The 228,854-nt window shown below is 70.9% G+C and carries 193 protein-coding genes, 1 tRNA gene and 8 pseudogenes; 93 read left to right on the forward strand and 109 right to left on the reverse strand.

All coding sequences use genetic code 11. From position 1 onward, the window contains the following. Positions 1-186: 186 nt before the first annotated feature. Positions 187-996 (reverse strand): Fpg/Nei family DNA glycosylase, encoded by an 810-nt coding sequence (locus tag ACWCRD_RS12610; RefSeq protein WP_450965848.1) that lies wholly within the window; start codon positions 994-996, stop codon positions 187-189. 325 nt (positions 997-1,321) lie between these two features. Beyond that, positions 1,322-1,807 (reverse strand): ribose-5-phosphate isomerase, encoded by a 486-nt coding sequence (locus ACWCRD_RS12615; protein ID WP_450965849.1) that lies wholly within the window; start codon positions 1,805-1,807, stop codon positions 1,322-1,324. A 215-nt stretch (positions 1,808-2,022) separates the two neighbouring features. Here ACWCRD_RS12615 and ACWCRD_RS12620 point away from each other — a divergent pair, with 215 nt between their 5' ends. Then, on the forward strand, positions 2,023-3,450 hold the full coding sequence (locus ACWCRD_RS12620; protein ID WP_450965850.1) for an amino acid permease: 1,428 nt from the start codon (positions 2,023-2,025) through the stop codon (positions 3,448-3,450). Between the two features lie 24 nt (positions 3,451-3,474). Here ACWCRD_RS12620 and ACWCRD_RS12625 read toward each other — a convergent pair whose 3' ends face one another. Further along, positions 3,475-5,310, reverse strand: a complete 1,836-nt coding sequence (locus ACWCRD_RS12625) for a protein kinase domain-containing protein (RefSeq protein ID WP_450965851.1) — start codon at positions 5,308-5,310, stop codon at positions 3,475-3,477. Between the two features lie 214 nt (positions 5,311-5,524). Between ACWCRD_RS12625 and ACWCRD_RS12630 the strand changes: the two genes are divergently transcribed. Both ACWCRD_RS12630 and ACWCRD_RS12635 read left to right on the forward strand, forming a co-directional pair. Next, entirely contained in the window at positions 5,525-6,256 is a 732-nt protein-coding gene (locus tag ACWCRD_RS12630) for an LPXTG cell wall anchor domain-containing protein (RefSeq protein ID WP_450965852.1), read from the forward strand. Between the two features lie 80 nt (positions 6,257-6,336). Further along, entirely contained in the window at positions 6,337-7,671 is a 1,335-nt protein-coding gene (locus ACWCRD_RS12635; protein WP_450965853.1) for an FAD-binding oxidoreductase, read from the forward strand. Here the strand turns inward: ACWCRD_RS12635 and ACWCRD_RS12640 are convergent. Beyond that, positions 7,655-8,233: a biotin transporter BioY gene (locus tag ACWCRD_RS12640; protein WP_450965854.1), complete on the reverse strand. Its 579-nt coding sequence runs from the start codon at positions 8,231-8,233 to the stop codon at positions 7,655-7,657. The genes ACWCRD_RS12635 and ACWCRD_RS12640 overlap by 17 nt on opposite strands. Positions 8,234-8,667: 434 nt before the next feature. Here ACWCRD_RS12640 and ACWCRD_RS12645 point away from each other — a divergent pair, with 434 nt between their 5' ends. The 8 genes from ACWCRD_RS12645 to ACWCRD_RS12680 all read left to right on the forward strand — a co-directional run bounded on the left by ACWCRD_RS12645 (position 8,668) and on the right by ACWCRD_RS12680 (position 17,284). After that, positions 8,668-9,822, forward strand: a complete 1,155-nt coding sequence (locus ACWCRD_RS12645; RefSeq protein WP_450965855.1) for an ROK family protein — start codon at positions 8,668-8,670, stop codon at positions 9,820-9,822. 224 nt (positions 9,823-10,046) lie between these two features. Next, positions 10,047-11,114: an ABC transporter substrate-binding protein gene (locus tag ACWCRD_RS12650; RefSeq protein ID WP_450965856.1), complete on the forward strand. Its 1,068-nt coding sequence runs from the start codon at positions 10,047-10,049 to the stop codon at positions 11,112-11,114. Positions 11,115-11,119: 5 nt separating this feature from the next. Next, positions 11,120-11,974 carry an ABC transporter permease gene (locus ACWCRD_RS12655; RefSeq protein ID WP_450965857.1) on the forward strand — a complete coding sequence of 285 codons (855 nt, stop codon included), beginning with the start codon at positions 11,120-11,122 and terminating at the stop codon, positions 11,972-11,974. Further along, a complete protein-coding gene (locus tag ACWCRD_RS12660) occupies positions 11,950-12,666 on the forward strand; it encodes an ABC transporter ATP-binding protein (RefSeq protein ID WP_450965858.1) in 717 nt (238 codons plus the stop codon). Before ACWCRD_RS12655 ends, ACWCRD_RS12660 begins: the two co-directional genes overlap by 25 nt. A gap of 123 nt (positions 12,667-12,789) precedes the next feature. Beyond that, entirely contained in the window at positions 12,790-14,130 is a 1,341-nt protein-coding gene (locus ACWCRD_RS12665; protein WP_450965859.1) for an LLM class flavin-dependent oxidoreductase, read from the forward strand. Positions 14,131-14,146: 16 nt separating this feature from the next. Continuing rightward, positions 14,147-15,043: a TauD/TfdA dioxygenase family protein gene (locus ACWCRD_RS12670; RefSeq protein ID WP_450965860.1), complete on the forward strand. Its 897-nt coding sequence runs from the start codon at positions 14,147-14,149 to the stop codon at positions 15,041-15,043. Positions 15,044-15,156: 113 nt separating this feature from the next. Beyond that, positions 15,157-16,539, forward strand: a complete 1,383-nt coding sequence (locus tag ACWCRD_RS12675) for an amino acid permease (protein WP_450965861.1) — start codon at positions 15,157-15,159, stop codon at positions 16,537-16,539. Positions 16,540-16,642: 103 nt separating this feature from the next. Then, positions 16,643-17,284, forward strand: coding sequence for a superoxide dismutase (locus ACWCRD_RS12680; RefSeq protein ID WP_450965862.1), 642 nt, complete (start codon positions 16,643-16,645; stop codon positions 17,282-17,284). 192 nt (positions 17,285-17,476) lie between these two features. On the opposite strand, the gene ACWCRD_RS12685 is transcribed toward ACWCRD_RS12680, so the two are convergent. Both ACWCRD_RS12685 and ACWCRD_RS12690 read right to left on the reverse strand, forming a co-directional pair. Further along, entirely contained in the window at positions 17,477-17,638 is a 162-nt protein-coding gene (locus ACWCRD_RS12685) for a DUF397 domain-containing protein (protein ID WP_450965863.1), read from the reverse strand. Further along, positions 17,635-18,336, reverse strand: coding sequence for a DUF5753 domain-containing protein (locus ACWCRD_RS12690; RefSeq protein WP_450965864.1), 702 nt, complete (start codon positions 18,334-18,336; stop codon positions 17,635-17,637). The genes ACWCRD_RS12685 and ACWCRD_RS12690 overlap by 4 nt, the downstream gene beginning before the upstream one ends. Positions 18,337-18,433: 97 nt before the next feature. On the opposite strand from ACWCRD_RS12690, the gene ACWCRD_RS12695 reads away from it, so the two are divergent. From ACWCRD_RS12695 to ACWCRD_RS12705, 3 genes are all read left to right on the forward strand, one after another. Next, positions 18,434-18,586 (forward strand): ATP-binding protein, encoded by a 153-nt coding sequence (locus tag ACWCRD_RS12695; protein ID WP_450965865.1) that lies wholly within the window; start codon positions 18,434-18,436, stop codon positions 18,584-18,586. Between the two features lie 190 nt (positions 18,587-18,776). Next, positions 18,777-19,184: a hypothetical protein gene (locus ACWCRD_RS12700; RefSeq protein ID WP_450965866.1), complete on the forward strand. Its 408-nt coding sequence runs from the start codon at positions 18,777-18,779 to the stop codon at positions 19,182-19,184. 90 nt (positions 19,185-19,274) lie between these two features. Then, positions 19,275-20,552: a VanZ family protein gene (locus ACWCRD_RS12705; protein ID WP_450965867.1), complete on the forward strand. Its 1,278-nt coding sequence runs from the start codon at positions 19,275-19,277 to the stop codon at positions 20,550-20,552. A 159-nt stretch (positions 20,553-20,711) separates the two neighbouring features. Here the strand turns inward: ACWCRD_RS12705 and ACWCRD_RS12710 are convergent, their stop codons facing one another. Together ACWCRD_RS12710 and ACWCRD_RS12715 are read right to left on the reverse strand one after the other, a co-directional pair. Next, positions 20,712-21,326: a histidine phosphatase family protein gene (locus ACWCRD_RS12710; protein WP_450965868.1), complete on the reverse strand. Its 615-nt coding sequence runs from the start codon at positions 21,324-21,326 to the stop codon at positions 20,712-20,714. Continuing rightward, the gene (locus ACWCRD_RS12715; protein ID WP_450965869.1) at positions 21,323-22,762 is read right to left on the reverse strand and encodes an FGGY-family carbohydrate kinase; all 1,440 of its coding nucleotides are present in this window, start codon (positions 22,760-22,762) and stop codon (positions 21,323-21,325) included. Before ACWCRD_RS12715 ends, ACWCRD_RS12710 begins: the two co-directional genes overlap by 4 nt. A 172-nt stretch (positions 22,763-22,934) precedes the next feature. On the opposite strand from ACWCRD_RS12715, the gene ACWCRD_RS12720 reads away from it, so the two are divergent. From ACWCRD_RS12720 to ACWCRD_RS12740, 5 genes are all read left to right on the forward strand, one after another. Continuing rightward, positions 22,935-23,090 carry a hypothetical protein gene (locus ACWCRD_RS12720; protein WP_450965870.1) on the forward strand — a complete coding sequence of 52 codons (156 nt, stop codon included), beginning with the start codon at positions 22,935-22,937 and terminating at the stop codon, positions 23,088-23,090. Between the two features lie 10 nt (positions 23,091-23,100). After that, on the forward strand, positions 23,101-23,937 hold the full coding sequence (locus ACWCRD_RS12725; RefSeq protein ID WP_450965871.1) for a DeoR/GlpR family DNA-binding transcription regulator: 837 nt from the start codon (positions 23,101-23,103) through the stop codon (positions 23,935-23,937). A 42-nt stretch (positions 23,938-23,979) separates the two neighbouring features. After that, a complete protein-coding gene (locus tag ACWCRD_RS12730) occupies positions 23,980-25,002 on the forward strand; it encodes a 2-hydroxyacid dehydrogenase (protein WP_450965872.1) in 1,023 nt (340 codons plus the stop codon). A gap of 102 nt (positions 25,003-25,104) precedes the next feature. Then, positions 25,105-26,529: an FGGY family carbohydrate kinase gene (locus ACWCRD_RS12735; protein ID WP_450965873.1), complete on the forward strand. Its 1,425-nt coding sequence runs from the start codon at positions 25,105-25,107 to the stop codon at positions 26,527-26,529. 84 nt (positions 26,530-26,613) lie between these two features. Further along, on the forward strand, positions 26,614-26,841 hold the full coding sequence (locus tag ACWCRD_RS12740; RefSeq protein WP_450965874.1) for a hypothetical protein: 228 nt from the start codon (positions 26,614-26,616) through the stop codon (positions 26,839-26,841). Positions 26,842-26,844: 3 nt separating this feature from the next. Here the strand turns inward: ACWCRD_RS12740 and ACWCRD_RS12745 are convergent, their stop codons facing one another. Further along, on the reverse strand, positions 26,845-27,510 hold the full coding sequence (locus ACWCRD_RS12745; RefSeq protein WP_450965875.1) for a mycothiol-dependent nitroreductase Rv2466c family protein: 666 nt from the start codon (positions 27,508-27,510) through the stop codon (positions 26,845-26,847). Between the two features lie 136 nt (positions 27,511-27,646). On the opposite strand from ACWCRD_RS12745, the gene pepN (ACWCRD_RS12750) reads away from it, so the two are divergent. Together pepN (ACWCRD_RS12750) and ACWCRD_RS12755 are read left to right on the forward strand one after the other, a co-directional pair. Beyond that, positions 27,647-30,223: an aminopeptidase N gene (gene pepN, locus ACWCRD_RS12750; protein ID WP_450965876.1), complete on the forward strand. Its 2,577-nt coding sequence runs from the start codon at positions 27,647-27,649 to the stop codon at positions 30,221-30,223. 213 nt (positions 30,224-30,436) lie between these two features. Further along, a complete protein-coding gene (locus ACWCRD_RS12755; protein WP_450965877.1) occupies positions 30,437-31,483 on the forward strand; it encodes a hypothetical protein in 1,047 nt (348 codons plus the stop codon). 71 nt (positions 31,484-31,554) lie between these two features. Here the strand turns inward: ACWCRD_RS12755 and ACWCRD_RS12760 are convergent, their stop codons facing one another. Further along, positions 31,555-32,253 carry a hypothetical protein gene (locus tag ACWCRD_RS12760; protein ID WP_450965878.1) on the reverse strand — a complete coding sequence of 233 codons (699 nt, stop codon included), beginning with the start codon at positions 32,251-32,253 and terminating at the stop codon, positions 31,555-31,557. Here ACWCRD_RS12760 and ACWCRD_RS12765 point away from each other — a divergent pair. After that, positions 32,225-32,581: a hypothetical protein gene (locus ACWCRD_RS12765; protein WP_450965879.1), complete on the forward strand. Its 357-nt coding sequence runs from the start codon at positions 32,225-32,227 to the stop codon at positions 32,579-32,581. The two genes, ACWCRD_RS12760 and ACWCRD_RS12765, sit on opposite strands and share 29 nt — an antisense overlap. A 220-nt stretch (positions 32,582-32,801) precedes the next feature. Here ACWCRD_RS12765 and ACWCRD_RS12770 read toward each other — a convergent pair whose 3' ends face one another. Together ACWCRD_RS12770 and ACWCRD_RS12775 are read right to left on the reverse strand one after the other, a co-directional pair. Then, positions 32,802-34,040, reverse strand: coding sequence for a glycosyltransferase (locus ACWCRD_RS12770; RefSeq protein WP_450965880.1), 1,239 nt, complete (start codon positions 34,038-34,040; stop codon positions 32,802-32,804). A 48-nt stretch (positions 34,041-34,088) separates the two neighbouring features. Then, positions 34,089-34,331, reverse strand: coding sequence for a hypothetical protein (locus ACWCRD_RS12775; protein WP_450965881.1), 243 nt, complete (start codon positions 34,329-34,331; stop codon positions 34,089-34,091). Positions 34,332-34,377: 46 nt separating this feature from the next. On the opposite strand from ACWCRD_RS12775, the gene pdxR reads away from it, so the two are divergent. After that, entirely contained in the window at positions 34,378-35,802 is a 1,425-nt protein-coding gene (gene pdxR, locus ACWCRD_RS12780) for a MocR-like pyridoxine biosynthesis transcription factor PdxR (RefSeq protein ID WP_450965882.1), read from the forward strand. 210 nt (positions 35,803-36,012) lie between these two features. Next, the gene (locus ACWCRD_RS12785) at positions 36,013-36,852 is read left to right on the forward strand and encodes a LysE family translocator (RefSeq protein WP_450965883.1); all 840 of its coding nucleotides are present in this window, start codon (positions 36,013-36,015) and stop codon (positions 36,850-36,852) included. A 168-nt stretch (positions 36,853-37,020) separates the two neighbouring features. Here ACWCRD_RS12785 and ACWCRD_RS12790 read toward each other — a convergent pair whose 3' ends face one another. The 3 genes from ACWCRD_RS12790 to ACWCRD_RS12800 all read right to left on the reverse strand — a co-directional run bounded on the left by ACWCRD_RS12790 (position 37,021) and on the right by ACWCRD_RS12800 (position 40,726). Next, the gene (locus tag ACWCRD_RS12790; RefSeq protein ID WP_450965884.1) at positions 37,021-38,190 is read right to left on the reverse strand and encodes a serine hydrolase domain-containing protein; all 1,170 of its coding nucleotides are present in this window, start codon (positions 38,188-38,190) and stop codon (positions 37,021-37,023) included. Positions 38,191-38,298: 108 nt separating this feature from the next. Beyond that, positions 38,299-40,047 carry a TIGR03767 family metallophosphoesterase gene (locus tag ACWCRD_RS12795; protein WP_450965885.1) on the reverse strand — a complete coding sequence of 583 codons (1,749 nt, stop codon included), beginning with the start codon at positions 40,045-40,047 and terminating at the stop codon, positions 38,299-38,301. 211 nt (positions 40,048-40,258) lie between these two features. Next, positions 40,259-40,726, reverse strand: coding sequence for an NUDIX hydrolase (locus tag ACWCRD_RS12800; protein WP_450965886.1), 468 nt, complete (start codon positions 40,724-40,726; stop codon positions 40,259-40,261). A gap of 182 nt (positions 40,727-40,908) precedes the next feature. On the opposite strand from ACWCRD_RS12800, the gene ACWCRD_RS12805 reads away from it, so the two are divergent. After that, entirely contained in the window at positions 40,909-44,211 is a 3,303-nt protein-coding gene (locus ACWCRD_RS12805; protein ID WP_450965887.1) for a S8 family serine peptidase, read from the forward strand. A gap of 82 nt (positions 44,212-44,293) precedes the next feature. Here the strand turns inward: ACWCRD_RS12805 and ACWCRD_RS12810 are convergent, their stop codons facing one another. Beyond that, positions 44,294-45,016, reverse strand: coding sequence for a hypothetical protein (locus ACWCRD_RS12810; protein ID WP_450965888.1), 723 nt, complete (start codon positions 45,014-45,016; stop codon positions 44,294-44,296). Position 45,017: 1 nt separating this feature from the next. Beyond that, positions 45,018-45,545, reverse strand: a complete 528-nt coding sequence (locus tag ACWCRD_RS12815; protein WP_450965889.1) for an RNA polymerase sigma factor — start codon at positions 45,543-45,545, stop codon at positions 45,018-45,020. Between the two features lie 307 nt (positions 45,546-45,852). Between ACWCRD_RS12815 and ACWCRD_RS12820 the strand changes: the two genes are divergently transcribed. Continuing rightward, a complete protein-coding gene (locus tag ACWCRD_RS12820) occupies positions 45,853-46,869 on the forward strand; it encodes an aspartate-semialdehyde dehydrogenase (RefSeq protein WP_450965890.1) in 1,017 nt (338 codons plus the stop codon). 422 nt (positions 46,870-47,291) lie between these two features. Next, positions 47,292-49,862, forward strand: a complete 2,571-nt coding sequence (gene pepN / locus ACWCRD_RS12825; protein WP_450965891.1) for an aminopeptidase N — start codon at positions 47,292-47,294, stop codon at positions 49,860-49,862. A 62-nt stretch (positions 49,863-49,924) separates the two neighbouring features. Here pepN (ACWCRD_RS12825) and ACWCRD_RS12830 read toward each other — a convergent pair whose 3' ends face one another. From ACWCRD_RS12830 to ACWCRD_RS12855, 6 genes are all read right to left on the reverse strand, one after another. After that, entirely contained in the window at positions 49,925-50,683 is a 759-nt protein-coding gene (locus ACWCRD_RS12830; RefSeq protein ID WP_450965892.1) for an SDR family NAD(P)-dependent oxidoreductase, read from the reverse strand. 74 nt (positions 50,684-50,757) lie between these two features. Then, on the reverse strand, positions 50,758-52,080 hold the full coding sequence (locus tag ACWCRD_RS12835; protein WP_450965893.1) for a sigma-70 family RNA polymerase sigma factor: 1,323 nt from the start codon (positions 52,078-52,080) through the stop codon (positions 50,758-50,760). Positions 52,081-52,601: 521 nt separating this feature from the next. Further along, positions 52,602-53,576 (reverse strand): LysR substrate-binding domain-containing protein, encoded by a 975-nt coding sequence (locus tag ACWCRD_RS12840; RefSeq protein WP_450965894.1) that lies wholly within the window; start codon positions 53,574-53,576, stop codon positions 52,602-52,604. A gap of 9 nt (positions 53,577-53,585) precedes the next feature. Further along, positions 53,586-54,479, reverse strand: a complete 894-nt coding sequence (locus ACWCRD_RS12845; RefSeq protein ID WP_450965895.1) for a DMT family transporter — start codon at positions 54,477-54,479, stop codon at positions 53,586-53,588. 35 nt (positions 54,480-54,514) lie between these two features. Continuing rightward, positions 54,515-55,447 (reverse strand): EamA family transporter, encoded by a 933-nt coding sequence (locus ACWCRD_RS12850; RefSeq protein ID WP_450965896.1) that lies wholly within the window; start codon positions 55,445-55,447, stop codon positions 54,515-54,517. Between the two features lie 132 nt (positions 55,448-55,579). Next, a complete protein-coding gene (locus ACWCRD_RS12855; RefSeq protein ID WP_450965897.1) occupies positions 55,580-56,902 on the reverse strand; it encodes an MFS transporter in 1,323 nt (440 codons plus the stop codon). 148 nt (positions 56,903-57,050) lie between these two features. Here ACWCRD_RS12855 and ACWCRD_RS12860 point away from each other — a divergent pair, with 148 nt between their 5' ends. Next, the gene (locus ACWCRD_RS12860; RefSeq protein ID WP_450965898.1) at positions 57,051-57,560 is read left to right on the forward strand and encodes a MarR family winged helix-turn-helix transcriptional regulator; all 510 of its coding nucleotides are present in this window, start codon (positions 57,051-57,053) and stop codon (positions 57,558-57,560) included. On the opposite strand, the gene ACWCRD_RS12865 is transcribed toward ACWCRD_RS12860, so the two are convergent. Continuing rightward, the gene (locus ACWCRD_RS12865) at positions 57,557-58,993 is read right to left on the reverse strand and encodes an FAD-dependent monooxygenase (protein ID WP_450965899.1); all 1,437 of its coding nucleotides are present in this window, start codon (positions 58,991-58,993) and stop codon (positions 57,557-57,559) included. The two genes, ACWCRD_RS12860 and ACWCRD_RS12865, sit on opposite strands and share 4 nt — an antisense overlap. A gap of 117 nt (positions 58,994-59,110) precedes the next feature. On the opposite strand from ACWCRD_RS12865, the gene ACWCRD_RS12870 reads away from it, so the two are divergent. Beyond that, positions 59,111-59,710, forward strand: coding sequence for a TetR/AcrR family transcriptional regulator (locus ACWCRD_RS12870; RefSeq protein WP_450965900.1), 600 nt, complete (start codon positions 59,111-59,113; stop codon positions 59,708-59,710). Between the two features lie 66 nt (positions 59,711-59,776). Here the strand turns inward: ACWCRD_RS12870 and ACWCRD_RS12875 are convergent, their stop codons facing one another. From ACWCRD_RS12875 to ACWCRD_RS12885, 3 genes are all read right to left on the reverse strand, one after another. Beyond that, positions 59,777-60,028, reverse strand: coding sequence for a hypothetical protein (locus tag ACWCRD_RS12875; protein WP_450965901.1), 252 nt, complete (start codon positions 60,026-60,028; stop codon positions 59,777-59,779). Positions 60,029-60,098: 70 nt separating this feature from the next. After that, positions 60,099-62,186 carry a 4-alpha-glucanotransferase gene (gene malQ, locus ACWCRD_RS12880; protein ID WP_450965902.1) on the reverse strand — a complete coding sequence of 696 codons (2,088 nt, stop codon included), beginning with the start codon at positions 62,184-62,186 and terminating at the stop codon, positions 60,099-60,101. After that, positions 62,187-62,417, reverse strand: coding sequence for a hypothetical protein (locus tag ACWCRD_RS12885; RefSeq protein WP_450965903.1), 231 nt, complete (start codon positions 62,415-62,417; stop codon positions 62,187-62,189). Between the two features lie 177 nt (positions 62,418-62,594). Between ACWCRD_RS12885 and ACWCRD_RS12890 the strand changes: the two genes are divergently transcribed. The 3 genes from ACWCRD_RS12890 to ACWCRD_RS12900 are packed head-to-tail and all read left to right on the forward strand — an operon-like array spanning position 62,595 to position 65,178. Then, entirely contained in the window at positions 62,595-63,128 is a 534-nt protein-coding gene (locus ACWCRD_RS12890) for a PadR family transcriptional regulator (protein ID WP_450965904.1), read from the forward strand. Then, positions 63,125-63,829 (forward strand): ABC transporter ATP-binding protein, encoded by a 705-nt coding sequence (locus tag ACWCRD_RS12895; RefSeq protein WP_450965905.1) that lies wholly within the window; start codon positions 63,125-63,127, stop codon positions 63,827-63,829. The genes ACWCRD_RS12890 and ACWCRD_RS12895 overlap by 4 nt, the downstream gene beginning before the upstream one ends. Beyond that, entirely contained in the window at positions 63,826-65,178 is a 1,353-nt protein-coding gene (locus tag ACWCRD_RS12900) for an FtsX-like permease family protein (protein ID WP_450965906.1), read from the forward strand. Before ACWCRD_RS12895 ends, ACWCRD_RS12900 begins: the two co-directional genes overlap by 4 nt. Before the next feature lie 90 nt (positions 65,179-65,268). Here the strand turns inward: ACWCRD_RS12900 and ACWCRD_RS12905 are convergent, their stop codons facing one another. Next, a complete protein-coding gene (locus ACWCRD_RS12905) occupies positions 65,269-65,805 on the reverse strand; it encodes an HNH endonuclease (protein WP_046259555.1) in 537 nt (178 codons plus the stop codon). Positions 65,806-66,128: 323 nt separating this feature from the next. On the opposite strand from ACWCRD_RS12905, the gene ACWCRD_RS12910 reads away from it, so the two are divergent. The 14 genes from ACWCRD_RS12910 to ACWCRD_RS12975 all read left to right on the forward strand — a co-directional run bounded on the left by ACWCRD_RS12910 (position 66,129) and on the right by ACWCRD_RS12975 (position 84,984). Continuing rightward, positions 66,129-67,229 carry a mechanosensitive ion channel family protein gene (locus ACWCRD_RS12910; RefSeq protein WP_450965907.1) on the forward strand — a complete coding sequence of 367 codons (1,101 nt, stop codon included), beginning with the start codon at positions 66,129-66,131 and terminating at the stop codon, positions 67,227-67,229. A gap of 223 nt (positions 67,230-67,452) precedes the next feature. Beyond that, positions 67,453-68,664 carry an ROK family transcriptional regulator gene (locus tag ACWCRD_RS12915; RefSeq protein WP_398950285.1) on the forward strand — a complete coding sequence of 404 codons (1,212 nt, stop codon included), beginning with the start codon at positions 67,453-67,455 and terminating at the stop codon, positions 68,662-68,664. 90 nt (positions 68,665-68,754) lie between these two features. Then, positions 68,755-70,092, forward strand: a complete 1,338-nt coding sequence (locus ACWCRD_RS12920) for an ABC transporter substrate-binding protein (RefSeq protein WP_450965908.1) — start codon at positions 68,755-68,757, stop codon at positions 70,090-70,092. A 7-nt stretch (positions 70,093-70,099) separates the two neighbouring features. After that, on the forward strand, positions 70,100-71,068 hold the full coding sequence (locus ACWCRD_RS12925; protein ID WP_450965909.1) for a carbohydrate ABC transporter permease: 969 nt from the start codon (positions 70,100-70,102) through the stop codon (positions 71,066-71,068). 2 nt (positions 71,069-71,070) lie between these two features. Next, the gene (locus ACWCRD_RS12930) at positions 71,071-71,964 is read left to right on the forward strand and encodes a carbohydrate ABC transporter permease (RefSeq protein ID WP_450965910.1); all 894 of its coding nucleotides are present in this window, start codon (positions 71,071-71,073) and stop codon (positions 71,962-71,964) included. Positions 71,965-71,970: 6 nt separating this feature from the next. Next, complete coding sequence (locus ACWCRD_RS12935; protein WP_450965911.1) at positions 71,971-73,236, forward strand: 6-phospho-beta-glucosidase; 1,266 nt, start codon at positions 71,971-71,973, stop codon at positions 73,234-73,236. Beyond that, positions 73,227-74,198 (forward strand): N-acetylglucosamine kinase, encoded by a 972-nt coding sequence (locus ACWCRD_RS12940; RefSeq protein ID WP_450965912.1) that lies wholly within the window; start codon positions 73,227-73,229, stop codon positions 74,196-74,198. The genes ACWCRD_RS12935 and ACWCRD_RS12940 overlap by 10 nt, the downstream gene beginning before the upstream one ends. 232 nt (positions 74,199-74,430) lie before the next feature. Further along, positions 74,431-75,885, forward strand: coding sequence for a hypothetical protein (locus tag ACWCRD_RS12945; RefSeq protein WP_450965913.1), 1,455 nt, complete (start codon positions 74,431-74,433; stop codon positions 75,883-75,885). Positions 75,886-75,899: 14 nt separating this feature from the next. Continuing rightward, entirely contained in the window at positions 75,900-76,949 is a 1,050-nt protein-coding gene (locus ACWCRD_RS12950) for a glutamate ABC transporter substrate-binding protein (protein ID WP_450965914.1), read from the forward strand. Positions 76,950-77,025: 76 nt separating this feature from the next. Continuing rightward, entirely contained in the window at positions 77,026-78,360 is a 1,335-nt protein-coding gene (locus ACWCRD_RS12955; protein ID WP_450965915.1) for a hypothetical protein, read from the forward strand. Beyond that, complete coding sequence (locus tag ACWCRD_RS12960; RefSeq protein WP_450965916.1) at positions 78,357-80,852, forward strand: tetratricopeptide repeat protein; 2,496 nt, start codon at positions 78,357-78,359, stop codon at positions 80,850-80,852. The genes ACWCRD_RS12955 and ACWCRD_RS12960 overlap by 4 nt, the downstream gene beginning before the upstream one ends. A gap of 3 nt (positions 80,853-80,855) precedes the next feature. Then, positions 80,856-82,190 carry a PP2C family serine/threonine-protein phosphatase gene (locus tag ACWCRD_RS12965; protein ID WP_450965917.1) on the forward strand — a complete coding sequence of 445 codons (1,335 nt, stop codon included), beginning with the start codon at positions 80,856-80,858 and terminating at the stop codon, positions 82,188-82,190. A 98-nt stretch (positions 82,191-82,288) separates the two neighbouring features. After that, positions 82,289-83,635, forward strand: coding sequence for a vWA domain-containing protein (locus ACWCRD_RS12970; protein WP_450965918.1), 1,347 nt, complete (start codon positions 82,289-82,291; stop codon positions 83,633-83,635). Positions 83,636-83,706: 71 nt separating this feature from the next. Further along, positions 83,707-84,984 carry an FHA domain-containing protein gene (locus ACWCRD_RS12975; protein ID WP_450965919.1) on the forward strand — a complete coding sequence of 426 codons (1,278 nt, stop codon included), beginning with the start codon at positions 83,707-83,709 and terminating at the stop codon, positions 84,982-84,984. Between the two features lie 54 nt (positions 84,985-85,038). Here the strand turns inward: ACWCRD_RS12975 and ACWCRD_RS12980 are convergent, their stop codons facing one another. Continuing rightward, entirely contained in the window at positions 85,039-86,037 is a 999-nt protein-coding gene (locus tag ACWCRD_RS12980) for a methyltransferase domain-containing protein (protein WP_450965920.1), read from the reverse strand. Between the two features lie 218 nt (positions 86,038-86,255). On the opposite strand from ACWCRD_RS12980, the gene ACWCRD_RS12985 reads away from it, so the two are divergent. The 4 genes from ACWCRD_RS12985 to ACWCRD_RS13000 all read left to right on the forward strand — a co-directional run bounded on the left by ACWCRD_RS12985 (position 86,256) and on the right by ACWCRD_RS13000 (position 94,070). Continuing rightward, positions 86,256-86,660, forward strand: a complete 405-nt coding sequence (locus tag ACWCRD_RS12985; protein ID WP_450965921.1) for a globin — start codon at positions 86,256-86,258, stop codon at positions 86,658-86,660. Between the two features lie 146 nt (positions 86,661-86,806). After that, a complete protein-coding gene (locus ACWCRD_RS12990; protein ID WP_450965922.1) occupies positions 86,807-90,163 on the forward strand; it encodes an ABC transporter permease in 3,357 nt (1,118 codons plus the stop codon). A gap of 1 nt (position 90,164) precedes the next feature. Beyond that, positions 90,165-92,882 carry an ABC transporter permease gene (locus ACWCRD_RS12995; RefSeq protein ID WP_450965923.1) on the forward strand — a complete coding sequence of 906 codons (2,718 nt, stop codon included), beginning with the start codon at positions 90,165-90,167 and terminating at the stop codon, positions 92,880-92,882. A 234-nt stretch (positions 92,883-93,116) separates the two neighbouring features. After that, on the forward strand, positions 93,117-94,070 hold the full coding sequence (locus ACWCRD_RS13000; protein WP_450965924.1) for an ATP-binding cassette domain-containing protein: 954 nt from the start codon (positions 93,117-93,119) through the stop codon (positions 94,068-94,070). 34 nt (positions 94,071-94,104) lie between these two features. Here the strand turns inward: ACWCRD_RS13000 and ACWCRD_RS13005 are convergent, their stop codons facing one another. The 10 genes from ACWCRD_RS13005 to ACWCRD_RS13050 all read right to left on the reverse strand — a co-directional run bounded on the left by ACWCRD_RS13005 (position 94,105) and on the right by ACWCRD_RS13050 (position 104,546). After that, positions 94,105-94,782, reverse strand: coding sequence for a hypothetical protein (locus ACWCRD_RS13005; protein WP_450965925.1), 678 nt, complete (start codon positions 94,780-94,782; stop codon positions 94,105-94,107). After that, positions 94,779-95,192, reverse strand: coding sequence for an acyl-CoA thioesterase (locus tag ACWCRD_RS13010; RefSeq protein ID WP_450965926.1), 414 nt, complete (start codon positions 95,190-95,192; stop codon positions 94,779-94,781). Before ACWCRD_RS13010 ends, ACWCRD_RS13005 begins: the two co-directional genes overlap by 4 nt. Positions 95,193-95,198: 6 nt before the next feature. Then, positions 95,199-96,863, reverse strand: coding sequence for an energy-dependent translational throttle protein EttA (ettA, locus tag ACWCRD_RS13015; protein ID WP_450965927.1), 1,665 nt, complete (start codon positions 96,861-96,863; stop codon positions 95,199-95,201). Positions 96,864-96,997: 134 nt separating this feature from the next. Continuing rightward, positions 96,998-97,294 carry a zinc-ribbon domain-containing protein gene (locus tag ACWCRD_RS13020; RefSeq protein ID WP_450965928.1) on the reverse strand — a complete coding sequence of 99 codons (297 nt, stop codon included), beginning with the start codon at positions 97,292-97,294 and terminating at the stop codon, positions 96,998-97,000. 95 nt (positions 97,295-97,389) lie between these two features. Further along, positions 97,390-97,758 (reverse strand): hypothetical protein, encoded by a 369-nt coding sequence (locus tag ACWCRD_RS13025; RefSeq protein WP_450965929.1) that lies wholly within the window; start codon positions 97,756-97,758, stop codon positions 97,390-97,392. Between the two features lie 92 nt (positions 97,759-97,850). Further along, positions 97,851-98,540: a phosphotransferase family protein gene (locus ACWCRD_RS13030; protein WP_450965930.1), complete on the reverse strand. Its 690-nt coding sequence runs from the start codon at positions 98,538-98,540 to the stop codon at positions 97,851-97,853. An 86-nt stretch (positions 98,541-98,626) separates the two neighbouring features. Beyond that, a complete protein-coding gene (locus tag ACWCRD_RS13035) occupies positions 98,627-100,036 on the reverse strand; it encodes a Cys-Gln thioester bond-forming surface protein (RefSeq protein WP_450965931.1) in 1,410 nt (469 codons plus the stop codon). 259 nt (positions 100,037-100,295) lie between these two features. After that, the gene (locus ACWCRD_RS13040; RefSeq protein WP_450965932.1) at positions 100,296-100,772 is read right to left on the reverse strand and encodes a single-stranded DNA-binding protein; all 477 of its coding nucleotides are present in this window, start codon (positions 100,770-100,772) and stop codon (positions 100,296-100,298) included. Between the two features lie 273 nt (positions 100,773-101,045). Then, positions 101,046-102,788, reverse strand: a complete 1,743-nt coding sequence (locus ACWCRD_RS13045; protein WP_450966229.1) for a GTPase — start codon at positions 102,786-102,788, stop codon at positions 101,046-101,048. 150 nt (positions 102,789-102,938) lie between these two features. Further along, a complete protein-coding gene (locus tag ACWCRD_RS13050; protein WP_450965933.1) occupies positions 102,939-104,546 on the reverse strand; it encodes a dynamin family protein in 1,608 nt (535 codons plus the stop codon). Between the two features lie 320 nt (positions 104,547-104,866). On the opposite strand from ACWCRD_RS13050, the gene ACWCRD_RS13055 reads away from it, so the two are divergent. Continuing rightward, positions 104,867-104,939 (forward strand) — tRNA-Arg (locus ACWCRD_RS13055). A 1,172-nt stretch (positions 104,940-106,111) separates the two neighbouring features. Here the strand turns inward: ACWCRD_RS13055 and ACWCRD_RS13060 are convergent. Beyond that, on the reverse strand, positions 106,112-106,309 hold the full coding sequence (locus ACWCRD_RS13060; protein ID WP_450966230.1) for a helix-turn-helix domain-containing protein: 198 nt from the start codon (positions 106,307-106,309) through the stop codon (positions 106,112-106,114). Positions 106,310-106,325: 16 nt separating this feature from the next. Between ACWCRD_RS13060 and ACWCRD_RS13065 the strand changes: the two genes are divergently transcribed. Further along, positions 106,326-106,622: a hypothetical protein gene (locus ACWCRD_RS13065; RefSeq protein WP_450965934.1), complete on the forward strand. Its 297-nt coding sequence runs from the start codon at positions 106,326-106,328 to the stop codon at positions 106,620-106,622. On the opposite strand, the pseudogene ACWCRD_RS13070 reads toward ACWCRD_RS13065, so the two are convergent. The 5 genes and pseudogenes from ACWCRD_RS13070 to ACWCRD_RS13090 all read right to left on the reverse strand — a co-directional run. After that, positions 106,623-107,184 (reverse strand): annotated as a pseudogene (locus tag ACWCRD_RS13070) (flavoprotein). Then, on the reverse strand, positions 107,181-107,900 hold the full coding sequence (locus tag ACWCRD_RS13075) for a WbqC family protein (RefSeq protein ID WP_450965935.1): 720 nt from the start codon (positions 107,898-107,900) through the stop codon (positions 107,181-107,183). Before ACWCRD_RS13075 ends, ACWCRD_RS13070 begins: the two are co-directional and overlap by 4 nt. Before the next feature lie 16 nt (positions 107,901-107,916). After that, complete coding sequence (locus tag ACWCRD_RS13080; RefSeq protein WP_450965936.1) at positions 107,917-108,606, reverse strand: YdcF family protein; 690 nt, start codon at positions 108,604-108,606, stop codon at positions 107,917-107,919. Then, positions 108,603-109,208 (reverse strand): annotated as a pseudogene (locus tag ACWCRD_RS13085) (hypothetical protein); the annotation flags it as partial. The pseudogene ACWCRD_RS13085 and the gene ACWCRD_RS13080, both read right to left, overlap by 4 nt. Beyond that, positions 109,196-109,572: pseudogene (locus ACWCRD_RS13090) on the reverse strand (MarR family transcriptional regulator); the annotation flags it as partial. The pseudogenes ACWCRD_RS13090 and ACWCRD_RS13085, both read right to left, overlap by 13 nt. Positions 109,573-109,813: 241 nt before the next feature. On the opposite strand from ACWCRD_RS13090, the gene ACWCRD_RS13095 reads away from it, so the two are divergent. Both ACWCRD_RS13095 and ACWCRD_RS13100 read left to right on the forward strand, forming a co-directional pair. Then, positions 109,814-110,479: a DUF4097 family beta strand repeat-containing protein gene (locus ACWCRD_RS13095; protein ID WP_450965937.1), complete on the forward strand. Its 666-nt coding sequence runs from the start codon at positions 109,814-109,816 to the stop codon at positions 110,477-110,479. Positions 110,480-110,652: 173 nt separating this feature from the next. After that, positions 110,653-111,468, forward strand: coding sequence for an alpha/beta fold hydrolase (locus tag ACWCRD_RS13100; RefSeq protein WP_450965938.1), 816 nt, complete (start codon positions 110,653-110,655; stop codon positions 111,466-111,468). 219 nt (positions 111,469-111,687) lie between these two features. Here ACWCRD_RS13100 and ACWCRD_RS13105 read toward each other — a convergent pair whose 3' ends face one another. The 9 genes from ACWCRD_RS13105 to ACWCRD_RS13145 all read right to left on the reverse strand — a co-directional run bounded on the left by ACWCRD_RS13105 (position 111,688) and on the right by ACWCRD_RS13145 (position 123,628). Continuing rightward, entirely contained in the window at positions 111,688-114,231 is a 2,544-nt protein-coding gene (locus ACWCRD_RS13105) for an ATP-binding protein (protein ID WP_450965939.1), read from the reverse strand. Between the two features lies 1 nt (position 114,232). Next, entirely contained in the window at positions 114,233-114,916 is a 684-nt protein-coding gene (locus tag ACWCRD_RS13110) for a response regulator (protein WP_450767966.1), read from the reverse strand. A 136-nt stretch (positions 114,917-115,052) separates the two neighbouring features. After that, positions 115,053-115,724 (reverse strand): potassium-transporting ATPase subunit C, encoded by a 672-nt coding sequence (locus tag ACWCRD_RS13115; protein WP_450965940.1) that lies wholly within the window; start codon positions 115,722-115,724, stop codon positions 115,053-115,055. A 5-nt stretch (positions 115,725-115,729) separates the two neighbouring features. Further along, positions 115,730-117,871, reverse strand: coding sequence for a potassium-transporting ATPase subunit KdpB (kdpB, locus tag ACWCRD_RS13120; protein ID WP_450965941.1), 2,142 nt, complete (start codon positions 117,869-117,871; stop codon positions 115,730-115,732). Further along, entirely contained in the window at positions 117,868-119,532 is a 1,665-nt protein-coding gene (gene kdpA, locus ACWCRD_RS13125) for a potassium-transporting ATPase subunit KdpA (protein WP_450965942.1), read from the reverse strand. The genes kdpB and kdpA overlap by 4 nt, the downstream gene beginning before the upstream one ends. 8 nt (positions 119,533-119,540) lie before the next feature. Further along, entirely contained in the window at positions 119,541-119,630 is a 90-nt protein-coding gene (gene kdpF / locus ACWCRD_RS13130; RefSeq protein ID WP_016434100.1) for a K(+)-transporting ATPase subunit F, read from the reverse strand. Continuing rightward, positions 119,627-119,809, reverse strand: coding sequence for a hypothetical protein (locus ACWCRD_RS13135; protein ID WP_450757686.1), 183 nt, complete (start codon positions 119,807-119,809; stop codon positions 119,627-119,629). Before ACWCRD_RS13135 ends, kdpF begins: the two co-directional genes overlap by 4 nt. A gap of 1,043 nt (positions 119,810-120,852) precedes the next feature. Further along, positions 120,853-121,368 carry a hypothetical protein gene (locus ACWCRD_RS13140; RefSeq protein WP_450757684.1) on the reverse strand — a complete coding sequence of 172 codons (516 nt, stop codon included), beginning with the start codon at positions 121,366-121,368 and terminating at the stop codon, positions 120,853-120,855. Positions 121,369-121,786: 418 nt separating this feature from the next. Continuing rightward, positions 121,787-123,628: an APC family permease gene (locus tag ACWCRD_RS13145; protein ID WP_450965943.1), complete on the reverse strand. Its 1,842-nt coding sequence runs from the start codon at positions 123,626-123,628 to the stop codon at positions 121,787-121,789. 253 nt (positions 123,629-123,881) lie between these two features. Between ACWCRD_RS13145 and ACWCRD_RS13150 the strand changes: the two genes are divergently transcribed. Then, positions 123,882-124,418: a hypothetical protein gene (locus ACWCRD_RS13150; RefSeq protein ID WP_450965944.1), complete on the forward strand. Its 537-nt coding sequence runs from the start codon at positions 123,882-123,884 to the stop codon at positions 124,416-124,418. A 25-nt stretch (positions 124,419-124,443) separates the two neighbouring features. On the opposite strand, the gene ACWCRD_RS13155 is transcribed toward ACWCRD_RS13150, so the two are convergent. Together ACWCRD_RS13155 and ACWCRD_RS13160 are read right to left on the reverse strand one after the other, a co-directional pair. After that, positions 124,444-125,250: a DUF4118 domain-containing protein gene (locus ACWCRD_RS13155; RefSeq protein WP_450965945.1), complete on the reverse strand. Its 807-nt coding sequence runs from the start codon at positions 125,248-125,250 to the stop codon at positions 124,444-124,446. Continuing rightward, complete coding sequence (locus ACWCRD_RS13160) at positions 125,250-127,760, reverse strand: ATP-binding protein (RefSeq protein WP_450965946.1); 2,511 nt, start codon at positions 127,758-127,760, stop codon at positions 125,250-125,252. The genes ACWCRD_RS13155 and ACWCRD_RS13160 overlap by 1 nt, the downstream gene beginning before the upstream one ends. A 237-nt stretch (positions 127,761-127,997) precedes the next feature. Here ACWCRD_RS13160 and ACWCRD_RS13165 point away from each other — a divergent pair, with 237 nt between their 5' ends. After that, on the forward strand, positions 127,998-129,572 hold the full coding sequence (locus ACWCRD_RS13165; protein WP_450965947.1) for a Na+/H+ antiporter: 1,575 nt from the start codon (positions 127,998-128,000) through the stop codon (positions 129,570-129,572). Here ACWCRD_RS13165 and ACWCRD_RS13170 read toward each other — a convergent pair. Further along, positions 129,569-130,981 (reverse strand): hypothetical protein, encoded by a 1,413-nt coding sequence (locus ACWCRD_RS13170; protein ID WP_450965948.1) that lies wholly within the window; start codon positions 130,979-130,981, stop codon positions 129,569-129,571. The genes ACWCRD_RS13165 and ACWCRD_RS13170 overlap by 4 nt on opposite strands. 990 nt (positions 130,982-131,971) lie before the next feature. Between ACWCRD_RS13170 and ACWCRD_RS13175 the strand changes: the two genes are divergently transcribed. The 4 genes from ACWCRD_RS13175 (at position 131,972) to ACWCRD_RS13190 (ending at position 135,493) form a co-directional block, all read left to right on the forward strand. Then, positions 131,972-133,927 carry an amino acid transporter gene (locus tag ACWCRD_RS13175; protein ID WP_450965949.1) on the forward strand — a complete coding sequence of 652 codons (1,956 nt, stop codon included), beginning with the start codon at positions 131,972-131,974 and terminating at the stop codon, positions 133,925-133,927. 108 nt (positions 133,928-134,035) lie between these two features. After that, the gene (locus tag ACWCRD_RS13180) at positions 134,036-134,554 is read left to right on the forward strand and encodes a hypothetical protein (RefSeq protein WP_450965950.1); all 519 of its coding nucleotides are present in this window, start codon (positions 134,036-134,038) and stop codon (positions 134,552-134,554) included. Between the two features lie 96 nt (positions 134,555-134,650). Then, positions 134,651-135,154: a GbsR/MarR family transcriptional regulator gene (locus ACWCRD_RS13185; protein WP_450965951.1), complete on the forward strand. Its 504-nt coding sequence runs from the start codon at positions 134,651-134,653 to the stop codon at positions 135,152-135,154. A gap of 57 nt (positions 135,155-135,211) precedes the next feature. Further along, entirely contained in the window at positions 135,212-135,493 is a 282-nt protein-coding gene (locus tag ACWCRD_RS13190) for a hypothetical protein (protein ID WP_450965952.1), read from the forward strand. Between the two features lie 176 nt (positions 135,494-135,669). Here ACWCRD_RS13190 and ACWCRD_RS13195 read toward each other — a convergent pair whose 3' ends face one another. The 6 genes from ACWCRD_RS13195 to ACWCRD_RS13220 form a co-directional block, all read right to left on the reverse strand. Continuing rightward, on the reverse strand, positions 135,670-136,464 hold the full coding sequence (locus ACWCRD_RS13195; RefSeq protein WP_450965953.1) for an ABC transporter permease: 795 nt from the start codon (positions 136,462-136,464) through the stop codon (positions 135,670-135,672). Further along, complete coding sequence (locus tag ACWCRD_RS13200) at positions 136,461-137,462, reverse strand: ATP-binding cassette domain-containing protein (RefSeq protein ID WP_450965954.1); 1,002 nt, start codon at positions 137,460-137,462, stop codon at positions 136,461-136,463. Before ACWCRD_RS13200 ends, ACWCRD_RS13195 begins: the two co-directional genes overlap by 4 nt. A gap of 60 nt (positions 137,463-137,522) precedes the next feature. Next, complete coding sequence (locus ACWCRD_RS13205) at positions 137,523-138,365, reverse strand: DUF4097 family beta strand repeat-containing protein (RefSeq protein ID WP_450965955.1); 843 nt, start codon at positions 138,363-138,365, stop codon at positions 137,523-137,525. 87 nt (positions 138,366-138,452) lie between these two features. Then, positions 138,453-138,965, reverse strand: a complete 513-nt coding sequence (locus ACWCRD_RS13210; protein ID WP_450965956.1) for a hypothetical protein — start codon at positions 138,963-138,965, stop codon at positions 138,453-138,455. Positions 138,966-140,117: 1,152 nt separating this feature from the next. Beyond that, positions 140,118-141,647 (reverse strand): GMC family oxidoreductase, encoded by a 1,530-nt coding sequence (locus tag ACWCRD_RS13215; protein WP_450965957.1) that lies wholly within the window; start codon positions 141,645-141,647, stop codon positions 140,118-140,120. A 249-nt stretch (positions 141,648-141,896) separates the two neighbouring features. Then, positions 141,897-143,159, reverse strand: a complete 1,263-nt coding sequence (locus ACWCRD_RS13220; protein WP_450965958.1) for an MFS transporter — start codon at positions 143,157-143,159, stop codon at positions 141,897-141,899. Between the two features lie 127 nt (positions 143,160-143,286). On the opposite strand from ACWCRD_RS13220, the gene ACWCRD_RS13225 reads away from it, so the two are divergent. Next, positions 143,287-143,892, forward strand: a complete 606-nt coding sequence (locus ACWCRD_RS13225; protein WP_450965959.1) for a CGNR zinc finger domain-containing protein — start codon at positions 143,287-143,289, stop codon at positions 143,890-143,892. Positions 143,893-143,899: 7 nt separating this feature from the next. Here the strand turns inward: ACWCRD_RS13225 and ACWCRD_RS13230 are convergent, their stop codons facing one another. The 8 genes from ACWCRD_RS13230 to ACWCRD_RS13265 form a co-directional block, all read right to left on the reverse strand. Then, a complete protein-coding gene (locus ACWCRD_RS13230) occupies positions 143,900-144,889 on the reverse strand; it encodes a Gfo/Idh/MocA family protein (RefSeq protein ID WP_450965960.1) in 990 nt (329 codons plus the stop codon). Then, positions 144,879-145,427 carry a flavin reductase family protein gene (locus ACWCRD_RS13235; RefSeq protein ID WP_450965961.1) on the reverse strand — a complete coding sequence of 183 codons (549 nt, stop codon included), beginning with the start codon at positions 145,425-145,427 and terminating at the stop codon, positions 144,879-144,881. Before ACWCRD_RS13235 ends, ACWCRD_RS13230 begins: the two co-directional genes overlap by 11 nt. A 9-nt stretch (positions 145,428-145,436) precedes the next feature. Beyond that, positions 145,437-146,345: a UTP--glucose-1-phosphate uridylyltransferase GalU gene (gene galU / locus ACWCRD_RS13240; RefSeq protein WP_450965962.1), complete on the reverse strand. Its 909-nt coding sequence runs from the start codon at positions 146,343-146,345 to the stop codon at positions 145,437-145,439. A 51-nt stretch (positions 146,346-146,396) separates the two neighbouring features. Continuing rightward, positions 146,397-147,893, reverse strand: coding sequence for an alpha,alpha-trehalose-phosphate synthase (UDP-forming) (locus tag ACWCRD_RS13245; RefSeq protein WP_450965963.1), 1,497 nt, complete (start codon positions 147,891-147,893; stop codon positions 146,397-146,399). 187 nt (positions 147,894-148,080) lie between these two features. Next, a complete protein-coding gene (locus ACWCRD_RS13250; RefSeq protein ID WP_450965964.1) occupies positions 148,081-149,148 on the reverse strand; it encodes a zinc-dependent alcohol dehydrogenase in 1,068 nt (355 codons plus the stop codon). Positions 149,149-149,216: 68 nt separating this feature from the next. Beyond that, the gene (locus ACWCRD_RS13255) at positions 149,217-150,428 is read right to left on the reverse strand and encodes an acyl-CoA dehydrogenase family protein (protein ID WP_450965965.1); all 1,212 of its coding nucleotides are present in this window, start codon (positions 150,426-150,428) and stop codon (positions 149,217-149,219) included. 180 nt (positions 150,429-150,608) lie between these two features. Then, positions 150,609-151,586, reverse strand: coding sequence for a ParB/RepB/Spo0J family partition protein (locus tag ACWCRD_RS13260; protein ID WP_450965966.1), 978 nt, complete (start codon positions 151,584-151,586; stop codon positions 150,609-150,611). Beyond that, positions 151,583-151,942, reverse strand: coding sequence for a hypothetical protein (locus ACWCRD_RS13265; protein ID WP_450965967.1), 360 nt, complete (start codon positions 151,940-151,942; stop codon positions 151,583-151,585). The genes ACWCRD_RS13260 and ACWCRD_RS13265 overlap by 4 nt, the downstream gene beginning before the upstream one ends. Before the next feature lie 648 nt (positions 151,943-152,590). Between ACWCRD_RS13265 and ACWCRD_RS13270 the strand changes: the two genes are divergently transcribed. Beyond that, positions 152,591-153,595 (forward strand): helix-turn-helix domain-containing protein, encoded by a 1,005-nt coding sequence (locus ACWCRD_RS13270; RefSeq protein WP_450965968.1) that lies wholly within the window; start codon positions 152,591-152,593, stop codon positions 153,593-153,595. 304 nt (positions 153,596-153,899) lie between these two features. Here the strand turns inward: ACWCRD_RS13270 and ACWCRD_RS13275 are convergent, their stop codons facing one another. Then, positions 153,900-154,823, reverse strand: a complete 924-nt coding sequence (locus ACWCRD_RS13275; RefSeq protein WP_450965969.1) for a zinc-binding dehydrogenase — start codon at positions 154,821-154,823, stop codon at positions 153,900-153,902. Positions 154,824-154,847: 24 nt separating this feature from the next. Here ACWCRD_RS13275 and ACWCRD_RS13280 point away from each other — a divergent pair. Then, positions 154,848-154,994 (forward strand): annotated as a pseudogene (locus ACWCRD_RS13280) (winged helix-turn-helix transcriptional regulator); the annotation flags it as partial. Positions 154,995-155,094: 100 nt separating this feature from the next. On the opposite strand, the gene ACWCRD_RS13285 reads toward ACWCRD_RS13280, so the two are convergent. The 5 genes from ACWCRD_RS13285 to ACWCRD_RS13305 all read right to left on the reverse strand — a co-directional run bounded on the left by ACWCRD_RS13285 (position 155,095) and on the right by ACWCRD_RS13305 (position 160,626). Continuing rightward, on the reverse strand, positions 155,095-156,816 hold the full coding sequence (locus ACWCRD_RS13285) for an LCP family protein (protein WP_450965970.1): 1,722 nt from the start codon (positions 156,814-156,816) through the stop codon (positions 155,095-155,097). A 165-nt stretch (positions 156,817-156,981) separates the two neighbouring features. Beyond that, positions 156,982-157,269 carry a Sec-independent protein translocase subunit TatA gene (gene tatA, locus ACWCRD_RS13290; protein WP_450965971.1) on the reverse strand — a complete coding sequence of 96 codons (288 nt, stop codon included), beginning with the start codon at positions 157,267-157,269 and terminating at the stop codon, positions 156,982-156,984. A gap of 33 nt (positions 157,270-157,302) precedes the next feature. Beyond that, positions 157,303-159,945 (reverse strand): magnesium-translocating P-type ATPase, encoded by a 2,643-nt coding sequence (mgtA, locus tag ACWCRD_RS13295; protein WP_450965972.1) that lies wholly within the window; start codon positions 159,943-159,945, stop codon positions 157,303-157,305. Beyond that, on the reverse strand, positions 159,938-160,300 hold the full coding sequence (locus tag ACWCRD_RS13300) for a metalloregulator ArsR/SmtB family transcription factor (RefSeq protein ID WP_115908095.1): 363 nt from the start codon (positions 160,298-160,300) through the stop codon (positions 159,938-159,940). The genes mgtA and ACWCRD_RS13300 overlap by 8 nt, the downstream gene beginning before the upstream one ends. A gap of 47 nt (positions 160,301-160,347) precedes the next feature. After that, positions 160,348-160,626 carry a hypothetical protein gene (locus ACWCRD_RS13305; RefSeq protein ID WP_450965973.1) on the reverse strand — a complete coding sequence of 93 codons (279 nt, stop codon included), beginning with the start codon at positions 160,624-160,626 and terminating at the stop codon, positions 160,348-160,350. A 195-nt stretch (positions 160,627-160,821) separates the two neighbouring features. On the opposite strand from ACWCRD_RS13305, the gene ACWCRD_RS13310 reads away from it, so the two are divergent. Continuing rightward, positions 160,822-161,781 carry a D-2-hydroxyacid dehydrogenase family protein gene (locus tag ACWCRD_RS13310; RefSeq protein ID WP_450965974.1) on the forward strand — a complete coding sequence of 320 codons (960 nt, stop codon included), beginning with the start codon at positions 160,822-160,824 and terminating at the stop codon, positions 161,779-161,781. 13 nt (positions 161,782-161,794) lie between these two features. On the opposite strand, the gene ACWCRD_RS13315 is transcribed toward ACWCRD_RS13310, so the two are convergent. The 5 genes from ACWCRD_RS13315 to ACWCRD_RS13335 form a co-directional block, all read right to left on the reverse strand. Beyond that, positions 161,795-162,667, reverse strand: a complete 873-nt coding sequence (locus ACWCRD_RS13315; protein WP_450965975.1) for a tyrosinase family protein — start codon at positions 162,665-162,667, stop codon at positions 161,795-161,797. Continuing rightward, positions 162,651-163,118: a tyrosinase family oxidase copper chaperone gene (locus ACWCRD_RS13320; RefSeq protein ID WP_450965976.1), complete on the reverse strand. Its 468-nt coding sequence runs from the start codon at positions 163,116-163,118 to the stop codon at positions 162,651-162,653. The genes ACWCRD_RS13315 and ACWCRD_RS13320 overlap by 17 nt, the downstream gene beginning before the upstream one ends. A gap of 134 nt (positions 163,119-163,252) precedes the next feature. Then, positions 163,253-163,750, reverse strand: coding sequence for a DUF5949 family protein (locus ACWCRD_RS13325; RefSeq protein WP_450965977.1), 498 nt, complete (start codon positions 163,748-163,750; stop codon positions 163,253-163,255). Between the two features lie 74 nt (positions 163,751-163,824). Next, complete coding sequence (locus ACWCRD_RS13330; RefSeq protein ID WP_450965978.1) at positions 163,825-164,304, reverse strand: hypothetical protein; 480 nt, start codon at positions 164,302-164,304, stop codon at positions 163,825-163,827. Positions 164,305-164,325: 21 nt separating this feature from the next. After that, the gene (locus ACWCRD_RS13335) at positions 164,326-165,060 is read right to left on the reverse strand and encodes a glycoside hydrolase family 16 protein (RefSeq protein ID WP_450965979.1); all 735 of its coding nucleotides are present in this window, start codon (positions 165,058-165,060) and stop codon (positions 164,326-164,328) included. A 278-nt stretch (positions 165,061-165,338) separates the two neighbouring features. Between ACWCRD_RS13335 and ACWCRD_RS13340 the strand changes: the two genes are divergently transcribed. The 4 genes from ACWCRD_RS13340 (at position 165,339) to ACWCRD_RS13355 (ending at position 167,119) form a co-directional block, all read left to right on the forward strand. Then, positions 165,339-165,734: a hypothetical protein gene (locus tag ACWCRD_RS13340; RefSeq protein WP_450965980.1), complete on the forward strand. Its 396-nt coding sequence runs from the start codon at positions 165,339-165,341 to the stop codon at positions 165,732-165,734. A 306-nt stretch (positions 165,735-166,040) separates the two neighbouring features. Further along, positions 166,041-166,361, forward strand: coding sequence for a hypothetical protein (locus ACWCRD_RS13345; RefSeq protein WP_450965981.1), 321 nt, complete (start codon positions 166,041-166,043; stop codon positions 166,359-166,361). Positions 166,362-166,421: 60 nt separating this feature from the next. Beyond that, positions 166,422-166,739, forward strand: a complete 318-nt coding sequence (locus ACWCRD_RS13350; RefSeq protein WP_450965982.1) for a hypothetical protein — start codon at positions 166,422-166,424, stop codon at positions 166,737-166,739. Positions 166,740-166,798: 59 nt separating this feature from the next. After that, a complete protein-coding gene (locus ACWCRD_RS13355) occupies positions 166,799-167,119 on the forward strand; it encodes a hypothetical protein (protein ID WP_450965983.1) in 321 nt (106 codons plus the stop codon). Positions 167,120-167,526: 407 nt separating this feature from the next. Here the strand turns inward: ACWCRD_RS13355 and ACWCRD_RS13360 are convergent, their stop codons facing one another. Then, a complete protein-coding gene (locus ACWCRD_RS13360; protein WP_450965984.1) occupies positions 167,527-167,859 on the reverse strand; it encodes a hypothetical protein in 333 nt (110 codons plus the stop codon). Between the two features lie 324 nt (positions 167,860-168,183). On the opposite strand from ACWCRD_RS13360, the gene ACWCRD_RS13365 reads away from it, so the two are divergent. From ACWCRD_RS13365 to ACWCRD_RS13400, 8 genes are read left to right on the forward strand one after another with little or no spacing between them, the layout of a single operon-like run. Then, a complete protein-coding gene (locus tag ACWCRD_RS13365) occupies positions 168,184-169,320 on the forward strand; it encodes a glycosyltransferase (RefSeq protein WP_450965985.1) in 1,137 nt (378 codons plus the stop codon). A gap of 20 nt (positions 169,321-169,340) precedes the next feature. Continuing rightward, the gene (locus ACWCRD_RS13370; RefSeq protein ID WP_450965986.1) at positions 169,341-170,804 is read left to right on the forward strand and encodes an exopolysaccharide biosynthesis polyprenyl glycosylphosphotransferase; all 1,464 of its coding nucleotides are present in this window, start codon (positions 169,341-169,343) and stop codon (positions 170,802-170,804) included. Between the two features lie 6 nt (positions 170,805-170,810). Beyond that, the gene (locus tag ACWCRD_RS13375; RefSeq protein ID WP_450965987.1) at positions 170,811-172,319 is read left to right on the forward strand and encodes an O-antigen ligase family protein; all 1,509 of its coding nucleotides are present in this window, start codon (positions 170,811-170,813) and stop codon (positions 172,317-172,319) included. After that, positions 172,316-174,109, forward strand: a complete 1,794-nt coding sequence (locus ACWCRD_RS13380; protein WP_450965988.1) for a lipid II flippase MurJ — start codon at positions 172,316-172,318, stop codon at positions 174,107-174,109. The genes ACWCRD_RS13375 and ACWCRD_RS13380 overlap by 4 nt, the downstream gene beginning before the upstream one ends. Then, positions 174,099-174,890, forward strand: coding sequence for a polysaccharide deacetylase family protein (locus tag ACWCRD_RS13385; RefSeq protein WP_450965989.1), 792 nt, complete (start codon positions 174,099-174,101; stop codon positions 174,888-174,890). Before ACWCRD_RS13380 ends, ACWCRD_RS13385 begins: the two co-directional genes overlap by 11 nt. After that, the gene (locus ACWCRD_RS13390; protein ID WP_450965990.1) at positions 174,887-176,029 is read left to right on the forward strand and encodes a glycosyltransferase; all 1,143 of its coding nucleotides are present in this window, start codon (positions 174,887-174,889) and stop codon (positions 176,027-176,029) included. The genes ACWCRD_RS13385 and ACWCRD_RS13390 overlap by 4 nt, the downstream gene beginning before the upstream one ends. Further along, a complete protein-coding gene (locus ACWCRD_RS13395) occupies positions 176,026-176,697 on the forward strand; it encodes a lipopolysaccharide biosynthesis protein (RefSeq protein WP_450965991.1) in 672 nt (223 codons plus the stop codon). Before ACWCRD_RS13390 ends, ACWCRD_RS13395 begins: the two co-directional genes overlap by 4 nt. Then, complete coding sequence (locus ACWCRD_RS13400; RefSeq protein ID WP_450965992.1) at positions 176,694-177,806, forward strand: GNAT family N-acetyltransferase; 1,113 nt, start codon at positions 176,694-176,696, stop codon at positions 177,804-177,806. The genes ACWCRD_RS13395 and ACWCRD_RS13400 overlap by 4 nt, the downstream gene beginning before the upstream one ends. Before the next feature lie 7 nt (positions 177,807-177,813). Here ACWCRD_RS13400 and ACWCRD_RS13405 read toward each other — a convergent pair whose 3' ends face one another. From ACWCRD_RS13405 to iolC, 11 genes and pseudogenes are all read right to left on the reverse strand, one after another. Further along, positions 177,814-179,106 carry a glycoside hydrolase family 26 protein gene (locus ACWCRD_RS13405; RefSeq protein ID WP_450965993.1) on the reverse strand — a complete coding sequence of 431 codons (1,293 nt, stop codon included), beginning with the start codon at positions 179,104-179,106 and terminating at the stop codon, positions 177,814-177,816. 119 nt (positions 179,107-179,225) lie between these two features. Then, a pseudogene (locus ACWCRD_RS13410) lies at positions 179,226-180,278 on the reverse strand (AMP-dependent synthetase/ligase); the annotation flags it as partial. Between the two features lie 196 nt (positions 180,279-180,474). Then, the gene (locus ACWCRD_RS13415) at positions 180,475-182,037 is read right to left on the reverse strand and encodes a YfbK domain-containing protein (RefSeq protein WP_450965994.1); all 1,563 of its coding nucleotides are present in this window, start codon (positions 182,035-182,037) and stop codon (positions 180,475-180,477) included. 147 nt (positions 182,038-182,184) lie between these two features. Then, positions 182,185-183,057 (reverse strand): ABC transporter permease, encoded by an 873-nt coding sequence (locus tag ACWCRD_RS13420; RefSeq protein ID WP_450965995.1) that lies wholly within the window; start codon positions 183,055-183,057, stop codon positions 182,185-182,187. Continuing rightward, the gene (locus ACWCRD_RS13425; RefSeq protein ID WP_450965996.1) at positions 183,054-185,816 is read right to left on the reverse strand and encodes a CocE/NonD family hydrolase; all 2,763 of its coding nucleotides are present in this window, start codon (positions 185,814-185,816) and stop codon (positions 183,054-183,056) included. The genes ACWCRD_RS13420 and ACWCRD_RS13425 overlap by 4 nt, the downstream gene beginning before the upstream one ends. Before the next feature lie 184 nt (positions 185,817-186,000). Beyond that, positions 186,001-187,401 carry an APC family permease gene (locus ACWCRD_RS13430; protein ID WP_450965997.1) on the reverse strand — a complete coding sequence of 467 codons (1,401 nt, stop codon included), beginning with the start codon at positions 187,399-187,401 and terminating at the stop codon, positions 186,001-186,003. 243 nt (positions 187,402-187,644) lie between these two features. Then, positions 187,645-189,147, reverse strand: a complete 1,503-nt coding sequence (gene mmsA, locus ACWCRD_RS13435; protein WP_450965998.1) for a CoA-acylating methylmalonate-semialdehyde dehydrogenase — start codon at positions 189,145-189,147, stop codon at positions 187,645-187,647. 14 nt (positions 189,148-189,161) lie between these two features. Then, on the reverse strand, positions 189,162-191,048 hold the full coding sequence (gene iolD / locus ACWCRD_RS13440; RefSeq protein WP_450965999.1) for a 3D-(3,5/4)-trihydroxycyclohexane-1,2-dione acylhydrolase (decyclizing): 1,887 nt from the start codon (positions 191,046-191,048) through the stop codon (positions 189,162-189,164). Then, positions 191,045-191,872 carry a 5-deoxy-glucuronate isomerase gene (iolB, locus tag ACWCRD_RS13445; protein WP_450966000.1) on the reverse strand — a complete coding sequence of 276 codons (828 nt, stop codon included), beginning with the start codon at positions 191,870-191,872 and terminating at the stop codon, positions 191,045-191,047. The genes iolD and iolB overlap by 4 nt, the downstream gene beginning before the upstream one ends. 7 nt (positions 191,873-191,879) lie before the next feature. After that, positions 191,880-192,761: a Cgl0159 family (beta/alpha)8-fold protein gene (locus ACWCRD_RS13450; RefSeq protein WP_344402696.1), complete on the reverse strand. Its 882-nt coding sequence runs from the start codon at positions 192,759-192,761 to the stop codon at positions 191,880-191,882. Next, on the reverse strand, positions 192,758-193,708 hold the full coding sequence (gene iolC, locus ACWCRD_RS13455; protein WP_450966001.1) for a 5-dehydro-2-deoxygluconokinase: 951 nt from the start codon (positions 193,706-193,708) through the stop codon (positions 192,758-192,760). Before iolC ends, ACWCRD_RS13450 begins: the two co-directional genes overlap by 4 nt. Before the next feature lie 124 nt (positions 193,709-193,832). Here iolC and ACWCRD_RS13460 point away from each other — a divergent pair, with 124 nt between their 5' ends. The 3 genes from ACWCRD_RS13460 to ACWCRD_RS13470 all read left to right on the forward strand — a co-directional run bounded on the left by ACWCRD_RS13460 (position 193,833) and on the right by ACWCRD_RS13470 (position 196,253). Further along, positions 193,833-194,753, forward strand: a complete 921-nt coding sequence (locus ACWCRD_RS13460) for a sugar phosphate isomerase/epimerase family protein (RefSeq protein ID WP_450966002.1) — start codon at positions 193,833-193,835, stop codon at positions 194,751-194,753. Between the two features lie 642 nt (positions 194,754-195,395). Further along, positions 195,396-195,620 (forward strand): helix-turn-helix transcriptional regulator, encoded by a 225-nt coding sequence (locus ACWCRD_RS13465; RefSeq protein ID WP_344402700.1) that lies wholly within the window; start codon positions 195,396-195,398, stop codon positions 195,618-195,620. Positions 195,621-195,680: 60 nt separating this feature from the next. Continuing rightward, positions 195,681-196,253, forward strand: a complete 573-nt coding sequence (locus tag ACWCRD_RS13470) for a GNAT family N-acetyltransferase (RefSeq protein ID WP_450966003.1) — start codon at positions 195,681-195,683, stop codon at positions 196,251-196,253. Here the strand turns inward: ACWCRD_RS13470 and ACWCRD_RS13475 are convergent. Both ACWCRD_RS13475 and ACWCRD_RS13480 read right to left on the reverse strand, forming a co-directional pair. Beyond that, positions 196,234-197,277: a zinc-dependent alcohol dehydrogenase family protein gene (locus ACWCRD_RS13475; RefSeq protein ID WP_450966004.1), complete on the reverse strand. Its 1,044-nt coding sequence runs from the start codon at positions 197,275-197,277 to the stop codon at positions 196,234-196,236. The two genes, ACWCRD_RS13470 and ACWCRD_RS13475, sit on opposite strands and share 20 nt — an antisense overlap. Continuing rightward, positions 197,246-199,534, reverse strand: a complete 2,289-nt coding sequence (locus tag ACWCRD_RS13480; protein ID WP_450966005.1) for an MMPL family transporter — start codon at positions 199,532-199,534, stop codon at positions 197,246-197,248. Before ACWCRD_RS13480 ends, ACWCRD_RS13475 begins: the two co-directional genes overlap by 32 nt. A 131-nt stretch (positions 199,535-199,665) precedes the next feature. On the opposite strand from ACWCRD_RS13480, the gene ACWCRD_RS13485 reads away from it, so the two are divergent. The 3 genes from ACWCRD_RS13485 (at position 199,666) to ACWCRD_RS13495 (ending at position 202,953) form a co-directional block, all read left to right on the forward strand. Continuing rightward, positions 199,666-200,337, forward strand: a complete 672-nt coding sequence (locus ACWCRD_RS13485) for a TetR/AcrR family transcriptional regulator (protein WP_450966006.1) — start codon at positions 199,666-199,668, stop codon at positions 200,335-200,337. Positions 200,338-200,443: 106 nt separating this feature from the next. Next, complete coding sequence (locus tag ACWCRD_RS13490; RefSeq protein WP_115913507.1) at positions 200,444-200,683, forward strand: cation transporter; 240 nt, start codon at positions 200,444-200,446, stop codon at positions 200,681-200,683. A gap of 20 nt (positions 200,684-200,703) precedes the next feature. After that, entirely contained in the window at positions 200,704-202,953 is a 2,250-nt protein-coding gene (locus tag ACWCRD_RS13495) for a heavy metal translocating P-type ATPase (protein WP_450966007.1), read from the forward strand. A 689-nt stretch (positions 202,954-203,642) separates the two neighbouring features. Here the strand turns inward: ACWCRD_RS13495 and ACWCRD_RS13500 are convergent. Together ACWCRD_RS13500 and recD2 are read right to left on the reverse strand one after the other, a co-directional pair. After that, positions 203,643-204,932 carry a citrate synthase gene (locus tag ACWCRD_RS13500; protein ID WP_450966008.1) on the reverse strand — a complete coding sequence of 430 codons (1,290 nt, stop codon included), beginning with the start codon at positions 204,930-204,932 and terminating at the stop codon, positions 203,643-203,645. A gap of 263 nt (positions 204,933-205,195) precedes the next feature. Beyond that, a complete protein-coding gene (recD2, locus tag ACWCRD_RS13505; RefSeq protein WP_450966009.1) occupies positions 205,196-207,454 on the reverse strand; it encodes an SF1B family DNA helicase RecD2 in 2,259 nt (752 codons plus the stop codon). An 80-nt stretch (positions 207,455-207,534) separates the two neighbouring features. On the opposite strand from recD2, the pseudogene ACWCRD_RS13510 reads away from it, so the two are divergent. The 4 genes and pseudogenes from ACWCRD_RS13510 to ACWCRD_RS13525 all read left to right on the forward strand — a co-directional run. Then, positions 207,535-207,762: pseudogene (locus tag ACWCRD_RS13510) on the forward strand (substrate-binding domain-containing protein); the annotation flags it as partial. A 133-nt stretch (positions 207,763-207,895) separates the two neighbouring features. Then, positions 207,896-208,798: a ribokinase gene (locus ACWCRD_RS13515; RefSeq protein ID WP_450966010.1), complete on the forward strand. Its 903-nt coding sequence runs from the start codon at positions 207,896-207,898 to the stop codon at positions 208,796-208,798. Between the two features lie 436 nt (positions 208,799-209,234). Further along, positions 209,235-210,623: a type VII secretion integral membrane protein EccD gene (gene eccD / locus ACWCRD_RS13520; protein ID WP_450966011.1), complete on the forward strand. Its 1,389-nt coding sequence runs from the start codon at positions 209,235-209,237 to the stop codon at positions 210,621-210,623. Between the two features lie 13 nt (positions 210,624-210,636). Continuing rightward, entirely contained in the window at positions 210,637-212,064 is a 1,428-nt protein-coding gene (locus ACWCRD_RS13525) for a hypothetical protein (RefSeq protein ID WP_450966012.1), read from the forward strand. 12 nt (positions 212,065-212,076) lie between these two features. On the opposite strand, the gene ACWCRD_RS13530 is transcribed toward ACWCRD_RS13525, so the two are convergent. From ACWCRD_RS13530 to ACWCRD_RS13555, 6 genes are read right to left on the reverse strand one after another with little or no spacing between them, the layout of a single operon-like run. Beyond that, on the reverse strand, positions 212,077-212,892 hold the full coding sequence (locus tag ACWCRD_RS13530) for an MOSC domain-containing protein (protein ID WP_450966013.1): 816 nt from the start codon (positions 212,890-212,892) through the stop codon (positions 212,077-212,079). Beyond that, entirely contained in the window at positions 212,889-213,071 is a 183-nt protein-coding gene (locus ACWCRD_RS13535; RefSeq protein ID WP_450966014.1) for a hypothetical protein, read from the reverse strand. The genes ACWCRD_RS13530 and ACWCRD_RS13535 overlap by 4 nt, the downstream gene beginning before the upstream one ends. Beyond that, a complete protein-coding gene (locus ACWCRD_RS13540) occupies positions 213,068-213,436 on the reverse strand; it encodes a hypothetical protein (protein ID WP_450966015.1) in 369 nt (122 codons plus the stop codon). Before ACWCRD_RS13540 ends, ACWCRD_RS13535 begins: the two co-directional genes overlap by 4 nt. 55 nt (positions 213,437-213,491) lie before the next feature. Further along, positions 213,492-214,289: a sugar phosphate isomerase/epimerase family protein gene (locus ACWCRD_RS13545; RefSeq protein ID WP_450966231.1), complete on the reverse strand. Its 798-nt coding sequence runs from the start codon at positions 214,287-214,289 to the stop codon at positions 213,492-213,494. A gap of 35 nt (positions 214,290-214,324) precedes the next feature. Continuing rightward, complete coding sequence (locus ACWCRD_RS13550) at positions 214,325-215,479, reverse strand: dihydrodipicolinate synthase family protein (RefSeq protein WP_450966016.1); 1,155 nt, start codon at positions 215,477-215,479, stop codon at positions 214,325-214,327. After that, a complete protein-coding gene (locus ACWCRD_RS13555; RefSeq protein ID WP_450966017.1) occupies positions 215,476-216,633 on the reverse strand; it encodes a Gfo/Idh/MocA family protein in 1,158 nt (385 codons plus the stop codon). The genes ACWCRD_RS13550 and ACWCRD_RS13555 overlap by 4 nt, the downstream gene beginning before the upstream one ends. A 271-nt stretch (positions 216,634-216,904) precedes the next feature. Here ACWCRD_RS13555 and ACWCRD_RS13560 point away from each other — a divergent pair, with 271 nt between their 5' ends. The 3 genes from ACWCRD_RS13560 (at position 216,905) to ACWCRD_RS13570 (ending at position 220,260) form a co-directional block, all read left to right on the forward strand. Further along, positions 216,905-217,951, forward strand: a complete 1,047-nt coding sequence (locus tag ACWCRD_RS13560; protein WP_450966018.1) for a LacI family DNA-binding transcriptional regulator — start codon at positions 216,905-216,907, stop codon at positions 217,949-217,951. A gap of 564 nt (positions 217,952-218,515) precedes the next feature. After that, entirely contained in the window at positions 218,516-219,448 is a 933-nt protein-coding gene (locus ACWCRD_RS13565) for a bifunctional helix-turn-helix transcriptional regulator/GNAT family N-acetyltransferase (protein WP_450966019.1), read from the forward strand. A gap of 11 nt (positions 219,449-219,459) precedes the next feature. Beyond that, positions 219,460-220,260: a sugar phosphate isomerase/epimerase family protein gene (locus tag ACWCRD_RS13570; RefSeq protein ID WP_450966020.1), complete on the forward strand. Its 801-nt coding sequence runs from the start codon at positions 219,460-219,462 to the stop codon at positions 220,258-220,260. Between the two features lie 11 nt (positions 220,261-220,271). Here the strand turns inward: ACWCRD_RS13570 and ACWCRD_RS13575 are convergent, their stop codons facing one another. Next, a complete protein-coding gene (locus ACWCRD_RS13575) occupies positions 220,272-220,856 on the reverse strand; it encodes an RBBP9/YdeN family alpha/beta hydrolase (protein WP_450966021.1) in 585 nt (194 codons plus the stop codon). A gap of 50 nt (positions 220,857-220,906) precedes the next feature. On the opposite strand from ACWCRD_RS13575, the gene ACWCRD_RS13580 reads away from it, so the two are divergent. Beyond that, complete coding sequence (locus tag ACWCRD_RS13580) at positions 220,907-221,905, forward strand: LysR family transcriptional regulator (protein ID WP_450966022.1); 999 nt, start codon at positions 220,907-220,909, stop codon at positions 221,903-221,905. Here ACWCRD_RS13580 and ACWCRD_RS13585 read toward each other — a convergent pair. Both ACWCRD_RS13585 and aroA read right to left on the reverse strand, forming a co-directional pair. After that, positions 221,832-222,458: a GNAT family N-acetyltransferase gene (locus tag ACWCRD_RS13585; protein ID WP_450966023.1), complete on the reverse strand. Its 627-nt coding sequence runs from the start codon at positions 222,456-222,458 to the stop codon at positions 221,832-221,834. The two genes, ACWCRD_RS13580 and ACWCRD_RS13585, sit on opposite strands and share 74 nt — an antisense overlap. Positions 222,459-222,469: 11 nt before the next feature. Further along, entirely contained in the window at positions 222,470-223,708 is a 1,239-nt protein-coding gene (gene aroA, locus ACWCRD_RS13590; RefSeq protein ID WP_450966024.1) for a 3-phosphoshikimate 1-carboxyvinyltransferase, read from the reverse strand. A 567-nt stretch (positions 223,709-224,275) separates the two neighbouring features. On the opposite strand from aroA, the pseudogene ACWCRD_RS13595 reads away from it, so the two are divergent. The 3 genes and pseudogenes from ACWCRD_RS13595 to ACWCRD_RS13605 form a co-directional block, all read left to right on the forward strand. Further along, positions 224,276-224,885: pseudogene (locus ACWCRD_RS13595) on the forward strand (glycoside hydrolase family 3 N-terminal domain-containing protein); the annotation flags it as partial. A gap of 393 nt (positions 224,886-225,278) precedes the next feature. Continuing rightward, positions 225,279-226,028, forward strand: a pseudogene (locus ACWCRD_RS13600) (glycoside hydrolase family 3 C-terminal domain-containing protein); the annotation flags it as partial. Positions 226,029-226,192: 164 nt separating this feature from the next. Continuing rightward, on the forward strand, positions 226,193-226,828 hold the full coding sequence (locus tag ACWCRD_RS13605) for a hypothetical protein (protein ID WP_450966025.1): 636 nt from the start codon (positions 226,193-226,195) through the stop codon (positions 226,826-226,828). Between the two features lie 34 nt (positions 226,829-226,862). On the opposite strand, the gene ACWCRD_RS13610 is transcribed toward ACWCRD_RS13605, so the two are convergent. Both ACWCRD_RS13610 and ACWCRD_RS13615 read right to left on the reverse strand, forming a co-directional pair. After that, on the reverse strand, positions 226,863-228,284 hold the full coding sequence (locus tag ACWCRD_RS13610) for a S28 family serine protease (protein WP_450966026.1): 1,422 nt from the start codon (positions 228,282-228,284) through the stop codon (positions 226,863-226,865). A gap of 97 nt (positions 228,285-228,381) precedes the next feature. Next, a complete protein-coding gene (locus tag ACWCRD_RS13615) occupies positions 228,382-228,783 on the reverse strand; it encodes a hypothetical protein (protein ID WP_450966027.1) in 402 nt (133 codons plus the stop codon). Between the last annotated feature and the right edge of the window lie 71 nt (positions 228,784-228,854).

Here is a 228,854-nt window from a genome sequence, read left to right on the forward strand (position 1 = left end):
CGTTTCGCCCACCCCTGCAAAGTCAGCCGCTCGTCCTCGGATAACTCCAGAGGCTGCAGCCTGCTGTCGCCCACTCCTCCATCAGACCGCAGCCGACAGTTTCCGTCACCGCCCACGCCGCAATCTGAAACGAACCGCACCTCACGTGGCGAGAGGTGAACTCAAGACCGGCTCACTAGCGGCGCGTCAGCGCTGTTGGCAGGTGGGGCACCAGAAGAGGTTGCGGGCGGCGAGGTCGGCGGTGCGGATCTCGCCGGCGCAGATGTGGCAGGGCAGGGTGGCCCGGCGGTAGACGTACACCTCACCGCCGTGGTCGTCGACGCGCGGCGGGCGGCCCATCGCCTCGGGGGTGTGTTCCGGGCGGACGGTGTCGATGCGGTTGTTGCGGACGCCCTCGTGCATCAGCTCGACCAGGTCGGACCAGATCGCGTCCCACTCGGCGGATGTGACGTCCCTGCCGGGGCGGTAGGGGTCGATGCCGTGGCGGAAGAGGACCTCGGCGCGGTAGACGTTGCCGACGCCTGCGATCACCTTCTGGTCCATGAGCAGTGCGGCGATCGTCGTACGGCTGCGGGTGATGCGTCGGTACGCCGTCTGTGGGTCGGCGTCCTCGCGGAGGGGGTCGGGGCCGAGGCGGGCGTGTATCGCGTTCTTCTCGGGGTCCGTGATCAGGGCGCAGGTCGTGGGGCCGCGGAGGTCCACGTACGACGTGTTGTTCGCGAGGCGGAGGCGGACGGTGTCCGTGGGCGGGGGTGCCGGGGCGTCGCCGAAGGTGACCTTGCCGAAGAGGCCGAGGTGGATGTGGACCCAGTCGGTGTCGCGGAAGCCGAGGAAGAGGTGTTTGCCGTGGGCTTCTGTGTGGGTGAGTTCGGCGCCGTCGAGCAGTTCTGCGGCGTCTGAGAATTTGCCCTGGGGGCTGGTGACGTGGGGGCTCGTGCCGAGGAAGTTTGTGGCGTAGTCCTTGGCCAGGCGGTGGATCGTGTGCCCCTCTGGCACGGTGGCGCTCCTGTTCGTCCGTGGGTGGGGCGGGCGTGGCGGCCCGGGCGTAGCCGCTGATGGCTGCAGCGCCCCCGCCGCCCCTACCCGTTCCCGTCCCCAGGGGCTGCCGCCCCTTCAGCCCCGCCCAGGGGGCTCCGCCCCCTGGCCCCCCGGTCGGCCTGAACGGCCTCGTCCTCAAACGCCGGACGGGCTGAAAAGCTCAGGCGCCGGACGGGCTGAAGAGCCCCGGCGTCGCACGGGCTGGAAAGCCCAGGCGTCGCACGGGCTGGAAAGCCCAGGCGCCGCACGGGCTGGAAAGCTCTAAGGCCGGAGTGGCCTCAAATTACTGCTGCGGGTGGTGGGGCGGGATCGGGGGCAGGTCGCCCGTCGTCTCGTACTCCGCGAGCATGTCGATTCGGCGGATGTGGCGGGCGTCCTCGGAGAACGGGGTGCCCAGGAACGTCTCGACGAACTTGGTCGCCTCCTCCTGGGTGTGCATGCGCGCGCCCACCGCGACGACGTTGGCGTTGTTGTGCTGGCGGCCGAGGGACGCCGTCTCCTCGCTCCAGGCGAGGGCCGCGCGGACGCCCTTGACCTTGTTCGCCGCGATCTGCTCGCCGTTGCCGGAGCCGCCGATCACGATGCCGAGGGCGTCGGGGTCCGCGGCCGTCCGCTCCGCGGCGCGGAGGCAGAAGGGCGGGTAGTCGTCCTGGGCGTCGTAGATGTGGGGGCCGCAGTCGACGGGGTCGTGGCCTGCCGCCTTGAGCCACTCGACGAGGTGGTTCTTGAGTTCGAAGCCCGCATGGTCGGAGCCGAGATACACGCGCATGGTTCCGAGTGTGACATGGCTGTTTCCGGGCAGCAGCCTCGGGTGGCGGCCGGGAGGGAAGGGGGACCAGCACAGCAACCCCGACCAAGGAACCTCAAGGAAACCTCAAGTAACGATCTGGATTCAAAGGTTCACGAATTCCTTTGCCTCCGTTTCACTGGACCAACTCGTACGCGACCCGTACGGACCGCTCACCCGGCGCAAAGGAATTCCCCATGACTGGTCTCCAGGCCGGACTGAAGAACCGCCATCTGTCGATGATCGCCATCGGCGGCGTCATCGGCGCCGGCCTCTTCGTCGGCTCCAGCTCCGGTATCGCCACCGCGGGACCGGGCATCCTCCTGTCGTACGCCCTCGTCGGCACGCTCGTCGTCCTTGTGATGCGCATGCTCGGCGAGATGTCCGCCGCCAACCCGACCTCCGGCTCGTTCTCGGCGCACGCGGACCGGGCGCTCGGCCGCTGGGCCGGGTTCTCCATCGGCTGGCTCTACTGGTTCTTCTGGGTCGTGGTGCTCGCGGTGGAGGCCACCGCCGGGGCCAAGATCCTGGCGGGGTGGGTGCCGGCCGTTCCGCAGTGGGGCTGGGCCCTGATCGTGATGGCGGTGCTGACCGCCACCAACCTCGTCTCGGTCGGTTCCTACGGCGAGTTCGAGTTCTGGTTCGCGGGGATCAAGGTCGTCGCGATCGGTGCCTTCATCGTGGTCGGCGGACTCGCGGTCTTCGGGGTGCTGCCGGGCGTCCACAGCGACAAGGCCGGCCTGGGCAACCTCACCGGTCACGGCGGCTTCCTGCCCAACGGGCCCGGCGCGATCCTCACCGGCGTACTGCTGGTCGTCTTCTCCTTCATGGGCAGCGAGATCGCGACGCTGGCCGCCGGTGAGTCGGAGGACCCGCAGCGGGCCGTCACCAAGTCGACCAACAGCATCATCTGGCGTATCGGCGTCTTCTACCTGGGCTCGATCTTCGTCGTCGTGACCCTGCTGCCGTGGAACGACCCCTCGATCAAGAAGCAGGGCTCCTACGTCGCCGCCCTCGACTCCCTCGGGATCGCGCACGCCGGTCAGATCATGAACTTCATCGTGCTGACGTCGGTGCTGTCCTGTCTCAACTCGGGTCTGTACACGGCCTCCCGGATGGCGTTCTCGCTCGGTGAGCGGGGGGACGCGCCGAAGGCGTTCGCCAGGACCACCTCGCGGGGCGTTCCGATGACCGCGATCGTCGCGTCCGTCGTCTTCGGGTTCGTCGCCGTGTTCTTCAACTACAAGTTCCCGGACTCGGTCTTCCTCTTCCTGGTCAACTCCAGTGGTGCGGTGGCGCTGTTCGTGTGGCTGGTCATCTGCTTCTCCCAGCTGCGGATGCGGAGGATCATCCAGGCCGAGGCACCGGAGAAGCTGGTCGTGAAGATGTGGCTGTACCCGTATCTGACCTGGGCGACGGCCGCGCTGATCGTGTTCGTGCTCGGTTACATGCTCACGGACACGGAGCACGACGGGCGCGAGACCGTACTGCTGTCGCTGCTGGTCGCGGCGGTCGTGCTGGTCGTCGCCGTGGTGAAGGAGAAGGTGCGCGGGGGCGGCCGGGCCGCTGTCGCGGGCGCGGCCTCGGCAAAGGCGCGGGGGCAGGACAAGGTGAAGGCCGGCTGACGCCGGCGCCCCTCGCTTCACCGCTCACAGCACCGTGAAGCTGTCCTTGACCCTGTCGTAGGTCTTGAGGGCCTGGGCTTCGGTCTCCGGCTGGTACCAGGTGTTGATCTGGTACGACTTCCCGTCCTGGTCGAAGCCCAGCAGCCGGGCGTGCCAGGGGGTGCCCTTCATGGTGAAGGTGTACTCCCAAAGCACGGCCGGGGTGCCGCGGAACGTCGTCTTCTCCAGGCGGATCTTCCGGTAGTCCTGGCCCTGGTGGGCGTCCTGCTCCGACTTCTGCCAGGTCTCCATCAGGTCGCCGCGGGCGAGGGACGACTTGGCGACCAGTTCCTGTGTGCCGTCGGGGGACGTGTAGTGCACCTCGGCCCCCGTCTTGAGATCCCGCCGCCAGCCCTGCGGCGGCGCCCACGCGAACCCGCCTGCCTCCCGGTGCGCCCCGGGAGGCAGGCTCTGCGGCCTGGACGTGCCTTCCACGGTGGGCGGCGGGCTGTCGGCGGGCGTGGTGGCGGATGTCGTCGGTGCGGTCGAGGAGCCTGCGTGGTCGCCGCCGGGTGATCCGGAGTTCGTCAGGAGGAATACGGCGACGAGGGCACCGGCCGCCACCAGGCCGCCGGCGGCCACGAGTAGGGCGCGGTGGCGACCTCGGTGAGGGCCGTCGGGGGCATTCCGATGGGCGGGGTCGGCGGACGAGACCTCGGAACGGGCCTGAGAGCGCAGTTCGGAAGGGACTTCGGTGGAGGCGTTGGGGAGCTGCACGGGTACCGGGAGTGCCCAAGGGGTGAAGGGTGCTTCCGGGGGCGGGGCCGGGGGGCGCTCTCGGCGGAAGTCGCGGGTCGGTCCTCGGGGTACCGCGTCCTCGACCGGGGCGGGCGCGGGTTGCCTGGGGTCGCGTGCGGCGCGTACCGGACGGGTGTCCAGGTAGGCCGGGGTGGGCCCCTCGGACCCGCCGGGCTGCTCGGGCTCTGCTTCGGCACCCGCCGGGCTCGGATCGGCACCCTCGACCGGTTCGGTGCCGGGCGGCTCCTGGGACCCGGACGGTTCTTCCGCATGCGTCGGTCGTGGTGCCGGGTACGCGACCCGGCGCAGGGCCTCCTCCAGGGCGGGCAGGGCCGGGCGGGCCGCCGGTTCCTTCTCCAGCAGGGCTGCCAGGACGTCACGCAGGGGACCGGCCGCGGCGGGGAGTTCGGGCTCCTCGTAGAGGACCGCGTGCAGGGTGGCCAGGGTCGTGCCGCGGGAGAAGGGGGAGCGGCCGCCCAGGGCCGCGCAGAGTGTCGCGCCCAGGGACCACACGTCCGACGGCGGGCCCTGGGGGCGGCCGGAGATGCGTTCGGGGGCCATGTAGTCGGGGGAGCCGACGAGCATGCCGACCATGGTGAGCGCCTTGGCGTCCTGGATCGCGGCGATGCCGAAGTCGGTGAGGACGATGCGCCGGCCCTTGTCCTCCACCAGGACGTTCCCCGGTTTGATGTCCCGGTGCAGGACACCGCGTGCGTGCACCTGACGCAGCGCCGCCACCAGACCGAGCCCGATCCGTGCCGTCTCGCCCGGTGCCAGCGGCCCCTCCTCCACCATGATCCGTTCCAGGGAGCGGCCGACGACCAACTCCATGACGATCCACAGGCGTTCGCCCTCGTCGACCACGTCGTAGACCCGCACGACGTTGGGATGGTCGATCCGCGCGGTGGCCCTGGCCTCCCGCAGCGTGCGTTCGCGGCGGGTGCGGCTGTCCTCTGCGTCCAGGCCGTCTATGCGCATCTCCTTGACGGCGACCGGGCGGTCGAGCATCTCGTCGGCGGCTCGCCACACCCGCCCCATTCCTCCCTGACCGATGCTTTCGACCAACCGATAGCGCCCCGTCACCAGTAGCCCTGGGACTCCGCCGCTCCTCGTATTCCCCGGCAATCCGCCGCACCCCCTCAGCCACCGAAATTCTCTCGACTATCTCAATCATCTCGACCGCGCCCCGACTGAAACACAATGGTCACACTTCACGGCGTACCAGCATAGTGCGGAGAAATCTTGTGGTAGCTCTTCAAGTACTGCGAATTCAGGCGCAGCCAAGGGGGATGTGAACATGAGTTCTCGTCGCACGACGACCATCGCGGGATCGCTGGTCGCGGTATCTTTTTCGGCGGTGATGATCCTTTCCTGCACCGCCAGCGCGGACGACCAGGGGCCGGGCAGCGGCAAGGGGGGAAAGGCCGTCGACGAGGCACCGGCAGGTGTAAAGCTGACCACGCTCCTGCCCTCCAGGATCTCGGTCGCCAATGGCTCGCAGAAAACGGCGCTCACCGCCACGGTGAAGAACGAGGGGACCAAGGACAGCGGAAAGATCCAGCTTCTTGTCGTCGGATTCGACGGCCTCACGGTCAAAAGTGTTCAAGGCTGCTCCCGGATTGACGGAAAGAACCTTCCGGCCGGCTCGAACAGCGGCTTCTCCTGCCCGATCGACAATCTCGCGGCCGGCAAGTCCAAGTCGTTTGCCGTCGACGCCACATTCGACCTGCGCAAGACCGGCAAGATCTGCCTTCCCGTGCAGTCCGGTGACGGGAAGAAGACGTACTGGCAGCAGGGCCCGGTTCCGTTCGGTACGACCAATCCGTCGCCGAACGCCCCGGCCACCCCGCTGCTCCTCGGCACCGACAACAAGCCGGTGGCCCCGGCCGGCGGCAGCGAACTGCCGAAGACCGGTGTCGGGCGCGATGTCCTGCCGCTGGGCGCGGCGGGCGCGTCGCTGATCGCGGCCGGTGCGGCGGGGCTGTGGTGGTCCTCCCGGCGGCCGACCCCGCAGCGGCTGCGCGGCTGAACCCCCTCGGGCACACCGGTCACCAGATCGCCCGCATAACCTGACGGCACTTGTCAGGTTATGCGGGCACGATGCGGTCCATGAACTCCGTCGACCACACCGCTGACCTGCTCACCCTCCGTCCCGGCGACCCCGGCTACGACGACGAGATCGCCGGCTTCCAGACCGGGTTCGCGCAGCGCCCCGCCGTTGTCTTCGCCGCCGCCTCGGCCGAGGACGTGATCGCCGCCGTACGGTACGCGGCCGGACACGGCCTGCCGATCGGCGTCCAGGCCACCGGGCACGGGCTGCCCGGCGCCTCCACGGGCGGGGTGCTGGTGACGACGAAGCGGATGGACCGGGTGACCGTCGACCCCGAGACACGCACCGCGCGCGTCCAGGCGGGCGTGCGCTGGGGGCAGGTGGTGGCGGCCGCCGAGCCGTACGGTCTGGCCCCGCTCAACGGCTCCGCGCCGGGCGTAGGCGCCGTCTCCTACACACTGAGCGGCGGACTGTCCATCCTGGCCAGGGAGTTCGGGTACGCGGCCGACCATGTGCGCTCCCTGGACCTTGTCACCGCCGACGGCCGGCTCCGGCACGTGACCCCGGAGTCCGACCCCGACCTGTACTGGGCCCTGCTCGGCGGCGGCCACAACTTCGGCATCGTCACCGAGCTGGAGATCGGTCTCGTGCCCGTGCGGACGCTCTACGGCGGCTCGCTCGCGTTCGACGGCCGCCAGGTCGACCCGGCGGCCCTGCTGCGGGCGTACGAGCAGTGGACGCGGACCGTGCCCGACGGGCTGACCTCCTCCTTCACGGCCGTACCGTATCCGGACATCCCGGCGCTGCCGCCGCACCTGCGCGGCCGGTACGTCGTCTCCGTGCGCGTCGCGTACACCGGGGCGAAGGGTGAGCAACTCGTCGCCCCGCTGCGGGGGTCGGGGCCCGTGCTCGCCGACTCCCTGCGCGAGATGCCGTATGCCGAGAGCCACACCATCCACAGCGACCCCGACTTCCCTCATGCGTACTACGGGGACAGCGCGGTGCTGAGCGAGCTGGACGTGGAGCGGGCCGGTGAGCTGCTCGCCGTGGCCGGGCCGGATGCGGGTGGTCCGATGTGCGTCCTGCAGATCAACCACCTGGGCGGGGCGCTCGCCCGGCCCGCGCCGAACTCGGTGCCGTACCGCGAAGGGCGGTTCCTGGTGCGGCTGCTGACTGTGGGCGACCGGGACGCGGCGCGCGCAGTGCTGGATCCGGCTTTCGCGCTGCTCGCTCCGGTCACGATCGGGCGTGCGCTCAACTTCGCCTTCGGCGGCGGGGACCGGACGGACGGGCTGTACGACGCCGCAACACTGAAGAGGCTCGCCGAGCTGAAGTCGTCGTACGACCCGGCGAACCTCTTCCGCAGGAACTACAACCTCAGCGCTTGTCGATGAGCTTCCAGGCGGTGGGCATGACGCCCATCGCCAGGGCGGCCTTGAGGGCGTCGCCGATCAGGAACGGGGTGAGGCCGGCCGCGATCGCCGCGGATGCGGACATGTCGGCGGCGTAGGCCAGGTACGGGACGCCGACGGCGTAGATGATCGCCTCGCCGAGCAGCATGGTGCCCGCCATGCGCAGCACGGAGCGGTCGGCGCCGCGCCGGGCCAGGGCGCCCACGACGGTGGACGCGAGGAGCATGCCGAGGATGTAGCCGAAGGAGACGGAGACACCGGAGCTGCCACCCGCGAACCACGGCACACCGGCCAGTCCGGCCAGCGCGTACAGGACGAGCGAGGCGAGGCCGCGGCTCGCGCCGAGCACCGTGCCGACCAGCAGCGCGGCGAAGGTCTGGCCGGTCACCGGCACCGGGGAGCCCGGGACGGGCACGGAGATCTGGGCCGCCAGGCCGGTGAGCGCGGCGCCGCCGAGCACGAGTGCCACGTCCCGGACGCGGGAGGCGGGCAGGAGGTCGGCGAGGACCTCGCGGGGGCGGGCGGTGGCGGCAGCGGTGCTCATGGGGACTCCGCGGGTGACGGGGACATGCTGGGACACGGTGACGCTATCCCGGCGGCCTCGAGCCGATCACCGTCAGCGATCGACAAATGCTGGAACGCGAGCTTGGTGGGCTTCGAACAAACAGTGTCGGCTACACGGGGTTTCGCGTGATACCGGTCACTGAGGCAGGGAGGCGGTGCTCACCCAGCAGGTCCCGGGCCGATCTGTAGGATCTCACCAAATGAATCCTAGTGGTCTGGCCGGATTCACCTTTTCTGGCCTACGCTTCGAGCCATGGTTGCCCAGGCCCGGAACTTCACGTCGCGTCGCTATGTCGACCTGCGACGCCAGGGTGCTGCCACCTGTCGCCGTCCGGTGTGAGGCGGCCGCGGCACGCCTCGACCTCCGAGACGTGTCGGCCCCGTTCCCGAGGACGGTCTCCCATGCCCTCTGCCATGGCATCCACCCTTGCGTCCCCTTCCACCCGCCGCCGGACCAGCGCGAGCGTCGTGCTGCGGTCCGTGCTGGAGCACGGTCCGGTGGCCCGCAGCACCATCGCCCGGCTGACCGGCCTTTCGCCGGCGTCGGTGACGGACTACTGCGCCCGGTTCGCCGAACTGGGCCTGATCCGCGAGTCGGCCGTACCCCGGCGGTCCAACGGGGTGGGCCGACCGCACGTCCCCGTCGACCTGGACGACTCCCGGTTCGTGGTCGGCGGGGTGCATGTGGCGGTGCCGTACACCACGGTCGCGCTGCTCGATCTGCGCGGCCGGGTGGTGGCGCGGCGCGAGTTGAAGCACGAGCGCACCGATCCCGGGTGGGTGCTGTCCCGGGCCGCCGAGGGGCTCGGGGCGCTGCTGGCCGGAAACCCCCGGTGCAGAGCTCTCGGTGTCGGGGTGGCCGTCGGCGGCTGGGTGGACCGGGAGTCGGGGACCGTCGTCGAGCACGCGCTGCTCGGCTGGCGGGAGGTGGCGGTGCGGGAGGTGCTCGGCGAACGTACCGGGCTGCCGGTCCATGTGGACGGCCACGCACGGGCGCTGGTCAACGCGGAGCGGCTGTTCGGGCGGGCGCGGGGCAGCGGCAGCATGCTGCATCTGTTCGTCGGCAACGTGGTCGACGCGGCGTTCGCCACCCGTGACGAGGTGCACCACGGGCCACGCTCCCAGGCGGGCGCCATCGCGCATCTGCCGGTGCCGGGCGGCACGGAGCCCTGCGCCTGCGGGCGGATCGGCTGCCTGCAGGCCGAGTTGAGCGAGCGGACGCTGTGCCGGCGGGCACGGGAGGCGGGCGTGACGAACGGCGTGAACCCCATGCATGTGGTCGCGGCGGCCGCCGCGGACGATCCCGAGGCGGTACGGCTGCTGGTGCAGCGGGCGGGTGCGATCGGGCGGGCGGCGCGGCTGCTGCTCGATGTGCTCAATCCGGAGACGGTGGTCGTGACGGAGGTCGGGATCATCCACCGGGAGGACTGCCTGAACGCGTTGCGCGAAGGGGTCGGCGACGAGCGTGCGGCGGCCGTGGTGCCGACGAGTTTCCCGGATTCGGTGCTCGCGGTGGCGGGCGGTTCGGTGGCCCTCGACGTGCTCTACCGGGATCCGCTGGCCGCTTGACCTGAGGCTATTTAATTCAGAATCGCCGAATATTGACAGGGCTCGGCGCCGACCAGGAACATCGTACTCATGAGCCCGATCGTGAGCTGTCGCACCCTTTGTTGCTGACACGTTGCCGCGTGTGAAGCGCTCATTTCCTGCTGTGTGAATCCCTTTTCTCCGGCCGTCTGTCGCCCGGGAATTCCGCATGCCTTTCTTTCCTTCCCGACTCACGGAGTCCTGCCATGCCTTCTTCTCCCGTGCCCGGTCTCGATCGACGGCTCTTTCTCACTTCAGTGCTCGGTGCCGCAGCCGGTGTCGCCGGTCTGACCGGCTGCGCGGGCGGCAGTGCATCCGCCGACAGCAAGGGCGTCTCGACCGCGCCGCTCGCCGACAGGGTTCCGGCCGGTACGAGCCTGAAGATCGCCTCGTATCAGAACACCGAGCAGCTCCAGTTCAGACTGGCCAAGTTGGGCGACCTGCCGTTCAAGGTGTCGAACTGGCTGAACATCGGCGCCGGGCCGGATGTGATCAACGCTTTCCGCGCCACATCCCTGGACGTCGCCAACAATGCGGGAATCCCGCCGATCCAGGCGCACTACCAGGGCTTCGACGCGAAGATCGTCGCGATCGACATCACCCGCAAGCCCAATTACCTCTTCGCCACGAAGCCCGGCAGCGACATCCGGTCGGTCGCCGACTTCAAGGGCAAGAAGCTCGCCTTCTCGCAGGGCCAGGCCCAGGGTGTCGTGCTCCTGCGGGCGTTGAAGAAGGCGGGCCTCAAGTACGACGAGGTCGACCTCGTCCCGCTGACCAGCAACCAGTTCCTGACCGCCCTGCAGTCCGGCCAGGTGGACATCGCGCCGCTCCCCAACCAGCAGGCACCCGCCTATCTGGGGCAGTACGAGTCCAAGGGCGCCCACGCCATCACCACGGACGTCGTCGACCTCCTCAACCTGCTGTGGGCGCCGACCTCCGTGCTCAACGACCCCGCGAAGGCCGCCGCGGTCGCCGCGTACATCCCGTACTGGGCCAAGGGCCAAATCTGGACGTACGAGAACCCCGACGCCTGGAACGAGGAGTTCTACGTCAAGACGCAGAACCTGACCCTCGCGCAGGCCCGCGGCATCAGCAAGCTCGCCAACAAGCCGCTGTTCCCGCCGAGTTGGACAGAGGCGATCAAGTGGGAGCAGGAGACCGCCGATCTGCTGGCCGAGGGCGGCTTCGTGAAGAAGTTCGACGTCTCCTCGCTCTTCGACCACCGCTTCGAGTCCATCGCCGCCAAGGCCGTGCCGGCGGAGTACCGGAGGTGACCGCCATGACCACGACCGCGACCACGCCCACTGCGCTCCCGGCGCAGGCTCAGGAACAGCGGAGCCACCCCGTACGGCGCCGCCGTCGCGGCCTGTCCCCCGGCAGGCGGCTGCCCGCCTCCCGGCTGATCGGCCCCGCCCTCTTCCTCGCCCTGTGGGCCGCCGCCTCGGCCGCCGGACAGCTCGACCCCGCCGCGATCCCCGCGCCCTGGACGGTGTTGCGGACCGCGGGCCGGCTGTGGAGCTCAGGGACGCTGCCCACGGACATACTGACCTCCCTCGAACGGGCCGCGTACGGCTTCACGATCGGTCTCGCCGCCGGGGTCGTGCTGGCGCTGGCCGCCGGGCTCAGCCGGGTCGGCGAGGCGCTGATCGACGGGACGGTGAACCTCAACCGGGCGATCCCGACCCTCGGTCTGATCCCGCTGTTCATCCTCTGGCTGGGCATCGGCGAGGCGTTCAAGATCGCGATCATCGCGATCGTCGTCTACGTCCCGATCTATCTGAACACGCACTCCGCGCTGTCCGGCATCGACAGCCGCTTCGTCGAACTCGCCGAGGTGCAGGGGCTGTCCCGCTTCCGGTTCATCCGCCAGATCGTCATACCCGGCGCCCTGCCCGGATTCTTCGTGGGACTCCGGCTCGGGGTGACCGGCTCCTGGCTGGGCCTGGTGGTCCTGGAGCAGATCAACGCCACCAGCGGGCTCGGCTACATGATGTTCCAGGCCCAGAACTACGGCCAGTCCGACGTCATCCTCGTCGGCCTGCTCGTCTACGGGATCTTCGGCCTGGTCTCCGACAGCGCGGTCCGTCTCATCGAACGGAGGGTGCTGTCATGGCGCCGCACACTGAGCAGCTGACCCGGCCCGCCGTCCGGCTCCGGGGGCTGACACGGTCGTTCGAGGGGCGGGCCGTCCTCGACGGCATCGACCTCGACCTCCCGGCGGGACAGTTCACGGCCCTGCTCGGGCACAGCGGCTCCGGCAAGAGCACGCTGCTGCGGGCGATCGCGGGCCTGGACCACAAGGTCGCCGGCAGCGGCCGGCTCACGGCCCCGGAGCAGGTGTCCGTGGTCTTCCAGGACTCCCGGCTGCTGCCCTGGCGCCGGGTCCTGGACAACGTACTCCTCGGCCTGGACGGCAGGGACGCCGAGCACAAGGGCCGCGAAGCCCTCGCCGAGGTGGGCCTGAAGGGCCGCGAACGGGCCTGGCCGAGCGAGCTGTCCGGCGGCGAGGCCCAGCGCGCGGCGCTCGCGCGGTCGCTGGTCCGCGAGCCCGAACTGCTGCTGGCCGACGAGCCGTTCGGGGCGTTGGACGCACTGACGCGCATCAAGATGCATGCCTTGCTGCGGGAGCTGTGGAAGCGGCATCAGCCGTCCGTGCTGCTGGTCACCCATGACGTGGATGAGGCGATCGCGCTGGCGGATCGGGTGCTGGTGCTCGACTCCGGGCGGATCTCGGTCGATCTGGCCATCGACCGGGATGCCCGTGCACGCAGCGAGTACCGGGAGCGGTTGCTTGCGGCGCTGGGTGTCACCGAGGGGGTGGGGTGACCGTCTGGGGGCTGCCGCCCCCAGACCCCCGCTTCGGCCTGAACGGCCTCGTCCTCAAACGCCGGACGGGCTGAAAGACCAAGCCCCGCCCGGCCCCTTCACAACTCGCCCGAAGGACACCCCATGCCCCGCCAGCTCCACCTCAACGCCTTCCTCATGAGCACCGGCCATCACGAAGCCTCGTGGCGGCTGCCCGAAAGCGATCCGTATGCGCATGTCGAGCTGGACCACTATGTGCGGCTCGCCCGGATCGCCGAACGCGGCACCTTCGACTCCCTCTTTCTCGCCGACGGGCCGCAGCTGTGGGGCAGTCTCGCCCAGCGCCCCGCGGGCGCCCTGGAGCCGCTCACCCTGCTGACCGCGCTGGCGACGGCCACCGAGCACATCGGGCTGATCGCCACCGCCTCCACCTCGTACAACTCCCCCTACAACCTGGCCCGCAAGTTCGCCTCCCTGGACATCATCAGCGGCGGCCGCGCCGGCTGGAACATCGTCACCACGGCGGGTGCCGAGGCCGCGCGCAACTTCGGTCTGGAGCACGAGCCCGCCCACGCCGACCGGTACGCCCGCGCCGCCGAGTTCCTCGACGTGGCACTGAAGCTCTGGGACAGCTGGGAGGACGACGCCATCGTCGGCGACAAGGCGGCCGGCGTCTGGGGCGACGACGCGAAGATCCATCCGCCCCGGCACAAGGGGACGTACTTCAGCGTCGAGGGCGCGCTCAACGTCCCCCGCTCGCCACAGGGTTACCCGCTGCTCGTGCAGGCGGGGTCGAGCGCGGACGGCAAGACGTTCGCCGCGCGGTACGCGGAGGCGGTGTTCACCGCCCAGCAGACCCTGGCCGACGCGCAGGCCTTCTACGCCGATCTCAAGTCCCGTACGGCGGCGGCCGGCCGGGATCCCGGGCTCATCAAGGTGCTGCCCGGGATCGTGCCGGTCATCGGGTCGACGGAGGCCGAGGCGCGGGCGAACGAGCAGGTCCTGGAGGACCACATCGTGTACACGCACGGCGTGGATCGCCTGGAGCGTCTTCTCCAACTCCCGGAAGGGACACTGGAGTTGGATTCGCAGCTGCCGTCCGACCTGCCGCCCGAGGACGCCATCGAGGGCGCCAAGAGCCGCTACACGCTCATCGTCGAACTCGCCCGGCGCGAGCGCCTCACCGTCCGGCAGCTGGTCGGCCGGCTCGGCGGCGGACGCGGCCACCTCACCTTCGCGGGCACGCCCGAGCAGGTGGCCGACGCGATCGAGACGTGGTTCACGCAGGGCGCCGCCGACGGCTTCAACATCATGCCCGCCGTACTGCCCTCCGGCCTTGAGGCCTTCGTCGAGCAGGTCGTCCCGATCCTGCGGGCCCGAGGTCTGCTCCGCACCGAGTACGGGCCCCACCAGACCCTCCGGGAGCGCTACGGCCTCCCCCGCCCCGCCAACCAGTACTCCACCCAGGAACCCGCCCTCGTCTGAAAGGACCGGCCCACCCGTGTCGAACATCGAAATCCAGAAGGTCACCGCCCACATCGGCGCCCGTGTCTCCGGCGTCGACATCTCCAAGCCGCTCGACGAGGAGACGACCGCCGCCGTCCGCGAGGCCCTCAACGTCCACAAGGCGCTCGTCTTCGACGACGTGAACCTCGACGACGCAGGCCAGCAGGCCTTCGTCCGCCACCTCGGCGACATCACCACCGCCCACCCGACGGTCTCCTCCGTGGACGGCGTCCCGAACGTGCTGCCCGTCGACAGCGAGCGCGGCCGCGCCGCCAACCACTGGCACACGGACGTCACCTTCGTCCTGAACCCGCCGCAGGCCAGCACCCTGCGCTCGATCACGATCCCGCCGTACGGCGGCGAGACCCTGATCGCCGACTCGGCGGCCGCCTATCGCCAACTCCCCGACTCGCTCCGCCAGTTGGCGGACACGCTGTGGGCGGAGCACACCAACGACTACGACTACGCCGTGCCGGAGGAGGAGCTCGACGAGCAGCAGGCCGCCCAGCGCGCCCAGTTCACCTCGATCAAGTACCGCACGGTCCACCCGGTGGTCCGCGTGCACCCGCTGACCGGTGAGCGCGGGCTGTTCATCGGCGGGTTCGCGCAGCGCATCGTGGGCCTGTCGCCGGGCGAGTCCCGCAAGATCCTCGACCTGCTGCAGGCGTACGTCACCCGGCCGGAGAACATCCTGCGCCACCGCTGGTCGGAGAACCAGCTGGTCCTCTTCGACAACCGCATCACCCAGCACTACGCCGTCGACAACTACGACGGTCTGCCGCGCCGCCTGCACCGGGTGACCGTCGCCGGTGACATCCCGGTCGGCATCGAGGGCAAGGAGAGCTACTCGATCGAGGGCGACGCCTCGCACTACACCTCCGTAGCCGCATAGTCACAGCACGTACCGGGCCTGTCCGGATAATGGGCGGCCTCTCCTTCTGAGCGGAGAGGCCGCCCAGACTGTGGGCGTTTTTGCCCATCTCATGGACTGGACGAGCCGCGCCCATGCCCAGCAGCACCACCGAGGTCGGGACTCCGCCGCAGGCGGACGCCGACGCCACCCTGTCCCACGGCCTGAAGCAGTGCCACCTGTCGATGATCGCCCTCGGCGGGGTCATCGGCGCCGGCCTGTTCGTCGGTTCCGGAGCGGGTATCGCCGCCGCCGGCCCCTCCATCGTCGTCGCCTACACGCTCTCCGGGCTCCTCGTGATGCTGGTGATGCGGATGCTCGGCGAGATGTCGGCCGCCTATCCGTCGTCGGGTTCGTTCTCGGCGCACGCGGAACGGGCGATCGGGCCCTGGGCGGGCTTCACCGCGGGCTGGTCCTTCTGGGTGCTGCTCTGCACGGCGGTCGGCCTGGAGGGCATCGGCGCCGCGAAGATCGTGACGGGCTGGCTGCCGCACACGCCCGAGTGGGGCTGGGTGGCCCTGTTCATGGTCGTGTTCTGTGTCGCGAACCTGGCCGCGGTGAAGAACTTCGGCGAGTTCGAGTTCTGGTTCGCGGCCCTGAAGGTCGGCGCGATCAGCCTGTTCCTGGTGCTGGGGGTCCTCGCCATCGCGGGCGTGCTCCCCGGCACGGACTCCCCGGGCACGGCGCATCTCACCCACTTCCTGCCGAACGGCAGCGAGGGCCTGATCGTCGGCGTGCTCGCCTCGATCTTCGCGTACGGCGGCCTGGAGACCGTCACCATCGCGGCGGCCGAGTCGCAGGACCCGGTGCGGGGCGTGGCGAGCGCCGTCCGTACGGCGATGTGGCGCATCGCGCTGTTCTACATCGGTTCGATGGCGGTCATCGTGACGCTCGTCCCCTGGGACTCGAAGGAGGTCGTCGAGAAGGGCCCGTACGTCGCCGCCCTCGACCACCTGGGCATCCCGGGCGCCGGGCAGCTCATGAACGTGGTCGTCCTGGTCGCCCTTCTGTCGGCCATGAACGCCAACATCTACGGCTCCTCGCGGATCGCCTACTCGCTCGTCGAGCGTGGCCAGGGGCCGAAGCTGCTGGGCCGGGTCTCGGGCGGCGTGCCGCGGATCGCCGTCCTCGCCTCCTCCGTCTTCGGCTTCGTCTGCGTCGTCCTCAGCTACTGGCGCCCGGACGACGTCTTCCCCTGGCTGCTGAACATGATCGGGGCGGTGATCCTGGTCGTCTGGATCTTCATCGCGGTCAGCCAGCTGCGGCTGCGGGCCCGGCTGAACCGGGAGGCACCCGAGAAGCTGGTGGTACGGATGTGGGCGTTCCCCTGGCTGACCTGGGTGGCGCTGGCGGGCATGGCGGCGGTCTTCGTCCTGATGGCCCGGGAGCCCGGCACCCGGGTGCAGCTCTACTCCACCGGCGGGATGACGGCCGTCCTGGCGGCGGTGGGATACGCCTGGCAGCGGGCCAGGCGCTGACGACGGCCGCCCCGCGAAGAAGCCCCCGTGTACGCACGGGGGCTTTTTGTTGCTAGCGTGTAGTTGCAAGTTACTTGCAATAAGAGTTCCGGAGGGGACCCCCATGCCCGTCTACACGCTTCCTGACCTGCCGTACGACTACTCCGCACTCGCCCCCGTGATCAGTCCCGAGATCATCGAGCTGCACCACGACAAGCACCACGCCGCGTATGTGAAGGGCGCCAACGACACGCTGGAGCAGCTCGCTCAGGCGCGGGACAAGGAGTCGTGGGCGGCGGTCAACGGTCTTGAGAAGAACCTGGCGTTCCATCTGTCCGGGCACATCCTGCACTCGATCTACTGGCAGAACATGACCGGTGACGGCGGCGGTGAGCCGCTGGCGGCGGACGGCGTGGGCGAGCTCGCGGACGCGATCGCCGAGTCCTTCGGGTCGTTCGCCGGCTTCCGGGCGCAGCTGTCGAAGGCCGCCGCCACCACCCAGGGCTCGGGCTGGGGCGTCCTCGCGTACGAGCCGCTGAGCGGTCGGCTGGTCGTCGAGCAGGTCTACGACCACCAGGGCAACGTCGGGCAGGGCTCGGTGCCGATCCTCGTCTTCGACGCCTGGGAGCACGCCTTCTACCTCCAGTACCGGAACCAGAAGGTGGACTTCGTCGAGGCGATGTGGCGGGTCGTCAACTGGCAGGACGTGGCGCGCCGTTACGAGGCCGCGAAGTCCCGTGCGGACGTACTGCTGCTCGCCAACTGACCCCGTGACCCCGTGAAGCGTCCTGCCTCGTGATCGTCTTCTCACCCTTCATGCGGGCAGGCGGAAGGACGGAAGCCCTCGCGAGGACGTGACTCGCGAGGGCCTTCTTTGTGCCATGCGGCCTTTACGTCGTGAGGCCGGAGCAGGTCAGACGTCGAACGCTCCGGCCTTCACGCCCGCCACGAACTCGGCTCATCCACCGGCCGAGTAGAACTGAATGCCACCGTCGCGGTTCTTGCTGTCGCGGACGGCGCGGCCGCCCTCGGCGGTGTGAGCGACTTCTACACAGTCCTGGCCTCCGCCCTGAGAGGCAGTGGACTTCTTGAACGCCGTCACTATGTCCTGGTTCTTCATTCCTCTTCTTTCTCTCCCTCCGGGATCTCCCGCAGCATCCTTCGAATGAACGAGAGGCTCTGGTCCGGAGTCAGGGCGGCGGCCGCAAGGGCCTCGAAGATTCGCGCATGGGTACCCATGTCCGCCGGTTCTTCGAGCACGACCGTGCTGCTGGTGGTGTCGTAAGCGACAGCTTCCGGGCCAGGTTCGGGGCCGAAGCTGAGCATGACGAAGTGAGAGGACAGGTGCGCGGCTCGCCACTCGGACACAGGAAGAACCTGGATCCTCACGTTCTGCCGCTGCGCCACATTCAGCACATGGAGCAACTGCTCACGGTGCGCTTTCCGGGACGGCATAGGTGCTGTGAGCGCCGGCTCCCAGATGACGGCCGCGAATCGAGCGCCGTCCTCCTCGATGAGCTTTCTGCGCATCTGCCTGATGGCGACTGCCTCTTCGATCGCTTCCGGCGAGTGGACCGTCAAGCCCGACCCCAGCAGGGTCTTGAGGTAGTCATCGGTCTGCAGCAGACCGGGAACGAAGAGTGGTTGCCAGGTACGGATATAGGTCGCGTCGGTCTCCAGCGTGATGAAGTCGGCGAAACCAGGATCCTTGGCGACCCAGCCATAATTGAGCCACCAGCCTCGCTTGTTGGCGTCTCGAGCTAGCTGCTCAAGCTGCTGGTACACATCCCGGTCTTCGACGCCGTACAGCTCAAGCATCAGGCGAACGTCACCGGGTCTGGCCGAGACCTGCCCGCTCTTACGCCGCCGCGACGGCGTCCTCGCACTTGGAGTGTCGGACTCGTACCAGTGGCAGATGCCGGAACTCCAGAAGCCCGGCCCTGAAGACCTCGGCGGCCGGGGCCTGTTCCTCGTCGACGCCCTCTCGGAGAGCTGGGGCGTCCGGCCGCGCAGCACCGGCAAGACCGTATGGGCGCACCTGCCGGTCCATCCCAGGGAGCAGCCGTGAGCCTGCTTCACCAGTCCAGGTCACCCAAGTCCCTTGTCCATCCCGCCTGGTGACGCAAGTTCAAACCAGTGGTCAAGGTTTCAAGCACACCATATGATCTTCATCATGGTCGCAAGATCACAGTGCTGGTTGAGTGCGTTGCTCAGCTGCCGCCTCTATTGGCGGGACCTATCGAGAAAGGCTCCACATCATGGCTATCGGCCGCGTCTTGACCACCGCCGCCGTGTCCGCCGCGCTGGTAATCGGGGGCTCTACGGCTGCCTTCGCCGGCACCGGGGGGACCACCAGTACCGAGCTGAGCAACGGCACTCTGTACTTCGAAGTGCACAACGGATCCGTGGTGACCGGCAACTCCAGCCTCTTCTACGGTGCGACAAAGTACACAAAGACCGGCGGCAGTAAGGTGACCGCCTACCTGAAAATGTCCACGAGTGAGGCCGTCTTCACCAGCCCGCTGAAGACAGTGTCGGCGGGGCAGTCGATTTCGTACTCTTTCGGCGGCCAGTCCATTGCAAAGTATGCTCCGGACTGCGATGCGGCGGGTCTGATGGATGCTTCCACGGGCCAGTACTACACGCCGAACATCAGCTTCTGCTGAACCGTCTGGTGATCTCGGGGGAAGGACCCGCCACTGCGGGTCCTTCCCTGTGTCTCTCACCATGTCACTTGCCGTGAAAGGGCCGCTCACTTGATTGACGCGTCCATCAAAGCTGTTCCTGGCCTGTTGTTGTCGTTCGGAGTGCTTGCGCTGATCCTGGCGCTGCCCACAGGGCTGATTGCCCGGATACGGCAGAAGCCGGTCACTGTGCGTGTGCTGTGCGCCATCAGCGTCGCCGGTATCTTTGCGGTGACCCTTCTGCCGACCGACGGTGGCCCTGTCGGGCAGGGCGCCATCTGTGATCTGAGCTCGCCGTTCCCTCAGATGTTCCAGTCATCGAGTGCGCTGCTGAACGTCGCCTTGTTCATCCCGGCGCCGTTCTTCGCTGTACTCGTCTTCCGGCGGCCTTTGACCGTTGCGGCGGTGACGGTCATTTCCAGCGGCGTGATCGAGTTGGTGCAGGCAGAAGGGGCGATGGGACGCTCGTGCAGTGCCACCGATCTCGCCGCCAACGCGACGGGAGCGCTGCTCGGCGTGGTGGGAGCCGCGGCTTGGCTGCAGTTCCGTGGGCAAGCGGGGTGGCTAGGGAAGAAGGACATCTTCTGGGGCATAGGCCTTGCCACGGTCGGGTCTTTGGCCCTGATCGGTGTGTTTCGCTCGTCGGTCAACCCATACGTTCCGGTGTCGGAACGTCACAACGCCGCCGCCGAAGCGAGGGCCCTGGATGGTTCGGACGCTTGGATCACCGGAGCGGCAAGGTATGTGTTCGGCCCGAAGGCCAACATGGGGCCGACAGTGAGCGTAAAGCGGGATGGACGCATTCTGGTGACGGCTTCAACCGACCTCGGAGACATCTCCGGCTGGTGGCCCGACAAGAAACTGGAACAGGCCGCGTTCAAGGACAACAAGGCCGAAGAAGGATCTCTGAACCAGAAACAGGCGGAGTCGGTCGGCACCCGTTTTGCCGAGCGCTGGTTCCCGGATGAAGTCCGCGGCGCGCACCGCAAGGTTCGCGTGAGCGGATCCGGGAGCACCGCCGTCTACATACTCATCTATCGGCGTTACAAGGCGGGCTTGATGATGCCGATGCGGCTGGACATCACAGTGACCTCGGCCGGTCGCATCATGAACTTCACCGCCCGAGCCATACAGGACCCCCAACTGCCGAAGACCACGGTCAGCGAGAGCAAAGCGGCGCAACTGGCCCACCAGTACTCAGGCCGAACGACGCAGGGTGCAGTGCTCCTTGCACAGAATGTCAAAGGCCAGGGATGGCGGCCTGTGTGGATGATGGGCCTTGAGACCAGCGATGTGTTCGTCGATGCAGTCACCGGCCGCCAGATACCCCAGAGCAGTCTGGTCCGTTGACGTGAATCGGGGCGGTGCCGTTCGAGGGTGCTCAAGGGGTGGCCCATGGTCCGGCTGGTCAAGGGGCTGGAGGACATAGCGCCTGGGCCGGAGCCGGTACGAATACGGGGGCGTCTTCGTGTCCGCAGGTTGCACCCCTGAATCGCAGGGACCGCCCGGCTACGAGGAAGCCACGGGGGCATTCAGCGAGATCAGCCCGACCGACCCGGCGCCCATACGGAGTTCCGTGACCGCCGCGTTGCGCAGTTGCGGGAAGACGCGGCGGTAGTCGCCCAGCGGGATGGACAGCAGGTCGCACAGCACCAGTCGGAGCAGGGTGTTGTGGGCGACGACCAGGACACGTCCGCCGTCGTGGGCGGCGGCGATGCGGTGCAGGGCGGCGGCGCCCCGGTGTGCCACGGCCGCCGGGTCCTCGGCGCCGGGGAAGGGGTGGGCCACGGGGTCGGCACGGAAGGCCTCCGCCGCCTTCGGGTCCTCGGCCGCGAACTCGGCGAGCGTACGGCCCTCCACCACCCCGAAGTCGCATTCCCGCAGGTCGGGTTCGCGGCGCGGGGTGAGGCCGAGGGCGCGGCAGGCGGGCTCGGCGGTGACGATCGCACGGGAGACGGTGGACGTCCAGATCGCGTCCACGGGATGAGCGGCGGCCCAGCGCCCGAGGGCCTCGGCCTGGGCGCGGCCGGTGTCGGTGAGGGCGACGTCGCTCACGCCCGCGTAACGGTTCTCGGCGTGCCAGACGGTCTGTCCGTGGCGGGCCAGAAGGAGGGTCGTGCTCATGAGCCTGCAGTATTCCGGTCGAGACGGGCGTACGCGTGTGCCGCCACGGGTGCGGGCAGCCAGCCCCGTGCCGTCAGTTCGTCGACGAGGCGGGTGTACGGCTCGGCGAAGAGGGACGTGCGGTCGGGGTCAGGTTCGAGGACCGTGCGGATGCGGACCATCCGGTCGGTGAGGTCGAGCAGGGAGCCCGCACCCGTCCCGTGCGCCGCCAGTGCCGCCATGCCCAGCGCCGGTTCCGTCTGGGCCGGTACGCGGGCCGGGCGGCCGAGGATGTCGGCGCGGAGCTGGTTCCAGTACGGGCTGCGGGCGCCCCCGCCGGTGAAGGTGAGCGGGCCGTCCATCGGCGCGCCCAGGTGGTGCAGGTAGTCCAGGCAGAGCCGTTCGGTGAAGGCGACGCCCTGGAGCAGCGCGGCCCACAGGTCGGCCTCCCCCTCGGGTTCGCCCAGGACCAGGGCGGAGGCCTGCGGCGCCAGGAACGGGAACCGCTCGCCGGGCGACACGAGCGGGTACGCCACCGCGCCCGAGGGCTCATGGGCGGCCGCCCGTGCGTCCATCGCGGCCGGGTCGGCGCCCGCGAAGGCGGCGGCCAGCACCCCCGCCCCCACACCGGACGCCCCGCCGGGCAGCCAACTCCGGTCCGGTGCACGGTGGTTGTAGACAACGCCCGTCGCATCACGGACGGGGGTGGAAGAGGCGCCCTTGAGGACGAGCGTCGTGCCGAGCACCGAGTTCCAGGAACCGGGCCGCAGCGCCCCGGACGCGATCTGCGCCGCGCAGCCGTCGGTCATCCCGGCGATCACCGGGGTACCGGCGGGAATGCCGGTGGCCTCCGCGGCGGCCGGGCAGACCTCGCCGAGCGGGGTGCCGGGCCGTACGACCTCGGGCAGTTCGGGCGCGCCGGGGAGGTCCGGCCAGGCGTCGCCCTCCACGTCGTAGGCCGTCTTGAGGGCGTGGCTGGAGTCGGTGGGCACCGGACGGCCGACGAGCCGGGCGGCGACGAGGTCGGGCTGGTGGGTGATGCGCCCCGGCCCATGGGTGCGCAGGAGCCACAGTGCCTTCGGCAGCCCCCAGGTGTTCTGCACCATGAGCCCCGCCCCCCGCAACCGCTCCGCCTCGGCCCAGGCCCGCCCGTCGTCGTACATCAGCGCGGGGCTCACCGGCCTCCCCGCCGCATCCGTCAGCAGCACGGTCCCGGACGTCCCGCACACCGCGAGCCCGCCGATACGGGCAGGCCGTTCCCTGAGGGCGGCGCGGGCCGCCGTGCACACCGCCGTCCACCACTCCCCCGGATCCTGCTCGTGCCGCACCCCGTCACGCACCCCCGCCAGGGGGGCCGAACCGGCGCCGAGGACCGTGCCGTCGGCGGCGACGAGGAGCACACGGACGCTCTGCGTGCCCAGGTCGATCCCCAGCCACGCCTCGCCCTCGTATCCCATCCGGACCTCCCACGGATCGCGACCCAGGATGTGAACTTCTCACTCTGCACTGAGATTTTCGCCTGCGCGAGGGATTGACGGCCATCTTCCGCCGTTACACCCTCGGTTAGCGAGTCGACTCGACGTGTGAACCACACGGCGCACCGGGCCCCACCCCACCCGGAGGTCACGGATGGACACGCACGTGCACGACCACCGACACCTCCCCCCGCAGGCGCGGGCCGACACGGCCGGGCTGCGGTCCGACGATCCGGTACGGCTGACGGTCCGGCCTGAGAACCTGCTGCTGTTCGAGGTCGGCGGGCCCCAGGGCCCAGGACGAAACTGATCGGGACACGATGAGCAGCAGCAACAGCAGCGGCAGCGCACACCTGCAGGGGCCCGCGGCCCGGCAGGCCGCCATGGCCGAACAGGTCCTGGCCACCGGTTCGGCGACCGCGGCCGAGCTCGCCGAGCGGTTCGGGGTGAGCCTGATGACCATCCACCGGGACCTCGACGAGCTCGAACGGCAGGGCCTGGTCAGGAAGTTCAGGGGCGGGGTGACCGCCCAGCCGTCGGGTGTGTTCGAGTCGAACGTGCAGTACCGGCTGAAGGCCATGCGGGCGGAGAAGGCCGCCGTCGCCGAGCAGGCGCTGAGGTCGATAGAGCCCGGCATGGCGATCATGCTGGACGACTCCACCTCCACCCTGGAGATGGCCCGCAGGCTGCGCCTCGGTGAGATAACCCCGCTGACGGTCGTCACCAACTTCCTGGAGGCGATCAATCTGCTCGCCGACCAGCGGGGCATCCATCTGATGGCGCTCGGCGGCGACTACGACCCGCTGCACTCGTCGTTCCTCGGGGTGTCCTGCGTGGAGGCGGTGCAGTCGCTCCGGGTGGACGTGTGCTTCGCGTCGACGTCCGCCGTGCACGGCGGTTACGCCTACCACCAGGAGCAGCACATCGTGTCGGTGAAGCGGGCGATGCTCGACTCGGCCGCCCGCAACGTCCTGCTGATCGACCACACCAAGCTCGCCCGGACCGCCCTGCACCGGGTCGTCCCGCTCTCCCGCTTCGACCTGCTCCTCGTCGACGACGGAGCGTCGGCGGAGGCTCTGCGGGACCTGGACGAGCACAAGGTCACCTATCAGGTCTGCGTGACGAGGGGCGGCGATGACCGAGCTGGAGCCAAGTGATCTGTGCCTCCGGGCGCGCCCCCGAGACAGGAGACCCCTGCGATGAGCGAACCCTTGCGTGTCGTCGCCGCCGGCGACCACTTCATCCTGCCGTCGCTCATCACGGCGGCGGTGCGCAATGAACTCGACTGCGAGGTACGCGAGTTGACCCTCGGCTGGCCACTGGAACCCTTCGGTCCGGTGGCCGAGGTGTCGGAGGCCAGCGACGCCGAGGACGAGCTGATCGACGCGCTCGCGGGGGCGCAGGTACTGGTCACCCAGATGGGGCCGGTGACGGAGCGCGTCCTGGACGCCTGCCCGGACCTGCGGCTGGTGGTCGTGTGCCGGGGCGGCCCGGTCAACGTCAACCTGGACGCGGCCAAGCGGCACGACGTCCGCGTCTGCTTCGCCCCCGGCCGCAACGCCGCCGCCACCGCCGAGTTCACCGTAGGCCTGATGCTGGCTGCCCTGCGGCGCATCCCGCAGGCCCACAACCTCCTCGTCGGCGAGGGGAGTTGGCAGGGGGCGACGTACTACACGTACGAACACAGCGGACTGGAGCTGGAGGACCTGCCGGTCGGGCTCGTCGGTTACGGGGCTGTGGGCAGCCGGGTCGCTCGGGCGCTGTGTGCGTTCGGGGCGCAGGTGATGGTCTACGACCCGTATGTGCGGGGCGAGATCCATGGGCTGCGGGTGTTCTCGCTGGACGAACTTCTGCGGCGGTCTCGTGTGATCACTCTGCATGCGCGGCTCACCGACGAGACTCGGGGCCTGATCGGTGGGCGCGAACTGGGCCTGCTGCCTCGGGGGGCCGTGGTGGTGAACGTGGCGCGCGGGCCGCTGCTGGATCAGGACGCACTGTGCGACGCCCTGGAAAGCGGTCAGTTGTCGGCGGCGGCGCTGGACACCTATCAGCAGGAGCCGGTGCCGGAGGGGTCGCGGCTGTTCCGGTTCCGCGACCGGGTGGTGATGACGCCCCATCTGGGCGGTGCCTCGCGGGCGGTGGCGGAGAAGGCTGCGGGGATCGCTGCCGCTGAAGTGGGGCGGTGGGCGAGGGGGGAGCCCCTCGCGCACGCGTTGACGTGAGTGCCTCGAATGACCGTCGTTTGTCTGCCGCGCCGTTGTGGCTGATCGCGCAGTTCCCCGCGCCCCTTGAGGGCGGCTCCCGGACCGCAAGGAGAGAGCGCTGTGTATGTCGGGATCGACGTAGGTACGTCCATGGTGAAGGCCGCCGCGTTTGACGGTGAAGGGCATGAACTTGCCGTTGAAGCACGGCCCGTAGGTCTCGCCCTGCACGGCGGTGTCGTCGAGCAGGACATGGAGGAGGTGTACGCGGCCGTCGTCGGTGTGTTGGAGGCGTTGACCGCGCGGGTGGCGGAACCGGTGGAGGTCGCCGGACTGACCGGGCAGGGCGACGGCGTCTGGCTGGTCGACAAGGACGGGCGGCCGGTTCGGGCCGCTGCCTCCTGGATGGACGGGCGGGCGCATGAGCTGCTCGATCAGTGGCTGGCGGACGGGACCTTCGAGACGGTGTTCCGGCGGACGGGGAGCGCCATGTTCCCGGGGTGTCCGGGGCCGCTGCTGGCCTGGCTCGACCGTTACGAGCCGAAGTCCCTCGACGCGGCGGCCACTGCCCTGTACTGCAAGGACATGGTGTTCCGGCGGCTGACGGGGGCGCCGGTCACGACGGATGTGTCGGACGCGTCGATGCCGTTCCTCGATCCGCGGACACGGACGTACGACAACCGGGTGGTGGAGCTGCTGGGGCTGACCCACCGCCGTGGGCTGCTCGCTCCCGTGGGGGATCCGATCGCGACGGCCGAGGCGCGCGGCGAGGGCCTGCCGGCCGGGACGCGGCTGGCCAACGGCCCGTACGACCTCCCGTCGTGCGCACTCGGTGCGGGTGTCACGACCCCCGGGGACGGTCTGCTCATCGTCGGCACCTGCCTGGCCAGCCTGGTCGCCACGACCGATCTCGACCTGACCGGCGAGCCGGCCGGCCTGTACATCTCCACCGACCGTCCCGGTCACTGGCTGCGCGCCATGCCCGCGATGGTCGGCACGGCCGCCCTGGACTGGGTGCTGTCGACGACCGGTGTCCACCACGAGGAGGTCGACGGCCTGCTCGCCGGGACCCCGCCGGGCGCGAACGGCGTCCGTGTCCTGCCGTACTTCGCCCCGTCCGGCGAGCGCGCGCCGTTCGTCGAGCCGCGTCTGCGCGCCGAACTCACCGGTGTCTCCCTGGAGTCGACGAAGGGCGACCTGATCCGCGCCACCTGCGAGGGCATCGGGTACGCCGCCCGTCACTGTCTGGAGGCGGCGGGCCTCACGGGCTCGCTGGCCGTCTGCGGCGGGGGTACGCGCAGCCCCGCCTGGATGCGGCTGCTCGCCGATGTCCTGGGGCGGCCGCTGCGGGTCGTCGAGGGTGAAGTCGGGGCGCGGGGTGCGGTGTTGGCGGCGGCCGAGCGGTACGGCGTCACCCTGGACGCGGGGGCGTGGACCGAGCCGACGGCGGTGGTGGAGCCGGACGCGGGGCGCGCGGCGTACTACGCGAAGGCGTACGAGGACCATCTGGCCCGGCTCGCACAGGCGCGGGGAAGGGCGCGGGCCTGAACGACGCACCACCGGGACCCGCCGATTCCGGGGGCGCGTTCGCCGCGTCCGCGCTGTACTACCGGTGATGGCGAGGAGGCGCTGATGTTCTTCAAGGACAAGCACTGCCCGACCTGCGGGGGCAGCGGCACCCAGGTGTTCAGGCCGCTCAACGGGAAGGAAAGGCCGACCGTCAAGCCGGAGCACCGCCGGCTGACCGACCTGTGGCGCTGTACCGCCCCGGGCTGCCGGTGGTACCAGCGCTGGAGCAAGCAGAGCGAGGGGGGCCGGCTCCCGGAGGAGCTCAAGAATCCGGAAGCCGACCCTGGCTGATCCCTACAGGTTGCTGAAGTCCGGGCCCTTCGTGCGCGTCCGCTTGATCTCGTAGAAGCCGGGGACCGAGGCGACCGCGACCGTGCCGTCCCACAGGCGGGCGGCTTCCTCGCCCTTCGGGGCCGGGGTGACGACCGGGCCGAAGAAGGCGATCTGCTCGCCGTCGGGGCCGGGGACCGCGATGACCGGTGTGCCGACGTCCTGGCCGACCTTGTCGATGCCCTCCTTGTGGGAGGCGCGCAGCTCGGCGTCGAACTCGAAGTCCTTCTGGTCGAAGTACTCGATCAGGTCGGCGGGCAGGCCGACGTCCGCCAGGGCGCCTTCGACGGCCTCGCGCGTCGGGCCCTGGCCCTCGTTGTGGATACGGGTGCCGAGCGCGGTGTACAGCGGGCCGAGGATGTCGGAGCCGTGCTTCTGCCAGGCCGCGGTGACCACCCGGATCGGCTGCCAGGCCTTGGTCTCCAGCAGCTCGCGGTACTCCTCGGGCAGCTCGTCGAGCTTGGGCTCGTTGAGCACCGCGAGGCTCATGATGTGCCAGCGGACCTCGATGTTCCGGACCTTCTCCACCTCCAGCACCCACCGGGAGGTCATCCAGGCCCAGGGGCACAGCGGGTCGAACCAGAAGTCGACGGGCGTCTTCGCGGCGGAGCTGCTCGCGGTCTCGGACATGGCTCTCCTAGGAAAAGCGTCGTTTCATCCCGCAACAACAGCCCTCCCCGTCCCCATTCCCGAGTGCCCGGTGTCGGACCCCCATGGCAGGATCAGCCTGTCCACATACCGAACACCAGCCGAGGGAGCACTGCCCGTGCCCGGTGAGAACCTGACCCGTGACGAGGCCCGGGAGCGGGCCGCCCTGCTGTCCGTCGACGGGTACGACGTGTCCCTCGACCTGCGTACGGCGGTGGGGGAAGGGGACGGGGACGGTCCGCGCACCTTCCGGTCCGTCACCACGATCCGCTTCCGCAGCAACGAACCGGGCGCCGCCACCTTCGCCGACCTGATCGCGCCAAGTGTGACCTCCGTCTCACTCAACGGGAGGGATCTCGACCCCGGTGAGGTCTTCGACGGCTCCCGGATCCTCCTGGAGGACCTCGCCGCCGAGAACGAGCTGGTCGTCGACGCGCAGTGCGCCTACTCCCGCACCGGCGAGGGCCTGCACCGCTTCGTCGACCCGGAGGACGGCGAGGTGTATCTGTACACCCAGTACGAGCCGGCCGACTCCCGCCGGGTCTTCGCGAACTTCGAACAGCCCGACCTCAAGGCCCCCTTCCGCTTCGAGGTGCGGGCGCCGGAGGGGTGGACGGTCTGGAGCAACGGGGTCGGCGAGCGGGCGGACGGGGTGTGGAGGTTCGCGGAGACGAAGCCGATCTCCACGTACATCACCTGCGTGGTGGCGGGGCCGTACCACTACGTCACGGACTCCTACGAGCGGACCTTCGAGGACGGTACGCGCCTTGAGATCCCGCTCGGCGCCCTGTGCCGCAAGGGTCTGGCGCCCTACTTCGACTCGGACGACGTCTTCCTCGTCACCAAGCAGGGCCTGGACTTCTTCCACGACCACTTCGACTACCCGTACCCCTTCGGGAAGTACGACCAGGCGTTCGTCCCCGAGTACAACCTGGGCGCGATGGAGAACCCGGGTCTTGTCACCTTCCGCGAGGAGTTCATCTTCCGGGGCAAGGTCACCCGGGCCTCGTACGAGAGCCGGGCCAACGTCATCCTGCACGAGATGGCGCACATGTGGTTCGGCGACCTGGTCACCATGGTCTGGTGGGACGACCTGTGGCTGAAGGAGTCCTTCGCGGACTTCATGGGCACCTTCGCAGGCGTCGGCGCGACCCGCTTCACCGACGCCTGGATCACCTTCGCCAACCGCCGCAAGGCCTGGGCGTACCGCGCCGACCAGCTGCCCTCCACGCACCCGATCACCGCCGACATCCGCGACCTCCAGGACGCGAAGCTCAACTTCGACGGCATCACGTACGCCAAGGGCGCGTCGGTGCTCAAGCAGTTGGTGGCGTACGTGGGGCAGGACGCCTTCCTGGAGGGCGCGCGGCGCTACTTCAAGCGGAACGCGTACGGCAACACGCGCCTCGGCGATCTGCTGTCGGTGCTGGAGGAGACCAGCGGCCGGGACATGGCGAGCTGGGCGCGGAAGTGGCTGCAGACGGCCGGGGTCAACTCCCTCACTCCGCAGGTGCTGTTGGACGCGGAGGGCAGGGTGGACGAACTGGCGGTGCTGCAGGAGGCGGCGGAGTCGCACCCCGAGCTGCGGCCGCACCGGGTGGCGGTGGGCCTGTACCGGCGCACCGGGGAGGGCGCCCTGGAGCGGTACGCGCGGGTCGAGGCGGACGTCGACGGTCCCCGTACGGTCGTGGCGGAGCTGGCGGGCGCTCAGGCGCCGGAGCTGGTGCTCGTCAACGACGACGACCTCACGTACTGCAAGATCCGCTTCGACGACACCTCGCTGGCCACCCTGCGCGAGCACCTCGGGTCCATCACCGATCCGCTGGCCCGCGCCCTGTGCTGGTCGGCGCTGTGGAACCTGACCCGGGACGCGCTGCTGCCCGCCGCGGACTTCGTGGACCTGGTGACGCGGTTCGCGCGCCGCGAGTCCGACATCGGCGTGCTGCAGATGCTGCACGCCTGGGCGAACTCGGCGCTGGTCAACTATGCGCCGCCGGCCTGGCGGCCGACCGGTGAGCGGCTGCTGGCCGAGGTCGCCCTGCGGGATCTGCGGGCGGCCGAGCCGGGCAGCGAGCAGCAGCTGGCCTGGGCCCGTTTCCTCGCCACGGTGGCGGCAGGACCGGACGAACTGGCGCTGCTGCGCGGCCTGTTGGACGGTACGGAGAAGGTCGACGGTCTTGAGGTGGACCAGGAGCTGCGCTGGGCGTTCCTGGAGCCGCTGGCCGCGCACGGGGCGGCGGACGAGTCGGTGCTGGCGGCCGAGCTCGCCCGTGACGACACGGCGTCGGGCAAGCGGCACCAGGTCCGCTGTCTGGCCGCCCGGCCCTCCGAAGCGGTGAAGGCGCAGGCCTGGGCGCAGGTGGTGGAGTCGGACGCACTGTCCAACGCCCTGGTGGAGGCGACGATCGCCGGCTTCGCGCGGCCTTCGCAGCGGGAGCTGATCGCGCCGTACGCCCCGAAGTACTTCGCGGCGATCGAGCGGGTGTGGCGGGAGCGGTCGATCCAGATCGGCATGGACGTGGTCCGGGGGCTGTTCCCGTCCCACCCGACGGAGCAGGGCGCGCAGGTGACGCTGGACGCGGCGGACGCGTGGCTCGCGGCCCACGAGGACGCGGCGCCTGCGCTGCGCAGGCTGGTGCTGGAAGCGCGCGACGATCTGGCGCGGGCGCTGCGGGCCCAGTCCGCGGGCGCCTAGGCCGCGAGCCTTGGCCAACGATTGATCCGCCCGTGACCGTTACGGAATCCGGTCAATAACACCCGTAACCCCTGGTCCGACCCGAACGGACCAGGGGTTTTGCCTGCCCTATCGGCATCCGAACAAGCGTCCTTTAGTGCCACCTTGTCCGTTTTTGTCGACGAGCGTGTAACAGCGGTTAGAGGGGGGTTCGAGCGCGGGAAACCCCCCGGCATGAACCACAACACCCCTCTCCCCCCGGCCTCCCCCCGCCCCCTGCGCCACCTCGCCGAGGTGCACCGCCGTGTGCTGACGACTGCTCAGCTCCGGGCGCACGGCGTCTCGTCCGCGGAGATGACCGAGCAGTGCCGCACCGGCGGCCCCTGGCAGCAGCTCCTCCCGGGCGTCTTCCTCCTCCACCCGGGCCCGCCCACCAGCGAGGAGCGGCTGCACGCGGTGCTGATGTACGCGGCGCGCGAGTCGACCCCCGGAGTGCCGACGCAGCCGGGCGCGGAGAGCCCGCACCGGCCGGTCTACGCGGAGGCCATGATCACGGGCCTGGCGGCTCTGACGCTGCACGGCTTCACGTCCGCGCCGCCCCTGCTGTCGCTGGAGAAGATCGACGTCCTGGTCCCCCGGCTGCGCCGGCTGCGCTCGGCGGGCTGCGCCCGGGTCGTCCGCACGCCCACGCTGCCGACACCCCAGCAGGTGACGGGAGTTCCGATCGCGCCGGTGCCGCGCGCCCTGGCCGACGCGGTGTCGGAACTCGCGGACGCGGGCGCGGTACGCCGGCTGCTGACCGAGGCGGTACGCGCCGGGCACTGCGAACCGGCCTCGGTGGTACGGGCGTTGAACCAGGCGAAGCTGCTCAGCCGCCCGCACGTGGTGGACGCGGTGGACTCCCTGCTGGCCGAGGGCCGCGCCATCGCGGAGGACCGGCTGTACCGGATGGTCCACGACTACGGTCTGCCCGACCCCGTCTGGAACGTGGACCTCCGCCTGCCGGGCGGCCCCCACCTCGGCGGCCTCGACGCGTACTGGCCGGAGCAGGCGGTGGCAGTGGAGCTGGACACCCGGGCCCCACGGCAGGACGAGGACGCCCTGTGGTCCGAATACGCCCGCAAGCGGGAGCACTTGGAGCGCCTGGGCATCACGGTCGTCCACATCACCCCCAAGAAGCTCCGCGAGTCGATGGAGCAGCAGGCGGCGGTCGTCCGCACGGCCCTGATGGCCTCCGGCGACCGGGAACCCGCCGCGTATGTCGTGGTGCTGCCGCGGTAGTGACGGACCGGGGCGGGACCAGGAGGGGAGAGGAGGGGCCACCGGGTGCCGGTGGCCCCTCCTCGTGCGGGTCAGGAGGCCAGCGGCTGTGCCTGTTCCGGCTCGGGCACGAGGTCGTACGGGTCGCCGTGGGTGCCCTCGTCCAGGTAGGGGAAGCAGCGCAGGGCCTCGCGGGCCGCGACGTGCGCGGCCTCGATGACCCCCTCCTCGGTGCCGGGTGCGACCACCAGCGACACGGGGACGGGGTCGACCGGCGGGTAGCACTCCGCCGGGGCCTTGCGCAGGCCCCACAGCTCGTTCGCGTTGGCCGGCAGACAGGTGTTGCCGAGCCCTGCGCAGATCGCGGCCCGTACACCGGGCAGGTCCGGGCCCTCGTAGACGCTCCGCCAGGGGAGCCGGCCGACCGGCACGTCCGGGAGCCAGGCCAACACGGCCAGCGCGGTGACGAGCGCCAGCGCGGCCATGCTGCTGTCGGGGCTGGGCACGGCGGGTGCGACGGCGGGGCGCCTGAACCTGCTGCGGCGGGGGCCGGTCCGCTGGGGCCTGGTGACGACCTTCGGTCTCTTCCTCGCGGCGTACACGATGTACACGTACCTGTCCCCCATTGCGCACCGGGCAACCGGCTTGGGCAGCGTCAGCAGTGTGAGGACCGCCAGGAAGCCGGCGATGAGCAGCAGCACCGTCCGTAGCACCTTCGCCAGGGCATGCTTCTTCAGCACCGAGCCGATGAGGCGCCCGCCCGTGAATCCGCCCGCCCCGAACACGACCATCGCCTTTCCGCTCCTCTTCGCCTTCGGTCTGGCCTGGTGGTCGGGCGCCATCAGCCGGCAGACCCGCCTGGCGGGCCTGGCCCCCGAGCAGCGCTCCCAGGCTCTGGGCCTGCACTTCTCCGCCCAGTTCCCGGGCGTCGCGGTCGCCGGAGCCCTCGGCGGCCTGACCCTGTCCACGGCAGGCGCGGCCGGAGTCCCCGCGGTCGCAGGCGCAATCGCCCTGGCAGCGCTGGTGAGCGTGCGCCAGGTCCTGCCGCCGTCCCGCGGCGACGCCCAGGCGACCGAGGCAGCACCGGCGGCCGTACGGGGATCGACACGGGTGGAGTGACCATCACCACGCCGAGGAGGCAACAGCCGGCGCCCCGAAGCCGGGCCGCCGGAGTCCCTCCCCCGTGGCGCCCAGCCGGCGCAGCTGCGGAAGTGCCTGCTGGGGCGACACGGGCGGCCGCGGCGCACTGTGGCAATACCCCCCAGCCGACACACCCGCGGGCAGTCATGCCGCCTGGGGCGGCACGGGTGGGAGAGACGGCGCGCGTCCGCCGCTGAGGTCAGGCCCCCGGTCGCCACTCCTCACCTCTCAGCGCGGCCCCGGAAGGGCCCGGCCTCGTGGCAGCCCCCGCGGCGACCCGGTCGAGGAGGGTGGCGTAGGACGCGATCATGCGGGTGCGGCTGAAGCGTTCGCGGCTTGCGGTGAGGGACGGGGTGAGGGCGGTGCGGGACGCTGCCGCTTCCGTCCAGGCCCGGGCGATCGCCGCCGGGTCGGGCGGGGTGACGAAGCCGTGGCCCGCCACGATCGCCGCGCTGTCGCCGACGTCGGTGGCGACCGGTACGGCGCCGCACATCATGCCCTCGACCAGGCACAGCGGGGCCGCCTCGCCCCAGGCGGAGGTCAGCGCGACGACGTCGGCACCGGCGTACACGGATTCCATGTCGTGTCGGACGCCGAGCAGGTGGACCCGGTCCGTCAGCGTCTGCTGCGGTCCGAATGCGGTCTTGATGTCCGCTTCCAGCCCGGGGTTCGTCGATGTCATGCCCGCGCCGCACATCAACACCTGCCCGTCGGGCTGCTGCTCGAGCCACGCCCGTGCCGCCCGCAGGAACAGCGGGACGTTCTTCATCGCGTCGTAGCGGGCCGCGAAGACGACCACCGGTGCCGCGGCCGGGATCTCCAGGGAGGCCCGCAGTGCCAGTCGCCGGGCCGGGTCGGGCCGGAAGCGCAGCAGGTCCACGCCGTTCGGGATGACGTGCAGCAGCTCGGCCGGGATCCCCGCCGCCTCGTACGCGGCCCGCGTCGACTCCGCGCAGCACACGCACGCCACCACCCTGCCGTCCGCGATGGCGGCCTTCAGTTCGCCGAGGGCCGCCCCCTGGTTCTCCGGGTCGGAGCGGTGCAGGCAGACCACGACGGGGCGGCGCGGCAGGCCCGCCTGGTTCAGCAGGCGCAGAGGCTGTTCCTTCAGCGAGAGGATCACGTCCGCGTCCGCCGTCGCCCGCGCGGTGTCGGCCAGCTCCGGCCCGGTGAAGGTGGCCGGATCGCCGGTTGTGGGAAAGACCCGGCCCAGGGAGGTGACGCCCACGCCCGCCGCGGTCAGCGAGCGGTAGCAGGCGTCGTCCTCCATCCGCTGCCGGGTGGCCTCCCGGTGCACCTCGCCATGGAGGCTCAGCACGCGATGCTGCTGGTCACCCTCCTGAAGTCCGAGTACGACGTCACTGTGAACGATCCGGGCCCCGCCGGAGAAGAAGCCCTCGTAGACCGAGAGCACGTGCAGTCCGCGCCTCGTGGGCATACGACCACCCGCCTTGCACAAATCGAGCCATCCCCCGTGAAGTGCGGGTTAGCCGATATGAGGCGGCATGGACGTTTCGTACGGATGAACTAGGCGTCTCGTGTCCGAGTCGGCTGAATTACCGGGTGGTCTTTCGAAGCGGGCCCGCAACCGGCGCAGCGCGCGCCGCACGGGCGGGGAGTCGTCCGTGACGACCGGCGCGTCCGGTGTCGCCGACAGGACGCCCGCCTTGGTCTGCCAGTCCTCGAAGACTCCGCGGAACAACTGATGGGTCTCAGGTACGTCCTTCATGCACTCGAAGCTACTGAGAAATGGCTCGCTGCTACCGTCCAATGGCATGCGGGAATCACAGACCAATCCGGCGGGCGATCTCCTGCTCCACCTCGGGCAGGACGCCGACGGGCCGCTGCACGAGCGCGTGAAGCGGGCGCTGCGTTCGGCGATCAGGGACGGCAGGATCGAGGTGGGCACCGCCCTGCCGCCCAGCCGGCAGCTCGCCGCCGACCTCGGCTGTTCGCGCTGGGCGGTGACCGAGGCGTACGGCCAGCTGGTCGCCGAGGGATATCTGGAGGCCCGGACCGGCTCCGCGACCCGGGTGCGCTGGTCGAACAGCGACAGCGACCGCTCCATGGGGCGCGCGCCGCAGCAGGCTCCGGTGGCCCGCTACGACCTGGCTCCCGGCCTGCCGGACCTGCGGGCGTTCCCGCGGCGCCGCTGGGCCGACGCCGTCCGCGCGCAGACGACGACGGTGGCGTTCACGGAGTTCGGCTACCCGCCGCCGGGCGGCCACCCCCGGCTCAGACGGCTGCTCGCCGAGTACCTGGCCCGCTCCCGCGGTGTCTCCACGAGCCCCGAGGACGTGACGGTGTGCACGAGCGTGACCGACGGGGTGCGCCGCTTCTGCCAGGCCCTGCGCGCCCGCGGCATCACCGCCGTCGGAGTCGAGGAACCCGGCTGGACCCGGCTGCGCGAGGTGATCCGTGCCGCGGGCCTGGACGTCGTACCCGTCCGCGTGGACGGCGCCGGCCTGCGCACCGACGAGCTCGCCGGACACCCCGGGCTGAGGGCGGTGCTGGCGTCCCCGGCGCACCAGTTCCCGCTGGGCACCGTGCTCGCCCCGGAGCGGCGCGCGGCCCTGCTGCGCTGGGCCCGCGAGGTGGACGGCGTCGTACTGGAGGACGACTACGACGCCGAGTTCCGCTACGACCGCCGACCGGTCGCGAGCCTGCAGGGCATGGATCCGTCCCGGGTCGTCCTGTTCAAGTCGCTCAGCAAGATCCTCTCCCCGGCGCTCGGCATCGGCTGGATCGTCGCGCCCCCGCGCTGGACCCGCGAGCTGCACGAGGCCGACCAGACGGCAATCCAGCCCCCGCCCCTCGACCAGCTCGCCTTCGCCGACCTACTGCGGTCCGGCGCCTACGACCGCCATCTCCGCGCCTGCCGCAAGCGCTACCGCAACCGCCGCGACACCCTGGTCCGGGCCCTCGCCGACCAGCTGCCGTACGCCCCGGTCTCCGGCGTCGCGGCCGGCCTGCATCTCTTCCTGCGGCTGCCCGCCGCCGTGGACCCGGCGGCCGTGGTCCGGGCGGCGGGGGCCCGCTCGCTGCGCGTCGCCGACCTCGCCGCCTACCACGCCACCGAGGACCATGCCGACCACGGGTTGGTGCTGGGGTACGGGAACCTTGCGGACGGGGCGGTGGAGGAGGCGGTGGGGCGGCTCTGTGCGGCGATCGACGAGTGCCGGGCGGGGAGCGGCCGTTGAGGGCAGGCGGCCTCAGCCGCCGCGAACCCCGAGCCGCAGCAGTCTGTGGCCGGCTCGTCGAGCACTACCTGCTTGGCCTCGCAGACAGTGTGGGACCGCCATCTGGCGGCCGAGCCCGTGCCGGTCCTCCTTGGGCCTGAAACGCGCGCAGTTGACCGACCGGGGCGGTATACCGCTGGTCACCGAGCCGACCCCGGCCGACTCGCTGCCTTGACCACCTCCCTGGGACCGCTGCCACAGCGACCCCACCTGAGCCTGGACGCCGACTACGACCACCGCATCGTCCACCAGGACCTGGCCGAGCAGAACATCACCGTCCGCTGCCTGTCCGGCGCGGCTGGTATCCCTACCGCTGGGACCGCCCTGGCGGCACCCGCATCCGTTGATCTACGCTGCCCGTACATGGGAGCCGCATCTGCATTCTGGTCCTTCGCCGTGGTCGTGGGTCTGCTGACCCTGACTCCCGGCCTCGATACCGCGCTGATCCTGCGCACGGCGGCCCTGGGGCGACGCCGTGAGGCATGGGGCGTCGTGCTCGGCATCCAGACCGGAACACTGGCCTGGGGAACCCTGAGCTCCCTCGGCATCACAGCCCTGCTCGCGGCCTCGCGCACCGCCTACGACGCTGTACGCCTGGCTGGTGCCGCATACCTGCTGTGGCTGGGCACCCTGATGCTGTGGAACAGCCTGCGCCGACGCCATGGTGCGGTGAAGCCCGACCCTGCCGAGGAGAAGCAGACCGGCCCGGTTGCCGGGCTGGCGGCAGGCTGGCGACGCGGAGCGCTGACAAACGTGCTCAACCCCAAGATCGGCGTGTTCTACGTCGCCGTCCTGCCGCAGTTCATCCCGGCCGGCGCGCCGCACCTGGCCATGGGCGTGGCACTGACCTTCGTGCACGTCGCAGAGGGCTTGATCTGGTCGTCGATCCTGGTGGCCTTCGCACAGGTCCTGCGCGGCTGGCTGCGGCGCCCCATGGCCCAGCGGGTGCTCGACCGGATCACCGGCACGGTCATCATCGGCTTCGGCGTGAAGCTGGCCGTCGGCGACTGACCACGGAATCCAAAGAGCCGCCCCGGACACGCCCCGCGCGGTGGCAAGTCGGGCGCGGACCGTCTTGAACCCCACCGGCCCCGCCCTGCTGCCCCGCACAGCGTGGACGACCTTCGTCACCCACCTGCGCGGGACAACAGCCTGAGCCAAGTCAATCCGACCGGCAGGTCACTTGCCGCAGAACTCCGCCTCGATCACCGCATCGCTGTCCCCCGACCAGTCGCCGTTGAAGTTGAACGCGAGCGAATGGCGGCCGTCCTCCGTGGTCACCGCCACGGACGTCGAGCCGTGGATGCCGCCGTCGTGGCCCCAGACGTGGACGCCACAGGACAGGGTGCGGTCGATCAGGGCCAGGCCGTAGCGGGCGTGGGGCGCGTCGCCGGCCTTCACCGTGGTCTTCATCTCCTTCAGCTGCTGTGCCGGGAGCAGCCGGCCGCCGAGCAGGGCCGAGTAGAAGCGGTCCAGGTCGGCGGAGTCCGAGATCATCTCGCCCGAGCCGTACGCGATGGCGGGGTTCAGCGTCGTGACGTCGTATGTCGGGCCCGTCGTCGAGTCCGCGAGCTTGGAGTAGGCGCGGCTGCTGGGCTGCGGGACATTGACCCGGGTGCCGGGGACCGAGGTGCCGGTCAGGTGGAGCGGGTTGATGATGCGGTCACGGATTTCGTCGCCGTACGGATTCCCCGTGACCTTCTCGATCACCATCGCGGCCAGGAGGTAGTTGGTGTTGGAGTAGCTCCAGGAGGTGCCCGGGGCGAAGTTCGGCTTGTGGGACATCGCGATCGCCAGCAGGTCCGCCGGGCTCTTCGGGTCGTAACGGTGCTTGAGGAACCCGTCCTTCAGGAAGTACGTACGGGCGAAGGTGTCGTCCTGCGTGTAGTTGAAGACCCCGCTGGTGTGGTTGAGGAGCTGGCGGAGGGTGATGGCACGGCCGTCGTGTCCGTGGCCCCGGACGACTCCCGGCAGCCACTTCTCCACCTTGTCGTCCAGCGACAGCCGGCCCTCCGCCTCCAGTTGGAGCAGCACAGTGGCCACGAAGGTCTTGGTGATGCTGCCGACGCGGTAGCGGTCGTGGGGCGAACGCGGCCGGCCCGTCTTGAGGTTGCCGACGCCCGCCGTCGTCGACCAGGTGCCGTGCGTGTCCTTCGCGGTCAGGGTCACTCCGGGGATGCCGGCCGCCACCGCGGCCTTCACGGCCTTGCGGGTCGCGTCGTGGTCGGCGGCGCCTCTGGCGGGCGTGGCCGCGATCGCGGGGGCCGCGAGGGCAGCGGACAGCGTTACGGCCGCCGCCGCGACCAGGGTCGTACGTACGCGTGTGGTCGTGCTCGTGTTCGTGTTCATGGCGTCTCTTCCCCCATCTCGTGCTCTGCATGGAGCTGAGTTCGGTCGGGGGAACAGACCCGGCCCGCAGCGTGAGAGTTGATCCACTGCGGGCCGGTTGAGCCGGTTTCAGCCCTTCTTCAGGACCAGTTCCGTGTTGCGGTCGCTCGGGTGGCCGCCGCCGGTCGTGCCGTGGCCGGGGGCGTTGTACGCCAGTTCGCGGTAGAGGGCGGCCAGGCCCGTCTGCGTGAGGTCGGCGAAGTCCGTGCGGTGGGGGGCGGCCGACTCGACCAGGGTCGTGAACAGGGACAGGGTGCCGTCCTTGTTGTCGGCGATCTCGATGACGCGGGCGAGGTGCGGGTAGTCCACGTGCGAGGCGGTCGAGATCTCCCAGAACGAACGGCCGCCGGAGCCCTTGTGCGGGGTGATGTCGTTGCGGTGGATGTGGCCGTTCACCCAGGCGATCACATTGGCGTGCTTGCCGAGCAGGGCCAGGACCTCCTGGCCGTTGTGCCGGCGCTCGTTCGGGCGGGACGGGTCGGCATGGGACGTGTTGTCCATCGTCTGGCTGGTGTGGTGGCTGAAGACGATGGCGTACGAGTCCTTGTTGTCCCGCAGTTGCCTGTCCAGCCAGTTCAACTGGGCCGTTCCGATGGAGCCTTCGTAGTGGCCGCCCGGGTCGGTGGTGTCGATGCTGATGCCGATGACGTCGTCGGAGATACGGAAGGTGTAGTACTGGGTGCCCGCCGCGAGGTTGGCGGAGGAGTAGCCGTGGCCGACCGGGCCGTTGCCGCGGTGGGCCGGGTCGAGGTGGGCCTTGAGGTACTCGGCCGGGGTGTACGGCGCTCGCCTCTCGTCCGCCGTCACCGATCGCATGTCCCGCGCGTGGGCCTTCAGCAGGTCCCGGAAGGCGTGGCCCTGCGGGTCGTTGCCGACGGCGATGTGGTCCAGGAGCTTCTTCGCCTCGGACGCCGGCAGGTTCATCAGCTTCTTGCCGCCGACGGCGTACTCGGCGAGCCAGGAGTCGCCGTGGCCGTAGCAGCCCAGCGGCAGGGCGTCGTGGTTGCCCACGGTGGAGTACCAGGGCAGGTTGAGGCCGGGGCTGCGCACCTCGCGGACGGCGGCGGCGAGGAAGCCGTCGAGGTGCGGGAAGCCTAGCTGCTTGTCGGCGTCGCGGATGGCGGAGTCGGGCTGCCAGAACAGCTTCAGCCCGCTGTTCTGGACGCCCTCGTAGTGCCGCGGATCACCGGAGTTGGGCGTGATCCGCCCACCGCTCATGATGGTGAGGAACCACTCCAGCTCGGTCCCGGAGTTGTTGTCCGTGTTGTCGCCGGTGGTCATGGCGAAGTGCAGCGGCGTCCCGGTGACGGGGGCCCCGCGCAGGGAGTTGATCCGCTCCACGAGCGAGATCGCCCCGTGCACGGTCAGCGCCTCCTGCGGACGCCAGTTGTGCACGGAGGTCGAGCGGAGGTACTCCAGCCGCAGCGGGTGCTGGACGTCCATCAGGTGCAGGTCGGTGAGCTGTACGAACGCGGCGAGCGCGGTACGGCGGCCGGCGCGGCCCGACTTGGGGGCGGCGAGCTCGCTGCGCACGACGCGGGACCAGCCGGGGCCGTCGCCGAGGCGGCGGTAGCCGGAGGAGGTGCGCGGAGCGGCGACCGTGGCGAGGGTGGTGCCCTTGGTGTAGGGCGCGAGGGGGGCGGCCGGGGCCTGGCGGGACTGCGCCACGACCCGGGTGGTGTCGGTTGCGGCCTGGCTGTCGGTGGGCCGCAGGGCGTAGCCGACGCCTGCGGAGACGGCCGCCGCGCCGGTGGCGGCGAGGACGGTACGGCGGTTGATCGCCGGGCTGGTGGCGGCGACAGAGCGTATGCGCGACATGGCGCGATCTCCCCGAGTGGCAACGCGTCGGCAGTGGTCGCGGGCTGTTTCGCTGTCGCGAACAACCCGCTCACCTGGATGCTTGGCACCGGGAATGACCTGCACATGAACGAGACGGCAACGGGCAACGCCGATCACCGTACGTGGATCTTGGGCCACCCTCCGCGTTCACGGCCGCTCGTCGGGCGGCCCGGGGGCGGTCACTCCGCGTTCATCTTTCTGGGTACTGCAAGCAGTTCACCCGCCCCGTCGCCGGCCGCTCCCGCCACAGTGCCAGCCCCACGTCGACCAGTGCGACCCGGCGCAGCCCGGGCACCGTCTCCAGGGGATGCCAGGCCGCCATGTCCGTCGAGCCGCCGATCTCGTGGCGGAGTTCGCCGCCGGTCACCCGGCCCTCGTACACCAGACGCAGTCCGTGGCGGTCGAGGGAGCGGCCGAAGCGGCGTGGGGTGGTGAGCCGGATCGAGTTCACGCCCAGGAGGGCGGTGAGCTCGACGTGGTAGCCGGTCTCCTCCTCCACCTCCCTGACGGCGGCGTCGTAGGGGTCCTCGCCGTGTTCCACGCCGCCGCCGGGCAGGGTCCACTCGGGGCGGCCCTGGTCGTCGGTCCAGCGGGCCAGGAGGAGTTGGTCGTCGCGGACGCATATGGCGTAGGCCGCCACCCTCAGTTTCCTGCGCACGTAGGGACGTTAGTCCGGAACCGCCGGTTCATTTAGCACTATTGGGGACTCATCCCCGTAAAGGGAATCGGGGGTTTTCCCCATACGTCCATATCGTTTCGGTCAACACTTCCCAAACAACTGTCCCTTGGGTAAAGCTGTGCGCTCGTCCGGCACTGAAATCTTCACTCCTAGGGATGCCGATGACCCTCACCCCCCTGAGACCCGTGGCCCGAATAGCCGTGGCCGCCGGTCTTGTCGCCGCGCTCTCCGCGGCCGGGCCGATACCCATGGCCTTCTCCGCCGACGCACCGTCCCCGGGCTCCACCGCCCCCTCGGACGGCAGCGTCAAGTCCGCGCAGGTAAAGCTCGGTTCCGACGACGCGGACCTGCTCGCCGAGGCCAAGGCCGACGGCGACAAGAACGTCACGATGATGATCGCCACCGCCCCGGGGCAGACCGAGCAGGTCGCCGGGCAGCTGGACGCGGTCAAGGGCGGCTCGGTCGGCCGGACCTACGACAAGCTCGGATACGTCCGCGCCACCGTCCCCACCGCGAAGGCGGACGCGGCCATCGCCGCCGCCGCGAAGCTCTCCTCCGTGCACGGCATCGACCTGCGCAAGGAGATACCGCTGGACGACCCGAGCGCGACGGGCGGCTCCAAGTCGGCGTCGGGCACGGTCAGTTACCCCGCGCCGGACAAGAACACGCCCGCCGAGAACCCGTACAACCCGTCCTTCGAGACGGGCGCCGTCGACTTCGTGAAGGACCACCCGAAGGCGGACGGCCGCGGCGTCACCATCGGCATCCTGGACTCCGGTGTCGACCTCGGTCACCCGGCGCTGCAGAAGACCACCACCGGTGAGCGGAAGATCGTCGACTGGGTGACGGCGACCGACCCGATCGTCGACAGCGACGCCACCTGGCGCCCGATGGTGACCTCGGTCTCCGGGCCCACCTTCACCTACGGCGGAAAGACCTGGACGGCGCCCGCCGGGTCGTACCAGGTCAGCACCTTCAGCGAGGCCGCCACCGCGGGCGGCGACGCGAAGGGCGACGCCAACCGGGACGGGGACACGACCGACAAGTGGGGCGTCCTGTACGACGCCGCCGCCGGTACCGTCCGTGTCGACCTGAACAACAACTACGACTTCAGCGACGACACGCCGATGAAGCCGTACAAGGACGGCTATCAGATCGGTTACTTCGGGACCGACGACCCGTCGACCGACGTCGTGGAGCGCCAGCCGTTCGTCGTGCAGATCCGCAAGGACGTGCCGATGGACCCGTTCGGCGGCGACTGGGTCGGCAAGAAGGCCGACTTCGTCAACATCGGCGTCATCGAGTCCGAGCACGGAACGCATGTCGCCGGCATCACCGCCGCCAACGGCCTGTTCGGCGGGAAGATGAACGGCGCGGCGCCCGGCGCGAAGATCGTCTCCTCGCGTGCCTGCACCTGGACCGGCGGCTGCACCAACGTCGGGCTCACCGAGGGCATGATCGACCTCGTCGTGAACCGCGGTGTCGACATCGTCAACATGTCCATCGGCGGTCTGCCGGCGCTCAACGACGGCAACAACGCGCGCGCCGAGCTGTACACGCGGCTCATCGACACCTACGGCGTGCAGCTGGTGATCTCGGCGGGCAACTCCGGCCCGGGCGCGAACACCATCGGCGACCCCGGTCTCGCCGACAAGGTGATCTCCGTGGGCGCCGCCATCTCCAAGGCGACCTGGGCCTCCAACTACGGCTCGGTCGTGGAGAAGAAGTACGCGATGATGCCCTTCTCCTCCCGCGGTCCGCGTGAGGACGGCGGCTTCACGCCGACCCTCGTCGCGCCCGGCGCCGCGATCAACACCACCCAGACCTGGCTGCCGGGCTCCCCGGTCGCCGAGTCGGGCTACTCGCTGCCGGCCGGCTACTCCATGCTGCAGGGCACGTCCATGGCCTCCCCGCAGGCCACGGGCGCCAGCGCGCTGCTGCTGTCGGCCGCCAAGCAGAAGGGCATCGAGCTCAAGCCCGCCACCCTGCGCACGGCCCTGACGTCAACCGCCCACCACATCAAGGGCGTTCAGGCCTACGAGGAGGGCGCGGGCCGCATCGACATCGTCGACGCCTGGGACGCGATCCGCGACGGCGCCACCGCGCACGACGCTGTGCCTTCTGACTACGTCGTGAAGGCCCCTGTCGACACCGCGCTCGACCAGGCCCTGAAGACGCCGGGCTTCGGCACCGGCCTGTACGACCGCGAGGGCGGCCTCAAGGCGGGTGACAGGAAGACGTACGACGTCACGATCACCCGGACCTCCGGCTCCGCCAAGGCGCTCTGGCACGAGCTGAGCATCGAGAACAACGCCGGTGGCACCTTCCGGATCGTCGGCAAGGACGAGGTGAAGCTGCCGCTGAACCAGCCGGTCACCGTCAAGGTGCAGGCGAACCCGAGGTCCGCGGGCATCAAGAGCGCGATCCTCGACGTCGACGACCCGAGCACCGAGGGCGTCGACAAGCAGATCCTGGCCACGGTCGTGGTCTCGACGCCGGTGAAGTACACCTTCACGGCCTCGAACACGGTGCAGCGCAACAGCACGCAGTCGTACTTCGTGACCGTGCCCGAGGGCGCCAAGTCCCTTGAGGTCGCCATCGGCGGGCTGAAGGACAAGAGCCAGACCCGGTTCATCGCCATCCACCCGTACGGCACTCCGGTCGACAACACCGGCACCCCGTACTGCTACCCGAACTACCTCGACGGCAACGGCTGCAAGCCCGACGTGCGTGCGTACGCGGACCCGCAGGCCGGCGTCTGGGAGATCGAGGTCGAGTCGCGCCGTACCTCGCCGCTGCTGGACAACCCGTACAAGCTGGATGTCGCCGTCCTCGGCGCGTCCTTCGACCCGCAGACCGTGACCGTCCCCGAGGCGAAGGTCGGTACCCCGGCCGCCGTCTCCTGGAAGGTGACGAACAAGCTCGCCGCGCTCGACGGCAAGCTGGTCGGCGGCCCGCTCGGCTCGTCGAAGACGGCCCGCCCGACCATCAAGGAGGGCGAGACGCAGACCACCACGGTCGAGGTGCCCGCGGGCGCCAAGTCGCTGGACGTCGCGATCGGCAACGTCTCGGACGCCTCCGCCGACCTCGACCTGGTGGTGAAGAACGCGGCCGGCACCGAGGTCGGCAGGTCCGCCGACGGCGACTCGGAGGAGGCCGTCTCGGTCGCCGGCCCGGCTGCCGGGACGTACACCATCGAGGTCACGGGCTACTCGGTGCCGTCGGGTTCGACGGCGTACGACTACCGGGACGTGTTCTTCTCGTCCTCCCTCGGCACCGTCACCGTCGACGAGTCGGCGCCGGTGAAGCTCGGCACGGGCGGGTCGGCGACCGTCTCCGGCAGCGTCACCGCCGCGGCGGCCGCACCGGAGGGCCGTGAGTTCTTCGGCCAGGTCCAGCTGGTGAACGCACGCGGCACGACCGCGGGCACCGGCAGCGTGAAGATCGAGAAGGTCACGCCGTAGCCGGTCAGTGATACGGCTGTGGGGCGGGCGTCCGTGCGGGCGCCCGCCCTTTTCCGTCGGCGGGGGACGTCAACAGGTCACGTCAGCAGGTCACGTGGGCCGATTCGGGCAGCGCACGGGTGAGCCCCGCGCGTTCGTGGGCGATCGACTTCTCGCCGACGATCACGTAGTCCGGGACGGTGGACTGCGCCGGGACGGCCACCAGGATGTGGTCGCCCTTGTGGAGCGCCTTGCGGAGGGTCTCGTCCTCGATCAGCAGGGTGATCTCCTTCCTGGACTTCTCCGGCTTGTACGAGCGGGTCACGTCCAGGGTGATCCGCTCCTGCCCGGCGGTCCCGTGGACCGGCTGCACCGCCGTCACCTCGCCCTCGGCGACCAGGCGGGTGCAGGCGAGGTAGCCGGGGCTGGAGAAGGCCGAGCCGGTCCTGGCGTTCCCCTCCGCCTTGGAGGCGGAGTCGGCGCTGCCGCCCGACATGGCGTCGACGCCGCTGTTCGCCTGCACCACCAGCCAGCCCAGCCCCGACAGCACGGTCGCGACGGCGGCCACGGCGAGCGAGCCGAAGGCGAACCTGCGCGCCCGGCGCCAGTCCCGGGGCGCCCGTACCGGAACGGGCGCCCGCTCCGGACGCGGCTCCTCGGCCAGCGCGTCCCCGATGAACCCGAGCTGCCGGCGCAGCAGCGCCACATCGGCCGTGGCCCTGCGGTGCTCGGCCGCGAAGCCGGCGTCCGCGCGGGCCTCCTCCGGCGGCTCCTCGCCGGTGATCGCGGCCATCAGCGCATCGACGCTGTTGTGTTCGGCGGTCATCTCACACCACCTCGTCCTCGTGCAGGCGGGCGCGCAGTGCCCGTACCGCCGTGTGCAGCCTGCTCTTGACCGTGCCCTCCGGGATGCCGAGCTCGTCGGCTATCGAGCGGACGGGCAGGTCGGCGTAGAAGCGCAGGACGAGGACCTGGCGCTGGGAGTCGGGGAGCTCGTCGAGGCCCTGGGCGACGGCCAGGGAGAGCACGCTGGTGTCCTCTCCGGACGGGTGCTCCAGCTGGCGCAGGGAGGCGAGGCGCTCGCCGATCCGCTCCTGCCGCTTCTTGGCCCGGTGCCAGTCCATGGCCAGGTTGGAGGCGACGACGGCCGCCCACGCGGAGACGTCGCGCGGGGCCTCGTACCCCTTCGCCGCCCGCTCCAGCAGCCGCAGACGGACCTGCTGCACCCCGTCCGGCAGGTCCGTCTGCGGCACCCCGCCCAGTGCGAGCACCGCCCGCACCCGGCGTTCCTGAGCCGCGTCCAGAGGATCGCCATGATCGTCCTCCTGGCCACGGCGGGCCTTTCTGCGCAGCACAAGCCACCCCCTCACCGCGTTTCCTCTACGACGCCGGAGCCGGCGGAAACGTTCGGCCCGGCCCTGGGGAATCGTGCAGAGGTGTACGTCACACCGGCGCGCGCGGCCTGCACACCTTGCGGTACCGGGCCGTCATAGGGTGAATTTCTCCAGCTCAGCGCGGGTGTGAGCGGAGTTCCGGAACCGTTGATCATGGTGTGGCGTCCCAGGCTTCGGGCATGGAGCGCAAAGAATTGGACAGGCGGACCCGGGTCGGCCGCATGATGGAAACGCCGCAGACATACAGGAACACGCAGAAGGAGTCGCCGTGAGGGTCGGAATCGTCGGAGCCACCGGGCAGGTCGGCACGGTCATGCGCAGGATCCTCAAGGAGCGCGACTTCCCCGTGACCGAGCTGCGGCTGTTCGCCTCGGCCCGCTCGGCGGGGACGGAGCTGGACGGTGTGACGGTGGAGGACGCGGCGACCGCCGACTACACCGGCCTGGACATCGTGCTGTTCTCCGCGGGCGGCGCGACCTCGAAGGCGCTGGCCGAGAAGGTCGCCGCGCAGGGCCCCGTCGTGATCGACAACTCCTCGGCCTGGCGCAAGGACCCCGATGTCCCGCTGGTCGTCTCCGAGGTGAACCCGCACGCGGTCGCGGACCGCCCCAAGGGCATCATCGCCAACCCGAACTGCACGACGATGGCCGCGATGCCGGTCCTCAAGCCGCTGCACGCGGAGGCGGGCCTTCAGGCGCTGGTCGTCGCCACCTACCAGGCGGTGTCCGGCTCGGGTCTCGCGGGCGTGGCGGAGCTGCACGGCCAGGCGCAGAAGGTCGTCGCCGAAGCGGACAAGCTGACGCACGACGGTTCGGCGGTCGACTTCCCGGAGCCGGGCGTCTACAAGCGCCCCATCGCCTTCAACGTCCTGCCCTTCGCGGGCAACCTCGTCGAGGACGGCCTGAACGAGACGGACGAGGAGCAGAAGCTCCGCAACGAGTCCCGCAAGATCCTGGAGATCCCCGAGCTCAAGGTCTCCGGCACCTGCGTCCGCGTCCCGGTCTTCTCCGGCCACTCCCTCCAGGTCAACGCCCGCTTCGCCCGCCCGATCTCCCCGGAGCGCGCGACGGAGCTGCTGGCGGGCGCCCCGGGTGTCGCGCTCTCCGAGATCCCGACCCCCCTTGAGGCCGCCGGCCAGGACCCGTCCTACGTCGGCCGCATCCGTCGCGACGAGACCGTGGACAACGGCCTCGCGCTGTTCATCTCCAACGACAACCTCCGCAAGGGCGCGGCCCTGAACGCGGTGCAGATCGCGGAGCTGGTGGCGGCGGAGCTGAAGGGCTGACACCGGCGCGTACGGCAGGCGGGGCGGGGTACCGGCAGGTGCCCCGCCCCGCCTGCCGCTGCGGGCGCGAACGTGCCGCGGCGTGAAGGCTCCGCCCCTTCGACCCCGCCCAGGGGGCTCGCCCCCTGGACCCCCATCGGCCCTCCGGGCCTCGTCCTCAAGCGCCGGACGGGCTGAAAAGCACGGGGCCGGGCCAGAAGTCACCGAACACCGTCCGATCCGCACTGGTTCACCGCCGGTCGGCGAAATCCAGCCCGTCCGGCGTTTGAGGACGAGGCCCCTCAAGGGCCGAAGCGGGGGGCTGGGGGCGGCAGCCCCCAAACACACGCTGACCGGGGCGACCCATCGGGAAAACCCTCGTCGCCCTCCCCACGGTCCCGTGGAAGGATGGCTGAACCGACACATGACGAGGAGATGACCGCGTGCCTGGCACAAACCTGACCCGCGAAGAGGCGCAGCAGCGGGCGAAGCTGCTCACCGTTGACTCGTACGAGATCGATCTCGACCTCTCCGGCGCGCAGGAGGGCGGCACCTACAGGTCTGTGACGACGGTGCGCTTCGACGTGGCCGAAAACGGGGCCGAGTCCTTCATCGACCTGGTGGCCCCGACCGTCCACGAGGTGACGCTCAACGGCGACGCCCTCGACCCCGCCGAGCTCTTCAAGGACTCGCGGATCGCCCTCCCGGGGCTGCTCGAGGGCCGTAACATCCTCCGGGTCGTCGCCGACTGCGCCTACACCAACACCGGTGAGGGACTGCACCGATTCGTCGACCCGGTCGACCAACAGGCCTATCTCTACACACAGTTCGAGGTCCCGGACGCCCGCCGCGTGTTCGCGTCGTTCGAGCAGCCGGACCTCAAGGCGACCTTCCAGTTCACGGTGAAGGCCCCGACCGGCTGGACCGTCATCTCCAACTCGCCGACGCCCGAGCCCAAGGACGACACCTGGGTCTTCGAGCCGACGCCGCGGATCTCGTCGTACATCACGGCGCTGATCGTCGGCCCGTACCACTCCGTGCACAGCGTGTACGAGAAGGACGGGCAGTCCGTGCCGCTGGGCATCTACTGCCGGCCCTCGCTCGCCGAGTTCCTCGACTCCGACGCGATCTTCGAGGTCACCCGGCAGGGCTTCGAGTGGTTCCAGGAGAAGTTCGACTACGCGTACCCGTTCAAGAAGTACGACCAGCTGTTCGTGCCGGAGTTCAACGCGGGCGCGATGGAGAACGCGGGTGCGGTGACCATCCGGGACCAGTACGTGTTCCGCTCCAAGGTCACCGACGCGTCGTACGAGCTGCGCGCGGAGACCATCCTGCACGAGCTGGCGCACATGTGGTTCGGCGACCTGGTCACCATGGAGTGGTGGAACGACCTGTGGCTGAACGAGTCGTTCGCCACCTACACCTCCATCGCCTGCCAGTCGTACCACCCCCAGTCGCGCTGGCCGCACTCCTGGACCACGTTCGCCAACTCCATGAAGACGTGGGCCTACCGGCAGGACCAGCTGCCCTCCACCCACCCGATCATGGCCGAGATCAACGACCTGGACGACGTCCTGGTCAACTTCGACGGCATCACCTACGCCAAGGGCGCCAGCGTCCTGAAGCAGCTCGTCGCCTACGTCGGCATGGACGAGTTCTTCGGGGGCGTGCAGGCGTACTTCAAGCGTCACGCGTACGGCAACACCCGCCTGTCCGACCTGCTGGGCGCGCTGGAGGAGACCTCCGGCCGCGACCTGAGGAACTGGTCGGAGAAGTGGCTGCAGACGGCGGGCATCAACGTCCTGCGGCCCGAGGTCGAGACGGACGCCTCCGGTGTCGTCACCTCCTTCGCCATCCGCCAGGAGGCCCCGGCTCTCCCCGCGGGCGCCAAGGGCGAGCCCACGCTCCGCCCGCACCGCATCGCGGTCGGCCTGTACGAACTCGACGAGGACAGCGGCAAGCTGGTCCGTGACGAGCGCATCGAGCTGGACGTCGACGGTGAACTGACCGCCGTACCGCAGCTGGTGGGCAGGCGCCGCCCGGCCGTCGTCCTGCTCAACGACGACGACCTGTCGTACGCCAAGGTCCGCCTCGACGAGAAGTCCCTGGCGTTCGTGACCGAGCACCTGGGCGACTTCGAGTCGTCTCTTCCCCGTGCCCTGTGCTGGGCCTCCGCCTGGGACATGACGCGGGACGCGGAGCTCGCGACCCGCGACTACCTCTCGCTGGTCCTGTCGGGCATCGGCAAGGAGTCCGACATCGGTGTCGTGCAGTCGCTGCACCGCCAGGTGAAGCTGGCGATCGACCTGTACGCCGACCCGGCGGCCCGCGAGGCCCTGCTCACCCGCTGGACCGACGCCACGCTGGCCCATCTGCGTGCGGCCGAGCCGGGCAGCGACCACCAGCTGGCCTGGGCGCGGGCGTTCGCGGCGACCGCCAGGACCCCGGAGCAGCTGGACCTGCTGGAGGCGCTGCTCGACGGTTCGCAGACCATCGAGGGCCTGGTCGTCGACACCGAGCTGCGCTGGGCGTTCGTGCAGCGGCTGGCCGCGGTGGGCCGCTACGACGAGGCGGAGATCGCCGGCGAGTACGAGCGGGACAAGACAGCCGCGGGCGAGCGCCATGCGGCCAGTGCCCGTGCCGCCCGGCCGACCGTGGAGGCGAAGGCGGAGGTCTGGGCGCAGGTCGTCGAGTCCGACAAGCTGCCGAACGCCGTCCAGGAGGCGGTCATCGGCGGCTTCGTCCAGACCGATCAGCGGGAGCTGCTCGCCCCGTACGCCGAGAAGTACTTCGAGGTGGTCAAGGACGTCTGGGACTCCCGCTCGCACGAGATCGCCCAGCAGATCGTCGTCGGCCTCTACCCGGCCGTCCAGGTGTCGCAGGAGACCCTGGACCGGACGGACGCCTGGCTCGCCTCCGCCGAGCCCAGCGCGGCCCTGCGGCGGCTGGTCTCCGAGTCCCGGTCGGGAGTGGAGCGGGCGCTGAAGGCGCAGGCGGCGGACGCGCAGGCGTAGTCACCCGCGGCCGTACGAGAACGAGGGCGCCCGGTGTCACACCGGGCGCCCTTCGCGTTTCCTCACCGTACGACCATCCCGCCCGTCACGTTGACGAACGTGCCCGTGATGCCGCCCGCCTGGTCCGAGGCGAGGAAGACCGCGGTGGCGGCGACCTCGGCGAGGCTCGGGTTGCGGCGGGTCATGCGCATTCCGGCGAGGCCGTCGACGATGCCCCGGACGGCGGCTTCGTCGATGGCCGGGTTGACCGCGGAGAGCTTCTCGACGGTGAACGTCTCGGGTACGCCGGCCGCCCACAGGCCCACGGCGCGCACCCCGCGGGGACCGCACTCCAGGGCCAGGTTGCGGACGAGCGTGTCGATGGCGGCGTCGGCGGGTCCCGTGCCGCCCATCATCGGACTGCCGTGCGCGGAGCCGCTGTTGAGGGTGAGGATCACGCCGGAGCCGCGCTCGGCCATCCGGCGGGCGGCACCGCGGGCGGTGATGAAGTTGGCGCGGACACCGTTGAGAACGGGTCGCAGGAAGTCGTCCACGGGCATGTCGGTGAGCGGGGCGCCCTGAACATCGCCGCGGGTGACGAGGTTGAACGAGATGTCGACGTCCCCGACGCCCGCGAGGTGCTCTTCGACGGCCGCCTCGTCGAGGGCGTCCACGACGGCGACCTCGGCGTCCTTGATGTCGGCGGCCACGGCCTCCAGCGTTTCCCGGGTCCGTCCGACCAGGTGGACGCGGGCTCCCTCGGCGGCGAAGGCGCGGGCGACCGCACCGCCGATCGAGCCGCCGGCGCCGTACACGATCGCGGTCTTGTCGGTGAGCAGCATGATGATCTCCTCGGTGAGGTGTTCCGTATCGGTCGGTCATACAGACGCACGGCACCCCGATCACTCATCGGTCGTCACAGCCGCAGCGGCAGTCCGAAGGCCGGGAAGAGGTGCGGTTCGAAGGACGTGATCTCCACGATCCGGTCGTCGGCGTCGAAGCGCAGGACGTCGAGAACCTGGGCGCGGTGGACGTGCGTACCGGGTCTGCGGACGTAACCGCCCGCCGCGAGCTGTCCGTTGGCGCGGGCGGGCAGATGGCGCCAGTGGCCGAAGAACATGGGGGACGCGGGGTCGAGGGTGGGGCGCAGGAACTCGACGAGGGCGTCCCGGCCGGTGAACCAGAACGGGTTGGGCGGCATGGTGAGCGTGACGTCCTTGCTGAGCAGGTCGGTCATCGCGGCGAAGTCGAGCTGCTCGGCGGCGCTCATGTACCGCTGCAGGACGGTGCGTTGGGCTTCCGTCGGCTCGCCCGCGCTCCACTCCGCGCGCTTCCCGGGCAGATGGTCGCGGAGGGTGGGCCGGGCCCGCTGCAGGGCGCTGTTGGCGGAGGCCACGGTCAGGTCGAGGGCCTCGGCGGTCTCGGCGGCGGTCAGGCCGAGCACGTCCCGCAGGATCAGCACGGCCCGCTGGCGGGGCGGGAGGTGCTGGATGGCGGCGAGGAAGACCAGCTCCAGGGTCTCGCGGGAGACGGCGGCGACGTCCGGCCGGTCCTCCTCGGCCGTGGGCAGCTCGTCGTCCGGGTAGGGCTGCAGCCAGGTGATGCGGGCGGGCGCCTCGCCGGTGCCGTGGTTCATGCCGGGGATGGGCTCGTAGCGCTGCGGGCGACGGGCGGTGCGGCGCTGGAAGTCCAGGCAGGCGTTGGTGGCGATGCGGTACAGCCAGGTGCGGGCGCCGGCCCGCCCCTCGAAGGACTCCCGGGCCCGCCAGGCCCGCAGGAACGTCTCCTGCACCAGGTCCTCGGAGTCGTCGTAGGAGCCGGTCATGCGGTAGCAGTGGACATGGATCTCCCGGCGGTGGGACTCGGTGAGGGTGGCGAAGTCGGCTTCCGTGAGGGGGATTTCCGTAACGGCTCTCGGTGTTACGGAAGGCTCGGCGGACCCCTGGGGTTCCTTCGCGGTGTCCCGGGCTGTCCGGGCGACCCGCCGCAGCCGCGCCACGGCGGCCGACAGGTCGGCCACCCCGGAGTACAGGACCGAGGGCGGCTGCGGTGTGAGTTCCTGGACCTGCCGCCCGATGTCGTCGATCAGGCGCTGCACACTGGCCCCCGTCCCGGTCCCCTGCCGCTCCCGGTACGCCTTCTGCCGGCAGGCGGCCGAGCAGTACACGGAGCTGCGGCCGGTGCGGCCCGCCCGTGCGGGGAGCGGTTTGCCGCAGCTGGCACAGGTGTCGGCGACCACGGGCACCTCCGGGGTGGTGAAGGCATTGCGTCACGCGGGGACGGTGTGACGCTATCGCGACGCGGGGGCCGGAGGGGGCCTCCGGTCACGCCGATTCCGACGGCCCGGCGAGACGACTACGCGCCGCCCCGCGAGACGCGGACACAGACAACGGCCGTCACCGACCCCAGGCGGCGGGAGCGACCCCCTGGTCACGCCGGTGCGGACGGCCGGGTGAGGTGGGTGCGGGCGATCTTGCGGAACGCGGACACCACCAGACGGCTGCGGTCGCCGGCGCGGGTGGCGAGGGTGACCTGGCTGGTCTCCACGCCGTGCAGGGGGATCGCGGTGACGTCGGGGCGCAGCCGGACGCCGGTCGGGTAGGCCGTGATGACCAGGGCCTCCCGGCGGCGACCTCGGACTTGTCCTCCAGGTCGAGGATCTCGGGCTCGTCGTAGAGGACGGTCACCTCCAACTGGTCGGTGGCGAAGGGCAGTCGGGTCACCACGGCGTCCACCCGGCGTTCGTCGGCGTCCGGATGTTCATCTGAGGCGCGTCGGCCGTCGGTCTTCTGCCGGCCAGTCGTGGCTGGTCGCGCAGTTCCCCGCGCCCCTTTGGGGCGCGGTGGTCGCCACCTCCCGCAACGCCCCCAGCACCCTCCCCACCGCCGCCCCTTCCCCGGCCCCTTTCCGTACGGCCGCCACCACGTGCCTCCGGGGCCGGTCCTCCGTCAGCTGCCGCATCGCGACGCCTTCCCTCGCCACGACCGCCATGCGCGGCACCAGCGCGACCCCCATCCCGGCCTCCACCATCGCCAGGATCGCCGTCCACCCGGCCGCCGAATGGCCTTGCACGGGGCTGAACCCGGCCGCCTCGCAGGCCCCGCGGGTGATGTCCGACCAGGGCCCGCTGCCGCCGAAGATCCACGGTTCCTTGGCGAGGTCGGCCAGCCGCAGCCCCTCGGCGGCGGCGAGCGGGTGGTCGCGGGGCAGGGCGAGGTCGAGGGGGTCGGCGAGCAGCGGGACGCGGGTGAAGCGGGGGTCGGCGGCGGTGGGGGCCTGGGCGGCGAGGGACAGCGCGAGGTCGACGTCCCCGGCGGCCAGCAGCTCGTACGCCTCCCCCGCCTCCGCCTCCCGCACCCGTACGCTCACTCCGGGGTGCCGGGTGCGCAGCATCCGTACGGCGGGCACGACCAGAGCGGGTACGGCAGTGGAGAAGGCGCCGACCCGCACCTCGCCGGCCTCGCCCTGGGTGTAGGCCGCCAACTCGGCGTCGGCACGCTCCAGTTGCTCGAACACGGCCTCCGCGTGCCGCAGCACCAGCCGCGCCGCGTCCGTCAGCCGCACCCGCCGCCCCTGCGCCTCCAGCAGGGGCACCCCGAGCTGCCTGGCCAGATTGGTCAGCTGCTGGGACACCGCGGAGGGCGTCATCCGCAGCGCCTCGGCGGTCGCGGTGACCGTCTCCCGCTCCCTGAGCGTCCGCAGGATCTGCAGCTTCCGGATGTCCCACTCGGTCATGGCGGCAACCTATACGGCGGCGCCCAGCACCACCCCGCCGAGGATCAGCGCCATGCTCAGAGCCTGCGGCCGGCCGATCTGCTCCCCGAGCACCGCCCAGGACAGCAAGGCCACGCACACCGGCTGCAGGTAGTAGACCGTCCCCGCCCGGGCCGCACCGATCAGGCCGATCGCCTTGTTCCAGGCGAAGAACGCGACGGCGGAGGAGGCGACGCCGACGTAGAGGAGCGGGAGGACGGTTCCGGGTGTCGGTGTGAAGGCGCCCTGCGCCGCCACGCTCACGGCCTGGGCGGGCAGCAGCAGGGCGGTGCCGAGCAGGAAGGTGGTGAAGAGAAAGGCCGTGCCGTCGAGTTCGGCCGGCCTGAGCCGCAGCAGCGCGCTGTACGAGCCGAAGCAGCAGGCGGCGGCGATCATCCAGAGGTCCCCCGCGGCGAGTCCGGCTCCCCCGCCCATCAGCAGTACGACGCCTCCGCAGGCCGTCGCCACCCCCGTGACCCGGCGCGCGCCCAGCCGCGCGCCGCCCACCCGCTCGAACGCCGCCATCAGCACGGGCGAAGCGGCCATGATCATGCCCATGTTGGCGGCCGGGACGGTGAGCCCGGCCTGGTTGACCAGGGTGTTGTAGACGGTGACACCGAGGAGCGAGGCGAGCAGCACGAACCCGAGGTGACGTCGTATCAACTCTCGCTGTCGCCAGGCCTTTCGGGCCCCGAACGGCGCCACCGCCACCAACGCGACCACCCACCGCCAGAACGCCTGCTGCACCGGCGGCACGCTGTCGTGCAGCGCCCGCGAGGTGACGAAGCTGCCGGACCAGACCACGGTGGTGAGGGCGGCGAGAGCGAGTCCTCGCAGTGAGCGGGCGGTGGGAGGGGAGGCGGTCCGGTCGAGGGCGACGGCCACGGAGGTCCTTTCGGCGACGGGTGATCTCGGTGGATCTACCGTCGCAGCGACACACCTGTCAGGTCCATCGAATCTTTTCGACCGTTCATTTCAGCAGAACTGAACAATTGAGCGCGAGCCGGCCTTGTCGCCTGCCCCGCCACCGTCGCGCCGAACGCCAGCGCCATGCCCGCGAGTTGAACCGGCGTGAGCGCCTGGCCGAGGGCCGCCCAGCCGACCACGGCCGCGGTCAGCGGGGAGAGCGGGCCGAGGAAGGTGACCTGGGTGGCGGTGAGGCGGCCGATGCCGCGGAACCAGAGCCAGTAGGCGACGGCCGTGTTGGCGAGGGCGAGGTAGAGGTAGCCGCCGACCGCGCGGGCGTCCAGGGCGGGCGGGGCGCCCTCGACGAGGAGGGCGAGCGGGGCGATGAGCAGCCCGCCGGCCGTCAGCTGCCAGCCGGTGAGGGCGAGCGGGCCCACGCCCTCGGGGCGCCCCCACTTCTTGGTCAGTACGGTGCCGGTGGACATCGACGCGGACGAGGCGAGGGCGGCCAGCACGCCTACCGCGTCGAGCGCCCCGGCCGCCTTCAGCACGACGAGGCTGACGCCGAACGCCGCCACGACCCCGGCGAGCAGCGCCCGCCCCGTCGGCCGCTGCCCCAGGAGCAGCGCCGACAGCCCCACCACGAACAGCGGCCCGACCGAGCCGACGACGGCCGCCATGCCGCCGGGCAGCCGGTACGCGGACAGGAACAGCAGCGGAAAAAAGGCGCCGATGTTCAGCGCACCGAGCACGGCCGCCTTCCACCACCAGGCACCGCGCGGCAGCACCCGGGTGACGGCCAGCAGCAGCAGACCGGCGGGCAGGGCTCGTGCCAGAGCGGTGAACAGGGGACGGTCGGCCGGGAGGAACTGGGTGGTGACGGCGTAGGTGGTGCCCCAGGAGACGGGGGCGAGGGCGGTGAGCAGGACGGTCGCGATCCGTTTCATGACCGGGTTCCTTCGGGGTGGTGGGCGATGAAAGAGGGAATCCCTACGGCGGGCACGGGCAGCTTCAGACCGGCCTCGGGGTGGGGGAGGCAAGAGGCGGGGGCCCGGCAGCGACAGGTGCGAGCAGCCGTTTCACGGCCGGACGCCTTCGGGGTGGCGGGAGACGAGGGGCAGGGCTTCCTCGGAGTCACGGGAAGCGAGCGGGGAAGTCTTGTGTACGACGGTCTCCGCGACCGGCCGTACCGCGTCGGCCGGAAGATGGCGTTCCGTGCGGATCAGCAGGGCGGCCGCCAGCGCCGAGGTGAGGATCAGAACCGCCCAGGGCGCCCGGCCGTCCACCGCGAGCAGCGCCGTGAACAGCGACGGAGCCACCGCCTTCGCCAGTGACCAGGACATCTGGTACGCCGCCAGGTACCGGCCGCGCGCGGCCTCGGGTGCCGCCGACAGGGCGAGGACCTCGGCGGCGGGGCTGTGGATCAGCTCGCCGAGCGTGTAGACGACGACCACGGCGACCAGGGCCCCGCCCAGCACCGGGCCGGAGTGCGGCCGCAGGGTGCCCAGCGCGATCTGCCCGAGGAAGGCCACCGAGAACAGGCTCCCGCCCAGCGCCGCGGCCCGGGTGCGCCGGGCACCGGCCCTGCGCACCCGCCCGCCGACGGACACCCCGGCCACCGCGCACAGCACCGTGTTGACCGTGAACGCGGCACCGGTGAGCGTCGCGGGCCCGTGCAGCCACTCCACGAGGAACAGCGGGAAGAGCACGGACAGGGCCGAATAGTTCAGCGCGTTCAGGAAGTTGGCGCCGGTGACGACCAGGAAGGGCCGGTCCGCGAGCACGAGACGGTACCCGGCCCCGGCCCGCCGTGCCTCCGTACCGTCGGCGGCGGGCAACGGCCTCAGCGGTTTCAGCAGCAGCGCAGCGAGGGCGAAGGACAGGGCGTTGCCCCAGGCCGCGTAGGTGTAGCCGGTGGGTCCGGCGAAGGCGATGACCAGGGTGGCGAGCAGGGCACCGGCGCCGTAGCCGCCGTTCTGCAGCGCCCGGGTGGCGGCCTGCAGCCGGTCCCGCCCGGCGCCCCGCGCCACCTCGCCGAGGAGCGAGGACTGCACGGCGGGGAAGGCGCGGTCGGCAGCGGCGGTGACCAGCGCGACCGCGGCGAAGGCGGCGAGGGAGCCGGCGAAGGGGTAGGCGGCGAAGCCGGCGGCGCGCACCCCGTACAGCGCGAGCTGCACGCGCCGCGCGCCGAACCGGTCGACGGCCGCGCCGGCCAGCGGCAGGGCGGCGAGGCCGAGGAGCCCGGTCACGGTCAGCACCAGCCCGACGGTGGTGAAGGAGAGGCCGGTGACGTAGTGGAAGAAGACCAGCGTGAAGGGCACGTACATGCCCGTGCCGACGCCGTTGACGGCGGCGGCGACGGGCAGGGCCCACTGGCCGGGTATGCGGTGCGGTTTCTCCACGGTCGACCCCTCGGAATCGGATGCGGCTCGGCGACGAGCGCAAGGCAACCTCGCGGTGATTAGCTTGGCAGTGATTAGCTTAGCGCTAAGCAACTTTCCGTCAAGCTACTTTCTTGCGAGTGACTCTGTGCCTGCGGATACTCGGGGCATGAGTGCACAGCGCAAGGACGCCGTCGACGCGATCGTCGAGCAGTGGGCGGGGGTGCGGCCGGACCTCGACACCAGGGCCATGGAGGTCTTCGGGCGGATCTACCGCCTCTCCCGCACCATGGGCGACCGCATGGAGAAGGCGTACGCCCCGCACGGCATCTCACGCGGCGAGTTCGACGTGCTGGCGACCCTGCGCCGCTCCGGAGAGCCGTACACCCTCTCGCCGCGCCAGCTCTCGGCGACCCTGATGCTCACCACGGGCGGCATGACCGGCCGGCTCGACAGACTGGAACGCGCCGGTCTGCTGCGCCGCTCCCCCGACCCGCACGACCGCCGGGCGCTCCAAGTGACGCTCACCGAGAAGGGATTGGCGGTCATCGACGAGGCGGTCGGCGCGGGCCTGGCCGTCCAGACGGAGGCCCTGTCCACCATGAACGACGAGCAGGCCGGCCAACTGGCCGACCTGCTCCGGGAGTTGCTGGCGGGGACGCTGGAGGCGGGGCACTAGCCCACGTACCGGGCCACCGCCTCCTCGATCCGCGCCGCGTCCGCCGAGTCCGCCGCCCAGGCCACATACCCGTCGGGGCGGACCAGGACGGTGGTACGCCGGTCGCTCGCCCAGTGCTCCACAGCCAGCCGGTCCTTGCGGGCGCCCTGGTCCTCGTAGGCCTCGGGGGTGATCAGTACGAACCTGCCGCCGCGCAGGGCCTCGTAGAGGCGGCCGCCCTTCAGGGCGACGTCCGGGACGCGGGTGCCGGTCAGGCGGTGGGCACCGCGGGGGGCGGGGTAGCGGTAGCCGACGCCGGTGATCTGGCCGACCGCCCTGCGCCGGACCGGGCCCACGGCGTCGAGGAAGGTGGTGAGGGCGGCCCGCAGCGCCAGTTCCCAGGGGCGCTTGGCCATCGCGAGGCGGACGATGCCGCCGCTGCTGCGCAGCACGTCCTTGCCGACGGGGTGACGCTCGGCCTGGTAGCTGTCGAGGAGGGCCGCGTCCGCGTGGCCCTGGGCGACGGCGGCCAGCTTCCAGCTCAGGTTGGCCGCGTCCTGCAGACCGGTGTTCATGCCCTGACCGCCGACCGGGGTGTGGACGTGCGCGGCGTCCCCGGCGAGGAAGACACGGCCCACCCGGTAGGCGGGCGCCTGGCGTTCGTCGCTGTGGAAACGGGACATCCAGCGGGCGTCGTGCATGCCGTAGTCACGGCCGAGGGCGAGCCGGGTGACCTCCTTGACCTCGTCGAGGTCGAGGGGTTCGCCGTCGGGGACGTCGCGGGCGCGGTTCCAGGCGATCACGCGGTAGTAGCCGTCACCGAACGGCGCGAGGAAGGCGAAGGCGTCGCCGACCGCGTTGACGGTCAGCAGGTTCTCGGGCTCCTCGGCGAGGCGTACGTCCGCGAGGACGACGGAACGGATGGCGGAGCGGCCGGGGAAGGACAGCCCGATCGCGTCGCGCACGGCGCTGCGCATGCCGTCGGTGCCGACGACGTAGGCGGCCCGCAGGCTCTCGGCGGCCCCGCCGGGCCCGCGGACCTCGACCGTCACGCCGTCCGCGTCCTGGGTGAGCCCGGTCAGCTCGGTCTCGTACCGGAAGTCCACGCCGGCCTCGACGGCGCGCCGCTCCAGGGCCTTCTCCACCTCGTACTGCGGGATGACGAGGAGGTGGTTGAAGCGGGAGGGGAGCGTGGAGAGTTCGATGGTGAGGCGGCCGAAGAGGCGGAGGCTGTCGAGGGGGCGGCCGATGGCCTCCAGACCGTCGGCGAGGCCGCGGGCGTCGAGCTGCTCGAGGGTGCGGGCGTGCAGGACGAAGGCGCGGGAGAGATTGCTGATCTTGTGCGGGCGCTTTTCGAGGAGCGTGACGGGGACACCGGCGGTGGCGAGGTCGCCGGCGAGCAGGAGACCGGCGGGACCCGAGCCGACGACGATCACGGAGTGCTGAGCCTTCATGATGACCCTCCCTGTTTGCCAACGCTTGTTGGCCAACGCTTGTTGATGAGGGTAGAGCGGCGGAACGAAGAGAGTCAACACTTGTTGGCCAACGGACGTTGGCCTACGCTTGTTGATGTGAAAGTCAGCGACAGCAGCAGTACTGCTCCCGGTTCCGGCGGCACCCGCCGCCGCTCCGAGACCACCCGTAACGCCATCCTCGTCGCGGCCCGCGAACGCTTCGCGGCCGACGGCTACGAGCGGGCCACCATCCGTGCCATCGCGCGGGACGCGGGCATCGACCCCTCGATGGTGATGCGCTACTACGGCAACAAGGAGGGGCTGTTCGCGGCGGCCGTCTCCATCGATCTGAGAATGCCGGACATGGCAGCGGTGCCCCGGGACGAGGTCGGCTGGAGGCTCGTCGCGCGCTTCCTCGGCATGTGGGAGGAGAACGAGGTGCTGACGGCCCTGCTCCGGGTCGGGGCGACCAACGGGGCCGGGGCCGAGCGGATGCAGGAGATCTTCCGGGACCAGATCATGCCGGTCGCCCACGCGGTGTGCCCCGACCCCCAGCAGGCCCCCGCGCGGGCCGCGCTCGCCGCGGCGCAGCTGCTCGGGCTGGCACTCACCCGCTACGTCCTGCGGTTCCCGCCGACCGTGGCGCTGAGCCGCGAGGAGCTCACGGCCTGGCTGGCTCCGACGGTGCAGCGGTATCTGACGGCGCCGAGCCCGTGACAACACAGCGGGGGCGTCGGCCTCACCGTACGTACGGTGAGGCCGACGCCCCCGGGAAACGTGAGGTCAGGCCTTCGCCTTGGCCTTCGACTGGCGGTCCTTGGACTTGTCCAGCACCATCACCAGGCCAGCGATGACCGCGAACAGGGCCAGCGGGGCCAGGACGTAGAGGCCCAGCGTCTCGCCGACGCTCAGGCCCTTGCCGGGGTCGTCGCCGTCGTCGCGGATCAGCGCGGAGGCGGGGGACGACATGAGCAGCATCATCAGCGTCGTACCGGCGGCCAGGGCGCCGGCGCGCAGGGCGTTCTTCTTGTCCACGCTGTCAAACGTATCGAACGACGATTGGGGTCGCTCGTTCGGGGGGTGCTCTACGAGATCGGCGCTCTCCTCACCCCGGCCGCACCGTCCGCAGTACGTCGATCAGCGCATGCAGCCGCGGCGAGCCGGCCAGGTCCTCCAGCGTCATCGGGCGGCCCTCCGCGTCCGCGATCGGCAGTCGCCAGTTCGGGTACTGGTCCCAGGTGCCCGGGAGGTTCTGCGGGCGGCGGTCGCCGACCGTGTCGGGGAGCCAGATGCCGATCATGCGGGACGGGGTGCGCAGCAGGAAGCGGTGGACCGCCTGGATCTCGGCCTCCTCCTCCGAGACGCCGTGCGCGCCGCCGGTGCAGTGCAGCAGGCCGAGGCGGGCGAGCAGGCCCAGCCACTCCCCCGTGTCGTTGGCCGCCTCCGCGCGCTCCTCCTCCAGCGGGCGGGTCAACAGGCCGAGGCGGTCGCGGAGTTCGACGTGCTCGCCGGTGAGACGGGCGGCCGTGGGCGGCAGGTCGTGGGTGGTGGCGGTGGCGAGGCAGTCGGCGCGCCAGGCCTCCGGGGGCAGCGGCTGTCCGTCACCCTCCCAGTCCCGCTCGAACCACAGCACCGAGGTGCCGAGCACCCCGCGCTCGCGCAGCGTCTCCCGCACCCCCGGCTCGACCGTGCCCAGGTCCTCGCCGATGACGACCGCGCCGGCGCGCGAGGCCTCCAGCACGAGGATCGCGAGCATGGCCTCGGCGTCGTAGCGGACGTAGGTGCCCTGCGTGGGCGGATGCCCCTGCGGCACCCACCAGAGCCGGAACAGGCCCATGACGTGGTCGATGCGCAGGGCGCCGGCGTAGCGGAACAGGGCTTTCAGCAGGCGGCGGTAGGGCGCGTAGCCGGACTCGGCGAGGCGGTCGGGTCGCCAGGGCGGCAGGCCCCAGTCCTGGCCGCGCGCGTTGAAGGCGTCCGGCGGGGCGCCCACCGACATCCCGGCGGCGAAGTACTGCTGCTGCGCCCAGGCGTCGGCGCCGCCGGGGTGCACCCCGACCGCCAGGTCGTGCACGATCCCCACCGGCATCCCGGCCTCGCGCGCGGCGCGCTGGGCGTCGGTGAGCTGGGCGTCGGTGAGCCAGGCGAGCCGGGAGTGGAAGTCGACGCGGTCCATCAGCTCGCCCCGGGCGCGGGCGGTTTCGGCCGAGCGCGGGTCCTGGAGCGCGGCGGGCCAGCGGCTCCAGTCGGAGCCGTGCACCTCGGCGAGGGCGTACCAGGTGGCGTGGTCCTCCAGGGCCTCGCCCTGCTCGGCGAGGAAGTCGACGTATGCGGCGCGCCGGCCGGGCCCGAGCTCCACCTCGCGGATCAGCTCCAGCGCCTCCCGCTTGAGCTCCCACACGGCGTCCCGGTCGATCAGCGCGCCCTTCTCCAGCACAGCCTCGCGCAGTTCGGCGGCGCGCCCGAGCAGCGCCCGCACCCGCTCCCGGTCCTCGACATGGGCGTATTCGGGGATGTCCTCGACCCGCAGATGTACGGGGTCGGGGAAGCGGCGGGAGGAGGGGCGGTACGGGGAGGGGTCGGTGGGAGCGCCGGGCACGGCCGCGTGCAGCGGGTTGACCTGGACGAATCCCGCGCCGAGCGCACGTCCGGCCCAGGCGGCGAGCTCGGCGAGGTCACCGAGGTCGCCCATGCCCCAGGAGCGCCGGGAGAGCAGGGAGTAGAGCTGGACGAGCAGGCCGTACGAGCGTGCGGTGGGCGTGGGCAGCCGGGGCGGGGCGACGACCAGGTGGGCCTCGGCGCTGCGGCCGTCGGGCGCGGTGGCCGTCAACCGGTGGACGCCGTGCGGGAGTTGCTCGGCGGAGTCCCGCGTCTCGCCCTGCTCGGTCTCGATGCGCAGCCGGGTGCCGGGAGGGAGGGCTTCGAGGGCGGAGGACGTGGCTCCGCTCCACAGGACCACCGTCGGCGGCAGCAGCCGTTCACCGAGCTCCCGCTCCCGGGCGGCCAGCGCGGCGCGGGTCGTGTCGTCGGTGCTCGCGTCGATGCCGAGGGCGGCGAGGGCGAGGGTGACCGCGGTGGCGGAGGCCGCGACCGTGCGGTCCGGGGAGGGGCTGTAGGAGGTGGCGACGCCGTGCAGTGCGGCGAGCCGGGACAGCTCCTCGGAGGGCGGGTCGGCCGACCCCGGCGCCGTCACCTAGAGCCTCGGAGCGTCCGGCTCGGGGGCCGCCGCCTCGCTGGTGAGGGGCGCGGCGTCGGCGAGTGGCGGCTCACTGGTGAGGGGCTCGGCCTCGGGCAGTGGCGGTTCGCTGGTCAGCGGGGTCTCGGCGCAGGCGCCCTCCGCACTGAAGACGCAGAAGTGCGGCTCGGGATCGAGGGACGGCAGCTGCGCCACGGGTTTGGAGAGGGGGTAAGCCGGTGCGGCCACGGGGGCCTCCTTGTCGCGTACGTAAGAGGTTGCGGGTTAACGCAGCCCTACCCACCGGACGCGGCGGCAGACGTACCGAAAGGGACTACGTGCCTCTCCTCACATTCTGCGTCACCTTCGGAGTCCTGCAGCGGCCACTATTCACTCAGTACATGTATCGAGTGCATAATGATCGCCATGAGCACCCGCCACATCCTGCTGGGGCTGCTCGCCTCGGGGCCGAGCCATGGCTACGACCTGAAGCGACGGCACGACGAACGCTTCCCGCAGGCCCGCCCGCTGGCCTACGGGCAGGTCTACACGACCCTGCAGCGCCTGGTCCGGGACGGCCTCGCGGAGGTCGAGGGCACCGACTCGGACGGCGGCCCGGAGCGGACGACCTACCGCTCGACCGAGGAGGGGGCGCGCGAACTGGCCGCCTGGGCCGGGGAGATCGCCCCGCCGGCCCCCTTCGTGACGAACGAGATCTTCGCCAAGGTCGTCGTCTCGATCCTGTCCGGCGGCGACGCGGACGCCTATCTGGCCGCCCAGCGCGCCGCACACATGCAACGGATGCGGGAGCTCACGGCGGTCAAGACGGCGCCCGGCGCCGATCTCGCGACCGTGCTCTCGGCGGACTACGCCCTCAACCACCTCGACGCCGACCTCCGCTGGATGACCACGACGGCGGCCCGGCTCACCACCCTGACCGCGGAGGTCGACGCAGCATGAGCAACGGGGACAGCCCAGACAGCACGGTGCCGCTCCTGGCGGCCCGCGACCTCACCAAGGCGCACGGCAGGACCGAGGCGCTGCGCGGCGCCTCGGTGGAGCTGCGGGCCGGCGAGATACTCGCCGTGACCGGCACCAGCGGCAGCGGTAAGTCCACGCTGCTGCACTGCCTGGCCGGCATCGTCCGCCCGGACACCGGCTCGGTGACGTACGACGGGCAGCGGCTCGACCGGCTGCCGGAGAAGCGGCTGAGCGAACTGCGCCGGACCGACTTCGGGGTGGTGTTCCAGTTCGGTCAGCTGATTCCGGAGCTGACGGTCCTGGACAACGTGGCGCTGCCGCTGATGCTCGCGGGCGCCGCCCACAAGGACGCCCAGGCGGCGGCCGGCGAATGGCTGGAGCGGTTCGGCGTACGGGGTCAGGAGGCGCTGCGGCCCGGTGAGCTGAGCGGCGGCCAGGCCCAGCGGACGGCCCTGGCGCGGGCCTTGGTGACCGGCCCCAGGGTCGTCTTCGCCGACGAGCCGACCGGTGCGCTGGACTCCCTGGCGACCGAGCAGGTGATGACGTGCCTGGTCCACACGGCTCGCGAGGCGGGCACGGCGGTCCTGCTGATCACGCACGACGCCCAGGTCGCGGCGTACGCGGACCGCGAGGTGCGGCTGACCGACGGGGCCGTGGTGGCGGCGGGGGTGACGGCGTGAGGGCGGAGCTGCGGCTGGCGTGGCTGCTGACGCGGGGTTCGGACCGCCGCGAGGGGTGGCGTGTGCTCCTCACCGCCGTCGGCGCGGCCATGGCGACCGGGCTGGGGCTGGTGATCACCGCGCTGCTGTCGCTGGACGGCCAACTCTCCATGTCCGTGGGCGGCGGTCTGCTCGACCAGCCCGGCACCCGCATCGGAGTGATCTTCGCGCTGCTGATGCTGTTCATCCCGGTACTCGGCTTTCTCGGCCAGTGCGCCCGGATCGGCGCCGTGCACCGGGACCGCCGGTTGGCCGCGCTGCGGCTGGCGGGGGCCACGCCCGCCCAGGTGCGGCGGATCGCCGCGCTGGAGTCGGGGCTTGCGTGTCTGGCGGGTTCGGCAGTGGCCACAGTGCTCTCCGTGCTGGCCCTGCTGCGGCTGTGGCAGAACCCCGCCCCGTCGGCCTGGGCGGGCATGGCCGTGGTGGCCGTCGGAGTGCCGGTGCTGGGCGCGGCCGTGAGCGCGCTGGTGTTGCGCCGTGTGGTGACCTCGCCGCTGGGACGGATACGGCGGGTGCGGCCGGCCGAGGGTCCGGGGCGGATGTTCCGGGTGGCGACCGCGGCGCTCGCACTGACGGTGGTGTACATCGGGACGACCCCGTTCCACGAGGTCCCGTTCGAGTTCGCGCTCGCCCCCCTCACCGTGTTCGTGGTGTGCCTGCTGCTCGGTGCGGTGGCGGTGTGGCTGACCGGGGCCTCGGCCCGGCAGCTGGGCGAGGGGCTCACCGCCCGCGCCAAGAGCCCCGCGGTACTGATCGCGGCGGGGCGGCTGCGCGACGACCCGTGGGCAGCCGCCCGCACACATGCCGCGGTGCTGCTGGTGACGGTGGTGGCCTCGGGCTTCGCGGGCGTACGGCAGGTCATGCTGGCGCAGCTGCACTCCTCGCACGGGCACTACGCCGAAGGGAACGGGTTCTACGAGAACGGTCTCAACCTGACCGGCGCCGCGATCCTCGTCGCCCTCGCGCTCCTGCTGACCGCGCTCGCCGTGGGCACCGCCGAGTCCGTCGCCACCCGGCGCCGGGGCCTGGCCGCACAGACTGCCGCCGGGGTGCCGCACGCCGTACTGGTCCGGGCACTGCTGCTGGAGACCGCGGTGCCGCTGGCACCCGCGATCGCGGTGGCGGGTCTCGGCGGCACGGTGATCAGCTACTGGTACGGCTCGATCGCCTCGGAGCACCTGGCACTGCCCGTGCCGTACGCCGCGCTCCTGGTCCCCCTCGCCGTCTACCCGGCCTGTCTGCTGGCGGCAGCCACCTCGCTCCCGCTGCTGCGCCGCTCGGTCCGCCCCGCGGAGCTGCGCTACGCATGACGGTCCGGCCCCGGGAGTACGGGGGGCTCCCGGGGCCGGACCCCTGTGACCGCAGGCCCTGTCACCAGGGGTGTGCGAAGGCCCGGATCGTCAGGCGGAAATGCCGTCGATCCGGGCCATGGCGTCCTCCGCGCCGTACGGCTGCAAGTACGGCAGCCAGCGCGGGTCCCTATGGCCGGTGCCGATGATCCGCCAGGCCAGGCCGGTGGGTGGAGCGGGTTTGTGGCGCAGCCGCCAGCCGATCTCGAAGAGGTGTCGGTCGGCCTTCACGTGGTTGCAGCGGCGGCAGGACGCCACCACGTTGTCCCAGACGTGTTTGCCCCCGCGGCTGCGCGGGATGACGTGGTCGACGCTGGTTGCGACGCCACCGCAGTACATGCACCGGCCCCCGTCGCGCGCGAACAGCGCCCTACGGGTCAGAGGAACGGGCCCCCGATAGGGAACCCGGACGAATCGCTTGAGCCGGACCACGCTGGGTGCGGGGACTGTGACGGTTGCGCTGTGCATGAAGGCGCCGGATTCCTCCAGGGAGACAGCCTTGTTCTCCAGGACGAGGATGAGCGCGCGGCGGAGCGGTACGACGCCGAGTGGCTCGTACGACGCGTTGAGGACCAGGACATGCGGCACGGATGCCTCCTTGGGCGTCGGCGGCGCGTGGCTCGCGCCGGGACGATCTGTAGTCAGTCTCCCCTCTTGCCTGGTGGAAGCGCCACCATGTCCCGGTAACGGGCTGGGAGTGTTTTCGACCACACCTGATTCATCCCCCGGAGGGGCATCGGTTTATCCCACCTGCTCACCCCGGGGTGAGCACGGTCTCTCCTCAGAAGATGGCAAGGATTCGCACACCATGCCCCGATAGTGTGGTGGGCCTGCCGTCCCGGTGACCTTTTCGTGACCTTGACCGAGTCGACGTACGGGACGGCGGACCGTTGCACCTGGAGGTACCTGCCGTGTCCTTGCCCGCCGTCCTACTGGCCGCCGGTTCGTCGCCGTCGCCGACTCCCTCGGAGCCGACGACCCCGACGGTGCCCTCCTCGATCCAGGACGCCCAGCAGAGCGCGACCAACGCCGCCAGCTGGGTCGAGCAGAACTGGTCCACGTGGCTCGCGATCGGGCTCAGGGTCCTGCTGATCCTGGTGATCGCCGGGGTGCTCAGAGCGGTCGTGCAGCGGGCGATCACCAAGCTGATAGACCGGATGACCCGCACCGCCGAGGCGGTCGACGGCACCTCGCTGGGCGGCCTGCTGGTCAACAACGAGCGCCGCCGCCAGCGGTCCCAGGCGATCGGTTCGGTGCTGCGCTCGGTGGCGTCCTTCGCGATCCTCGGCACCGCGGCCCTGATGGTCCTGGCCGCGTTCCAGATCAACCTGGCACCGCTGCTCGCCTCCGCCGGTGTCGCGGGTGTGGCGATCGGTTTCGGCGCCCGCAACCTGGTCACGGACTTCCTCTCCGGCGTCTTCATGATCCTGGAGGACCAGTACGGCGTCGGCGACACGATCGACGCGGGCGTCGCCTCCGGCGAGGTCATCGAGGTCGGCCTGCGGGTGACCAAGCTGCGTGGCGCGAGCGGAGAGATCTGGTACGTCCGCAACGGCGAGGTCAAGCGGATCGGCAACCTCTCCCAGGGCTGGGCGACGGCCGGCGTGGACGTGACCGTGAAGGCGAACGAGGACCTGGACCGGCTGAAGTCCACCCTCGACGAGGTCGCCGAGAAGATGAGCGCGGAGGAGCCCTGGAACGAGCTCCTGTGGAGCCCGATCGAGGTCCTCGGCCTGGACAGCGTGCTGCTGGACTCGATGGTGGTCCGTGTCTCCGCCAAGACGATGCCCGGCAAGTCCCTCACCGTGGAGCGCGAGCTGCGCTGGCGCATCAAGCGCGCCTTCGACGCGGCGAACATCCGCATCGTGGGCGGCGCGACGGCCCCGGCGGACGAGGAGGAGGCCGCCGACCCGACGGCGGCGGTCGCGGCCCCGTCGGTGCTCTCCAACCCCGACTCCCCGCAGTCGGAGGCGGCGACACCGCTTGTCCAGCAGCGGCAGCCGACGAAGTAGGGGCCGGGCCCCCAGCACCTTCCACCCGCCCCCGAGGTAACGAGTCCGTTGCCTCGGGGGCGTTTTCTATTGACGCCTCCTTCGCCCTGGGCTTACGTTCCTTTCCAGCCAATAGGAAACTTTCCTAACAGTGATCGGGAGACAGCCCTCCGGTGATCGTCCGATGGACTTACCTCCCCGGTCGCTGAGAAGCTGGGCAGTCGAAAGGCAGGTGGCGACCCACATGGCAGGAACAGCCGGTACGCCGGGCACCCCGCGCGTCCTGCGCGCCATGAACGACCGCGCCGCCCTGGACCTCCTCCTGGAGCACGGCCCCCTGTCCCGCACCCGGATCGGCAAGCTCACCGGCCTCTCCAAGCCGACCGCCTCCCAGCTGCTCGCCCGCCTCGAAGCGGCCGGGCTCGTCCTCGCCACCGGCACCACCGAGGGACGCCCCGGCCCCAACGCCCAGCTGTACGAGGTCAATCCGGCCGCCGCGTACGCCGCCGGGCTCGACGTCACCCCCGAGCGCGTCCTCGCCGCCGTCGCCGACATCACCGGCCGCACGGTCGGCTCCTTCGAGCTCCCGACCCCGGGCAGGCGGCCCACCCAGCCCGTCGTCCGGCAGGTCACCGACGCCCTCGACGGTGCCGTGAAGGCCGCGGGGCTCGCCCGCGACGACATCCACCGGCTCGTCATCGGCACCCCCGGCGCCTTCGACCCCAACACCGGCCGCCTGCGCTACGCCTCCCACCTCCCCGGCTGGCACACCCCGGCCCTTCTCGACGAAATCGCCGCGGCCCTGCCGATGCCGGTCGAGTACGAGAACGACGTCAACCTCGCCGCCGTCGCCGAACAGCGACTGGGCGCGGCCCGCGGGCACGAGGACTTCGTGCTGCTGTGGAACGAGGGCGGCCTCGGTGCCGCCCTCGTCCTCGGCGGGCGACTGCACCGCGGCTGGACCGGCGGCGCCGGAGAGGTGGGTTTCCTTCCTGTTCCCGGCGCACCCCTGGTCCGGCATGTGACCAAGGCCAACAGTGGCGGCTACCAGGAGCTGGCCGGCTCCCAGGCCATCCCGCACCTCGCCGGTGAACTCGGCATCGGGCAGATCCCCTCGGGGCCGTACGCCGAGGTCGCCGCCGCCCTCGTGGAGCGGGCCGCCGCCGAGGACACCGTCCTGCACCGCAAGCTGCTGCAGACGTACGCGACCCGGCTGGCCACCGGTCTCGCCTCCCTCGTCTCCGTCCTCGACCCCGAACTCGTCGTCCTCAGCGGCGCCTCGCTGACCTCGGGCGGCGAGGTGCTGCGCGCCCTCGTCCAGGCCGAGCTGGAGGAGCTGGCGGCCTCCCGGCCCCGGCTCGTGGTCGGCGACGTCCGTGAACACCCCGTGCTGCGCGGCGCGTTGGAGAGCGCCCTCGCGACCACCCGCGACGAGGTCTTCGACACCTCCCGCTGACACCCCGTACGCACCGCGTACGGGCCCCGATACTCACCCCCCGCCTTCCCTCACCATCCCCTGCCCTGCCCTGCCCTGGGAGACCCTGACATGCCCGGAATATCCCGGAAAGCGGCCCTCGCTCTCGCCGCCTCCGCCTCCCTCGCCCTGCTCGCCACCGCCTGTACCGGCCAGTCCTCCTCGAGCGCCGACGACGACGCCTCGAAGGACACCACCATCAACTTCTGGCACGCCTGGAGCGCGCCCAATGAAGTGAAGGCCGTCAACTCCCTGGTCGCCGGCTTCGAGAAGGCACACCCCAACATCCATGTGAACGTCGTCGCCAACATGACCGACGACAAGATCAACCAGGCGCTGCGCGCGGGCGGCGACAAGGCCCCGGACGTCATCTCCTCGTTCACCACCAACAACGTCGGGAAGTTCTGCTCGTCAGGTGCGCTGATCGACCTCAACCCCTTCTTCAAGAAGGCCGGCATCGACCCGCAGACGACGTTCCCGAAGGCGATGAACGAGTACACCCAGTTCGACGGCAACCGCTGCTCGGCGCCGCTGCTGGGTGACGCCTACGGGCTCTACTACAACAAGACGGCCTTCGCGAAGGCGGGCATCAAGACCCCGCCGAAAACCTGGTCCGAATTCGAGACCGACGCCAAGAAACTGACCATCCCGCACGGCGACAGCTACCAGCAGCTCGGATTCATGCCGGACTACCACGGCTGGGAGACCACGACCGAGCACTACTTCGGCCAGTTCTCCCCGACGTACTTCGACAAGGCCGGCAAGTCCCAGCTCGCCACGGACCCCGCCTTCGAGGCCGGATTCACACTCCAGAAGAAGCTCGTCGACGAACTCGGCGGCTTCACGAAGCTGGAGACGTACCGTTCCAAGCTCGGCGACGAATGGGGCGCCAAGCACCCCTTCCACACCGGTCAGGTGGCCATGCAGCTGGACGGCGAATGGCGCCTGGGCATGGCCCTGGACGCCAAGCCGAAGTTCGACATCGGCGTGGCCCCGCTGCCCGTCCCCGACGACCAGGTGAGCCAGTACGGCAAGGGCTACATCACCGGCACCATCACCGGCATCTCCGCCGCCAGCCACAAGCAGAACGCGGCCTGGGAGCTGGTGAAGTACATGACCACGGACACGGACGCGGTGGTGAACTTCTCCAACGCCATCCACAACGTGCCCTCGACGCTGGCCGCCCTGAAGTCCCCGAAGCTGAAGTACGACCCGCGCTTCAAGACGTTCCTGGACATCGCCGCGAACCCGAACTCGACCACCTCTCCGGCCTCCGTCAACGGCGGCGTGTATCTCACGACGATCCAGAACTTCGGCTACGACTACGAGAGCGGAAAGGTCACCGACCTCAAGGCGGGCCTGAAGAAGACGGCCGCGCAGATCGACACGGACATCGCGCAGGCGAAGTAGTCCGACGATGAGCACCAGCACCCTGGACTCGAAGCGCCGCAGGTCTGGCCTCGCTGCGAAGCAGCGGAAAAAGGCACTGCGAACCCTCGCCTTCATGTCGCCCTGGTTGATCGGCTTCGCGGTCTTCTTCGCGTATCCGCTGATCTCGACGGTCTATTTCTCCTTCATGCACTACGACGGCTTCAAACCGCCGACGTGGAGCGGAACGAAGAACTGGACGTACGTCTTCGAGCACTACCCCTACTTCTGGCCGGCCCTGCGCAACACCCTGTGGCTGGTGCTGGTCATGGTGAGCCTGAGGGTCGTCTTCGGCCTCGGAGTCGGCCTGCTGATCACCAAGATCAAGACTGGCACGGGGGTCTTCCGCACCCTCTTCTATCTGCCCTATCTCGCCCCGCCCGTGGCCGCGACGATGGCCTTCGCCTTCCTCCTCAATCCCGGTACCGGCCCGGTGAACTCGATCCTCGAAAAGGTCGGCATCCCGGCCCCCGGCTGGTTCAACGACCCCACTTGGTCCAAGCCGGCCCTCACCCTGCTCGCACTGTGGGGCATCGGCGACCTGATGGTCATCTTCATGGCCGCGCTGCTCGACGTACCTCAGGAGCAGTACGAAGCGGCAGAGCTGGACGGGGCGTCCGCCTGGCAGCGGTTCCGGTATGTAACCCTTCCCAACATTTCGCCGATCGTGATGTTCGCCGTCGTCACCGGCGTGATCCAGACCATGCAGTACTACACACAGCCGCTCATCGCCGGGAAGGTCGCCTCCGGTGTGATCCAGGGCGCGGGCACCCAGTTCGAGCCCGGCTATCCCGAGAAGTCGACCCTCACCCTCCCCCAGCTCGTCTACAACCTCGGCTTCCAGCGCTTCGACTACGGCTCCGCATGTGTCGTCGCCCTGGTCCTGTTCGCGCTGTCCATGGTGTTCACCGCGTTCCTGATGCGGCGCCGGGGCGGTCTCAACCTGGCAGGTGACTGACCATGGCCCAAGTACTGGACAAGCCCGTGCAGTTGAAGGCACCGGTCACTCCCGCCGAGCGCACGGCCCGCCGCCGGGCCGTACTCGAATGGCTCGCGATCCACTCCCTCGGCGTCGCGGCCGCGCTCTTCTTCGTCCTCCCCTTCGTGTTCGTTTTCCTGACCTCCCTGATGAGCGACACCCAGGCACTCAGCCGGGACCTCGTCCCGCACACCTGGGAATGGGCCAACTACAAGAAGGTCTTCGACACGCCGGGCTTCCTGACCTGGTGGAAGAACACGCTGATCTACGCGGGACTGGGAACAGTCCTTACGGTCGCGTCCTCGATCCCCGTGGCGTACGCGCTCGCCAAGTTCCGCTTCCGCGGCCGCAATCTGTCGCTGATGCTGGTGATCTCGATGATGATGCTGCCTCCGCAGGTGATCATCATCCCGATGTACCTGTTCTGGGCGAAGCAACTGGACCTGTCGGGCACGCTCTGGCCGCTGATCATCCCGATGGCGTTCGGCGACGCGTTCTCCATCTTCCTGCTGCGCCAGTTCCTGATGACCATCCCGAACGAGTACCTGGACGCGGCCAAGGTGGACGGCTGCGGCGACCTGCGCACCCTCCTGAAGGTCGTCCTGCCGATGGCCAGACCGGGCATCGCGGCCGTGGGCCTGTTCCAGTTCTTCTACGCCTGGAACGACTACTTCGGCCCGCAGATCTACGCCTCGGAGAACCCGGCCGCCTGGACCCTCAGTTACGGCCTGGAGTCCTTCAAGGGGGCGCACCACACCGACTGGAACCTCACCATGGCCGCGACCGTGCTGGTCATGGCCCCCGTGATCCTCGTGTTCTTCTTCGCCCAGAAGGCGTTCGTCGAGGGCGTCACGCTGACCGGAGTGAAGGGTTAACTGTTCATGAAACTCACCGTGGTCGGCGGAGGCTCGACCTACACCCCCGAACTCATCGACGGCTTCGCCCGGCTGCGCGACACCCTGCCCGTCGAGGAACTGGTCCTCGTCGACCCGGCGCCCGAACGCCTGGAACTGGTGGGGGGCCTGGCCCGCCGGATCTTCGCCAAGCAGGGCCACGACGGCAGGATCGTGACGACCGACGAACTGGACGCCGGCGTGGACGGCGCCGACGCCGTGCTGCTGCAACTGCGCGTGGGCGGGCAGGCGGCCCGTGAGCAGGACGAGACCTGGCCGCTGGAGTGCGGCTGCGTCGGCCAGGAGACCACCGGTGCGGGCGGCCTGGCCAAGGCGCTGCGCACGGTCCCGGTCGTCCTCGACATCGCGGAACGGGTCCGCCGTACCAACCCGGGCGCCTGGATCGTCGACTTCACCAACCCGGTCGGCATCGTCACGCGCGCGTTGCTGCAGGCGGGCCACAAGGCGGTCGGTCTGTGCAACGTGGCGATCGGATTCCAGCGGAAGTTCGCGGACCGGCTCGGCGTCGCACCGGCCGACGTCCACCTCGACCACGTGGGCCTCAACCACCTCACCTGGGAGACCGGCGTCCGCCTGGGCGGCCCCGAGGGCGAGAACGTCCTGCCCAAGCTGCTCGCCGAACACGGCGACGCGATCGCCGCGGATCTGCGGCTGCCGCGGGTCCTGCTCGACCGCCTGGGCGTCGTCCCGTCGTACTACCTGCGCTACTTCTACGCACACGACGAGGTGGTGCGCGAGCTGCGCACCAAGCCTTCCCGTGCCGCCGAAGTCGCCGAGATGGAACGGAACCTGCTCAAGATGTACGGGGATCCGGCCCTCGACGAGAAGCCGGAGCTGCTCGCCAAGCGCGGCGGCGCCTACTACTCGGAGGCGGCGGTGGACCTGGCGGCCGCCCTGCTGGGCTCGGCCGGCAGCCCGTACCAGGTGGTCAACACCCTCAACCGGGGCACGCTGCCGTTCCTGCCGGACGACGCGGTGATCGAGGTGCAGGCGGCGGTGGGCCCGAAGGGGCCGCTCCCACTGCCGGTACCGCCCGTCGACCCGCTGTACGCGGGCCTGATGGCGAACGTGACGGCGTACGAGGACCTGGCCCTGGAGGCGGCGCTGCGCGGCGGCCGCGACCGGGTGTTCAAGGCGCTCCTCGCCCACCCCCTCATCGGCCAGTTCGCGTACGCGGAAGTCCTCACCGACCGACTGATCGCACACAACCGGGAGCATCTCGCGTGGGCATGACCGCACGTGTCCTCGCCGTCGACGCGGGCAACAGCAAGACCGACGTCGCGGTCGTGGCGGCCGACGGAACCGTCCTCGCCACGGCCCGCGGCGGCGGGTTCCGGCCGCCCGTGGTGGGCGTGGAGGCGGCCGTCGACAAGGTCGCCGAGGCGGTGGAACGGGCCTTCGCCGAGGCGGCGGTGAGCTCGGTGGACCACGTCTCCGCCTGCCTCGCCAACGCCGACTTCCCCTTCGAGGAGGAGCAGCTGGCGGCCGCGCTGCACGCGCGCGCGTGGGGCTCGGGCGTGGAGGTCCGCAACGACACCTTCGCCATCCTGCGCGCGGGCGTCACCGAGCCCCGGGGGGTCGCCGTCGTCTGCGGCGCGGGCATCAACTGCGTCGGCATGCGCCCCGACGGGCGCACCGCCCGCTTCCCCGCGCTCGGCCGCATCTCCGGCGACTGGGGCGGCGGCTGGGGCCTCGCCGAGGAGGCCCTGTGGCACGCGGCACGGGCGGAGGACGGCCGCGGCGAGCACACGGCCCTCGCGCACACCCTCCCGGCCCACTTCGGGCACGACACCATGCTCGCCCTCATCCAGGCCCTCCACCTGGAGCAGGTACCGCACGCCCGCCGCCATGAACTGACCCCGGTCCTCTTCGCCACGGCGGCGGACGGCGACCCGGTCGCCCGCGCGATCGTCGACCGCCTGGCCGACGAGGTGGTGACCATGGCCACGGTGGCCCTGACCCGCCTCGACCTCCTGGAGGAGGAGACCCCCGTTCTCCTGGGCGGCGGCGTCCTGGCCGCCCAGCACCCCCAACTGACGTACGGCGTCCGCGACTTGCTCACAGTCCGCGCCCCGAAGGCGGTACCCCGGGTGGTGACGGCGAGCCCGGTGCTGGGGGCGGCGCTGCTGGGCCTGGACAGGGTGGGCGCGGAAACGGCGGTGCACGAGCGGGTGCGGGCATACTTCGGAGGCTGAACGCCGGTCAGGTATTTTCAGCCCGTCCGGCGTTTGAGGACGAGGCCCCTCAAGGGCCGAAGAAGCGGGGCCTGAGGGCGGCAGCCCCCAGTACGGAACCGAACTGATTCCCAAAACGTGTTCTTGGGCAGGGGACGTGCGGGATCCTGCAAGCCGTCGGCGGGCACCCCGTGCGGATGTCAGTCCTGGCGGCGATACTTGCTGTGACGGATGACCATGGGGGAGGTCAAAAGTGACACACCCGCCGAAGAGCAGTGCGGCAAGACCGGGCACCGCCGTGCCCACAATGCCGTCCGTACCGCCTCAGCCGGGCCGGCCCGTTCCCCCCACGCCGACGGGTCCGGCAGCCGTTCCCGACGTTGTCTCCGCACGTCGTACGGCCTTCGCGGAGGGCGTCGACCGGCTGCGCGAGGCCGCGACGACGGAGCCCGGGCGGCTGCGCATCATCGGTGCGCTGCTCGCCCTGCTCGTCGTGGCGTTCGGCGCGGTCACCGCCTGGCAGATGACGGCCCGGTCGACGGCCGCCGAGGACGTGCTCACCCGCAGCCAGCCGCTCAGCTCCGACGCGGCCGACATCTACCGCTCGCTCGCCGACGCCAACACGGCGGCGGCCAGCGGCTATCTCGCAGGCCCGCAGGAGAAGCCCGAGACGCGGCAGCGGTACGAGGACGGCATCCGGACGGCCGCGGAGAAGCTGGTCACGGCCGCCTCCAGCTCGGATCCGGGGTCCGACGCGGCGAAGACCATCGCCGAACTCAACAAGCTGCTGCCCCAGTACAAGGGCCTGGTGGAGACGGCCCGGGCCAACAACCGGCAGGGCTACCCGGTGGGCAGCGCCTATCTGCGGGCGGCGAACGAGCAGATGCAGCAGCAGATGCTGCCGAAGGCCGAGGCCCTGTACCAGAAGGAGAACCAGCGGCTGAGCTCCGACTACGCGGACGCGAAGTCGTTCCCGTGGGCGGCGGTCGGCCTCGGTCTGCTCGCCCTCGGCGGGCTGGCCTGGGCGCAGCGCCGCAACTACCTGCGCACCAACCGGGTGTTGAACCACGGCCTGGTCACCGCCTCCGCCGCGTCCGTGGTGGTGCTGCTCTGGCTGGTCGTCGGCCACACCGTCGCCCGCTCGGGGCTGAACGCCTCGTACGACCACGGCGTCCGCTCGCTGAACGTGCTGCACGACGCCCGTATCGCGTCCCTGACGGCCCGCAGCGACGAGAACCTCAGCCTGATCCGGCGCGGCGCGGACACCAAGGTCGTGGGAGGCAACCCGGTGGACGCCTACGCCGCGGGGTACGACGAGCAGATCGGCGAGCTGGCCGCGTCGCTGACCAAGGCCGACGGACTCGCGGACGACCCGGCGGGCCGCAAACCCGTACAGGACGCGAACAGCTACATGAAGGCGTGGAAGGAACGGCACGGGCTCGCGCAGGGCCTGAACGACAAGGGCGAGTACCAGCAGGCCCGGGACAAGGTCATCGGCGTCGGCAAGGACCCGACGAGCGTGTGCTTCGACAATGTGGACCTGGCTCTGGAAACGGCACTCGCCCATGAGCAGGCCGAGTTCAAGCAGGCCGCGGGCGACGGCCGGGACGCGCTGACGGGCCTGCCGTACGGGGCCGCGGTCCTCGCGGTGCTGGGTGCAGCCGGCGCAGTGGTCGGCATCGGGCGCAGGCTGTCGGAGTACCGGTGAGAGGGGGCGTGACGATGGATGCACGGCGTCTGGCACAACGTCTGCGGACCGGCCTCCGGGGCTGGGGCGGGGTCGGCGCGATGGCGGCCCTGTGCGCCCTGGCGCTGGCGTTCGTACTGCTTTTGCCCCTGACCCAGTCGAGCGGCACGGACGACGCCGCGGGCAGCGGCGGCCCGGGGGTCGCCCAGGGCCTGCAGGCCAGGGCGGCGGCCACGTGCGACAACCCGCAGGACGGCAGCCTGTCACCCTCGGGCGGTGACGGCAGCACACCGATCATCGACAGGATCAAGGCCCGCAAGGACCGCCGTCTGATCGTCGGCATCGACACCAACAGCTACCGCTGGGGCTATCTCAACCCGAACAACACCTCCGGTGCGCCGGAGGGCTTCGACATCGACCTCGTGCACCAGATCGCCAAGGACATCCTGGGCGACCCGGACGCGGTCTCGTTCAAGGCCATCCCGACCAGCCGCCGGATCAAGGCGATTCAGGACGGCGAGGTCGACATGGTGGTCCGCACCATGACGATCAACTGCGACCGGATCAAGCAAGTCGCGTTCTCCGCTCCCTACTTCAGGACCGGTCAGCAGGTCCTCGCCCCGCGGACCTCGGCGATCACGGGATACAACAGCACCCTCGCCCACAAGAGGATCTGCTCGGCGGACAGTTCGACCGCGTTGGAGCGACTGCAGGGCGACAAGGCGAAGGGCACCCTCCCCACCGGCGCGGACATCGGGACGGTGGTCCCCAACCAGCTCGACTGCCTGGTGAAGTTGCAGCTCGGCGCGGTCGACGCGGTCGTCACGGACGGCGCGCTCGCCGCGAGCCAGGCCGCACAGGACCCCACGGTGCAGCTGAAGGGCGGCCTGTTCACCGACGAGTACTACGGCGTGGCGATGAAGCTGGGCTCCCAGGATCTGATACGCCAGGTCAACCGGACCCTGCAGAACTACATCAAGGACGGCGACTGGGCGGCCTCTTACGGGAAGTGGCTGCATCCGACCATGGATCAGGGTGGCGAGAAGTCGGCGTCGGCCACCCCTCCCGAAGCCCACTACAAGTGACCGGTCATCAACTGACGGACGTACGGCAGCACACGACGGAACCACGACGGAACACGACAGCAGCGAGAGGTGATCGATGGGCGTCACGGACCCCGCCGGGCCGGTGATGGACCGGGACGAGGTGGACCGTGCGCTGGCGCGGCTCGGCGCGGAGCACGAGGCGATCGAGACCTCGCTCCTCGCCCTGCAGGACCACGCGGGCCGCAGACTCCTCGAGGGCGCCGAGCTGACGGGCATCACCAAGGAGCGGTGGGCCGCCGCGGAGGCGTCGATCATGCTGCTGTGGGCGTACTTCGACGCGTACACCGACGCGTTGCGCTCCGCCCGGGAGATCCGCTCGCGGCGCCGCTGGTCCAGCCGCGAGGACCTGGTGGAGCTGACGGAGCTGCTGCGCGGCGAGTCCGTCACGGTCGCGGGCTCGACCATGGCCATGGCGAACGCGCCGACGCTGCTGTCCGCCCCGGGCAAGCTCAGCCGGCAGTACTCCCTGGCCGCCCTGGTCGACCTGATGAACGAGCTGTATGCGTCGAGCCTGGACATGGTGGTCGCGGCCGACGCGGTCTGGTCGGCGCTGCCCGCCCGGATCGATTTACTGGCCGCGGAGCTCCAGCGCACCCGCACGCTCGCCCACTCCGTCGGGGTGCGCCCCGGCGAGCACCCCTCAGGCGACGACCTGGAGCGCATCACCCGCACCCTGACCACCCTGCGCGAGCAGGTGATCTCCGACCCCCTGGCGTACTGGATCCCCGCACAGGGGAGTTCGGCGCCGGGCGGCGGCCGGCCGGACACCACGGTGTACGACCGGGAGGCGCGCGCCCTGGAGGAGGTGCGCCGGGAGATCGACGCCGTGCTCACCGTCCGGCAGGACGCGGAGCAGCGGCTGGTGAAGCTGCGGGACGTGCTCAGCCGGGCGGACCGCACGCTCGCGGAGGCACGCAACGCGCGCGGGGAGGTCCTCGCGAAGATCGCCGCCACGGAGGTGCCGGTCGTCAGCGGCCCGCCGACCGTGCTGCAGGAGCAGCTCGCGACGGCCGCCGAGTACCGCAGACACGCCCAGTGGCACCGTCTGTCCCCGCTCCTGGAGTCCCTGGAGCAGAAGGCGGAGGACGAACTGCTGCGCGCCCGCGAGTCGTTGACCGCGGTCACCGCGCCGCTGGCGGTCCGCGCCGAGCTGCGCGGCCGCCTCGACGCGTACAAGGCGAAGGTGGCCCGGCTCGGATACGCCGAGGACCCGTTCCTGGTCGAGCGGTACGACGCGGCGCGCCGCATGCTGTGGAGCGCACCCTGCGATCTGCGCGTCGCCGAACAGGCCGTGCTGCGCTACCAGCAGGCGGCCGCCGAAGTGCTGGGCGCCCCGCGCGTACCGGGGCAGGCCGGTCCGCAGGACCGCAGGGGGGAGACAGCGCCATGAGTGAGGCACAGCAGACCTGTCAACGACCGGACTGCGAGGGCACGTACGAGGACGTGGGCGGCGGCGAGCTGTACTGCGACACCTGCGGACTGGCGCCGGTCGTGTCGGCGAAGGGCATGGTGAACTCGCCGGCGACCGGCATCACCGGTGGCGGCAAGGGCTCGCAGGACAGCGGCAGTTCGCGGGCCGGCGGCCGCGGCAGCTCGCGCACCTCCTCGCAGTCGTCGAAGTCCCGGCGCTCGGTGTCGGGGCGGCTCTCGCGCTCCTTGTCGGGGAAGTCCACCGGCCGTTCGGTGTCGGTGCGCAGCTCCGGTTCCGGCACCAGCACCGGCTCCCGCGGCCGGCTGGGCGTGGGCCTGGTGCAGGTGCCGGACGTGCCGCGGCCCGATCCGCGAGCGATGGTGCTGGAGAACCCGGAGGTGCCCGAGCGCAAGCGGTTCTGCTCGCGCTCGGACTGCGGGGCGCCGGTGGGCCGCTCGCGCGGGGAGCGCGCAGGCCGCACCGAGGGCTTCTGCACCAAGTGCGGCAACCCGTATTCATTCGTACCGAAGCTGAAGGCCGGCGATGTGGTGCACGGCCAGTACGAGGTCGTCGGCTGTCTGGCGCACGGCGGCCTCGGCTGGGTCTACCTCGCCGTGGACAAGGCGGTCTCCGACCGCTGGGTCGTCCTCAAGGGCCTGCTCGACACCGGCGACCAGGACGCGATGGCGGCGGCGATCTCCGAGCGGCGCTTCCTGGCGGAGATCGAGCACTCCAACATCGTGCGGATCTACAACTTCGTGGAGCATCTCGACCAGCGCACCGGTTCGCTCGACGGCTACATCGTCATGGAGTACGTCGGCGGCAAGTCCCTGAAGGAGATCGCCAACGGCCGCCGCACAGCGGACGGCAGACGGGATCCGCTGCCGGTGGAGCAGGCGTGCGCGTACGGCATCGAGGCGCTCGAAGCCCTCGGCCATCTGCACAGCCGCAACCTGCTGTACTGCGACTTCAAGGTCGACAACGCGATCCAGACCGAGGACCAGCTCAAGCTGATCGACATGGGCGCGGTGCGCAGGATGGACGACGAGGAGTCGGCCATCTACGGCACCGTGGGCTACCAGGCGCCGGAGGTCGCCGAGGTCGGCCCCTCGGTGGCGAGCGACCTGTACACGGTGGCGCGCACGCTGGCCGTCCTGTCCTTCGACTTCCAGGGCTACACGAACGTCTTCGTGGACTCCCTGCCCGACCCCGACAACATCGAGGTCTTCCGCGAGTACGAGTCCTTCTACCGGCTCCTGGTGCGCGCCACCGACCCCGATCCGGCCCGCAGGTTCGCCTCCGCGCAGGAGATGGCGGAGCAGCTGACGGGCGTGCTGCGCGAGGTGGTGTCGCTGCAGACCGGGCGGGCGCGGCCATCGCTGTCGACACTGTTCGGACCCGAACTGAAGGTGACCGACACGGAGTTGTTCCCGAAGCTGGAGGGCGACGTCTCGCGGCTCGGGGCGCGGGCGGTGCAGTCGAGGAAGGGGCAGCAGCCGCAGCTCCCCGCGGCCGCGAACGGCTCGGCGGCCCTCGTCAAGCACGTCAACTCGCCCACCGCGGCCCTCGCCCTGCCCGTCCCCCGCGTCGACCCCTCCGACCCGAACGCGGGTTTCCTCGCGGGCCTGATGACGACCGCGCCGGCCGAGCTGCTCGGGGCGCTCGCCGCGGCTCCGGCGGCATCGGTCGAGACCCGGCTGAGGCAGATCCGCGCCTGGCTGGAGAACGGCGACTCGGCCACCGCGCGGGGCGCCCTGCAGACGCTGGAGACCGAGCGGCCCGACGACTGGCGGGTCGTCTGGTACCGGGGTGTGGCGGCGCTGGTGACCGGCGACGAGGAGGGCGCCGCGCTCGCCTTCGACGCGATCTACGACGCGTTCCCCGGCGAACCCGCGCCCAAGCTCGCGCTCGGGCTGTGCGCGGAGCTGCTGGGCCAGCTGGACAACGCCGCCGAGTACTACCGGCTGGTCTGGTCGACCGACCCCAGCTATGTGAGCGCCGCGTTCGGCCTGGCCCGGGTGCAGCTCGCGACCGGGGACCGGCGCAGTGCCGTACGGACGCTGGAGTCGGTGCCGGAGTCCTCGATCCACTACACGGCCGCGCGGGTGGCGGCCGTACGGGCGCGGCTGCGCGGGCGCACGGCGGCCTCTTCCGACGTACCGTTCATCGAGGACCTCAAAGCCGCCGCCGGGCAGGTCGAGGCGCTGGACGCGTACGGTCTGGACCCGGCGCGCCGGGAGCAGTTGTCCGCCGAAGTCCTCGGCTGCGCGCTGGACTGGATACTCTCCGGTGGCCAGGTGGTTGCTCCCGCCGCGCAGCGCGTGCTGCTCGGCAGCGACCTGGACGAGCGGGGACTCCGCTTCGGCCTGGAGCGTTCGTACCGCACGCTGGCCCGGCTGGCGCGAGGCGGCGAGGAGAGGATCGACCTGGTGGAACGTGCCAACCGTTACCGCCCCCGGACGTGGGTGTAGTTGATGTCGCAGATGCCCCAGCAGGCCGCCCTGTCGAACTGCCCGAGCTGCGAGTGGCCGCTCGAGTCGGGTGACCGTTTCTGCGGTGCGTGCGGATACGACCTGTCGGTCGTGCCCGCACGGCCGGACGACCATCCGACGATCGCCCTGAACGGCTCGGACGTGCAGCCCGGCGAAGGCGGCGGTACCGCCTGGCCCGTCGCCGCCACCCCGGGCGGCTCCGACACCCCTGCGGCGACCCATCTGCCGACGGACCTGCACGGGACGGACTCGGGCGGCTCCCCCTTGCCGCCGGAGCAGCCCACGGGGTCGCCGGTCTCCCCGGCCTCCGGGGTGCGCTTCGACCGGCCGCCGGTACCCGACGAGTACCCGCTGCAGGCCCCGGACCCGCGCGTGGCCTCGCTCGCCGCGCCCGCCGAGGAGGCCAAGCTGTGCGTGGCCTGCCGCGCGGGCCGCGTCGACGACGACGGCTACTGCGAGAACTGCGGGCACGCCCAGCCCCGGGAGCGCGACCACATGGAGCAGGAGTCCGGCCCGGTGGCCGCCGTCAGCGACCGCGGACTGCGCCACCACCGCAACGAGGACGCGTTCGGCATCGGCACCGCCACCCTGCCCGACGGCGCCCCCGCCTCCGTGGCGATCGTCTGCGACGGCGTCTCCTCGGCGACCCGCCCCGACGACGCCTCGCTCGCCGCCGCCCGCGCCGCGAACGACGCGCTGCTCACCGCCCTGCCGCGGGGCACGCACCCGCAGCAGGCCATGCACGACGCGATCGTGGCCGCCTCGCACGCGGTCAACGCCCTGGCCGACGAACCCGCCACCGCCCGTGAGCACTCCCCGCACCAGAATGCGCCCGCCTGCACGATCGTCGGCGCGATCGTGACGCCCGGGCTGCTGGTCGTCGGCTGGGTCGGCGACAGCCGCGCCTACTGGGTGCCGCTGGATCGCAGTTCGGCCCCGGCCCGGCTCACCGAGGACGACTCGTGGGCCGCGCAGATGGTCTCCGCGGGCCTGATGAGCGAGGCCGAGGCGTACGCCGACGAGCGCGCCCACGCGATCACCGGCTGGCTCGGCGCGGATGCCTACGAACTGGAGCCGCACACCGCTTCCTTCAAGCCGGACCGGCCGGGTGTAGTGGTGGTGTGCACGGACGGACTGTGGAACTACGCGGAGCCGGCCGAGGAGATGGCCGAGGTCGTCCCGCCGGATGCCGCCGTACGTCCGCTGCACAGCGCCCGGGTGCTGGTCGGTCACGCCCTGGACGGCGGGGGCCACGACAACGTAACAGTGGCCGTCGTGCCGTTCCCGGCGGTGCCTCAGGGGGCAGGATCGGCCTGAGGCCGTGTACGGGGATGCCTCAGCGGACCGGAGGGGACCGGTCCGCATACAGTCGTCGCCCCGCGAACGCGGGGTTTCCGAGGGGGATTTGAGTAGGCATGGCCAATTTCTCGAAGTCCAACGTGCCGCAGTTCTCGATGGACGTGTACCAGAACGAGTACCTGCCGGAGGGCGGCCGCGAGGTCAACGCCATCGTCACGGTCACCGCCACCGGCGGCGGGACGGTCGGCAGCGCGGTCGCCGCGCCGCACCTCTACGCACCGGGGCACGGCCCGTCGGCCGGGGTTGCGATCATGGTCGACTGCTCCGGCTCGATGGACTACCCGCCGACCAAGATGCGCAACGCGCGTGACGCGACGGCCGCCGCGATCGACACCCTGCGCGACGGGGTGCACTTCGCGGTGATCGGCGGCACGCACGTCGCCAAGGAGGTCTATCCGGGCGGCGGGCGCCTCGCGGTCGCCGACGCCACCACCCGCGGCCAGGCCAAGGAGGCCCTGCGCAAGCTGAGCGCGGGCGGCGGCACCGCCATCGGCACCTGGCTCAAGCTCGCCGACCGGCTGCTCTCCTCGGACGAGGTCGCCATCCGGCACGGCATCCTGCTCACCGACGGCCGCAACGAGCACGAGTCGCCCGAGGACCTCAAGGCCGCCCTGGACTCCTGCGCCGGACGTTTCACCTGTGACGCACGTGGCGTGGGCACCGACTGGGAAGTGAAAGAAGTCACAGGGATCGCCTCCGCGCTGCTCGGCACCGCCGACATCGTCGCCGACCCGGCCGCCCTCGCCGCCGACTTCACGCAGATGATGGAGAAGGCGATGGGCAAGGAGGTCGCCGACGTCGCTCTGCGGCTGTGGACGCCGGTCGGCACCGCCATCAAGTTCGTCAAGCAAGTCGCGCCCACGGTCGAGGAGTTGACCGACCGCCGCACCGAGGCCGGCCCGCGCGCCGGGGACTACCCCACCGGCTCCTGGGGCGACGAGTCCCGTGACTACCACGTATGCGTCGAGGTCCCGGCCGCGAGCCTCGGCCAGGAGATGCTGGCCGCCCGGGTCTCCCTGGTCGTCCCGCAGCCCGACGGCAGCGCGCAGAACCTCGGCGCCCAGGGCCTGGTCAGGGCCGTGTGGACCGACGACATGGCGGCTTCCACCTCGATCAACCCCCAGGTCGCCCACTACACCGGGCAGGCCGAACTGGCACAGGCCATCCAACAAGGGCTGGATCTTCGCAAAGCGGGCGATATGGATGGAGCAACGGCCAAACTGGGCCGGGCCGTTCAGCTCGCCAGCGCCTCCGGAAACGCGGATACTGCGAAACTGCTTGCGAAGGTGGTGGACGTGGTCGATGCCGCGACAGGTACTGTGCGACTGAAAGCGAAGGTCGAGGAGGCCGACGAGATGACTCTCGAGACACGGTCGACAAAGACTGTTCGTGTAAAGAAGTGACACCGGACGTCACGTCGCCGTACACATCACAGGACCGAACAGGACCCTGAAGGAAAGGGGGAAGCGCCGACATGCCGACCTGCCCGAACGGACACCAGTCGGGTTCCGACGACTGGTGCGAGGTCTGCGGTCACCGCATGGCCGGTGCCGTGCCTCCGCCCCCTCCCCCGCCGCCCCCGCCCGGCGGCGGCTACGGCTTCCCGCAGCCCGGTCAGGGCCCTCAGCCCGGCGGCCGTCCGCTGTCCGCGGTGCCGGACCACGAGCCGGAGCTCTGCCCGCAGTGCCGTACGCCCCGTGAGGGCGGTGCGCCGTTCTGCGAGGAGTGCCGGTGGAACTTCCTGACGAACACCGCGACCTCCTACACCCCGGCCGCCCCGCGCCAGCCGGCGCCCGGCCCCGGCGGGCCCTTCCAGCAGCAGCCCGGGCCGTCGTACGGCGGTGGCGACTCGTACGAGTACCAGGGCTCGCGTCCGTCCCAGGTGAACCGCCCGGCGGAGCCGATCCCGCCGAGCCCGTTCGGCAACGAGCCCTCGGGCCCGCCGCCGAGCCCCTTCGGCACCGAGCCTCCCCGTCCGCCGAGCCCGTTCGCCGACCGGTCCGGCTTCGGCCCCGACCCCTCGCGCCCGGTCCCGCCGCCGCCCGGTCCCACACCGCACGGCGGCCACGGCGGCCCCGGTGGTCCCGGTGGCGCCCCGCAGGCGTTCCAGCAGCCCGGTCCGCCGGCCCCGCCCCGCTTCCCGCAGGAGACGGGACGTCCGCCGCAGCAGGGCGGCCCGTCCTTCGGCGGCGGAGACGACGACTGGGTGATCTCCCCGCCGTCCGGCGGCCCCGGCCCCGGTGCTCCCGGTGGCCCGGCCCAGGGGGGTGGCTACGGCTATCCGCAGCCCGGCCCGGCTCAGGCGCCCCCGCCCGGCCAGGGCTTCCCGCAGACCCACGGCGGGCCGGTGACCTGGACGGCGACCATCGGTCCGGACCGCGAGTACTTCATGGCGATGATGCAGCGCTCCGGCCCCGAGGCCGCGGGGCTCAACCTGCCCGCGTACTCGCCCGAGCAGCAGCGCACCCTCAGCGGCAACCAGATCACCATCGGCCGCCGCCGGCACTCCACCGGCGACACCCCCGACATCGACCTGGCGGTGCCGCCGGAGGACCCGGGCGTCTCGCACCAGCACGCGGTGCTCGTTCAGCAGCCGGACGGCAGTTGGGCGGTCGTGGACCAGAACTCGACGAACGGTACGACGGTCAACGGCTCCGATGAGCCGATTCAACCCTTTGTGCCGGTGCCGTTGCAGGACGGGGACCGGGTGCACGTCGGTGCGTGGACGACGATCACGATTCGTCGGGGTTGATGCCGTCGTTTGTCTGCGGCACCGTCGTGGCTGGTCGCGCAGTTCCCCGCGCCCCTAGAAGCCGCTCACGCCCCGGAGGGGCCAGACGTACGGTCCCTTCGGGTTGTCCAGCCATGCCCACTCCTGCTCGCCGTCGACCGTGACGCCGTAGCGCTCCCGTTGCGGTTGCTCTTCGCGCTCCCACAAGGCGAAGGCCTCCTGGGGGGCGAGGGTGGCGCGCGTCAGGGTCAGGAGGAAGCGGAAGAGTTCGTGGTCCCTGGCCCGGCGGGGGATCGCGTCGAGTCGGAGTGACTCCTGCTCGGGGCGGGTCCCGCCGCGCAGCGGGACGAAGTAGGCGGGGGTGTGCAGGAAGCGGCCCTCGGCGTGGGCGGCGTTCCGGACCGTCAGGGCGATCAGGCCGGTGGCGAAGGGGGCGAGGATCCGGGCGCCCGGGTTGCACTGGGCGAGCCAGGCGCGCGGGATCGAGGTCAGGGCGCAGGTGGCGATGATCCGGTCGAAGGGGCCGCGCTCAGGGACTCCGCGGGCGCCGTCGCCGGTGACGACGGCCGGGTGGTAGCCGGCGGCGGCCAGGTGCTGCCGGGCCGACTCGGTGATCTCCGGCTCCAGGTCGACGGTGGTGACCAGATCGTCTTCGCCGAGCCGGTGGGCCAGCAGGGCCGCGTTGTAGCCGGTGCCCGCACCGATCTCCAGGACCCGGTTGCCGTCCTCGACCCTCAGCTCGGCCAGCATCTTCGCCATCAGCGACGGCTGGCTGCTGGAGGAGAGCAGCTCGCCGTCGCGCAGCCGGGTGGCCAGCGGGGCGTCCTCATAGGCGCCGCGCAGCCACCGCTCGCGTGTCCGCGGATCAGGGCTCTCGCCCCATCGCCGCTCGTAGCCGCCCACGACTCCGACGTAGTAGTACGGCACGAAGAGATGGCGCGGGACCCCCTCGAACGCCTCCCGCCACACCGGGTCCTCTTCCCAGGCCCCGCTCGCCTCGATCTCCTCCACGAGCTCCGCCCGCGCGGTGGCAGCGAGGTCGTCCAGTTCCTTGCCGACAGCAGCTGCGCCCATACGTCCACTGTGCTGCGGGGCAGGGCAGGAGGCGAGTACCGAAGGCGCCAGATCCGGAATGTCCGCTTCCTGGATGCGGGCGGGGACCTAAGCCTCAGGTCCTCCGCCGAGCGGTCTGAGAGCATGGAGGGCGTACTGCAATTTCCGGGGGACGACCCCCGGACCCCCGGCAGAAAAGATACGGGCGGACCGGAACGACCCATGCGAGGCACCCCACAGTGACCGAGATCCGGCGCGGCACGCTTGAGACACAGACCTTCTACGAGCAGGTCGGCGGGGAGGAGACCTTCCGCCGCCTCGTCCACCGTTTCTACGAGGGCGTGGCCGAGGACCCGGTGCTGCGGCCCATGTACCCCGAGGAGGACCTCGGCCCGGCCGAGGAGCGCCTCACGCTGTTCCTGATCCAGTACTGGGGCGGCCCGACGACGTACAGCGACAACCGCGGCCACCCCCGGCTGCGCATGCGCCACGCCCCCTTCACCGTGAACCGCGAGGCGCATGACGCCTGGCTGCGGCACATGCGGGACGCCGTCGACGAGCTCGGCCTGTCCGAGGAGCACGAGCAGCAGCTGTGGAAGTACCTGACGTACGCCGCGGCCTCGATGGTGAACGCCCCGGACTGAACCCGACCGCATGACGTGCGGATTCCGGTCGTACGACGCCGGAATCCGGTCACGATCCGGTCACGCCCTCCGTACAAGCGCTTACCGAGGGCCCACGCCCTCTGACAACATCGCCCGGAGGTCTGGACAACCACGGGGGGTTGGGCGTGACGGCGTTCGGTGCGGTGGCACGGTTCGTCCTGTTACGTGCCCGTGCGCACCGCCCGCTGCTGGCCGCCGCGCTGCTCACCGTGCTGCTGACCACGGCCGTCCTCGCGACCCTCACCGCCTACTCGGGCGCGATCGGTGACGCGGCCCTGCGCCACTCGCTGCGGGACCCGCAGAACGCCGGCGATGCCGCGCTGATCGTCAAGGCCGACGTCCCGGCGGACCGGCGCGCCGCCGTCGAGGACGCCGTACGGCAAGGGGCGCGGCGGATGTTCGACGGGCTGCCGGTGACCGTGCGGACCCTGGTGCGCTCGGGGCCGTACGCACTGCCGCGCTCGCTGCAGCCGCCGGCCGAGCGGTCCGGGAACCCCGGTCTGACGTATGTCGCGGCGCTCGACCCGACCCAGGTGCGGTTCGTGTCGGGACGGGCACCCCGGACGGACTCCGGCGCCGGCATCGAGGCGGCCCTCCCGCAGACCGCCGCCCAGCGCCTCGGCCTGAAGCCCGGCGCCCGCCTCACCCTCGCCGACCGGCTCGGCGGCCCGAAGGCGCACGTCACGCTCACCGGCCTGTACCGGCCCGCCCGGGCGGACGCGCCCTACTGGCGGCTGGACGACCTGCGCGGCCGGGGCGTCACCACCGTCGACTTCACGACGTACGGCCCCCTGCTCGCCGCACCTGGCGTGCTGAGCGGCGGAAAGGTGAGCGCCGGGCCCTCCGGGTGGCTGGCGTCGGCCGACTTCTCGACGCTGACGACCGGGCGGATCGGCGAGCTGCGCAAGGCGGCCGGAGCGGGTGGGGTTGCCCTGCGCCGACAGCCCGTCCTCAGCGGCGCGACGGCTGCGAGCACCTCCCTGCCCGAGGTTCTCGACCGCGTGGAGCGCTCGCTGCTCGTCTCCCGTTCGACGCTGCTGATCGTCGCGTTGCAGCTGGTGCTGCTGGCCTGTTGTGCGCTGCTGCTGGTGGCCCGGCTGCTGAGCGCCGAGCGCGCGGGCGAGGTCCGGCTGCTGCGGGCCCGCGGCGCCTCCCGGGCGCGGATCGCCTCGCCGGCCGCCCTGGAGGCCCTGTTCCTGGCGGCGCCCGCGGTGCTGTGCGGACCACTGCTGGCCGGCCCCCTCACCCGACTGCTGGCCGCCCAGGGGCCGCTGGCACGGATCGGACTGCGGCTGGAGGTGCCGGCGGGCGGGGGACTCGCGGTGTGGGTGGTGGCGGGGGCCGCGGGGTTGGGGTGCGCCCTGGCCGTGACGCTGACCGGCGCTCCACGAGGGTCCGTCGATCGTGTGCGGGTCCGTCGTGGCTTGTCGCGCAGTGGTCAGCGCCCCGAAGGGGCGCGGGGAACTGCGCGATCAGCCCCGAACCTGCCGCACTCGGCGAATCACAGAGGCACCCGAGCTCTCAACCGCACAGCAAGCGCCGGCGCCGATCTGGCCCTGCTGGCCGTGGCCGCCGTAGCGTACTGGCAGCTGGACAAGCAGAACTCCGGTGCCGTGAACGGAGACAAGTCCGGCACGCTCGGCATCGACCCGCTACTGGTCGCCGCCCCGCCACTCGCCCTGCTCGCCGGCACGGTACTGACCCTGCGCCTGCTGCCCCTGGTCGCGCGGCTCGCCGAGCGCCGGGCGGCCGGCGGGCGCGGGCTGACCGCGGCGCTGGCGGGCTGGCAGTTGAGCCGCCGCCCGATGCGCGGGGCGGGCCCGGTGCTGCTGCTGGTCCTGGCCGTCACGCTCGGCATGCTGGCGGTCGGGCAGCGTGCCTCCTGGAACCGCTCGCAGGGCGACCAGGCGGACTTCGGCGCGGGCGCCCCGGTGCGTGTCCTGGCCGCCGGGGAGGACGGCCTCGGGCGCACGGAGACCTACGCGGCCATCCCGCACGTACAAGAGGTCGCCCCCGCCTTCCGCGCGGACCTGCCGTTGTCCGGCGACCGCACGGCCGCACTGCTGGCATTGGACACCGCGCAGGCGGCGGACACGGTGCTGATGCGCCGGGACCTGGCCTCGCAGCCGGTACGGCCGCTGCTCGCGTCCCTGGGCCCGAGGACGCCGACGACCGGCGCGAAGGTGCCCCCGCACACCGCCCGGCTGCGGCTGACGGCGACCCTGCACAGCTCCTCCCGGAACGGGTCGGGCCCGGCGGCGGACGTGACGGTCACGCTGGTGGACCGGTACGGGACGCCGTACCAGGTGCCGGCGGGGGAACTCCCCCGCGACGGGCGGGCGCACGCGCTCGACGTGCCCGTCTCCGGGGGGCCGCTGGCGCTCACGGACGTGCAGTTGGTGCTGTCCCAGCCGGTCGGGGAGGCGGAACAACAGCGCCTGACCTTGGGCCAGTTGACGGCGACCGCGATGGACGGGACCGTGCGGCAGGTGCCGCTGCCCGCCTCCTGGAAGGCGTCCGTGCGCACAGACGGGGACGCCTCCTCACCGGACGGGAAGACGAACCCGACGAAACCGGCCATGAGTTCGTCAGGGCCGCTCACGGTCGAGTACGGCACGGGGTATGTGCCGGCCGAGGACACCTGGGTCACCGCGTCGTTGACGGTGCGGGTGCAGGTCGTACAGCCGAGGCCCCCCGAGATCACGGCGGTGGCGACCGACCGGTTCCTCACCTCGGCGGGCGCGCGCACCGGGCAGCGGGTGGACGTGCCGGTCGGCGGGGAGAACGTGCCGGTGCGGATCGTGCGTGCGGTACGGGAGTTGCCGACGACCGGCGACGCCGGCGGGGGCGCCCTGCTGGTCGATCTGCGGTCCGTGAACCGGCTGTTGGAGGCCCGGTACGGGACGAGCGTCACGCCCACGGAGTGGTGGCTGCGGACCGCCCCCGGAGAGTCGGCCGAGGTCGCGAGGGCTCTGCGGGCGCTGCCCGAGCTGGACCCGGCGCAGGTCGTGGTGCGGGACGAGACGGCCGCCCGGCTGCGGGACGATCCGTTCGGCGCGGGCGCGGAGGCGGCGTTCGCGGCGGCGGCCGGGGTGGCGGCGGCGCTGGCCGCGGTCGGTTTCGCGGTGAGCGCGGCGGGGTCGCTGCGGGAGCGGGGCGCCGAACTGGCCGTGCTACGGGCTCTGGGCGCCCCGCGCCGCCGACTGGCCCGCATGATCGCCGTCGAGCAGGGCGTGCTGGTGGCGCTGGCGCTGGTGGCGGGGACGGCCCTGGGGACGGTGCTGACCCGGGCGGTGGTCCCGCTGATCGTGCTGACGGAACAGGCCACACGCCCGGTGCCGCGGGTGCTGGTCGAACTGCCGGTGCCGCAGATCGCCGTACTGCTGGCCGCCGTGTCGGTGACTCCGCTGCTCGTCACGGCGGCGCTGGCGGTGCGGCGCGGGGACCCGGTGGTGTCGTTGCGGGAGCAGGGGGGCGAGTGACATGAACGCGGTGCCGGCTCCCTGGGTGCGTACGAGACTGCGTGCCGCGCCCGGTGCCGCCTGTGCGCTGGCGCTGCTGGTGGCGCTGACCGCCTGCCTCGCGGCCGCGTTCCCGCGGGCGGTCGACCGGTACGAGGACGCCGCTCTGCGCCGGGCCGTCGAGCGGGCCCGGCCCGCGACCACCGGCGTGGGGGTGTGGGCCGAACAGCCCAGCCTGTTCCTGCCACGGGAGCAGCGCGAGGAGGCGCTGCTCCCCGGCACGCTCGCCGCGCAGTACGCGAAGGTCCGTGCGGCCGTGCCGCGGCCGCTCGTCGTGGATCCGGACCAGTCGACGTACGGGGTGCGCACCAAGCCCCAGGAGGTCCCGGACCGCTGGCTGCCCCGGCCGAGCGGTCTGCCGGCGCAGCTGTCCCTCGCCGCGCAGCACGGCCTCGCCGACCATGCGACGGTACGCAGCGGACGCCTTCCGCACGCCGGCCGGGTCACCGCCGACACCGCCGGGGTGGAGGCCGCCGTCACCGTCCAGACCGCCAAGAGCCTGCACATCAAGGTCGGTTCGGTCATCCATGTGCCCGGCGTGGAACGCGCCCCGCTGGCCGTCCGCGTCACCGGCATCGTCGCCCCGCGCGACCCCGAGGGCGCCTACTGGGCCACCCAGCCCCTCCTGCGCACCCCCGATCTCGTCCTGCTGCCGGGAAACGGCGCCGACCCCGACAGGTACTGGGCCGGCTCTCTGCTGCTCGCCCCCGCAGCGGCCCCGGCGCTGCTGGGCACGGCCGTGAGCCCTTGGCGCTACTGGCAGTTGGCCCCCTCGCCCGCCGCGCTCCACGCCCACGAGGCGGACCGCCTGAAGTCCGCCGTCGCCTCCCTCGAGTCCGGGCCCACCCTGCGCAAGATCCGCACGCTCACCGACCCGTCCACGACGGTGGCCACCGACCTGGACACCGTACTGAACGACTTCACCGGTCTTCGGTCCGGCGTCCGCCCACTCCTGGCCGTCGCCGCCTTCGGCGCGGGCACGGTGGCCGCCGTGGTCCTGCTGATGGCGGGCGGCCTGGCCGCCGACCGCCGCCGCGCCGAACTCACCCTGCTGCGCGCCCGCGGCGCATCCCTGCCGGGCCTGGCGGGCCGCCTCCTCGCCGAGACCGCGGTGGTCGCGCTCCCCGCGGGCGCCGCGGGCCTGGCGGTCGCCCTGCTCGCGCTCCCCGGCGGCCGCGCCCCCCAAGCGATCGCCGCGGCGGCAACGGTCACGGCGGTCGCCTGCACGGCCCTGCCCCTGCGGGCGGCTGCCGCGCACCGGACCGGCCGTATCCATGGCGGCCGTGCGGACGTGACCTCCGTACGGCCGTCCCGGCGCCGCACGGTCGCCGAGCTCACCCTGGTCGTGGTGGCCCTGGGCGCGGTCGAGACCCTGCGCAGACGGGGCACGACCGGCGATCAACTGACGGCGCTGGCACCGGTGTTGGTGGGAGTGGTCGCGGCCCTGGTGCTGGTCCGTCTCTACCCGCTCCCGCTGCGCGGCCTGGCCCGTCCGGCGGCCCGGCTGCGCGGCGCGCTGGGCCATCTGTCGCTGGCCCGAGCGGGCCGCACCTCCGCCTCCGCGGTCCTGCCCCTGCTGGCCCTGCTCACGGCCCTCACCACGGCGGCCTTCGGCGGCTCGGTCCTCGCGGGCGTACGCGAGGCCCGTGACCAGGCGGCCCTGCTCGCGGTCGGCGCCGACGCCCGCATCGAGACGACGTCCCCGCTGCCGGCGGGCCTGCCGGACCGGATCCGCCGGACGCCCGGCGTACAGGGCCTCGCGGTCGCGAGCATCACGTACCAGGCCAAGCCGACCGACCTCACCCGGCCGGTACCGCTGGCCGGGGTGGATCCGCGGGACTACGCAGAACTGGCGAGCCGGACGGGCCTCGGCCCCTTCCCCGAAGGGGAGTTGAGGGAACCGCCGGGCCACGGTCCGCTCCCGGCACTCGCCTCCCCCGCGGTGGCGGAAACCTACGGCACCCGGCCCTTCCCGGTACGCCTGGAGGACGGCACCACGGTCACGGTCCGCATCACCCTCGTCCGGGACCGCACCCCGGCCGTCGCCGGCGACAACTTCCTGGTCGTGGACCGCGCCGGCCTCAACAGGCAGGCGTCCCTCCCCACCGCACTGCTACTGACCGGCACCCACCTCAACGGACCCGCCCTGCGCAGAGCGGCACCCCACTCGGCGAACGTACAACTACGCGCCGAGGAACGCGCACGATACGCCGACTCCCCCCTCCAGACCGGCGCCGAACGCGTCTACACGACGGCGGTCGCCGCGGGCGCCGGCTACGCCGTACTGTCCCTGCTCCTGTCCCTCCTGCGCACGGCCCCCGAACGCACGGCCCTCCTGGCCCGTCTACGCACCATGGGCCTGACCCGCGCCCAGGGCCGCCACCTGCTGATCCTGGAGTCGCTGCCCCAGGCGGTCCTGGCGGCAGCCGGCGGCACCCTGACGGGCTGGGCAACGATCCGGCTCCTGTCACCGGGCGTAGACCTCACGACCATCGCACTGTCCTCGGACCGAGGACCGGCAACGGATGCGGTGCTACGAACGGACGCGACATCACTGCTGCTACCGGCAACGGCGATCGTCCTGCTGACGGTGGGAGTCGCAACGGCTCAGGCCTGGTGGACCGGGCGGCGGGGAGCGGTGGCGGAACTGAGGGCGGGCGACGCGAGCGCACCACCCTAGCTGCGGACAGTCCAGCCGCCCCAGCTGCGGCAGCCCCGCCAACCTGGCTGCGGACAGCCGCGCCGCCCCAGCTGCGGGCAGCCCTGCCGCCGCCCCAGCTGCGGGCAATCGTGCCGCTCAGGGCGGCACGGGTGGGCACAGCGGCACCCCGCCGGCGCGGGCAAGCATCCCCGCCCCCACAGCAACCCCCACCCCGGGCCACTGTCGCCCGAAACCGAAACCCAGGAGACCCCGATGCCCCCGGCGAATCCGACCCTCACCGACCTGGCCACCCGCGCCGCAGCAAACCGCACCCGCCCCACCTACGGCCACGACGCCCTCATCACCTGCGACCGCCTGGTCCGCATCTTCACCACGGACAGCACAGAGGTCCAAGCCCTCCAAGGCCTGGACCTCCTCGTCCACGAGGGCGAACTCATGGCCCTCGTAGGCGCATCCGGCAGCGGCAAATCCACCCTCATGAACATCCTCGCGGGCCTCGACACCCCCACCGCCGGCACGGCCCGCGTAGCCGGCCACAACCTCCTCACCATGACCGCGAAGGACCGACTGACCTACCGCCGCACCACCGTCGGCTTCGTCTGGCAGCAGACCTCCCGCAACCTCCTCCCCTACCTCACCGCGGCCCAGAACATCACCCTCCCCATGCAGCTCACGGGCGCCCGCACAAAGCGCCGACCGCACACCGAACGGGCCCTGGAACTGATGGAGTTGCTGGAGGTCGCCGACTGCCGCGACCGCCGCCCCCACCAGATGTCCGGCGGCCAGCAGCAACGCGTCGCCATCGCCGTGGCCCTCGCCAACAACCCGGCGGTCCTGCTCGCCGACGAACCCACCGGCGAACTCGACTCCCACACCGCTCAGCAGGTCTTCGCCGCCTTCCGCACCGCGAACGAACGCCTGGGCACCACCATCGTCATCGTCACCCACGACCAGGCGGTCGCCGGCGAGGTCCGCCGCACGGTCGCCATCCGCGACGGGCGCACCTCCACGGAGGTCCTGCGCCGCAGCGAGGTCGACGCGACCACCGGCCACGAGACGGTGGTCGCCCGCGAGTACGCGATGCTCGACCGGGCCGGCCGCCTGCAGCTCCCCGCCGAGTACACCGAGGCCCTGGGCATGCGCGATCGCGTGGCCCTGGAACTGGAGCCGGACCACATCGCCGTACGACCCGACGACAGCGAGTGATCACGTGGGGTGGCCACCGGCCCTGCCCGGATGGCTACCGGACGCTGACGTCCAGCGCGCCAAGTCCCGCACGCCGTACGGCAATCGACCCGTACGGCGTACGCAGCCGCAGCCAGGCCCCCGACGAGACCAACGCGAGGTCCCCGGCGCCCTGCGTGGACCGGAGGAACCCGAGCGACTGTGCCGCGTGCGCGGCCCGTACCGGAAGACGGGTGTCGCCGACGGTCCGGGACCAGATGTCCCGTCCGATGCGGTCGAGTTCGGCGCGTGTGCGCAGCTCGGGCGCCAGCTCCCCGGTACGGGAGCGGAACTCGGCGACGGCCGCGCCGACCATGGCCCGCAGGGCATCGGGCGCTGGCAGCCCGGGCTCGGGCCGCCAGCCGCCGCGCGGCGGGAGGACGCCCGCCCAGGGCGGCCCGGTGACCGGCGCCGGAACGCCGGCCGTCGCGGCCGACTCGTCCACGGCCTCCAGGAGTTCACCGGCGGACACGGTCACGTCGAGCGTGACGTCGAGCCCCTTCTCGTACGGCTTGGCGAGCCGCACCGCGCGGATCGCCAGCACCTCGAAGGACGGTGGCCGCCCGAAGACGGCGAGCGCGGTCCCGGCGGCCTGGAGGCGTACCGCGGCACCGCGGTCGTAGTGGAGCAGCCGCGAGAGGAAGGCCGCGAGGTCCGCCGCCTCCCCCTCGTCGGCAAGGTGGAGCACCGTCATGCGGCGACGGCCTCCTCCTCGGCGTCGTCCCGGTACCCCTCGAGGAACTCCCGCTCCTCGGAGGTGATCCGGCGCGGCCGCTGCGTCTCGAAGTCGAAGGGCACGACGACGGTCAAGGCCCGTACATAGACCACGTCCTCGTCCTTCACCTCGTAGCTGACGGTGAAGGACGCGGCCCTGATCTCGGTGACCCACAGCTCGATGTCCACCGGGTCGGGCCGGTGGACGAGCTGCCGCTTGTAGTCGATCTCATGGCGCGCCACCACGGACCCCTGCTTGGACTCCTTGCCCCGAAGGGACAGGAAGTCGATGCGGGCCTCCTCCAGATACCGGAGGAAGATCGCGTTGTTGACATGGCCGTACGCGTCCATGTCCGACCAGCGCAGGGGGCAGCGGTAGATGTGACGCAAGATCGATCAGCCCCGGGTCAGCTTCTTGTAGGTGGCGCGGTGCGGACGCGCGGCGTCCGGTCCGAGCCGCTCGATCTTGTTCTTCTCGTACGACTCGAAGTTGCCCTCGAACCAGAACCACTTGGAGTCACCCTCGTAGGCGAGGATGTGCGTGGCGACGCGGTCCAGGAACCACCGGTCGTGGGAGACGACCACGGCCGCGCCCGGGAACTCCAGCAGCGCGTTCTCCAGGCTCGACAGCGTCTCGACGTCCAGGTCGTTGGTCGGCTCGTCGAGCAGCAGCAGGTTGCCGCCCTGCTTGAGGGTGAGCGCGAGGTTGAGGCGGTTGCGCTCACCACCGGAGAGGACACCGGCGGGCTTCTGCTGGTCGGGACCCTTGAAGCCGAAGGCGGACACGTACGCACGCGACGGCATCTCGACCTGGCCGACATTGATGTAGTCGAGCTCATCGCTGACGACGGCCCAGAGGGTCTTCTTCGGGTCGATGTTCTCGCGGCTCTGGTCGACGTACGAGATCTTGACGGTCTCGCCGACCTTGATGGAGCCGGAGTCCGGGGTCTCCAGACCCTGGATCATCTTGAAGAGGGTGGTCTTGCCGGCGCCGTTCGGGCCGATGACACCGACGATGCCGTTACGCGGCAGGGTGAAGCTGAGGTCGTCGATGAGGACCTTGTCGCCGAAGCCCTTGCTGAGGTTGGTGACCTCGACGACGATGCTGCCGAGCCGCGGACCCGGCGGGATCTGGATCTCCTCGAAGTCCAGCTTCCGCATCTTGTCGGCCTCGGCCGCCATCTCCTCGTAGCGGGCGAGACGGGCCTTGGACTTGGCCTGGCGCCCCTTGGCGTTCGACCTCACCCACTCCAGCTCTTCCTTGAGCCGCTTGGCGCGCTTGGCGTCCTTCTGCCCCTCGACCTTGAGACGGGTCTGCTTGGTCTCCAGGTACTTGGAGTAGTTGCCCTCGTAGCCGTGCAGCCGGCCGCGGTCGACCTCGCAGATCCACCCGGCGACGTTGTCCAGGAAGTACCGGTCGTGGGTGACGGCCACGATGGTGCCGTCGTACTTGGCGAGGTGCTGCTCCAGCCAGTTCACCGACTCGGCGTCGAGGTGGTTGGTGGGCTCGTCGAGGAGCAGCAGGTCGGGGGCCTCAAGCAGCAGCTTGCAGAGCGCGACGCGGCGCCTCTCACCACCGGAGAGGTTGGTGACCGCCCAGTCGCCGGGCGGGCATCCCAGAGCGTCCATGGCCTGCTCCAGCTGAGCATCGAGATCCCATGCATTCGCATGGTCGAGCTCCTCCTGCAGCTTGCCCATCTCGTCGAGCAGCGCGTCGGAGTAGTCGGTGGCCATCAGCTCGGCGATCTCGTTGAACCGGTCGAGCTTGCCCTTGACCTCGGCGACGCCCTCCTGGACGTTCTCCAGGACGGTCTTGTCCTCGCTGAGCGGGGGCTCCTGGAGCAGGATGCCCACGGTGTAGCCCGGCGACAGGAACGCGTCACCGTTCGACGGCTGCTCCAGCCCCGCCATGATCTTCAGAATGGTCGACTTACCGGCACCGTTCGGGCCGACCACACCGATCTTCGCGCCGGGCAGGAAGTTCAGCGAAACGTCGTCAAGGATGACCTTGTCGCCGATTGCCTTGCGCGTCTTGCGCATGGTGTAGATGTACTCAGCCAAGAGAAACCGTCCGGCAGCTTGAAATCTGGCAGTGGGCAGATACACCCCATCTTGCCTGAGGTCCAGGCTTGGGTGGTAACCCATCTGGCCGGGGGGCTGTGACCTGGGGTTTCGTTGTCCGCGACGGTGGGTGCTCAGGCTCCGGGGTGCTGGTGGGGCTGCTGCGGCCGGCCGTAGTGCTGGGCTCCGGGAGCGCCTGTGGACTGGGCCTGGAGCTGTTCGGCCTGTTCCTTGGTGACCTTCTGTTCCGTGCCGCAGAAGGTGCACTGCGTGGCGTACCTCGTCGAGATGGGGAACAGCGGCACGAAGAACAGCGTGAACTTCGTGACGCGCTTCCTGAGCGTGTGCGCGGCAGGGTTGCCGCAGCCTCCGCACACCAGCGTGAGTATCGCGAGCTGGTACAGGTACCCCTTGGTGCCAAAGATGATCACGAGATCGGCCCTTCTCGGGTCGGTGTCCGCCGCCGGGTGGAAGACGCTGACCGAGATCTTCTCGCAGATTCACTCCCTCGGCGCCATGGCCACTGTCAGTGGTGGCCGTTCGCCTTGGGCAGCCGCTGAGCCAGCAGCAGGGCAGCTACGGCCGTCGCCCCGGCCACCCCCGCCGACCGGAAGGCGCGGGAGGAACGCCAGGACAGCACCGACCACCGGGACTGAGCGGACAGCAGTGATCCTGTGCTCAGCCATGACCCGGCCGAGATCAGCGACAGCGCCGAACCGATCGACCCGCCGGAGAGCACACTCCCGACCGACCCGACGGACAGGGCCGACCCGACGGACCCGATCGACAGCACCGACCCCACCGAGCCGATCGACAGCACCGAATCCTGCGACCACAGGGACAGCACCGACCCGGAGGAGGTGCACGGCGCCGGCGATCCGGATGACTTCGTCATGAGGCCATCCTGCCCGTCGAACTCACCGGGGCTCCACGGATGTGACCGAACGCGTCGTGGAGGGGCGGGTGTTGGGGAGGTGACGGATCAGTTCAGTACAGAGCCGCGGCGAACTCGGCGCGGTGCGCCGCCGTGTAGTCGTGCTCGCGCCCGGACCAGGCGATGCCGGCGGCGATCCGGTCTTCTCCCACGCGGTGCGGTCCGGGCCGGTCGAGTTGGTCGCGCCACCAGCGGGCGTTGCGGGTCTGGCGGTCCAGCATCGCGTCGAACAGGGTCGGGCGGCTCTGCGGGGCGAGGCCGTAGGAGTCGGCGAGAAGCCGTACCTGGGCCGCCTGGCCGGAGACCGGTCCTCGGTCGGGGCGGGACGAGACGCACCACGTCCAGGCCATGTATCCCAGGTCTTCGAGCGGGTCACCCGGCGCTGCTGTGTCGAAGTCGATGAACGCGGCGGGCAGGTCGTCGTGGGAGCCGAAGACGACGTTGTTGGGGCCGGGGTCGTGGTGGCACACCACCGGGGCCGTGCCCGTGAGGTCGCTGCCGCGGGTGGCCTCGTGCAGCTTGCGCAGCAGGGTGCCGGCCGCGGCGACCTGCGGGTCGGTCCAGCGCCGGAAGCGGGACGGCACACAACCGGGGAGGTACGACAGCATGTCGCGGCCCTTCTCGTCGGTGCCGAGGTAGCGGGGTGCGCCGGTGAACCCGTACCGCTCGAGGTGGGTGAGCAGGGCGCCGACGAAGGCGGAGGACCCCGTTGAGGGCCGCCGCACGGTGTCTGCGACCCTCACCACTCCTTCCGTGATGCGTCCCCCCGTCAGGGGCACCTCATCGTCGTCGCAGGTCACCATCTGGAGACATCCCTTCCTCCGACGGCTCAGTCCTGTGTCGGTGCGTCCTTCTTTCCTACGAGGACCAGGGCCGCGCCGCCGATCAGCACGAAGGCGATGGCGATGCCCGCGATCAGTGGGGTTGTGCTGGAGCCGCCGGTGGCGGCGAGGTTGGTGTCGTCTGCCGTGCCGCCCACCGTCGCGGGGCTCGGCTCGCTGAGGATCTGGGTGGCGTTGCCGGTCTCGGAGGTCTGGGTCCTGCAGTCGAGGATGCCGGTGAAGCGTTCCTTGAGGCCGGCGGGTCCCGTGATCGTGAAGTCGTAGGGCTGGTCTTCCTGCAGGGGGATCGTCACCGTGCGGGACCCGCCCGCCGGGATGCTGTGCTCGATCCCCATCAGCTCGAAGGTGAACGCCTCGTCGCCCTGGTTGGCGGCGGTGATGTCCACACCCTCCTTGGCGCAGTTCCTCGCGGCCGAGAGGGCCGGTATCGCGCCCTTCTTCGCCCAGGTCGCACCGGCCGTCGCGGAGACCGTCGACTCGCTGGAGCCGGCCAGGATCTGCGTCTGGCTGCGGGTGTCGGAGGCGAAGGCGCGGCCCACCGGCACGGTGGTCGAGGCCTGCACGGTGAGCTCGGCCGAGCCGTCGGCGGCGTGCTCGGGCACGTCGAAGAAGACCTGGCTGCCGTCGGCCGCGGAGGTGAGGGGCCTGCCGTCCTTGCCGACGATCCGGACCCCGCTGGTCGCCGCGCCCATCGGCGGCGTCACGCTCACGCCGGCCGCGTTGGTGTGCACGGTCACCGGGCCGAGCAGCTCGCCGGGGTGGCCCGAGATCGCAGGGGGGTCCAGCGTCAGCGATGCCGCGGGCTCCGCCAGGTCGACGGCTCTCTTCTGCAGGTAGTCCGCGAGCTTCTCGGCCTGCGGGTCGACGGCTTCCACGTCGGCGTGGTCCGAGTAGCGCCAGATGGCCACCTGGGTGCCCGCCGCCGCGTCCTGCTCGGTCAGGCCGCCCCGGACGCCCGCCTTCGCCGCGAGCGTGGCGAGGTCATTGACCTGCGGGTAGGAGTTCTGCAGGATCCAGCGGATCCGGCCGGCGTTCTTGTTGTCGCCCAGCGAGGTGCCGCTCCACGCGGTCTCGTGGTACTTGGCGTCCCGCTGGGTGGGGTTGTGGATGTCGACGCAGTACGTCTGCAGGGTGCCGCCGCCGTCGACGGACATCTCGAACAGGCCCGCCGAGACCTGCTGGTCCCCGGTCTTCTCGTGGATCACGGCGGTGCCGTACGTCTTGAGGCCGCCTATGGTGGCGGTCGCCCCGCCCTGGCCCTGTGTCGTCTCCTCCGCGGTGGCCGTACCGGCTCCGGAGAGCACCCCGACGGCCACAAGACCGGACACCAGCGCCGCGGCGGCGAGGCGCACGGCCCCTCGCCTGCGCGCGGACTGCGCAGAGAAAGAAGAAAACACCAAATTCCCCTTCGAGCAGGACCATTGACGTGGGGGGTGTGGTCCCACCAGCAGAATCAGAAGCCCTGAGAGCTATGCCGGGCATCCTATGAAGGCGGCGCACCACGCTTGCCGGTCATATCGTCGGACAAGCGATCCGACTCGGAATCGTTATCGCCAAGACGGTCCATGAGCAGGGCTTATCGACAAATCCACCGGACCGTTCGGAACGCATTCGCCGATAAGCCGCAGTACGGTCAGCTCGGGGCACCGCCTGACATCACGTCACCGCAGCGGGCTCCGGCTCCCGTTGGGCCGAGTCGGTTACCGAATCGCCGGGCGGGGTCTCCCAGTTGGGCTCGGGCCGCTGGGGCGCTGCGACGGTCGTGTCCGGTTCCGGCCTGCCCGGCCGCCGGAACGCCGAGGTCCCCCGCGTGAGGTCGTGGCCGATCGCCACCGCTTCGAGGTCCGCCGAGACCCAGTTCTGTCCCTCGCGCACATCCTCACGGACCTTGAGCCTGCCCTGCACGATGACGGGGTCGCCCACGTCCAGCGAGGCCGTCACGTTCGTGGCCAGCTGCCGCCTTGCCCACACCGTGAAGAAGTTGGTGTGACCGTCGGTCCACTCGTTCTTCTCGCGGTCCAGATAGCGCGTGGTCACCGCGAGCCGGAAGCGCGCCGACGGCCCCGACGCCAGATCCCGGAACGCCGGCTTCGTCGCCACGTTCCCCACGGCGCAGATGATCGTCTCGTTCATCACGACCCCCTCCCCCGCCCGGCCGCCGGGGCCGGGCGGACATGCCTACGGGCCCGTCCCGTACGGCTGCGTCTGCCGCGGCGACCGCGCCCTTCGCGATCGCCGCACCGCCAGACTGCCTCCGTCGGGCCGAGCCCGCCGAGCCCTGTGGACCGTCCCCCGCCTGTGGACAACTCCATCACTCGGACGAGTGAGTCCAGGTGGACTCCGACGAGTGATCATCTGCAGAAAGGCTCACCGTCACCCTCCGGAACCCGCCGCCCCGTCCGGGTGTCACCGGGGCCCGTTCCCCACCCCCGTCACCCGCCCGTACTGCTCCCGCACCTCCCGGTAGCGCAGCAGCTCAGCCGCCACCGGATCCAGCACCCGGGCCCGGCCGCACCCGGCGGCCGCCTCCCGCAATCGCCGTTCCGCGTCGGTGCCGTAGCGGCGGGCCGGTCCGCGCGCCGCCATCCGGCAGCTCCACTCGACGATCGGGCCGCCGATGATGCCGGCCGCCATCAGCAGCACCGGCACTCCGAGGTTCGGCGCCATGAACCCGATGATCTGCCCCAGCAGCCACAGTCCGCCCACGACTTGAAGGAGCGTCATGGAGACCTGGGCCATGACGGCCAGTGGCCACCAGCCGGGCCGCGGTGGCCGGCCCGGCGGCAGACCCGCCCGTACCGCCAGTTCGTCGAGCGCCTCGGGCAGCCCGTGGGAGCCGCGTACGGCCGCCTCGCGCACCGCCTGGGCCCAGGGCGCGGGCAGCCCGGTCGAGGCCCGGTCGGCGAGCGTACGTACCGCCTGCTCGACGCGCTGGCGTGCCGTGACCTCCTCGTCCGTCTGGCTCGGCAACGGCAGCCGCCCGGTGGTCGGTTCGGACCGGTCCCGGTACCACCGCCACAGCCGCAGCCAGGGCGTTCCGCAGGCGCGGTTGGCGTTGCGCAGCCAGGCGCGCTCGGCCGCCTCGCCGGCGGCGGAGGCGCCCACCGCGTCCGCGAGCCGGGCGGAGAACTCGTCCCGTGCCTCCTCGCTCAGGCCGGTCCGCCGCCGCGCCGCGTAGAGGGGCCGCAGCTCCTCCGCGGCCGCATCGAGATCGGCCGAAATTCGCCGCGCGGGGGCTCCGCGTTCCGCCACGAACTGCCCGAGTGCCTCGCGCAGTTCACCGACGCCGTCGCCGGTGAGTGCGGACAGCGCGAGCACGGTGGCACCGGGATCGCCGTACTCGCCCAGTGCGATCCCGTCCTCGTCGAGCAGCCGCCGCAGGTCGTCGAGGACCTGGTGGGTGGCCTCGCCGGGCAGCCGGTCGGTCTGGTTGAGGACGACGAACATGACCTCCGCATGCCCCGCCATGGGCCGCAGATAGCGCTCGTGCAGCACGGCGTCGGCGTACTTCTCGGGGTCGACGACCCAGATGACGGCGTCGACGAGGGCCAGGACCCGGTCCACCTGTTCGCGGTGCTGTACGGCCGCCGAGTCGTGGTCGGGCAGGTCGACCAGGACCAGCCCGCGCAGCTGCGCCTCCGTCTCGGGGTTCTGCAGCGGGCGCCGGCGCAGCCGGGGCGGGATGCCGAGCCGCTCGATGAGGCTCGCCGCGCCGTCGCTCCAGCTGCAGGCGATGGGCATCGCGGTGGTGGGCCGCCGTACGCCGGTCTCCGAAATGGGCACCCCGGCCAGGGCGTTGAACAGCTGCGACTTGCCGCTGCCGGTGGCGCCCGCGATGGCGACGACGGTGTGCTGCCCGGAGAGCCTGCGCCGCGCCGCCGACTCGTCGAGCACCCGTCCGGCCTCGGCCAGCGTCTGGCCGTCGAGCCGGGTGCGGGAGAGCCCCACGAGTTCGCGGAGCGCGTCGAGCCGCGACCGCAGGGGGCGGTCGTAGGTGAGCGGGACCGTCGGCTGGACGCTCAGCGCCCGTGTCTCCACCACCGGGACGTGCTCGGACCCGGTGTTCTCCTCGGTGGCGCGCCGCGCGATCAGTCCGTCGTCCCAGGCGCTCGTGGAGTCCGTACGACGGGAGGTGGCGACGTCCACCACGCGTGCGTGGCCGCCTTTGTCACGTACGCCGGACTCCCGCTCGCCGGGCCCCTGCTTCGCCGTCCGGTCCCCTCCCGTCAGGCCTTTGGCGCTCTCTTCGGGGTGCTCGGCCCGGCCCGTGTGGTCCTCGTCTGTGACGGCAGTCACCGGTCACCTCTCCTTCTGCAGCAGGGACAGCGCGGCGATGAGTTCGGCCTGGGGTTCGGGGTGGATCTCGAGGGCGTCCAGGGGTGCGAGACGGCGCTCGCGTTCGGTGTGCACGACCCGGTCGAGGTGCTCGGTGAGCAGCCGCCCGCCACGGTCGCGCAGCCGCAGCGCCCCGTGCGCGCCGATCCGCTCGGCGAGCCCTTCGCCGGCCGGACGCGCCCGCCGGCCGCCCAGCAGCGCGGTGGCGACGAGGGCGGCGACGACCTCGGGGTCCGGTGCGACATTGCGGTCGAGGTCGCGGATTTCTTCCTCGGCGTACTCCTCGAGCTCGCGCCGCCATCGCCGTACGGCCATCCCGATGCGGTCCTCGGCGCTCTCCGCGGACGGTTCCTGTTCCGTCAGCTCCGGGGCGCTCGCCGCGGGTTCGCGCCGCCAGGCCTCGCGGATGCGCTCGTCGGCGGCGGTGACGGCGCAGAGCAGGAGCGTGGCCAGGCTCTCCACGAGCGCGTCCAGGAGCTCTCCGGCGGAGCAGTCCAGGGGGAACGCCCGCCACCGCTTGAGGGCGTCTCCGGCGAGTACGGCGCCGGCCTGCAGCCGCCCGCGCACGCGCGCGTGCTCGCTGTCGTACGCGCCTTCGACGGCGTTGGTGAGCCGCAGGGCCGCCGCGTACTGGGCGGCGGCGGCACTGGCCAGTTCGGGCAGCCGGGTCCGGAGGGAGTCGAGCATCCCGTTGGCGGTACGGGCCATGGCCTGCTGCCGGGCGGCCGGGTCCTGCGCCAGGTGTACGAGCCAGGTCCGCAGCGAGGCCACGGCGGTGGCCGGCAGCAGCCCGCTTCCCCAGGCGGACTCGGGCAGTTCGGGCACGGTGAAGCGCGGCACGTCGCCGAGCCCGGCCTTGGTGAGCAGCGCGCCGTACTGCCGGGACACCTCGGAGACGACCTGGTGCGGCACGCGGTCGAGCACCGTCACGAGGGTGGCGTCGTACTCCTTCGCGGTACGCAGCAGATGCCAGGGGACGGCGTCGGCGTAGCGGGCGGCCGTGGTGACCATGACCCAGATGTCGGCCGCGCAGACGAGTTCGGCGGCCAGGACACGGTTGTCGGCGATCAGGGAGTCGATGTCGGGGGCGTCGAGGAGGGCGAGCCCGCGCGGCATCGTGTCGGCGGTCTCGACGCGCAGCACGCGCGCAGGGTCCTCCCCGGGGAGCAACAGGTCCTCCCCGGCGTCCTGATGGGGCACCCACACGCGTGTGAGGTCGGGCAGCACCCTCATCCCGCTGAACCAGTGATGGTCCTCCGGGTGGCACACGAGTACCGGTGTCCGCGTGGTGGGCCGCAGCACGCCCGCCTCGCTGACCCGTCGCCCCACGAGGGAGTTGACGAGGGTCGACTTGCCGGCTCCTGTCGAGCCGCCCACGACGGCCAGCAAGGGCGCTTCGGGCTCCCGCAGGCGGGGCACCAAGTAGTCGTCGAGCTGTGCGAGCAGTTCGTCGCGGTTGGCACGCGCGCGTGGAGCCCCGGCCAGGGGCAGCGGGAAGCGTGCGGCGGCGACACTGTCCCGCAGGGCGGAGAGTGCGTCGAGCAGCTGAGGCCGTACGTCCAAGGTCACCACATGCGGAGAATGCCCGATTTTAGGGGAATTCTGAAGCATATGAGCATGTCTGCGCGCCGACAGGACACAAGGGACGGAAGGGATGACTGGGACACAGGCACAGTCCAGGCATAACGAGTGCACAACACCCGGTGCGCGAGGGCCCAAAAGCGATGCACGATTCGTACCTGCCTGCGATTATCAGGACCGCTTCACTGAACCTCCACATCGAGCCACGGAGGCGAAGCAACAGGGACAAGGACACGGGAGCCCTATCCTTGTCCCCGGCAACGTCACGGAACGGCCCACACCCGGGCACCCACGACAGCGGCCACACACCGGCCCCCGTAGCTCAGTGGATAGAGCAGGCGCCTTCTAAGCGCTTGGCCGCAGGTTCGAGTCCTGCCGGGGGCGCTTGCGTCCGAGCGTGTCAGGCCCTCCGCCCAGGAGGGCCTTTTTGCTGGTCAGGGGCACATTAGCTAGTCCGGAGTGGCACGGGCGTAAGCGTTGACTGTGACGCTGGTGGGGCAGGCGGCAGTCCGAGTGGGAGCGGTTCCGCACGGCTTTTGGCGGGTGTTCTTCCCGAAAACTTCCCGAAGTTTTGGAGCGTGGTCTCTCTCAGCGCGGGCGGCGGGGCGGCGAGGACGGGGGTCTCGGAGGGGTCCCGGCAGGTGGTGCTGGAGGGAGAGCTGCGCTCGTGACCGCACTCGGGAGTCGCTGTGGCCCTTCGATGCGCTGCTGGAGTTCGGCGAGCTGGCCCGTGATGCACCGGGCGTACGTCGCGAGCAGGACCGGGACACTGTTGCCGGCCCATGCGGCGACCTGAGCGGGCGGGATGCCGTTGTTGAGCCAGGTGCGTGCTCCCTCGGGAGCCGGGAGCCGGGCACAGAAAGCGGGCAGGACGGAAGGCGCTCGGAGCCCGCATTCACGGTTTGCGGGATGCGGGCTGGCCGGGTGCCACTGACCCATGGCCGCGAGTTTGGTGTTCCTTTCGTTCGGCTGCGCGGCGTCGACTAGGGCACCCAAATCGAGGTGAGCCGCAAGGACTCGGCCTCGATCGGAGCCCCAACAATCCAGAGAATCCCCGGTTTCGGTAACCGGGGACCGCGTGCTATACCGCAGCACGCGAAATTGATGGCCTCGCCGGTCGGGTCGACGACGGTGCCGTGCTTGCCCTCGCTGAGCTTGTACCTGCCGGCGCCGTGGTCGGCCCCGGAGGCGCGGGGCGGGGAGGCCGAGGGCTGGGCTTGGCGGGTCAGAGGCGCGGAAGGGCTGGCCGGCGGGAGCATCCGTTGTGCACGCTGTGGCGTCGGCTCCTCGTGGATGCGGATGATCCCTGCGAGGAGGTCCGGGTGCAGCGGTATGCGTGGCCGACTCCGGTGTGCGGTATCAGGCGTCGGCGCACTCGATCCTTGACCCACCAGGCCGAGCAGCCGAGGGTCTCGGTGATCTCCTCGGGACGGTAAAGGTGGGGCGGGGTGAGTTCGCCGTAGGGTCGATGCGGAAGGCGCGCGGGGGCAGGTGGGGCAAGAGAGGCAAGCCCCTAATCGGGGAGGGTGTTCGATCGGTGGTGCTGGCCGCTCTTCTCAGGCGGTGCCCGATCCCCGCAGCAGCACGAGCGGGGAGACGGCAAGGGCTTCGGCTATTGCGGCAAGGTCGTCGATGTCGCAGCGGCGTTGGGCGCGTTCGATGCGGGACAGCATCGTGTTGGTCATCGGACGGCCGAGAGCGGTGACGCGGGCGGCGAGCTCGCGCTGGGCGAGGCCGCGTTCGGTGCGGAGGATTTCGACCCTGCATCAGGTGGCCCCCGAGCACGCCGAGCGCATCATCACTGACCAAGCCTGGGATGCTCTGGCCACCGTGCTTGCCGAGGCAGAGGCCGCAGGTCACAACGTGTCCATGCTCCTCGACCAGGCGCTCAGCCAACGCACCTTGGACGACGCCCGCAGTCCCGCTCGCGCCTTGACCTGGCGGATCCGCCGCCTCGGCGAGCGCCACCCACCTGGCCCCCGAGCCCAGAAAGCGAACGCCCACGACGCCATGCAACGCCCGACCACGCCCCCATTCGTACCGGAGGCCAAGGGGCAACAGCGCTGATCACGTCGCCACGGACACCACAGGGGCGAGGAGCTCCAACGCCTCCTCCCAGCGGTATCGACCCGCGCCACCGCCGGCCTTGGGCCGGTGCGGTTCGTACGAGCCGATCAGGACGTCCATCACGCGCAGGTGCTCCAGGCTCCGGCGGTAGGCGGGGTGGGCGGCCTGGGCCGAGTTCAGGTCCGGCAGGACAGCGGTCGGGGTATCCATCCCGTATGCCTCGCACAGGATGCCCAGAGCGAGGGTGTCGGAGATGCCGGCGGCCCACTTGTTGACCGTGTTGAACGTGGCTGGCCCAACCGCGATCGTGCCCGCGGGCGGCAGCGGACGTGCCTCACCGAGTGTGCGCCAGGCCGAGCGGATCAGGTAGCCGGTCTGGGCCTCTATGGCCTCGGCGTCGAGGAAGCCCAACCCCTGTGGCGGTGGCGACGACCCCGGCGCCCGAGTGCCGTTCCTGCGCGACGGTGATCAGCGTGCCGACGTCACCGGCGATGCCGCACGCGCAGACGACGACGTACAGGAAGGGCTTCTTGTCCGGTTCCTTGGTGGTGGGCTCGGTCACGCGTGGGCTCCAGGATGGTGAGCTTCCCGTTGGCCGGCCAGCTGGTCGGCCAGCGCATCGGGCCCGATCTTGCTAAGGGCCCACAGGCTGCTGCATCGACGGGCCCATCGCCAAAGCGGGTCATCCACAGGGATATGGAAGGGCAGCACGGGAATGCCGTGGGCGTCGAAGGGCCCGGCGTCGAGGTAATGCAGACCACCGGTGCCGCACAGATAGTGGGTGCTGCCGGTGGCTTCCGCGAGGTCGGCGAGGCGCTCGGAGCGGCCTTGCCGGGTCGGGATCGCGCTGCTGTCCCGCACCTTCCCCGACCAACCGAGAGTGCTGAGCAGGGCGATCGTCGATGTCCTCGCGACGTCAGCCACACGGTCCGAGTCGTCGAGCGCGTCCAGGACCTCGGACACAGCGCCCCAGTAGGGGCTGCGGCCGTAGTACTGGCGGACGAGCAGCTGGACCGTCCGGTGCGAGCGACGCGGATCAACGAGCCGCGCTTGGCTGATCAGCGTTGGGCGCCCGTGGGGAAGGTGTGTGTGGAGCGTGAGCCACTGCTGCCGGGCGGGATCGTCCAAAGCGGCGAGACGTGCACGGTGCTGGTAATCGCGCCGGGCGAACTGCACGTTGTCCAGGACGATCCACTGGTCGGCAGCGTACAGCTTGGCCAGCGTGGACAGCCGCGGGAACAGGTTCGGCTGGTGTATCGCGCACCCCCCGCCGGGCACCTGGAATCGGCGTGTGTCAGGAGCTGATGAGGCGGCTGTCGAAGCCGGCGCCCAGGAGGCGCTCGTAAGCGTCATACACATCCCCCGGTACGTCCTGCTCGACGGCGAAGCCGAGCTTCGGGTACTCGATCACCCGTTGCAGGTCGCCGACGAGCATGTCGACGACGAGCTTCTCGTCGCCGATGGACTTGATGTAGTCGTCCAACTCCAGTGGCTCGGAGGCGCATACGACCTCGGTCTCGGGCCACAGCTTGCGGCAGGTCGCGTACGAGCGGCGCTCCATGTACGGCTTGGAGATCAGCAGCAGCGACTGCACCTCCACCCCGGCCTGGGTCAGCATCTCGCGGGAGAAGGTGATGTTCTGGCCGGTGTTGGCGGCGTTCGGCTCGACCAGGATCGCTTCGTCCGGCACGCCCAGGCTCAGTGCGTGCTCGCGGTAGTGGACGGCCTCGCCGCGCGGGAAGCGAGCGCGGGTGGTGGGGCTGTTGCCGCCGCTGAAGACCACGACCGGGAAGAGCCCGGCGCGGTAGAGGTCGGCCGCCGCAGTGGCCACCCCGAGGTCGTGGCTGCCCAGGCCGATCGCCGCCGAGCAGGGCCGCTGCTCGTGGCCCATCTGGTGGTAGTTCCAGATCAGCGTCGCGTCGTGGAACTGCTCGTCGGTGATCTGGCGCTGCTGGTGCTCCGGCACTGGCACTCCCTGGCTCATCCTTGCTGGCCCTTTCGGATGCCCTCAATACTGCGCAGCTGGTGGCTCAGCCCATACTGGCGGGCCACCTGTGCCGCCTGATCGAGGACGGACAGCCCATCATTCCGGGTCGCCGTATCCGACAGAAGGATGTGCCCGTACGCGGTGTCCAGCCTCACCCGCTGCATCGGGGAGTCGACCGTGCCAGTGGTGCGCGCGATGTCGATGTAGTGCAGGGCCTGCTTCAGGTCGCCGGCACCGCGATGGGCCAGGGCCAGCTTCTGGTGGGCGACCGACCAGTCCTCCGGCTCGCCCAGGTCCTCGAAGACACGAGTGGCGGCCGTCATCGCATTGGTGGCGTACTCGTTGTTGCCCTCCTTGCTCAGGGCCGTTCCCACCCAGAGTCGAGCCCTGGCTCGGTCGCGTGCGCTCAAGTGCTCGTCCTCGGCGAGGAGTTCGTACTGTCGGGCCGAGACCTCCAGCTGTCCGGACATCTCCTGGACTACGGCGAGTGAGAGCTCGATCTGGGCCACGCGGCGCGGGATGTCGAGCTCGGAGAACATGCCGCGGGCGGTCAGGTACGAGTGCCGGGCGGAGAGCGGGCCGAGTATCGCTCCCTGGTTGGGGTGCCGGTGACGAGGATGCCGACGCCCCGGCGGGCGGTCTCGGCGACCTGGGCGGTGGAGTGGAGATGGACGCCGGGCTGGCTTGGAGGCGCTGGACGAGTTCGGACGCGGTGAGGCTGCCCGCGTCGCTGGTGCAGAGGCCGGCCATCACCCGGGCCATCATCTTGGGCGTGCCCGAGCCTATGAAGACGGTGGTGAGCGTCTCCTCGTACTCGCGCTCCGCCTCGGCGTCGCGTCAGTGGGGCCTCCGGGGGCATCGTCGCTTCACGGGGGCGGCCGGCTTGCTTCGGCGAGGCCGCCGGCCAGTCCCATCGTGATCTGCTGGCGTTCTTGCTGGGTGCGCCTGCCTCTCGGTATCGCGGTCCCCTTCGTACGCCCCGCTTTGGCGCCTCCGTTCTAGCGTTCACCCTCAGGCCATTGCAACGAAGAATAGAGGGTGTTGCATTAGATTCTGAACCGTTGCAACGATTTCTAGGCTTCTACCTGCACTGATTGCGATTCCGCGCAACGACTATGTTGCCAGATTCTTGAACGCAACGTAGCTTTCCACCATAAGAAACAGCGGGCCGACAGAGCGCCCGCTGTACACGAAGGAGAGCACGATGCAGAAGTTCGAGACCCCCGCCGCCGTCTCCGCCGTCCTCGACATCCCCGCCGGGCGCATCCAGTTCATCGCCGCCGACCGGGCCGACACCACGGTCGAGGTCCGGCCTGCCAACGCCGCCAAGAGCCGCGATGTGAAGGCGGCGGAGCAGGTCGACGTCACCTACAGCGAAGGCGTCCTGCGGATCGAGACCCCGGAGGCGAAGAACCGGATCCTCGGCAACTCCGGATCCGTCGAGGTGACGGTCCAACTGCCCGCCGGTTCCTGCGTCGAGGCCAGGGCCGCGAGCGCCGAGCTCCGTGTCGTCGGCAGCCTCGGCGACGTCGCCTTCGAAGGCGCCTACCGCCAGATCAAGATCGACGAGGCCGCGAGCCTCCGCCTCACCGCGGTCGACGGCGACGTCGAGGTCGGCCGGCTGGGCGGCCCCGCGGAGATCACCACCGCACGGGGCGACATACGGATCGCCGAGGCCGCGCGCGGCACGGTCGTGCTCAGCACCCAGTCCGGTGACATCTCGGTCGGCGCGGCCGCCGGTGTCTCCGCCGTCCTGGACGCCGGCACCGGCCACGGCCGCATCAGCAACACGCTCAAGAACGACGGCACCACCGAACTCGACATCCGGGCCACCACCTCGCACGGCGACATCACCGCCCGCAGCCTCTGAACGAGCAGAACCAGGACCATCCGGCCGGGCCCATCTCGATCGTGATCCTTGTCGGTCGTCGTCGAGGATCCGGCCGTCCCTCACCGGGGGCCTGCGATTCGCGCGCAGGCCCCGGAGAAGCCGCACAAGCCATACACGCCGTACAGCCACTCTCACGCGATCAGGGAGAACCCATGACGAAGAACAGCACTTCCTCGACCAGCTCGAAGTGGACCGGCATGGTGCCGGTTGACGACACAGCCCTGGCCGTCACCGACACCGGCGGTCCCGGTGTCCCCGTGGTCTACCTCAACGGCCAGTTCGCCACGCAGGGGTACTGGCGACGGGTCATCGCTGAACTGGGCACGGAATGGCGGCACATCACCTACGACGAACGGGCCCGCGGCAAATCGAAGCGTTCGGCCAACTATTCCTTCGAGGCAGCCGTCCAGGACGTCGATGCCGTGCTCGCGGCCAGGAGTGTCGACCGGGCACTGGTGGTGGGCTGGTCCTACGGCGCGGTCGTCGGGGCGCACTGGGCCGGCCGCAATCCGGAGCGCGCCTTGGGCGCGGTCCTGGTCGACGGCGCGTTCCCGCACGACTGGCTCGACGAGGCCATGGAGCAGCGCATCCGGAAGCTGTTCCGGCGGATGAGCTGGTTCCTGCCGCTGCTGCGCCCGACCGGCCTGGCCCCGCGGATGACCGCCGAACAACAGGCGAACAGCAACATCGAGCTCGGCAGGCTCTCCCGCGAGCGCGAGCTGGGCCCCGTGCTGGACCACATCACCGTCCCGGTGCGGTATGTGGTCGCTTCGGGGACGTCCTTCGGAAGCCGAGGTGATGAGCAGGAACGGATACGCACCAGCCTCGATGCGGTGACCGCCCGCAACCCGAACATCCAGATCGGCACGAAGGTCGACAGCAACCACGGCGCGCTCCTCAAGAAGGACTTCCCGGCCATCGCCAAGGCCGTACGCGAGGTCGGCGACCTCGACCGCCGGGGACATTGACGTCCTGGAGGAACACCCCGACCACGAGGCCCTGCTCGCCCGTTTCGCCGGCGAACTGACCGACACGGACGCCGACCGGCTGCGCCAACTGCTCGGCTGGAAGCCGCACTGGCCGCCGGCACCGCCGGAGCGCTTGGCGGCTGCGGCTGGACACCCGGCACGTGGAGGAGGAATTTGGGACCGTGCCGCCCTGTACCTGAGCTCTTCGGGCACCAGCCATCAAAACTTGGTCGTGGCCGGCAGGTCGGACTGCTCCAGCCGGCGCTGCGGTGCCGTCGGCACGCTGAGCACCATGGTGAGGCCGCCGCCGGGAGTGTCCTCGGCGCTCAGGGTGCCGCCGATGGCCTCGGCGAAGCCGCGCGCCACCGCCAAACCCAAGCCGACGCCGTTGCCGCGCGGGGAGTCGCCGTAGCGCTGGAAGGGTTCGAAGATGCGGTTCTTGGCCTCGTCGGGGACGCCCGGCCCGCGGTCCACCACGCGCACCTCGACGCGGTCCGCGATGGCACTGGCCGAGACCAGGACCTTCTCCCGCGATGGGCTGTACTTGACCGCATTCTCGACGACGTTGGCGACGGCCCGCTCCAGCAGCCCGCGGTCCACGTGGACCATGGGCAGCGTCTCCGGGATGTCAAGCTCCACGCTGTCCTCGGGCACGCCGCCGAGGGCCATGGGGACGACCTCGTCGAGGTCGGTCTCGCGGATGATCGGGGTGACGGTGCCGGTCTGCAGCCGGGACATGTCGAGGAGGTTGCCCACCAGGTGGTCGAGGCGGTCCGCTCCCTCCTCGATGGCCTCCAGCAGCTCGGCCCGGTCCTCTTCGGACCACTCGACGTCGTCGGAGCGCAGTGAGGTGACCGCTGCCTTTATCCCGGCCAGCGGGGTGCGCAGGTCGTGGCTGACGGCGGCGAGCAGCGCGGTGCGGATGCGGTTGCCCTCGGCCAACTCCTTGGCCTGGGCGGCCTCCTGCTGCAGGCGCTGGCGGTCCAGTACGACGGCGGCCTGGGCGGCGAACGCGGCGAGCACCCGGCGGTCGGCGGCCGGCAGCACACGTCCCGTCAGTACCAGGGACATGTGGTCGCCGACCGGTACTTCGACGTCCGCGTCGTCGGGGTCCTGGCAGGGCTGGGGGCCCACGCTGCCCGCGCAGGTCCACGGATCCGTCTCGCCGGCCCGCTCCAGCATCGCCGCCGACTCCATGCCGAACGTCTCGCGCACCCGTTCCAGCAGCTCCTCCAGGCTGGTCTCGCCGCGCAGTACGTTGCCCGCGAGGAAGGAGAGGATCTCGGATTCGGCGCGCAGCCTTGCCGCCTGGTCGGTGCGCCGGGCGGCGAGGTCCACCACGGACGCGACCGACACGGCGACGCCGACGAAGATGGCGATGGCGACGATGTTTTTCGGATCCGCGATCGTGAAGGTGTGGACGGGCGGGGTGAAGTACCAGTTGAGCAGCAGGGAACCCACGACCGCCGAGGCCAGCGCCGGGTAGAGCCCGCCGAGCAGGGCCGCCGCCACCGTCAGGGTGAGGAACAGCAGCATGTCGTTGGCTAGGCCGACGTCCGGGAGCGCGCTGGTCAGCAGGAAGGTGAACAGAGCCGGGCCGAGCACCCCGACGAGCCAGCCCCAGATGAGCCGGGACCGGCCGAGTCGAGCCCCCTTGGCGACGGGCAATCCACGTCCCTTGCCTGCCTCGTCGTGTGTGATCAGATGGACGTCGAGGTCGGGTCCCGAGTCCCGGGCGACGGTGGCTCCGACACCCGGCCCGAAGGCGTACTGCCAGCTCTTGCGCCGGGAGACGCCGAGCACGATCTGGGTGGCGTTGACCCCGCGTGCGAAGTCCAGCAGAGCCACCGGGATGTCGTCGCCGACGACTTGGTGGAAGGTGCCGCCCAGGTCCTCCACCAGGGTCCTCTGCACCGCAAGTTCCTTCGGCGAGGCGGCGGTGAGGCCGTCGCTGCGGGAGATGTACAGGGCCAGGACCTCGCCGCCGGCGCCCTTTTCCGCGAGCCGCGCGGCCCGGCGGATCAGCGTCCGTCCCTCCGGCCCGCCGGTCAGGCCGACCACGATCCGCTCGCGTGAACCCCAGATGGTCGAGACGTTGTGCGCGCTGCGGTACTCGGTCAGGTAGGCGTCGACCCGGTCGGCCACCCACAGCAGCGCCAGCTCCCGCAAGGCCGTCAGGTTTCCGGGCCGGAAGTAGTTGGACAGGGCAGCGTCGACCTTGTCCGGCTTGTAGATGTTGCCGTGCGCCATACGGCGGCGCAGCGCCTCCGGCGCCATGTCGACCAGCTCGATCTGGTCCGCGCGCCGTACGACCTCGTCCGGCACGGTCTCCTGCTGGCGGATGCCGGTGATGGACTCGACGACGTCGCCGAGCGACTCCAGGTGCTGGATGTTGACGGTGGAGACGACGTCGATACCGGCCGCGAGCAGTTCCTCGACGTCCTGCCAGCGCTTGGCGTTGCGGGAGCCGGGGATATTGGTGTGCGGCAGTTCGTCGACCATCGCCACCTGGGGACGGCGGGCCAGGACAGCGTCGATGTCCATCTCGGTGAAGGTGGTGCCCCGGTACTCCAGTTCCTTGCGCGGTATCTCTTCCAGTCCGTGGAGCATCACCTCGGTGCGCGGCCGGCCATGGTGCTCGACGAAGGCCACCACGCAGTCGGTGCCCCGCTCGAGGCGGCGGTGCGCCTCGGAGAGCATTGCGTAGGTCTTGCCGACGCCCGGTGCCGCACCGAGGTAGATCCGGAGCTTTCCGCGTGCCATGTCATCCCTCAAAGCGGTAGCCCATGCCGGGCTCGGTGATCAGATAGCGGGGGTGCGCGGGGTCCGTCTCCAGCTTGCGCCGTAGCTGGGCCATGTAGACCCGCAGGTAGTTGGTCTTGTTGGACTGGGTGACCCCCCAGACCTCCTGAAGCAGGTGCTTCTGAGTGATCAGTTTGCCGGGGTTAGTGATGAGGATCTCCAGCAGGTGCCACTCGGTCGGGGTCAGCCGGACGTCCCGTCCGCCCCGTACGACCTTCTTGGCGAACAGATCGACAGTGAACTCGTCGGTCTCCACCATGGTCGCCTCGGGGACGAGCGGCGCGTCCTCGGTGCGGCGTACGGCGGCCCGTAGTCGGGCCAGGAGTTCGTTCATGCTGAAGGGCTTGGTGATGTAGTCGTCGGCGCCCGCGTCGAGCGCGGCCACCTTCTCCTCCGACGCCTGCCGCGCCGACAGCACCAGGATCGGCACCCGCGTCCAGCCGCGCAGGGCCTTGATGACGTCGACGCCGTCCATGTCGGGCAGGCCGAGGTCGAGCATCACGACGTCGGGCTGGCGGGTGGCCGCGAGCCGGAGGGCTGTCGCGCCGTCCGGCGCGGCGTCCACGCCGTACTGGCGTGCCTGCATGTTGATCACGAGGGCCCGGACGAGCTGCGGGTCGTCCTCCACCACCAACACCCTGGTCATGGGTGTACGCCTTTCGTGTCGTACGGGCGGATGTGCGGACCATGAACGGTCCAACCGGCCTCATGGCAGCGGGAGTCGGCGGAGCCGGGATTCCTTCCCGGTCGCCGACTCCCGTGTGTCTCCATGGGTAACGCCATCAGCTCGTCTTCGCCACGAGGTCCTTGAGCGCGATGTTCAACTCCAGGACGTTCACCCGGGGTTCGCCCATGAAGCCGAGTGTGCGGCCCTCGGTGTGGTCCTTGACCAGCTTCTCCACCTGGGTGACGGACAGGCCGTTCTTCTCGGCGATCCGATGGACCTGGATCTCCGCGTACTGCGGGGAGATGTCCGGGTCCAGGCCGGAGCCGGAGGAGGTGACCGCGTCGGCGGGGACCTCGGACGCCTTGACCGTGTAGCCGGGCACGGAGTTGTCCTTGATGACAGCCGCCTTGGCGGCCTTCACCTCCTGGATGAGGTCCTTGTTGTCCGCGGAGAGGTTGGTGGCACCGGACAGCACCAGCTTGTACTGCGTGTTGACGCTGTTGCTGCCGAGGCCGTTCTGCGGGCGGCCCTGGAACCACTTGAGGTCGGGCTCCGGGGTCTGCTGGCCCTTCTTCAGGGGCAGGTTGTACGACTGCCCGATCAGGGACGAGCCGACGACCTTGCCGTCCGCCTTGATCTCGGAGCCGTTCGCCTTGTTGTGGAACAGCGCCTGTGCGATGCCGGTGACGACCAGCGGGTAGATGACGCCCGTCACCAGGGTCAGCACGAGGAGGGCGCGCAGGCCCGCCCCGAGCAACCGGGCCGTGTTCGTAACGGAGTTGTTCATGGCGATCAGCCGCCGATTCCGGGGATGAGGGAGATGAGCAGGTCGATGGCCTTGATGCCGATGAACGGTGCGATCAGGCCGCCGATGCCGTAGATCGTGAGGTTGCGCCGCAGCATCTTGTCGGCGCTGACCGGCCGGTACTGCACGCCCTTGAGGGAGAGTGGCACCAGCGCGATGATGATCAGCGCGTTGAAGATGACCGCGGACAGGATCGCGGAGTCCGGCGAGGACAGGCCCATGATGTTGAGCTTGTCCAGGCCGGGATAGACGGCCGCGAACAGCGCCGGGATGATCGCGAAGTACTTCGCGACGTCGTTGGCGATGGAGAACGTGGTCAGCGCACCGCGTGTGATCAGCAGTTGCTTGCCGATCTCGACGATCTCGATGAGCTTGGTCGGGTTGGAGTCGAGGTCGACCATGTTGCCGGCCTCCTTGGCGGCCGACGTACCGGTGTTCATCGCCACGCCCACGTCCGCCTGGGCCAGCGCGGGCGCGTCGTTGGTGCCGTCGCCGGTCATCGCGACGAGCTTGCCGCCCGCCTGCTCCCGCTTGATGAGCGCCATCTTGTCCTCGGGAGTGGCCTCCGCGAGGAAGTCGTCGACGCCCGCCTCGTCGGCGATCGCCTTGGCCGTCAGCGGGTTGTCCCCCGTGATCATGACGGTCTTGATGCCCATGCGCCGCAGCTCGTCGAACCGCTCCCGCATGCCGTCCTTGACGACATCCTTGAGATGGATGACGCCCAGGATCCGAGCGCCCCGGTCGTCCTCGACCGCCACCAGCAGCGGCGTGCCGCCGGCCTCGGAGATCCGGTTGGAGAGCGTGTCGGCGTCCTCGGCGACGGTGCCGCCCTGCTCCTGGACCCAGGCGATGACCGAACCGGCCGCGCCCTTGCGGATCTTGCGTCCGTCGATGTCCACGCCCGACATTCGGGTCTGGGCGGTGAAGGCGATCCATTCGGCGCCGGCCAGCTCACCCTGGTGGCGCTCGCGCAGCCCGTACTTCTCCTTCGCCAGTACGACGACGGAGCGGCCCTCGGGCGTCTCGTCGGCCAGCGACGACAGCTGGGCGGCGTCCGCGACCTCGGCCTCGGTGGTGCCGGAAACCGGCACGAACTCGGCGGCCTGGCGGTTTCCGAGGGTGATGGTGCCGGTTTTGTCGAGCAGCAGGGTCGACACGTCGCCGGCGGCCTCGACCGCACGGCCCGACATGGCGAGCACGTTGCGCTGGACGAGGCGGTCCATGCCCGCGATGCCGATCGCGGAGAGCAGCGCGCCGATGGTGGTCGGGATCAGGCAGACCAGCAGGGCGACCAGCACGACCATCGTCAGATGTGTGCCCGCGTAGTTGGCGAACGGCGGCAGTGTGGCGACGGCCAGCAGGAAGACGATCGTCAGCGAGGCCAGCAGGATGTTCAGCGCGATCTCGTTCGGCGTCTTCTGCCGGGCGGCGCCCTCGACGAGGTTGATCATCCGGTCGATGAAGGTCTCGCCCGGCTTCGTCGTGATCTTGATGACGATGCGGTCGGAGAGAACTTTCGTCCCGCCGGTGACGGCCGACCGGTCGCCGCCGGACTCGCGGATGACCGGGGCGGACTCACCGGTGATCGCCGACTCGTCGACGCTCGCGACGCCCTCGACGACGTCACCGTCACCGGGGATGACGTCCCCCGCCTCGCAGACCACCAGGTCACCGATGGTCAGTTCGGTGCCCGGGACCTGCTCCTCGGTCTTGCCGTCCTTGAGCAGTCGTCGCGCCACGGTGTCGGTCTTGGCCTTGCGCAGGGTGTCCGCCTGCGCCTTGCCGCGGCCCTCGGCGACCGCCTCCGCCAGGTTGGCGAAGATCACGGTCAGCCACAGCCAGGCGCTGATCGCCCAGCCGAACCAGTCGCCCGGGTCCTTGAAGGAGAAGACCGTCGTCAGGACCGAGCCGACGAGGACCACGAACATCACGGGCGACTTGACCATCACCCGCGGGTCGAGTTTACGGAAGGCGTCCGGCAGCGACTTCAGAAGCTGCTTGGGGTCGAAGAGGCCCGCGCCCACACGTCCTTCGGCGGGCTTGTGCCCGGTGGGTACATCGCTGTGCGGCGCCCGGGCCGGAGTGGCTGTGGACATCGAGTCCTCTTGCTTCGTTACGTCGGTTGTCATGAGGCCAGCCCCTCGGCCAGCGGACCCAGCGCCAGCGCCGGGAAGTACGTCAGACCGGTGATGATCAGGATCGCGCCCACCAACAACCCGGTGAACAGCGGCTTCTCGGTGCGCAGGGTGCCCGCGGTCTCCGGGACCGGCTTCTGCTCGGCGAGCGAACCGGCCAGCGCCAGCACGAAGATCATGGGCAGGAAGCGGCCGAGGATCATCGCCAGACCGGTCATGGTGTTGAACCAGTCGGTGTTCGCGTTCAGACCCGCGAAGGCCGAGCCGTTGTTGTTCGACGCCGAGGTGAAGGCGTACAGCACCTCGGAGAACCCGTGCGCACCGGAGTTGAGCATCGAGTGCGGCGGCGTCGGCAGCGCCATCGATGCGGCGGTGAAGATCAGCACCAGGGCCGGGGTGACCAGGATGTAGCAGGCCGCCAGCTTGATCTCGCGGGAGCCGATCTTCTTGCCGAGGTACTCGGGCGTACGGCCGACCATCAGGCCGGCGATGAACACCGCGATGACCGCCATGATCAGCATGCCGTAGAGGCCGGAGCCGGTACCGCCGGGCGCGATCTCGCCCAGCATCATGCCGAGCATGGCGATGCCGCCACCGAGACCCGTGAAGGACGAGTGGAAGGAGTCCACCGCACCCGTCGAGGTCAGGGTCGTCGACACCGCGAAGATCGACGAGGAGCCGACACCGAACCGGGTCTCCTTGCCTTCCATCGCACCGCCCGCGATCTGCAAGGCCGGGCCGTGGTGGGCGAACTCGGTCCACATCATCAGGACCGTGAAACCGAGCCAGATGATGGCCATCGTGGCGAGGATCGCGTAACCCTGCCTCACGCTCCCGACCAGCACGCCGAACGTGCGGGTCAGCGCGAACGGGATCACCAGCAGCAGGAAGATCTCGAAGAGATTCGTGAACGGCGTCGGATTCTCGAACGGATGGGCCGAGTTCGCGTTGAAGTAACCGCCACCGTTCGTACCGAACTCCTTGATGGCCTCCTGCGAGGCGACCGCCCCGCCGTTCCACTGCTGGTGCCCGCCCATGAACTGGCCGACCTCGTGGATGCCGGAGAAGTTCTGGATCGCACCGCACGCGACCAGCACGATCGCCGCGATGAAGGCACCCGGGAGCAGGATGCGGATCGTGCCGCGCACCATGTCGGACCAGAAGTTGCCCAGCTCACCGGTGCGCGAGCGCGCGAAGCCCCGCACGAGCGCCACCGCGACGGCGATACCGACGGCCGCGGAGACGAAGTTCTGCACGGCCAGCCCGGCGGTCTGCACGACGTGCCCCATGGCCTGCTCGCCGTAGTACGACTGCCAGTTGGTGTTCGTCACGAACGACGCGGCGGTGTTGAACGCCTGCGCCGGCTCGATCGACGAGAAGCCGAGCGAGCCGGGCAGGACGCCCTGCAGCCGCTGCAGCAGGTAGAGGAAGAGGACACTGACGGCCGAGAAGGCGAGGACGCCGCGCAGGTATGCCGGCCAGCGCATCTCCGCATCGGGATTGGCGCCGATGCCCTTGTAGATCCACTTCTCGACGCGCCAGTGCTTGTCGGAGGAGTAGACCTTGGCCATGTAGTTGCCGAGGGGGACGTAGGCGAGCACCAGTGCGCCTATCAGGGCAAGCAGCTGGAGGAAGCCGGCGAGTACGGGACCCATGTCGTGGCTCAGAACCTCTCCGGGAAGATCAGGGCGAGGACGAGATAACCCAGCAGGGCGACGGCGACGACGAGGCCGACGATGTTCTCGGCGGTCACAGCTTCGTCACCCCCTTGGCGACGAGGGCCACCAGCGCGAAGACCGCGATCGTGGTGACGACGAAGGCCAGGTCGGCCATCGTGAGCTCCTGGAGGAGATTCGGGAATCCGCGAGCGGATCGGACGGATAGAGGAAACCGCGTCCCTGGCCGGATTCGAGCGCCGTTGACGGGTCCCATACGGCAGCCCGCACACCTTTGACGGAACTCATACGGCACCTGAGCCGACCTGGGGCAGGACCGGCTCTCGGCCCGCTGCAAGCGATCAAGAGAGCCGGAAGGCAGCCGGCAGATGATCCTGGTACTCGACCCGTACGGCGTCGTTCTTTTGCTGGCCCTGCCCGCCGTCTGCATCACCCGGCCGCACGTCGTGTACCCCGACGGCAATCTGCGGATCCCCTACGGACCCCAGTTCGGCCTCGCTGTACCGCAGGCCGCGGTCGCCTCGGTCCGGGGCGACCGGCGCTACCCCGAAGGCCGCCTGATGACCCTCTTCGAGGACGGGGGTCTTCGATCTGGTCGTGGGCAGCCAGACCTGGGTGACCCTGGAGCGCTGAACCATCCGCTTCCACGTCGACGACCCGCGCGCGCTGGTCAGCGCACTCCGTCAGCCCGCCTGAGCACACAGGTTGGTATTCGCCGCGACATAGCGCTCGGCAAGACGCTCCGATCGGGCGCTCGCCCGGTTGTACGTGATACTCAAGAATCGGCGCGCGGTTGCCACATCGAGCCTGTGGCGGTGTCCCTCATACGGGCGGCCAGGTCCGGCAGGGGATACGTCTCGATCGCGGATCCGTCCGCAGCCAGTGCCACCAGCGTATGCCCCGAGTCGCCCCCCGTGGGAAGCACCGCTCCCAGCCGTACGCTTGCGGTTTGCGGGCAGGTGTGAAGTTCGATGTCGACGGGGGCGGACGAGCCGTGGAGCTGCACCCGGTCCACGGTCATCGTAGAAGCGCGCACAATCACACCCACCATCCCGGACTCAGTGCCACTACAGACCCTGAGGTGTCGACCGGGAGGCACTGGCTCGCCACCCATGCCACAGTCGAAAACAGTGTCCCGGCCACGGAGTATCCGCAGAAAGCTGAAGAGGTTGTCACCTTCGGCGCTGGTGATCAATTTCCAGGTCTCGCCTGAGGGCAGGCTGCCCGAAGCGACGACACTCTGTTCGGGCAGCCCCATAATTCACCCTGTCTTGTCAGCGCGTTTCTCAGGCGGAATGCTCAGCGGTGCACGGTGGCACACGGATAGCCGACGAACCACTCCCAGACGTTGCACAGCTTAGTGTTGTTCGGGTAGGTCGTGTTGGGGTTGGTGTAGTAGTAGTACACCCCTGATCCGGAGCCACTGGGACAGATCGAATCGCTGACGAACACCGTTGAGCCGTTGCGTATGTAGGAAGCCTCGCTGCAGCCGACGTTGCCCGTGGCCGTGGTGTTCCACTGGTTGACCTTGAGTCCCGAGCCCTGGACATCGATACATACCGGGCCGTCGCACGTGAAGGCCGACTGAGGGGTGACTGCCGAGGGTGCGGCCGTCGAGCCGACCTTGGCCGCCTGCGTACGGAGGTAGTGCGGGTGTGCAGCCAGGTAGTTCTTCGAGACCCATCCGTACACGGTGGTGCCGGTGTGACGTTCCACCGGCTTATCGGGCTGAACCGAGGCGGCGCTGGTCGGGCTGGTGGTGTTTTGCGATGCCGCTGTCGCAGTTGCCGCCAGACCGCTGAAGAGCAGCAGCACTGTCGCAATAATCGCTGTGCCAGATCTACGAAAAGCGGTGCCCATGCCTGTCCTCCCATCTGCGCTTCACCGCACGGCAAAGCGCGCTCGTGGTTGTTCCTGAGCGTGGGAAGAGGCTGCCGCGCCGACCTTTCGCCGACGGCATACGTCGGCCTCTAATAGGTCAGTTCCGTGCGACGTTTGGTCGCTGGCTGCCAAGCAGCCGTCCCCCCTGATGGTGCACTTAACGCTATCCATACCAATGTCAACCCCGTCAACGGCCGTTACGCGAGCCATACGGAATTTTGTCGTGTCCCTGATACCCGGAGTGTTCTTTGCGGCATCTGCGCACCGAAGGGCCCAACCCTGACGGCCCTTGACAGCCGCGTGATCCCGTAACCGCCCTGGACAAAGTCGGGTCAGGCAGCACTTCAGACGATCATGACAGCCGGAACCGCAGTCGGCAGATCACCGCGTCCGTGTCGCGTCGCACCGCGTGCGCCACAAGCGCTCCGCGCTGGTTCTGCAGCAGCCGCTGCCACAGCCGCTCCGGCTCCACCTCGGGGATGAGCACGGTGACCCTGGCATCCCGTTCGGCCGCGGCCGTCTCGCGGACGTACGTCGCGATCGGGCGGCCCAGCGAGCGATGCTCGGAGGCCAGCGGGATCAGCGGCACTCCGGGGTTCCAGGCCGCCCAGTCGCGGGCCAGGGTGTGACTGTGGGCGCGGTCCTCGGGGTCGGGGTGGCAGACGGTGACCGCGCGGACCTCGTCGCCGAGGGAGACGGCGGCGGTCAGCGCCTCGGAGGTGAGGCGGGAGAGCGACGACACGGGGACGATCACGATCGAGCGGTCGCGGTGCGGGGGTTCCGGGACGCGACCGAGGCCCAGCCGCTCGCCGATCCGGACGTACGCGCGGTGGACGGTCTCGAAGGCTGCCACCAGCAGCGGCAGGGCGATCACGATCAGCCAGGCGCCCTCCTCGAACTTCGACGCCGTGACGACGACCGCCGAGATGCCGGTGAGGACGGCGCCGAACCCGTTGAGCAGTGCCTTGCCCCTCCAGCCTGGCCCATGCTCCAGCCGCCAGTGCCGCACCATGCCCACCTGGGCGACCGTGAACCCGACGAACACTCCGATCGCAAACAGTGGCACCAGGGTGTTGGTGTCACCGCCGGAGAAGACCAGCAGCGCGGCGGAGACCGCGGCCAGGGCCAGCACACCGTGCCGGTGGACCTGGCGGTCGGCCTTCAGGGCGAATACGTGGGGCGTGTAATTGTCGCGAGCCAGCAGCTTCAGCAGCACGGGCAGGCCGCCGAAGGAGGTGTTCGCGGACAGCGCCAGCAGAATCATCGTGGCGAACTGGATGACGTAGAAAGCCCAGTTGTGGCCGAGTGAGGCGTCTGCCAATTGGGCGAGGACCGTGACGCCCTGGACCGGCTGAATATGGAAGCGGGAGATCAGCACCGACAGGCCGATCAGCATCACCCCGAGGACCGCGCCGAGCGCGACCTCCGCCCGCTGGGCGCGCTTCGCGCGCGGGACCCGGAAGGAGGGCACTGCGTTGGCGATGGCCTCCACGCCGGTCAGCGCGCTGCACCCGGAGGCGAAAGCTTTCAACAACAGCAGGGCGCCGACCGTCGTGGCATTGCCGGCCAGGGCGGAGGCATGCCCGGCCGCGGTCGCCGTGCTCACCGGCCCGGAACGGAACAGTCCGAGGACGATCAGCACGAAGATCGAGCCGACGAACACGACGGTCGGCACGATGAAGACCTTCGCCGACTCGACTATGCCGCGCAGGTTCACGGCTGTGATCAGCGCCAGCACCACCAGGCACAGCCACAGCCGCTCCCCGTACAGGGCGGGGAAGGCGGACGTCAGAGCAGCCACGCCCGCCGTCACGGCCACGGCGACATTGAGCACGTAGTCCAGCACCAGCGAGGCCGCCGCCACCAGGCTCGTGCGCGCACCCAGATGCGTCTTCGCGACGGCGTACGAACCGCCGCCGTCCGGGAAGGCCGCGATCACCTGCCGGTACGAGGCGACCAGCACCGCCAGCAGACCCGCGATCGCCAGCGTCACCGGCACCGTGAAGCCCAGCCCGTGCGCTCCCGCTGCCGCCAGCACCAGCACGATCGCCTCGGGCCCATAAGCCACCGACGCCATCGCGTCCAGCGACAGGGCCGCCAGGCCGGTGACAGCGGTCAGGCGGTGACGCTCGCCGGTATCAGGCGGCTCCTCGCCGACGGGGACGGCGCCGGCTTCGGTGGTCAGGACGGACATGGTGCGTGCTCCTTCATCCAAGCCGCGCACGAGGGCTGCGGAGTGCGCGGTGCACTCAGGTTCTGTCCGTTTCCCGTTCTCTCCGACGGCTCCTTGCGGCATCTTCGCGCCGAAGGGCCCGACCTTGACGGGACCTTGACGGGCGTGTGATCCCCGTAACTGCGGTCGGCCCCGGTCAGGACAGCAACAGAGATGCGTCAGAGCCTCGTCAAGGTGGCTGCCTGAGGTTCTCCGGCTCCTTACCGTCGTTCTCATGGGACGCCACGACGAGGCGCAGGAGGGGCCGCCTTTCGAGGTGGCGAACGACCTGCAGTGGGCACAGGAGTTGACGAGTTCCGTCCGCTGCGCCGCGGTACTGCTCACCCTGCTGCTCGTCGTCGACTGGGGAACCGGCCGGCTCGCCCTCTGGCGCACTGCACTCTGGCTCACCCTGGCCGGACTGCTGTTCGCCGTGCTCTACCCCGCCCGCGTGTCAGCCGGCGAGGGCTGGCTGGCGTCCCGTCGGCTGCTGCGCACCCGCCGGGTCCGTACGGATGCGCTGGTCTCCGTTCGCTGCCTGGACGGCATCTCCCAACGGCTGCTGCTGCGAGACGCGTTCGGCGGGCGCGTCGAGCTCGATCCCGAAGTTCTCGTGACCAACCCCCAGCTGTGGTACCGCCTGCACGAGGACGCCCGGAAGTCCGCGGCCGACGGCATGCTGCTGTGCGGGGGGACCGCGTTGCGCCTTGTCTCCCTGCGCGTCGAGCAGGAGACCGCCCGCGCCGTGTTCAAAGCCTCCGGCCTGGAGTGAGCGGCGGGGCCGACCGGCCTGTGGATCATCCCTCCCTGGCAGGCCCGGCCGTGTCCAGAGCCGCACCCGTCTGGTCGGCCAGCGTCACCGCGACGAGACGGGCCTGCAGCGGCGCTACGGGACCCGGGCCGGGGGTGAGCATGAAGCGGCCGAGGTAGTGGCCGTTGCCGTACGCCCTGAGTTCGATGTCGCCCTCGGGCCAGCCCGCCGCGTCCAGGTCCCAGGGGCGCCGGCCCGCCGTCACGCTGCCGTCCTTGTGCAGCCTGGCCGGCTGCCCCAAGAGGGTGCCGTACTCGAAGCGGCAGGCGCTGAGGTCGAGCAGGTCGGTGAGCTCTCGGCGGACGTGGTCGACCACGGTGTCCGCGGAGCCGGCCGAGCGGACGAGGTCGGCCGTACGGTGGATGCGGGCGAGGTGAGCCGCGTCGGTCACCGTGATGACCTCCAACCGGCGGGCCCGTGCGGCCAGTTGGGACACGATGACGCCGACGACCAGCAGCAGGACCGCCGTCTCGATGTCGGCCGACGCGCTGATGTCGAACGTCTCGTAGGGCCTCGTGAGAAAGAAGTCGAACCAGGCCGCCGCCGACAGCGCTGCGAGCACCCCCGCCGTACGGCTTCCCAGGGCGGCGACCGCGACAACAACCACGACCAGGACGAGCGCGGCATTGGTGTGGGAGAGGTCCATGCGGAACGGCACGAGCGCCAGGGCCACCAGGAGGGGGGCGACCAGACCCGCCGCCAAGGCGAGTTGGTCCCTCAGTGGCCAGACGGGCGCGGGGCGCGGTTTCTTCGTGCGGTGGGGCAGACGCCATGTGCCGGCCTCGGTGCTCATCAGACCCCTCCTACGCTCTGCGCACCACGGGGGTGCAGGTACGTCGCCTGTTCGTCGTCCGGTTCCGCGAAGGGCAGCGACACGACCATGGTCAGGCCGCCGCCGGGGGTGTCCTCGGGGGTGAGGGTCCCGTCCATCGCCTCGGTCAGGCCGCGGGCAAGGGCCAGTCCGAGGCCGAGGCCGGTGGTGTTGTCGGTGTCGCCGAGCCGTTGGAACGGCTCGAAGAGCCTGTCCCGTCCGTCGGTGGGAAGGCCGGGCCCCCGGTCGACGATGCGCAGCTCCACCCGGCCGGCCAGAGCACTGGCGGTCACCAGCACCTTCTCTCCCTCGGGCGTGTGGCGGGCGGCGTTGGTGACCAGGTTGGCGATCACCCGCTCCAGCAGTGGCGGGTCGGCCCGTACGGCCGGGATCTCCTCCGCGTCCGTCACCTCGACACCAGGCGTGTCCGCGAGCGCCATGGGCAGGACCTCCTCCAGGGTGGTGGCCCGGAGATTCAGGTTGAGCGCGCCCGCCTCCAGTCGGCTGAGATCGAGGAGGTTCTCCACCAGGCGGTTGAGCTTGGCCATGGACTCGTCGGCGGTGGCGAGGAGTTCGTCGCGGTCCTCCGGAGAGAACTCGACGTCGCGGCTGCGCAGCGAGGTCACCGCGGCCCAGCCCGCGGCGAGTGGTGTACGCAGGTCGTGGCCGACCGCGCGCAGCAGCGCCGTACGCAGCCGGTCGGCGGCCTTGACCGGCTCGATCTCGGCGGCTGCCTCGGCCAGCCGCGCCCGCTCCACGGCCGATCCGACATGCGCGGCGAACGCCGCCAGCACCCGGCGCTCGGAGGACGAAAGCGTGCGGCCGCGCAGGACGAGATACGCGCCGGAACCGGCCGGCACGGCCGTGGCACCGTCGGTGTCGAGCGGTTCGTCCACCAGCTCCGCCGACTCCATGCCGAACGTCTCCCGGGTGCGCTCCAGGAGCGCCGGGATGGTCGCGCCGCCGCGCACGATGCTGCCGGCCAGGGAGGACATGGTCTCGGCCTCGGCGGTGGCCCGCGCCGAGCGCCGGGACAGACGCAGGGAGCGGTCGACGACGGCGGCCACGGTGGCGGCGACGACTGCGAACACGGTCAGGGCCAGGAGGGCGTTGGGGTCGTCCAGGGTGAAGGAGCCTATGGGCGGAACGAACCAGTAGTTCAGCAACACTGACGCCGTCAGCGACGCGATCACCGCCGAGGTGACCCCGCCGATGCAGGCCACGCCCACCACGGCGAGCAGGAACAGCAGGGCCTCACTGGTCAGGTTCAGCGTCCCCCGTACCTGTGCCAGGGCGGCCGTGAGCAGCACCGGCAGCACCAACCCGGCCACCGGGCCTGCGATCAGCCGGGCCGGCGACAGGGTGCGCCGCCGCGACGGCAGTAGGGCCCCGCGCCCGGCCCGCTCGTGCGTGACCCGGTGGACGTCGATGTCGCCGGACAGCTCCGTCACGGTCTCCCCGGTGCCCGGTCCGGTCAGGAAACGTTCCAGGCGTCCGCGGCGGCTGGTGCCGAGCACGAGCTGGGTGGCGTTCTCGGCGCGGGCGAAGTCAACCAGCGTGTGCGCGATGTCGTCGCCGACCACCGAGTGGTAGCTGCCGCCCAGGTCTTCGACGAGCCTGCGCTGCCGGGCCAGCGAAGCATGCGAGACGCCCGCCGCGAGGCCGTCGCTGCGGGTCACGTGCACGGCGAGCAGGTCACCGCCGGCCGACCGGGCGGCGATACGGGCGGCCCGCCGGATCAGCGTGTCCCCCTCGGGGCCACCGGTCAGCGCGACCACCACCCGCTCCCGGGTCTCCCACACACTGCCGATGGCGTGCTCGGCCCGATAGCTGATCAGCGCCTCGTCCACCCGGTCGGCCACCCACAGCAGCGCCAGCTGCCGCAGTGCGGTCAGGTTGCCGGGCCTGAAATAGTTCGCGAGGGCGGCGTCGATCTTCTCCGGGGCGTAGATGTTGCCGTGCGCCATCCGGCGGCGCAGCCCCTCGGGCGGGATGTCCACCAGTTCGATCTGGTCGGCGCGCCGCACGACCTCGTCGGGCACCGTCTCGTGCTGCGGCACACCGGTGATCTTCTCGACCACGTCGTTGAGGGAGGCCAGATGCTGGACGTTGACCGCTGTGATGACGTCGATACCGGCGGCGAGCAGGGCCTCGATGTCCTGCCAGCGCTTGGGATTGCGGCCCTCGCCGGGGACGTTGCTGCGGGCGAACTCGTCGACGATCGCCACCTGCGGACGGCGTGCGAGGACAGCGGCCAGGTCCATCTCCTCGAAGTGTCCGCCGCGGTAGGAGCAGCGGGCACGCGGGACGACCTCCATACCGTCGAGCATCGCCTCCGTGCGCGGGCGCCCGTGGCACTCCGCGAATCCCACCACCACGTCCGCCCCGCGGGCGGCGCGGCGCCGCCCCTCGTCGAGCATGCGGTAGGTCTTGCCCACTCCGGGGGCCGCCCCGAGGTAGACCTTCAGTCGTCCGGGCCGTACGTCACTCATCGCCGTCGACGCGCTCCGCTCGCTGGATCAACTCCCCCGCCCACAACGGGGGCTCTTCCTAAAGAAGCCCTTTCGCAGCCCGACCGGGGTGCGTGTTAGCGCTTCCTTGGCGCCGGAACCCGGGACCTTGACACTGCCTTGACGTGACCTGGCCCGATAGGGTGAAGGCGGTGTGCCGGGAAGTCTGGTCGGCCGGGAGCCATGGTGGCTCCCGTTCAAGGGCCCCAGGGGGACGGCATGCGCGGAGTAGGGACGGTTCTCGCCCTCGTGGTCCTCGCCACGGTGGTGGCGACCTTCGCCCGCCGGTGGCGCATTCCCGCGCCTTCCCTCCTTGTGCTCGCCGGCCTCGGCGTGGCGCTGCTGCCGGGCACCCCGCAGATCGAGATCAGCCCCGAGATCATCGGCCTCGTCGTGCTGCCGCCGCTGCTGTACGCCTCCGCCGAGGAGATGCCCTGGCGTGAGCTGCACGCGGTGTGGAAGCCGGTCGGCATACTCGCCATCGGCCTCGTCCTCGCCTCCGCTGCGGCCGTGGGCGCGGTAGCGGCTCTGGTGACACCCCTGTCGTGGCAGATGGCGTTCGTGCTGGGCGCGATCCTGGCCAGCACCGACCCCGTCGCGGTCACCGCCCTGGGCAGACGGCTCGCCCTGCCGCCGAAGGTCCAGGTCCTCGTCCAGGCGGAGAGCCTCTTCAACGACGCGACCTCGCTGGTGCTGGTCCGGGTCGCGGCGGGCATCGCCGTCGCCTCGGCGGCGGCGAACTGGGGTGCGGCAGGCGGCGAGTTCCTCCTGCTGGCCGGCGGCGGCACGCTGATCGGTGCCGCGGTGGCCGGCCTGATCGCCCTGATCCGGCGACGCACCGAGGACCCGGTCCTGGAGACCGTGATCGCCCTGGTCACCCCGTACGCCGCCTACCTGCTCGCGGAGGCCGCGCACACCTCCGGCGTGACCTCGTGCGTGGTGGCCGGCGTGGTCCTCGGCGGCCGGGGCGACCGCCTCACGAACGCGCGCATACGCCTCCAACTGCACGCCGTGTACGGCACGGTGGTGTTTTTGCTGGAGAGCGTGGTGTTCAGCCTGATCGGCCTCGCCCTGCCTGCGCAAGTGCGGGCGCTGGCCGACGGCGACCGGGTCTGGCCGCTGTACGCGCTCGCCGTCGCCGTCACACTTATCGCCGTCCGCATGCTGTGGCTGGCGCCGCTGTCCGCGGTGGTACAGCGCAAGGGCGGCATCAGCCGCATGAACTGGCGGATCCCGGTGGTGCTGACCTGGGCGGGCACCCGGGGCGTGATGCCGCTGGCGGCCGCCCTGTCCATCCCGGAGATCGCAAAGGACGGTACCGCGCTCGCCGATCGGCCGCTCGTCCTCGTCCTGACCACATCGGTCGTGGTCGTCACCCTCGTCGTGCAGGGCTTCACCCTCGCCCCGGTCGTCCGCCGCTCCGGCATCGCCCTGGAACCCGCCCACACCGCGCGCGAGGAGGCCGAGGCCCGCTCCCGCCTGGCCCACGCCGGCCTGGCCCGGCTGGAGGAACTCGCGGAGCTGGAGGTCGTGTCGGACGCAGTCCTCGACCGGCTGCGCCGCGGCCTGTCAGCCCGCCTGGAGGATGCCCGTGACCGCCTCACGGAACAGAACGGCACCGCAGCGGCCACAGAGTCGGCCGACCTCGTCTACCGCCAGCTGCGCCGCGACCTGATCGCCGTCGAGACGGTCGAACTACAGCGCCTTTACGACTCCCACGCCATCAGCGACACCACGCGCCGCCGACTGCAGCGCTCCCTGGATCTGGAGGAGGCCCGGCTGGCGGACTCCTAGCGGAACTCGGCCAGCCTGGGCCGCAATCCGAGGGCCGTGAGAGTGGCGGCGGCGAGCAGCAGCCCGACCGTCCAGGGCAACAGGCCGTTGATCGTGGAACGGCCCGCGTCGACCGAGCCCGTGAATTGGGCGCGGTTGATGTCGGTCACCTTGCCCAGCGCGGCCATCCACGCCCCGAAGTGCGCGTTGGACATCCCCGGCTGCCAGCTGATGCAGAAGGCGACCGCCTGGCTCTCCTTGCCGTCGGCCAGCAGCGCGCGGATCGTGCGGTCGTCGCGCTGGTAGACGGCGTACGTCTGGACTGTTTGCTGGGCCGCAGCCCGCTCCCCCGGGAAGGTGATGTTGTCCAGCTCGCGGCGGAACTCGCCGGTGAAGCGCAGGTCGCGGTGGTCGGACTCGTATGCCTGCCAGGTGGTGGCGAGTTCGGAGTCGTACGTCGGCAAGGTCGCGTCCTTGAGGCCGTACAGCGCCTGCGACTTGGCGAGGAAGGACGTGGCGTACTGGTCGCGTCGCTGCGGATCGAGGAGGTAGCGGCTCTCGTCGGCGTTGGCGTCGTAGGCGATGGCGCGGGCTCGGGAGAGGGCCACGACGGAGTCGAAGGCGTCACGCCGGGCGCCGCGCAGATGGGCGGAGGTGGCCGACAGCATCTGAGAACCGAGGACCACCGCGAGCAGGGTGCAGACCGTGGCGGCCAGCACGCCGGGGTTGAGGATGCGCCGGAAGCTGCCGGCCAGGTGCCACTGGAGGGCCCCGAGCGCGGCCAGCAGCAGCGCGCCGAGCGCGACGACGGCGGCCAGCCGGCCGGAGAGAGCGGAGCGCGCCGAGCTGTACTCCGCGTCGAACGAGCTGTCGTTGGAGGCGACCAACGCCCGTGCCGCTGGTAGGAGTTGCTGCTGAAGAAGGTCGGTGGCCTTGCGGTAGTCGACGAGCGCGGCCGCCTTGCCGCCGCGGTGCCCGTCGTTCTCCAGGGCCCGGCCGATGAGTTCCTGGTATTCGGCGAAGTCGTCGGTGAGCGACTCCACGGTCTTCTCGTCGCCGCCGTTGCCCTGCGCCGCGACCGCGAGGGTGCGCAGCTCGTGCCCGATCTCGCGCCGGGCGTCGCCGTAGAAGCCGAGCGCCTTGTCGTACGGGGTCGCCGCTCGCCCCTTGCCGCCGTCACCGCTGGACAGCAGGATGTTGGCGGCCTGGGCATCCATGTCGTTCAGGGCGAGGTTGAGGTCGGCCGCGCTGGTGGTGCGGGGCGCATCGCGGTCGGCGACGCCGCTCCAGGTGCCCAGGGCCGACACTCCGGCAAGTGCCAGCAGCAGGCCCAGCGCGGCGGCGAGCAGGACCGTGGCTGCGCGCAGAAGGCGCAGCCGCGCGGGCACGGTGGCCCAGTAGCGGCGGCGCAGAACCGCCCACGCGGCCACGGCCTGCTGCCCGGGGCGGCCCTCCGGACCGCCCGTCCGCGACGCCCCCCGACGCCGCGGTCCGGGGCCGGCCCCTGAAGGGGTGACCGTCGGCTGCGACGGCTGCGCACCGGCCTCCGGCTGAGGTCTGTGCGATGTACCGGCCGTAAGGGTCACGGTCCCTCCCGCGTCATGCCACGGACGGTCGCCCGTCCCCCCGTTGCGATTCAGTCTGCGACCGGTTCAGGCCACTGGCGGGCGGCGTTGACGCCCCTCTGACGACGCACCAGGTTTGTTTGACGCGGCCTTGACGCCGCTCGCGCCGGACCCGTATGAAGGCCGCAAATTCCGTGCTGAACAGGATTGTTCGGCCGTCCGTCGTGGATAGGTTCTTGTCGTCCGCCGAGGCCGGGCGTTCAACGGCCTCACCAGCTCCGGAGTCCCCAATCCGAACGCTGATCGCGGCGGCCAGGTGCATGTCCCCGAGACAGGCACCAGCGTGCGGCGTCCCGTCGTCTTCCCGCGCCGACGCCCGCGCACCACCGTGCGGTGCCGGCTCCCGGCACCGCACGGGCCCGCGTGCTTCTTCCCGACACCCGACCAGTCCGTCGGCATGCCCCGACGCGTGCCCGCGCCGAACGACGAAGGATCGCCCGCTCCGACCTCATCGCCTACCTCGTCGAGCAGCCGGTCGCCTCCGACGCGGCTCGCTTCCGCCTGCGGGCCACGGCGGACCACACGGATGACGACGTCGACACCGCAACCGAACCCTCGACACCTGCATACGCGCAGCCCGCCAGACGATCGCCACGAGCCGCTGAGCCCTCACACACTCCCGGCGGCCCCGTGTCCCCCTCTTGCCGGGGGCACCGCCGGCCGCTCTTAACGCCATCTTGACGCATCCGGAGTACATCCCCGTGGGCCCACGCGTCACTCTCTGCTTACGCTGGTTCCGCCGTCCGTGTGATGGCCGGATCCCCACGCTGAGCCGCACATCTGGAGAGCACGTCGATGGTCGCCACCGAACACCCGCCGCAAAGCCGCTTGCGGACATGGATGCTGGAGGGTTTGTCCGACATGGGCAAGCAAGGCGGCCACACCGGGCCGCATGCCGAGCCCGAGCCTCCGCACAAGGGCCAGCGCTGGTATCGGGTGATGTGCCTGACCGGCGTCGACTACTTCTCCACCCTCGGCTACCAGCCAGGTATCGCGGCCCTGGCAGCGGGTCTGCTCTCCCCGATCGCCACTCTCGTCCTCGTCGTCGTCACCCTGGCGGGCGCGCTTCCGGTGTACCGCCGCGTGGCGGAGGAGAGCCCCCACGGCGAGGGTTCCATCGCGATGCTGGAGCGGCTGCTCTCCTTCTGGCAGGGCAAACTCTTCGTCCTGACACTGCTGGGCTTCGCCGCCACCGACTTCCTCATCACCATCACCCTGTCAGCCGCCGACGCCTCGACCCACCTAATCGAGAACCCGCACCTGACCAGCGCCCTGCACGGTCAGCAGATGCTGATCACGCTCATCCTGGTCGCCCTGCTGGGCGCGGTCTTCCTCAAGGGGTTCCTGGAGGCCATCGGCGTCGCGGTCGCCCTGGTGGTGGCCTACCTCGGTCTGAACACCGTCGTCGTGGCCGTCGGCTTCTGGCACGTCGTCACCGCCGGGCACGTCGTCACCGACTGGACCAGCGCCCTGACCACCCAGCACGGCAACGTCTTCGCCATGATCGGCGTCTCCCTGCTGGTCTTCCCGAAGCTGGCCCTGGGCTTGTCCGGCTTCGAGACCGGCGTCGCGGTCATGCCGCACGTCCAAGGCGACCCGGGCGACACGGAGGACAACCCCAAGGGCCGCATCCGCGACACGAAGAAGCTCCTCACGGCAGCCGCCCTGATCATGAGCGTCTTCCTGATCGCCACCAGCTTCATCACCACGGTGCTCATCCCGGAGAACGAGTTCAAGACAGGCGGCCCGGCCAACGGACGCGCACTCGCCTACCTGGCCCACCAGTACTTGGGCGGCGCCTTCGGCACGGTGTACGACGTCTCGACGATCGCCATCCTCTGGTTCGCCGGCGCCTCGGCCATGGCCGGCCTGCTCAACCTGATGCCGCGCTACCTGCCTCGCTACGGCATGGCCCCGCATTGGGCCCGCGCCGTCCGCCCGATGGTGATCGTCTTTACCCTGATCGGCTTCCTGGTCACGTGGATCTTCGACGCCAATGTGGACGCCCAGGGCGGCGCCTATGCCACCGGCGTGCTGGTGCTGATGTCCTCAGCCGCGATCGCGGTGACCATCGCCGCCCGGCGCGCGGGCCAGCGCAACTGGACCATCGGCTTCGCCGCCGTCTCGGCGGTCCTGCTCTACGTCACGGTGGCCAACGTCTTCGAACGCCCGGACGGTGTCAAGATCGGTGCCTGCTTCATCGTTGGCATCATCCTGGTCTCCCTGCTGTCCCGGCTGGCCCGCGCGTTCGAGCTGCGCGTCACCAGCGTGACGCTGGACGACATGGCGGAACGATTCATCCGGGACATCGCCAGCCGGAAGATCCGATTCATCGCCAACGAGCCCGGCCGACGCGACAAGGCTCAGTACCGCGACAAGATCGAGCAGATCCGCGCCGACAACGACATGCCCGAGGCGGAGGATTTCGTCTTCGTCGAGGTCACGGTCACCGACCCGTCCGAGTTCGAGGCCGGTCTGGTGGTGCGCGGGGAGGTCCTGCACGACCGTTACCGCGTCCTGACCCTGGAGTCCTCCTCCATCCCGAATGCCCTGGCCGCGCTCGCCCTCCACGCCCGGGACACCACCGGCTGCATCCCGCACATCTACTTCGAGTGGACCGAGGGCGGCCCCTTCGCCAACTTCCTGCGCTTCTTCCTCTTCGGCCAGGGCGAGGTCGCCCCGGTCACCCGCGAGGTCCTGCGCGAGGCGGAACCGGACCGGGCCCGCCGGCCACGTGTCCATACCGGCTGAGTACGGCGCGGACGACCGCGTCAGGATGCCGTCAAGATTCGCCCGTATGCGCTAAGGCCCCGTTAGCGCCGGTCGCCGGAGCCCACCCCGGCGCCTAGCGTCAGCGCCATGCGACGGAGCGGATCGGCGGGCTCGGCCGGCGACCGCCACTGGAGTGGCAGCGCCCGGCTCGCGGTCGGCTGCGCCCTGGTCTTCTGCGCCATGAGCGTCCTGGTCGACTGGGACGCGGGAAGCCTGACGCCGCTCCGCGCCCTGCTCTGGGGCACGCTGTCGGCCGCCGTATGCGCCATCCTGCTTCCGGCGCGGGTGAGTGCGGGCCCCGGCTGGCTGGCGGTACGCGTCCCTTGGCGCCGTCGAGTGATCCACACAGACGCCCTGACGACCGTACGGCAGTACGACGGCGTCTCCTCCCACCTGGTCCTGCGGGACGTCCACGGTCACCGTCTGGAACTCGACCCCCGTGTCCTCGCGGCCAACCCTGTGCTCTGGCACGAACTCGACACGGGCGTCCGCCGCTCCCTGGAAGGCGGAACGCTCCTCCTCGGAGCGGATGTCATGGCGCGACTGGGGCAGCACATCGACGACGAGACAGTTCAGGCGGTGCTTCGGGCATCTGGGCTTTCCTGACCCAGAGAGCAGCCTCACCTGCCCCTGAGGCAGCTCGCCCATGACTGAGATGACAGAAATAAGTGTCATCTCGATGATGAATGCTAGATTGCTGATGTGCCTCAAGATGCCCAGCTGGTCTTCGCCGACCACGTCGGCCGCTTCTACGCCCGCCATTACGGCTTCCCGCCGATGGCCGGACGCCTGCTCGGCTATCTGCTCGTCTGCGATCCGGACCAGCAGACGATCGACGAACTGAGTGACGCACTCCTGGCGAGCCGGAGCGCAATCACAGGCGCGGTCAAACTGCTGGAGAGCTACGACCTGGCACGACGCGCCAGGTCGGCCGGTGAGCGGATGGACCGGGTGAGCCTTAACCCGACCGGGCGACAGCCGCAGAACTTCGACGCCACCCTCCACCTGGAACACGCGGCACTGTTCCGGGAGGGACTGAGCCTGCTCGCCGACGCGGCACCGACGCGCCGAGCCCCACTCGAAGAGATGGTCGCGCTGGCGGAGTTCCTCGCCGAACGCCTGCCCGCACTTCGGGACGAATGGCACGCGCACCGCGAGAAACTGCGCGCCTCCGGAAAGCTGCCACAAACCGGCGCAAAGCGCTGAAGGACACCACCCCGGCCCGGGGCACCGCCCCGGCCCCGAAGGCCACGAAGAGGTTCCATGACGACCGAACACGACCAGTCCTACGAGTCCGATCTGGCCGCTTTGCGCGAGCGCGCCGATCAGGGCGACGCGGATGCCGTCGACGAGTTGATCGAACTAGCCGCTGAACTGGGCGACATGAACGAGCTGCGACGCCTCGCGGAGACCGGAAACTCCACCGCAACCGACCAGCTCATCGAACTCGCCGTCGAACAGGAAGACCTCGGCGAGCTGCAGCGCCTGGCGGACCGGGGAAACAGCACTGCCGCCGAGGTGCTGGAGGAACTCAGCGGCGAATGACGAATACGGGTGGAGCCGGAACACGCGCTGGACTCCTCACGGCCGCTCCCGGCGTAAGCGCAGGCCGCCGATGATTGATGCCTCCGGCTGGCGAACCCCGCACGAGCGGAGGGCCCGCGTGCTTCGGGCCCCCCGCCGTGGAGTGTGTACGTGATCGACCGAACCGAAGAACGCTCTCAGCTCCCGGTGGTGCTGTTGAACTTCGAGGTCGACCAGCGGTAGCCGAGCGCCGCGAGGCCCACGCACCAGGCCACGGCGATCCATCCGTTGTTGCCGATCTCGGTGCCGAGAAGGAGTCCGCGCAGGGTTTCGATGGCGGGGGTGAAGGGCTGGTACTCGGCGATCGGCTGGAACCAGCCCGGCATGGCGTGGACCGGCACAAAGGTGCTGGAGATGAGCGGCAGGAAGATCAGCGGCATCGCGTTGTTGCTGGCAGCCTCCGGGTTCGGGCTGGACAGGCCCATGCCGACCGCAATCCAGGTGAGCGCCAGGGCGAAGAGCAGGAGCAGGCCGAACGCCGCGCCCCACTCCAGAGCCGTTGCATCGGTGGAGCGGAACCCGATCGCCACACCGACGGCTCCGACCAGGACAACACTGATGACCGACTGGAGCACGCTGCCGATGACGTGCCCGACGAGCACCGACCCGCGATGGATCGCCATCGTGCGGAACCGGGCGATGATGCCCTCTGACATATCCATGGCGACGGAGACCGCGGTGCCGATCGTGGTGGAGCCGATGGTCATGAGTAGCAGGCCCGGGACGAGATAGGCGATGTACTCGGAGCGGTCCGGGCCGCCGCCACCGATGCCCGCGCTCATGGTGTCGCCGAAGACGTAGACGAAGAGCAGCAACAGCATGACCGGCGTGAGCAGCAGGTTCAGCGTCATGGACGGATAGCGCCGGGCGTGCAGCAGGTTCCGCCGCAGCATGGTGGAGGAGTCGCGGACGGCGAGTGAGAGGGAGCTCATCGGGCGTTCTCCTTGGGCTGGTTGGGAATTTCGACGTCGCCGGTCAGGGCGAAGAAGACGTCGTCGAGATCAGGGGTGTGCACGGTCAGCTCGGATGCCTCGATGCCGGCGGCGTCGAGCCAGTCGAGGATGGAGCGCAGTTCGCGCTGGCTGCCGTCGCTGGGGAGTTGGAGCGTGAGGGCCTCGCCGTCCTGGGCAGCCTCACTCAACGAGGAGGCAGCGCTCTGGTACACGGCCGGGTCGGTGAAGCGGAGCCGGATGTGCCCGCCGGGGATCAGCCGCTTCAGCTCCTCCGCGGTTCCCTCGGCCACGATCTTGCCGCCGTTCAACACCGCGATACGGTCGGCGAGTTCGTCGGCCTCGTCCAGGTACTGGGTGGTGAGGAAGACCGTGACGCCGTCGGAGACGAGCTCGCGGATGATCTGCCACATGTTGTGGCGGGCGCGCGGGTCGAGGCCGGTGGTCGGCTCGTCGAGGAAGATGATCCGCGGGTTGCCGACCAACGTCATGGCGATGTCGAGGCGGCGCTTCATGCCGCCGGAGTAGGTGGAGGCGGGCTTCCTCGCCGCCTCCGTGAGGTCAAAACGCTCCAGCAGATCGGCGGCCACCCGCCGCCCCTCGCGCCTGGAGAGGTGGTGCAGGTCTGCCATGAGAAGCATGTTCTCCTCACCGGTGATCAGCCCGTCGACGGCGGAGAACTGCCCGGTGACACCGATCGCGGCACGCACGGCCTGCGGGTCGGCGGCGAGGTCGTGTCCCGCGACCTGGGCCTGTCCGCCGTCAGCGGCGATGAGCGTGGAAAGGATCTTGACGGCGGTGGTCTTGCCGGCACCGTTCGGGCCGAGCAAAGCGAAAACGGACCCGGCCGGGATGCGCAGATCAATGCCGTCGAGGACGGTCTTGTCGCCGTACGACTTGCGCAGTCCCACGGCGGAGACAGCGGCAGGAGACGGATGACCGTCGACCCGAATGGATGTGGGCATGACAGATGAAGGCATGACGCCCTCCGTTCGAAGGCTGAAGTGGGCGGGAGACGGAGCTGGTTGAGGATGTGTCGCTCAGCCCTTGGCGCGGCGAACGTCGATGTTGCCCCAGTTGGTCCGTGCGCGGACCTTGACGGTGCCCTCGATCTGCTCAGGGGCCTCGGACGCGGTGAGCGAGTTGCGCACCTGCCCGCGGTTGGAGCTGACGTCGAGCCAGGCGGCGGTGCCCTCGCGGATGCCGATCTCGATGGAGCCGTTGGAGGTCTCCAACTGAACGTCGCCACGGGCGACTTCGGCGACGCGAAGGGAGCCGTTGGTCGTGGTACCGGTGACCGACGCCTCGGCGCGCGCGATGTCCATGGCGCCGTTGGCACCGTTCACCCGCAGCTCACCGGTCACTGTGCCGACGGTCGTGGTGCCGTGCGAGTTCTTCACTACGGCGGGGCCGTCGACGCGGCCGACGCGCAGGTTGCCGGAGCTGGTGGTGATCTCGGCCTTGCCCTCGACCCGGTCCACGGTGATCGAGCCGTGCGACACGGTCAGTTGCAGCGGCCCTGTGGTGTCGAGGCGGACGTCACCGGTGGAGGTCTTCACGCGGACCTCGCCGAGCCGGCCCTCGCCGAGCATCTGGGCCCAGGAGCCGGTCATTTCGACGTGTGAGCCTGTGGGCAGTTCGACCGTCACGTCGGCGAGGCCGGAGGACCCGATCATGCGTCGCTCCTTCGTCCTGACGGTCAGAACGCCGCTCGCGTAGGTGACCTCGGTCTGCTCGGCGGCCTTCACGTCCTTGTCCCGCTTCGGGTCACGGGCCTGCACTTCGACGACCGTGTCGAGGCGGTCGGCCGCGGTGAACCGGATGGAACCGGCGCCCACGTGGGCGTTGACCGAGATCGGTTCGGGAGTGTCGAAAGAAGGCATGGCTGTTCCGTCCTCGTGGGTCTTGGGTCGTCCCCGCAGGTGGGACGTGGTGTGGGTGCCGTGCTTTTCTGTGGGGCGCGGGCGTGGCTAGCGCACCCAGCCCGTGAAGCTCTGTCCGACGGTGCGGGTCTTCTCCGTCGTACGAGGCTGAGTGCCGCCGTCGACCGCAGCCGCCACGGCCCGCACAAGCCACGCGTTGACCGACAGGCCCTCACGGTTCGCAGCCTCCTCGGCGCGGGTCTTGAGGTGGGCCGGCAGCCGCAGGTTGACGCGGGCAGTGCCGCCCTCGTCGCCGTCGGCCGGAGGCTTGAGAAGCTCGACGGGCGCGGTTGGCGCCGCGGGGACATCGCCATCGGTGGGCGGCAGCGTCACCACGAAGTCGGGGTCCAGTCCACGCAGCCGTACATCGACCGAGCCGGGGGCGAGTTCGCGGGTGATCTCGTCCATCGCGTCGGAGAGCACGTTGAGCATGGCCAGCCGAGTCGCCGACTCCAGCGGAGCGGTGAGCCGCTCGGCCAGTTCGCGGGCGTCTTCCCCGCCGGCTTCTGCGGCTACCGCGAGTTCGCGTCGTAGGTTGTCGACATACGGAGTGAGGTCCATAATGCCATCATGGCACCATCTTGGCGCCACAGGCAAGCCCAAATGGCGCCACACAGCGCGCACCCGAAGAAGCACCGTTCCCGCTGCGAAAACACGACGGCACCAACCTGAGCCATGGTGGCGCCGACGCACTCATACGCCCCTAGCGGGCACGGAATGGCGTCACGTAGCACCAGATGGCACCATCTGGCGCTACCCCCATGGCCTCGCACGCCTGGGACTCCACCTCACATACCTCAACCAACGGCCCGCCGCCCGTGAAGGCGGCGGGCCGCGGGCGACCAAAGACGCAAGGAGTCCCGTCGTTGTCAGACTCTGCCGCCGAGGGCGTCGAGGATGTATGGCCAGGCAGCCGCTCCCAGGAGTACGTCAGCTGCGTGCGTGCCTCCGTACTGGAAGCGCGGAGAGGCCGGCGCCGGGCTCTCGCCCGGAAGACGTGGTCGGTGGCCGGCATCGTGGCGGCTGATCAGTCGCACTGCGGCCCCGGCTGGCGCCGACGCTGTGCCAGCTGTCCAGCGAACGGCAGGGACGGCCACATCGCGTCGTCGCTTCGCCCACGGCTTCCCGAAATCTCGGGAAGTTCCCTTGACGATTCGTCAAGGACTGACGTTCGTGCAGGTCACAGGCATAGGTGATCTTGACTCGCAAGGCGCCTTCTAAGCGCTTGGCCGCAGGTTCGAGTCCTGCCGGGGGCGCCAACCATTGGTCAGCCCTGACTGGGCATCGCCGCAGGTCAGCGGGCGGGTATACCTGATCCGGGATTTGTCCGGCAGAGGCCGCGCCGCAGGTTCGAGTACCGGGTGAGGCACCCGGAACATGGCTGGTCCGTTGCGGTGTCTTCCCAGCGCGGGAGATGCGATCTGCCTGGGAGGCCCCGACCAGCCGGGGGATTGCTGATCGGGGCGGCTCAGGGAGACGAGGACACCGCCCGGTGTCCTGGGCTCACGGGTGGAGGCGCGAGGGACCGGCGGGTGACCTGAGGGTCGGCCTCTGGGGCGCGGCCGGGTTGGGGTGAGCCGGCCCGGGGTCGGCCAGGCGCGCCGAGGCGGTGCCCGCCGGTGGAGGTGCCCCCTGCCTGTCGGTTCGCTCCGCGGCCCGGAGGAGCATCCCGGCCCTGAGCGGATCAGAGCCGGGACTGTGGGAGTGGCCTGGTCAGCGCTGTTCCAGGAGTACGTCCGCGGCACGTTCGGCCAGCATGGTCACAGGAGCGTGCGTGTGGGCCCGTACGATGCTCGGCATCGTGGAGGCGTCCACCACACGCAGGCCCGTCAGGCCCCTGACCGCGAACGTCGGGTCGACGACCGAGTGCTCGTCCACACCCATCCGGCAGGTGCTCACGAGGTGGTGGATGCTGCCTCCCGTCGTACGGATGTAGGCCGTGATGTCGTCGGTCTCCTCGGACAACGCTCCATCCGTGAGGGGTTTGCCCGTCCATTGCGCGAAGTCCGGCTGGTGCATGACCTGTTGTGCCGCGCGTATGCCGGCCACCAGCGTCGCCAAGTCGTCTCCCGCCTCGTCGGACAGGTAGCAGGGATCGATCAGGGGGGCGTCGTGCGGATCGGCGCTGCGCAGGGTGATCGTGCCGCGGCTGCGCGGTCGCAGGAGGATCACACCCAGCGCCAGTCCATGTGCGGCAGGCCGCTGGTGCTCGCCCAGAGGCACCACAAGGTGGACCACTTCGATGTCCGGAGCATCGAGTTCGTCTCGAGTGCGCAGAAACAGCAGTGCCTCGGAGATGATCGAGTCCAGGGTGCCATGGCGGTCCCGCAGGTACTGGGTGATCTGCTCGGACGAAGCGTTCGCACCGGGCGAGAAGAATCCCTGCGCCTCGAAGGCGAGCGGGACGAGTAGATGATCCGTCAGTTCGCGGCCCACCGAGGGCAGGTCCTGTACGAGCGGGACACCGTGCCGGGACAGTTCCTCGGCGGGGCCCACGCCTGACAGCAGCAGCAGATGCGGGCTCCCCACGGCTCCGGCCGCGAGGATCACCTCGCGCTCTGCACGGACGGTCTCGGTTCCCGACTCCGCTTCCACCTCGATCCCGACTGCGTGCGTGCCCTCGAACACCACGCGGCGCACGAGCGTGTCCGCCCGCACGGTGAGGTTCGGCCGTTCCCGGGCCGAAGCGAGGTAGGCGTCCGCCGAGCTGTGCCGCAGGCCGTCGCGGTGTGTTGCGCGAGCCAGGGCGTAGCCTTCCTGGACCTCGGCCGCCGGGGCGTGCCCCAGGTTTGCGCAGGCGTTGACGAATGCCGGGGTCACCGGAAGGGGATAGCGCAGGCCGGTCAGGCTGATCCGCTGCTCGGCCCGTTCGAAGTAGGGCTGGAGGTCGTCGTGGCTCCAGCCCTCCAGCCCCGTCTCGGCCCAGCCGTCGTAGTCCGCTCGATGCCCGCGGGTCCACAACTGCGCGTTGATCACTGAGGAGCCACCGACCGCCTTCCCGCGCGGGATCGGAATGGTGCGACCCGCGAGGCCGCGCTGCGGCACCGTCGCGAAGTTCCAGTCCAGGTCTGAGCCGAAGAGGCGCGGGAAGAGAATCGGCACCTGAACTTCAGGGCGGGTCTCGGGAGTTCCCGTACCGGCCTCGATCAGCAGCACCCGCGCTGAGCCGTCCGCGCTGAGCCGGTCGGCGAGCACGCATCCCGCTGAGCCGGCCCCGACGATCACGTAGTCCCACTGGCTCACTTCGCGACCGCCTCTCGGGCATGGGCGCCCGCACCCGTGGTCGTGGTCACACCCCAGGTCGTGCTCTTCCGGCAGAGGCTCTCGGCCATGGCAACTCCTTACCGTGTGCAGTGACGTTTCGATGTGCGGCGGCAGATGCGACGGCAGCCGTACGCCGCCGTGCATCCGCGGTGACAGGTGACATGGGACAGAAACCGGGCCCGTTCCGGCCGTCACGGGCGGCCCGGATGAGCGGTGCAGGAGAGTGCTTCAGCGTCCGGCGGGCACGCCGTCCTTCCCTGCGGGCGCCGGCTGGAGTGCGGCTGCGTCGGCCGTGACCTCCCGGCTTCGCAGGACGTGTCGGAGCAGGGCCAGACCGGCCAGGAGTGCGACCAGACCGCACACGCCGTTCCAGCCGAAGGAGGAATAGGCGCGGACCCCGAGCCACGAACCGGCGCTGCCGCCCAGGAAGGCGCAGGTCATGTAGGCGGTGTTGAGCCGGGCTCGGGCCTCCGGTCGCAAGGCGAAGATGCGGGCCTGGTTGGCGACCTGACCGGACTGCATGGCCACGTCGAGCAGCAGCATCCCCGCGCCCAGGCCCACCAGCCCGACGGCGCCGCCCAGGCGACCGGTGAGCAGCAGCGCCCCCGCCGCGATGGCGCCCAGCATGCACACCAGGTTCACGGCGTCGGGGCCGCGCCGGTCGGTGCGCCGGCCGGCGATGGGCGTGGCGAACATGCTGGCCGCGCCGACCAGGGCGAGCACCCCCACCGCCGGGGTTCCCAGGCCGTAGTGCGGGCCGGTGATGAACAGGGCGAGCGCGGTCCAGGCGGCGCTGAACGCGGCGAACACCAGGATCTGGTACTGGCACGAGCGGCGCAGCAGCGGTTCGGTGCGCAGCAGGTGCAGGGAGGCCGCCAGGAGCGCCGGGTAGCGCTGGTCGGTGCTGGGCGTTGTGTGCGGCAGGGCGGTGGCCAGCGCGAGGGTGAGGATCAGCACCATGGCTGCGGCGACGAGGTAGGGGGCGCGCCAGCCCAGCCATTCGCCCAGGGTGCCCGAGAAGGTGCGAGCCAGCAGGATCCCGCCGATCAAGCCGGAGAGCAGGGTTCCGGTGACCGCGCCACGGCGCTCCGGGTCGGTCAGGCCGGCCGCCATGGGGATGAGGATCTGCGGCACGACCGTGGTCAGGCCGACCAGGGCGCTGGCGACGGCGAGGACCGGCAGGGAGGTGGCCGTCCCGGCGAGCACGAGCCCCGCGCAGGTCACCAGCAGAAGGGTGCTGACCAGTCCGCGGTGGCGGAGCCGGTCGCCGAGGGGGACCAGCAGGAAGATGCCCGCGGCGTAGCCGAGCTGGGCGCAGGTGACGACCACGGCCGCGGAGGCGGGGCGCACGTGCAGGTCGTCGGCGATCAGCGGGCTGATGGCCTGGGGGAAGTAGATGTTGGCCACCGCGATGCCGCAGGCGACGGAGAGGAGCAGGATCAGGGGCCGGCTCAACGCCGGCGGCGCAGTGGAGGAAACGCCTGGAGCCATGACACACACCTCGGGCAGGAGAGGAAAGAGGAGACGGAAGGGGGAGGTGACGAATCGCCACCTAGAACCGGTTTAACCGGTTCCTTCAACGTACCAGTAAAACCGGTTCCGCAGTAGGCTGTTTCGTATGGCTGTCTCTCCCGCACCGCCGGTCTTCCGCTTCCGCAGTGGCTCCGGACGGCTCTGCCTGGACTTCATGCGCACCCTGAGGCTGCGCGGCCTGGACGGTGCCACCGAGGAGCTGGACACCCCCGAGGCACTGTCCGCCTGGGTCGTCCAGCTGGGCCCGTATCCCGACGGCACCGTCGTCCCCGTCCCGTCTCAGGCCGTGCTGCACCGGGCGCGGGAGGTACGGGAGGCCGTGCACGCACTCCTGACTGCGGCCCGCTCCGACAGCGGCCCCGCCGGATGCCCTGCGGACGACCGCGCCCGGCTGAACCAGGCGGCCGGCGCGGCGCCACCGGTGCCGGTGCTCGACGGACACGGCACCCTGACCTACACCGCGGCCGACCCGGTCGGCGCGGTTCTCGCCGACATCGCCCGCGATGCGCTGACCCTGGCGACGTCCCCGGCGCTGGAGCGGGTCCGCGCCTGCGCCGGGCCGACCTGCGCCGCCTGGTTCCTTGACACGTCCCGCCCGGGCAACCGGCGCTGGTGCTCCATGGACACCTGCGGGAACCAGGCCAAGAAGACGACGTGGCGGACCAAGCACGAGTCGGGGACGAGATCCTGAACCCTCGTCACAAGGCGGCCTCGGCGACCGCTTCCAGCACACGTGCGCACGCCACCGCGTCGGCCAACGCCGCGCTCTCCTGGTCCTGTCGGCTCCAGCCGGCCAGAAAGGCGGCCATCGCATCACCTGCAGCCGGTGGCCGATGAGTCTCCGTCAGCACTCCGTCCTTCCGCACCAGAGTCAGATCACCGCCGTGCACCTGGAGCGTTCCCCGCGTCCCCTCAAGACGCAGGCGGATGCCGCCGGGGCGTGACGACCACCCCGCGTGCAGGGCCACGGGAGTCGAGCCCCAGTCCAGGAGCGCCGTGCCCCCGGCATCCCCCGGTCCGCCCGCCGGGAGGGGGCGAAGCGAGGCGGCGCGCACCGTCAGGGGAGCCTCGGGGCACAGCCAGCGCAGCAGGTCTACGAGATGGATCCCCAGATCCGCGAAGGCGCCTCGGCTGCCCCAGGGCGGACTGAGCATCCATGACGCGCCGGTGTCGGCGAAGAGCCCGTCCAGGAGGCCCGGATGAGTGAACCAGGCGTCCCCCGCGACGAGTTGACCCAGACGCCCGTCCGCCAGCAGCTCCCGGGCCCGGCGCAGCGACGGAGCCCGCCGCAGGAACATCGCCAATGTCACCCGGGCACCGGCCGCGGTGAGGGTGCGCGCGAGTTCGGCCGTCTCCGCGGCGGTGGCGGCGAGGGGCTTTTCCACCAGGACCGGTGTGCCCGTCCGCGCTACGGCCCCGAGCAGTTCCGCGTGTTCGGCGGTGGAGGAGCACACCAGGGCAAGCTGCGCGTGCGCCAGCGCGGATGCCGCATCGGCGGCGTGCGGCACACCACAGAGTCCGGCGTGCCGAAGGCAGGTATCGGGCCTGTACCGGCCGGGATGCACGGCACACACTTCCGCGCGCCCGGCGAGCGCGCGGAGGTGGTCGGGCAGATGGGGATGCGCCGTCCCGAGGATCGCGATCCTCGGCCGCGGCGCTCCCCCACCCGGCCCGGCTTCAGCGGGCACGGGCCACTTCGGGCGCGGAGCCGGCCGGGCTGACGAAGCCGCGGTCGACGTACACCAGAGCGTCCCGGTCGACGGGGGTGACGCAGTGCAGCACTCGGCCGATGAGCATGCTGTGGTCACCGCCGTCCACCACATCGTGCATGCGGCACACGAGCCGGGCCACCGCCTCGGGAATGCCGGGCAGCCCCCGTTCGAGCGGGACCGTGTCGCCGGAGGCAAACCGGTCAATGCCCGACGTCGCAAAGCGCCGGGCGATATCGGACTGGTCATGGGCCAGTACGTTGACCATGAAGTGGTCGGCGGCGACGAAGGCGGCGTGCGTACTGGCGTTCTTGTCCAGGCTGACCGTCACCAGGGGCGGAGTCAGGGACAGGGAGATGAAGGAACTCGCGGTGAATCCCCAGCGGCGGCCGGTCTCGTCGACCGTGGTGGTGACGACCACGGGCCCCGGGACACGGGCCATGGCGCGAGTGAAGTCGAGCTCTCGGGTGTCGGCGGGCATGGGATACGGCGCCTCCTCGAACGAAGTCTGGGACAAACGGGTTGGTTACGCGGCCAGGTCGCGGGCGACGAAGGTCTGCAGCCAGCTGCGGAACTCCGGGCCGACGTCCTCGCGTCGGCAGGCGAGCCGGACGGTGGCGCGCAGGTACTCGCCGCGGTCGCCGGTGTCATAGCGGTGGCCCGTGAAGACAACCGCGTGGACCGGGCCGCCGATCTCGGGGTCACGCGCCATGGTGCGCAGGGCGTCGGTGAGTTGGATCTCGCCGCCGCGCCCGGGTTCGGTCTTGGCGAGGACCTCGAAGACGGCCGGGTCGAGGACATAGCGGCCTATGACGGCGAGAGTGCTGGGAGCCTCGCCGACTTCGGGTTTCTCGACCAGGTCGGTCACCCGTACGAGGCCGTCCCGTCCGGCGAACTCGACCGCCGCACAGCCGTACCGGTTGATGTGCTCGGCCCCGACGTCCATCAGGGCGATCACACTGCCGCCGAGTTCCTCCCGTACGGCGGTCATGGTCGACAGGAGCGGATCGGCGGGGTCGATCAGGTCGTCGCCGAGCAGCACGGCGAAGGGTTCGGCGCCGACGTGCGGCGCCGCGCACAGCACCGCGTGTCCCAGCCCCCGCGGGTCGCCCTGGCGGACGTAGTGGACGGTGGCGAGGTCGGTCGAGGCGCGGATCAGGTCGAGCCGGGCGGTGTCGCCCTTGCCTGTGAGGACCGCCTCCAGTTCGGCATTGCGGTCGAAGTGGTCCTCAAGGGCGCGCTTTCCGCGGCCGGTGACCATGAGGACGTCATCCAGGCCGGCGGCGACCGCTTCCTCGACGACGTACTGGATCGCGGGCTTGTCGACGATCGGCAGCATCTCCTTCGGTGTTGCCTTCGTCGCGGGCAGGAAGCGTGTGCCCAGTCCGGCGGCCGGGATGACGGCTTTGCGGACACGTGGGGGCGGAGCGGTCATGGTGTCGGCGTCCTTGTCGTCGAAAGGTCGTGGTCCGTCGTGGTGGGGGTGTCAGGCGACGCTCGCGCGCGGTGGCGCGTCGCCGGCGTCCGCGGGCAGCGATCCCGGGCCGGCACCCGCCAGCGCCGTGAGGAAGGAACGGGCCCAGTGGTGGACGTCCCGTTCACGGACGTGACGGCGCAGCTCCCGCATGCGGAGCCTGCGCTCCGCCTCATCCAGGTGCAGGGCGGTGATCATGACGTCCTGGAGCTCGGCGAGATGATGCGGGTTCACCAGGAGCGCCTGAGTGAGTTCGTGGGCCGCGCCGGCGAACTCACTGAGCACCAGGGAGCCGTCCAGGTCGGGGCGGGCGGCGACGAACTCCTTCGCGACCAGGTTCATACCGTCACGCAGCGGCGTCACGAGCATGACGTCGGCGGCCCGGTAGAACGCGGCGAGTTCGGTGCGGTCGACGGTGCTGTGCAGGTAGTGGACCGGCACCTGACCGACCTGCCCGAATGTCCCGTTGATACGGCCGACCTGCGCCTCGATCCGCGTACGCTGCCGCCGGTAGTGCTCGACGCGCTCCCGGCTGGGCGTGGCGATCTGCACCAGGACGGTGTCCCGCGCGCTGACCCGGCCGTCGGCCAGGAGTCCCTCGAAGGCCCGCAGTCGTTGGTCGATGCCCTTGGTGTAGTCGAGCCGGTCGACACTCAGCATGACCCTTCTGCCGTCGCCCAGTTGACGGCGGATCCGCAGGGCCTGCTCCTGAACGGCTTCGCTGCGGGCCAGTTCCTCGAAGTCAGCCGCGTCGATCGAGATCGGAAACGCGCCGACGCGGACCTCCCGGCCCGGCAGCCGCACCGCTCCCAGCACGGGCGCACCGTGCGGGCGGCTCACACTCTCACCGCCGCGCAGGCGGCGCACCAACTGCAGGAAGTTCTGTGCGCCACCCGGCAGTTGGAAGCCGACCAGGTCCGCGCCGAGCAGCCCCTCCACGATCTCCTTGCGCCAGGGAAGCTGGAGGAAGAGCTCGGGGGGCGGAAAGGGGATGTGCAGGAAGAAACCGATCCGCACGTCGGGACGCAGGGCGCGCAGCAGCGCCGGGACCAGCATCAGCTGGTAGTCCTGGATCCAGACGGTGGCTCCGGGACCGGCGATGGCCGCCGCGTGCTCCGCGAACCGCTGGTTGACCCGGTGGTAGCTGCGCCACCACGCCCGGTCGAAGTCGGGCGGCGCCACCACGTCGTGGAACAGCGGCCACAGTGCGGCGTTCGAGAATCCCTCGTAGTAGTCCCTGTGCTCGTCGGCGTCGAGGGGCACAGCGTGCAGGCGCAGGTCCTGGTCAGGGAAGGCGGCAGGGGTGCTCTCGGTGGTGCCGGCCCACCCCACCCAGGCGCCCCGCCGGGCGCGCAGGATGGGCTCCAGAGCACTGACCAGCCCTCCGGGGCTGCGCCGCCAGCGCGGGGAGTCCGCGCCCCTCGATACCAGGTGGACCGGGAGACGATTGGCGACGACGACGAACTCGGCGTCCGGCTGCGCGGGGTGGCGGATCCTGGGTGTGTCCACGTCCTGTTCCCTTCTCCAGAGGCCGAACCCGGCGGACGCGGCGGGGACGGGGCGCCCACCGGGTTCGGCAGCGTATGCGCGGGAGGTGCTGAGCGCTCCGCGGGCGCGATGTGCCGTCGGTCCTCTGCGGCAGCGTCGTGGCTGGTGGCTCCCCCGCTGTCGACCTCGCTCAAGCGGGGCCCAGCGTTCAGGCGGCGCGGAAGTCGACGATCGTCTTGAGATCGGTCGTGCTGCGGTAGTTCTTGAAGATCTCGACGAGGCCCTCGTAGTCGTCGAAGCTGTGCACGGTGGACAGCAGGCGCTTTCCGTCGACGATGCCCGACACCAGCATCTGCATGGCCACCTGGATGACGTTCGCGGAGTGGTGCATCGGGAACGCGGTGACGTCGAACGGGGAAGCAGTGATGTTGATGCCCTTGGCGAGCATCAGCCAGGTGTCGAACTTCTGCATCTCCTGCGAGGCCCCGTACAGCACGTATCGGCCCTTGGGCTTCAGCCGGCGCATCGCCACCCGCCGGGGATCCTTCTCCTCGTCGTCGACCTTGACGGTGGGCAGGGCGTCGAAGACGTAGTCGAAGGTGTTCTCCGCGACCTCGGCGATGAGCTCCTCCGGCAGGTACGCCCGCTCGGAGAAATGCTCCTCGGCGTGCCCGTTGCGCACCGGGTTCGCGTCCACGGACACCACCTGGTTCGGAGCGAGCAGACGCTTGATGACGCTGCCGGCGATGATGCCGATCGGGCCAGTGCCCATGATGAGGACCCTGTCGCCGATCTTCGGAGGGTTGGCCAGGATCGAACGCAGCGCGCCGGTGACGGGTTCGATGAAGGAGGCCTGCAGATCGTCGAGAGCCTCGGGGACCTTGACGGCGGCGGCCCGCAGGTCGTCGGAGAAGTTCCGGTCGGCCCAGAACACGTCCTCCTTGACCTCCCCGGAGAAGATCGGGCGCAACGTCCGGTACTCCGCGAAGCCGTCGAAGTCGGTCTGGCCCCAGTACACGATCCGGTCACCGATCTCTATGTCGGAGCGGGTGAACTCCGGCCCCTTCTCGACGACTTCTCCCAGGTACTCGTGTCCCAGGACAACCGGGTACTCGGAGGGGAACAGGTGCCCTTCGAAGAAGGAGATGTCCGTCGAGCAGATCGACACGCAGCGGGTGCGGAGCAGCAGGCCGTCGGCCGGGACCGTGGGGCGCGGCACCTCCGCGATGACGGTCTGGCGCGGTGCGAGGAGCTGGAGGGCCTTCATGGTCGGCATGGTTGTCCTTCCGGGCAGATTGCGGTTACGAGGTGGCCGTTCCCTGAAGAGGAGGGACGGGATGGTGCTCAGCGGCGCATGCTCAGACCGCCGCCGAGGAGGTATTGGCCCGCCATCTCGACGTTCGTCGGCGACAGGGTGATGTGCTTCGCGGCCGAGTGCGCGTCACGGAAGTAGCGTTCGAGCATGCTGCTCGCGTACAGCGAGGAGGTGCCCGCGACGGTGAACAGGCTGTCGATGGCAGCGCAGCACTGCTCCGCCACGGTCGCCGCGGCCAGCCGCACCGTCGCGCTCAGTGAGTCCCCGCCCACCTCGCCGAACCGTTCGGCGTGCCAGGCGGCGTCCGCCAGCAGCAGCCGGGACGCCCGGACCTGCGCCTCTGCCCGGGCGAACCGCTCCTGCACGGTGTGGGCGGCGGCCAGGGTGGTCGTGCCGGCCATCGGCTTCTTGGCCACAGCCAGCCGCTGGAACTCCTGCAGCGCGCCCCGGGCCGCTCCCAGGACGGTCGACGACGACCCGAACAGCCCGAAGTCGTAGTAGCTGATCGCGTAGCCGCGCGAGGGACGGGCGGGCGGAGCGGAGAACATGTCCCGCTGGGCCACCGTGTACGCGTCGGCGACGAACACGTCGTCGACTTCGTAGTCCTCGCTGCCCGTGCCGCGCAGCCCCAGGGTGCGCCAGTTGTCCAGCATCCGCACGGCCTGCTTGGGAACGAACAGCATCCGGATCTCCGGACCGTGCTCCGTGTGCCGTGGCGTGCCGTCGACGGTGATCCGAGCCGCGCACACCAGCCAGGCGGCGTGCGCCGAACCGCTGGCGAAGCCCCAGCGCCCGGAGAGGCGGTAGCCGCCCTCGACCGCCTCGGCCACCCCGGTCGGGTTGACCGAGCCGACCACCAAGGCGTCCTGGTCCCGGAACAGTTCACGCGCAGCCGACTCGGGCAGGTAGTCCGACAGCCGGCCGATGGCGGCCTGTACACCCATCTGCCAGGCGACCGCCGGGTCGACACGGGACAGCGCCTGAAGCGCCTGGGACCCGGTCTCCAGCGTCACCTGGGAGCCACCGAAGTGACGGGACACCAGCATCCGGGGGAACCCGGCGTCCCGCAGCGCCTCGAACACCGGCACCGGGGAGAACCGCTGTCGCTCCCCCTCCTCGCGCCACTTCTCGATGACGGGGGCGATCCCGTCGACACGGCCGAGCCAGTCCGCGGTCTGAGCCGACACGGGTTTGTTGTCGATCAGCGCGAGGCGCTCTTCGTTTCCGTGGTTCTGAGCCATACCCACCTCCTGATGTCGCTGGGAACGTAGGCGGTGGGAAGGCGTGTTCAAGACCGGAATCCTGCGGGCATGGGGGCCTCTTGACCGACGCATTACAGCGGGCGGAGGAGTCGGCCCGGGCAGCCGAAGAGGGGCGGCCGACGTCGTGAAGACGCCTGCCGCCCCTCGCGAAGGTGCAGGTCAGCCCGCTCTCTCAAGCACGCTGAGGAACGCCAGCCAGGTGTCGATGTGCTCGTGCACCGCGGCGGTCAGGGCTGCCCGGTGGTGCGGCGGAACGGCCGCCAACAGGGCATCTCCCCCGGCATCCAGGAGAGCGCGGTTGTCGAGCAGGCGCAGCAGTTGCCGGCCTGGTTCCGAGAACCGCATGGACGGGTCACGGGCCAGGACGGCGAGGGGGTTCCTGACCGGTCCTGCGGTATGTCGCAGGACCGGCACCCGGAGGCGACTGTTCCGTTCGACGGCGGTCAACGGCACGGGCTCCGCCCGGCCGGCGGCTCGACGCCCGACAGGGTCCTCACCCCGCTGCACGCGGGCCCGGACGTCCCGCGCGGTCCCTACGGAGATCCCGGCGGCCTCGGCGATCTGGCGCAGGGAGGCATCCGGGTGCTCACGCAGGTGGGCAGCGGCACGTTCCCGGCCGACGGAGGGATCCACGGGACGGGCCCGGCCATCCCGTCCCACCCGGGTGTTCAACTGGGGCTCGTTCCCGGTTGAACGCCGTCTGATGGCCGCCACCGTCTTCGTGGACAGGCCGGCGGCCTGCGCGATCGCACGGTTGGACCACTGCGGGTAGGAGGCCACGATGCGCCGGGCAGCCGCCGCCCGCTCCTGCTGGCTCAGCCGCCTGCCGTGGTGGAGATTGGCCTGCACGGCCTGGACGAACGCCTCCTTCTCGTCCCCGTCGAAGTAGCGGACGTCGATCTCGGCACGGCCGGCCAGGGTCGCTGCCGTGAGCCGGTGCATGCCGTCGATGACGCGCATCGTGCGTCGGCACACCAGGATCGGCGGCAGCTCCCGCACCTGCATGAGTGACCTGGCGTAGGCGAGATCCACCTCCCCGGACCGCGGGGAGTCGGCGGGCACCAGCGTCGCGATCGCCACCGGCTGCGGCCGCGTGCCGATGGGGCTCTTCTGTGTGCGAGAGGCGAGTTCTGTCATGGGTGTCTGCTCGCAAGAGCTCTCTCGACGGCGGCCAGGAGCGCCGCGACTCCCTCCGGCCCGTTCACCCGCAGGTCGCAGCAGCTCGCAAGCTCCGGTACTGCCTCGTTCTCGGAGGTGGGCGCGCTGTACACGAGCGCACTCGTGCCGCCTCGTGCACGTCGGTCGGCCAGCAGGCGGACGGCCGGCAGGGCGTCGAAGTCGACGGCCACCACGGCTTGTTGGGGGGCGCGCAGGAGGGCCTGAAGGCCCTCCACCCCCGCCGGGGAGATACCTGCCGTACAGATCGCGCCAAGGTCGAGCGGCAGCGGATCGGCCGGTTTCCGAGCAGGAATGAGCGAATAACTGCTGTTCATGACTATGTCTCCGTGGGCATCCACACCGTGGACAACAGGTACGGGACAGTCGGGAGCGCCAGTGATCCACGACTGGACAGATCCGGTATCGGATATCACGCGAGGGGCGGGGCCGCTCGTGGAATCGACGTCACATGGCTACGGAACAACGCCCGGGACACCGGAGCCGGTGTGGGCAGTCCGTTGCGTCAATCGCCTCGGTTCGCTTCCGGCCATGGTCATACTGCTGCTCATGCTCCGACATCCCCCGTCGTGAAACCGCAGCTAGCTCTCTGCAGTGACTACACAGGCGAGTTCACTGGGCGTCAGCTCCGATCGCCAGGGTCAGTTCTGGCCGACTGGACACCAGCGGCCACCGTCCCTTGCCGGACACCCCTGCCGGGCCACGGGCCCTCGGTGCGCCCTCTTCCCGGCTCACCGGCACACCGCATACATGGCGCCCTCTCCTGCACCGACCTGACCTGCGTCAAAGCTCCACGACGGCAATGTTCCGCACAAAACCGAGTTGCTTCGGGGGAGTTGTCACGAAGGATGGGCAGAGCGGGCCGCTCCAGGCCCGAAACGGGGAGGAAGATAGTGGACAACAGGCCACCGGTAGTCGCACCGGCCATTGACAGATCCGCCACTCACAGAGGCGCACCATCCGAGTTGCTGACCCGGGCCATCGACATGCTCGCGGAACTCACAAGTGCCGAGATCGCCGGAAGCTACCGCATCCTTGCGGAGACGGACGGGCCCACGCCGCTGGCGGAGTCCGACGTACACCTGGGGGCGGACGGAAATGCTGCCCTTCTTCTGGCCCTGGGCCTGGCCCATGTGCTGCCCCACGATCCGCCGATCCTGAAGGCCGCGGCGCCGGTTCCGGCCGTGGAGGCCGCCCTGGTCCACAAACGGCACGAGCTCGACGCCCAGTACGACATCATCGCCCGCGCCCAGCGAGAGGTGCTGCGGATCCGCCAACTGGCCGAAGAGCAGGCGCAGGACGCCTCCTCGCACAGACTCGCGCACGTGCTCACCGACTCCGACGACATCGCTGCCTTGTCCAACACGATCGGTACGGCGGCCGTCCGCGAGCATCTGACGCTGGAGACCTTCCAGTACGATCTTCCCCTCAAGGCGAGTTCGGCGCAGCCTCCCACGGCCGCATCGATCGCGCGGGGCGTGCGCAACCGGAGCATCTACGAGACGGCCTTTCTGAGCGATCCCGTGGGCGCCGAGATCGTCGAGCAATGTGCCGCTGCCGGCGAGGTCATACGACTCCTGCCGCAGCTGCCGATGAAGTTGAAGATCACGGACGGCTCGCAGGCGCTGTTGGCTCTCACACCGACCGGTTCCAGCGTGGCACTCCATCTCACATCGCCCGTCGCTGTGGAGGCGTTGCGCCACTATTTCGAACTCCTGTGGCGCGAGGCGCGTCCGCTGACCGGCGCTCCCCCGCCCAGCGACAGCGACCGTGAGCGGCAGCGCCACGAGATCGTCGCGCTGATGCGGCAGGGGTTCAAGGACGAAGCCATCGCCCGAAGGCTGGGGCTGACCCCGCGCACCGTGCGCCGACGCATCAGCGAGTTCATGGACGAGCTCTCGGCCGAGACCCGTTTCGCCGCAGGGGCAGAGGCACAGCGCCGCGGCTGGTTCGACGGCTCGGCCGAGTAGCTGCAACGCGACCGGGATCCGACGCCCGAGGGCATGGGCTTCCTTTGCCACCCCGTGGCGACCGCGGCCCACGAGTAGCGGGCCCATCGCCCGGGTGCTGATGACTCGTTCGGCGGCTGCCACGGCGAACGCCGCGGCAGCCGCCGGGAGCGCCCGCGGTGAGCGGTAGCGGCCGAGAACGCTCCTCCACCCTCACCTCGGCGCACATGCACAGGTCAGCGCCGTGCGCACGACCAGCCATGCTGTGCGGCTCCTGCCGGGGGCGCCCAGTCTCCGCCCTCCTTCGGGAGGGCGTTTTTGCTTGTCAGAGCGGGCTTCCCAGCGCCATGACCGCTTTCCCGAAGACACGGCGTCCACGGAGGGCCTCGGCGGCCTCGTCGAAGCGGTCCCAGGAGCCCTGCCAGCCGATCTCGACCGAGAGGACCCCCTCAGCGGCCAGCTCGGTGAGAACGGCCAGGTCCGCGCCGACCTCACCCTCGATGACGAAGGAGGTCAGCGACTTGGCCGGGCCGACGGTCGCATACGGCGCAAAGACCGCCGGTTCGCCGGAAGTCCAGCCGACGCTCTGCACGCTGCCGCCGGGAGCGAGCAGGTTCCATGCCGCGACCAGTTGAGAGCCGCCGACGCTGTCGATGACCACGTCGACCGGTCGGTGCAGACCCTCCAGCCCGATCAGCACCTCGTCGGCGCCGGCCTCGGTCAGCCCCTCTGCGCGGGCTGCCGAGCCCACCGACGCGATCACATGGGCACCGGCCCGCGCCGCCAGCTGGACCGCGAACCGGCCGACCCCGCCGGAGGCCCCGGTGACCAGCACCCTTTTGTCCGGTCCGAGCCCCGCGGCCCGCAGCGAGCGCAGTGCCGCCACTCCGGCGACCGGCAGAGCCGCGGCCTGCGCCGGCTCCAGTCCCTTCGGCACCTCGGCGAGCGCACCCACGTCGATCGCCACGCGCTCGGCGAACGCTCCCGCGGTCAGCGCCACCACCTGGGTGCCCACCGCCGGGCCCGTACCGTCGGCCGCGGCCTGAACGACCACGCCGGCGGCGTCCGAACCGAGCACCGCGCCCACGGGGACGCGCCCGGAGCGGGCGTCGTTGAGGTCGCCGTAGTTCAACGAGGCGTGGGAGACGTCCACCAGGACCTGGCCCGGGCCGGGCACCGGATCGGGCACCTCGGCGAGGCGGACGGCCGTGGATGCGGACGGATCGACGACGAGAGCACGAACAGGCATGTCTTCCCCCTTGGTTCACGACGTGTGACAGCAGTCATCATCGATGACCTTGCTCATCGGAAGGAGGCACTTTCACGGGCCATCAAGGGCATCAGCCGACGGATGCTCACCCTCAACCTGCGCCGGCTGGAGCGGGACGGACTCCTCGTCCGCACCGTGTGTCCGACGGTGGGCACCCGGCTTGTGACTCCCGAGCGACCGCCAGGGGCGACCCACCACGCATACGCGAAACCCCAGGGCCCGCTCGGGCGCCCTCTCGACAGGCGCTCGATCAGGGCGCCGAGTCCTCCTTGCCCCTGGCCGCCGCGTACGCCTGGGACGGCGTCATCGGCACCCCGTTGATCTGCACCGTCTTGTAGGGGCTGACCTTCGCGCAGCTCTTGGCCTTGTCTGCGGTCTGGGCGTGCGCGTCGGCGACCGCGGCGTGCGTGTCGGCGGGGGCGGCGGCCGACGAGCCGCCCGAGGAGCCGTACGCCGTGCCGCTCGGCCAGTCGCTGCCGATGACTAGGACCACGCCGCTGCTGCTGCCCTGGGTGAGGTGCGAGGTGGGCAGTCCGAGGGCGGAGGCCGCCGTCTGGGCCTCGGCCTTCTGCCCGGGGCCGTAGGTGATCGTCGTCCTCGACGACTGTGCGGGGGCGTTGCCCGTGGTGGTGTTCGAGCTGAAGCCCTTGGTGAGGAGGGCCTGCGCGATCACGGAGGCGCGGCCGCCGGTGGTGGTGCCGTTCTCGACCTGTACGGCGACCTCGGAGGCCGGCACGGTGGCCGCCGCCGACGGGGACGGGGACGCCGAGGACGTCGTCTTCTTGCCGCTGTCCGAGGTCAGGGACTGGTCGTTGGCGATGGTCGCGAACAGCGACCTCGCGGAGGCCGCGGGGACGACCCGGTCGGCGTTGGCCGGGTCGGCCGCGGTCTGCATCGTGGTGAACGTCATCCGCTTGGACGGGACCTTGTTCAGGTCGGTCGCCAGGTTCACGAGTCTGGTGACGCTGCCCAGGCCGGTGTCCACGGTCAGCGCCTTGGTGGCGGCGTCCGCCAGGGAGTAGACCTTCGTGGGGTCCGTCAGGGTGCCCGCGCTCTTGAACTTGCGGATCATGGCGCTGAGGAAGAGGTGCTGGGAGACGGTACGGCCCAGGTCGCTGCCGTCGCCGAAGCCGTGCCGGGAGCGGACGAACTCCAGCGCCGCGTCGCCCTGCAGGGTGTGGGTGCCCTTGGCGAGCTTCAGATGGGAGTAGGTGTCGTAGACGTTGTCGCTGACGCAGACGTCGACGCCGCCGACCGCGTCGGACATCTTCACCACTCCGGCGAAGTCGAGCATCACGAAGTGGTCGATGGTGATGCCGGTGAGCTGGTGAATGGTTTTGACCTGGCACGCGGGGCCGTACTGGAGCGCGCTGTTGATCTGCCCGTAGTAGCCGGACGTCGCCTGGCTGCTGTCCGGGTCCTTGCACGCGGGGACGCGGGTCATGGTGTCGCGCGGGACGCTCATCACGGTGGCGTTGGAGCGGTCGGCGGAGACGTGCACCACCATCTCCACGTCGGCGTTGTGCCCGACGGTCGCACTCGCTTTGCCGCAGCCGCCGCCCAGTTTGCAGTCGGCCGCGTTGTTCCGGCCGTCGGAGCCGATCACCAGGATGTTGATCGGGGTCCGCCCGAAGGCGTCGGCCTTCTCTTTCCCGCCGGCGCCGTCGTCGATCGCGACGCTCTTGATGTTGCCGTTCAGATGCTCGTACAGCCAGGCACCGGCTCCGGCGGTGACCAGGATCAGCGCCGCCACCGTGAACAGGGCTATGCGGGCGATCCTTCTGCGCCGGGCGACGGGCTTGGCCCGGCGGCCCGCGCCGCGCCCCCGGGAGCGCGCCGCCTGCCGGGCAGCCGCCCGGCCGCCCTGCGGTGGGCGGGACGTGCCGTCATCGGACTCGCGCTGACGGGGAACGCTTGCTGAACGATCTCGGGTGGCCGCATGGCCACGGTTTCCGCCCCAGGGGTCGCTCAACTCCCACTCCCTACGCTGTGGCCGACGCCAACCGACGGCGCCACGGCGCACCCCTCGGGTTGGTTGATTGCGCAATATAGCAAGCGTTATCCAGTTCGCAGGTGGGCTGTGTCACACCTCCCACCTGCGCCGGGCCGGTACGCCGTACCGGAATGCCTCTCCGGCTCAGCGAACCGTGCTGTCCTCGGAGACCGGACGGGCCGATGCGGCATCTCCCGGGGAGGACTGGATGACACGGGCGGCCGTCGTGTCGGAGGCGGGCTCGGACTGCGGCTGGGCGGCGGGGGCCGGGGCGGTGCCGTCCTCCTTCATCGCCTTCGCCTCGCTCTTGAGGATGCGCATGGACTTGCCGAGACCGCGGGCGGCCTCGGGCAGCTTCTTGGAGCCGAACAGCACGATGATGACGATCGCCAGGACCAGCAGGTGCCAGGGTTCCAGTCCGTTGCGGAGCATCCCGCCCACCCCTTCTCACTTCTCGCATGGTTGCTACGTTGCGCAACTGTACAACCAAGGCGCCCTTCTGACAGCCATCAGTCCGACGGTGTACAGCGCGAGTACGGCGGCCAGCAGAAGGTAGTAGAGGAGCGGCAGCGGGGTCAGTCCGAGCAGCGAGCCGAGCGGGGAGACCGGCAGCAGCAGTCCTACGGCGGCCAGCGCGCCCGCCGCCCAGCCGATCGGCCCGGGTCCGCGCCCCGCCGCGAGGCGCCCCGTGCGCAGCAGGACCATCACCAGGGCCTGGGTGAGCAGGTTCTCGGTGAACCAGCCGGAGTGGAACACCGCCCGGTCGTCCAGCCCCCCGGGTCCGTGCAGGGCCAGCTCCAGCACGCCGAAGGTGGCCAGGTCGGCGACCGCGTTGAGGACGCCGAAGCCGATGATGAAGCGCAGCAGGGCGCGCGGGCGCAGCAGCGTCGGGCGGCGCAGCACGGACGGATGGGGCCGGTCGTGCGCGAAGGCCAGCTGGGCGGCGTCGAAGCACAGGTTCTGCGCCAGGACCTGGGCCGGCAGCATCGGCAGGAAGGGCAGCAGGAGGCCTGCCGCGAGCATCGCGATGACGTTGCCGAGGTTGGAGGAGAGGGTGATGCGCAGATACGTGGCGATGTTGCCGCCCGAGTACCGTCCGGCCGCGATGCTGTGGTCGATCGCGGTGAGGTCTTTGTCGGCCAGGACCACGTCGGCGCTCTCCCGGGCGACGGCCACGGCGTCCCGCGGTGCGATGCCGACGTCGGCCGCGCGCAGGGCGGGCAGGTCGTTGACCCCGTCGCCGAGGTAGCCGACGGTGTGCCCGCCGGCCCGCAGGGCGGCGGCGAAGCGGGCCTTGTGCGCGGGGGTGCAGCGGGCGAGGACGACGGTGCGGGCGGCGGCCGCGGTGAGTTCGGCGTCGGTGAGGGGGTCGATGGCGTCGGCGGTGAGGACACCGTCCTGCGGTACGGCGATCCCCAGGTCCCGGCAGGCGCGGACGGCGGTGCCCGGGTGGTCGCCGGTGAGGATCCTCACAGCGACACCCCGGTCGGCGAGGACCTTCAGCGCTTCGGCGGCGGTGGGGGCCAGCGCGTCCTTGAAGGTGACGAAGCCCCGGAAGTCCAGGCCGCGTTCGTCGGCGGCGGTGTACTCGCGGATCCGCGCGGGACGCTGCGCGGTGGCGACGGCCAGCACCCGCAGCCCGTCGTCCGCGTGCCGCGCCGCGAGCGCGAGCAGTTCCCCGCGCCGGCCGTCCTCCAGGACGCAACGCTCCAGGACGGCCTCGGCGGCCCCCTTGACGACCAGGGTGTGCGTGCCGAGCCGCCCCGGCGTGCGGACGACGGCGGTCGCAAGGCGGCGCAGCGGATCGAACGGAAGGGCCGCCACCCCGTCGTACGCCATGGCATCGACCTCTTCGTCCCCGCCTGCCGCGTCCAGGACCGCGTCGTCGAGGGCGTCCGGGGCGGGCAGGTCGGCGAGCTGCAGGGTCCACCAGGCGTTCACCGCGGCCCAGTGCAGCACCTCGGGGTCGTCCCGGCCGTCCGGGCCGAGGGCCTGGTGGAGGACCGGCCGGTCCTGGGTGAGCGTGCCGGTCTTGTCGAGGCACAGCACGTCGACGGCGCCGAGGTCGTGCAGCGCGGGCAGCCGCTTGACGATCACACCGTGGCTGCGGGCCAGCAGCGAGGCGCCGCGCGCGAGGCACATGGTGACGATGACCGGCAGCATCTCCGGCGTCAGCCCGACCGCCACCGCCACCGCGTACGGCAGGGTCTCCAGACCGCGGTCGCGCAGCGCGGCATTGGCCATCAGGACCAGCGGCGGGGTCAGCAGCATGAACCGGATGAGGATCCAGGAGATGCCGTGCACGGACCGGTCGAAGGCGCTGGCCTCGGGCCGGGCCTCGCCACGGCCGTGCGCCGCGGCGAACCGGGTCCGCGCGCCGGTCGCCACGACGACCGCGGTGGCACTGCCGGACGCGACACTGCTGCCCTGGAAGCAGAGCTCGGGCCGGTCGAACAGACCACCGCCCGGCACGCCCGCCCCATCGGCGGCGTCCTTCGCCACGGGGGCCGACTCACCCGTGAGCACGGCCTGATGCACGGTCAGGCCCTGCGCCCGCAGCAGTCGTACGTCGGCGGGCACCAGGTCGCCGGGTCCGAGCCGGATCACATCGCCCGGCACCAGCTCGTCCACCGGGATCTCCCGGGCGTCCGGCGGCAGATCCTCGTCGGCGCGGCGCAGAACGGTGGCGGTGGTGGCGACCAGGCTGCGCAGTGCGGCCATCGACCGGCCGGCCCGGTGCTCCCCCGACGTGCGCAGCACACAGCTCACGGCGACCAGCAGGAGGATCACACAGGCGGTGCCCCAGGAGGCGACGGCCGCCGACACCAGCCCGAGGCACAGCAGCACGGCGGTGAACGGATCGCGCAGACTGCGCAGCAGCACCCTGGGCCAGGAGGCTTCCCGGTGCGTCGGCAGCGTGTTGGCCCCGAAGCGGGCCTGCCGCTCCTCGGCCTGCGCCTCCGTCAGCCCGCGCGGCCCGCTGTCCAGGCGTCGCAGCGTCTGCAGCAGGGTCGAAGGGCCCTGCCCCGCATCGGCGACCGGTCCGGGCCCTCCCGCGGAGTCGAACGCCCCGGGCTCGGGTTCCGGGGCCGCGCTGCTGTCAGCCACCGGCCCCGCGCAGCGCGTGCACGGACGCGGACGACCCGTCGGCACGCGCAGCCAGCTGCCCCACCATCACCCGGACCACGGTCACGACGTCGGGATCGTCGACGAAGTAGATCTGCCGCCGTCCCTCCCGCCGGGACCGCACGAGCCCCGCGAGCTTCAGCTTCGCCAGGTGCTGGCTGACCGCGGGCAGGGCCCCGCCCACCCGGTCGGCGAGGTGGGTGACATCGCTCTCGCCCTGCGCCAGCGCCCACACGAGGTGCAGCCGGGCCGAGGAGGCCAGCAGTCCGAAGGCGGCGGCCGCCTCAGCCAGTACCTCGGCGGACGGATCCTCGAAGCCCCCGATGTCTGCCGCCACAGTCCTCTCCCGTCCCACCCGATAGCCGCACCGCGTGCCGGACCAGTCTAGGTGTCCGGCTGTGCCCGGACCTCCGTCTCGGCGGCACCTGCCGCCGCGTCGTCCGGCTCGGGTCGGCCGCGCGCCGCCATCAGGAGCCAGGCGACGTCGCCGACGGCCGTCCCGGCGGCCACCGCCCCGGCGACCAGGCCCGCCGTGATCAGCCCCTGTCCGACGTAGGGCCGCCCGGCGAACGCACCCGCTCCGAACCCGAGGAACAGGAACACGGCCGCGGCAACGGCCGGCACACCGGTCACGAGCATCGCCCGTACACACACGAACCGCATGTATCTCCCCGATGGATGGACGCCTGCGGCATGGAGTGGCGAGTGTAATGGTTCTCGGCTTGCGCAATCTTTAAAGGCTTACTTGATCTACGCGTACTCGATCAACGCGTGATCGAGTGGCTGACCGATCCGCTCATGCGCGACCATTGCTGATCACGCCCTGCCACCCGACCCCGCCGACGAAAGGGACCCGCCGTGCGGCTGCGCTGCGCTGTGCTCGACGACTTCCAGCAGGTGGCGACGGAGCTCGCCGACTGGTCACCCGTGGCCGACCGGGTGGATGCCGTCAGCTTCGCCGAACACTTCGACACCGAGGACGCACTCGCCTCCGCCCTGCATGACTTCGACATCGTCGTCACCCTGCGCGAGCGCGTTCCCTTCCCAGCCTCACTGCTCGCCCGCCTGCCCCGGCTGAAGCTGCTCGTCGCCTCCGGCATGCGCAACAGCGTCATCGACCACGCCGCCGCCGAGGCGCACGGCGTCACCGTGTGCGGCACGGCGAGCACCTCGACCCCGCCCGTCGAACTGACCTGGGCGTTGCTGCTCGGCCTCGCCCGCTCCATCGTGGAGGAGAACAACTCCCTGCGTTCCGGCGGCCCCTGGCAGCAGACGGTGGGCGCCGACCTGCACGGCCGCCGCCTGGGACTGCTCGGCCTCGGCAAGATCGGCAGCCGGGTCGCCCGGGTCGGCACCGCCTTCGGCATGCACGTCAGCGCCTGGAGCCAGAACCTCACCAAGGAGTACGCCGACGAGGTGGGCGTAGAACTCGCCGCCTCCAAGGAGGAGTTGCTGGCCGGCAGCGACTACGTCTCCGTCCACCTGGCCCTGAGCGAGCGCACCCGCGGCCTGCTCGGCCCCGCCGAACTCGCCCTCCTCAAGCCCACCGCCTATCTGATCAACACCTCCCGCGCCGCGATCGTCGACCAGGACGCCCTGCTCGCCGCCCTGTACGAGGGCCGGATCGCCGGCGCGGGCGTCGACGTCTTCGACATCGAGCCCCTCCCCGCCGACCACCCGATGCGCACGGCTCCCCGTCTGCTCGCCACACCGCACCTCGGCTATGTGTCGCGGGCGAACTACGAGACGTACTACCGGGAGGCGGTGGAGGACATCCGGGCCTTCCTGGACGGGGCACCGGTACGCCGGCTGGGCTGAAACGAGGGATCGGTCAGGCGTAGCGGTAGATCCGGCTCACGTCCTCCATCTCGTCCGGTGTCACCCCCCACGGCGGCATCGGCTCGTGCCGGGCGACGATGCGCCCGCGCTGCCCGCTGCGGGGGCCTGGCTGCTGGGCCGGCAGATAGCGCGGGGCGCCGTTCCTGTGCAGTCGCTGCCAGCGGGTCCACTGCAGGTCGACGAAGGCGTGGTGCAGCCAGAACACGGGGTCGTTGACGGAGGCACCACCGAGCATGGCACCGCCGACCCAGCGGTGGACGCGGTTGTGATTGCGCCAGGCGACGCCGTCCTGTCCGGTCCCCCAGCCCTCCAGCTTGTTGCGGAACCCCTCGTCGCAGGTGGAGTCCCAGGGCGAGGTGTCGTAGACCGGGTCGGCGAGCGCCTCCTGGAGCTCCTCCTCGGTCGGCAGTTCGATGGGGTCGTCGGCCCGGCCCAGGTCCCGGGTGAGGAACTCGACGTCGATGATGCCCTCCCGGATGCGCCAGTAGCCCTGCGCGTAGGCGAAGGGCCCACTGACCACCTGGTGGTCGGAGCTGCGCCCGTTGCCGCCGAGGAGGTCGTCGCTCCAGGGCACGGAGGTCGTCGAACGGTCCCGCGTCCAGTCCCAGTACGGCACCGTCACCGACGGGTCGACCCGTTGCAGCGCCCGCTCGAGGTCCAGCAGGAAGCGGCGGTGCCAGGGCAGGAAGGAGGGCCCCATGTGGGCGGGACGCAGGCCGGTCTCGCCGTCGGCCTGGTAGTACGCGATGTGCACCCGCACGAACTCGTCGTACTCCCCCCGCCATTTGATCTGGAGCAGCGCGTTGACGAGCCGCCGCCGCTCGTCGCGCGTCAGCGTGCTCACGTCTTTACGCACGTACGCCATGGCGTTCCCCCATGTGCAGGTGGCTTCCGTCGAGCAGGCCCGGCGCCAGGTCGCGCAGCCGCTGCCCGGGGCCGAGCTCGTCGACGGCCGCCCGGGTGGCCTCCAGCAGGGTCCGGTACGAGCAGTAGTGGTTGACCATGCTCAGCCAGCTGCCGTCGGAGCGGCGCATCAGATGCAGCGGGCGGCCGTCCACGGTGACCTGCCACGCACGGCCGTCGGCGCCGCACCCCGGGGCGGGGAGCAGGGCACCCCGGATGCGACGGCCACGGTAGATCTCGTCGAAGGCCGACTCGGCTGCCTCCCCGGCGGCTTCTGCGGACCGCGGGGCGCGCGAGGTGGCGAGGACGGGGGTGAGGGCGAGCGCGGCGAGGCAGGCGAGCACCCGGCGCCTTATCGCCCGCCATCCCGGCGGCTCGGCGCCCCTCGGTACTCCACCGGCACTGACGACCATGGCTCGCTCCCTCGTAGGGTCAACACCAGTACGTTCATACGATGCTGCGCCCACGCGGAAGCTCGGCGGAGCCGGTACGTCAGCTCGTCCATAAATCCCACAAACGGGTCAGGATCGGCAGGCCGACGAAGCGCTCAGCGCGGGGTGAGGGCCGGCAGCAGCACATGCGCGGCGGCCCTCAGGGTCTGCTCGGCGCCGGCGAAGGCGGCCAGCGCCGCGGGCTCGATCGGCCGGCCCGGCCTGCCCTCGGGCCAGGGGCGGGTGGTGAACACGAGATAGGCGTAACCGCGTGCGGCGACCGCCGCGAGCCACTGCGGCGGAGCGGCGCACCGCGCGCCCAGCTCCGGCATGGTGACGAAGGCCTGCCCGGCCTCGAGGAACAGGCTGACGGCGATCCGGTTTTCGGTGGTGCCGTCGACGAGGCGCCCGCCGACCCGCAGCCCGTTGCCCGCCAGCAGCCCCTCGACCGCGGCGGACGTCGCCTGCGGACCTCCCTCGGCGTCCCCGAGGGAGTAGGCCAGCAGATACGGCAGGTCGCCTCCGTCGGCGGCGGCACCGCTCCAGGGCAGCACGACGAGGGTGCCGAGGTCGGTCATGCGGAAGGGGCGCGTCTCGGTCGGGGTTGAGGTCATCGCGCGACCTTATCGACGGGCCACCGAACGGCCCGCTGCCTTCTCACCCGAATGACCGACGGGCCGGGCGAGGTTCACCCGACCGTTGCCGCCGCGGCGAGGACCTTGCCCAGGGCGCTCACCATGCCGCTGACGGCCGGGGGGACCTTTTCGGCGTCGCCGGAGGTGGCGGCCACGATCAGGGCGTCGACCGCCTTCTTCAGAGCGGCCAGCGCGTCCCCCTTGACCGCCTTGGTCCTCAGCGGGGTGGCCTTGGCGATGGCGTCCTTGACGGCGTCGCCGAGCTTCTGCGCCTCGACGACGGAGAGCTGGCCGCCGTCGGCCTTCAGTACGGCGTTGAGCAGTCTGGCGACCGGGGTGAGCACACCGCCGACGTCGCCGAGCTTCTTGATCTGCGGGATCAGTTCGTCCGCCCCGGGGACGGGTCCCAGGGACGACGTGCGGGCGCGTTCCCGTGCGGAGCCGGCCGCGACGGCGGCCGGGGCGGCGATGCCGACCAGGAGGGCGGCGCTCAGAGCGACGGACGCGATACGCCGTGCGGGCAGTGCACGCATGGGGGCTCCTTTCGAGAACACTCAGCGGTAGACGCGAAGGTGGGCGACGGCGAAGGTGAGGGGGCCCGGACCGGAGGGGGCCGGGTGGTACCGGCCGGCGCTCAGCGACAGATTGAGGATCAGATACGCCGACCAGTCGGCGCCCACTCCGGTGCGGTCGCGGAAGACCCGCTCGCCGTTGACGTACCAGTCGACGGATCGCTCTCCGTAACAGCTGCCGATGGTCACCCACTCGTCCGGGGCGATCGCGTCGGCATCCGTGTGATAGGCGCAGCCGTGGTTGACGTGGTTGGACAGCTCCAGCAGGTGCGGGTTGTCGGGGTGGTACTCGAAGGTGTCGATCTCGTTGCCGCCGTCCTTCCAGGTCCACAGCGCCGGCCAGGCGCCGGTCCCGGAGGGCAGTTTGACCCGGGTCTCGGCGTAGTCACCGGTGCGCACCTGGAACCCCTCGGCGGAGTACTCGGTGGTGAGCAGGCCGGTGTGCCAGGCCTGCAGGCCGTTCTCGAGGGCGTGGCCGGCCGGGGAGGCGGTGAAGGTGGCCACGCCTTCGGAGACGGTCACGCAGCCGGGGCTGAGCCAGTCCAGCTTGTTGTCGTCCGGATTGTGGTTGCCGTAGCGGTAGGCGCTGGTTCTGTCGCCGACCCATTTGGTCCCCCAGGCGATGGGGGCGTCGAACTCCTCCGACCAGGTGAGCGACTTGCCGGTGGCGATGGCAGGGGACGCGGTCGGCATGGGCTGGGCGCTGTCGGCGGTCATGGCGGTGAGGGTAGGGCCGCGAAGCGGCCGCCCCGGCCGAAGCGGCGGCTGCACCGCTGGAATTGCTCTTTCACACTACCCATCCGGTCGAAACCGCACCCACCATACGATCAATTGATTCACCGACCATGTGAATCCCTTTGACGACACCGTAAGCAAAGCATTGTTCACTCCTCTGACTTTCATGCGTATGGAGTAACGCATCGCTTTTACGGAGGGCATGGACTGCTATGTTCTCCAGCCGTCGGATCAGAGGTAACTTTCAACCGAGGTGAATCATGAAGAAGGCAATTTTCACCACTGCGGCGTTGGCCATCGGCGCGGGCCTCGTGGGTGGGTCCGCCGTCGCGGCGTCGGCCGCCACCCCGCCGGCCGCACCCGCCGCGTCGGGCGGCCTGCTCGGTCTCATGTCCCCGACCAAGGTGACTCCGGCGGTCGTGCCGGCGGCCGATGTCGTCTCGCGCCTGGCCCGCAACGGCAAACTCGCCAACGGTAGCGCCTTCGACAAGCAGAAGACTCCGGGCGTCTCGGGCGTCTACCTGGACGGCATGGACCCGAACGCCGCCAAGAAGCCCACGATTCCCGTCAAGAACCCGGCCGGAAACGGCGTCGTTCAGGTCCACCCGCTGCAGGCCCCGACCTCCACGGGTCTGGGGAGCCTGCTCAGCAAGTGACAAGACGGAAACCGTAGGAGCCGGCCGTACCGGCGAAAGCCCTCATACGAAGCATTTGTCCGGCCCACCGGCCCCCTCCCTTCCGGTGGGCCGGACACATGTCTACTCCCGTTCCCTCTTCGGATTGTCGTTCATTTACGCCACACGGATTCGGGATCCAATCCGGTCCGACCCCCGGGAACCTGCGGCATTGCGCCATCCGACGGAATAAACCTTGTTTAGGCGCCAGTCCCGTGACTTATACGCGCATATCAAGGTTTCCTGGTATGCAAGCGTGCGCAACCGTGAATTGAGGAAGGAACTAAGTTGCCCAGGAAGTTCGCGGTCATCACTGCCCTCACCCTCGGCGCTATGGTCAGCAGCGTCGGTCTCGCATCGGCCAACGACAGCAACACCACCGTCAAGGGCGGCAGCGGCTTTGCGGAGTCGCCGGTCGTCGTGAACGCCCCTCAGCAGGGTGTTCTGGTTGTCAACGGGACGCTCGTTGACGGTCGTTGCATCGCCCCGTGGTCCAACGGATCCGTACTCGGCGGCATCGTGGCCCCGAATTCGCACTACGCCGCGTGCAACACGGCGGCCGTCGACCAGTCGCAGAACGCCCCGTACTCGGGCGGCCTGTTCTTCTGACCCGCTCCGAGCAACTCGGAGCAGGTGCACCACCCAAAACAGCCCGGAAAGGCGCATCCCATGCGTAACAAGGTTTCGGCCATTTCCGCCCTCGCCGCGGGCCTCGTCCTCGCGGCGGCCGGCACCGCCGCGGCCGAGGACTGCACCGACGTCTCGGGGGGCGGCGGCTTCTCGTCCTCCCCGGTCGTCGTGAACCAGCCCCAGCAGGGGGTTGCCGTCGTCAACGGCTCGGTCGCCGACCTCCGTTGCGTCGCGCCGTGGTCCAACGGTGCCGTGCTCGGCGGCGTCGCGGCCCCGAACTCGCACTACGCCGCATGCAACACGGCGAAGATCGACCAGTCGCAGAACGCCCCGTACGCGGGCGGCCTGTTCTTCTGACCTACTCCGAGCAACTCGGAGCACGGAAATCCCAACCGCCCCACCGAAAGGCGCATCCCATGCGTAACAAGGTTACGGTCATCACCGCCCTCGCCGCGGGCCTCGTGCTCGCGGCCGGTGGCGCCGCCTCGGCCAACGACTCCAACACCACCGTCACCGGCGGCAACGGCTTTTCGGAGTCCCCGATCGTCGTGAACGCCCCTCAGCAGGGTGTCGCCGTCATCAACGGCTCGCTGATCGACGGCCGCTGCATCGCTCCGTGGTCCAACGGTGCCGTCCTCGGCGGCGTGGTGGCCCCGAACTCGCACTACGCCGCGTGCAACACGGCGGCCGTCGACCAGTCGCAGAACGCCCCGTACACGGGCGGCCTGTTCTTCTGAGCCGAACCTCACGCGATGGCGGCCCACCGGAACTCCGGTGGGCCGCCATCGGCTTTTCCGTTCCCTGTTCCCCCATTCTTGTTTCCCTGCTCCCCTTTCCCTACCCCTCTCTTCCTGCCCGACTTTCCCGCTCCTCTTTTTTTCAGCTTGTTTTCCGGGTGCCACACACGCCCGCGGGGCCTGTCTGCATCTGCTGCAGACAGGCCCCGCGATCAGGAGGTGGCCGACGAAGAGCGCGCCAACAAGGAGGAAAGGCGCTCCAGCGGGTCATTCCAATGAGAACAACGCGTCCCGTAGCCTGCGGTCACTCCGAATCAATCGTTCGGCCCAGCGCGCGAAGTGCGGACGCATATGCCGAAGGGCCGACTCCGAGGAATGCGGAGCCGACCCGAATCGTGGATCCCCGGCTACTTGCCGACCGGAAGCCCGCCCAGCAGCTTGCCGTCGGCGGCGGTCGCGGGAAGGGTGGGGTTCGGCAGGGTGCCGCCGACGACGGGACCCTTCATGCCCGCCTCCTTCATGCTGCCCTTCACGCTTTCCTTCACACTCTGCGCCACCTGACCGACGTTGTCGCCCACGAAACCCGTCGACACCTTGGCTGCCGTGGGGACACCACTCGCGACCGTCTTCCCGCTGTCCACGAGTCCCCCGGCCGGCATGTCCGCCGCGCCGGCGGGCACGGCCACCCCGGCGAGGGCGAGGGAACCGGCTACGACGGCGGCAGCCTTCAGAGTCTTCATCGTGTGCCTTTCTTTCGTAAGTCGTCTTCGAGCGGCCTAACGAGAGTGCGGCTTCCGGGAAACCCTGTTGCCGTCGCCGTGGCTCCAAACGGGTGATCCGGGGCGACAAATAGCTCATTGAAACGCCACCATTCCGACACAGATGACCGGTCCGCAGATAAATACGGGTGAGCGGCTAGAGTGGCTCACCTCGTGATTTCAGCGATGCCGGTTGAACAACGAACCTCACGCTCTCGAACGGGTGCGGGTTTTTATATCAAGAAGCACGAGCCGCACGTCCTGGCCCCGGCTCGGACTCTTTTGTTCGGAAGGGCATCCTCTCCCATGCGTTTTTCCCCACGCGTGCCGCACATCCTGCATGTCACGCAGCCCGTCGAGGGCGGCGTAGCGCGGGTCGTGGCGGACCTGGTGGCGGCTCAGCTCGCCGCCGGGCTGCGGGTGACCGTGGCCTGTCCGGAGGGTGGCACGCTGACGGGCGCCCTGCGCGCGCCGGGCTGCACGGTGCTGCGCTGGGACGCGACCCGCTCGCCGGGGCACCGACTCCCGGGTGAGGTACGGCGGTTGGCGCGGATCCTGCGCGAGGTGCGGCCGCACCTGGTGCATGCGCACAGCGCGAAGGCGGGACTCGCGGCCCGGCTGGCCGTACGCGGCAGTCTCCCGACCGTCTTCCAGCCGCACGCCTGGTCGTTCGAGGCCGCCGAGGGCATCGTCGCGCGGCTGGCGCTGGGCTGGGAGCGGTCGGGGGCCCGGTGGGCGACGCGCATCGTGTGCGTCAGCGAGGCGGAGCGGCGGACCGGGGAGCGGTGCGGGATCAGCGCCCCCTGGCGGGTGGTCCCCAACGGTGTCGACACGCTCAGGTTCCGGCCGGACGGGGATGTCTCCCGGTTTGGGCCGGGGCCGCTCGTCGTATGCGTGGGCCGGCTGTGCCGCCAGAAGGGGCAGGACGTGCTTCTGCAGGCGTGGCCCGAGGTGGAACGGCAGGTGGCCGGGGCCCGGTTGGCGCTGGTCGGCGCGGGCCCGGACGCGGACCGGCTGCGCTCCGGTGCGCCCGCTTCGGTGGTGTTCGCCGGTGCCGCGCCCGACGCGGCCCCCTGGTACCGGGCCGCCGACGTCGTCGTCCTGCCGTCCCGCTGGGAGGGCATGGCGCTCGCCCCGCTGGAGGCGATGGCGTGCGCCCGGCCGGTCGTGGTCACGGATGTGGACGGGGCGCGCGAGAGCCTGCCGCCCGAGCAGCTGCCGTACTGCCTGGTGCCGCCCGAGGACCCCGGTGCGCTGGCGCGGACGCTGACCGCGTTGCTGCGGGACGAGCCGCTGCGCGCGGCGCTGGGCGCGCAGGGCCGCCGGCATGTGCTCGCCGCCCACGACCTGCGGCAGACGGCGGACGCCGTGACCGACGTGTACCGCGAATTGCTCGGCGAACTGCTCGGCGTCGTTGTCGCGCCGGTCGCCGTACCCAACTAGAGCAGGAAGTGCATCACCAGATGACTGCGGAAAGTACCGTTCCCCCTCGTACGGGGCAGCAGCCGCGGGCGGCCGAGCACGCCGTCTCCGTTCTCGCCCCGCGCGACCCCGCAGCCGGACGTCGACTGCCCGCCGGACGCAGAGAGAACCGGCCGCGGCGGGCCTTCAGGGGGACCCTGCCGCTCGTCGACGGCGGCGCCGCCGTGCTGGGGGCCCTGGTCGTGCCCGGGGCCCCGAGGTATCCGCTGGTCGTCGCCCTGCTGGTGCTGGGGGTGATCGGGCTGAACCGGAGGGCGCGCCTGTACGACAGCTCCCAGGTGCGCGGTGTGCTCGACGAACTCCCCGCCGTCTGCGGACGGATCGCCGTCGGCTGGGGGGCTGTCGGGGCGCTCTCGCCGCTGCGGCCGCTCCCGCCGGCCGTACTGGCCTGGGCGTTCGCCGTGCAGTGTGCGGCGGCCTGTGCGGGCCGCGCGGCGGTGCACGGGCGCCGGGCGCGGCGGCGCCTGCCCGATCCCGCGCTGGTGGTCGGTCCGGTCGCGGTGGCCCGGAAGGTGGCGGCCGCGTTGCTGCGCCAGCCGGGCTGCGGGGTGCGGCCGGTGGGCGTGGTCGGCGGCGGCCTCGACGTCCTCGCCCGGCCCGGTGAAGGGCACGAGCTGCCGCTGCTGACCACGGATCAGGCGGCGCGTCGGGCGGTCATCCAGAACGGGGTGGAGACGGTGCTCGTCGTGGGAGCCGCCACCCGGGTGGAGAAGACCGCTCTGCTGCGGGATCTCGCCGCGTACGGCTGCGTGGTGTGGGAGCTGGACGCCGACGCGCCCTCGTACGGCCTCGGCGGACGCCGCGAAGCGGGCGGTCATCTGGCGGGCTTCCCGCGCAGGTTGCTGTGCCCGGGGCGCGGACGGCGGCGGGTCGGCGTGGGCAAGCGGGTGCTGGACGCGGTGCTGTCGGGCTCGCTGCTGCTGCTCGCCTGCCCGGTGCTGCTGGTGTGCGCGGCGGTGCTGCGGGTCATGGACGGGCCCGGAGTGCTGTTCCGGCAGGAGCGCATCGGCAAGGACGGACGGCCGTTCACCCTGCTGAAGTTCCGCACCCACCGGCCCGCCAGCGCGCACGAGGCGGCGACCCGCTGGAGCGTGGCGAACGAGCAGGAGATGAGCCGCTTCTGTCAGTTCCTGCGCCGCACCTCGCTGGACGAGCTGCCGCAGCTGTGGAACGTGTGCCGCGGAGACATGAGCCTGGTCGGACCGCGGCCCGAACGGCCTTACTTCGTCGCCAAGTTCAGCCAGACCTACCCCGGTTACCGGGAGCGTCACCGGATGCCGACCGGGATCACCGGGCTCGCCCAGATCCACGGGCTGCGCGGCGACACCTCCATCGAGGACCGGTGCCGCTTCGACAACGCCTACATCGACAACTGGTCGCTGTGGCAGGACATCTGCATCCTGGCGCGTACGGCGGCCCTGTTCGTACGGCCGACGGGGAGCTGAGCGCGGGTGAGCACTACCTCGGCGGCCTCCGTACCGCTCGTGCTGCCCCTTGCGGCGCTGCGCCGGGCCGCTTCCGTGCTGCCCGTCCTGGCGGTGATCGCCCTGCTGGGGCTGCCGGCCGAGGCGGGCAGCGGCGCCACGCCCGCCGACGCGGCCTGCGGGCTGGTCGTGCTGTGGGCCGCCGTGTGCACCGTACGGCGGGCGCGGCGCCCGCTGACGCGGACGGCTGCGGTCGTGCTCGGGCTGCCCGTGGTGGGCATCGCGGTGTCCGCGACCGGGGCGGTGACGGCCGGCGACGCGGTCACCGGACTGGGCCGCTACCTCCAGGTGTTCGTGCTGGTGCCGCTCGCGATGGTGCTGCTGGTGCGCGACCGGCGCGACGCCCGCCTGGTGCTGTGGGCGCTGGCCGCTCTCGCGCTGTGGCAGGGGGCGGTCGGGGTGCACCAGTACCTCACCGGGACCGGGGCCTCCTACCAGGGTGCCGACATCCGGGCGGTGGGGACCTTCGGGCCGTCCGACGTGATGGGGATGGCGGCCGTCGTCGCGTCCGGAGTGGTGGCGCTGACCGGTCTCGCGCTCGGGACGGGTCCGCGACGGCAGCGGGTGGTGGCGGCGGGATGTGCGCTGGCGCTGCTCGTGCCGCTCGCGCTGTCCTTCAGCCGCGGTGCCTGGATCGCCACGGCCGTCACCTGCGGGGCGCAGTTGCTGCTGTCCGGGGTGCGGCGGGCGCTGGCGGCGTTCGCGGCCGCGGCCGCGGCGGCGGTGGTGCTGGTGGGCGGGTTCGGGGTGGGCGGCTCGGTGCTGCAGGAGCGGCTGGACAGCATCGGCCAGGTCGCCGGCGCACCGGACCAGTCGGTCGTCGACCGGTACACCATGTGGGCGGCCTCCGTCGACATGTGGCGCGAGCACCCGCTGACGGGTGTGGGCCTGAAGGCCTTTCCCGCCTACCGCGACTCGCACGCCTCGCTCGCGCTGTCCTCGGGCAGCGACACGGAGGGCGCGGGCCAGGCCTTCCGGCGTCAGCCCCTCCTCTCCCCGCACAACATGTACATGCTGCTCCTGAGCGAGCAGGGCCTGCTGGGTCTGCTCACGGTCGCGGGCGGCTGGCTCGCCCTGCTGGTGGGCGCGCTGCGCCGGCTGCGCCGGGCGGGAGCGGCCCGGGACTGCGCGCTCGCGGCCTGCGGGCTGCTGCTGTGGCAGCTGGTGGACTTCCTGTACGCAGACATCGGCGGCCCCTCCACCACCCTGACGGCGGTCTGCTTCGGGGTCGCCACCTGGTGGTCGCTGGGGGTTCGCTCCGCGGGCTGTGCGGATGTGCGGCCCCGCCGCGGGGCGAAATGTCGTCGGCCGTCTACGGAAACACCGTGGCTGGTCGCGCCCCGCGGCAGAGCCGCAAATGAACACAGCCCCGCGCCCCTTCAGGGCGCTGCCGCTGAGCCGATCTGCGGCTCCGCCGCGGGGTCGAGGACTTCGGCGGACCCGGCGGGCCCCGCCGACGAATCGGGCCCGCAGTGAACCCCGGACCCGCGCGCACCGCGGGCGCTTCCGACGCGACCGGCACGGACGGCGCGCTCCCGGCCGACGGCACGCACCCGACGGACAGCGCACGCCCGGCGAACGGCACACACACGACAGCCGGCCCGCCCCCGACAGACAGCGCTCACTCGGCAGACGGCTCGCACCATGGGGACGACCGCCCAGGCGTCACTGCCACCCGGCCGGCCGACACCCCCTCGGCCCGCTTCCTGGCCCGGGCGACGCTGCTGTCCGCCGCGCTGTCCATGGCCGGGGCGGTCCTCGGCCTGGCACGGGACCAGGCGCTCGCGCATCTCTTCGGTGCCGGTGCGGAGACCGACGCGTTCCTGGTGGCCTGGACGGTGCCCGAACTGGCGGCGACCCTGCTGATCGAGGAGGGCATGGCGTTCGTGCTGGTGCCCGCGTTCAGTGTGGCGCTGGCCCGGCGGGCGCTCGGGAACAGCACTCCCGATCCGGTGCGCGCCCTGGTCGCCGCCTCTCTGCCGCGGCTGTGCCTTGCCTTCGCCGCCACGGCCGCCGCGCTCGTGGCCGGGGCGCCACTGCTGGTGGACGCCCTCGCGCCCGGTCTGCCCGACCCGTCGCTCGCGATCGCGTGCACGCGGCTGACCGCGACCTGTGTGCTGAGCTTCGGGCTCGCCGGGTACTGCAGCGCCGCGCTGCGCGCCCACCGTTCGTATCTCGCTCCCGGTGCGATCTACATCGCGTACAACGTCGCGATCATCTCCACGATGTTCGTCCTGGGGGTGCACTGGGGCGTGCGGTCCGCCGCCCTCGGGGTCGCGCTCGGCGGGTGTCTGATGGTCGCCGTGCAGACTCCGTCGCTGGTGCGGCGGCTCGCCGGGCGGTCCGGCCTGGGCGACTGCGGGTACGCGGACGACGGCGGGCGGCCGCTCGCGCCGGGCCTGGTCTGTGCGGTGCTGCTGTTCGCGCTGTGCCGGCAGTCGCAGGTCCTCATCGAGCGGCACTTCGCGTCCACGCTGCCCGCCGGCGCCATCTCGCACCTCAACTACGCCCAGAAAGTGGCCCAGTTGCCGATGTCGCTGTCCATGATGGTGTGCATCGTCACCTTCCCGGTGGTGGCGCAGGCCATCGCCGAGGGCGACACGCGGCGGGCCCGGGACCGGGTCGAGCGGGACGTGCTGCTGATGGCGTGTCTCGTCCTGCTCGGCGCCGCGGTGGTCGTGGCCTGCGCGCCGCAGATCGTCCAACTCCTCTTCCAGCGCGGGGCGTTCACCGCGCAGGACACCGCCGCGACCGCCGCCGTGATGCGGGTGTACGCGGCCGGGCTGCTCGGGCAGACACTGGTCGGGGCGCTCGTCCGGTCGTACTTCGCGGCCGGCCGCACCACCTGGTTCCCGCTGGGCGCGATGGGCGTGGGCGCGCTCGCCACCGTCCTCATCGGCGCCTGGGCCGTACGGCCCTGGGGGGCCTGCGGCATCGCCGCGGCCAACGCGACCGGCATCACCCTCACCGCGCTGCTCATGCTGCACGGCCTGGGACCGCGCAATGTGCCGGTGCGGGTGCGCCGGGTCGTCGCCGAACTGGTCCGGCCGGTGTGCGCGGCCGCGTGCGCCACCGGGGCCGGACTGGTGGTCGCCGGGCTGTTCACCTCACCCGCGGCGGCCGTCGCCGCCTGCTGCATCTGCGTGACCGTCGTCTTCCTGCTGCTGGCCTGGGCCCTCGACGCGGCGGACGCCCGGTCTCTTCTGCTTCCCCTCGCGCAGTCACTCCGTCATTCCGTCACACGAAAGCTGGGTCATGGTCGCTGACGTCTCCGCTGCACCGCGCAAGGCCGAACCGGATCCCAGATCGTCCGCGAGAAGACGGTCCAAGCGGGGTCCCGCCGTCTGGGTGGCCATGTACCACTCCGTCTCGGACTGCCCGGACGACCCGTACAACGTCACCGTCACCCCCGCCCGCCTCGACCGCCAGTTCGCCTGGATGTCGAGCCGCGGCCTGCGCGGGGTGAGCATGCGCGAACTGCTCGCGGCGCGCGCCCGCGGCACCGAGCGCGGCCTGGTGGGGCTCACCTTCGACGACGGATACGCCGACTTCACCGGCGACGCGCTGCCCGTGCTGCGCCGCTGGGGATTCACGGCGACCGTTTTCGTGTTGCCCGGCCGGCTCGGCGGCGAGAACGCCTGGGAGCCGCTCGGACCCCGCAAGCCGCTGCTCGACGTGGACGGCATCCGCCGTGCCGTGGCCGCGGGCATGGAGGTCGCCTCGCACGGTCTGACCCACCTCGACCTGACCAAGGTCACCGCCGAGGTGCTGCACTCCGAGGTCAGCGACAGCCGCCATCTGCTCGCCGGGATCACCGGCACCGACGTGGAGGGCTTCTGCTACCCGTACGGGTATCTCGACGAGCGCGTCGCCGCCGCCGTGCGCCTGGCCGGCTACCGCTACGCCTGCGCGATCACCCCCGGCCCGGACGGCTGCGGCGACTTCGCGCTGCCCCGCATCCATGTCGGGGAGATCGACACCGTCGTACGGCTGGAGCTGAAGCGACGCCTGGCCCGGTTCTTCGGCCGCTCCGTGGAGGCCGTGTGAGGGCCCTGCATGTCATCACCGGCCTCGGCGTCGGCGGAGCGGAACAGCAGCTGCGGCTGCTGCTGCGGCACCTTCCCGTGCAGTGCGACGTGGTGACCCTGACCAACCCCGGCCCGGTCGCCGCCGGCCTGGCCGCCGACGGCGTCCGCGTCATCCACCTCGGCATGGGCGGCAACCGCGACCTCGGCGCGCTCCCCCGGCTGACCCGGCTGATCGGCGGCGGCGGCTACGACCTCGTCCACACCCATCTGTACCGGGCCTGTCTCTACGGCCGGATCGCCGCGCGGCTCGCGGGGGTCCGGGCGGTCGTCGCCACCGAGCACTCGATCGGCGACACCGCGCTGGAGGGCCGGCCGCTGACCGCGGGCGTCCGCGGGCTGTACCTGGCCGGCGAGCGCCTGGGCCGCGCCACGGTCGCCGTCTCGCCGACGGTGGCCGAGCGGCTGCGCCACTGGGGCGTGCCCGGCGCACGCATCCACGTCATCCCGAACGGCATCGACGCACCCCGGTTCCGCTTCGACGAGGTGGCCCGCAAGGAGGCCCGGATGCACTACGGGCTGCCCGAGGACGCCTATGTCGTCGGCGGGGTGGGCCGCCTCGCCCCGGGCAAACGCTTCGACCTGCTGCTGCGCGCCCTGTCCCGGCTGCCCGGTGACGTACGGCTGCTGCTGGTGGGCGGCGGGCCCGAGGAGACGGTGCTGCGGCGTACCGCGCGGGCGCTCGGGGTCGCGGACCGGGTGGTGCTCACGGGCGAGCGGCCGTATGTGCCGGGCCCCCGTGACGACGCTCCCGGCCTGGTCGACCTGCTGTCGGCGATGGACGTGCTCGTCTCACCGTCGACGCAGGAGGCGTTCGGGCTGGCAGTGGTGGAGGCGCTGGCAGCGGGGCTGCCCGTGCTGTACGCGAGCTGCCCCGCCGTCGAGGACCTGCCGCCGGACGCGGCACCCGGCGCCCGGCGCGTCACCGGCGGCACCGGGGCGTACGTACGGGAGTTGCTGCGGCTGCGGGCGGCGGGGCCGGGTGAGCGAGGCGTCCCGGACGCCGTGCACCGCTACGACATCGCGTGCAGCGCCCGGCAGTTGATGGATGTCTACACGGCCGCCCTGGCCGGCTCGACCCTGGAAGTGAGTGCTCCATGACCGACAACCCCGTTCAGCGTGCCCGCCTGTCGCGCCGTGAGCGTGCCCGTGTGCGGCGGCTGCCCTCGTGGTGGCTGCTGCCGGCCGGCGCGCTGCTCGGTGCCGTGGCCGGCGGCACGTACGGACTGGTGAAGCCGCCGCAGTACACGGCGACGAGCTCCGTCGTGGCCGTCGCGGCCGGCCGGTCCGATGTCGACTGCGCCGACGCGCTCGGCTTCGCGCAGGCGTACGGCCGGGTGGCCCCGCAGCTCGCGGTGCTCGGGGACGCGCAGGTCGAGGCGGGCGTACCGGCCGCGACGCTGCGCAAAAGCGTGCAGGTCGCGACCTCGCCGGACGCGCCGATGGTCTCGGTCTCGGCGACCTCGTCGAGCCCCGCCCAGGCCGCGGACATCGCCAACGCCGTGTCCGGAGCGCTGGTCACGCAGGCGGGCCACACCAAGGCAGGCACCGGTATCCGGCTGGAGCCGCTCGCCCGCGCGATGCGGCCCGCCGAGCCGTCGTCCGCGTCCTGGAGGCTGACCTCGCTGGTGGGTGCCTGCGCCGGCGGTCTGCTGGGCGGACTCGCCCTGCTGGCACGGCCGCGGCGCAAGGCGGACGACGACAGCCCCGGCCAGCCGACGGTGCCCGCCCCGACCCATGCCGCGGACGCCCGCGGGACCCTCGGATGACCGCGTCCGGCCATACGCTCTCGGTGGAACTGTGCACCGACGAGCGCACGTTCGCCGCGCTGGCCGGGGAATGGGGACGGCTGCACGATGCCTGCCCGTCGGCGACACCGTTCCAGAGCCACGCCTGGCTGCACTCCTGGTGGCTCTCGTACGGCACACCCGACGGGCTGCGGCTGTTCCTGGTGCGCCGGGGCGGTGAACTGGTGGCCGCCGCACCGCTGATGCGGGTACGGCATCCACTGCCGAAGCTGGTGCCCATCGGCGGCGCCATCTCCGACTTCTGCGACGTACTGCTCGACGAGAAGGAGGCCGAGCACGGCAGCCGGGCCCTGGCCGACGCCCTGAGCGAGGCGGCCCGCACCGCGCTGATCGACTTCCGGGAGGTGCGGCCGGGCAGCGCGGTGGAGCAGGTCTACGGCCGCTGGCGCGGTCCGCGCCGCAGGCTGCGCGACTCGACGTGCCTGGAACTGCCCGCCCTACCCATGAACGAGCTGGTCAAGCGGCTGCCGCCGACGCGCGCCCAGCGGGTGCGCAACAAGGTGAACAAGCTCGGCCGGCTCGGCGTCGAGTGGCGGGTCGTCGGCCACGACGAGACGGAGACCGCCCTGCGACGGCTGCTGGAGCTGCACCGACTGCAGTGGCAGGGCAAGAAGGTGACACCGGAGCACACCCGGCCGCAGTTCCTGGAGCACCTGGTGCGGTCGGTGGTCCCGATGGCCCGCTCCGGGCAGGCCGCGGTGACGGAGTTCCTGCTCGAGGGCGCGGTGGTGGCGGTCAATCTGCATCTGCTGTCGGGGAGGCTGCTGGGCGACTACATGTACGGCTTCCACCCGGGGCTGCGGGACCGGAAGGTGGACGTGGCGACGATGCTGCTGCGCGCGTCCACCGAGCATGTCGCCCCCGCCGAGGAGGGCCGGGTGCTGAGCCTGATGCGCGGCGACGAGCCGCACAAGTACCGCTGGTGCCCCGAGACGGTCTACAACCAGCGCTTTTTGCTGGCCGGGCGGCGCACGGCGCCGCTGCTGGCGGCCACCCTCTGCGCGGCCGCCGCCCGGTACGGGGCCAAGTCGGTCCGGCGCATGGTCCCCGACTCCAAGGACCACTGGTAGCACCGCCTCAGGGCGAGGGGGCGGGCGGGACCTGCGGACTCAGGGGCGGCGTGGGCACGGCGGGCACCGGCGGGGTCGGCGCCGCCGGTGGCGGGGGCTCGGGAACTGCCGGTGCCGGGGGCGTGGGCACCGGCGTCGGCAACGGCACCGGTGCCGGCTCCGGTGGCACGGGGACCACGGGCGCGGGCGGGACCGGCACCACGGGCAACGGCGTCGGCTCCGGCAGGACGGAGCTGGCCAGCACCGCACGGTAGGTGGCGGCGGCCCGGGGATTCTCGGTGCACAGCCACACGCCGTGCGGGCAGTAGTCGGTGATCGTGTTGTACAGCGGCTTGTGCTCGTCCATCCAGGCGAGCATGCGCAGCATGTACGTGACATCGTCGCCGTTGCGGTACAGACCCCACTCCGGATACGAGATCGGCTTGTGGTGCTGCCGCGCGAAGTCCACGTGGAACTGCAGGCCGTAGGGCTCCGACACCTCCTCGTCGAACGACATGCCCCGCGGCTGGTCGTAGGAGTCCATGCCGACGATGTCGACGAAGTCGTCGCCGGGATAGCACTTCGGCCACGGAATCGAATCCGCACCCCGGTTCGGGGCGAAGTCGAACCTGAACTTCTGGCCGGGAATCGAGCGCATGACGGTGACGATGCGCCGCCAGTAGCGGATCCAGTCCTCCGGGTCGGGGCCGCAGCGGTGGGTGTACGTGACGCCGTTCATCTCCCAGCCGAGCACCAGGACCGTGTCCGTCGCGCCCAGGTCGACCAGGCGCTTCGCCAGCAGCCGGAAGTGCTCGTCGAACTCGCCGGCCGCGGCGCGCCGCAGCAGCCGGGCGACGGCGATGTCGGAGACCTGCGCCTCGTTGTGCTCCATCAGCGGGACGTTGAGAACGAGCAGCCGGTCGGGCTTGGCGAGGCGCCACTTGGCCCAGCTGTCGAGGAAGTTGTAGCCGCCCTCGATGTTCTCCCACACGTCGCCCGGCAGATAGGTGTGTCCCACGCGCAGTTCGGTGCCGCCCAGCCAGCCGCTGAACTCCCTCAGGCGGACCAGCCCTTCGGGCTCGGAGTCGAGGAAGGCGCCGAAAGCGGCGCGCCGCACGTCCGCCACCGAGTAGGCGCGCGCGTCGTTCGCGGGCGCGGGGGTGGGAACCAGTGCGCCGGGCATCACGGCATGCTGGGAGGCAGGGTGCCGTGCGGCATCGGCCGGGGAGGCCGGGCCCCAGGCGAGAGCTGCCGACACGATCGCCCCTGCTGTGATGATCGCCAGCCGCCTGTGGGCGGACCGGCGGCGATGAGGGGTCATTCATCCTCCTTTGCCGGAATTCCGCACATTAATGACACAGAGTCATATATCACTTAATTGCACCACTTGAGTCGGGCGATCGGACATGGATCACCCGCATGAGTGACCTGGTCGGTCCGTCAGCCGCCGTACAGTGCCTCGATCTGCTCCGCGTACGCCGCCGTCACGGCGTGCCGCTTGCTTTTCAACGACGGGGTGAGCAATCCGTTGCCCTCTGTGAACTCACCCTCGACCAGGGCGAAGGCACGGACCGACTCGGCGCGGGAGACGGCCTCGTTGGCGTGGTCCACGGCCTTCTGGACGTCGGCGCGCATCCGCGGATCCCGGACGACCTGCGACATCGGCGTGTCTGCCGGCAGCTTGCGGACCGTCAGCCAGTGGGCGACGGGCCCGGGATCGAGGGTGATCAGGGCGGCGACGAAGGGACGGTTGTCGCCGACGACGATGCACTGGCCGATCGGCGGGCGGCTGCGCAGCCGGTCCTCCAGGACGGCCGGGGAGACGTTCTTGCCGCCGGAGGTGACGAGGATGTCCTTCTTGCGGCCGGTGATGGTGAGGTAGCCGTCCTCGTCGAGGAAGCCGAGATCACCGGTCGCGAACCACTCGTCCCGCAGTACGGCGTCGGTGGCGGCCGGGTTGTTCCAGTAGGCGCCGAAGACGACGCCGCCCTTGATGAGCACCTCCCCGTCGTCGGCGATGCGCACCGCGGTGCCGGGGACCGGGACGCCGACCGTGCCCGGGCGGGGTCCCAGGGGCGGGACGATGGTGGCGGCCGCGCTCGTCTCCGTCAGGCCGTACCCCTCGTAGACGATGATTCCGGCGGCGCAGAAGAACAGGTTGAGGTTGCGGTCGAGCGGGGAGCCGCCGCTGATGGCGTAGCGCATACGGCCGCCGAGCTGCTTGCGGACCCGGCTGTGGACCAGCAGGTCGTACAGGGCCCAGGCGGCGTAGAGGGCGAGGCTCGGGCCCTTGCCCGTCCCCAGGAACTTGTTCAGGTACGCCTGGCCGAAGCGGACGCCGACGCGGTCCGCGCGGTCGAAGGAGGCACCGCGGCCGGTCCTCTCGGCGGTCGCCCGGCCCGTGTCGTGGATCTTCTCGAAGAGGTACGGGACGCCGACCAGGAAGGTCGGGCGGAACTCCTTGAGGGCGGGCCGCAGTTCGTCGGGCTTGATGCCCTGCTCCGTTCGCGGAGCTGGACGCGAACGCCAGCGCCACAGCCAGTGATGCCCGTTGCGCAAGCTCGTCGATTTCGTCGACGGGTAGTTGACGTCCTTGCGTACGCCCATGAAGGCCCCCCGGTCAGCTTTGGCTGGGGGGCCAACTTTCCTACGTAGAAGGTCAATGGGCCCCGGCAGTTGGACTGATGCTCTAGTCCTGGCCGCGGTGGGCCTGTTCTATCGCGTCGGCGAGCTGCTGTACGTCCTTGTCCTCGGTCCTCTTCGCCAACTGCTCGGCGCGGTCGTGGAGTTCGCTGAGGCCGGGGTCGCCGGGGAGGGAACGCCAGTGTTCGTCGCCCTGGCGGAGGGCGTCGGCGAAATAGGCGGCCACGGCGGTGACCTGGAAACGGGGGCTCGCGTCCCGGATGGAGTCGTTCAGGGCGCCGGTCTCCAGTTCGCCGGACTTCTCGTGCGGGTCGCGGGTGTCGGGGTCGAGCCAGCGGACGGTCGCCGTGGCGAGGTGGCCGCTTGCGCCCGGCCTGGTGCGGACGGCGTACAGGGCGGTGACCGTGTGGCCGGGGCCGACCTCGCCGCCGTCGACGCGGTCGTTGCGGAAGTCGTCGTCGGCGACCCGGCGGTCGTCGTAGCCGACGAGGCGGAACTCGGCGACCGTGGCGGGGTCGAAGACGACCTGGGCCTTGGCGTCGCGGGCGGTCAGGTCGATGTTCTGCGGGAGCTGGTCGCAGAAGACCTTGCGGGCCTCGCCCTCCCCCGAGACGTACACGGTGTGGCCGTCGCCCTTGTCCGCGAGGCGTTCCATGAGGGCGTCGCCGTAGTCGCTGCCGACGCCGACGCCGAAGAGGGTGATGCCGTACTCGCGGCGGGCCGAGGAGATGCGGTGCAGGATCGAGTCCGGGTCGGTGTCGCCGTCGTTGGCGAGGCCGTCGGAGATGAGGACGACGCGGTTGGTGGCGTTCTTGCGGCGGCCCTCGACGGCGGTGGCGTAGCCGGTCTCGACGCCCGCGCCGAGGTTGGTGGAGTAGGTGGGCTCCAGGCCGTCGATCGAGTGGTGGATCTCGCCGCGGTGGCCGCCCAGGCGGGTCATCGGCAGGACCCGCTCGGCCTTCTCGCTGAAGGTGACGATGGCGACCGAGTCGTCGTCGCGCAGCCGGTCCGTCATCGTGTCGAGGGACTTCTGCGCGAGGTCGAGCCGGCCGGGTTCGGACATGGAGCCGGAGATGTCGATGACGAAGGTGAGGGCTGCGGGCGGGCGTTCGCCGCTGTCAGCGGCCGGACGGGTGGCGAGACCCACGCGGACCAGGGACCAGTTCTTCTCGTCGGTGCGGGCGCCGTCGACGGTGACCGTGAAGCCGTTGCCGTCGGGGCGTCGGTAGTCCTGGCGGAAGCTGTTGACGAACTCCTCGGGGCGGATGGTCGAGGGGTCGGGGCGCTGTCCCGCGGCGAGGGTGCGGCGGGCGTAGCCGTAGGAGGCCGTGTCGACGTCCAGGGCGAAGGTGGAGAGGTGGTCGTCCGCGGTCGGGGACGGGCCGGCGAACCTGTCCTCGCCCTGCTGCCCGCCGGCGGTCGGGGCGGCAGGGGCCGGAAAGCCCCCGTGCGAGCCGTCCGAGGCCTTGTTGCTGCTGTCGGAGCCGCCGCCCGTGCTGCAGGCCGTGAGCAGCAGACCGCTCGTCGCCGTGAGGGCGAGAAGAGCTGCGCGCAGCCGTCGGGTACGGCGGTGTGGCGTGCCCGGGCTTGGTGTTCGGTACCGCTCCATCTTCCGTGCCCCCTTGTTGTGTTGACGCCGACGTCTGTGACTGTGACGGCGCAGGGGGTCGGAATGTGCGGCACGGGGCGTTGCGGATGCATCTCAAGACGGCCACGATCATGGCCGGTCGAGACCGGTGGGTGATCCTCCGTTGACCTAGGACACCACGTCCTTGCGGGCGAAACCCCTGAAGGCCAGGGCGAACAGCACGAGCGCGTACGTTATGGAAATCGCCGTGCCCTGGATCATGCCGGACCACTCGGGATGCGGCTGGACGGCGTCCGCCCAGGCGAACTGCCAGTGCGCGGGCAGGAAGTCACGCCAGTGGCCGAGGGCCGTCACGGCGTCCAGGACATTGCCGACGATGGTGAGTCCGACGGCGCCACCGACCGCCCCGAGGGGCGCATCCGTCTTCGTCGAGAGCCAGAACGCCAGCCCCGCGGTGACCAGTTGGGACACGAAGATGAACGCCACGACCACCAGCAGTCGCTGGGCCGCCGTCCCCGAGTCCAGCGCACCGCCGGTGGGGATCTGCAGCGGGCCCCAGCCGTAGGCGGCCGTGCCCACGGCCAGGGCCACCACTGGGAGCAGGATCATCGCGGCCAGGCTGAGGCCGAGTCCGACGACGAGCTTGGACCACAGGAGGCGGGGCCGTGGGACGGGGGCGGCCAGCAGATAGCGCAGGGAGGACCAGCTCGCCTCGGACGCCACCGTGTCCCCGCAGAACAGGGCGACCGGGATGACGAGCAGGAAGCCCGCGGAGACGAAGAGGTTGACGGCAGCGAAGTTGGCCCCGGACGCGGTGGCCGTGTCCATCAGCGTCACCCGGCCGTCGCGGCCGCTCGGGTCGCCGCCGATCGCGAACGCGATGAGCAGCACGAACGGCAGCGCGGCGAGGATTCCCGCCATGATCAGCGTCCGGCGCCGCTTCAGCTGCCGGGCCAGTTCGACCCGTAGGGGCAGGGTGCGGGCGGCCCGGTAACCGGAGGCGGCGTGGAGGGGCTCGGTGTGCTCGGCCAGCGTGCTCATGCGGAACCTCCGATCAGGGTGAGGAAGGCGTCCTCCAGGCGGCGGTGGGGGCCGAGGGAAGCCACCGGGACTTCTAGGCGCACCAGCTCTACGAGGAGGTTGGCGGCGGTGCCGGTGCCCGTGCGGGCGGCTGCGGGCGGTGCGGAGGTGAGTGCCGGAGTTTGCCGGTGTTCGTCCGCGGCTACGTTGTGGCTGGTCGGGCAGTTCCCCGCGCCCCTATGGGGCGCCGGCGCCAGGCGGATCAGCAAGCCCCCATCCGTCCGTACCGCCGAGTCCACGCCCGGTAGGGCCGCGACCTTCTCCACCAGCGGATCCGGGATGTCGTCTGCCAGGCCGACGAGGAGGGTGTCGCCTGAGCCGATGATGTCGGCGACCGGGCCTGCCTGGACGAGGCGGCCGCGGTCCATGACGACCAGGTGGGTGCAGGACTGTTCGACCTCTGCCAGGAGGTGGCTGGAGACGATCACCGTGCGGCCGGCGGCCGCGTAGCGGATCAGCACCTCGCGCATCTCGCGGATCTGGGGCGGGTCCAGGCCGTTGGTCGGTTCGTCGAGGATGAGCAGGTCCGGCAGGCCCAGCATGGCCTGGGCGATGGCCAGGCGCTGGCGCATGCCCTGGGAGTAGGTGCGGACCGCGCGGGCCAGTGCGTCGCCGAGGCCCGCGATCTCCAGGGCCTCGTCCAGGTGGGCGTCCTCGGGCGGGCGGCCCGTCGCCTGCCAGTACAGCTCCAGGTTCTCGCGGCCGGACAGGTGCGGGAGGAAGCCCGCGCCCTCCACGAAGGCGCCGACCCGGGACAGGACCGGGGCGCCGGGGCGGATCGCCTGGCCGAAGACGCGGATCTCGCCGCCGTCCGGCCTGATCAGGCCCATCAGCATGCGCAGGGTCGTGGTCTTGCCCGCGCCGTTGGGACCGAGGAGGCCGAGCACCTGGCCCTTCTCCACGCGGAAGGACAGGTCCCGTACCGCGTAACGGTCCGCCGACTTGGCGTACCGCTTGCTCAGGTCCGTGATCTGGAGCGGGACGTCCGCCAGTTCGGGAGCCGGGGCCGGCGCGATCGTGCGGCGGCGGCCCGTCAGCAGCAGGGCCAGGGCGAGCACCGCGCCGGCCAGCGGGAGCCACCACACCCAGGACGGCAGCGGGGCGGCCGCGGTCGTCACGCCGGGTGCCGTCGGCACCTTCAGGTCGCCCTTGAGGGAGACGGTGTACGTCGCCGGGGCGGCCGGGGAGGCGTAGCCGAGGTCGGTGGAGGCGAGGACCAGGCGCAGCCGGTGGCCCTGTTCGACCTCGTGGTCGACGGCCGGGAGCGTGATCGTCACGTCCTTGCCGGACTTCGCGCCCTCGACCCGGACGGGGGTCACCAGCTGCGAGGGCAGCACGGGTGCGCCGCCGCCAGGACCGACGTCGTACACCTTTCCGAACAGCACGGCGTCGTCGCTGGTCGACTTGACGTGCACGGTGACCGTGGGCGATCCGGTGATCCGCAGGCCGGTGCTCACCGGTGCCGACTCGAATTGCGCGTACTGGCCGGGGAAGTCCAGCGACACCCCGACGCCGAGCGAGGACAGCTGGGCGAGGCCGCCGGAGCCGCCGAGGCCGGGCAGGGCGGAGACGGCGGGCGGGCTGGCACCCGCGGGGTTGGCGAAGCTCTGCTGCGAGCCCCTCAGCCGCACGGAGCGCTGTCCGCTCTCCAGGCCCGGGTACGTGTCGTCGGTCGCTCCCCGCAGTACGGCCGCGCCGTCCGTGGAGTCGACTCCTCCGGTGCGGGTGATGCGGAAGGCCGGGCCGGTGTCCGTGCCCTTCTCGTCCTTGAGGTACTGGTCGAACCAGGCACGCACGCGTGTCTGGACGCGGCTCGTCTCCATGTCGCCGCCGTCGTGCCCGCCGGCGATCCAGTCGACGTCGACCAAGGCGCCATGGGCACGGATGGCCTTCGCCGCCGCGTCCGCCTGGCCGAGCGGGAAGAGGGAGTCCGTCTGCCCCTGCACCAGCAGCGTCGGCACCTTGATCCGGTCTGCCACGGCGGACGGGGAGCGGGCGGCCAGCAGCTCACGCGCCTGCGCGTCGGGCTTGCCCGACTCCGCGACCCGCTCGTACATCCGGCACAGCTCGGGCTGGAACCTGCCGCAGCCGCCGCCGGAGTTGATGAAGATGCCCGCCCACAGCTTCTTGAAAACGCCGTTCGGGAACAGGGCGTCCGCCAGGTTCCAGTAGGTGATCGCCGGGGCGATGGCGTCCACCCGGTGGTCGTACCCCGCTGCCAGCAGGGAGATCGCGCCGCCGTACGAGGCGCCAGCGACGCCCACGCGCGGGTCGCCGGGCTTGTCGAGCTGGACCTGCGGCTGCTTCGCAAGCCAGTCGATCAGCTTGGAGACATCGGCGACCTCGGCCTTCGGGTCGTTCAGCCCGATCTTGCCGGTGGACTTCCCGAAGCCGCGGGCCGACCAGGTCAGCACCGCGTAACCGTCTGAGGCCAGGTCCTCCGCCTGCTGCCGGACGTCCTGCTTGCTGCCGCCGAAGCCGTGGGCGAGCAGGACGGCGGGGTGGCGGCCGCCGGTGGAGCCGGGGGTGAAGTACGAGGTGTCGATCCGTACCCCGTCCATCGCCATGATGCGGTCGGTGCGGTGCACCGGGGCCTTGTCGTCCGAGGCGACGGCCGTCCACGTTCCCGCGCCTGCGAGTACGACGACGGCGGCCCCGGCGGCCAGTAGCCTCCGGGGCCCCCGAAGCAGCCCGCGCAGGCGGGGCGGTCGAAGATCCATGACTCAACGGTACGGGGCGTCTCTGACAGTCGGGGCAGACCGTGGGGTGAACCCGAGGGCTCCTGTGTACCGCGGTTGGTGTACGGCTACTTGCTCGGGTACGTCTGTGGTCTGCCGACTGCGAGTGCGTCGTGGCTTGTCGCGCCCACGCGGCGGAGCCGCATATCGATACAGCCCCGCTCCCCTAAAAACGCTCGTCCTCCGGAAGTGAGACCAGCCACCGTGTGTCCCTGCGCGGGCGCAGGTAGAAGGCCCAGTACAGGGTGGCCGCCGCTGTGATGCCGCCCGTCCACAGGAGGTAGCTCGTCTCCTGCTGGCTGAGGATGTAGGCCAGGACCGCGATCAGCAGGATCGGCATGGCGGGCCACAGCGGCATGCGCCAGGCGGGGGTGTGTTTGTGGGAGCCGCGGCGGGACAGGAGGGCCGCTACCGCGACCAGGAGGTACATGCCCGTCACCGAGACGCCCGTGACGCCGTACAGGGTGTCCAGGTTCACGAAGCAGAGCAGGGCGCCGGGGACTCCGACCGCGAGGGTGGCGACCCAGGGGGAGCCGAAGCGGCCTAGCTTGGCGAAGACGTTGTTGACCGGTTCCGGCCAGGCCTTGTCGCGGGCCGAGGCGAACAGGACACGGGAGTTCTGGATGACCATGACGATGCCCGCGTTGATGATCGCGAGGGCCACGCAGAGGCTGACGAAGGTGCCGACCGCGGAGTTGGACCAGGCGGTGACCATGGAGCTGATGTCGCCGCCGGTCAGCGTGGAGAGGTCCGAGGCGCCCATGGTGATCGCCACCACCGGGACCAGGATGATCACCGTCGAGATGGCGAGGGTGGCCAGGACCGTGCGGGCGACGTTGCGGCGCGGGTGCTCCAGTTCCTCGGAGAGGTAGACGGCGGTCGAGAAGCCCTGGGTGACGAACAGGGCGATCGCCAGCCCTGACACCACCATCATCGCCGTCACCGTGTCCGTGTGGTGGCCGGAGCCCGCCACCTGCATGGAGACCAGGCTCCCGGCGCCCCGCTCGCTGTGTGCGAAGCCCAGGACCGCGACCACGGCCGCCGCGATGACCTCCAGGACCAGGAAGATGCCGGTGATCCAGGCGTTGGCCCGCAGGTCCAGCAGACCGGCGAGCGTCGCCAGGAGCATGACGCCCGCGCCCGCGACCGCCGGGTCCAGATGCACGACCGGCGCCAGGTAGTCCGCCGTGCCCATCGCGATCACCGGCGGGACGATCATGACGACCAGAAGGGAGAGGACGAAGACGAGCCAGCCCGCGAGCCGTCCGGCCATCGTCGAGACCATCGCGTACTCGCCGCCCGCGCTGGGGATCAGGGTGCCCAGCTCCGAGTAGCAGAACGCCACGGCGATACAGAGCAGGGAGCCGATGGCGATCGTCAGGGCGGTGGCGGTGCCGAGCGAGCCGAACAGATCCGGGACGACCACGAAGAGCGTGGAGGCCGGGGTCACGCAGGAGAGGGTGAGGAGAGTGCCGCCGACCACCCCGATGGAGCGTTTGAGGGCCTTGGGGCTGCTGTCCGCCGTCTGAGGGACGGCGGTCTCGGCAGGGCGGAGCATGTCGGTCATACGGCGGATTCCGATCGACTCGTGCGGATGCCTCCGGCGGCTGGGTGGCTGCATGGAATCCCGACGGAAACCGTCGCGTCAATGCTTCGTCACCTGCGGAATCCGTAGCCAGATGACCTTACGGATGTTGATTACGACACAACGGGTCGGTCAGTGTGGGCGCTTGTCCCGCTACGGGAATCGCAGCGTGCGCCCGCAAAAAAATGGGGCCGTCCGCATGGCGGACGGCCCCTGACGCCCTCGTCAGTGGTTGCGCGGGAAGCCCAGGTCGACGCCGGAGGGGGCGTCGGCGGGGTCGGGCCAGCGGGTGGTGACGACCTTGCCGCGGGTGTAGAAGTGCGTGCCGTCGTTGCCGTAGATGTGGTGGTCCCCGAAGAGGGAGTCCTTCCAGCCGCCGAAGCTGTGGTAGCCGACGGGGACCGGGATCGGGACGTTCACGCCGACCATGCCGGCCTCGATCTCCAGCTGGAAGCGGCGGGCGGCGCCGCCGTCCCGGGTGAAGATCGCGGTGCCGTTGCCGAACGGCGAGGAGTTGATCAGCGCCACGCCCTCCTCGTAGGTGTCCACGCGCAGCACGCACAGCACCGGGCCGAAGATCTCGTCCTGGTAGGCCTTGGCGGTGGTGGGCACCTTGTCGAGGAGCGAGATGCCGATCCAGTGGCCGTCCTCGAAGCCCTCGACGGTGTAGCCGGTGCCGTCGAGCACGACCTCGGCGCCCTCGGCCGCCGCACCGGAGACGTAGGAGGCCACCTTGTCGCGGTGGACCTTCGTGATCAGCGGGCCCATCTCGGAGGTCGGGTCGTTGCCGGGGCCGATCTTGATCTTCTCGGCGCGCTCGCGGATCTTCTCCACCAGCTCGTCGCCGATGGAGCCGACCGCGACGACCGCGGAGATGGCCATGCAGCGCTCGCCCGCGGAGCCGTAGGCGGCCGACACGGCGGCGTCGGCGGCCGCGTCCAGGTCGGCGTCCGGCAGGACCAGCATGTGGTTCTTGGCGCCGCCCAGCGCCTGCACCCGCTTGTGGTTCGCGGCGGCGGTGGTGTGGATGTAGCGGGCGATCGGGGTGGAGCCGACGAACGACACCGCCTTGACGTCCGGGTGCTCCAGGAGGCGGTCGACGGCCACCTTGTCGCCGTGCACGACGTTGAAGACGCCGTCCGGCAGACCGGCCTCGGCGAGCAGCTCGGCGAGCTTGACGGAGGCCGACGGGTCCTTCTCGGAGGGCTTGAGGACGAAGGTGTTGCCGGTCGCGATGGCGATCGGGAACATCCACATCGGGACCATCGCCGGGAAGTTGAACGGCGTGATGCCCGCGACGACACCCAGCGGCTGGCGGATCGAGGAGACGTCGACGCGGCTGGCGACCTGCGTGGACAGCTCGCCCTTGAGCTGCACGTTGATGCCGCACGCGAGGTCGACGATCTCCAGGCCGCGGGCCACCTCGCCGAGCGCGTCGGAGTGCACCTTGCCGTGCTCGGCGGTGATCAGCTCGGCGATCGCGTCGCGGTTGGCGTCCAGCAGCGCACGGAAGCGGAAGAGGATCTCCGTGCGCTTGGCCAGCGAGGACTGGCCCCAGGTCACGAAGGCGTCCTTGGCCGCCGCCACCGCCGCGTCGACCTCGTCGACCGAGGCGAAGGCGACCTTCGTGGTGACCGCGCCGGTCGCAGGGTCGGTGACCGGCCCGTACGTGCCCGACGCGCCTTCGACGGTCTTGCCGCCGATCCAGTGGTTGACGATCTTCGTCATGCCCAGTTGCTCCTTCACAGATGGCGGCGTCGGGTCGAGACGTGCCGTTCGTACAGCTCGCGGGCCTTCACCGCCGACGGTCGGGTCGCGGTCTCGGCCACAGGTACATCCCACCAGGCCTGCGCCGGCGGCGGGCCCGACACAGTGTCGGCCGTTTCGGTCTCGACGTAGACACATGTGGGTGTGTCGGCGGCGCGCGCCTCGGCGAGCGCCGTCCGCAGGTCCGCCACGGTCTTCGCGCGCAGCACGCGCATGCCCAGACTGGCGGCGTTGGCGGCGAGGTCCACGGGCAGCGGCGCCCCCGTGTACGTACCGTCATCGGACTGGAAGCGGTACGCGGTGCCGAACCGCTCGCCGCCCACCGACTCGGACAGACCGCCGATGGACGCGTACCCGTGGTTCTGGATCAGGAGGACCTTGATCGCGACGCCCTCCTGTACGGCGGTCACGATCTCCGTCGGCATCATCAGATACGTCCCGTCGCCGACCAGCGCCCACACGGGCCGGTCCGGTGCGGCCAGCTTCACGCCGATCGCGGCGGGTATCTCGTAGCCCATGCAGGAGTAGCCGTACTCCAGGTGGTACTGGTCCCGCGACCGCGCCCGCCACAGTTTGTGCAGGTCACCGGGGAGGGAGCCGGCCGCGTTGATGATCACGTCCGACTCGTCCACCAGCGCGTCCAGGGCGCCGAGGACCTGCGGCTGCGTCGGGCGCACGTCCGGTTCGTCGGCCTCGTAGCAGGCATCGACGCGCTGTTCCCAGCGCTCCTTGTCCTCGGTGTACTCGGTGACATAGGAGGCCGGGACCTCGTACGCGTGCAGGTCGAGGGCCGCGGTCAGCTCCTGGAGGCCGCTGCGGGCGTCCGCGATCAGAGGCAGGCCGGCGAGCTTGTGGCCGTCGAAGGACGCGATGTTGAGGTTGAGGAAGCGCACGCCCTCGCCGGTGAAGAGGGTCCCGGAGGCCGTGGTGAAGTCGGTGTACCTGGTCCCCACGCCGATCACCAGATCGGCGGTGCGGGCGAGTTCGTTCGCGGTCGCCGTACCGGTGTGGCCGATGCCGCCGACGTCCTGTGGGTGGTCGTGGCGCAGGGAGCCCTTGCCGGCCTGGGTGGAGGCGGCCGGGATGCCGGTGGCCTCGGCGAACTCGGCGAGGGCCTCCTCGGCGCGGCTGTGGTGGACGCCGCCGCCGGCGATGACGAGCGGCCTGCGCGCGGACCTGATCGCCCGTACGGCCTCGGCGAGTTCGGCCGGGTCGGCGCCCGGACGTCGTACGACCCAGGTGCGCTCGGCGAAGAACTCGTCCGGCCAGTCGAAGGCCTCCGCCTGGACGTCCTGCGGGAGGGTCAGGGTCACGGCGCCGGTCTCGACGGGGTCGGTCAGCACGCGCATGGCGTTCAGGGCCGACGGGATCAGGGACTCCGGCCGGGTGATGCGGTCGAAGTACCTCGACACCGGGCGCAGGCTGTCGTTGACCGACACATCGCCGGCGTACGGGACTTCGAGCTGCTGGAGCACCGGGTCGGCGGGGCGGGTGGCGAAGACGTCGCCGGGCAGGAGCAGCACCGGGAGATGGTTGACGGTCGCGAGGGCGGCGCCCGTGACGAGGTTCGTCGCGCCCGGGCCGATGGAGGTCGTCACCGCGTGCGTGGACAGGCGGCCCGACTGCCTCGCGTAACCGACCGCCGCGTGCACCATGGCCTGTTCGTTGCGGCCCTGGTGGAACGGCATGTCGTCGGCGTACTCCACGAGCGCCTGGCCGATGCCCGCCACGTTTCCGTGGCCGAAGATGCCCCAGGTGGCGCCGATCAGCCTCTGCCGGACGCCGTCGCGCTCGGTGTACTGGGCCGACAGGAAGCGGACGAGTGCCTGCGCGACCGTGAGCCTCGTCGTTGAGGACGTCATCGGTAACCCTCCGTATGTTCCGGATGGAAGCAGATCCGCCACTCCCGAGTCTCCCCCGGGCCCGCCATGACGTTGAGGTAGTACATGTCGTGGCCGGGCTGGGCGATGGACGGGCCGTGCCATCCGTCGGGGACGAGGACGGCGTCGCCGGAGCGGACCTCCGCGAGGACGTCCGATCCGCCCTCACGGGAGGGTGATACGCGCTGATAGCCGAAACCGTTCGGGCCGTCGATCTCGAAGTAGTAGATCTCCTCCAGCTCCGCCTCCACACCCGGCCGGTGCTCGTCGTGCTTGTGCGGCGGGTACGAGGACCAGTTGCCGCCGGGGGTGATGACCTCGACGGCGATGAGCCTGTCGCAGTCGAAGGCGTCGGCGGAGGCGAAGTTGCGGACGTGCCGCAACTGGGTGCCGCTGCCGCGCTCTTCGACGGGGACCTCCGGCGCGGGGCCGTAGCGGGCGGGGAGTCGTCGCTCGCACTTCGCTCCTGCCAGGGCGAAGCGGCCTCCCGCGCCGGAGGCGATCTGGACCCGGGCGTCACGGGGTGCGTACGCGAAGTCGGAGACCGACGCGAACACGCTGTCCCTGCCCAGGAGTTGGAACTCTTCGTCGCTTGTGCCGTCGGCTGTGCGCACGGTACATCCGCCCTGCAGCGGAAGCACGATCCACTCACTGTCGCCGGTGGTGAAGGTGTGTGTACCACCCGGCTCCAGCTCGACGATCCGCAGACTGCAGTACGCCCAGCCGGCCCGCTTCGGGTCGATGTCGAGCGCGTAATTGGCGTCCGCGGTGGTGCCCCGCGCGACGTACAGCTCCTTGCTGCTCATGCGGTCCTCACAGCAGTCCTACGGCGGTGTCGACGGCGGCGGCCACATCGCCGTCCGCCGGGTACAGCAGCGAACGGCCGACCACCAGGCCGCGCACGGTCGGGAGCTGGAGGGCGCCGCGCCACTTCTCGTACGCGCCGTCCTGGTCGTCGCCGACCTCGCCGCCCAGAAGGACGGCGGGCAGCGTGGAGGTCTCCATGACCTCGGACATGTCGTCCGGGTTCTCGGTGACCGGCAGCTTCAGCCAGGTGTAGGCCGAGGTGCCGCCCAGCCCGGAGGCGATGGCGATGGACTTGGTGACGGCCTCGGCGGACAGGTCGTTCTTCAGCCGGCCCTCGTCCGTGCGGCGGCTGAGGAACGGCTCGACGAAGACGGGCAGTCCGCGCGCGGCCATGTCGTCGATGGCGCGGGCGGTGGACTCCAGGGTGGTGAGGGAGCCCGGGTCGTCGTAGTCGATGCGCAGGAGCAGCTTGCCGGCGTCGAAGCCGAGGCGCTCGATGTCCTCGGCGCGATGGCCGGTGAAACGGTCGTCGAGCTCGAAGCTGGCGCCCTGGAGTCCGCCGCGGTTCATCGAGCCCATGACGACCTTGCCGTCGAGGGCGCCGAGGAGCAGCAGGTCGTCGAGGATGTCGGCGGTGGCGAGGACGCCGTCGACGCCGGGCCGGGAGAGCGCAAGGCAGAGGCGTTCCAGCAGGTCGGCGCGGTTGGCCATGGCGAACCTGCGGTCGCCGACACCGAGCGCGCCGCGGGCCGGGTGGTCGGCGGCGACGATCATCAGCCGGCCGGAGTCACCGAGCAGCGGCCTGCGGGTGCGGCGGGCGGCGGCCTCCGCTATCGCCTCGGGGCGGTGGGCGCGGATGCGGACGAGCTCCGCCACGTCGACGGTCACAGTACGGCCCCCGCGGAGAGCGCGGCCTCGATCTCGTCGGTGGTCGGCATGGCGGAGGAGCACTCCAGACGGGAGGCGACGATCGCGCCGGCCGCATTGGCGTGCCGCATGATCGTCTCCAGGTCCCGGCCCTCCAGCAGACCGTGGCAGAGGGAACCGCCGAAGGCGTCGCCGGCGCCGAGGCCGTTGAGGACGTTCACCGGGAGCGGCGGGACCTCGGCGGACTCGCCCTTGCTGTTCACGGCGAGCACGCCCTTCGGGCCCTGCTTGACCACGGCGAGTTCGACGCCCGCGTCCAGCAACGCCTGGGCGGCGGCCTGCGGTTCACGCACTCCGGTGGCGACCTCCACCTCGTCGAGGTTGCCGACCGCGACGGTGGTGTGGCGCAGGGCCTCCTGGTAGAAGGGCCGGGCGGAGGCGGGGTCGCCCCAGAACATGGGGCGCCAGTCGAGGTCGAAGACCGTCGTACCGGCCTTCGCGCGGTGGGCGAGGGCCGCCAGCGTCGCCGTACGGCTGGGCTCCTCGCTCAGACCGGTGCCGGTGACCCAGAAGATACGGGCGTCGCGGATGGCGTCGAGATCGAGCTCGTGGGCGTCTATCTCCAGGTCGGGGGCCTTGGGCTGCCGGTAGAAGTACAGCGGGAAGTCGTCCGGCGGGAAGATCTCGCAGAAGGTCACCGGGGTGGGCAGGCCCTGCACCGGCGTGACCCAGCGGTCGTCGACTCCGAAGCCCCGCAGGGCCTCGTGCAGATAGGTGCCGAAGGGGTCGTCGCCGGTGCGCGTGATCACCGCCGTACGGCGTCCGAGGCGGGCCGCCGCGACCGCGACGTTCGTCGCCGAGCCGCCGAGGAACTTGCCGAAGCTCGTCACCTGCGGCAGCGGGACACCGGTCTGGAGCGGATACAGGTCCACTCCGATCCGCCCCATGGTGATCAGGTCGTACGCCATCGGCTTCCCTTCGTTACGGCTCTCCCCGCGTTTCTAGCCCCGTACGCGGAGCCCTGTCAATGTTTTGTCCAGACATTCGGACGAGACCTTGACAGCGCTTACCGTCGCACCGAAGCTGACCGGCATGACGTCGTTGTCACCCTCTTCTTCCTCACTGTCCCGCATCCGGATCGGGTCGGCTCCCGACTCCTGGGGTGTGTGGTTCCCCGACGACCCGCAGCAGGTCCCCTGGCAGCGCTTCCTCGACGAGGTCGCGCAGTCCGGCTACGAGTGGATCGAGCTGGGCCCTTACGGCTACCTGCCGACCGATCCGGCCGTTCTCGCCGAGGAGACCTCCCGGCGTGGCCTGAAGGTGTCGGCGGGGACCGTGTTCACGGGCCTGCACCACGGTGAGGGGGTGTGGGAGAAGACCTGGGCGCATGTAGCGGACAACGCGGTGCTCGCGCAGGCCATGGGCGCCTCCCACCTGGTGGTCATCCCGTCCTTCTGGCGGGACGACAAGACCGGTGAGGTGCTGGAGCCGGACACCCTGACGGCCGAGCAGTGGCGGAATCTGACCTCGCTGACCGAGCGGCTCGGGCGGGAGGTGCGGGAGCGGTACGGGCTGCAGATCGTCGTCCATCCGCATGCCGACACGCATATCGACAGCGAGGAGAACGTCGTCCGGTTCCTGGACGGGACGGACTCCGAGCTGGTGTCGCTGTGCCTGGACACGGGGCACTACGCGTACTGCGGCGGGGACAGCGTCAAGCTGATCGAGACGTATGGGGAGCGGATCGGGTATCTGCACCTCAAGCAGGTGGACCCGGAGATCCTTGCTGACGTCCGGGCCAACCAGGTGCCGTTCGGGCCCGCGGTGGCGCGGGGTGTGATGTGCGAGCCCCCGGCGGGGGTGCCGGCGTTGGGGCCTGTGCTGGAGGCCGCGCAGAAGCTGGACGTGGATCTCTTCGCCATCGTCGAGCAGGACATGTATCCGTGTGAGCCGGACAAGCCGTTGCCGATTGCTCAGCGGACTCGGGCGTTTCTGCGGTCCTGCGGTGCGTGAGGGCGCCTGATCGTCTGCGGGGTTCTGCGCTCCTGCGGGTTCGTCGTGGCTTGTCGCGCCCCCGCGACGGAAGCCGCACATTGGCCCTGCCCCGCGGTCCTCTGACGGAGTGCAGCACGGGTGGATGACAGCTGGGGCGCAGGTCGGTGCGGACACGGCCGTGCTGATGATGCCGTCGGCGCGGCGGTTGCCGGCTCAGGGGCGCGGGCAGGCGCCTGCGGCGGGTCGGATGACCGGCGAGGCGACGACTCTGTTGCTCACATCCCAGCGAAGTGCGCCCTTTCCAAGACCGGCAGGGTCCGCTGAATGCACGCTGCTCTTCCGGGCGGTGATCCCGGAGGGAGGTCTCCGGCGACACCGCCACGGGGACCCGGGGGGCGGGCCCGGCTCATCTCGCCGTTGTCAACGCACCACGCGTCCGAGCCCACGCGCGCGTTTGCTTCGCTCGTGTCACAAACACCCCTTCCCTGTCACGGGTGTCCCAGGTGAGCGAGGCTTGTGTCACACCTGCCCCACAGGCCCTGCCTTGCCCTCACGATCCGTCGTTGACCAGGCACAGATATGTGATCGCCAGCGCAGCGCCCGGTTCCCCCGACGGCCGCCCCCGGCCGCCCCCGCGGTGCGCGCGGGGAGGTGCTACCCATGACCGACCGAAGGCTCTGGTCGTACAAGGAGATCGCGGCGCACATCAAGGTGCAGCCGGACACCGTGCGGTCCTACCGCAAACACGGGCTGCTGCCGCCGCCCGACCACGTCGAGGGTGGCAAGCCCTTCTGGTACGCGGACACCGTCCGCGCCTGGGTCGCCTCGCGGCCCGGAAACCGCGGTCGCAGAGACGACGAGGCCCCCGACCACCCGTTCTCCTGACCTCCTGACCTGCCGGAAAACGATCTGCGCCCCACCTGACCAGTGGGGCACAGTCGTCTCATGAGCGACTTCTCCGTGAAACCCGTCCTGGCCGGCGAGAGGACCGTCCTGCGGCCCTTCACCGCGGCCGACGCCGAGATGATGTGGAAGATCATCGAGGACCCCGAGGTCATCCGCTTCACCTACGAGCCGTCGACCGAACTCAGTCCGGAGGGCCTGCGGTCCTGGTACGGCTCCCGGGCCACCGCCCCCGACCGGCTCGACCTCGCCGTCACCGACCCGGACAGCGGCGAACTTCTCGGCGAGGTGGTCCTGTACGACTGGGATCCGGCGGCGCGTGGTTGCACGTTCCGCACCCTCATCGGACCGAGGGGGCGTGGCCGCGGCATCGGCACCGAGGCCACCCGGCTCATCGTCGGGTACGGATTCGAGCAACTCGGCCTCCACCGGATCCAGTTGGAGGCCTACGGCCACAACCGACGCGCCCTGCACGTCTACGAGAAGGTCGGGTTCATCGTCGAGGGTGTGCGGCGGGAGGTGCAGCTACGGCACGGGGAGTGGGCCGACGAGGTGATCATGTCGATCCTCGACCGGGAGTGGGCCGCCCGCTCTTTCAACTCCACGGCTCGATGACCGTCACCCCCGCTCCCGGCGCCGTCCCCATCGCAGCCAGCGCGTCCGGGGTCGCGTCCAGGGTGATCGTGGACGTGACCAGCAGGTCGGGGCGGAGCACGCCCGCTCTGACCAGCTCCAGCATCGGCGGGTAGGTGTGCGCCGCCATGCCGTGGCTGCCGAGGAGTTCGAGCTCCAGGGCGATCGCTCGCGCCATCGGGACGGGGGTCGTGCCGGTGGGCGAGGGGAGCAGGCCCACCTGGACGTGGCGTCCACGACGGCGCAGGCCGTTCACCGAGGCGGCGCAGGTGGCGGGTGAGCCGAGGGCGTCGAGGGACAGCTGGGCGCCGCCGCCGGTCAGCTCACGGATCGCCGCGGCCGTGTCGGGTGCCCGCCTCGCATCCACACACTCCGTCGCGCCGAACTTCCGCGCCAGGTCCAGGGCCTGAGGCGATACGTCCACCGCGATCACCCGCGCCCCCGATGCGGCCGCGATCATCACCGCGGACAGGCCCACACCCCCGCAGCCGTGCACCGCGACCCACTCCCCCGCCGCCACCCGGCCCTGCTGCACGACCGCGCGGAAGGCCGTGGCGAACCGGCAGCCCAGCGCTGCCGCTGTGGCGAACGACAGCTCCTGGGGTACGGCGACGAGGTTCACGTCGGCGTGGTCCAGCGCGACGTACTGCGCGAACGAGCCCCAGTGGGTGAAGCCGGGCTGGGTCTGGCGTTCGCACACCTGCTGGTCGCCCGCAGCGCATGCCGCGCAGCTGCCGCAGGCGCAGACGAAGGGAACGGTGACGCGGTCGCCCGGGTGCCAGGCGGTCACTCTGTCGCCGACTGCCTCGACGACACCGGCCAGTTCGTGGCCCGGTACGTGCGGCAGGGTGATGTCCGGGTCGTGACCCTGCCAGCCGTGCCAGTCGCTTCGGCAGAGGCCGGTGGCTTCGACCCGTACGACCACTCCGTGGTCGGTGGGGCGGGGGTCGGATACGTCTCGTACCTCGGCCGGCTCACCGTATTGCTCGAACACCACTGCCCGCATGTGGGCTCCCATCGTCGTCCGTTTCTGCGGGTACATCGTGGCTGGTCGCGCCCCGCGGCGGAGCCGCACATCGATACTGCCCCGCGCCCCTCACGGGGCGCTCGTCGTCGCCCTCACTCAGACCGAACCGTTCGTGGAACCGCCGCAACGGCCCCGGTGCCCACCAAGTAGCCCTGCCCGTCAGCCTCATCACCGCCGGTACCAACAGGCTTCGTACGATCATCGCGTCCATCAGTACCGCCAGGGCGATGCCCAGGCCAAGCATCTTGGTGTTGGTGACCCGGGAGGTGCCGATGGCGACCATCACCACTGCCAGGATCACCGCCGCCGCCGTGATCAGGCCGCCCGTGCGCTGCAGGCCGTGGCGGACCGCCTCGTTGTGGTCGCCCGTTCTGTCGTACTCCTCCTTGATGCGGGAGAGCAGGAAGACGCCGTAGTCCATGGAGAGGCCGAAGGCCACGCAGAACATCAGGACCGGCAGGGTGGTCTCTATCGAGCCGGGGCTGGTGAAGCCGAGCAGGCCGGACAGGTGGCCGTCCTGGAAGACCCAGACCACCGCGCCGAACATGGCGGTCAGGCTGAGTGCGTTGAGCACCACGGCCTGGATCGGTATCAGCAGGCTGCCGGTCAGCAGGAAGACCAGGAGCAGGGTGACGATCGCGATGAAGGCGGCCGCCCAGGGCAGGCGCTCGGCTATCGCGTGCTTGGAGTCGACCAGGACGGCCGCCGTGCCGGTCACCTTGGTGTCGAAGGGGGCGTGCGTGGCGCGCAGTTCACCCACCAGGCGTTGGGCGGCGTCGTCCACGGCCTCACCCCTCGGCAGCACGGTGAAGTACGCCGACTGCCCCTTCACCAGCGGGCCGTCGACCCTCAGCACACCGGGCAGGCCAGCTATCCGGTCCTTGTACGCGGTGTACTCGGCGGGGGTCGAGCTGCCCTCGGCGAGCACCTCCAGGCCGCCGCCGGGGCTGCCCGGGAAGCCGTCGCGGATGTGCTGCTGGACCACGTGGGACTCTGCGGTCGAGGGGAGCTGGCGGTCGTCCGCGGTGCCGAACTTCACGCCCAGGAAGGGCAGTCCGAGGACGATCAGGACGGTCGTGGTCGCCACGGCGAAGAGCGGGGCCCGGCGCATCACTAGGGTCGCCGTCCGCGCCCAGGCTGTGCCCTCCTCGCCGGAGGCCTTCGGGGCCCGTCCGCGTCGGAACAGGCGGCGCAGATCCAGGGAGTTGACCCGGTGTCCGAGCAGCACCAGGGCGGCCGGGAGCAGGATCAGCGCGGCCGCGGCGGCCAGCAGGACGACCGCTATGCCGGCGTAGGCGAAGGACCGCAGGAAGTACTGCGGGAAGAGCAGCATCGCCGCGAGGGAGACCGCGACCGTGAGGGAGGAGAAGAGGACGGTGCGGCCGGCTGTGCGCAGGGTCGTGCCCACTGCCGTCAACGGGTCGGCGCCCGTGGACAGTTCTTCACGGAAGCGGCGGACGATGAACAGTGCGTAGTCGATGGCCAGGCCCAGGCCCAGGGCCGTGGTGAGGTTCATCGCGAAGACCGAGACGTCGGTGAACTCGGTCAGGCCGCGCAGCACCGCGTTCGTGCCGAGGATCGCGATGATGCCGATGCCCAGCGGCAGCAGGGCGGCGATCGCCGACCCGAAGACCATCACCAGCAGCACGAGCGTCACCGGCAGGGCGATCATCTCGGCGCGGGTCAGGTCCTCCTTGATGATCGTCTGCATCTCGTGCCGCACGGCGACGAGGCCGCCGACCTTCACCTGCACCGCGCCGTGTGTGCCGCGGTAGTGGGGCGCGATGCGGTCCAGGGTGTCGCCCATCGCCTTCTCGTCGCCCGTGATGTGGGCGGCGATCAGCGCCTCATGGCCGTCCTTGGACCGGAGGGCGGGCGATGTGGACTGCCAGTAGGAGCCGACGCCCATGACGCCCTTCTCTCCGGCCAGGCGCGCGGTGAGGCGCCGGGCCTGGGCGGCGACGGCAGGGTCGTCCACCGAGGAACGGCCCGCGTCGACGAGCAGCAGCAGGTTGGGCTGGGAGTCCGGGAACTCGCGCTCCAGCGCCTTGGTCGCATACGTCGACTGGGCGGCCGGGTCCTCCCAGCCGCCGCTGCCCAGGCGGTCGGCGACCCCGCTGCCGGCCAGCACGGCGAGCGCGGTGATGACCAGCGCCACCAACAGCGACAGCCGCGGGCGGGCGGTCACGAAACGGGTCCAGCCCCCGGGGCGCGGTGGTTTGTTGACTTCGGTCATCGTGCGGTGTCCCCTTCACCGTGGAAACCATAAACTGGCAAACACGAGACAGCGCTCGCGTTTCAACTGGATCCAGAATGCGAGCGACCGCTCGTGTTTGTCAATCGCGTTCGGAGAACTGGGGATAACGCGTGCCCGAGAACTCACAGAAGGAGCAGCCGCGCCGCCGCCAGGCCCGCGGCGAGCGCCGCATCGCCCAGCTACTGGAAGCCGCCGCCTCGGTCTTCTGCACCACCGGCTACACGGCCGCCAGCACCAACGCCATCGCCCGCGAGGCCGGCGTCTCGCCGGGCACGCTGTACCAGTTCTTCCCGAACAAGGAAGCGATCGCGATCGAGCTGGGCGACCGGCTGATGCACGAGATGCGGGAGACGTACGGCGAGGCGCTCGCGCCGGTCGACCCGGCGACGCCACTGGAGGAGGCCGTCGGTGCCGCCGTGGACCGGTTCATCGCCTTCAACTGCGACCACCCGGTGTTCTTCGCGCTGATGCACGGCCCCGACATCCCGGGCCGGATCGCCGAGGAGCACGACGCCCTGCACGCGACCCTGGTCTCCCGGATCGAGGCCCTGCTGTCCTCACTGCTGCCGGACGCGCCCCCGGCCGACGTCAGCCGCACCGCGCATGTCTGCCTCGGCATGTACAAGGCGGGCCTGGAGCTGGTGCTGGCGCACGAGGGCGCCGAGCGCGACGCCTACACCCAGGAGATCAAGAACGTACTGATCCGCTATCTGGCGCCCCTGGTCGGCGACCGGCTGGGCACCCGCAAGGACACGGGCGCCGCCACGACTCGCACCGTATGAGCGCCGCACCTCTCCCTGGATGGGTACCCCCTAGGGGTATAGTGTGAGAAGTGGAGGGCCTCCCGTGGGCCCCCGCAGCCCCACACGCCTCGACGAGGAGAACGACATGACCGCCCAGACCGACACCCCGGGTACCGTCACCGCCGTCTACAAGGTGAGCGGCATGAGCTGCGGACACTGCGAGGGTTCCGTCTCCGGTGAGATCCGCGAGCTTCCCGGCGTCAGCTCGGTGACGGCCGTCGCCGCGTCCGGTGAGGTCACCGTCGTCTCCGCGGCCCCGCTCGACGAGGCCGCCGTGCGCGCCGCGGTGGACGAGGCGGGCTTCGAGCTCGTCGGCCAGGTCTGACCAAGGCCCGGGAGCCCGAGATGAGCAGCACCACCACTCAGACACCGGCACCGATACGCACGGCAGCGGACGCCTCCGAGGTCGAGCTGCTCATCGGCGGGATGACCTGCGCCTCCTGCGCGGCCCGCGTCGAGAAGAAGCTCAACCGCATGGACGGCGTCACCGCCACGGTGAACTTCGCCACGGAGAAGGCGAAGGTGACCTACCCCGCGGGCATCCAGGTCGCCGACCTGATCGCCACCGTGGTGAAGACGGGATACACGGCCGAGGAGCCGCCCCCGCCGCAGCCGGAGCCCGCCGAGGAGAAGGCCGCCGAGGACCCGGAACTGACCGCGCACCGGCAGCGCTTCACCGTCTCCGCCGTGCTCGCACTCCCCGTCGTACTGCTGTCGATGGTGCCGGCCCTGCAGTTCGACAACTGGCAGTGGCTGGCGCTCACGCTGGCCGCTCCTGTCGTCGTCTGGGGCGGCCTGCCGTTCCACCGCGCCGCCTGGACGAACGCCCGGCACGGCGCCGCCACCATGGACACGCTGGTCTCGGTCGGCACGCTGGCCGCGTTCGGCTGGTCGCTGTGGGCGCTGTTCCTCGGCGACGCGGGCATGCCGGGCATGCACGACGAGTTCCGGTTCACCGTCTCACGCATGGACGGTGCCTCCACGATCTATCTCGAGGTCGCAGCGGGCGTCGTCGCTCTCATCCTGCTGGGCCGCTATCTGGAGGCGCGCTCCAAGCGCCGTGCGGGCGCTGCGCTCAGGGCGCTGCTGGAGCTGGGCGCCAAGGACGTGTCCGTCCTGCGGGACGGCCGTGAAGTGCGCATCCCCGTGTCCCAACTGGCCGTGGGGGATCGTTTCGTCGTACGGCCCGGGGAGAAGATCGCGACCGACGGCACCGTCGTCGAGGGTGCGTCCGCCGTGGACGCCTCGATGCTGACCGGCGAGTCGGTGCCGGTGGACGTGGGCGTGGGCGACGCCGTCACCGGGGGCACGGTCAACGCCGGCGGCCGGCTGGTCGTCGAGGCCGCCCGGGTCGGCGCCGACACCCAGCTGGCGCGGATGGCGAAGCTGGTGGAGGACGCGCAGAACGGCAAGGCCGAGGTGCAGCGGCTCGCCGACCGGATCTCGGCGGTCTTCGTGCCGGTCGTCATACTGATCGCCGTCGGCGTGTTCGGGGTGTGGCTCGGCGTCACGGGCGACACCGCGGCCGCGTTCACCGCGGCCGTCGCGGTCCTGATCATCGCCTGCCCGTGCGCGCTGGGCCTGGCCACGCCGACCGCGCTGCTGGTCGGCACGGGGCGTGGCGCGCAGCTCGGCATCCTGATCAAGGGCCCGGAGGTCCTGGAGTCCACGCGCCGCGTCGACACCGTCGTGCTCGACAAGACCGGAACGGTCACCACCGGCCGGATGATCCTGCGCGAGGTCTGCGCCGTCGCCGGCACCGACGAGAAGGAGGTGCTGCGGCTCGCGGGCGCCGTCGAGCACGCCTCCGAGCATCCCGTCGCCCGGGCGATCGCCATGGGCGCCGAGGAGCGGGCCGGGCGGCTTCCCGGGGTTGAGGAGTTCGAGAACGTGCCCGGGCGGGGCGTGCGCGGCCGTGTGGAGGGCCGTGAGGTGGCCGTGGGGCGGCTCTTCGAAGGGCTCCCCGAGGAACTGGCCCGCGCCAAGGCCGAGGCCGAGAGCGAGGGACGTACCGCCGTCGTGGTCGGCTGGGACGGGGTGGCACGCGGTGTCGTCGCCGTCGCCGACGCGGTCAAGGAGACCAGCGCCCAGGCGGTGCGCGAGCTGCGCGCACTGGGGCTCACTCCCGTGCTGCTGACCGGGGACAACCGGGCGGTCGCCGAGGCGGTCGCGCGCGAGGTCGGGATCGAGCAGGTGATCGCGGAGGTCCTGCCCGAGGACAAGGTGGCGGCCGTACGGCGGCTGCAGGCCGAGGGGCGGACGGTCGCCATGGTCGGCGACGGGGTCAACGACGCGGCCGCGCTGGCCACCGCGGATCTGGGTCTGGCGATGGGGACCGGGACGGACGCGGCGATCGAGGCGGGCGATCTGACGCTGGTGCGCGGGGATCTGCGGGTGGCCGCGGACGCGATCCGGCTGTCCCGCAGGACACTGACCACGATCAAGGGCAACCTGGTGTGGGCCTTCGGGTACAACGTGGCCGCGCTGCCGCTGGCCGCCGCCGGCCTGCTGAATCCGATGATCGCCGGGGCCGCGATGGCCTTCTCGTCGGTGTTCGTGGTGACGAACAGCCTCCGGCTGCGGACGTTCCGTTGAACCGCGGCGAAGTTACCGGCGGTTAGTCGAAGTCGAGGTGAGAGCACCTCTGGAGTCCGGCGCCAGCCTCACATAAGCTCTTCACAAGGCTCGCGCATCATCCTTACGCTTGGGCACCGATCGCTGTATCGGGGCTCTTGCGTATCTAACGGACAAATGCAAGAGACGCAGATCACAGTGATGTGAACGTAACCATCGAAGGGGTTCGAAGGTCTAAGTTGACGATGTCAGGCAGCGTCTTGGGGGGCGTTTCCTGGCATCTGAGGATGTCTTGGGGGACTTCCTCAGAGTTGCGTTGCCGGGGCCACGTACACCGGGGTGCTTTGAGCGGCCCTCCCGGGCGTGCGTTGTCCCGGCAGACCGCACAACCATGAGTACGGCGAGTTTTGCTCATTCTGCTCAACGCTCGCCGCACTCGACAGCGATTCAGGCGCTGGCTTCACAGACGCCCGGCCGGATCCCGTGGGGGGAATCCGCACCGGGACATGGGAAGGCGCCCTGGACGTCGGCCCGTGGGGGGACCGGCGCCAGGGCGCCTTTCGCTTCGCGGATTCAGCCGGGGGGACTCGGGTCCTCGGGTCGACTCTCGACTGACGGCCGGTGGGGGCTTGTCGCGCCCCGCGGCGGAGCCGCACATGGATGCGGCCCCGCGCCCCTCAAAAGCAGGGCAGCCCCAGCACCGGCGTGTATCAGCGCTGTTCGACCGGGACGAAGTCCCGTTCCACCACGCCCGTGTAGATCTGGCGCGGGCGGCCGATGCGGGAGCCCGGCTCCTTGATCATTTCGTGCCACTGGGCGATCCAGCCCGGGAGGCGGCCGAGGGCGAACAGGACCGTGAACATCTCGGTCGGGAAGCCCATGGCGCGGTAGATCAGGCCGGTGTAGAAGTCCACGTTCGGGTAGAGGTTGCGCTGGACGAAGTAGTCGTCCGAGAGCGCGTGCTCCTCCAGCTTGAGCGCGATGTCCAGCAGCTCGTCGGACTTGCCGAGCGCCGAGAGGACGTCGTGCGCCGCTGCCTTGATGATCTTCGCGCGCGGGTCGAAGGACTTGTACACCCGGTGGCCGAAGCCCATCAGGCGGACGCCGTCCTCCTTGTTCTTCACCTTGCGGATGAAGGAGTCGACGTCGCCGCCGTTGGCCTGGATGCCCTCGAGCATCTCCAGGACGGACTGGTTGGCGCCGCCGTGCAGCGGGCCCCACAGGGCGTTGATGCCGGCCGAGATCGACGCGAACATGTTCGCCTGCGAGGAGCCGACCAGGCGGACCGTGGAGGTCGAACAGTTCTGCTCGTGGTCCGCGTGCAGGATCAGCAGCTTGTCCAGGGCGGCGACGACGACCGGGTCGAGGTCGTACTCCTGCGCCGGGACCGAGAAGGTCATACGCAGGAAGTTCTCGACGTAGCCGAGGTCGTTGCGCGGGTAGACGAACGGGTGGCCGATCGACTTCTTGTACGCGTACGCCGCGATCGTCGGGAGCTTGGCGAGCAGGCGGATCGTCGAGAGGTTGCGCTGCTTCTCGTCGAACGGGTTGTGGCTGTCCTGGTAGAACGTGGACAGCGCCGAGACGACCGAGGACAGCATGGCCATCGGGTGGGCGTCGCGCGGGAAGCCCTTGTAGAAGTTCTTGACGTCCTCGTGCAGCAGGGTGTGCTGCGTGATGTCGTTCTTGAACACGGAGAGCTCGTCGACGGTCGGAAGCTCGCCGTTGATCAGCAGGTAGGCGACCTCCAGGAAGGTGGAGCGCTCCGCCAGCTGCTCGATCGGGTAGCCGCGGTACCGGAGGATGCCCGCCTCGCCGTCGAGGTAGGTGATGGCGGATTTATAGGCGGCGGTGTTCCCGTAACCGCTGTCCAGCGTCACCAGACCGGTCTGGGCGCGGAGCTTCCCGATGTCGAAGCCCTTGTCGCCGACGGTGCTGTCGATCACCGGGTAGGTGTACTCGCCGTCGCCGTACCGCAGTACTACAGAGTTGTCGCTCACGTCTTCCCTCACCGACGTAGTGCCTCATCTTCGAGGTTGCCCTGACTGTCTCTACCATCCCCCAATTGGCTCAGGAGAGTGCACTCGGGGTCGACCATCGGGCCTATTGACGGCACTGAGTGCCGCCAACTTGCTCATCCTGCCCCCTTGATTCCCCATCCGGAAGTGCTCTGTGACCTTCACGACTCATTTGATCGATCATTTTTCGTGATGCCTGTCTCAAACCCGACTCGGCGGGGCCGGCACAGGGGTCCAGGGAGCTCTCACAGGGGTCTCGGGGAGAGCCGGAAGTCGAGTGCAGTGCAGCGTCGCCCGGCCGACACCGTGCGCACCGCCTGGCCGATCGCCTTGCGCGAACCCACCAGGACGACCAGCTTCTTGGCCCGGGTCACCGCGGTGTACAGCAGGTTCCGCTGCAGCATCATCCAGGCTCCGGTGGTGACCGGGATCACCACGGCGGGATATTCACTCCCCTGGGAGCGGTGAATGGTGACGGCGTACGCATGGGCCAGCTCGTCCAGTTCGTCGAACTCGTACGCGACCTCCTCGTCCTCGTCCGTCAAGACCGTCAGGCGCTGGTCGACCGGGTCGAGCGAGGTGACCACGCCGACGGTGCCGTTGAAGACACCGTTCTTGCCCTTCTCGTAATTGTTGCGAATCTGGGTGACCTTGTCGCCGACCCGGAAGACCCGGCCGCCGAACCGCTTCTCCGGCACATCCGGGCGGCCCGGGGTGATGGCCTGCTGGAGCAGACCGTTGAGCGTGTCGGCGCCGGCCGGGCCGCGGTGCATGGGCGCGAGGACCTGCACGTCCCGGCGCGGGTCGAGTCCGAACTTGGCCGGAATCCGACGGGCAGCCACATCCACCGTGAGCCGCCCCGCCTCCTCCGTGTCGTCCTCGACGAAGAGGAAGAAGTCCTTCATGCCGTCGGTGACCGGGTGGTGCCCGGAGTTGATCCGGTGCGCGTTCGTCACCACTCCCGACTGCTGGGCCTGGCGGAACACGTGCGTGAGGCGCACGGCGGGGATCGGGCTGCCGTCGGCGAGCAGGTCCCGCAGCACCTCGCCGGCGCCCACGCTGGGCAGTTGGTCGACGTCCCCGACGAACAGGAGGTGGGCGCCCGGCGGGACCGCCTTCACCAGCTTGTTGGCGAGCAGCAGGTCCAGCATGGAGGCCTCGTCGACGACCACCAGGTCCGCATCGAGCGGGCGGTCCTTGTCGTACGCCGCGTCACCGCCGGGCTTCAGCTCCAGCAGACGGTGGACGGTGGAGGCCTCGGCCCCGGTGAGCTCGGCCAGGCGTTTGGCGGCGCGGCCCGTGGGGGCGGCCAGGACCACCCTCGCCTTCTTGGCGCGGGCCAGCTCCACGATCGAGCGGACCGTGAAGGACTTGCCGCAGCCGGGGCCGCCGGTCAGCACGGCGACCTTCTGGGTCAGCGCCAGCTTGACGGCGGCCTCCTGCTCGGGCGCGAGCTCGGCGCCCGTACGGCCCTTGAGCCAGGCCAGTGCCTTGTCCCAGGCCACGTCGTGGAAGCCGGGCATCCGGTCCTCCTCGGTGCGCAGCAGGCGCAACAGCTGGGCGGAGAGGGAAAGTTCGGCGCGGTGGAAGGGGACGAGGTACACGGCCGTCACCGGGTCGCCGCCGTCCGGGCCGGGGACCTTCTCCCGTACGACCCCGGGGTCCTCGCCGTCCTCGGGCGGCTGGGCGAGTTCGGCGAGGCACTCGATGACCAGGCCCGTGTCGACCTGCAGCAGCTTCACCGCGTCGGCGATCAACCGCTCCTCGGGGAGGTAGCAGTTGCCCTGGTCGGTGGCCTGCGACAGCGCGTACTGCAGACCTGCCTTGACGCGCTCCGGGCTGTCGTGCGGGATGCCCACGGACTGGGCGATCTTGTCGGCGGTCAGGAAGCCGATGCCCCAGACGTCGGCCGCGAGGCGGTACGGCTGGTTCTTGACGACGGAGATCGAGGCGTCGCCGTACTTCTTGTAGATGCGCACGGCGACGGAGGTGGACACCTCGACGGTCTGGAGGAAGAGCATGACTTCCTTGATCGCCTTCTGCTCCTCCCAGGCGTCGGCGATCTTCTTGGTGCGCTTGGGGCCGAGCCCGGGAACCTCGATGAGCCGCTTGGGTTCCTCTTCGATGATCTGCAGGGTGTCCAGGCCGAAGTGCTGGGTGATGCGGTCGGCGAAGACGGGGCCGATGCCCTTGACCAGCCCCGAGCCGAGGTAGCGGCGGATGCCCTGGACGGTGGCCGGGAGCACCGTCGTGTAGTTCTCCACCGTGAACTGCTTGCCGTACTGAGGGTGGGAGCCCCAACGGCCTTCCATGCGCAGGGATTCGCCGACCTGGGCGCCGAGCAGCGCGCCGACGACCGTGAGCAGGTCGCCGGCTCCTCTGCCGGTGTCGACCCGGGCGACCGTGTAGCCGTTCTCCTCGTTGGCGTACGTGATCCGCTCCAGGACACCCTCGAGCACGGCGAGCCGCCGCTCGCCCGTCGGGTTCCCCACCTCTTCAGCCATGATCCGACGGTACCGGTGAGGTGTGACAGCCGACACGGACGCCAACACTGGGCCGGCTGGGGTCTCGACCTCTCAAGGCCTACCCGGGCAAGTCGGTCGCGGTCATCGGCTTCGACGGCACCCCGGACAGCCTCAGCGCCGTCGAGGCGGGCACGCTTTACGCGTCGGTGGCCCAGCAGCCGACGGAACTCGGCAGAATCGCGGTACGGAACGCAGTGAAGGTCGCCGCGGGCAAGAAGGTCACGAAGTCGGTGATGGTGCCGGTGAAGGTGGACACGAAGGAGAACGTGGCCGGCTTCAGCGGCTGAGGAGGCGACCGGCAAAGGGGAATGGGCGGGCAGTCGTTGCTGCCGGGTGCCAGGGGGTTGCTGGGATGGTTGCCCGGCAGCGACGACGGCCCGCCTCACGTCATCTCTCATCATCTCTCAGGGGAGTCATTTGATGTACGACTACGACCTGCTGGTCGTGGGATCCGCCAACGCCGACCTGGTGATCGGCGTCGAGCGGCGACCGGGCGCCGGCGAGACGGTGCTCGGCTCCGACCTGGCCGTCCACCCGGGCGGCAAGGGCGCGAACCAGGCCGTCGCCGCCGCCCGCCTCGGGGCCCGTACGGTCCTGCTGGCCCGGGTCGGCGACGACGCGTACGGCAGGCTGCTCCTCGACTCGCAGCGGGCGGCCGGCGTCGACACGTTGGGTGTGCTGGTCGGCGGAGCGCCGACGGGGGTCGCGCTCATCACCGTCGACCCTTCCGGGGACAACAGCATCGTGGTGTCGCCGGGCGCGAACGGCCGGCTGACCCCGCAGGACGTACGGACCGCCGCGAGCCTGTTCCTGGCCTCGCGGGTGGTCTCGACGCAGTTGGAGATCCCGCTGGAGTCGGTCGTGGAGGTGGTACGGAATCTGGCGTCGGACAACCGCTTCGTACTGAACCCGTCCCCGCCACGGCCGCTGCCGCCCGAGGTGCTGGCGGCCTGCGACCCGCTGATCGTCAACGAGCACGAGGCGAAGGTGGTCCTCGGCGACTCCTATGTCTCCGACCGCCCGGAGGACTGGGCGCGCCTGCTGCTCGCCAAGGGCCCGCGCTCGGTCGTGGTCACCCTGGGCGCGGAAGGCGCACTGGTGGCTTCGTCGGCCGGGGTGACTCGGGTGCCTTCGGTGAAGGTGGACGCGGTGGACACCACGGGCGCGGGCGACGCGTTCACGGCGGCGCTGGCGTATCGGCTGGGGTCGGGGGCGTCCCTTGCGGAGGCCGCGGTGTACGCGGCCCGGGTCGGCGCGGCCGCCGTCACCAGGGAGGGCGCGCAGGCGTCGTTCCCGACGGCGGAGGAGGTCGATGCCCTGTGAAGAAGATGCGGCGAAGACAGGAATCCTGAACCGTCATCTCTCCGGCGCGCACCCCGTTCCCAGAAGGGCCATGAGGCGCACGAATTCGAGGGGGCCCGGTCCGTCGACCGGGCCCCCTCGGCTTTTCCCCTCCACCATCAGAACCCCCGCGATCCCCCCAGATCCCCCTCCGAGAAGTCCTGATGCCAAGTACGACCCCCGGGGTGGGGGAAGGGTTGTACGGCGTCTTCAGAATTTTTCGGCGCCGGTCCCGGCCCGCTTAGTCCGCCCGCCACAGCACCGGTTTCACGCTCTTGCCCTCCCCCTCGAACGAGACCATCGCCGGGCGGTCGCCCTTGGGAAGGGAGTTCTCGTATGGGGAATCCGTGCAGTCTTCGGGCGGGGCTCGGTAGGTCCGCCGGCTCCGTCTCCGCCCGGTGATAGGTTCGAATATGTGATGTCTGCGGGGGCCTTGAGTCGTGCAGCGGCCGATGGGTCCGCAGTTGTTCTGAGTCGCGTCACCCTGGTCGGGGAGCGGCGTCGGGTCGAGCTCGTGTTGCCGGCTCGGGAGCCGGTCGGGGTGTTGCTGCCCGAGATTCTGCGGGTGCTGGACGACCGGGCCGGTGAGCGGCCCGGGTTGCGGCATCTCGTGACCGCGGACGGGTCCGCGCTCGCTCCTGACAGCAGCCTTGAGTCCGCCGGGGTGCGGGACGGTGCCGTGCTGCGGCTCGTGCGGGCCGGTGACGCTCCCTCCGCGCCCCTCGTGGCCGCAGTGAACGACGAGGTCGCCGAAGGTCCCGGTCCGCGGACGTGGCGGTGGGGACCCGAGTCGCGGCGCGTCGTCGCCGGGCTCGCGACCGTGGGGTGGGCCGGTGCGGGCGCGGTGCTCGCGCGGAGTTCCTACGACGCCTCTGTCGTCGCCGGTGTGTTGCTCCTCGTGGCCGCTGTCGCCGCTGTGGTCGGGGCCCTCGTCGGGCGTGGGGAGCGACGGGGCGGGGTCGCCGGCACGCTGATCTGCTCGGCCGGGGTGCTCGGTGCGCTCGGGGCCGCCGCGCTCGCCGATGACCACCACTGGTCCGGTGCGCTGTACGCGGGTGCGCTCGCCGCGGTGGGTGCCGTGACGCTCGTACTGCTGGGCCTCTCCACTCAGTTGGGGCGCAGCGGACTGGTCGGAGCGGGTGCCGTCGCGGTCACCGTCCTCGGCTGGGAGGGCGTCGTCGCCCTGCAGTCGGGGGCGGAGACGGCCGCGCGGCAGGCACGCGTGGGGGCCGTGCTCGCCGTCGTCTCCGTCGTCGCCCTCGGTGTGCTGCCGCGGCTCGCGCTCACGGCCTCCGGGCTGTCCGGGCTCGACGACCGGCGGGCCGGCGGGGTCTCCGTGAGCCGGTACCAGGCGTCCGCGGCGCTCGCGGCCGCCCATCGTGGGCTGGTGCTCGCCACCGTCACCGTTGCCGTGTCGGCGACCGTGGCGGCGGAGTGGGCGCTGCGTGCGCCCGGCCTGTGGACCGTGCTGCTCGCTGTTGTCACAGCGGCGGTGGTGGCCCTGCGGGCGCGGGCGTTTCCGCTGGTCGCCGAGGTCGTGGCGTTGCTGGCGGGTGCCGCCGTGGTGGCCGTACGGCTGTTGGCGGTGTGGGTGGAGCGGTCCGGTGCGGCGGGGCCTGCGCTGGTGGTGCTCGCGGCGCTGGCCGTGCTGACGCTCGCCACGCTCGTCGTACGGCCCGCCGAGCAGGTCCGGGTGCGGCTGCGGCGAGCGGGTGACCTGTTGGAGTCCGCCGGCGTCATCGCCCTGCTTCCACTGCTCATCGGGGCCTTCGGCGTGTACGAGCGGCTGCTCGGCACCATCGCTTAGGGGACGGGACGGCATGGTTCACGGGGAGCAGGAGCGGGAGCCGGCGGGTGACGACGACTGGCGGCGCGATGCGCTGTTCCAGCTCGGGCCGGCGGAGCAGCAGCGGGCTTCGGCGCCCTCGGGCGAAGCCGTCGCAGCAGCGGATCCGGCTCTTGCCGGACCCGGCGGCGAGCCCACCCTGCGTCTGGTGCACTCGACGCGGGACGAGTACCCGGCCCCTGGCGGCGGCCAGACCGGTCCGTCGGCCGGACCGATGCCTGCGGCCACCGCGCCCGCCCCGCAGCGCATTGAGCAGCCGACCGCCTCCACGCAGTCCATGGACGCCCCGCCCCGGCGCCCCGCCCTACCCGCTCGCCCCGCGGCCGGCCCCACCCCACCTGAGCCGACCACCACCCTCCCGGCACCCCCCACCGCACCCGAGCCCGGGGCACCCGCGCCCGTCACCTCCCACACACCCGCATCCGGGCCCCGCCCCCACGCCCCCGTCCCCGCTCCCCCTTCAGCCCCCGCCACGCCCGCCTCCACCCCCGAAAGTCTGCCCACCCTCGACCCCCGCCTCGCCCTCGCCCTCGGTCGCCCCCAGCATGGGGATTCGCTTGCCCAGCGGACCGGCCGTACCCTGCGCCGGCTGACCACCTCCGTTTCGCAGGACGTGGGCGAACAGACGCGGATCGCACGGGAGTTGCAGCAGCCGGTGGCCACCGGGCGGGTCATCGCCGTGACCTCGATCCGCGGGGGCGTCGGCAAGTCGACCGTTGCCGCGCTGCTCGGCCGTACCTTCAACCACTACCGGCACGACCCGGTGCTCACGCTGGAGGCGGACGCCGCGCTGGGCACGCTGCCGGTGCGGATGGGTGCGGAGTCGGTGCGGTGGTCGTGCGCCGATCTCGCCCGGATCCTGACACCGGCCATGCAACTGACCCATGTGACCGGGTACTTGGTGCCGGTGGCCGACGGCGGCTGGCTGCTGCCCGGTAGCCAGGGCAAGGTCGGCGCCCCCTTGGACGTACGGACGTACCGCACGGTGACGCTCGCCCTGCGGCGCTACTTCTCCGTGACGGTCGTCGACTGCGAGACGCTGCCCGGCGACGTCGCCCGGACGGCGATGGACACCGCCCACGCCCGGGTGGTCGTCGCGCCGATGACCGCGGAGGGTGTCGGCGGGACCCGGCAGGTCCTCGACTGGCTCGGGCAGTTGCCGCATTCCGCGCTCTCGACGACCGTGGTGGCCCTGACCGCGAGTTCCCCCGACATGATCCTCGACGTGAAGGCGGCCACCGCTCACCTGAAGGAGACGGGCGTTCCCGTCGTCGTCCTGCCGTACGACCGGCATCTGGCCGGCGGCGGCCCCATCCGCACGGAGCTGCTCGGCCGGGGCGCCCAGGACTCGGCCATGCGGCTGGCGGCCGAGGTGCTGCACCGGGCGGTGCGTGCGCACTGACCACCGGCGGCATCAGAACCGTATGACATCACCTTCCCGCACCCACCCGCCCCGCACCACCTGCGCATACACCCCGGCACACGGCTCGGGCGCGCGGCCGGGCAGGGCGGGTACGCGGTTGTGGTGGGCCAGGACGCGCAGGGCGTCCGGGGCGCGCGGGAGGTCGCCGTGGGCGAGGGTGGGGATCGCGCAGCGGGGGGTCGAGGCGATGACGCGCAGGATCGGGCCGTCGGCGATGTGCAGTTGCCCTCCGGCCCAGGTGTGCTCCACGAAGCCTTCTGCCTCGTCCGTGTCGACGACCAGGTTGGGGCGGTAGCGCTGTACCTCCGCCGTGCCCCGGGGGCTCAGTTCGGCGATTCTCCTCAGTGTTGACGTCGTGATGACGTGCACCGGCGCGAAGTCGAAGAAGGTGCCCGGCGGGGAGGCCGAGCCGAACTGGACGGTGTCCGCTTCCACTTCGGCCTCCTGGCCCACCGCCAGGACCTGCTCCGGCCGGGAGCGGTCGAGGGTGCCGGCGGGCGGGGGTGTGTCGGTCAGCGTGACCTTGCGGCCGACAAGGGCCGAGAGGGCGGCGGCCGTGCGCACTTCGGTGCCGTCCGGTCCGGTGATGCGCGGCCCGGGCTCCGTGAGGGTGGCGGCGCACCGGAGCAACTCCCGCCACAGACGCGGGTTTTTCGCGCTGGCGACCTTGCCCGTCTCCTCGTCCAGCAGCGCGAACCGGCGGTCGCCGCTCAGGCCGCGGTCGCTGATCTCTACGGCCGAGAGCGGCTCACCGAGCATCGACTTCACCGGGTAGCGGTACAGCGCGGCGACCGTGGCCTGCCTCAACTCGGCCCCGCCCCGGTGCTCGGCGGACCCGCCGCCTCCACCGCCTGCTCCACCGCCCGGCGCATCGCCCCGGTCGTCGCCCAGCCGTCGAAGGCCGCGAGGTGTGCGACCAGGCGGGCCGTCCAGTCGGCGTCGCCGAGCCGGTGCGCCTCGCCGTCCTGGACCAGCCGCGCCATCACGGATTGCAGGAACAGGATGTCCCTCGTCCGGTACCAGCGGGGATGGCGGTCAAGAACAGCTCCTGGTCCTCGTACGGGTGGCGCACCGTCATGTGCAGATAGCCGCCGCCACGCCCCTTGAAGGGACCGGGCAGGCCACCCAGAATGCCCATCTGGGCGTAGACGTCGCGCGGGAAGCGGCCGCCCAGGGTGATGCGGCCGCCCAGCATGATCCTGGGCCAGGGAACCACCTCCACCCGCGAGTCCCGCGCAACGGCGTGCAGTCCGTCCGTCCGGAACTCCACCCGGGCACGGCCCGGCCGCCGGGCGTCCCCCAATGCCCAGCGGCCGTCGACCCGTTCCAGTGGTCCGAGGCTCTCGCTCACGAGATCCAATTCTGCACGAACCCCTGTGCGGTTCCAGCGAATTGTTCCCGTGCGGTCAGGCGGCGTGCTCCACGAACCGTGCGGCCGTCTCCGCCAGCACCTCCCGGCCGTCCCGCGCCCACAGCGCGTCGTTGAAGAGCTCGACCTCGATGGGGCCGGTGTACCCGGCCGCCTCCACGTACCCCTTCCACTCCCGCATGTCGATCGAGCCGTCGCCGATCTGCCCGCGCCCGGTCAGCACGCCCTCCGGCAAGGGTGTGGTCCAGTCGGCGAGCTGGAAGGTGTGGATACGACCGCCCGCACCCGCGCGGGCGATCTGCGCGGGCGCGTTGTCGTCCCACCAGATGTGGTACGTGTCGACGGTGACGCCCACCTGCTGGGCCGGGAAGCGTTCCGCGAGGTCGAGGGCCTGGGCGAGGGTGGAGACCACGCAGCGGTCGGCGGCGTACATCGGGTGGAGCGGCTCGATGGCCAGCCGTACGCCGTGCCGCTCCGCGTACGGGCCCAGCTCGCCGAGCGCGTCCGCGATGCGCTCCCGGGCGCCGTGCAGGTCCTTGGACCCCGCCGGAAGGCCGCCGGAGACCAGCACCAGCGTGTCCGTTCCCAGGGTCGCCGCCTCGTCGATCGCGCGCCGGTTGTCGTCCAGGGCGGCCGCGCGCTCGGCCGGGTCGATCGCCGTGAAGAAGCCGCCTCGGCAGAGGGTGGTGACGGTCAGTCCCGCGTCGCGGACCAGTTTCGCCGTCGCCTCGACGCCGTGGGACTGGACCGGTTCACGCCACAGGCCCACGCCCGGTACGCCCAGGTCCAGGCAGGCGTCGACCAGTTCGGGCATCGACAGCTGCTTCACCGTCATCTGGTTGATGGAGAAGCGGGAGAGGTCGCCGGTGGTCACTGGGTCACTCCGTAGAGGGCGAGGAGGGTCTTCATCCGGTCCTCCGCCAGCTTCGGGTCCGGGAACAGGCCCAGGCCGTCGGCGAGTTCGTAGGCGCGGGCGAAGTGCGGCAGGGAGCGGGCCGACTGGAGGCCGCCGACCATGGTGAAGTGCGACTGGTGGCCGGCCAGCCAGGCGAGGAACACCACGCCCGTCTTGTAGAAGCGGGTCGGGGTCTGGAAGAGGTGGCGGGAGAGTTCGACGGTCGGGTCGAGCAGGGCGCGGAAACCGGCCACATCGCCCGTGTCCAGCACCCGCACCGCCTCCGCGGCCAGCGGCCCCAGCGGGTCGAAGATGCCGAGCAGGGCGTGGCTGAAGCCCTTCTCGTCGCCCGCGATCAGCTCGGGGTAGTTGAAGTCGTCGCCCGTGTAGCAGCGGACGCCCTGCGGGAGCCGGCGGCGGATGTCGATCTCACGCCGGGCGTCCAGCAGGGAGACCTTGATGCCCTCCACCTTGTCCGGGTGCGCGGCGATGACGTCCAGGAAGGTGTCGGTGGCCGTGTCCAGGTCGGACGAGCCCCAGTAGCCGTCCAGCGCCGGGTCGAACATCGGGCCGAGCCAGTGCAGGATCACCGGCTCGGACGCCTGGCGCAGGAGGTGCCCGTAGACCTCGAGGTAGTCCTCGGGGCCGTTCGCGGCCGCGGCGAGCGCGCGGGACGCCATCAGGATGGCCTGCGCCCCGGAGGACTCCACGAGGGCGAGCTGCTCCTCGTAGGCCGCCCGGACCTCCACGAGAGACCCGGCGGTGATCTGGTCCGTGCCGACACCGCAGGCGATCCGGCCGCCGACCGCCTTGGCCTCGGCGGCGCTGCGGCGGATCAGCTCGGCGGCGCCCGCCCAGTCCAGGCCCATGCCGCGCTGGGCGGTGTCCATGGCCTCGGCGACGCCGAGCCCGTGGGACCACAGGTGGCGGCGGAAGGCGAGGGTGGCGTCCCAGTCGACGGCGGCGGGCGAGTCGGGCGACACGTCCGCGTACGGGTCGGCGACGACGTGGGCGGCCGAGAAGACCGTACGGGAGGTGAAGGGCGGCGCGCCGGGAGTGACGGCCAGGGGTTCGGGGCGGGGCTCGTAGGCCCTCGATCCGCCCTTGAAGTCCGGGAGTCGGATGGTCACAGCGCGATCTCCGGTACGTCGATGCGGACGCCCTGGGCCGAGGACTTCAGGCCCAGCTCGGCGAGCTGGACGCCGCGGGCGCCGGCGAGGAGGTCCCAGTGGTAGTCGGCACCGGCGTAGACGTGCTTGAGGAACAGCTCCCACTGGGCCTTGAAGCCGTTGTCGAAGTCGTCGTTGTCGGGGATCTCCTGCCACTGGTCGCGGAAGGAGTAGGTGGCCGGGATGTCGGGGTTCCAGACCGGCTTGGGGGTCATGCTGCGGTGCTGGACACGGCAGTTGCGCAGGCCCGCGACCGCCGAGCCCTCGGTGCCGTCGACCTGGAACTCCACCAGCTCGTCGCGGTTGACGCGCACGGCCCAGGAGGAGTTGATCTGGGCGATCGCGCCGCCTTCGAGCTCGAAGATGCCGTATGCGGCGTCGTCGGCGGTGGCGTCGTAGGGCTTGTCGTTCTCGTCCCAGCGCTGCGGGATGTGGGTGGCGGTGAGGGCCTGGACGGACTTCACCCGGCCGAACAGCTCGTGCAGGACGTACTCCCAGTGCGGGAACATGTCGACGACGATGCCGCCGCCGTCCTCGGCACGGTAGTTCCAGGACGGGCGCTGAGCGCTCTGCCAGTCGCCCTCGAAGACCCAGTAGCCGAACTCTCCGCGGATGGAGAGGATCCGGCCGAAGAAGCCGCCGTCGATGAGGCGCTTGAGCTTGAGCAGGCCCGGGAGGAAGAGCTTGTCCTGGACCACGCCGTGCTTGATACCGGCGTCGTTCGCGAGGCGGGCCAGCTCCAGGGCGCTCTCCAGGCCGGTCGCGGTCGGCTTCTCCGTGTAGATGTGCTTGCCCGCCGCGATCGCCTTCTTGATCGCCTCCTCGCGGGCCGAGGTCACCTGGGCGTCGAAGTAGATGTCGACGGTCGGGTCCGCGAGGACCGCGTCGACGTCGGTGGAGATGTTCTGCGGGTCCAGGCCGTGCCGCTCGGCGAGCGCCCTGAGCGCGTGCTCGCGGCGGCCCACCAGGACCGGCTCCGGCCACAGCACGGTGCCGTCACCGAGGTCGAGGCCCCCCTGTTCGCGGATGGCCAGGATGGAGCGGACCAGGTGCTGGCGGTAGCCCATGCGCCCGGTCACGCCGTTCATGGCGATACGCACCGTCTTGCGTGTCACGTCATTCCCTTCGTACGCGGAGTCTGCGCCGCATACGCCCCGTCCCCCACTGGCAAGCGTCACAGCAAGCGCTTTCTATTCAGTAAGAAGCTAGCCTCTCCCCAGCGGTCTGGACAAGACCGTGACGGAGTCGAGTTGTTCGAGGGGGCGAACAACGGGGAGCTTGACCCGTAAGGTCGGCTCGAAAACATTCGGAACCGGGGCCCCCATCGGCCCTGTCTACGAGCACGTACGTAACACGTGTGACGAAGCGCGACCGGAGGACGACGAGATGACGGTGACCCTGGCGGACGTGGCGGCCCGCGCGCAGGTCTCCCCCGCGACGGTGTCGCGCGTGCTGAACGGGAACTATCCCGTGGCCGCCTCCACCCGTGAGCGGGTGCTGAAGGCGGTCGACGAGCTGGACTACGTGCTGAACGGGCCGGCCAGCGCGCTGGCGGCGGCGACTTCCGATCTGGTCGGAATCCTCGTCAACGACATCGCCGACCCCTTCTTCGGGATCATGGCGAGCGCGATCCAGTCGGAGATCGGGGGGCCGGGCGGCCGGGCCGGCGGGGAACGCCTCGCGGTCGTCTGCAACACGGGGGGTTCGCCGGAGCGTGAGCTGACGTATCTGACCCTCCTGCAGCGGCAGCGGGCGGCGGCGGTCGTGCTGACCGGCGGCGCCATGGAGAACGAGCCGCACGCGGCGGCGGTCGCGGCGAAGCTGCGGAAGCTGACGGACGCGGGGACGCGGGTGGTGCTGTGCGGGCGGCCGCCGGCTCCGGACACCGGGGCGATCGCGCTGGCCTTCGACAACCGCGGGGGCGGACAGCGGCTGACCGAGCACCTGATCGGGCTGGGGCATCGGCGGCTCGGCTATATCGCGGGGCCGGAGGAGCGGACGACGACCCGGCACCGTCTTGAGGGCCACCGGGCGGCGCTGGCCGCGGCGGGGATCGAGGAGGATCCGCGGGCGACGGTGTGGGGGCGGTACGACCGGACGTCCGGGTACGAGGCGACGCTGGAGCTGCTCCGCCGGGACCCCTCCCTCACCGCGGTGGTCGCGGCGAACGACTCCGTGGCGCTCGGGGCGTGCGCGGCGCTGCGGGAGTCCGGGCTGCGGATCCCGGAGGACGTGTCCGTCGCCGGGTTCGACGATCTGCCGTTCAGCGTCGATGCGGTGCCCGCGCTGACGACGGTACGGCTGCCCCTGGCGGAGGCGGGGGCGCGGGCCGGGCGGATCGCCATGGGGCGGGAGGAGCCGCCGCCGGGCGGGATGGCGACGGTTCGGGGGGAGCTGATGGTGCGGGGGTCCTCCGGGGTGCCGCGGGGCTGAGGGCGCCGGTGCGCGGACCGGCATCCGGCGTGGGTGGTGCCGTCGGCTGGGGGCTTGCAGCCCCCAGACCCCCGCTTTCGGCCCTGAAGGGGCCTTGTCCTCAAACGCCGGACGGGCTGGGTGTTGCCGGACGGCGTTGAGAGGTGCCGACCTCCTGGGAGGTCGCCGTGGACATGTCGACGTGCGAGTGTCCGGGGAACCGCCTTACGACATCGCGGAGTTGTGGCCCCGGCTGGTGGGATCGACCGGACACCGTGTACTGGAGAGCCGGACCCGACTGGCGGCCGCCGCAGAGCGCGGGACGGACGTTCCGACGCCGGGGCAGGCCGCGGTGCGGCTGGTCGAAGACCTCCCGGGGCGTGGGGGCTTTCGGACGAACTGCAGCTCATCCACATGCCGGTGATCCTCGGCGGCGACCGGTGTGCAGGTGAGCGTGTACCGGCCGGTGGCCGACGAAGGGTAGTCACGGGGGTGCGGGTGTCCTAGTCTCGGAGCCGACGGTATCTCTGACTGAGTCAACTATCTGGTCACGTATCCGGGACAACCATCCGGGGGTCGGCACTCATGACCGTCCAGGACATCCGCGCCTTCAACCGCTTCTACACGAACGTCATCGGCGCCCTCGACTACAGCCGTCAGCTGTACGCCCCGTACACCCTGACCGAGTCCCGCGTCCTGTACGAACTGGCGCACTCCCCGCGGACGGACGCGGCCGACCTGCGGGCCGAACTCTCGTTGGACGCTGGGTACTTGAGCCGGATCCTGAACACATTCGAGGAGGACGGGCTGATCGAGCGCACGCCGTCGGCGGGCGACTCCCGGCGCCGCCGTGTCTCGCTCACGCCCCGCGGCCGTGAGACCGCCGCCCTGCTCGCCGAGCGTGCGAACGAATCCGTGGGAGCGCTGCTGTCCACCGTGCCCTCCGCCGACCGGCCGCGCCTGGCGGAGGCGATGCGTGCCGTCCGCGAGATCCTCTCCGAGGGCCGCCCGCCGCGCCGCGAGGACGTCGTACTGCGCGAGCCCGGCCCCGGCGACCTGGGCTGGATCGTGCAGCGCAACGCCGCGCTGTACGCGTCCGAGTTCGGCTGGAACGCCGACTACGAGGGGCTCGTCGCCCGGATCGTCGCCGACTTCGCCGAGGACCACGACCCGCATCTGGAGCGGGTGTGGATCGCCGAGCTGGACGGCCGCCCGGTGGGGTGCGTGATGTGCGTACGGGACGAGGCGCCCGGCACGGCCCGGCTGCGGCTGCTGCTGGTCGAGCCGGACGCCCGCGGGCTCGGCATCGGCGACCGGCTGGTGCGGGCCGTCGTCGACTTCGCGCGCGATGTCGGCTACCGCGAGCTCGTCCTGTGGACCAACGACGTCCTGGCCTCCGCCCGCCGCATCTACCAGCGCCACGGCTTCGTGCTCGTCGCCGAGAAACCGCACCGTTCTTTCGGAAAGGACCTGAACGGCCAGGACTGGCGCCTGGACCTGCACGGCACACCCGAGTGACAGTAGGGACCATGAGACTGGCGTTCTCCACCCTCGGTGTCCCCGGCCTGCCCATCCCGGACGTGATCCGGCTGGCGGCCACCCACGGCTACCACGGCGTAGAGCTGCGCGCGCATCCCGAGGAGCCGGTCCATCCCGGCATCGACCTCGCCGGGCGGGCGGATGTGGCCGCCGAGTTCAAGGCGGGCGGGATCGAGGTGCTGGGCCTCGCCGGGTACGCGCGTGTGGCCGCGCCCGGCGACGACGGCCCGGTGATCGACGAGATCCGTGGCCTCCTCGAACTCGCCCGCGACCTCGGCGCCCCGTACATCCGGGTCTTCCCCGGCGCCGACCACGAACAGACCGCCCAGCGCGCCGACGCGGTGGCCGCCCGACGGCTCGGCACGGCCGCGGAGCACGCCGCCGACCTCGGCGTACGCATCCTCCTGGAGACCCACGACTCGCACCGCAGGGCCGCCGACGCGATCCGCATCCTCGGCCGGGTCGGGCACCGCCATGTCGGCGCCCTCTGGGACGTCATGCACACCTGGCTGGGCGGCGAGCAGCCCTCGGAGTCGTATGCGGCCCTCTCCCCGTACCTCGGCTATGTCCAGGTCAAGGACATCGCCTCCGCCGAGGACACGACCCCGCTCGCACTGGGCGCCGGCGTGCTGCCGCTCATGGAGTGCGTGGAGGTCCTCTCCCGGCACGGCTGGGACGGCTGGCTGTGCTGGGAGTACGAGAAGCGGTGGTACGAGGAGGCCGCACCGCTGCCGGAGCTGCTGGCGGCGGGGCGGGAGCATCTGGGGCGACTGCTCAACGAGTGTGCCTGAGCCGTACGTCCCTACGCCGGGCGGGCCGTGATCGTCGCCGCCCCGTCCAGGCACCACTCCAGTACGGCGGGCCAGGAGCCGTAACCGGCGTCGAGGTCCAGGTGGGCGGCGCCGGGGAGGAGGTCGGTGGGGATGCGCAGGGGGTCGCCGAAGACGTCCCGGGCGCCCTCCGGGCAGTACGGATCGTCGTCGCCCGCGACCAGGCGGGTGGGGGCGGGAAGGGTGAAGTCGAGGGCAGGCGGGGCGAATTCGGCCACCTCGGGGAACCGGGCGAGGACGGAGGCGGACGGCGGGGCGACCAGCAGTACGCGGTCGACGGCGCCGTCCTTCACCAGGCCGCGGGAGACGGCGTGCAGCCAGAGCAGGGCGGAGGCGCTGTGCGCGAGGACGACGCGTTCGGAGCCCCGGAGGTCGTCGAGGTGCCGGGTCAGCTCCGACAGCCACACCTCCAGGCTCGGGTCGTCGGGGTCGGGCAGCTGAGGGTAGGTGACCTGGTGGCCGAGGTCGGTGAGGCGGTCGGCGAGCCAGTGCTGCCAGTGGGCCTCGGGGCGGTGGTTCTGCCAGCCGTGGAGGATGAGGAAGTGCTTCGCGGTCATGGGGCGATGGTTTCCGATCACCGTTCCCTCGGTCCAGTTAATCTTTCAGGGTGGAACGGGTAAGCGAGAGCTTCACGGTTGATCTGCGCCGTCTGACCGTCCTGCGCGAGCTGCAGCGCCGGGGCAGCCTGGCGCGGACGGCCGAGGCCCTGCATCTGACGCCTTCGGCGGTCTCCCAGCAGCTCGCGGCGCTGGCCCGGGAGACGGGCGTACCGCTGACGGAGAAGGACGGCCGGGGCGTACGGCTGACCGGGCAGGCCAGGGTGCTGCTGGCGCATGCCGATCTGATCGCGGCCCAACTGGAGCGGGCGCGGGCCGACTTGGCGGCGTACGGGGAGGGCGGGCGCGGGTCGGTGACGATCGGGTGCTTCTCCAGCGGGATCCTGGGGCTGCTGCCGGGGGTGCTGCGGGCGCTGGCCGAGCGTCTGCCACACCTCAGGGTGGATGTCGTGGAGGCGGAACCGCCGGACCTGTTCACCGCGCTCGACGCGGGGCAGGTGGATGTGGCGGTGGCGGTGGACTTCGCGAAGGCTCCGCCGCACACGGATGACCGCTACAGCAGGGTGGACCTGTTCACGGACGTCCTGGACCTCGTCGTGGCGGCGGACCACCGGCTCGCCGGCCAAGGCCCGGTGGCGTTGCGGGAGTTGGCGCGGGAGGCGTGGATCGTGGGGGCGGCAGCCAGTTGCTGCGGGGCGGTGGCGCGCTCGGTGTGCGCGGCGGCCGGTTTCACACCGGACGTACGCCACGCGGTGAACGACTGGGCCGCACTCGCCGCGCTGGTCGAGGCGGGACAGGGGGTGGCGCTGATCCCGCGGCTGCTACGGGAGTCGTACACGCATCGCCGCGTGACGGTGGTACCGACGCAGGGGCAGCCGCCGTCCCGGAACGTGTTCGCGGCGGTCCGGGCCGGCGCGGAGGAGGACCCGGTCCTCAAGGCGGTGCTCGATCGACTCCGCACCACGGGAACGACCGCTACACCCGCGCCGCGAACCCCGCCACCCGCGCCTCCAACCGATCCCGGCACTCCGGCCACTCCTCCGCCGTGATCGAGAAGATCGCGGAGTCACGCAGGCGGTCTTCCTCGCCGGGGGCCCAGGAGCGGGACCAGTTGCGCAGGATGCCCTCGAAGCGGGCGCCCACGCTCTGGATGGCCGCGCGGGAGCGGGCGTTGCGAGCGTCGGTCTTCAGGTCGACCCGGGAGACCTGCCACTCCTCGAAGGCGTGCCGGAAGAGGAGGAGTTTGGCCTCGGCGTTGATGCCGGTGCCCTGGGCCGGCCTGGCGAGCCAGGTGAAGCCGATCTCGATGGCGTCTAGCCGGTCCTCGGAGCGCCAGCAGCGCGGGTCCCAGAACGAGGTGGCGCCGACCGCCCGCCCCGTGGCGCGCGAGATCTGCGCGTACGGCGCCAGCCGGCCGGCGGCGCGGGCGAGTTGTGCGTCGATATAGCCCTCGACCTCGTGGGCCCGCGGCACCCACGTGAACTCGTACGTCCCGCGGTCCTCCTCCGCCGCCGTCGCCAGATCCGCCGCGTGCCGGTGCTCCAGCGGCTCCAGGCGCACCAGTGCGCCCTCCAGAACCGGCCCCTTCAGCTCGAACCCCATTCGTCCCCGCCTCACAACCGCGCGCGCAGCGCCCCGAACTCCTCGTGGAAACCGGGAAAAGTCTTCCGCACACAGCCCGGGTCGTCGAACGAAATACCCGGCACCCGCAGCCCGGTGACCGCGAAGGACATCACGATGCGGTGGTCGCCGTGCGACTTGATCTCCGTGCCGCTCCCGGACGGCACACCCGGCCGGATCTCGATCCGGTCGGGGCCGGTCGACACGTCCGCCCCCAGCCGCCGCAGGTTCTCCGCGCAGGCCTCCAGCCGGTCGCACTCCTTCACCCGCGTGTTCGCCACGTCCTCGATCCGCACCGGCCCGTCCGCGAACGGTGCGATCGCCGCCAGTGTCGGCATGGTGTCCGAGATGTCCCGCATGTTGACCGTCAGGCCGCGCAGCACCCCTGTGCCCCTGACCGTCGTGCCGTCCGGGCGGACCGACACCTCGGCGCCCATCCTCCGCAGTACGTCGACGAAGCCGAGGTCGCCCTGCAGCGCCCCCGTGCCCAGCCCCGGCACCGTCACCTCGGCGCCCGGCGTCACCGCGGCCGCGGCGAAGAAGTAGCTGGCGGTCGACGCGTCGGGCTCGATCGCGTAGGTGGTCGCCCGGTAGCCGCCCGGCGGGACGACGAACACGTCGCCCTCCCGCGCCACCTCCACCCCGAACGCCCGCATCATCGCGATCGTGATCTCCACGTAGGGCACGGACACCAGGTCGGTGACCCGGATCCGCAGGCCCTTCCGGGTCAGCGGCCCGAGCAGCAGCAACGCCGTCAGGTACTGCGAGGACTGCCCCGCGTCCAGGACCACCTCCCCGCCCTCGACCCCTGCCGCCCGTACCGTCAGCGGGTGGTGCCCCTCCGCCCCCTCGTGCCGCAGGTCGACGCCCAGGTCGCGCAGGGCCCGGGTCAGGGGCAGCAGGGGCCGGCGGCGCATCTGGGCGGACGCGTCGAAGCGGTACGTCCCATGTCCCGCCGCCGCCAGGGTCGGCAGGAACCGGGCGGTCGTGGCGCCGTCCCGGCAGTACACGTCCGCCTCGCTCACCGCAGGGCCCTGCGGACGGCCGTCCACCTGCCAGGCGTCCCGGGTCCGCCCGACGCGATACCCGAGCCGCACCAGCCCCTCGGCGAAGCCCTCGGTGTCGTCCGAGCGCAGGGGGCGCACGAGGGTGGTGACTCCGTCGGCCGCCGCCGCCAGGAAGAGCGCGCGGGCGGTGATGGACTTGGAACCGGGGATGGTGACTACGGGCATGCCCTCATGATCGGCGAGTACGGGCTCGATCGCCGCCTCGTCCACGGGATGGACGACTTCCCGTCGCCCCCGCGTCACCGACGCCGACCCCACCCCGCCCCCGGCAGCACCGCCGCACACCACCGCAGCGGGCCCACCCCCGCGCGCCGAAGTCGCATGTCGTCCGGGGATCGCAGAGAGCGTACGCACTCTGCAGGAGCGGTGGCCGGGCAGCATGTCCCACCGGTCCCGTTGAGCCCTCGGGCACCAACTTCCGGGAATCGCGGGAAAGGCGGGAACCCGCCCCGCATAAGGTTCGTCCAACCCGCAAGCTGCCGGATGAGTCTCCGCCGTGCGGTGTCGGCCCTCGCTGCTGGCTGCGATCGCTGACTCCACCCTCTCCGCCGTACAGCGGCCGGCAGCACGCCGCCATCGGCGCGCCCCCCTCCAACAGCGCCGATGGCGGCCCCTCTGCGAAGGCCCCTGACGTACGCGCTCCCTTGACCGGCAGAAACTTCCCGGATATTCACTCCCTCACGGAAGTTTCCTTCAGTCGATCTCCAGCGGATCACCCCGGAAGGAGCGCACGTGCCCTCCAGACGTACCGTCCTCGCCGCAACAGCAGGCGTCACCGCGGCTCTGGCCGTCGGCACCACGGCAAGCGCCGGCACCCCCGGCGACAAGAAACTCCGCTCCCTCATCTCCCGTATGACCCTGGAGGAGAAGGTCGGCCAGCTCTCCGTGATGCGGGTCTACGGCCACTCGGCCACCGACCCCGACCAGGCCGACATCGACGCCAACCTCAAGGAGATCGGCGTCCGCACGGCCGCCGAGCTGATCGCCAGGTACCGCGTCGGCGGCATCATCTACTTCACCTGGGCGCACAACACCAAGGACCCGCACCAGATCGCGGACCTGTCGAACGGCATCCAGCGCGCCTCCCTCAGCCGGCCCCGCGGCCTGCCCATGCTCATCACCACCGACCAGGAACACGGCATCGTCTGCCGGGTCGGCAGGCCCGCCACCCTCTTCCCGGGCGCCATGGCCATGGGCGCCGGCGGCTCCCGCGAGGACGCCCGCGCCCTCGGCCGGATCTCCGGCGCCGAACTGCGCGCGATGGGCATCAACCAGGACTGCCCCCGACGCCGACGCCGACGTGAACGTCGGCCCGGCCAGCCCGGTCATCGCCGTACATTCGAAGTACGACGACAACCGGGCTGGCCGGTGCTGGCACTGACGCGTCGACCAGCTCCTCAACCGTTCCTCGCGTTGTTGGCCAGCACAGCCGAACTCCGCATCCGAAACGCTCCGGACTGCCCCGCGAACGGTCTTCGGGGTCAGAGGGCGCGCTGATCCGCCTCGGCGATCCGCGTCTTACACCCCCAGCGGGCTGCGCGAAGTCCTCAGCAGGGCTCGTCCACCCTCCTGCGGTCCTTGGCCGCAAGCGCCCCGACGGGTAGCTCTCTCGACGCGATCCACTGGTCGCGCAAAGTCACACCTCGCCGATAACAGGCACTCCGCTGTAACCGACCTCACCATAATATCACCCGCAGAGAGCACATCGTTACCCACCGTGAGCAATCACAGCCATCCCCGCCTGGACGTCGCCTGGAACGCCGTCCTGAAAGCCGTACAGGACGGTGAACTCACCGAGTCCCGGCTGGACGAGTCGCTCCTGCGCATCCTCAAGCTCAAGGCCAGGCTGCGGCTCTTCGACGAGCCCTACGTCAGCCGGCAGGGCGTCGACCGCACCGTGGGCACCGGCGCCCACCTGGCCGCCGCCGACCGTATCGCCGAGCGCACGACGACCCTGCTGGTCAACAAGGCGGGCCTGCTGCCGCTGTCCCGGCGCACGCACCGGAAGGTCCTGGTCGTCGGCGCCGACCCGGCCTCCCCGTCCGGTACGACGGGACCGCCCACCGGCGTCCTCGCGAGCGCCCTCACGGAACTGGGCTTCACCGCGACCGCCCTGTCCACGGGCACGGCCCCCGCCACGGCCACCATCGCCGCGGCGGTCGCGGCGGCGCAGAACGCGGACGCGGTGGTCGTGGGCACCTACAACGTCACCGCGGGCAGCTCGCAGCGCACGCTGGTCGAACAGCTGGCGGCGACCGGGCGGCCGGTGGTCGCGATCGCGATCCGTAACCCCTACGACGTGGCCCAACTCCCCTCCGCTTCCGCCCACTTGGCTTCGTACTCGTGGACCGACGTGGAGCTGAGGGCCGCCGCGCGCGTCATCGCGGGCAAGGCGGCGCCGCGCGGGAAACTGCCGGTGCCGGTGCAGCAGGCGGACGATCCGACCAAAGAGCTGTATCCCATCGGGTACGGACTGACGTACTAGAACCCGTGGGCCCGGCGCCCGGCACAGGGGGCGTAGGGCGCATACGTCACGCACCCGGCGCGCAACCCCAAACTGGCCCAAAGCCTCCCGCGCGTCTGGCGTGCGCCCGCTGCGGCGGGTCACGCTGGATGCGGGTCATCTGGGGAGGTGCCCGGGGGGTCGCGATGCGTGAGAGAAGTTCTGCGGGGGTGGTCTGCGCACTGCTGGTACTGGTCGCCGCCCTGCTGACCGGCTGCCAGATCCTGAAGTCCGGGGCGGGCAAGGACGGCAGGGCCGACGCGACACCGAAGGCGGCCACGGTCCGGCCCTCCGGCTACGGGGCGGTGTTCCTCGCCGTCGACGAGTGCAGTTCGTTCGGCTCGACGAGCTTCACCGAGGTGCCGTGCACCAGCGAGCGGGCCGCTGCCCGGGTCGTGGCCCGCTACGACGGCAAGGTGAGCGACGGTCCGCTGTGCCCGGCGACCACGGACTTCGTCCTGCACATCAGCCGGCAGAGCCCGTCCGCCGACGAGGACGGCGACGGCTCGGTTCCGCAGGGCTATGCCTGTATGCGCAACCTGGAGCCACCGCACCCCGGCGACCCGGGCGGCGGGGGCGGCCCCCGCACGATCGTCGGCGACTGCGTGTACGGCTCAGGGAACGGGCAGGTCCGTGAGACGGCGTGCGACGGCAGCGGCGGCAGGAAACCGCAGTACAAGGTGGTCGAGGCGGTCGCCACGCGCGCCCGGTGCCCCGCGGCGACGGCGCTGTATGTGCATCTGGAGGGCGCACAGCCGGTGGGCTGCGCCCGGCGGGTGTGAACAACCGCCGGGCACAGCACAGGAGTTGGCGGAGCTACGGCCGCAGAGCCGGCTCGCGCTCCACGTCCCGCACGTCCAGCCTGCTGTCGAACCGGGCCAGCGGCTTCGCCTGCGCGGTGGAGGCGGCGGGGACCCCGGCCCACTGCAGGATGCGGGCGGTGACCAGCGCCTTCTGGTCGGCGACCAGGCCGGCCACGTTGGCGCCGTGGTTCAGCCCCGGTGCCGTGAAGACGTACGAGTCCTTGGCGCCCTTGTCGACGCGGAAGCGCTCCGCGCCCCACGGGTCGTTCTGGCCGTAGACGAAGAGCATGTGGTGCGCGTGGTGCCGCACCCAGGAGTCGACGTCGCGCATCGCGTACGGCTGGAACTTCATCGGGATGTCGCGCGGGACCAGGTTCCGCGGCGTCTCGTAGCCGTAGCGGAGGTACTGCTTCTCGATGTACGGGAAGTGGATGTCCGGCGCGCCCAGCTGCGTGCCCGCCTGGTAGTAGTACGGCGTGTACGGCTCCAGGCCCTGGTCCGTGTAGAAGGAGAAGCCGGAGATGCTGTCCACGGAGTCCCAGATGGCCTGGTCGGTCGCGGTCTTCGCGTCCGCCGGGATGGTGGCGCAGTCACGCAGCAGGCTGTACTGCCAGAAGCCCCAGACGTAGTCGAGGACGACGGCCTCGTACGCCCGGTCCAGGCTGCCGATGGTGCGGAAGGTGTAGCCGTTGTCCGCCGCGTAGGCCGCGTACTTCTTCTCCAGCGGCTCCCGGCGCACGAGGGCCTCGCGCTGCACGGCGTTCAGCCGGTCGCGGCACTCCTTGGTGCCGACCTGGGTGAAGAAGCGGTCGTAGGCGGAGTCCTCGTTGTTGACGACGTCGTTCGGGGCGACGTACGCGACGACGCCGTCCATGTCGCGCGGGTAGAAGCGCTCGTAGTACGTGGCGGTCATGCCGCCCTTCGAACCGCCCGTCGCGAGCCACTTCTTGGTGTAGACGGACTTCAGCGCCTGGAAGATGCGGTGCTGGTCACTGGCCGCCTGCCAGATGTCCAGTTTGCTCCAGTCGGCCGGGTCCGGCCGGGAGGGCGTGAAGAAGCGGTACTCCATGGAGACCTGGTTGCCGTCCACGATCTGGGTCGGCTCGCGGCGGCTGGGGGTCGTGGAGACGTTGTAGCCACCGGTGTAGAAGACCGTCGGACGGCTGACGTCCTTGTGCAGCACGGTGATGCGCTGCTGGAACGTGCCCCTGGACGGGTCGCGGTGGTCGACCGGCTGGGTGTAGTCGAGGACGAAGAAGCGGTAGCCGGGGTACGGCTTCTCCTCGATCAGGCTCATCCCCGGTATGGCGAGCAGCTGATCCTTGATGTCGGTCGTTCCGGTGGCCTCCGGCTGTGCGGCGGTGGCCGCTCCCGCCGTGCTCAGCGTGCCTATGAGCACGGCGAGCGCGAGCAGCCATCTCAGCGCCTTGCGCATGCACCCTCCCCTGTGAGTCAGATGTGCGAGCGGAAGCTATCGGAGCAACTCCGCTGCGCACCAGGGGAGATGGGGGATCACTGCCGTGATTGGCGGGTTAGTACCGCATCCAGCCACCGGAGTCGTACGAGCCGCTGCCGACCGAGCCCTTGATCCACACCTTGCGGTGTCCGACGTACGAGCGGACCGGGCCGGCGTGCTGCGAGAACAGTCCCTTGTCGACGACGGGCTCGAAGCCGCGGGCCTGCAGGCTGACCATCATCGGTTGCCTGCCGCCGACGCTCTTGGGGACGGTGAGGGCGCAGAGGTAGTTGCCGCTCCTGTACAGCTGCACGGAGCCGGTGGAGAAGGTGAACGTCCTGATCTTGCGGCCCGAGCAGGACGATGAGTCGGCGGCCTGCGCCTGCCCCGACGCCGCGAGCGCAAGCACCCCGGAAGCGGCCAGCACGCCAAGGAACGCGCCGAGCCGCCGCCGTATCGCACCACTGTCCACTGTCATCCCTCCCGTACCCCGGCAATGAACGTACGGGTGTACGGACGCAGGACGTATGTCGGATGGTTGCACGACCG

The organism is Streptomyces sp. NPDC002092, from assembly GCF_053593775.1.

Bases quoted from the DNA above. Each gene is read 5' to 3' on its own strand.
- ACWCRD_RS13110 (WP_450767966.1), bottom strand. From the start codon at position 114,916: ATGACCAGGGTGTTGGTGGTGGAGGACGACCCGCAGCTCGTCCGGGCC.
- ACWCRD_RS13415 (WP_450965994.1), bottom strand. From the start codon at position 182,037: ATGGAGCGGTACCGAACACCAAGCCCGGGCACGCCACACCGCCGTACC.
- ACWCRD_RS12655 (WP_450965857.1), top strand. From the start codon at position 11,120: ATGACCACGACCGCGACCACGCCCACTGCGCTCCCGGCGCAGGCTCAG.
- ACWCRD_RS12680 (WP_450965862.1), top strand. From the start codon at position 16,643: ATGCCCGTCTACACGCTTCCTGACCTGCCGTACGACTACTCCGCACTC.
- ACWCRD_RS12810 (WP_450965888.1), bottom strand. From the start codon at position 45,016: ATGACCGCCGAACACAACAGCGTCGATGCGCTGATGGCCGCGATCACC.
- kdpB (WP_450965941.1), bottom strand. From the start codon at position 117,871: ATGACAACCGACGTAACGAAGCAAGAGGACTCGATGTCCACAGCCACT.
- ACWCRD_RS12650 (WP_450965856.1), top strand. From the start codon at position 10,047: ATGCCTTCTTCTCCCGTGCCCGGTCTCGATCGACGGCTCTTTCTCACT.
- ACWCRD_RS13190 (WP_450965952.1), top strand. From the start codon at position 135,212: ATGACGACCGAACACGACCAGTCCTACGAGTCCGATCTGGCCGCTTTG.
- ACWCRD_RS12995 (WP_450965923.1), top strand. From the start codon at position 90,165: ATGAACGCGGTGCCGGCTCCCTGGGTGCGTACGAGACTGCGTGCCGCG.
- ACWCRD_RS13160 (WP_450965946.1), bottom strand. From the start codon at position 127,760: ATGAGTGACGTACGGCCCGGACGACTGAAGGTCTACCTCGGGGCGGCC.
- ACWCRD_RS13470 (WP_450966003.1), top strand. From the start codon at position 195,681: ATGAGCGACTTCTCCGTGAAACCCGTCCTGGCCGGCGAGAGGACCGTC.
- ACWCRD_RS12915 (WP_398950285.1), top strand. From the start codon at position 67,453: ATGGCAGGAACAGCCGGTACGCCGGGCACCCCGCGCGTCCTGCGCGCC.
- ACWCRD_RS12970 (WP_450965918.1), top strand. From the start codon at position 82,289: ATGGCCAATTTCTCGAAGTCCAACGTGCCGCAGTTCTCGATGGACGTG.
- ACWCRD_RS13145 (WP_450965943.1), bottom strand. From the start codon at position 123,628: ATGTCCGTCCTGACCACCGAAGCCGGCGCCGTCCCCGTCGGCGAGGAG.
- pdxR (WP_450965882.1), top strand. From the start codon at position 34,378: ATGCGGGAATCACAGACCAATCCGGCGGGCGATCTCCTGCTCCACCTC.
- ACWCRD_RS13610 (WP_450966026.1), bottom strand. From the start codon at position 228,284: ATGCGCAAGGCGCTGAGATGGCTGCTCGCGCTCGCCGTGCTCATAGGC.
- galU (WP_450965962.1), bottom strand. From the start codon at position 146,345: ATGACCGCTCCGCCCCCACGTGTCCGCAAAGCCGTCATCCCGGCCGCC.
- ACWCRD_RS12745 (WP_450965875.1), bottom strand. From the start codon at position 27,510: ATGTCCGAGACCGCGAGCAGCTCCGCCGCGAAGACGCCCGTCGACTTC.
- ACWCRD_RS12955 (WP_450965915.1), top strand. From the start codon at position 77,026: ATGGGCGTCACGGACCCCGCCGGGCCGGTGATGGACCGGGACGAGGTG.
- ACWCRD_RS13400 (WP_450965992.1), top strand. From the start codon at position 176,694: ATGACCGCGTCCGGCCATACGCTCTCGGTGGAACTGTGCACCGACGAG.
- ACWCRD_RS13000 (WP_450965924.1), top strand. From the start codon at position 93,117: ATGCCCCCGGCGAATCCGACCCTCACCGACCTGGCCACCCGCGCCGCA.
- ACWCRD_RS13005 (WP_450965925.1), bottom strand. From the start codon at position 94,782: ATGACGGTGCTCCACCTTGCCGACGAGGGGGAGGCGGCGGACCTCGCG.
- ACWCRD_RS13615 (WP_450966027.1), bottom strand. From the start codon at position 228,783: ATGACAGTGGACAGTGGTGCGATACGGCGGCGGCTCGGCGCGTTCCTT.
- ACWCRD_RS12840 (WP_450965894.1), bottom strand. From the start codon at position 53,576: ATGACCGAGTGGGACATCCGGAAGCTGCAGATCCTGCGGACGCTCAGG.
- ACWCRD_RS13495 (WP_450966007.1), top strand. From the start codon at position 200,704: ATGAGCAGCACCACCACTCAGACACCGGCACCGATACGCACGGCAGCG.
- ACWCRD_RS13430 (WP_450965997.1), bottom strand. From the start codon at position 187,401: ATGACCGACATGCTCCGCCCTGCCGAGACCGCCGTCCCTCAGACGGCG.
- ACWCRD_RS13425 (WP_450965996.1), bottom strand. From the start codon at position 185,816: ATGGATCTTCGACCGCCCCGCCTGCGCGGGCTGCTTCGGGGGCCCCGG.
- ACWCRD_RS13040 (WP_450965932.1), bottom strand. From the start codon at position 100,772: ATGAACGAGACGATCATCTGCGCCGTGGGGAACGTGGCGACGAAGCCG.
- ACWCRD_RS12635 (WP_450965853.1), top strand. From the start codon at position 6,337: ATGAACTCCGTCGACCACACCGCTGACCTGCTCACCCTCCGTCCCGGC.
- ACWCRD_RS13525 (WP_450966012.1), top strand. From the start codon at position 210,637: ATGGTTCACGGGGAGCAGGAGCGGGAGCCGGCGGGTGACGACGACTGG.
- ACWCRD_RS12640 (WP_450965854.1), bottom strand. From the start codon at position 8,233: ATGAGCACCGCTGCCGCCACCGCCCGCCCCCGCGAGGTCCTCGCCGAC.
- ACWCRD_RS12935 (WP_450965911.1), top strand. From the start codon at position 71,971: ATGAAACTCACCGTGGTCGGCGGAGGCTCGACCTACACCCCCGAACTC.
- iolC (WP_450966001.1), bottom strand. From the start codon at position 193,708: ATGGCGTACGACCTGATCACCATGGGGCGGATCGGAGTGGACCTGTAT.
- ACWCRD_RS12930 (WP_450965910.1), top strand. From the start codon at position 71,071: ATGGCCCAAGTACTGGACAAGCCCGTGCAGTTGAAGGCACCGGTCACT.
- ACWCRD_RS13545 (WP_450966231.1), bottom strand. From the start codon at position 214,289: ATGACGGTGAAGCAGCTGTCGATGCCCGAACTGGTCGACGCCTGCCTG.
- ACWCRD_RS13225 (WP_450965959.1), top strand. From the start codon at position 143,287: ATGGCTGTCTCTCCCGCACCGCCGGTCTTCCGCTTCCGCAGTGGCTCC.
- ACWCRD_RS13565 (WP_450966019.1), top strand. From the start codon at position 218,516: ATGACCGTCCAGGACATCCGCGCCTTCAACCGCTTCTACACGAACGTC.
- ACWCRD_RS12620 (WP_450965850.1), top strand. From the start codon at position 2,023: ATGACTGGTCTCCAGGCCGGACTGAAGAACCGCCATCTGTCGATGATC.
- ACWCRD_RS12645 (WP_450965855.1), top strand. From the start codon at position 8,668: ATGGCATCCACCCTTGCGTCCCCTTCCACCCGCCGCCGGACCAGCGCG.
- ACWCRD_RS12980 (WP_450965920.1), bottom strand. From the start codon at position 86,037: ATGGGCGCAGCTGCTGTCGGCAAGGAACTGGACGACCTCGCTGCCACC.
- ACWCRD_RS13605 (WP_450966025.1), top strand. From the start codon at position 226,193: ATGCGTGAGAGAAGTTCTGCGGGGGTGGTCTGCGCACTGCTGGTACTG.
- ACWCRD_RS13195 (WP_450965953.1), bottom strand. From the start codon at position 136,464: ATGAGCTCCCTCTCACTCGCCGTCCGCGACTCCTCCACCATGCTGCGG.
- mmsA (WP_450965998.1), bottom strand. From the start codon at position 189,147: ATGACGAAGATCGTCAACCACTGGATCGGCGGCAAGACCGTCGAAGGC.
- ACWCRD_RS13465 (WP_344402700.1), top strand. From the start codon at position 195,396: ATGACCGACCGAAGGCTCTGGTCGTACAAGGAGATCGCGGCGCACATC.
- ACWCRD_RS12690 (WP_450965864.1), bottom strand. From the start codon at position 18,336: ATGCTTGAGCTGTACGGCGTCGAAGACCGGGATGTGTACCAGCAGCTT.
- ACWCRD_RS12660 (WP_450965858.1), top strand. From the start codon at position 11,950: ATGGCGCCGCACACTGAGCAGCTGACCCGGCCCGCCGTCCGGCTCCGG.
- ACWCRD_RS13175 (WP_450965949.1), top strand. From the start codon at position 131,972: ATGGTCGCCACCGAACACCCGCCGCAAAGCCGCTTGCGGACATGGATG.
- ACWCRD_RS13205 (WP_450965955.1), bottom strand. From the start codon at position 138,365: ATGCCTTCTTTCGACACTCCCGAACCGATCTCGGTCAACGCCCACGTG.
- ACWCRD_RS13250 (WP_450965964.1), bottom strand. From the start codon at position 149,148: ATGCCGACCATGAAGGCCCTCCAGCTCCTCGCACCGCGCCAGACCGTC.
- ACWCRD_RS13560 (WP_450966018.1), top strand. From the start codon at position 216,905: ATGACGGTGACCCTGGCGGACGTGGCGGCCCGCGCGCAGGTCTCCCCC.
- eccD (WP_450966011.1), top strand. From the start codon at position 209,235: ATGTCTGCGGGGGCCTTGAGTCGTGCAGCGGCCGATGGGTCCGCAGTT.
- ACWCRD_RS12850 (WP_450965896.1), bottom strand. From the start codon at position 55,447: ATGAAACGGATCGCGACCGTCCTGCTCACCGCCCTCGCCCCCGTCTCC.
- ACWCRD_RS13370 (WP_450965986.1), top strand. From the start codon at position 169,341: ATGACTGCGGAAAGTACCGTTCCCCCTCGTACGGGGCAGCAGCCGCGG.
- ACWCRD_RS12950 (WP_450965914.1), top strand. From the start codon at position 75,900: ATGGATGCACGGCGTCTGGCACAACGTCTGCGGACCGGCCTCCGGGGC.
- ACWCRD_RS13575 (WP_450966021.1), bottom strand. From the start codon at position 220,856: ATGACCGCGAAGCACTTCCTCATCCTCCACGGCTGGCAGAACCACCGC.
- ACWCRD_RS12895 (WP_450965905.1), top strand. From the start codon at position 63,125: ATGAGCAACGGGGACAGCCCAGACAGCACGGTGCCGCTCCTGGCGGCC.
- ACWCRD_RS12755 (WP_450965877.1), top strand. From the start codon at position 30,437: ATGAACCACAACACCCCTCTCCCCCCGGCCTCCCCCCGCCCCCTGCGC.
- iolD (WP_450965999.1), bottom strand. From the start codon at position 191,048: ATGACGTCCTCAACGACGAGGCTCACGGTCGCGCAGGCACTCGTCCGC.
- ACWCRD_RS13385 (WP_450965989.1), top strand. From the start codon at position 174,099: ATGGTCGCTGACGTCTCCGCTGCACCGCGCAAGGCCGAACCGGATCCC.
- ACWCRD_RS13585 (WP_450966023.1), bottom strand. From the start codon at position 222,458: ATGGGGTTCGAGCTGAAGGGGCCGGTTCTGGAGGGCGCACTGGTGCGC.
- ACWCRD_RS13115 (WP_450965940.1), bottom strand. From the start codon at position 115,724: ATGAACAACTCCGTTACGAACACGGCCCGGTTGCTCGGGGCGGGCCTG.
- ACWCRD_RS13200 (WP_450965954.1), bottom strand. From the start codon at position 137,462: ATGCCTTCATCTGTCATGCCCACATCCATTCGGGTCGACGGTCATCCG.
- ACWCRD_RS12860 (WP_450965898.1), top strand. From the start codon at position 57,051: ATGAGTGCACAGCGCAAGGACGCCGTCGACGCGATCGTCGAGCAGTGG.
- ACWCRD_RS13515 (WP_450966010.1), top strand. From the start codon at position 207,896: ATGTACGACTACGACCTGCTGGTCGTGGGATCCGCCAACGCCGACCTG.
- ACWCRD_RS12790 (WP_450965884.1), bottom strand. From the start codon at position 38,190: ATGAACACGAACACGAGCACGACCACACGCGTACGTACGACCCTGGTC.
- ACWCRD_RS12710 (WP_450965868.1), bottom strand. From the start codon at position 21,326: ATGAGCACGACCCTCCTTCTGGCCCGCCACGGACAGACCGTCTGGCAC.
- ACWCRD_RS12700 (WP_450965866.1), top strand. From the start codon at position 18,777: ATGGCTATCGGCCGCGTCTTGACCACCGCCGCCGTGTCCGCCGCGCTG.
- ACWCRD_RS13335 (WP_450965979.1), bottom strand. From the start codon at position 165,060: ATGACCGCCGACAGCGCCCAGCCCATGCCGACCGCGTCCCCTGCCATC.
- ACWCRD_RS12715 (WP_450965869.1), bottom strand. From the start codon at position 22,762: ATGGGATACGAGGGCGAGGCGTGGCTGGGGATCGACCTGGGCACGCAG.
- ACWCRD_RS12775 (WP_450965881.1), bottom strand. From the start codon at position 34,331: ATGAAGGACGTACCTGAGACCCATCAGTTGTTCCGCGGAGTCTTCGAG.
- ACWCRD_RS12675 (WP_450965861.1), top strand. From the start codon at position 15,157: ATGCCCAGCAGCACCACCGAGGTCGGGACTCCGCCGCAGGCGGACGCC.
- ACWCRD_RS13155 (WP_450965945.1), bottom strand. From the start codon at position 125,250: ATGAGCACCGAGGCCGGCACATGGCGTCTGCCCCACCGCACGAAGAAA.
- ACWCRD_RS13260 (WP_450965966.1), bottom strand. From the start codon at position 151,586: ATGACAGAACTCGCCTCTCGCACACAGAAGAGCCCCATCGGCACGCGG.
- ACWCRD_RS13180 (WP_450965950.1), top strand. From the start codon at position 134,036: ATGCGACGGAGCGGATCGGCGGGCTCGGCCGGCGACCGCCACTGGAGT.
- ACWCRD_RS12925 (WP_450965909.1), top strand. From the start codon at position 70,100: ATGAGCACCAGCACCCTGGACTCGAAGCGCCGCAGGTCTGGCCTCGCT.
- ACWCRD_RS13305 (WP_450965973.1), bottom strand. From the start codon at position 160,626: ATGCGGTTCGTGTGTGTACGGGCGATGCTCGTGACCGGTGTGCCGGCC.
- tatA (WP_450965971.1), bottom strand. From the start codon at position 157,269: ATGCTCCGCAACGGACTGGAACCCTGGCACCTGCTGGTCCTGGCGATC.
- ACWCRD_RS13105 (WP_450965939.1), bottom strand. From the start codon at position 114,231: ATGGCACGCGGAAAGCTCCGGATCTACCTCGGTGCGGCACCGGGCGTC.
- ACWCRD_RS12720 (WP_450965870.1), top strand. From the start codon at position 22,935: ATGGACACGCACGTGCACGACCACCGACACCTCCCCCCGCAGGCGCGG.
- ACWCRD_RS12630 (WP_450965852.1), top strand. From the start codon at position 5,525: ATGAGTTCTCGTCGCACGACGACCATCGCGGGATCGCTGGTCGCGGTA.
- ACWCRD_RS12975 (WP_450965919.1), top strand. From the start codon at position 83,707: ATGCCGACCTGCCCGAACGGACACCAGTCGGGTTCCGACGACTGGTGC.
- ACWCRD_RS13095 (WP_450965937.1), top strand. From the start codon at position 109,814: ATGCAGAAGTTCGAGACCCCCGCCGCCGTCTCCGCCGTCCTCGACATC.
- kdpA (WP_450965942.1), bottom strand. From the start codon at position 119,532: ATGGGTCCCGTACTCGCCGGCTTCCTCCAGCTGCTTGCCCTGATAGGC.
- iolB (WP_450966000.1), bottom strand. From the start codon at position 191,872: ATGAGCAGCAAGGAGCTGTACGTCGCGCGGGGCACCACCGCGGACGCC.
- ACWCRD_RS13405 (WP_450965993.1), bottom strand. From the start codon at position 179,106: ATGACCCCTCATCGCCGCCGGTCCGCCCACAGGCGGCTGGCGATCATC.
- ACWCRD_RS12960 (WP_450965916.1), top strand. From the start codon at position 78,357: ATGAGTGAGGCACAGCAGACCTGTCAACGACCGGACTGCGAGGGCACG.
- ACWCRD_RS12965 (WP_450965917.1), top strand. From the start codon at position 80,856: ATGTCGCAGATGCCCCAGCAGGCCGCCCTGTCGAACTGCCCGAGCTGC.
- ACWCRD_RS13265 (WP_450965967.1), bottom strand. From the start codon at position 151,942: ATGAACAGCAGTTATTCGCTCATTCCTGCTCGGAAACCGGCCGATCCG.
- ACWCRD_RS13150 (WP_450965944.1), top strand. From the start codon at position 123,882: ATGGGACGCCACGACGAGGCGCAGGAGGGGCCGCCTTTCGAGGTGGCG.
- ACWCRD_RS13355 (WP_450965983.1), top strand. From the start codon at position 166,799: ATGCGTAACAAGGTTACGGTCATCACCGCCCTCGCCGCGGGCCTCGTG.
- ACWCRD_RS13395 (WP_450965991.1), top strand. From the start codon at position 176,026: ATGACCGACAACCCCGTTCAGCGTGCCCGCCTGTCGCGCCGTGAGCGT.
- ACWCRD_RS13025 (WP_450965929.1), bottom strand. From the start codon at position 97,758: ATGACGAAGTCATCCGGATCGCCGGCGCCGTGCACCTCCTCCGGGTCG.
- ACWCRD_RS13255 (WP_450965965.1), bottom strand. From the start codon at position 150,428: ATGGCTCAGAACCACGGAAACGAAGAGCGCCTCGCGCTGATCGACAAC.
- ACWCRD_RS13490 (WP_115913507.1), top strand. From the start codon at position 200,444: ATGACCGCCCAGACCGACACCCCGGGTACCGTCACCGCCGTCTACAAG.
- ACWCRD_RS12865 (WP_450965899.1), bottom strand. From the start codon at position 58,993: ATGAAGGCTCAGCACTCCGTGATCGTCGTCGGCTCGGGTCCCGCCGGT.
- ACWCRD_RS13365 (WP_450965985.1), top strand. From the start codon at position 168,184: ATGCGTTTTTCCCCACGCGTGCCGCACATCCTGCATGTCACGCAGCCC.
- ACWCRD_RS13420 (WP_450965995.1), bottom strand. From the start codon at position 183,057: ATGAGCACGCTGGCCGAGCACACCGAGCCCCTCCACGCCGCCTCCGGT.
- ACWCRD_RS13460 (WP_450966002.1), top strand. From the start codon at position 193,833: ATGACGTCGTTGTCACCCTCTTCTTCCTCACTGTCCCGCATCCGGATC.
- ACWCRD_RS13320 (WP_450965976.1), bottom strand. From the start codon at position 163,118: ATGGTCGTCAGTGCCGGTGGAGTACCGAGGGGCGCCGAGCCGCCGGGA.
- ACWCRD_RS12730 (WP_450965872.1), top strand. From the start codon at position 23,980: ATGAGCGAACCCTTGCGTGTCGTCGCCGCCGGCGACCACTTCATCCTG.
- ACWCRD_RS12695 (WP_450965865.1), top strand. From the start codon at position 18,434: ATGCCGGAACTCCAGAAGCCCGGCCCTGAAGACCTCGGCGGCCGGGGC.
- ACWCRD_RS12685 (WP_450965863.1), bottom strand. From the start codon at position 17,638: ATGAAGAACCAGGACATAGTGACGGCGTTCAAGAAGTCCACTGCCTCT.
- ACWCRD_RS12615 (WP_450965849.1), bottom strand. From the start codon at position 1,807: ATGCGCGTGTATCTCGGCTCCGACCATGCGGGCTTCGAACTCAAGAAC.
- ACWCRD_RS13340 (WP_450965980.1), top strand. From the start codon at position 165,339: ATGAAGAAGGCAATTTTCACCACTGCGGCGTTGGCCATCGGCGCGGGC.
- ACWCRD_RS12890 (WP_450965904.1), top strand. From the start codon at position 62,595: ATGAGCACCCGCCACATCCTGCTGGGGCTGCTCGCCTCGGGGCCGAGC.
- ACWCRD_RS13135 (WP_450757686.1), bottom strand. From the start codon at position 119,809: ATGGGACCCGTCAACGGCGCTCGAATCCGGCCAGGGACGCGGTTTCCT.
- ACWCRD_RS13480 (WP_450966005.1), bottom strand. From the start codon at position 199,534: ATGACCGAAGTCAACAAACCACCGCGCCCCGGGGGCTGGACCCGTTTC.
- aroA (WP_450966024.1), bottom strand. From the start codon at position 223,708: ATGCCCGTAGTCACCATCCCCGGTTCCAAGTCCATCACCGCCCGCGCG.
- ACWCRD_RS12830 (WP_450965892.1), bottom strand. From the start codon at position 50,683: ATGCTGCTCACCGACAAGACCGCGATCGTGTACGGCGCCGGCGGCTCG.
- ACWCRD_RS13570 (WP_450966020.1), top strand. From the start codon at position 219,460: ATGAGACTGGCGTTCTCCACCCTCGGTGTCCCCGGCCTGCCCATCCCG.
- ACWCRD_RS12920 (WP_450965908.1), top strand. From the start codon at position 68,755: ATGCCCGGAATATCCCGGAAAGCGGCCCTCGCTCTCGCCGCCTCCGCC.
- ACWCRD_RS13325 (WP_450965977.1), bottom strand. From the start codon at position 163,750: ATGACCTCAACCCCGACCGAGACGCGCCCCTTCCGCATGACCGACCTC.
- ACWCRD_RS13360 (WP_450965984.1), bottom strand. From the start codon at position 167,859: ATGAAGACTCTGAAGGCTGCCGCCGTCGTAGCCGGTTCCCTCGCCCTC.
- ACWCRD_RS13165 (WP_450965947.1), top strand. From the start codon at position 127,998: ATGCGCGGAGTAGGGACGGTTCTCGCCCTCGTGGTCCTCGCCACGGTG.
- ACWCRD_RS12770 (WP_450965880.1), bottom strand. From the start codon at position 34,040: ATGCCCACGAGGCGCGGACTGCACGTGCTCTCGGTCTACGAGGGCTTC.
- ACWCRD_RS13100 (WP_450965938.1), top strand. From the start codon at position 110,653: ATGACGAAGAACAGCACTTCCTCGACCAGCTCGAAGTGGACCGGCATG.
- ACWCRD_RS12795 (WP_450965885.1), bottom strand. From the start codon at position 40,047: ATGTCGCGCATACGCTCTGTCGCCGCCACCAGCCCGGCGATCAACCGC.
- ACWCRD_RS13475 (WP_450966004.1), bottom strand. From the start codon at position 197,277: ATGCGGGCAGTGGTGTTCGAGCAATACGGTGAGCCGGCCGAGGTACGA.
- ACWCRD_RS12725 (WP_450965871.1), top strand. From the start codon at position 23,101: ATGAGCAGCAGCAACAGCAGCGGCAGCGCACACCTGCAGGGGCCCGCG.
- ACWCRD_RS13210 (WP_450965956.1), bottom strand. From the start codon at position 138,965: ATGGACCTCACTCCGTATGTCGACAACCTACGACGCGAACTCGCGGTA.
- ACWCRD_RS13330 (WP_450965978.1), bottom strand. From the start codon at position 164,304: ATGCGTGCACTGCCCGCACGGCGTATCGCGTCCGTCGCTCTGAGCGCC.
- ACWCRD_RS12805 (WP_450965887.1), top strand. From the start codon at position 40,909: ATGACCCTCACCCCCCTGAGACCCGTGGCCCGAATAGCCGTGGCCGCC.
- ACWCRD_RS13080 (WP_450965936.1), bottom strand. From the start codon at position 108,606: ATGAGCCAGGGAGTGCCAGTGCCGGAGCACCAGCAGCGCCAGATCACC.
- recD2 (WP_450966009.1), bottom strand. From the start codon at position 207,454: ATGGCTGAAGAGGTGGGGAACCCGACGGGCGAGCGGCGGCTCGCCGTG.
- ACWCRD_RS13220 (WP_450965958.1), bottom strand. From the start codon at position 143,159: ATGGCTCCAGGCGTTTCCTCCACTGCGCCGCCGGCGTTGAGCCGGCCC.
- ACWCRD_RS13350 (WP_450965982.1), top strand. From the start codon at position 166,422: ATGCGTAACAAGGTTTCGGCCATTTCCGCCCTCGCCGCGGGCCTCGTC.
- ACWCRD_RS12740 (WP_450965874.1), top strand. From the start codon at position 26,614: ATGTTCTTCAAGGACAAGCACTGCCCGACCTGCGGGGGCAGCGGCACC.
- ACWCRD_RS13315 (WP_450965975.1), bottom strand. From the start codon at position 162,667: ATGGCGTACGTGCGTAAAGACGTGAGCACGCTGACGCGCGACGAGCGG.
- ACWCRD_RS12665 (WP_450965859.1), top strand. From the start codon at position 12,790: ATGCCCCGCCAGCTCCACCTCAACGCCTTCCTCATGAGCACCGGCCAT.
- ACWCRD_RS12760 (WP_450965878.1), bottom strand. From the start codon at position 32,253: ATGGTCGTGTTCGGGGCGGGCGGATTCACGGGCGGGCGCCTCATCGGC.
- ACWCRD_RS13275 (WP_450965969.1), bottom strand. From the start codon at position 154,823: ATGCCTGTTCGTGCTCTCGTCGTCGATCCGTCCGCATCCACGGCCGTC.